Here is a 230686-nt window from a genome sequence, read left to right as displayed (position 1 = left end):
GGTCCAGCTCCAAGCGTTTCAGCGCAATTTCCTCGCCACATCGCACGCAATCGCCAAATTCATCTTCATCGATGCGCCTGAGTGCCGCATCAATGCGCCCGACTTCCAAATGGCGACGGATACCACTCTCTTTCGCAACCGCTTGCATCTGTATGGCATCCATACGGGACAGCCGACCCACACGGGTTTGGTCAAGCTCTACGGCCTTTTGGCTTTCGCTGGCACTTTCATCATCAGCGACCAGCTCGGCACGGCGGGCCAATAGGCGGGCTTTAAAATGATCCAGATCCAATTCCATGGGATGACTCATGATGGTTTTTGAGCATGCTGCTCGATAATCTCCAGCAGTTTGCGTTTTTTAATGGGTTTGGTCAGATGATCGTTACAGCCCGCTTCCAAACTGCGGTCTCGATCTCCACTTAGGGCGTGGGCCGTGAGGGCATAAATCACCCGAGGATCGGTGATCTTTTGTTCAACCTCCCACTGGCGAATGGTACGGGTGGCGCTATAACCATCCATGACCGGCATCTGCATATCCATGAAAATAAGATCAAACTGCTCAAGACGAACACGGGCAACTGCCTCAGCACCATTTTCCACCATCACCAAGTGATGGTGGGTGTTTTGCAAAAAGGCTTTAAACAGCGTTCGGTTATCCTCAGAGTCTTCAACCAATAAAATGGAAAGAGCTCGGCTGATAGCGGGCTCAATGTTTGCCAAAGCTGTCTCGGAGACCCCTTGGTTGAAGGGGGGGACTATGGGGGTGTGGATGGCTTGCAGTTGATCAGGGTCTTCCGCTAAGAGAAGCGGTAGAGAGACATGGAAGGTGCTCCCTTCGCCCTCCACACTTTCTGCCCAGATACGCCCTTCCATTAACTCGGTAAAGCGGCGGCAGATGGCCAAGCCCAACCCTGTGCCACCAAAGCGACGGGTAACGCTGGAGTCCTCTTGCGTGAAGTTATCAAAAATACGTTCTAACTGTTGAGGCGCGATCCCAATACCTGAGTCTTTAACGGCGGCATGTAGTTGATTATGCGCCCGCTTTTCAATGGTTAGGCTTACGCCCCCCTGTTCTGTAAACTTTAAGGCATTGCCAATAAGGTTATAGAGCACCTGACGGACCCGCCCTGCATCCCCCACAATAAACTGCCCATGTAGATTAGGATCAATCTCCACATCAACGGTTAAATTTCGATTAAGAGCTTGAATGCGGAAGAAATCTGTAATGCTAATGACCAGTGCATCAAGCTGGAAAGGGGCTTTTTCAAGGACCATTCGCCCAGCTTCAATCTTAGATAGGTCAAGAATATTATCAATCAGCTCCAATAAAGCATCTCCCGCATGTTGCAGGCTGTTAACGTAGTGGGTCTGATCGTGGTTAAGCGTAGTCTCCAGCAGCATTTCCCCCATACCAATGACAACATTCATGGGGGTGCGGATTTCATGGCTCATGGCGGCGAGGAATTCTGACTTACTCCGGTTGGCCCCTTCGGCATCCTCTTTGGCATGTTGTAGTTCATGTTCAAACCGCTGACGTTCCGTGATATCCCGAGCGACCCCAATTAACCCAAGCAGCTCACCATGGTGACCATGGAGAGGGGATTTTTGAATAAGAAAAGGGGCTTTGTGGCCATTGGCAAACAGCCCATCGGCTTCATGGCTATACGAGCTGTTGTTGGCCAAAACTTCACTATCGCCCAATCTAAGTAAGGTTTGCATATCAGAATGAAACAGCTCTGTATCGGTTTGACCGATTAAAGAGGATTCTGGCATGCCACAGAAGCTCTCAAAGGCCCGGTTACACCCCATATAGGTGCCATCTGCCCGTTTGTAGAAGATGAGATCGGGGATAGAGTCGATCAAGGAGCGCAGCAGCGCCCGCTCTTTTCCCAGCTCCAACTCCATATGCTTACGGTCGGTAATATCTGTAATGGTCCCCACATAACCTTGGATAACATCTTCCCTGTCCCGTTGTGGTGCCGCTTCACCAATCACCCAACGTATGGTGCCGTCGGATCGAAGAAAGCGGTACTCTTCACGAAAATTACTGCCGTCAACAGCGCTTCGGTACCAGCTTTGGGTGACACGAGTCTTATCATCCGGGTGCAGGTTCATCCCCCAACCGCCCCCTAAGGCTTGGTGGGAAGAGGTCCCGGCAATGGTCTCCCAGGTGCGGTTTACGTAGATACACTCACCATCATGGTCGGTTTGAAAAACGCCAACCGGTGAAACTTGGGCCAAGGTTCTAAAGCGCTCATTACTCTCGTTTAGAGCAGCATCAGCTTGTTTGCGTGCCGTAATCTCCTCTTCCAAGCCAATATAGTGGGAGATCTCACCATGATCATCCATCACCGGAGCAATGTGGGCCATTTGCCAATGCAGCTCCCCATTTTTTTTCCGATTAAGAAACTCACCCCGCCAGGTCGCACCAGCAGAGATGGTGCGCCATAAATCCCGGTATTGCTCTGGTGGGTTGAGGTCCGATTTAAGCAGGTTGGGGGTTTTGCCAAGTACCTCATCAGCATGGTAGCCGGTTAACTGCTCAAAGTAGGGATTTACATACTCAATAATCCCCTGCGGATCAGTAATCAAAACAGAGACAGGGGCCTGTTCAAGACCCGTTGAAAGGGTGCGCAGAGTTTTTTCCCGCTGCTCAACCGAGTGGGCCAGGGTATGGAACTCCTGGGCCAACATTTGGAACTCTGAAGCGCCCTGGGCCAAGTAACGCGGGGGGATTTGCCCTTGATTATGAAATTGATGGATCCCTTGCAGGATGGCGCGCATGGGGTTGACCAATTGACTATGGATAAACCACCAGCCTAGGGGGATTAACAGTAGCGCTGAAAGTAAACCGCCAACGGTAGCGGCACCACGAAATGCTGCAAAGCTGGATGTGACCTGAGCTTTGGGTAGCCCAAAACCGATGAGTAGGCGGTCCCCATCATTAAGGTCGGTATGTAAAAGAGAAAGATAAAAGGCGGGATGATCCAACCAATCGTCACTCACCTCATCCGGGGCGGAGGCGACCTTCCGCAAGTCTGTACTGTTTAGGTTCTTTTGTAGGTCGAGCCCAAAAAAATAGTCATTACTAATTTCAATACCAGACGGTTTTTCTCTTTGATGCACCAGACGAATGTTCGAGCGGGTACGTAAGGCGATGCGACTGGTAAAATCTTCATCCAAGCGTGACATTAAAACCAGCGTGCCGGCCAGCTTAGGTTCTGTCCCCTGGCTGCGCCATATTAAGGGGGCGACCGCAACCTGAGAGGTTTGATGCTCAATATCCATCAATTGATGCAGGGCATCACCACTAAGCCACTGTTGTAACTGTTCCAGTGGCAACTGGGGCGCTGGAGGGGGGGCCTGGGTTCGGTCCAGGGCAAAATGGGTTGCGCCATCAGGGCCAAACCCCCGGTAGCCCACTTTGGTTTTTTCTTTATGACGATCAATCCATATAACCGGTTGTTGCTTGGTATCGTAGAGCGTTATTAACGCGTTGGTTAAACCGTGGGTGCGTTTAATAATTTCACTGATGATCTGCTCTTTTTCCCGATCAAAAACCAGGGTTTCAGCACGGGTTGGGTCTTCATAACGGTTAATCAAATGCATGGGGCCGCTGATATTGGCCGCTTGTGCCAAGGACTCAACCCGTTTAGTGAGGTCAGAGGCCCGTTGCTCCAGCTCATCTAGAAGAAACTGATGGGCAAACAGCATGTGCTGGCCAGCACGGAGAAGAAACTCTCGGTGCATAAAGCTATTAAATAGAAAGCCTACGATGAGTAGCAGCAAAAGAGAGGCAACCATCCAGGCAGCAATAAATTTTCGTTTAATATCCATAAGGGTTAGAAAATAGGTTCTATGTTATCGACATTCTCTTTCGAGACTAAAATAGATGGCACTTGCTGATATTTAGGAACGGCCTGGCCTTGCAGAATTTTTTTAACCGCCTCTGCACCTTCTTTGGCGCATGTTGGATAGGTAAATGAGGCGTTGATTTCTCCCTGTTTAATGGCCTGTCGACCTTCACGGGTGTAGTCAATACTGACAATGGGGATCTGCTTAGGGTCTTTGCCTGCCCGTTTTAAAGCCAAAATAGCCCCTAAAGCCATGGAGTCTGAGTGGGCATAGATCGCATCAAATGGGACATTCTGAGCAAGAATGGACTCCATAATAAGGATGGCCATCTCTTTTTTGTAGTTGGCAAAAGGCTGGGCCGTTATCTGTACATTGGGGTAGTTGGCCAGCTCTTGAACAAACCCTTGTGTACGTTGCCGGGCAGTTGATGCGCTACCCAGCCCTTGTATCATTAAGACGTTGCCTTTTCCTTTGAGAAGTTTGGCCACATGCTGGGCGGCATGTCTGCCAATTTGTGCATCGTCTGGGGCGATGAAGGTGGTAAAGCGTTCATTCATGGTGCGTCGGGTTAATAGCACCACAGGTGTACCCTGTTGGTGTAGAGCAGAAATGACCGGTGTCATGACTGCACCATCCCTTGGGCTGCTCACAAGAACGCGAGCCCCCTGCTTTACCAGCCGCTCTGCGTCCATAGCCTGTTGGGTCGTGCTACCTTGCGCATTTGTGATAAACACCTGAAAACGCTTGTCTTGCATTAAGGTTTTACTAAAAGTGTTGGCTTGGGCTGCCCGCCAGGGAATGGATAGCGTGTCTTGAGCAAAGCCAACCCGCCAAAGTTTACCTTTGGCCTGTGCGGCTTGTGCCGAAACAAACATGACGGTAAGAGCAAAGATCAAAAAGAGGATCATTCGCAGGTTGGCTTTGGCGTTATGACTGTTGTTGTGCATTGTATTCAACCGTTATGGCTTAAGGATCAGGCAGACGGTGTTGTCAGGACCGTTGATCCATTTGGGTTGCAGGACGCGACAACATCACAGGCTAAAGTCTACCAAAATCAAACACAGGATGCGCAGATTTCCTGACCAAATAAGCAGAAAAACAGCATATTGTTACATGAGGTGGGTGTGACGAACCAAAAAGAGTAGAGTCAGGTGCCCGGAGGGTGGGGTGGAAGGAGGTAGGCTGGGTAGGCCTCCGCCGGACACCTGACCATGGCTCTACTATAATATATAAATTTTGATAAATATAATTGAATGATTCAATTGTTTTGATAGTCTGGGTCAATCGTTAGGGCATGACCAGCACTCCGGGTAGAGGCATCCTCTTTACAACATCGGTTAATAGTTCAACCGCAGCAAGGCGGCTGAAGGTTCGTCGCCATACAATGCTGACTGTTCGGTAAGGGGCAGGTTCTGCAAAGGGAATATGCCGAAGTGTATCCCGGTGGGCAAACGGATAATCGGCGACTGTACTAGGAAGAACTGTAATGCCAGCACCACCAGCAACCATATGACGGATGGTTTCAAGTGAGCTGCTCTCTAAGACAGATGATAGGCCATTAGGGTCGCTGGAGATGCTATTGCACTCAGGGCAGAGCGCAAGGACTTGATCGCGCAAGCAGTGCCCTCGACGAAGCAGCAATAGAGGTTGCTGCCCCAACTCATGCCCCCCAATACGGTCTCGATCTGCCCAAGGGTGGCTTGTTGGTACAGTCACCCGAAAAGGCTCTTGGTACAGGGGGGCTACGGATAGGCCGGGTTCTGCGCACTCCCGTGCAATAAAGAGTAAGTCAAGGCTACCCTCTTTTAGGTGACTGATCAGTGTATCGGTATAATCCTCCTCAATCATTAAGGGCATGTCCGGGGCTGAGGCCTGACAGCGGGGTATAAGCTCGGGTAACAGATAGGGGCCAATGGTGTTGATAACCCCAATCCGTAAGGCCCCTTGTAGGGGATCTCGCCTGCTTTTTCCCAGCTCTTTAATACGGTTTGCAGCTTCCACAATTTGGCGGGCTTGGGTCAGAATTTCCAGCCCACTTTCTGTCGGTCGTACATCACTACGGCTGCGTTCAAACAGGATGATGCCTAGCTCCTCTTCCAATTTGCGAATACCAATGCTCAGGGTGGGTTGTGAAACATGGCACGCTTTGGCGGCTCGGCCAAAGTGCCGGGTGCGTGACACGGCATCGATAAATCGCATTTGATTAAGATTCATGTTGAGCTCCTAAATAGACAGCATAAGTGAAGCATGGTGTCGTGTTTGGCGGTTGAAGGTCAACGATTGATCCTTTTAATTAAAACGATTGATCCTTTTAATTAAAGGGTGCAGTTACTGTAATGATGTTGACCTTATGTTACCATTGCTTCAGTCCATGAGGTGAGTTAGAGCAGATAAAGTGCAAAACAGAGAAACTCTGTTGTTGAAGGGTGTATGAACTGGGAAGGTGATGTGAGAAGGCAGCGTAACATAATGGAACGTCAAGGCTTAGAGGGGATGCTCCAAGGCTGGTCAGCCTCCCGCCGTATTGTGGCTATGATGGCGATTATGGTGGGGTTGGTTATCCTGGTGGGGGGGATCACGACTTATGTTCTCTACCAAAATGCATTGAGTGAAAGCCAGTTACACTTGATGGATTCAGCTCGACAGATGGCATTGAACCTTCAGCAGGGTAGCCGTGGGTTAGGGCTGTCAAACACTTCTAAGCGCATCTCCACGGATGAACAGAGAATAATCCGACGTCAGAAAGTGCTCGTTAAGTTAAGAGAACGCCTTGTTGCTGAGCAGGGTAGGAACCGCTCTTTAGGGTACCTAACGATCATTCAAGCGGGTGATCAGGATATTTTGATTCTGCTTGCTGAAGATGATTTAAGGAACCCTGCTGTCCAACATTTTTCATATAAAAATAATGATCTGCACCCATTTGTAAAAGCTCTTCAAGGGCACGTAGGATCAGCTGTTGCCTTAAATGTCAAAGCTCAACCGGCCCTGTTTGGCTATGCGCCTATTCCAGAGTTGGAGTGGGCCATCACCATGCATTTACCCCTTGAGCATGTGCGGGGTCCTTTTTTACGTATTGCCTGGGGGTTGTTATTGGCCTCGGCCGTTGTGATGCTGCTTGGCGGGGGGCTTTTTCTTAAAGTGGGCCGTCCGTTGATCTCAGGCTTGGAGCGCTATCAAGCCCGTTTGGGCTTGGCCATGGAAGCATCGCGGATTGGTATTTGGGAGTGGGATGTTCTCGGTGGACAAATGGTCTGGGATGAAGGTATGTACCGGATCTTTGACTGTAAGAGTGATGCTTTTGATGGTACTTGGCAGGGGTTCCTCTCTCGTTTAAATACGGAAGATGCTGCACGTTTAGAACAGTACCGTCAGGGTAGCTTTAGCCATCAAGCCCGTTTTGAGGTGGAGTGTCGAACCCGTGAGCCGGGTGATGGACAAAAAATAGTATCCTTACGTGGTGAGCTTCACATGCCGCACCATGGTGTAGAGGCACGTCTGATTGGTGCCTGTTGGGATATTACCAGTCAAAAACGGGCTGAACAGAAGCTGCGGGAAAGTCGTCACCAACTGGACCGTGCCCAACGTCTGGCCAGTCTTGGATACTGGACGTGGGATCTGCACAGTGGCGACCAGTTTTGGTCCAATGAAATCTACCGTATGTTGCACCGCCCCAAAGCTCATTTAAGTGCAAGTTTTGAGAGCTACATGGATCATGTCCATCCTGATGATCGAAAACGGGTTAAGGATATGGTGGACCGGGTTCTTAAAGAGCCAGATATGTTCTTCCGGGTAGAGCATCGCATTGTGCGCTCGGATGGTTCTACCCGTACGGTCTTACAGTTGGGGGATGTGGAGCGAAATGCCTCAGGTGAACCGCAACGCATGACCGGTACCGTGCAAGATGTGACAGACTTGAAGCGGACCCAGGAAAACTTGGATCTGGCCAAATATATTTTGGATACCACCAGTGATGCCGTCATTATTACCGATGTCAATAACCGAATTATCGATGTAAACCGAGCTTATACACAGATCACCGGTTTTTCCCGTACTGAGGTGATGGGGGAAAATCCGCAAGTGGTGCATAGCGGTGATCAGGGTGAAGAGATTTATGCCCGGATCTGGCAATCGATTTTGCAAGAGGGTCATTGGTCAGGAGAGGTCTGGGAGCGACGCAAAGATGGTGAGCTCTTTCCTAAATGGATGACCATGCGGCGTATGCTCAATGAGTATGGTGAGACCGCCTTTTTTGTTGGGGTTTTTGTGGATATCAGTACACAAAAAGCCACAGAAGAGCAGTTGGAACGGTTGGCCTATTATGATCCTTTGACCAAACTGCCTAACCGGGCTCTCTTTCAAGAGCGTTTGACCCAGGCTATTGCAACGGCTAAGCGTTATGACCGCTATGTTGGGGTTTTGTTACTGGATCTCAACCGTTTTAAGTTGATTAACGAAACCTATGGACATGGGGTCGGAGATGCCCTGCTTACTCAGGTTGCTGAACGCATACAAGAACGTCTAAGGGAATCTGATATCGTTGCCCGTATTAATGCAGATACCTTTGCAGTCACCCTATCTGACCTTAACCAAGAGGCTGAGGTCACAGGGGTGGCAAATATGTTGCTCAAACAGTTTACGACCCCTTTTCACGTTGAAACGCATGAGTTTATGGTGCGTACGGCCATGGGTATTGCCCTTTACCCCTCTGATGGTGGTGATGCAGAAACGCTGTTGCGCCATGTGGAAAATGCACTGGGGCAAGCCAAGAAACAAGGCGCGAACAGCTACCGCTTTTATTCGGTGGAGATGTCCAACAGCAGCAATCAGCGTCTGGCCCTTGAGCAGGAGATGCATACAGCACTGGTACAGCAGGATTTTGTGCTGCATTACCAGCCTAAGGTTGATCTGCGCCGGGGGGTTGTTACTGGGGTGGAGTCACTTATTCGTTGGCAGCACGGATCAAAAGGGATGATCTCCCCCGCCCAGTTTATTCCGGTGGCAGAGGAGACGGGTTTAATTGTTCCCATGGGGCAGTGGATTCTGGAAACAGCATGCGCCCAAGCAAAAGAGATCTCTCAACAACTCGATCAACCGTTTACCGTTGCCGTCAATCTATCGGCTCGTCAATTTCAACAACGTAATCTTGTTGATAGCATTGCTGAAGTTTTAAAACAGAGCCGTATTGATCCAGCTATGTTGGAGCTGGAGATTACGGAAAGTATGATGATGGGCAATGTGGAAAAAAGTATAGAAACTCTGGTGGCCATACGGGACATGGGGGTGGCACTGGCTATTGATGACTTTGGTACAGGTTACTCCTCTCTGAGTTATCTCAAGCGTTTTCCTATTAATACCCTGAAAATTGACCAATCCTTTGTTCGTGATCTGGCAGAAGATTCAGGCGATGCTGCTATTGTGTCGGCGATTATCTCTATGGCCCAAGATCTTAATTTACATGTGGTGGCAGAAGGGGCTGAAAACCCTGAGCAAGTACAGTTTTTAAAAAAACGGGGGTGCGAGACGGTGCAGGGCTACTTCTTTAGCCGTCCTCTACCAAAAAACCAGTTGCAGACATTTTTGGCCGATCCTGACGCCGTTACTATGCCAACGGATGCACATCCCCTAATCTAGTTGAATGGATGGTGCGCAATAAAAGAATTTTTCCTCAACAAACCATGTTAATGGTTGGAACTTTTCTCATCAACGCGTACTATAACCCTGCTCGATTTTATGTCGGGTATGAGGGTGTATAAGGTACAGTTTAGGCTGTGCATCATGCCTATGTGGTTGCTTCGCACGCATGGGTTAATATATATATGTATATGGCGTTTTTCTGATTCTTCTTTAAAGAGGAGGAAAACGTGGTATTACCTGAGGTCAACACCCTTTCGTCATGGGTTGTATGATCTATGCCTCCATATCATGTACTGCAATGTGAAAAGTGGATGTTTCCTGCCATGAAAAACTTGAAATATCTCATCTTGATGTTTGCCCTGTTGAGCACCCCCATGGTGCCTGCGACCGCGGGACAGAAGGATGTGGCGGTGAAGCTGCAACAGAGTGCCGCAAATGGTGATCTGAATGGGCTGAAAGCTGCGCTTAAGATGGATGCCTCTATGGTAGACCATCAAAGCCGTAACGGGATGACACCGCTTATGTGGGCCAGTCAGGAAGGGCACGCAGAAGTGGCTAAATTCCTGATCGCCAGCGGGGCAAATGTTAATGCGGATTTTGACGATGGCATGAGCTCTCCCTTGATGCTTGCCGTTGAAGGTTTGCATAAAGAGGTGGTGAAAGTTCTGCTTAAAAATGGAGCAGATGCCAATTTCCGTCCCCGCTCAGGTTCACGCCCTTTGCTCAGGCTTTCTCGCTTTCGCTTGGCCGATTGGGATAGCCGCCGCCGTTCTCAAGTCATTGTTAATCTACTGCTGACCAACGGTGCAGACATCAATGTTCGGGATAAAAAAGACCGCACCCCCTTGATCCTTGCAGCACAGACGGGTAACCCTGAACTGGTGGCCTTTTTATTGAATAAAGGGGCAGAGGTTAACTTTCGGGATAAATTTGGTCAGACCGCTTTGATGCGTGCGTCTGAAAAGGGTTATCACAATATTGTGCATCAGTTGTTGGCCAATGGCTCCAAGCCCGGTCGTAATGCAGCGTGTGGCTGTACGGCCCTGCATATTGCGGCTGAAAATGGCTATGCCCGTATCATCAAACTGCTGATTAAGTATAAGGCCCCCATTGATGAGCAGGAAGAAGATGGCTGGACCGCACTGATGTTGGCTGCACGTAACAACCATGCTGAGGTTGTGCATATGCTTCTAGGGGCGGGTGCAGATGTTACCTTAAAAGATATCGATGGTTTTGATGCTGCGGCGATGGCGGCTAACATGGGGCATAAGGATATTGTTCAAATTCTTAAAAAGTAGCCATCCCCAGTTGTAAAAATAGTGAGATAAAAAAAACCCCGACATGGCTCGGGGTTTTTTGCATTTGTAAGCGTTGAGTCGCTTAGACCTATGCTTGGTTGTGGTACTGAGGCTCTGCTTGCTTTATGTTAAGGGGTTTAGTGATTTGACCACCCTTTGTGGGGAAGATGTGCATGTTTAAAAAATGGTTCCTTACACTCATTGTGCTGACCATGGTTCCCTTGGCCAACGCTTCTCAACCCCGTCCTGTGGCCTGGATTATTACACAAAGCAGTTATCAGACCTCTGGGCTCTCCCAGCTCTCCAAACAAGGGGAGGATCTGCAACAGGCCCTTCAAAAGCTGGGATATCTTGTTACCCGTAAACAGGATCTGGGTCACGCTTCACTGGCCAAGGCGTTAGAAGCATTTGCACAGGCTGCCAAAAAAAAGTCAGGCTCTATACTCTACTATATGGGACACGCCATGCAGTATCAGGGCGAAAACTACCTGATACCTGTTGATGTTGTTGTTGCCCACGGGCATCAACTGCCATCAAAAGGCTTGGCTGTCGATCCGCTGTTAAAAGCGCTGGATGATGCAGAGGGGCCCAAACTGGTGGTCTTGGATAGCCACTGGGCTAATCCCTTCGCTCGCTTTTTTCGTGTTAAAGAACCTGGTCTTGCGCATATGCGTGCCCCGTTTAATGGTGTGGTTGCCTTTGCGGCGGCACCCAATCAGGGCGCTCCAAAAAACCAGCAACAACCCAGCCTGTATACACAGGGGTTTGTATCACAACTTGGCCAGCAGGCAACTCTTTCAGAGTTGTTAATGGCTGTGCGCCGTGGTGTTGTTAACGCTGCGGGTAAAAAACAGGTGCCTTGGAGTGCCTCTGAGCTTTTGGCCCCTATGCCTTTTCAACTGATCAAAGATGAACAGGTTGGCACAACCGCTGTCTCTGAGCAGGTGGAGGCCGAAAGCCCATCTTCTCCATTGGTTGAGAAAAAGCATGCACAGAAAATAGATAACGTTGTTGAGGTGCCAAAAAGGAGTATGGGCATGCAAAGTCTGCCCATTCAGGTTGATCCCATTACGGGTTTGGAATTTGTTTTTATTCCTGGCGGCTGTCTACAACAGCCTGTCGATGGGGAAAAAGAGAAAAAAGAGTGTGTCACTGGGTTCTGGTTAAGCCGATATGAGATTACCAATGAAGCGTATTTGCGCTTTCAACCGACCCACCGCAGTGGTTACTATAAGGGATGGTCGTTAAATAGTTTGCGGCAACCCGCTGTTAACCTCTCTCTCATTCAGGCTCAAAAATTTGCCCAATGGCTTTCCCTGCCCGAGGTCCAACGACCCAAGTTTACGCTCCCCACCCAGTTGCAGTGGCGTTATGCGGCCCAACAAGGTGAGAGTATACGTATGGCCGATCTAGATCAGGGCCGCTGTGCCAATGCCAACTTACGCAGCAGTACCATACGTACACTGCCCAACAAACCATGGGTCCAAAAACCTCTAAAAAAACGGGTGGTATGCCGTAATGGTCTCTATGGATCTGGAGTTGTTGGACGTTTTGGTCCGGACCGCATGGGGTTATGGGATATGGTGGGTAACGTCCGCGAGTGGGTGACGGCTTCAGAACAGGCCACAGCGACGACAGCGGTTGTGCAGGGCGGTGGCTGGCAAGATCATAGTGCGCACTATAGCGATGCTCAATCCATTGTTTTGAGTAAGGATGAAGGCTATGAGGATGTCGGTTTCAGGTTGGTAATGCAGCCTTAGTTAGATCGATTGGTTCGACCAAAAAAGGCAGCCTAAACAGGCTGCCTTTTTTAGTGAGTTTAATCCCCTGGAGGGGCGTCGGGAATTTTGAGTGGATCTATTAAAGAGGGCATGCGCATGGTGAACTGTGAACCCTCTCCAGGCTCTGAGGTGCAATGCAGCTCTCCGCCCAGTTTATTGACCACCAGATCATAACAGACATAGAGACCAAGCCCAGTGCCACCCTGATTACGTCGCGTGGTGAAAAAGGGCTCAAAAATACGTTCGGCGGTTTCGCTTGGCATACCTGCGCCATCATCCGCAAATAACATCTCCAGGCTGCCATCTTCGGCCACTTGAAGATGAAGTTGAATCAACCCCGATTTTTTGCCGTTGTCATAGGCGTGTATCAAACTGTTAATCAGAAGATTGGTCACCACCTGCTCCAGTACACCAGGAATACCCCTGAACTGGAGTTTATCTTCGCATTGAATACGGACACCCACTGGGGTGTTTTTAAAGTTACTGTGTAGGCTGCCTACCACATCATCTACCGCTTGGTAGACATAAAAGGTACGGACATCCAGTGAGGCTTGGTCGGCTGAGGTGCGTTTAAAGCGGGTGATCATGTTGGCCGAACGGTTTAGATTTTTCTCGGTGAGCGCGGTCGCTTCATCCATGACCTTTAGCTTATCCAAGAGCTCCTGCTCATCAACCTCATCCTGCTCCAATAAAGCATGGAGCTCATCAAGCTGATTACGTATTTGCGAGGCAGCCCCAACAGCCACGCCAATAGGGGTGTTGATCTCATGGGTAAAGCCAGCAACCAAACGACCCAAGGAAGCCATTTTTTCGGTTTGAACCAGCTCTTTTCGAGCAATATCCAGCTGTTCAAGTTGATCTTCACTGGTACAGCGTGCTGTCTGATCTTTATAGCGTTTTTGGGCAATAACCAAAGCGACCATAAAAATAACAAAGACCACCATTGAGTAGAGAATGAGTATGCTGTTTTGCAGATGGCTGAAGATCGTATCCAGCTCTTTCTGGGGGACATGTGAAATGACTTTCCAGTGGTAGGCCCGCTCCAGAAGTTTGCCTCGGCTTGGGGTGTTTAATGTGGAAGGGCCTGTGGCACTGACAATACTCTTCTTCTCAAGAGGGTAGATGGTGTCAAACAGGAACAGGCCCTTACCCCCTACAATTTTATTACTGTCTTTTAGGCGCATAACACTCCACGCCACAGGGTAGGATTCGCCAATGTGGTGTTTATGCCGGTCGGTAAACATAAAACCCCAGGCTTCTTCTGGGGTGGGGCCCACCAGCCAGTAGCCATCTTGATTCACCATCATGGGGTGGCCATAAACCCCCTGTCCTGAGACGGTAAACCGGTCAAGAAGGTTCTGGGCTAAGTAATTAAGCAGCACAATACCGCGTTTTTGCCCTTGGCGGTCATAAATAGGCGTACCGATACGCAACATGGGTTTAAACGGCTCTTCGACCTTGCCATGTTCGACGTTAAGATCCATGGGTGAGAAAAAAACCTCCCCACGGTTTAAAGCAAAAGTGTCACGAAAGTAGTAGCGTTGCCGTTTGTTTTGTAGCTCTTGACGGGGCACGATCCGGGCATGATTACCCGCAAAGTTGACCCGAATGGTCTCTTCCCCACGGTTATCGATAAAGCGGATTTGATCATAGACCTTTTTAGATTGAGAAAAACTCTGAAACAGACGGTTAATGCGTGCCCGGTTGGCCGCACTTGGGTCATCCAAAAAATCTCCTAAGGCATCTAAGTTAACCAGAAGATCCAGGTCGGTATAGGTGCTCTTAAGGTCTGCAACCACCAGTTTACGCAGGGCTTGAACCTCTTCTCTGGCGTGGGTTTCAATGAGCGCAATACGGTCTAGCTTGTCCAGCTTATAAAGAAAAAAGGTCAGTAAGGATACCGCCAGCAGCAAAGGAAAAAGGATACCAATAAAGGTAACAATGCGGGGTTTGGGTTTGGGTTGCATCTTCTAACCTTTATTCCTGAACCGGTTGTTTTTTTATGGTTCTAATCAGTATTCGAGCAGGGTGCATGGCTGACCATTGATCGGCTTCCAGTGGTAAAGCCGCACCGGATAAGACCGCTGCTATGGTATGCCCCAAAAGAGGGGCGGTCAACAAACCTCGGGAACCTAAGCCGCCCACCATATATAGCTCAGGAACATAAGGGGCGGGTTGGGCGGCAGGGGCTCGTTTACCTTGGTACAGTTTAGCATAAACTTGGCGGTACTCCGATGCATTAGGTAGTGGCCCAACCAGGGGTAAATGATCCCTAACTACAGCCCGCAGTGCCGCACGCCCAGTCAGAGCAGGTTGTGCCCACTCTGTCCCTAGTTCTGGTAAAATATCCTGCAACTGCTGCCAAACATGTTGGTGGCCATCTGCCGTGCAGTTAGACCATTGGGGGTCGGTAAGGTCATCCCAAGGTTTATAGGTTGACCCTAAAACCTGCTTAGTTTCCCCATGTTCATCCGTATATGCAGGGGTTAGGTAACCACCAAAAACCAGTGAGTGGTGGTTCATATCCTGGGCACTGGATGTCATAATACTGAGCTGCCCCTGTATGGCATCATTGGGAATTTCGGCATCTGGGTAGAGTAGGGGGGCGTGGGCTCCTGTTGTGATAATGGTGGCATCAAAAGGTCCATGGGTGTGGCCGTGGCTAGCCAGTTGCCACCCCTCCTGTTGCTGCTGGAGGGCCGTTATCTCCGTGTTGTAGTGTACATCAATGCCACTTAACAGTGCTTCACAGAGGGCTGCGGGATTTAAACAGCAGGCTCGGCCATGCCATAACCCCCCTTTGGGGAGCGAAATGCCGAGTTTTTCACTGGCCTGCGAGGCCTCCATCCACTGTGCGTGGGCTGCGGGCCAACCGCTGTGGCTTAAGGCCCGCTTCATGCGTTGGACCTCGGCATCACTTTCCGCCATATGGAACAGTCCCTCACCTGGGTGGCGAATGGCGGGAAAGTGTTGTACCAGCTGGTCATACAGTGCCAACGCATGAAAGTAGGCTGCGGAATGGAAGCTGCCATCAATGCTAACCCCGGCGGTTAGACGGGGATTGAATAAGCCCGATGGATTACCTGATGCCTCTGCACCCGCATGGCCGTGGCGTTCAAAAACAGTGGGTTTAATGCCCACCTGTTGACAAGCATATGCGGTCGCAGCCCCGGCGATGCCTGCACCAATAATGGCAACCTGTTTAATGGGGGCTTTGGGTGTCGGTGGAATAAACCAACTGGGAATGGTCGCTTTACTGGGGTTGGGGAGTGGCGCTTTGCGCACCATCGTGGCCCGTAAGCACTCCCGTTTTTCTGCAAAACCTGGAGCTTTGTTAATTTCAAAACCGTGGGTTGTTAATGATTTTTTGACCGGTGCTGCAACTGTAAATGAGGCAATACGGGTTCCGGCGTCACTTAAACGGGCGACCTGTTTAAAAACAGCTTCACTCCACATCTGTGGATTACGGCTGGGGGCAAAGCCGTCCAGATACCAAGCATCCACGGTGGCATGTAGCTGGCTTAGCATAAGCTCGACGGGGCCAAAGAGTAGGGTCAACGTTAGGCGTCCATCCCGTAACGATCGGTGATGAAAGCCAGGTGTTGTTTCTGGCCAAACCTCAATCAATTGGGTGGAGAGTTCTTGGAGTTTGGTAAAGGGAGCATGGGCTTGGGCCAGCGCAGCCCTATCCATGGGGTAACCTTCGACGGAAATGTAGTGTAAACGGGCATCTGCTGGGGCGGTTTGTAGCCAAAGGTGAGCCGTTAGCAGAAAGTTAAGGCCAGTACCAAAACCTGTTTCTGCCAGCGTAAAAAGCGTACCTTCCTGCCAGCAAGCAGGGGCCTGTATACCTTCTAAAAAGACATATTCTGACTCTTCTATCCCCTGTTCAGGCTTATAGTAGATATCATCAAAACGTGGACTGTAGGGGGTTGTTTCGTTATGCCACTGTAGGGTAGCACGGCCAATGCCGGAGGTCAGTGGCTCATCGTGTACAGTCATGGTCGTCCCTTAGCCAAAAAATGCATATGCTATTATTCCACAGCTGGGGTGCGAGACAAGTGTTCAATACGGTCTCTGTGGGCAATATAGAGTGTTGCGGCGAGAATAATAGCGGCACCGATCCAGGTAAACAGCGAGGTTGGTTCGCCAAAAATCATCATACCGTAGCCACTGGCAAAAAAGAGCCGTGTATAGTCAAAAGGGGTAATGGCCGTGGCTTCACCGGCGGCATAAGCGCGGACCATCATGGCTGAGGCCAAGGTGGCAATGGCACTGGCGAGTGCCAACAACAGTAAGGTCTCTACCGTGGGCCAGCGCCATACCCATAATGCCAAAGGCATAGAGAGTAGTGTGGAGGCGATGCTATAACGTCCGACGATGGTAAATGTAGCTTCTGTTGTTGCCATGCTTTTAATCAGCACCCGAACGCCTGCGATCAAAAATGGACTGATAATGGCCGCCAGTAGGTCAGGATTAAAAGGGGCTGTACCAGGGCGTAGCATCACCAGCACGCCAATAAAGCCCATAGCGGTGGCGCTCCAACGTCGCCAGTGCACCTTCTCCCCTAAAAACAGCACTGCAAGAGGAATCATAAACAGGGGGTTGGTAAAGGAGAGCGCTGTGACATCGGCCAAAGGTAGGTTGGCGTAAGCATAAAAGGTGGTGGTCATGGCAAAAATGCCCACCAACGCCCGCAAATTGTGGATGCCCTGCCGTTGGGTGCGTAAAATGGCCCCGCGGTTCCTTAAAAGAAGTGGGCTTAGTAGAATCAAGCCAAACAGGCAGCGGAAAAAGACAATCTGTAGGGCGTGCAGGTCACTACCTGTCCATTTAACAATGGCCCCGACGGTGGAAAAAAAGAGACCAGAAGTCACCAGCCACAATGCCCCCCTGACATTGGGGGTGAGATGATCAACCAAATAGTTGGATACATGGGTGTGTAGGGACATGAGCACCGTTCTCATAAAAAACATGGCTGCTACCATACGCATCCAGTGGCTTTAAAACAAAGAATACCTGGATAAAGGGAGGGGGAAGCTTGTCCATTACACTCATTTTGGGGGGGGCTCGGTCGGGAAAAACAGCGATGGCGGAGCAGTGGGCTGTGCAGAGCGGCCAACAGGTTGTGATGATCGCCACAGCGCGTAATGAAGATGGGGAGATGGATCAACGCATTGCACGGCACCGTGCCATGCGCCCTGACCACTGGCTAACGGTTGAAGAACCCGTGCATCTCGCGGCAATCCTTAAAAAACATGCAACCCCTGAGCGTTACCTGTTGGTGGATTGTTTAACCCTATGGATAACCAACCTGCTGTTGGCGGATGAAACAGGTGAGGTGTTGGCTGCAGAAAAAGAAGCGCTTTTAAAGGGGTTGGCAGAACTGCCAGGGGAGGTGGTTCTGGTCAGTAATGAGACCGGTTTAGGGGTTGTGCCTATGGGGGCGCTTACCCGACGTTATGTGGATGAGGCCGGTTGGCTGCACCAAGCTGTGGCCAAACAGGCCGAACGTGTCGTTATGTGTGTGGCTGGTTTACCCATGGTGTTGAAAGGTCAACTTACTTCATGAACAGTGTGGGCACCTATCTCTTGGCCGCCATCGCTGAGATTGCGGGCTGTTTTGCGTTTTGGGCATGGTTGCGTTTAGGCCGATCAATCTACTGGCTACTGCCTGGTGGGATCTCTCTGCTTCTCTTTGCATGGTTATTGACCCGTGTTGAAGCCGATTTTGCCGGCCGTGCCTACGCCGCCTATGGTGGAATTTACATTGTGACCTCTTTGTTATGGATGTGGACCGTCGAGGGGGTGCGCCCGGATTTTTGGGATGGTACAGGGGCGGTGCTTTGTGTCGTGGGTGCGCTGCTGATTCTCTTTGGTCCAAGAGCTCTTTGATTTTTTGTAGGGAGGCCATTTTTGGGGATATATTATTTAACCTATGTTAAGTGATGGAGGTTTTGGCGCAGCTAAGTCGGTTTGAACAGGCCTAAGTAGATGAAGATTATATATATGAACATAACATTAACAGGTAATAGTGATATCGTTTGTAAGAATGTTTAATATTTTTCCAGAGAATATATAAGTCATTGAATAATAAGAGTAAAGTTGACTTCATCGGTTCTATTTGTTACTCTCAAGCTGTGAAATCCTGCAAAACAGTGCTTGGTGTTATTGCTGTTTGCCCTGACAATTTGAGAGGGGGTAGGCCATGTATGCTCAACGATGGATCACACACATAACTAAAATAGGGGTGATGGTCATCACGGTGTGCTTATATGGCATAACGCCAGGGTGGGCGACCGTAGATATGAGTCTGCGTTCACAACATGCACCTTCTACGGCTGACCACACTACATTTAAAGTGTTGGAAGGTCCTTTTAAGGTTGGGCCAGATGTTACAAAGGCCTGTTTAACCTGTCATAGCAAGGCTTCTCATCAGCTTATGAAAACGACCCATTGGACTTGGGCTTTTGAAAATGAACTGACAGGTCAGACGCTGGGTAAAAAACATGTGGTCAACAACTTTTGTGTGGCCACAGCGACCAATTGGCCCCGTTGTACCAGTTGCCATATTGGTTATGGATGGAAAAATGCCAATTTTGATCTGGGTAATCAGAACTTGGTGGATTGTTTGGTCTGTCATGATACGACAGGGACGTACAAAAAATTTCCCACCGGTGCGGGGCATCCCACCTATACACCCAAAGTGTTTCCACCTAAGTCAAAAAAAATCTGGCAACCGGTGGATCTTGTAAAGGTGGCCAAAGGTGTGGGCAACCCTAAAAGGTCCAATTGTGGGGCTTGTCACTTCTATGGTGGTGGTGGTAATGGGGTGAAGCATGGGGATTTAGACTCCAGCATGAGCAATCCGCAAAAAGCGTTGGATGTGCATATGGGGACCGATGGTTTGAACTTCACCTGTCAAACCTGCCACACAACGGGTGGCCATAAGGTAACGGGTTCTCGTTACCAGATGAATGCAGTCGACAAAGTGGGTATTGATGTCCCAGGTAAGACAGACTTTACGCGGGCCAGTTGTGAGTCATGCCATGGTATGACGCCTCATCCACAGAATAACCATCCCAAACTCAACGATCATACCGATAAGGTTGCGTGCCAAACCTGCCATGTACCCACCTATGCACGGGGTGGGCGCAAAACTAAAATGTGGTGGGACTGGTCAACCGCAGGTAAGGGCAAAAAGGTTAAAAAGGATGCCGACGGCTACGCGGTTTATCACCCCAAAAAAGGGGATTTTATCTGGCAGGCTAATGTGGTGCCTGAGTACTACTGGTTTGATGGTCAGATCACATACCAAATGTTAGAAGAGAAGATCGATCCTTCTGGGGTGGTGGATATCAACACCTTTGGTGGCGGTCCTGACCATGCTGATTCCCGCATTTGGCCCTTTAAAGTCATGCGCGGTAAGCAGCCTTATGATGCCGAGCAGAATATTCTCGCGGTACCCCATCTGTTTGGTAAGGATAAAAGTGCTTATTGGAAGAGCTATGACTGGGATAAAGCCATTGAGGTTGGACTGAAAGCTCGAGGCATAACCTATAGTGGCAAGCACGACTGGGTTGAGACACAGTATTTCTGGCCGATCACCCATATGGTGGCCCCTAAAGAGCAAGCGGTGGAGTGTAATGCGTGTCATACAAAAGAGGGGCGGTTAGAGGCGCTTAGCGGCTTCTATATGCCTGGGCGAGATAGTTTCCCCTGGCTCTCAAAATTGGGTTGGTATGGTGCATTGGTTGCTCTTATCGGGGTTACCTTACATGGGTTGGTGCGCATAATTTCCAGTAGTCGTAAAGGTTAGGGGAGGTGCATGATGAAAACCCGTGAGTTGGTTTTTTCCCGTTTTGAACGGTTTTGGCACTGGTTTCAGGCGATCCTGATCATAGGTTTGATGATCACTGGTTTTGAGGTTAATGGTGCTTACACCTTGTTTGGTTATGAAAAAGCAGCGGATTATCACCGCATGGTTGCCTGGGTGTTGATTTGGTTGTGGGTGTTTGCCATTTTTTGGCACTTGATTACGGGGGAGTGGAAACAGTATGTCCCAACGACTGAGCGGTTGTTTGCGGTGATGAAGTACTACTCAGTAGGGATTTTTGACCACTCCATACCTCACCCTTACAAAAAGACCAAACGGTTTAAACACAACCCTTTGCAGCGTATTGCCTACTCGGTGTTTAACATAGCGATCTCTCCCATCATCTGGATCAGTGGGCTGCTTTATATGTACTACAACGATTGGCCCGCCAGTTGGGGGTTAACATTAGGGGATGTGGCCCTGGTACATGTTGCTGCAGCCTTTGCCATGTTGATCTTCTTTGTTATGCATCTATATATGGCCTTTACGGGCCATCCTCCCATGCAGTATGTAAAAGCTATGATCACTGGTTATGATGATGTGTACAGTGATCAACACGGTGCACAAAAATAGTTCGCACAGAACAGATCATGTAAAAAAGGCGTCCTTTGGGGCGCCTTTTTTACATCTGTGATATTAAGCGTAATGAACCCTTTTTTTGTTCAGTTTTTACAGGGGCCAACGCGTTATTACGGCGGAGGAAAATATTTTTTTCCCCTATTTGTGCATTCGGTTGTTTGAAACATTTTGTTACTGTCATAGAATATATATAGGCACCCATACAAAATGATTATCTGAAGTGGATGAGCTCTGTAGGGAGGTTGTTATGACGACCGATACAGCGCTATTGTCAGGATCTGCCCCAGTAGCAGAACTGCAAAAGGCACTTATGCAAGTGGATCGTGTTTCTGCACGATCGATTTTGCACACCTTTGCGCAGCACAATAGCCCCACAACCGTTGTGGAATCTCTGTTGGTCCCTGTGCTAGAAGAGATTGGACAAGGTTGGGAGGTGGGGGATGTTGCGCTCTCTCAAGTCTATATGAGTGGTCAAGTCTGTGAAGAACTTGCCAACGGTCTGCAGTGGGATAACCAAGAAAAACCCTGGCCCCAACCGGCTATGGCCATTTGTGTGCTGGAAGATTTTCATATGTTGGGTAAGCAGATGGTCTATAGCGCCCTAAAGGCCAGTGGTTATGATCTGCATGACTATGGTCGTATGGATCTGAAGGGCTTGGTGCCACGTATTAAGCAAGATGGTATTTCTGTCATGCTGGTCTCAGCACTGATGTTGCGTTCAGCCCTACGGGTGGCGGATTTGCGGGCAAAGCTTAATGAAGAAGGTTTATCGGTGCGTATTGTTGTTGGGGGGGCGCCATTTAGGTTTGATGATCAGTTATGGCAAGAGGTGGGGGCCGATGCCATGGCACGCAACACCGCTGAGGCGTTGCAGATGGTAAGGAGCTTATCATGAACCCTGCTCCCATGACTTCTATGCAGCGTGTGCTTACCACTCTGGGTCATCAGGAACCAGACCGGGTCCCGCTTTTTTTACTGTTTACCATTACGGGTGCCAAAGAGTTGGGCACCTCGATCAAAGACTATTTTTCCGATGCGGCTATGGTTGCTAAAGGGCAACTTAAGCTTCTTGAAAAATATGACAATGATTGTCTGTATGGCTTTCATTATGCGGCGATCGAAACCCAAGCCTGGGGTGGGGATGTCATTTGGTTTGAGGATGGCCCCCCCAATGCAGGACGCCCGGTGATTACCCGCCCGGAGGATATTGATCATCTTCATGTCCCTGACATTCCTAAGAGCCCCGATCTGCAGCGGGTGCTTGAGAGCCAAAGGCGGATGAAGCAGGCTGTGGGAGATACGGTTCCGATTATTGGTGTGGCGATCTCCCCTTTTTCACTGCCGGTTATGCAGATGGGGTTTGGTCCTTACCTTGAACTTATCTATACAGACCGTACACGTTTTCAAAAGTTAATGGCGCTCAATGAGGCGTTTAGCATCGCCTGGGCCAATGCGCAATTGGAAGCAGGTGCCACAGCCATTTGCTACTTTGACCCCGTATCTTCTACCACCAACATACCTGCAGATCTCTACAAAGAGACCGGTTATGAGGTCGCTAAACGTACCTTGGCCTCTATTCAGGGTCCAACGGCGACGCATTTTGCTTCGGGTAATGCCCTGGAGATTGTGGATCAAGTGGCCCAAACCGGTACTGCTGTTATGGGGATAAGCAGTGCGGAAGATTTGGATCAATTAAAATCATCTTGCCGTGGAAAATTAAGCCTGTTGGGCAATCTTAACGGTGTCAGTATGCGCCGTTGGAGCGCAGAAATGACAGAGCATGCGGTGAAGGAGGTCATCCGCAAGGCTGCACCAGGTGGGGGGTTTATTCTCTCGGATAACCACGGTGAGATCCCTTGGCAGGTTCCCCATGAAGTACTGCAAGGTGTGCGGGATGCTCTGAATAAGTGGGGTCGCTACCCATTAGATTGGGTGGAGGCTGAAGCATGAGCGAACCTCTTAACATTTGGGTTTGCCAGTATCTGGTACGGGAGGTGGAACTGGCCTTGGAAAACCGTAAGGATGTGGTGATCCATAGCTATCCTGCCAATTGTGATAAACCCACATTGGAAGAAGGCCCCTGGCTAGATGCCATGCTCGAGCAGCCTAAACGTACCATGATTGTAGAAGGGGGATGCTTGGCTGCTCTGCATAAACGTTTAGAGGCAGGCAAGGTACGTGTTGGGGTACGAGATCTCTGTTTTGATCTTCTTGCAGGCCGGGAAACTTTAACCGAGCCTTTAAAAAATGGGGCGCACCTGTTAACCCCCGGTATGTTGCCCCACTGGAAGCAAAAAGTTGTGCAATGGGGCTTTTCTCCCGACCAGCCAGAAGACTGCTTTGGTGGGCAAACCCATGAGTTGTTGTTGCTCGATAGTGGTGCGGATGTTCATGCCCAGACGCATCTACAGGCTTTATCGGCGTATACAGGGATCCCTGCGCGTACCTTGCCTGTTGGTATCGCCATGTTTAGGGCACACCTAGAATCACGTATTCATGCCCACCATTTGGCCAACTGCAACAGCAGCCTTAAACAGCAGGAGCGTGCTTTGGCTGATGCTGCCATGGTGGCGCAGTTGGCCGGGCAGATAACAGGATTTGCCGCGGAAGAGCATGTGATCCAGGGGGTGATGGATCTGTTTCAAATGTTATGTGCGCCGCAAGCGGTTGCCTTACTTGCAAAAGGTCAACAGACCCCACAGAAATGGCATCACCAAAACATGGGTATGGATGATCTGGCCCTAGAAGCGATGGTGCAGCCGTTGGAAGCAGTGACAGAGAGTGCGCCGTTTGAAGATGGTTTTACACTTTGCCTGAACCATCAAGGACAGACGTTGGGGGTGCTGGCAGTTGTTGGGCTGGCTTTTCCTCACCAACGAGACCGTTATTTAAACCAAGGGTTACAGTTGGCCCCTGTGGCGGGGTTAGCACTGGCCAATGCCCGTTTGTTAAGGGCGCGAGAGCAGGATGCAAGCCAAATTCGTGCACTAAACCTAGATCTAAACCAGCGTGTGGCCGAGTTAAATGCGGCCAATGAAGAGCTGGAGGCTTTTACGTACTCTGTCTCACATGATTTACGTGGGCCTCTGCGTGCGATTGATGGATTTAGTGCCGCACTGGTCCAAGATTTAGGGGATGCGTTAGAGCCGACCCCCAAACATTTTTTAGACCGGGTTAGGGCAGGGGCTGTTCGCATGGGGCAGTTGATTGATGATCTGCTCAAGCTATCGCGTTCCACCCGCGGTGAGCTGCAAAGAGAGTGCTGTGATCTATCGGCCATTGCTCATGAGGTCTTGGAGGGGTGCCAAGCCAAGGAGCCCGAGCGGCAGGTTAAGATTCAGGTTGAGGATGCACTGACTGTGGAGGCCGACCCCCGCTTTGTGCGGGTGGTGTTAGAGAATCTTTTGGGCAATGCATGGAAGTATACGGGGCAAAAAGATCATGCACACATCTCCGTTACGAAACAGGCGGGAAGGGTTGTGATTCAGGATAACGGAGCTGGATTTGATATGGCGTATGCTCAACGTCTTTTCCAGCCCTTTCAGCGCTTACACAACGATCAAGAATTTGAAGGTAGCGGTATCGGTTTAAGCACGGTTAAAAGAATTATTCAACGCCATGGTGGGACCATAGAAGCAACGGCAAAACCCGGAGAAGGTGCCCGTTTTAGTTTGACCTTTGGAGAGGACATATCATGAAACCCCCAACCCTGTTTTTGGTGGAGGATAACCCAGATGATGTTGAGTTAACCCTGCGTGTTTTTAAGAAGCAGGGGAGTAAGGTTCATGTGGAAGTTGCGACGGATGGAGCAGAGGCCATCCGCCGTTTAACAGACCCTACTTTGTTACACGCCGGAATTTGGCCTCCTCATGTGGTGTTGTTGGATCTGAACCTGCCTAAACTTTCTGGCATGGAGGTCTTGCAAAAAATCCGCGTCACGCCAGGGATTGAACATCTACCCGTTATCGTTTTAACCACATCCAATGATGCTTTGGAGTGTAAGCGCTGTTATGAACTGGGCGCATGTAGCTTTGTACGAAAACCGGTTGTTTATGAGGCCTTTGTAGAGGTCATTCGGCAGTTAGGAGTCTATTGGCTGGATATTAATATGCCGCCACCTTCCCAGGTTCAAGCCCATGGTTGAGAGCCTTCATTTATTGTTGGTGGATGATAACCCTGATGATGCCGAGCTGATTGTACTGGAGCTACAGCAGCAAGGCATGCATGTGCAATGGCAACGGGTGGAAGATGAAGCGGGATTGGATGATGCCTTAAAAAATCAGAATTTTGATGCTGTCATTTGTGATATCCGCATGCCCAGAATGACGGCGCACCTCTGTTTGGAAAAAGTCGGGCAGTGGGATAATAATCTTCCAGTTCTTATTATCTCCGGCACCGTACCTGAGACTGATGCCATTACATTGTTGGAAGCAGGTGCCCGGGATTTTCTCTCTAAAGACAACCTTACACGGTTACAGGTGGCTTTGCGGCGTGAGATCCTCGATGCCCGATCCCGCCGTGCCAAGGCGCTTGCTGAACAGCAGGTTAAAGAGCAGGAGTCAAACCTTCGTTCACTGTTTAATGCTATGGCAGAAGGTTTTTATGCGCTAGATCTGGATGGATGCTGCACCATCGCCAACCCGGCCTGTGCCCAGATATTGGGTTATGAAGATCCACAGCACCTGGTGGGTAAGCATATGCACCAACTTATTCATCCAAAAGATAAGGATGGAAAGCCTGTCTCTTCTTCACACTGTCCTATTTACCAAGCCATGATTGCTGGTGAGACCATTGAAGGGGGCGATCAAACCTTTTGGCGAGCAGATGGCCGTGCTTTTCCTGTCTCCTACCGGTCAGTTCCGCTTAGGGAAGAGGAGCGAGTGGTCGGTGCGGTGGTGACCTTTCGGGATATCACCGAGCAACGGGCAGCGGAACAGAAAATTATTCATAGTGAAGCCCACTATCGGAACCTGTTTGAAAACTCTCCCATCTCTTTATGGGAAGAGGATTTTAGTACGGTTAAGCAGCACTTGGATGATTTGGCTTCACAGGGGATTACGGATTTGCCTGCCTATTTAATGGATAACCCTGACGTTGTCACCAGATGTGCCAAGATGGTACGTGTAAAAAATGTTAACCAAGCTACGCTTGAGCTGTTTGAGGCACCCAGTAAAGAGGGGTTGTATGAGAGCTTGGCGCATATTTTTAATGAAGAGAGTTTGGTGGTTTTTCGCCAAGAACTCATCGGTTTTTTAGAAGGAAAGCAGCTTTTTGAACGGGAGGCTGTGCAAAAGACTTTAAACGGGCAAACCTTATGGACACAAGTTCGCGCCTCTTTATCGGAAGAGTCTGAGGGATCTTGGGATAACGTACTGGTGACGGTGGTGGATTTGACCCAACGCAAAGAGGTTGAAGATGCTTTGGTACACGCCAAGGAGGAGGCTGAGCATGCCAACCGGTGTAAAAGCGAATTTTTAGCGACCATGAGTCATGAAATTCGTACACCAATGAATGCCATTTTAGGGACCTCTGAACTGTTATTAGAGACGGCGCTTAACCAAGATCAGCGCAGTTTTATGGATTTACTTAGTTCAGCAGGGGGGAACCTCCTACAGATTATCAATGATATTCTTGATATTTCAAAAATTGAAGCAGGCCACATGGAGTTGGAAACCACCTGTTTTTCTCCCAGGCAAGTGGTACGCGATGCACTCTCGATTGTCGAACATCGCAGTCAGGAAAAAGGGCTGCAACTGCTGCATTTTTTTGATGACACCGTCCCTTACCATTTAATGGGTGATCCCTCTCGCTTAAGGCAGGTCCTGATTAACTTTTTGGGTAATGCTGTAAAGTTTACCCATGAAGGGAGTATCTCTGTTTTGGTGCGCAGCCAAAACATGTCTAGTGATGAAAAAGTTGAATTATTGATCTCTGTGGTCGATACAGGTATTGGTATCCCACAGATCATGCAGGATAAAATATTTCAAGCATTTACACAGGCTGATGCCTCCATTACCCGGAAATATGGGGGCAGTGGCCTTGGCTTAGCCATTTCACAGCGTATTATTGGCTTGATGGGGGGTGCCCTGACCTTAAAGAGTCATGAAGAGGTGGGTAGCTCTTTTACACTACAGGTACCGATGCAGGTAGATCGACAAACGCCAGATCATGAAACCACATTGGCCCTAAGCAACAAGCGGGTTTTGGTCAAGCATGACCACCCCATTATTCATGACTACTACGAAAAAACTGTGCGGCATTTGGGGGGGGTGGCTCTATCAAGAGGGAATAGGCATCCACTGGAACATGATTTAGAGATGATCTACGGCCAAGATGGTCGTTTTCCCGATCTCTTATTAATTCATTATGATGGGGAAGATCTACAGAAGCTGCATGATACCTTACATCACATCCGTTTACGGCATGATGCAAACCGGCTGCCCATTATTTTAAGTGGTGCACTGCCTAAAACAGGATTGGATCTGTTTGATTCATTGAGCATTCATCTACAGCGTGCCCCCCATGAGTTGGATCTATTGATGGGCAGTTTGACAGAAGTGATGGGACAGGCATCCCAACAGATCAAAGAGCGTGAGGCTGAGCAGCTAAGTCAACCACTGCATCTATTGGTGGTGGATGACAGCGAAGATAATTTAAAGCTGATTCAAGCCTTTTTAAAGGGCTCTCCCCACCATTTAACCCTTGCACGCAATGGCCGTGAGGCGGTGGAGTTGGTGACAGTAGTAAGCCAGGAGCCTGTTGATATGATACTCATGGATGTGCAGATGCCGCAGATGGATGGTTATACAGCCACCCAGATTATTCGAGATTGGGAGCGTGAGCAGAAGCGAGCCCCTTTACCCATTTTAGCACTTACCGCCCATGCCATGAGGGAGCATGTGCAGATGTCCATGGAGGCTGGCTGTACCGCTCACTTAAGTAAACCTGTTCATAAAAAGAAGCTGCTTAAAGCCATACAACGTTATGGAAATAAGCAAGAGAGCTTCAGCTATATCCTTGAATAACGGCCTTGCTCTTAATGTAGTTGCCCACCCGCAGGTGGTATGATAGGTGGCGTTGTTGGAGGGGTCGAACCTTTGGGTTTTCCGGGTTGTGGTACAGCAGGTTCATCTTTAAGTGAAAAGGTAACGCCCCAGCCCACCTGGTTTACCCGTGTCATAATCAATTTACAGACGGCATGCAGTAGGGTGACATCCATATTCATGGTCATACCAGCCCCTTTTTTAGGGCGCAATGACAGCTCCAGAAGCTGATCTTTGGGGGTGAAGGATATGGTGTGAACCAAAATGGGCACTTCCCCTAAGGGCAGGGACTGGGACTGCTCTTGATATTTGGTTTTAAAATCAACTTTTTCATCAGCATTTTGCTGGGCAAAATCCAACATCATCTCTTCAGCCTCAGGTGTAGCTGCTGTAGCACCCCCGGTTGAATATTGCCGTAAAAATTTGAGGAAAGCCGGCCAGACACGGATAACGATATGACGTGTCAGCCAAAAACGGTATTCGTTGCTTTGTGAGTCGTTCAAACGCAGCAATAAACGATCTTCTTCTGCATCATAAGCGATGTTAAGTTGAAAGATTGCCGTGCTGTCGCTGGATGTATTCTCGTTCTCAGACATACCGTTGCCTTTGACCCGACTCTATAGGGGGTTAATTCAGGATAGATGCGGTATGTTAACGGGGAGCGGCGCCGGTTTCAACGGGCTACCCGAAAAACAAGAATAAAGCAGGTCCTGGTTAATAGATGCCTTTACTGTTGAAATAGCTACGGTACTCCATGTCTGAGCCAAGAATATGTTGGGAGAGCCAGGTTTTATTAAAGCTGAGTACATCAATCCCAACAGCAAACTCGCCTTTTTTGAACTCATCCGCAAATTCCACGACCTTTTTCACCATGGCTCTGTGCTCTTTTTTCTGAGCATCCAACCCTGGGTAGTTAATGTCAGCCATGGCGGCCTCTTCCCGTTTAAAGTGGGTTTCGGTAAAGGCGGTTAGTTCATCAATAATGGCATGGAGTTGATCGTTTTCAATGCCCTCTTTCATCCCCCGGTGGAGTTGGTTGGTTAAGTCGATCAATACCTTGTGGTCATCATCAAACTGTTTAACGCCCACACTCATATTATCCGACCATGGGAAGAAGGGACGTTGATCGTCACGATGTTCCGCGGTGAAACCTTGGTAGAGTTCGTTCAATAACCCAAACATACGATCACGGGTGTTATGGTATTGCTCCATTTGGGCCTCAATGGAGGCATGGTTCCCCTGGTTAATCTGGCGTACCATTTCACACCCCAGTGTATGGAGCTCCTGCTGTAACCCTTTTAGCTGCTCAAAGTAGGGGGTGCCATGGTAGAGGGCTGCCCCTTTGCCTTTAATCCACTTACCCAGATCTGTCTGTTCAGGGGTATCACACTGTTCAGGGTTTAACTCAATACGGCCATGAATGGCTTGTTCCAGCTCACCTTGGTTATGCAGGTAGTAATCCTTGATCGTCCGGACATTAAAGGGGGCTGCTCCAGTATCCAGTTCAATTTGAGCCACATAAAGTGCGTTTGACATACCTTGTAGGACTTGCCCCAAGCGGCCAAAGTGCGAAGCAGAACCGGCAAGGAAGTCTGCTGTTCGTTCGGCCTGCTGCATCTTGTCTTGAACGTCACTTGAGGTGTTCTGGGTATTGTCCATGGCTTGTAGGATGATCTGTACCGACTCCAGTGCGCTATCGCTATCGCTGGCGACTTGGCCCGCGGCCATCATGCCAGCGTTTGCCGAGTTGGACATCTTCTCCGTGCCTTCCGCAGTCTCTGTGGCGGATTGTGCAACCTCACGGGCAGCTTGGTCCAGGCTCTCTACATTTTCCGTGGCAGTTGTGGAGGCTGCGGTTACACCTTCCATAGAACCAGAAATATCACGGATGGTGTAGGTTTGGTTGTCTACCGATTCCGTAATGGTGAGGTTGGATTGATTAATACGCTCAATGCTGGCCGTAATTTGTGAATTAGCATCGGTGGCATTACGTGCGTGGGTTTGGATCTCATCAATACGCTCAGAGATCGTCTGAGTAGCCTCTTGGGTCTGGTGGGCAAGCTCTTTAACTTCGTTGGCGACAACCGCAAAGCCTTTACCCGCATCACCAGCACCCGCAGCTTCAATGGCCGCATTCAGTGCCAACATGTTGGTCTGTTCTGCAATATTGTTGATGATATCCACAACATTGCCAATTTCACGAGCCGAGTGGCTCAGCTGGCTCATGACCTGGGCCGCATTTTGAGCCCGTTGGTTGGCTTCATTCGATTCCTGGCTGGCGTTTTGACACCGCTCACGGACATCAGTGAGGGCACGAGTCATGGCGTAAATGGACTCGGCCACATGACCAACCGCATCATCTACCTGGGTCAGGCTACTTTTAACCGAGCCAATACGCATAAGCATATCATCAGAGGCGTGGGCAACACTGTTGACCCGTCCTGAGGCTTGTTCGGCCTCCTGGGCAATTAAAGCAATATCTGAAGAGAGCTGGTTAGAGGCGTCAGAAATGGCAGAGATCTTGTTGGTTGCGCTCTGCACTGCTTCTTGAACTTTAACAATCTCTTCATTAAGGCTGCCTGTTGAGGTCGTGACATTTTGTACCAAGCCATAGGAGGTCTCTGCATCGGCTTGAATATGATCACGAATACGCATGAGCTCACCTGCACCGGCTGTGACACTACCGGCATTCAGGCCAATCACACGCATCATGCTTACCAAAGATTTCGCCAGCAGGTTAACCGAGCGGGTTATTTCTGAAATCTCATCTTCATTTTTCGGTTGCTCAAGGGTTTGGGTCAGGTCCCCCTCTGCCATGAGCCGTAGTGTATGGTTAATCCGTTTAAGCGGTTTGGTGACCATACGGGTAACAATAGCTGCGACCAACATACCAATAATGGTTAAAAAGGTGAGGGCAAACCAAGTGATTTGCTTACCCTTTTTAATGGAGCCTGCCAGTTCATCCGTACCTTGGTTCATGGCGGATTCCTGGGCTTTAACCAGGGTCGTAATAGAACCATTCAGGGTATCTAGCAATGGCACAGCTTTGTTGGCCAGTAACCAAGTTCCTTTATTCCAGTTCGGGTCACTACTCTTGACTTTAAAAATTTCTGCAACAGCTTTAGCAACCGCAGTACGGCTACTAACAATCCGTTTAAATGCCTTTTTCTGTTTCTTGTTTAGGTTGGATTGCCCACGCTCCAACACCGCATAGGAGCCACTGTTACTCTTCCAGTTCTTATTATATTTTTTAATATGTTTGGGGTCGCCAGTCAGTAAGTAGGAGCGTACCTCGGTCATCGCTGTCGAGAAGGTGGTGTTGAACTTAGCCATGTTTTGCAACATGGTCCGGCTGCCTTTGACCTTTGTGGCGTCATCGGTACCCATAAACCGACGGCTCTCACGGCGCATCATGCTGCCGGTATACTTCTCCAGCTTTTGAATAAGGGGCTCTACTTTGGTTAAAAAAGTAGCCAGAGTTGGTTGAGCCTCTTTGGTATTGGCCAGAGCTTCAATCTCATCCTGCATGGCACGAAAATCGGCAAACTGCCCTTTGATGGCATTGAGCTGTTTGGTGTGACCGTTGCCATCCGACCTCTGTAGAGCCGTTGTCAGTACGTTTAGATCGGCATCAATCTGCTGCCAAGCTTGGGCCCGGTGCTGCTTGAATTTTTCATCACCAATTAGCATCCAGCCCCGCAACGAGGCGAGAGAGGATTGAATGGAGGTTTGTAGGCGCCCACCGGACATGGCTGCGGGTACCTGAACCTCATTAACTGTCGAAGCCAGATCATTGGCTGTATTGAACGATGCTAGACTGGAGAGTCCCTGAATCAGCATAAGTGAAATCAGGATACCCAAGCCCAGATAGTTCTTGGTGGCAATGGTCCACCGCATGTAGCGTCCCCTTGGATGATCTCGGTTCAAATCTACATTTCCCCCGTAGAGGTTTGAACACGATTTAACAGAATATGACAAGAACATGAAATTCTTGACCTATTCCAGTTTACTAAAAAAAGTGAATGGGCAGATGTTCTCAGTTTATGCTTAAATTATAGTCAAAAATGTAAATTAATTAGTAGGATAGTGCTCCCTATATAATATAGTTATACTTAATTGAACGACTCAATGACAACCACAAGATGTGGTGTCCCTTAGCTTTTTTTTGATCATTGATCAATAAAATGCATGGGATAGCGTGAGAATCATCCGTTTATCTCTCTATCCATGCAAAAGACTTTTTACTTAATTTGACCTCCCTGGGGGCTGCTGGAATTTTTACAAGCGTGTGGGGCTAATGTGTAAATATGGGCAAATCTGTCCATCGTATTTCTTACAGGTTTACATTTTATACTTTTTTCAGCGCTGGCAGGCCTATAGTGGTGTAATGCAGGTTATCCTTTATTGAATGCAAGCATTGGTTTTTGGGTCGAGAAAGCGGCTGATCTCGTCTAAAAAAGTTGTCTGTGGTACGATCTCATTGCATCCACGTTAAATGACGTGCGATCTTATATTTTTATGCGCTCTATCTTCAATAAAGTAGGGCTTTGTGTGGTAAATCTCTGCAAGGTGATTTTTCTTATGCCATCTCATCTGCATCCCAGTCATGTTGACTCCTCTAAAAAACGATGTTGTCGGTCTGTTTTTTGGCTGGGGCCTCTGCTTGGGCTCATGTTAAGCCATCCTTTGGCCTTGGCTCATGCAGATGAGCTGGATCAATTTGGGGATCTCTCCCTTGAGGAGTTGATGACGATGGATCTGGTGGTCAGTTCTGCCGCCAAAAAAGATGAACGCTTGGCTGAGACACCAGCAGCCGTTTTTGTCATTACAAAAGAAGATATTGCCAGAAGTGGTGCAGAGCATATTCCCCAGCTGTTACGTATGGTACCCGGTGTACAGGTTGCACGTATTGATGCCAGTAAATGGGCCGTCTCCACACGGGGCTTTAATGGTCAGTTTGCCAATAAACTGTTGGTACTTATGGATGGCCGTTCTCTGTATAACCCACTTTATTCTGGGGTGCGTTGGGATTTGCAAACCGTACCATTAACGGAAATTGAGCGTATTGAGGTCATCCGGGGTCCGGGTGGTGCTGTATGGGGGGCCAATGCTGTTAACGGCGTTATTAACATCATTACCCGGCATGCTCAAGAGAGTGCAGGACAGCGCGTCTCTATTGGTACGGGTACCCACCATCAGGAACATTTGAACTATCGCTATGGTGGGCAAAGAGAAAATGGGGATGCGTACCGGATTACGGCTCGCCTAAACCGTTATGACACCGGCTATGATCCAGATGGAGCCTATGATGACTGGCGCGATGGACAGCTTGGTTTCCGTTTGGATCGAGATCTAAACAATGGGAGTCAATGGATGCTGCAGGGGGCTTTTTCCCATGTGCGTAGCGGACAGACCCCTTTGGTACCCGATAACGCCGCGGCCAACTTAACCACAGAGCTGCATGAAGATAGCCGCCGGAACCATGCTTTTCTTTTAAGTCGCTATACCGGAGAGGAAAACCAGGGACGTCAGTGGAAAGGGCAGGTGTATCTGGATCATATTGCTCTGGACGAAAGTGCCATTGGCATTAAACGCTCCACGTTGGATGGTGATGCTCAGTATCAATTTCCATGGGGGGACCGGCATGCGTTATCCGTGGGGGGGGGCGGACGCTTGATCGTGGATGATCTGCGTCGTTCCGATACCATCGGCATGGACCCTCTAAGCGATGTGACCTTTCTGCTCAACGCCTATATGCGAGACACCATTACCCTGGAAAAAGATCGTTGGAAGCTAATTCTAGGCAGTAAATGGGAGTACCATGAAAGTAGTGGACACAACCTGCAACCTAATGTTCGTCTGCTATACACCCCGGATCGAACCAGTAGTTATTGGGCGGCCATATCACGTGCTGTACGCACCCCCGCACGGTTTGAGCGGGATGGTTCTCTACGTTTAGCTGGAACAGGGGTTAGCTATGTCACACTCTACAGTAATGACGAATTTACCTCTGAAAAGCTGAATGCATTTGAAGTGGGCATGCGTTACCAGCCCAATCCCAGTTGGATGGTTGATGGCTCTATCTACTTTAACCAGTATGACGATCTGCGTTCTCTAGAGACAGACGCTGCAGATGCTACCCGGCGTAATGTCGCCAATTTGCTGGATGGGGAAGGGGCCGGTGTTGAGCTGGCGGTAAGTTGGAAAAAAGATGATCAGCTGCAGGCTCATTTGGCCTATACCTGGATGGAGTTGTGGCTGCATACCGATCCATCCAGTACCGACACGACCCAAGAGGCCAGTGGCGAGCAGTTGCTGCCCCAACAGCAGGTGAATTTACGCATCAACTGGTCCCCCAATGAGATCTGGCAGGTAGATCCGACATTCCGCTACGTCTCTTCCATGGGGCATCAGGGGGTCTCTGCCTATGCGACCCTTGATCTACGCGTCGCACATGCTTTAACCAAGCAACTGCAACTGGAGCTGGTTGGGCAAAATTTGTTGGATGCCCATACCCGAGAGTTTGTGACATCGGATCTCTATAAAATCCGTTCCAGTGAGGTTTCCCGTTCGCTCTTTATGCGTATGAACTGGACTTTTTGATGGTTCAAAAGAGCACATGGAAGCCTTTAATCTGGTTGGCTGTATGGGGGCTGTTCGTTCCGTCTGTGTGGGCGGAGGATACCCGTGCCTTGGCTTTAAAAGGGGCTTACCTCTACAACTTCACCAAATTTGTCTACTGGCCCAATGAAAAACAGAGTTTTGTTGATCTCTGTATCTGGGGGGACGAACCGCTACGGTTGGTTATGAACCGAATGCTCAAAGGCAAAAAAGCCAGAGGGCGTAGCGTCCGGATTTTTGGGGCATCCCATAAGGGGGCGACGTGTGATCTGCTCTATTTGGGTATGCAGTGGCAGGGAGATCAAAACTCTTTACAAGCCTTGAACCGTAAAGGAAGGTTAACCGCCTCACCGCACCCAGAATTTTTCCAGTGGGGGGGGATGGTTCAGTTGATCACCCATAAAAATAAACTAAGATTTCGTATCCATCAGGCACACGCAGAGGCTCAATCGGTTAAGTTTAATTCCAAATTGATGCAGCTGGCGTTGGATGTGGTCCGTTAAAGGTTATGAATATGGGATTAGTCCATCGACTCTCAATTCATCAAAAGCTCACCCTTATGGCGGTGGGCGCTTCGTTAATTGCCCTGTTGTTCTCCGCCAGTACTTACATGGCTAGAGATTACTGGGGGCGGCGGGATGCCCTGGAAAAACAGTACCATATCCAAGCTCAGTTGATGGCACAAACCCTACAGGCCACACTGGTGTTTAATGATGCACAAAGTGCGTCGGATATGATGGCCGCACTTGGGGCTGATAGCGAAGTACACAGTGCTTGGCTATATGATTTAAGTGGCACCGTATTTAGCCGCTATGTGCGCAAGGATCTGGTGGGTCTTCCGCCACCAACCCCGGGGTCCATCCCCATGTCTGGTCATCGGTTTGGCCAACATCTTTTGGATCTGGCGTTACCCGTTAAACTGCAAGATGAACGGGTCGGGCTGTTTTATTTAAGGGTAGATCTGCGGCGGTATCGGGCGCTATTAGGGCAGGATCTTACCCTGACCTTGCTGTTTTTGGTGTTGTCTGCGTCTGCAGCCTATTTAATTGCCCGTCGTATGCACCGAACCATTACCACCCCTATTCAAGCTTTGGCCGCGGTTGCTCAGCGGGTCGCTATTAACCAAGACTATGCCGCGCGGGCGCCTGAGATCCATACCAATGATGAACTGCATCTCTTAGTGGATGGTTTTAACGGGATGCTTAATGAAATTGGACGTCAGGATGAAGCGCTACGTCAGCATAGAGACTCTCTTGAGGTCCAGGTTGAAGCAAGAACGGTGGAGTTGACAGATCTCAACCATGCATTGGCTGAAGCAAGGGATCAGGCCCTGGAGTCGGCACGTTTGAAGTCCGCATTTTTGGCGACGATGAGTCATGAAATCCGAACCCCCATGAATGGGGTTGTGGGTATGTTGGAGTTGCTGGATGAGAAAAGCCTATCCCATCAGCAGCAAGAGTATGTCTCTATTGCCAAACACTCTTCTGAAGCTCTGCTTAATATTATTAATGATATCTTGGATTTTTCAAAAGTAGAGGCCGGTCATCTTGAGCTGGAGTCTATCCCCTTTAATCCTTTGCAGGAGATGGAGGAGGTGGTTGCTCTGTTGGCGCCGCGTGCACATAACAAGGGTGTGGCTCTTGTTGTTAAAGCGCAGTGGGAGACACTCCCTGCCATCGTGAAGGGGGATCCCCTACGTTTTCGTCAGGTTTTAACCAACTTAATTGGTAATGCCATTAAGTTTACCCATAAGGGGGAGGTTGAAATGTTCCTCTCCTGGCAAGGTGAGCCGGATGCAACGGGGGAGCTGCACTTTTCTGTTAAGGATACCGGAGTAGGCATTGACGAGCAGGCCCAAAAAAGGCTTTTTCAGGTATTTACCCAAGCCGATGGTTCCACCACCCGTAACTTTGGTGGTACCGGTTTAGGCTTGGCGATATCCAGACAGCTTATTGAGCTTCAGGGCGGGGACATTGGGGTGGAGAGTCAGTTGGGGCAGGGGGCGCGCTTCTTCTTCCATATTCCATTGAATGGGGCAGAAAAGCTGATTTTGGAAGAGTCCCTGCTTTCCACACACGCTTTACCTCAAGTTTGGTTGTTAGAAGCTCATCCATCTACCTGTACAGCCTTGGAAGAGATGCTATCCGCGTTGGGGGTCTCCTATCAAAAATTGGATGGCATGGCCACACTCCAACAGCAGTGGCAACATCTAACCGATGATCAAGCTGTACCTTTGGTGCTTATGGATCTTAGCTACTCGGATACCCCTGAGCTTGCGCAGATGGTACATACCCAGGTATTGACCTCACCCACAGCTTGGATTGCGATGATGGGGGCTGCTGTACAGCTAGAAGGTGCTCGTCACCAGCTAGGCAGTAGTGTTGCGTACCTGAGTAAACCCGTTCGCCTTGGTGAGCTGGTACGGTTATTACAACATGAACTTCAAAATACCCATGTTGTGCCTGTTGATGATGAAAAACCGGCTCTTGAAGGGCAGGTCTTACTTGTTGAAGATAATAAAGTTAATCAAAAAGTAGCATTAGGTATGTTGCAGCCTTTAGGGGTTGAGGTGCAGGTCGCCAGCTCCGGGAAAGAGGCTATAGAATATGTTCAAAATCAAAATTTTGATCTGATTCTTATGGATCTGCATATGCCGCAAATGGGCGGGCTGGAAGCCACCCAAATTTTGCGAGAGCAGGCTAAAGCTGGGGAAGCTCATCTGCCCATTGTTGCTTTGACAGCCACAGATCATGATGCTGACCGGCAGCAAGCTCTAAATGTGGGTATGGATGGTTTTGTAAGTAAGCCGCTCCATCTCTCTGATTTGAAAAAGGTGTTAAACCAGTGGTTAGGGAATAAGCGTGAAGAGGTCGAAACTGTTGGGTTAGAAAAACTTTTCTCAGAAAGTGCCTTAAACCATTTACAGAGTGAGCAGGCCGCCCAACGTCAACATAGTCATCAGCTTTTACAGCTTTGGATGCACGATTGCCACCAATCTTTACACTGTGTCGGCACACTTTTGGACCAGCCCCACAGACCTGCCTTAAAGCCGTTGATACAACAACTCAATAGAGGTGCGTTACAGGTTGGGTTGATAGAAATGGTTCCCCTCTTTGAGCAAATGCTCTACTGGATAGAGCAGCCCAACCCTTCGCCAGATACAGGGATATCGTTGATGCAGCAACTATTAGAGAGCCATAAGCGGCTTCAACAAGGTCTGTTGCAGTTTGCCTAGTGTGTTGTTTAAGTCTATATAAAAAAGAGTATAATCTTTTCTATCTTGTCTTTATTCTGCGTTCCAATCTCTTTTTATATCCGTAAATCCAGATATCTTCCAACCCGTCATATAAACGTTGCAAGGGTGTTGCCCTTGGGTCAAGCATAGTTGGTAGAAATACTGTGCCGTGTGTTGTGGAACCTGCCAAGGTGTAAGGAGAGGGGCGCGGCGTAGGTTCGTGTGTGGGGCCAAACCTATGGGTATCTCCTCTGTTACTCTTGATGTCTGGATGTGGATCATGATGAATGCCCTTGAGATGGAACCGGATAAGTGTGTGGTCACAGCAGGTCAATGTGTGAACCATTTGCCCGAGGAGAGTCGGCCGATTACCCGTAATGGTGATGCCATTTATTCTCTCTTAAGGCCAACTCTGACCGTTACCGAAAAGACCCGGGCAAAAGAGCTGGCAGAGATGTTTAAGTATGATGCCAGCCTTCGTATTATACCGGTATTGGATGCGGATAATAAACCGGTAGGTGCGGTACACCGCAACCATTTTATGGCCATTTTTCTAAGTCAATTTGGTCATGATCTCTATGGCCGAAAACCCATTGAGCGGTTGATGTGTCGTGATCCGCTTATTCTTGAAAAAGATGTCACACTTCAGCAGGCTAGCCGCATCATTACCGATAGCTCATTAATGAGGGATGCCCATGATTTTATCATCACCGATGGAGGCCGCTTTATCGGTGCGGGTTTTTTGCTGGATCTCTTAAAAAAGATCACAGAGCTACAGGTTACGTATGCACGCTACGCAAACCCCTTAACCATGTTGCCCGGCAACGTACCCATTTGTGAAGAAATTGATGCCTGTTTAGAGGCGCAAACCCCTTTTACAGTCTGCTATTTTGATCTCGATAATTTTAAGCCTTTTAACGATGTCTACGGCTATGAACTGGGGGATCGGGTGATCCAAAAGGTTGCTGAGGTGTTGACCGAGCATGTGGACAGTCGTTGTGATTTTATTGGTCATGTCGGGGGGGACGATTTTATTGTCATTTTTCGAAGTGAAGATTGGCATGAGCGAACCACAGCCATGTTAAAGGTGTTTGAGCGCCATGCGCCCCTTTGGTATGCGCCGAAAGATCGTGACGAGGGGGGGATTACTTCTCAAGATCGTCGTGGACAGACACACTTTTTTGGTTTTGTTTCTCTTTCCGTGGGTGCGGTTAAACCCCTGCAAGGGGGGTGCAAGTCACACCATGATGTGGCCAGTTTAGCGGCACATGCCAAAAAGATGGCCAAACAAACCCTCGGTAATTCCCTCTTTATTGACCGTAGACATTCTGTTATTTGAGTGAGCTAAAGAGCGAGGGGGGCTGTTAATGGCGCCTGTGCGAGGACCATTTTGACATCTGCTTTGCTAAATGCTGTGCTTCATGAGAAACTGGGCTTGTTTGGTCCTATTTTAGCATTTGGAGTGTAGCTATGATCGTGGTGATGAACCGTATCCCCGTACATAAAGAGCATCATGAGGCTTTTGAGGCCCGTTTTCTTAACCGAGCTGGTCTTGTCGATAAATCTCCCGGCTTTATCCGGAATGTTATTCTTCGACCCAGTGAAGAGACCAGTGAGTATCATGTGGTGATGACTTTTTGGGAGAGCCAGGAGCACTTTATGGCTTGGACAAAAAGTGAAGCATTCCGCGAGGCCCATAAAAATGCAGGCAGCACGCCTGAGATATACAAAGGCCCCAATGTTTTTGAAATGTATGAAGCGGTTAGTGAGACCGTGCCTGCTCAATCTGAGTGATCACTTGGGGGGGCGGGGGGGGCTTCAGTGGGTGTAAGGGGGACTTTGCCACGTCCTTGGCACTTAGGGCAGGTCTCAAAACAGCAGCCTTGAAAGCAGCAATCATCATTTCCCCAAAACACTTCTCCTCGACCACGGCATTGAGGGCATGTTTGTTCGGTGGGCTTGGACTCAGCCATGAGAGATATTCCACTGTAGGGTCATTGATATTAGACCCATTTTAAGAGCTCTGTGCGGTTTGTGCCAGGATTTGGCGTATGGCACCTACATGACAGTGGCAGTGATCATCTTCTTTCGGGGCGAGTCCTTGGTTGTGCATACGGCACAGATCGCTATGGTCCCCTGGTCCATGTGGTACCTGTAGAAGCACCTTGCGTAACTGTTGAAGATTCTGTTGGTACTGCTGCAGTGTGAGTAGAAGCGGACCTGCTAGGGAGGCCAGTTTATGGGGGTCTAAATGGCCTGCTTGATAGGCCATATGCAGGTCTTCTAACTGCTGGTGTGATAGATGATCTTGAGCGTCTGAGCGTGTAGAAGACATGGCCATTTCCAATATGTGTTAAAAAAAGCCCGCCATTGGCGGGCTTTTTTTGTCTGTAACGGATGCTCAGTAGAGCAGAGAGCGTTTAAAGTTTTCTGCCATGGCTTGTTGGCGAGGGTCCAGTACCGCCATCAAGCCTTCATAGGCTTTATTAACGGCTGGGTCCTTGAGTAGGCTAGCATTAGGGGCCACCCCTTTGGCTGCTTCTACCAGGGCGTTCCAAGCACTCTCCTGATTCGGACGAACCCCAAGCTTACCTTTTAATTGGGCGACATCTGCGGCACTAAAGCGTTGGCTCGGCGCGTTTACACCAAAGTTAGGGTAGAACGGCATAACCGGCGCATAGTTGTAGCGGGGGTAGGCGGCGTAAGGGGTATAGCCATAGCCATGCCCAGGATAGCCGTAGCGGTAGCCAGGGTACCCATAACCTGGGCCATTCCAGGGCCCACCCCAGCCGTTCCAAGGCGAGTTTATACCATTCCAGGGGGTGTTCATGTTGTTCCAGGGGCCATTCATGAACCAGGCGTGGGCATCCTTTGTAGGGGTAACCGTTGCGGTCAACGCCAGCAGTGAAGCGGCGACAGCCAGGGTTTTGGTGCGATGTGTCAGAGTCATCGGTGCTCTCCTTCGTATCTTAATAAGATCATAGGGTTAGTCTGCATTCCCACCATCACCAGCCGTGCCTTATGAGTGGCTTGTTTTCATCGGCTGCTTATACTTCCTCCTTCCGGTTACCATGTTTATGGGGCGAAAGGCAAGGAAATAGGGGGATCGGTTCGGATCCCACTTAACCTATGTTACACTGCTAAACGTTTAGGGGCACGCTATAGATGTGGTTCATTATCCTTAGGGAGTCGATATGTCTTTTGCGCTTAAGCCGGTTCTGTTTGGTGAGGTGCTTTATGACTGTTTTCCAGATGGCAAACAGGTTTTGGGGGGGGCTCCCTTTAATGTCGCATGGCATCTTCAGGGATTTGCTGTTGGTCCATTGGTGCTCTCGTCGGTGGGGTCGGATCCGCTCGGGGATCATATTCTTGACGTGATGGCGCAATGGGGTATGTTGACCGACGGTGTTTACCGACATCCGCAGTTGGAGACGGGAAGTGTCTCCATTACGCTCCAGCAAGCACAGCCCAGCTATACCATTCATCATCCCCGTGCGTATGATGAAATTCCACCGTCCAAGCTGTTACCTGACTCAGCCTATCTCTGTCATGGCTCTTTAGCCTTGCGTCAAGCCCAATCCAAGCAAACCCTACAACAGATCCGATCTGCTGATACACCGTTGCGTGTGTTAATGGATGTCAATCTACGGGCTCCTTGGTGGGATATCTCAACGATCCAGCAACAGTTGATGGGGGTTGATGAGATTAAATTAAATGATGAAGAGTTAACTAAACTGACCGGTGCACCCATCAGCAAAGAGACCGCAGTCCTTGCCCCCTATCTGGACCGGTTGCGTGAGGAAAACCATGCTGAACAAGCTATTCTAACCATGGGGTCTCAGGGGGCTATGCTGGTGGATGCAGAAGGGATGGTCTTTATGCCCGCACCTCAAACCACCTTGGTTGATACGGTTGGGGCAGGGGATGGTCTGACCGCCGTATGGATGTTAGGTGGATTGTTAGGGTGGCCAACAGCGTTACGGTTACAGCGCGCTATTGACTTTGCCGCGGCCATTTGTACCCAGCAAGGGGCAACCTGTTTGAATGCTGGTTTTTATCAGGCGTGGTTAACCCGTTGGCAGGTTAATGAATTGAATCTTGAATCTGTAAGGAAATCTTAGATGGATAAACCGCTCTATATCGCCTTGATTAGTGTTCATGGACTGATCCGTGGAGAACAGCCTGAGCTTGGGAAAGATGCGGATACAGGGGGGCAAATTACCTATGTATTGGATCTGGCGCGAGCTTTGGGGCGCAACCCCAAGATTGGGCGGGTTGACCTTTTTACGCGACAGATTGTCGATAGCAAGGTGGATGCAATCTATGCGCAACTGGAAGAGCAGATGGGGGAGAAGGTACGTATTATACGTTTTCCTGCTGGTCCTAAACGTTATTTACGTAAAGAGTCGTTATGGCCCTACCTCTCACACTTTACAGATAGCATGTTGCCCTATTTTCGTCAGATAGGGCAGATACCGGATGTGGTGCATAGTCACTATTCCGATGCCGGTTGGGTCGGCACCCAACTGGCCCGTAAGCTGGGTGTATTACATATCCATACAGGGCACTCCTTAGGTCGGGTTAAAAAAGAGCGCCTGTTGGAAAAAGGGGTAGCTGAAGAGACCATTGAAGAGCGCTACAACATCAATCGCCGTATTGAGGGTGAAGAGATTACGCAGGGGAATGCCTCTTTCATCATCACCAGTACGCAGCAAGAGGTGGATGAGCAATACGCGCTCTATGATAACTACATGCCTAACCGCATGTGGGTGATGCCGCCAGGGGTGGATCTAACCCGTTTTAACCCACCGGAGAACTGGGGGAAGTTTGATCCTGAGATCAAGCAGGAAGTGTATCGTTTTTTGCGAGATCCCAAAAAGCCAATGATCTTGGCACTATCCCGTGCCGATGAGCGGAAAAATATCACCACACTGATCAAGGCTTTCGGTGAAAATGAACAGCTCAGGAAAAAAGCCAATCTGGTCATCTTTGCTGGTAACCGGGATGACATCAACGATCTGGATAAAGGTGCCAGAAAGGTGATGACGGAAGTGCTTATGTTAATGGATCGCTACGATCTGTATGGATCCATGGCCATTCCTAAGCACAACAGCTTGGATGATGTGCCCGACCTATACAGGTTGGCGGCCCGTAAACGTGGTGTTTTTGTTAACCCTGCGTTGACAGAACCCTTTGGTCTGACCCTGCTGGAAGCCGCAGCCAGTGGGTTACCTTTGGTGGCAACCCATGATGGTGGCCCAAGAGATATTTTGAAGAACTGTCGCAATGGTGTCCTAATTGATCCGTTAAATGCACAGACGATGGGGGCATCGCTGCTGGAGGCATTGCAAGATCGACCCCGCTGGCGGCGATGGTCTAAAAATGGTCTGAAAGGGGTACATACCCACTACACCTGGGATGGGCACGTTGACCGTTATTTAGAAGTGATTAAACGTCGTTTAAAGCGTGATGCCAAGCGACATGCCAAACAGATGGCCAAAGGCGGGGGGTGTAGTCCTGTAACCCGGTTGACCCGTGTGGACCGTCTTCTGCTTTGTGATCTGGATCATACCTTGGTGGGGGATGCTCAGGGTATTGAACTGTTGATGGCAAAGCTCAAGGCACATCAAAATGTTGGCTTTGGTGTCGCCACAGCCCGCTCCTTGGACGCAACGGTCAAAGAACTGAAAAAATGGAAAATTCCCACACCTGATTTTCTCATCACTTCCGTCGGTGGGGAGATCTATTACCGTAAAAATCTGATTCGTGATGAGTCATGGCATCAGCATATCCACTATCGCTGGGAGCGTGACAAGCTGGAGCTGTTTATGGATAGCCTGCCCGGTTTTACCAAGCAGCCTGATACCGAGCAAAATGCGCATAAACTGAGTTACTATATTGATCCCCATGAGGTGCCCAGTAAACGCAGTTTAGAGCAGCTGCTCCGACAACGGGATCTGCAGGCTACGGTGATCTATTCCCGGCAATCTTACTTGGATCTGCTGCCTTTGCGGTGTAGTAAGGGGATGGCCATGAACCATCTAGCCCTGAAATGGGGGATTCCGGTTGAGAATATCCTGGCCGCTGGGGATTCCGGTAATGATCGGGATATGTTGATGGGCAATAACATGGGCATTGTGGTCGGCAACTATGATGATGTAGAGCTTAACGTGTTGCGTAAAGATAGCAGCGTGCTCTTTGCCACAGAGCGTTATGCCCGTGGTATTCTAGAAGGGATTGAGCACTTCCGCTTCTTGGCAGATACCATCAAAAATCCACGTGGCTGTAATTATATGGATGGTGCACACGGTTTTCAGGAAGCGTAAGCCACTAAAGCAGATAACCCCCATAAAAAAACAGGGCCCTGATAGGCCCTGTTTTTTTATGGTATGCCGAGGTGTTTAGAGGGAGAGGTAGAAGTCATCCATAATGACAAACAGCTGTGCCCGGTGGCTATCAAACGTATCCAGGCGCTGTAGGGCTTCATCCCGATCTTTCCGGTGGAGTGCTTCTAAGACCAAGTCCGCCAGATTACGCATCTCTAAACTACCTTGATAGAGCGCTTCAAATTTTTCATTACCCGCAAAGGCCTCTTTAGCTTCAGTTTCAAGCCACTCAAAATAGTCACAATTGTCCGTGAGCTTTTTGGTCAGCTCATCGGACATCATGCGTCCTTCAATCACCTGACCGAGCATGTTAACCCAATCCAGTGCGCTGGATTTAAAGCAGTCTGTATCAAAGGTTTTTTCAGCAATTTGTAGCTCTTGGTGTGAAGCATTTAAAGCCGTGCTGGTGGCATAGACGGTGTTGGTCAATTTGCCAAGGTACTCGACAGAGCGACGTAAATAGGTGGCCAGCTGGAAGGCGCGTTGCATCTTATCACCACCAGAGACCCGTTGAGTTTGCTTGGCAAACTCATTGACCGACTGAATAAAGCTGTTGGCTTCATCGGTTTGTTGGGAAACATTGCCAGCCATTTGGGCCAAGTTGGCCGAGGATGTGGCAATATCTGTGGTACCCGTTGCCGCTTCAGCCGCGGAGCGGGCAACTTCATGGGCGGCTTGATGCAGCTCTTCAGCGTTGCGGTTTACCACGGCCCCTGACTCAGAGACACGGCCAACGGCGGAGTTGATCTGGCCAGCGCTGCGGGATTGGCTATCAACTGCGCCATTAATGCTGGCATTAACCTCTGTAATGCGCTCAATATTATTGTTAACTTCACGCGAGATAGAGACGGCTTGATCTGTATGGCCTTGAATCTCTTCAACCCGCTTAGAGATCAGCTTCGTTGCATCGGCGGTCTGTTGGGCCAGCTCTTTGACTTCATTGGCAACAACGGCAAAGCCTTTACCTGCTTCACCCGCGCCAGCCGCTTCAATAGAGGCATTCAGTGCCAGCATGTTGGTCTGTCCAGCGATGGCATTAATAATATCCACCACTTTGCCAATTTCATGAGCCGACTCCGTGAGGTTGTTCATGGCGTCACGGGTGCTTTTGGCCTGGTTCGCTGCGGTGGTGGATGCTTCGTTGGCATCTTCACACAAGCCACGAATCTGATCTTGGTTGCTAGAGAGCTCCGAAATGGAGTGAACAACCGTACCAACCTCTTCATCGACCTGACGCAGACTGCTATTGACCTGTTCGATATTGGCGTTCATCTGCTCAGCAGCAGCAGCCATGGTATGAACATTCTGGCTGGCGATCTCGGCAGATTCAGCAATGCTGGAGATCTCCCCTGTCAGCTGGTTGATGTCACTGGAGATGCCCTCAATACGACCACTCGCCTGAGAGACCGATGACTGCATCTCAGAGAGTCCTTCCCCCATTTTTTCGTTATCATGGGCAAGTTCTTGATTGATGTTGTGGGCCTCTTCGGCATCGTTACGTAAAACTTGTTGCACATATTGCAGCTGTGCAACGCAGACATTCAGGGTGGTCGATTGGACTTCAATGGTGTCCACTGTGTTGGTTAGATTGTCGGTCATATGGTTGACCTGATTGACAATCTCATCCAGCTCATCCTGGTGTGCCTGATCTTCATGGTTGGAGTCGATACGGTTCGTTAGATCGCCATCTGCCAAAACTTGGATGGCCCCCCCAATGTGGTTTAAGGGGCAGGTCAGGGTGCGACGTAACATAAAGCCTAAGAGCAGCAAAAATGCGATGATAAAGCCAATAAGCACCATAAGGGCGGTTAGCTTGGTATCGGCAATTTTCTCTTCAACCTCTTTGAGGGAGGTCGTGATTTGGAACACGCCCCGTACCCGCTCTTCAGGGTCATGACATTGATAGCAGCGTGGCTGGTTAAACAGTGGGCTGAGAATGGTGATGAGGTTTTCACCATTCTCTTGGGTTTCTCGAATAAACTGAGGGTGGTCATCCTTCTGTTTGATCACAGAGGCAAAGGTCGCATTCCCTTGTGCACCCAGGTGGATCTCAACATCGGCTTCATATTTATCTTCATCTTGGGGGCCCATTTTATTGATGTAATCAGTAGCTTGGGCCATAAACTGTTCGCGCTCTTCCCCTTCTAACTCATCCTCATCCGCTTTCTCTTCAGCGGCGTCTCGAAGGTCTTCACGGGAGCGATAAAAGGCGAGTGAGCGGTCAGTTCTTAGAATTCGGAATGTTTTTAAGCCTTTGACTTGTTTGAAGTTGGTTTTGTAATCATGGGCGATATTGGAATTACCCGCTAACATGATGGTTTGCAGGCCGCGTTTGGCCCCTTCGGCCAATTGGCGAATGCTCGACTCATGTTGCTCCAAGAGACTGCGTTCCATGGTATGGATAACAAACCCACCCATGCCCAGCAGACTGATGGTTCCAATAATACCAACCGCCAGCAGGATTTTTAGTCCGACTTTTTTTTGAACAATGGCAAGCATGGACAATCCAGAAAGTTGCAACCCAGTTTCACTATCACCGTATTTACAGATGAACCATCTGGTTGGGATTGAAGAGGAGGGTATAGGATCGTTTGCATGGTAAGGGGTCTGTTGTAGGCTTACCTAAGCAGAGATCTTGTGCCTATTCTATAGAACCATCCACATGTTCAGGGTGGTTCATCGATCCTCTCCAACCACACCAGTAGGCATGGTCGAGCATCATTGAGGGCTGAAAGTTTAAATAGAGATCATTTGATCCATTAAACTCCAGGTGGGCGGCGCCCCTCTTCTTATTATCTTTATATCAGTAAACCACACCACATAAACAATGTAGCCAATATAAGGTTAGGATCACAATGAAATTATGGCATCTGATGTAAAAAAAACAGAAATGTAATGGGGAATACTAATCTAGAAATATCACTATTTTAGCAGGTATTGTATCTGATTAGGCAAAGGCATGTTGGTGGTGCATCTTAAGGTTAATAAAAAGACCCCTTTTGCAGGTAGTGTCTGACAATTGGTCATGCTATTCATGCGGCTGCTCTTCATCTTCCCAGTAGCGCTTTAAAAATTGTAAGAGTAATAGGGAGCCATCAAGCATAACGATCACCAAAAGAGAGATGGTGGTGATCAAAAAAAATGTTGCAATAAAATCAAGCATAATCCTCTCCTGTCGCTATTAAAAACAAATCTTTAAACATATTAAACAAGTGTTTACGGTAGGTGTGTTTGTTTAAATGAATCTGACAAGGTTATTTCGCAAGAGAGGGACCAAAAACATATGGATAGATATTTTTATGGAGAGATAAGCGTTGTGCGATTGATGCAGGTTAAGAAAAAAGTGGTTTTATAAGGGAGTTTGCGGGCTTTTACCATGGTTTTTTAAGGTTGTATATAAAAGGGAACTTTTCTGGTCTTTTTATGTTCCAATAGAGTACATCCTACACAAGCTGGCGAAGGTTTTACTTTATGCCCTTGTGTGGGCATGGCATCCTCCTCTTCGTACAGGCCAAGCCCGGTTGGGCTTGGCTTTTTTTGTGGGTACAAGCGGTGTGGGCCGGGTAGCTGGAATGATGAACATTGAAAAAAAACGATATGACAGGTTTAATGAGGATTTTGTCTGTGCAATTAATAGGAGTGGCATGCCTTGAACATGATTCTTCGATCCTTTTTTATTCTTATTGCCGTACTGATCTCCACACCGGCCCAGGCCGCTTTTGTTGGTGAAAGCCTTGATCTGGATCTGCCCGGTGAGATGGAAGCCGCTGCAGAAGAGGGCAAGGGTTTGGTGGTGATGTTCCACTACAGCGGTTGCCCTTTCTGTGACAAAATGCGGCTTAGGGTCTTTCCTGATCCCGATGTAGACAGCTATTACACCAAGAACTATGTGCTGTTGGAGACCAACATCCGTGGCGATCTGGATATGGTGACACCTGATGGCCAAGAGATGAGTGAAAAAAAATGGGCGAGGAACATGCGTATACGTGCCACCCCTGTATTCCTGTTTTATGATACCCAGGGAAAAGAGCGGCTAAAGCTGACGGGGTATCAAAATCCACGAATTTTTGTGGGGGCTGGAAGGTACGTTAAAGAGAAGGGGTGGGAGAAGGGCTCCTTTGTGCGTTGGATGCGACAGCAAGGGTCATGACATTGATGATGTTTAAAAAATTCATTTTTGGTGTTGTGTTTTCGGTCACGCTGCTTTCCCACGCCATGGCCGATACCATTAAGCTTGACCTGCCTACTTTAATTAAACAGGCGCGTCAACATGGCAACCCCCAGGTCGCGATGGTTCAAGCCCGAGCGCAACAAGCTGCCGCCGAAAAAGCTGCTGTAGAGGCAGAAGATCGTGCCCGTTTGGATCTGCAAGCGCACACCAAACGCTACAAAAGTCACGCTGAAGGTGCTCGGCAACACGATTATCAGACCATTCTTGAAGTTAACCAGCCTCTTCATCTGTTTGGTCATCAACAGGCCAGAGAGAGGGCGGCTGATCTGCGCTATCAAGCCAAGCGCGCTCAAGTAGAGCAAGCGCAAAGTCACTTTGTGGTTGATGTGATTGAACGGTTCTACCAACTGCATGCCTCTGAACTGGCTGTTCAAAGTTTGGAGGAGGCCCATGCTTTGGCTTATGTGCGCTGGGATCGGGCCAAAGAGCACTTGGCGCTGGGTAAAACAGATGATCTGAGCGTGGCACAATGGTTGGCCCGTGTGGAACGTACCCGCCATAAGCTTTATCAGGCCCGTAGTGAAAACCGAATGGCCCGGGTTCAGCTTTCCTTACTGACCGGGCAGAGCTTGAGTGATACTTTAATCCGTCCACCAGCCGCCCCTAAAGGGTTTACCACAGAGTATGATGTTGAACCTTTGTTGCAGCGGGTGCTCTCCCATAACCCTCAAGCCAAACAGGTTCAACGTGCCTTAGAAGCTGCTCGTGCTGAACAAGAAGCAACCGTTTGGACACCAGAGCTCAATCTGTTCAGCCATGTTGGGCAGAGTGCTCGAGAGCTGAGTGGTAGAAACCGTTGGGCCATTGGCTTAGAGTTGGATTTGCCCCTTTGGAGTGGTGGGGCTTTGGATGCTAAAAAGCAAAAACAGGCGGCCACAACCACCGAAGTGTTGGCCAAACAAGATGCAACAAGACGTACGCTGACCATTGCACTCAAGCAGCTGTTAAGTGATCTCTCTAATGCCAAACAAGGTTTGATTGCGGCTAAAGCCACCATGCAGTGGGCAGAGGCCAACCTCATGAAGCGGCAAAGCCTTTATCAAATGGAGCGGGTTTCGACATTGGGTGATGCCATGGTTGAGCTCACCCAGGCGGAAGCTGATCAAGTGCGTGCGGATGGGGCTTATTATGTGGCCGTGGCCAAGCTTGCCAGCCTGTTAGGGGATAACCCTGAACAGGCACTGCAAGCGGATTATTTGCAACAAATTGGTCAGCGTGATGGCCAAAACTCAGAACCACAAGAGGGTGGTTTTACGCCTCCTGTTGGTAGTGGATATGGTGAACATCATGTTAAAGAGTAAAAAGATTGCCCCGTTGTTGTTCCTTAGCCTCGTATGGGTTGGGGGCCATGTATCCCCTGCAATGGGAGCGGAAAAGCCGTTAACTTTTGCGGTGGATGGTGTGGTTGAACGGGTTATGGTTAAGCCGGGTATGTCGGTGCAACAAGGTGCGTCACTGGCTAAGTTGGATCAAACCTTGTTCTATGCAGCACTCAAACAGGCTCAAATAGGGCATAAATCGGCCAAACTGGCTGCCGATTATGCGCAAGAGGCTTGGCAGCGGGCGCAAAAGCTGTACGATGATCTAAATGCCTCCAAGCAGGAGTTAGAAGAGGCCGAGCTGGCTCTGGCAGAGGCTCAAGCGCGACAGGCGCACGCGCAGTGGGTTTTGTCTCAAGCGCAGTGGCGACTTCAGCGAAGCCAGCTGTTGGCGCCTGTATCTGGTCGTATAACCGCTGTACCCGGTTATGCAGGACAGGTTATTCATAACCAGTCTGGTCCTTCTGCCGTTATCCTTTTGGAAACACCGTAAGTCAAAGATTGAGACAAGCCGTATGTCCTATGAAGATGCAGGGTTTTGTTACCACTGCGGTCTGCCGATTGCCGATGGTTTAGATATCCATTATGAGCATGAGGGCGCTTTGCGGCATTTTTGCTGTACCGGATGCAAAACAGCCTTTCGATTGATCCAAGATGCTGGCTTGCAGGAGTTTTATAAACGCCGGGATCCTGATCAGAGTGGTGGTCGCCCGGAAGAGCGTGAGCTCTCCAGGCTTAAAGCGTTTGATGATGCTGAATATCAAAAGCGTTATGTCAGAGAGCTGGAAGATGGCAACCAGGAAATTCACCTGTTGTTGGAGGGCATACACTGCGCGGCGTGTGTCTGGCTCAATGAAAAAGTCTTGGCCAATTTGCCTGGGGTGATTGAAGCACGGGTCAATTTTTCGACCCACCGGGCTCTGTTAAAATGGAACCGGGATGCATTACCTCTTTCTGAGGTGATTGATGCGGTGCGTCGTATCGGTTATAAGGCTGAACCTTACGATCCCGAAAGTGTTGAAAGTGGGCACCGGAAGCGAGATCGGGATCTTTTATTGCGGATGGCTGTTGCAGGCTTTGGGGCTGGCAATGTCATGCTCATCGCGGTCGCGCTCTATGCCGGTTATTTTACAGGCATTGAAGATCAATATAAAAACTTCCTACATCTGGTTTCTCTTCTCATCGCAACGCCTGTGGTGTTTTTTTCGGGTTGGCCTTTTTTACGGGGGGCCATTAATGGCCTGCGAGCTGGCCGGCTTACCATGGATCTGCCGATCGCACTTGGGGCAACCATTACATATAGCTACAGTGTCTATATTACCCTTCAGTTAGAAGGGGAGGTCTATTTTGATTCAGTGACCATGTTCCTGTTTATTCTGCTGACTGGGCGCTATTTGGAGTCAGTTGCCAGACGTAAAGCTGCAGGTGCAACGGAACGATTGATCAGCCTTGAACCCCGTACGGCTGTTGTACTCAGGGAGGGGGAAGAGGAGACGGTCTCGATTCGTGAGGTCTCGATTGGTGAAAAGGTGGTGGTTCGTCCAGGTATGCAAATTCCACTGGATGGGCGATTGCTCGATGGTGTGAGCGCCGTGGATGAATCCATGCTCACTGGCGAGAGTGTACCTATTCCCAAAAAAGAAGGGGATCGGGTGCCTGGTGGCGCGATGAATCTGGATGGTGCGTTTACCATGGAGGTGATCCGTGTGGGCCAGGACTCTGCCATTGCTCGGATCATTCGCTTGGTCGAATCGGCCCAGGCTTCCCGCCCCCCTATTCAAACCTTGGCAGACCGCATCGCCAGTTGGTTTGTGGCTGCTATTTTGTTGTTGGGTACCATAACGTTTACCATTTGGATGTATATCGACCCATCTCAAGCGCTTGAAAACACGGTTTCCTTGCTGATTATAACCTGTCCTTGCGCCTTGGGTTTGGCAACACCGGCAGCCATTGTTGTGGCAACTGGGGTGGCCTCTCGTAATGGATTGTTGATTAAGGGCGGCGAGGTTCTGGAGCGTCTGGCACGGGTATCCAGAGTTGTGCTGGATAAAACAGGCACCGTGACCACCGGTAAACCCAAAGTAACGGCTCTTCTGCCCGTCACTGGGGGATCGGAGACACAACTGCTGCAAACCGCTGCAACTCTGGAGCGGCTCTCTGAGCACCCTCTGGCCAATGCTATTGTTCAGGCGGCCCGTGAACGTGGCCTTAGCATTGACCAACAGGGGGTGGTGTTGAAAAACTATCCGGGTCTTGGCGTGGTGGGGCAGTGGGCCTCTACTCGGGCAATGATTGGACGGCCCGCTTTTGTCGAAAGAGAGCTAGGCCAAACCCTGCCGGATGAAAAGGTGGGGCTGGCTGCAACCCGTGTCGCAGTGGCGCAAGATGATCAGTTGTTGGGGTGGATTGAGTTGTCAGATACCCCTAAAACGGACGCCTATAAGGCCATACAGCGTCTGCATGATATGGAGTTGAAAACGCTGTTGCTCTCCGGCGACCAGCCAGAGGTTGTGGAGCAAGTTAGACAGCAGGTTGGTGCTCAAGAGGGGATTGGTGGGGTACTGCCTGGTGAAAAGGAACAACAAGTGGCGACCTTGCAGGCCGACGGCAGCCGCGTTGCTATGATTGGTGATGGGGTGAATGATGCCCCCGCGCTGGCAAGAGCTGACGTGGCTTTGGCGGTTGAAAATGCATCTGATATTTCAATGGAAACCGCAGATGTGGTGCTGCTTAACCCCAAAATGGAAACCGCGGTTGATGCGTTGGAGCTGTCTCGGGCTACCATGAAGGTGATCAAGCAAAACTTGTTGTTCTCATTGTGCTATAATATGGTGACCATACCGTTGGCCATGGCCGGTCTCATTGTTCCCATTTTTGCCGCCGTGGCTATGCCTCTCTCTAGCCTGATTGTTGTGGGCAATGCGTTGCGGCTTAACCGTATGGCAAAGGGGTTGAACGCGGGGAAAGATTAAACAAAAGCACCTGTGATCGGAATATATAAATATAAGAATCTAGGGTAAATGATGGATATTATTCGCCCTGTGAAGATCACAAAAAATAACGTAAAAAAAACACTCATTTTTTTTACAATTCCTCCTTGTTCTTCCTGACATTTCTTCCTATAGTGTCACTGTCGAGAAGGCAGGGGAATGACGTGGAGTCCGGGTTTATCTCATGGAAGTCATCTTTATTCTTTTGCCGCTGGGTATCTTCATTGCGCTAGGTTTTCTAGGGCTCATGATCTGGTCATGGAAACAGGGTCAGTTTGATGATTTAGAAGGTCCCGCTCACCGTATCCTCTATGATGACGATCAGGATATGATCCCCCATCAAGATGAGAAGACCCAAAAGGGCTCCATCAAAAAAAAATAAGGGGACGTTTGGACGTTGTTTTAAGAACACTGCTCTTAACCAGGCGGGTTCTTAAAACAACGTCCAGCGGAAAATAGGTCGAGTCAAGAGGTCAGCGAGTTTGCACACACCCATAATGATAAAGACGCACCCGTAAGCTCAAGCCCCATTTATTGGGGTTTTTTCATGCCTGAAATCTGCGAAAAAGCCATCCCTGAGACTGATCTTTACCTGTAATAATATACTTCAATAACAGATCGTTATTGATGCTCCATGCCAAGCGTTCCTTAACACCATAGGCACCACAAAAAAGAACTTTGTCGCCATCAAATAAAGGGCAGGCAGGGGGGGGCGTAACCATGCATGAACCATCCGTTCGGCGAATAAATAGGGGAAGTAAGGCTAAGGGTTCTTCCCGCTTGGTGGGTTCATAAAGTAGGTGGGAAAGGGTGATCATCTGCCCATGTTCTAATTGATTTGAAATTGCAGGGGTTTGTTCCGTACAGATCTCCATATCCCAAATATCCGGGACCGTTTCCCCCGCAATACCCGCTACTCGACTCACCGTTTGGTTCGACCAATCGTTATCCATTTTCTCGACTTCACGGAGAAAATCTTTAACCAAAGGCAGCGTTAATAACAAGCGTACCTCACGGGCTAAAATGGCACTGGACTGCATCACCAGATCGGCCCCGACTTTTTTAAACAGTTCACCATTAACACGACGATTTTCACGGATGACCACAAACAGATCAGGGTTCATCTCTAAAGCTGTCATAACAATGGAAAGGTTGTTGGTATCGTTCTCAGTACCAGCAACCAAGCCAACGGCGGTTTCGATCCCGGCTTTGTGTAGGGTATCGTGATCTGTACCCCAACCTTGGATACTACCCGGAGGGCTATTGGTCCCTTCAGGATCAACCTCTACCGTGACCACAGTAATACCCTGACTGGTTAAGCGCGCATGCATGGCCTGACCAAAGCGTCCATAGCCACATAACACCCATTTTCCTTTGGGTGGAAAGATGGGATCGGGTAGGGGCGCGCGTGAGATGGCCGCCAGCCAATTATAAAGGGTGTAGGCGCCCGGTTTGTCCAAGGCTAAGCCCAGACGACTTGAGAAGGTGAGATAGGGGTCTATGATATGATCTGTGCCGAAAGAGGCCATGTTCTCTTCGTAGTCTGGCCGTTCCCCTCGGCAGATAACCGGTAAATTAGGGCTGAGCAGTTTGCTGGTAATGGCGACCTTTAGGTTGACCGCATCATTATCGGTCATAGCCACAACCCCCTGGCAACGCTCAAGTTGCAACCCTGCCAGTTTGAGGGTCTCAGGCATGGTGACATCGCCGTAAAGTGCAGGGACATCCAGCTGGTAATCTTTGAGGTTCAGACGATTGATCGCTTCAACCTGTTTATCCAGTACAACCGCGTAAATGCCTCGGTCCGTTAACGCCCGCACCAGCGCGGTACCTGTATCGCCAAAGCCACAGACAATATAAAAAGGTTCACCTAGATGATGGACTTGGCGACGAAATTTAAGCTCAACCAGGGCACGTCTAAAGGCGGCATCTTGCATAATATTAATGATGGCGCCAATGGCATAAAACCAAGAGATCACGGTCAGGTAGATGGAAACAATACCCCACATGCGTTGGGCATCAGAAAATGCATAGGGGATTTCGCCAAAGCCAATGGTCGTGGCCATAAAACTGACATAGTAGGTCGCATGAAAAAACGACATGTACCAGACGTTACCTTGATCATCGACGCCTGGTATTAACGTCATACCAAAAATGGCGATGGCATAGGCACTCAGCAGCAGCAGTAAAGGAAACCGCATGCGCCGAAAGATCTGGTAATAGATACTTTTGACCACCATGGTGTTAACGCCGAATCATCACCACCTCAATTACCAAAATGGCAACAGAGATGATGTTTGCGAGCAGTGCACCGCTGGCTAATGAGACAATACTGGCCATGACCCCCTCTTGGCCAAAGGTCATGGAGACATGTGCGGTGTAACCCCACACAATGGCTGCGGCAAAGAGCTGAAGATCTGCAACAAAACTTGTCGCTAGAAGAGCGGCGCCCATTTGAGAGCGGTCACCAAATTTAAGAATGGTTGCAATAAGGTTAACCACAATGGTTGCAAACAGTTCCCAGACATGGTGGTGAGACGGGTTGTCTATATCCCCTAAACAGAAGCCAAAATTTAGGGTCAGTGCAAAGACGATAAAAAAGCCAAAGACAACCTTCTCCAGATTCATCTCATTACTCCTGAGCCATGAACAAGCATGGGGATTCTGTGCTGATAAGAACGTATACGTGTTAGACAGTATTCTTGTTTACGGCATCGGCAGATTATGGCTTTTTCTTAAGCCTTGCCGATGATGTTAAGAGCGATTGATAAAAAAAAGCCCTATCCATGAGGATAGGGCTTTTTCATTTTTGCTACTTAACTGCGGTAGCGGTGGGAGAGGGTCTTACTGACCACCACCCAGACCATGCACATAGATGGTCAGCTTCTTGATATCCAGAGGGGTCAGCTGTTTACCGAACCCTTCGAAGCCTTCACCCCATGCGGGCATTTTACCGTTACGGCCATTTGCGATGGTCTTGTAGACATCATCACGAGAAGAACCGTACAGCCAAATGGCATCCGTCAAGTTTGGTGCGCCAACACTACCATCGATCTCTTCGCCTTCGGCTTTATCCATCATAGAGCCTTTAGCGGTGTCACCATGGCAGGTGTAGCAGGAAGCATCACCATTAAACAGCTCTTTACCCTGAGCCACAGCAGCCGCATCGTGGTCCAAACCGGACAAGCTCATGACATAGTCAGTCAAGGCGTTGACCTGAGTTTCAGAGAAAGAACCACCAGCTGCTTCGAGGTGTGCAGGCATGACACCAGCACGACCATTATTAATGGTCTCGCTGATATGAGCCAGTTCACCACCGTAGAGCCAATCATCGTCATTCAGCACGGGGAAGCCAGCTGAGTTGTTCTGACCAGCAGGGCCGTGGCAAGGACGACAGAAGTCACCAAAGATCGCTTTACCAGCAGAGTCAGCATAAGCCTTCAGACCGGTATCGTTCGCAATGGCTGAAAGCTCCATGCTCGCAATTTGGTCTTCATAAACGGCACGTTCTTTTTTGGCTTCAGCCAGCTCAGCACGTAACTGCTTATGCATATCCCAACCCAGGACACCCTTAGTGGCACTTTCAGCCAGGGGCCATGCGGGATATAGGATCCACCATACGATCGACAGCGCGATGGTGAAGTAGAAGGTGTACAACCACCAAGTTGGCAGCGGGTTATTGTACTCTTGTAGAGGATACCCGTCTTCGTCGTCCCACTGGTGCCCGGTGGTGGATACGCTTTTGTTCTCTTCAGACATGAACGTCTCTCCTTAGGTTAGGCAGTGGGCCGATTAATAGCGTTCCTGATCTTCATACTTGGAGAAGTCCACAAGGGTCCCCAGCATCTGAAGATAGGCCACCAAGGCGTCCAGTTCAGTGATCTCGTCGGCTTTGCCATCGAAATCATCGTAGGCAACCTTCTCACCGTAACGACCGGTTAGACCGTCGGTATCACTATCAGGAATAGCCTGAGCTTCCAGGTCAGCCTTCGCATTGTCGAGCATGTCAGCAGTGTACATGGTCTCGCCATAAGCGAAGCTGTGCGCGGTATTCAGTGCCGTCATACGACCTTTGATGTTTCCATACTCCAGCTTGCTCTTCTCAAGCCAGGGGTAGGGAGGCATCACAGACTCAGGCACAACGGCTTGAGGCTTACGCATGTGGGACTGATGCCACAGGCTGGAGTATTTACCACCGACACGGGCCAAGTCAGGACCGGTACGCTTGGAACTCCACTGGAAAGGATGGTCATACTTGGACTCTGCTGCCAGAGAGTAGTGACCATAACGTTCCCACTCGTCACGGAAAGGACGAATCATCTGGGAGTGACAGTTGTAGCAACCTTCGCGGACATAGATGTCACGACCGCGCAACTCCAGAGGTGTGTAAGGGCGAATACCTTCTACCTTCTCCATGGTCTTGTCGATCCAGAAGAGGGGGAAGATCTCAATGATGGCACCGATGGAGATTACAATCACCACCAGGATACTCATCAACGGGATGTTTTTCTCAATTGATTCGTGTTTCACCGCATTGACTCCTTTTCAATCTCGATCCTAGTGGTGATTAGGCCGTAGCCGTCTGCGCTTCACGAACACCCTGACGGATGGTCTTGAAAACGTTGAAGGCCATAATCAGACCACCCAGTACGAAGAGGAACCCGCCGAAAGCACGCATGACATAGTAAATATGCATGGCTTCAACAGTTTCTGCGAAGGAGTAGACCAGGTTGCCATAATCATCATAGGCACGCCACATCAGGCCCTGCATGATACCGGAAACCCACATGGATACGACGTAGATTACCACACCGATCGTGGCCAACCAGAAGTGCAGGCTGATCAGAGCGTTGGAGTAGATCTTGGTGTTCCACAGTTTTGGAATCATGTGGTACAGAGCACCGAAGGAGATGAATGCAACCCAACCAAGCGCACCAGAGTGCACGTGACCAACAGTCCAGTCGGTGTAGTGGGAAAGAGCATTAACCTCTTTGATGGACATGATGGGACCTTCGAAGGTAGACATACCGTAGAAGGAGAGTGAAACCACCATGAAGCGGAGAATGGGGTCAGTACGCAGCTTATCCCAAGCACCGGAAAGGGTCATGATACCGTTGATCATACCACCCCAAGAAGGGAGGATCAGCATCAGCGAGAAGGTCATACCCAGGGTACCGGTCCAGTCTGGCAGAGCTGTATAGTGCAGGTGGTGCGGACCAGCCCAGATGTACAGGAAGATCAGCGCCCAGAAGTGCACGATGGACAGACGGTAAGAGAAGATGGGACGCTCAGCCTGCTTGGGGATGTAGTAATACATCATGCCCAAGAATGCAGCAGTCAGGAAGAAGCCCACAGCATTGTGACCATACCACCACTGAATCATCGCATTCTGAACACCCGCGAAGATGGGGTAGGATTCGGTCAAGCTTACAGGCACCACAATGTTGTTACCCAGGTGCAGCACGGCAACGGTGATGATGAAAGCCAGATAGAACCAGTTAGCCACGAAGATATGCTGATCTTTACGCTTAGCCAGAGTACCTACAAAGTTAATAAAGTAGGCTACCCACACTAAGGTGATGAGAATATCGATGGGCCAGATGGTTTCAGCATACTCCTGCCCTTGGGTCAGACCCAGAGGATAGGTGATCACAGCCGAGACGATCACGGCATTCCAACCCCAGAATGTAAACCAGGAGATGGTATCCGAGAACAGACGGGCCTTACATGTACGCTGAACAACATAATAGCTGGTTGCAAACAGGGCACTACCGCCAAAGGCGAAAATTACAGCCGAAGTATGCAGGGGACGCAAACGTCCAAACGTAATGTAGGGGATCTCTCCGTTCAGTGCGGGGAATGCTAATTCCCATGCGATGAAATCACCGAGTATAAACCCGACGATTCCATACACAACCGTCATCACACTGAACCATTTGACAATTGTGTAATCGTACTTCTCTGTCGCTGTTGTTGATTGCGCCACGGCAACGCTCCTTTGAAGTGGAGTGGACGTGAAAACCCAAGTTTCTCGCCTTCATCCTGTCCTAATGATTATTCAACTGGGGATAGTTACCATGTTTATTGAGCCCAAATCAACCTGATATGTGGCATTTGCCACACTTTTGATCAAAAACTGGCCCTGCAAATCATGTTTTGATAGCGTGCGGCTATGAATAGCATTGCATCTGTTCAATTTTCTTTACGGTACCATTATGGTAGACTTTATCAGTGGTTGCGAAATAGGCAGAACTGTTAATAAGAGGCAATTCGATTTGCTTTCTTCAGCTATAGATAGAGATTCGGTATTGACGATTGGCCAGAAATCGGCCACCTTCCCAGTGCCCCGTCCGTTCCGGTTATAATCAAGTGAGGATGACGCATGTCCGCCGTAGAAGACCAAGACTCCCTGTATCAGGACTGGAAAAAGCTGTACCCCAGGTATCAAAGAGGTTTCTTCCGTAATGTCCGTTGGGCACTACTGGTGATCCTGCTGGGGATCTATTATCTCATGCCGATGTTGCGCTGGGAGCGACCAGGGAATTTGCCCGACCAGGCTATCCTGTTTGACCTGCCAGCACGCAAGTTCTACATCTTTGATCTTGTCATCTGGCCCCAAGAGATCTTCCTGCTTTCGGTTCTATTGTTTGTCGCGACCATTGCTTTGTTCTTTGTTACCGCGTTGGCGGGTCGTGTTTTTTGCGGATATTTTTGTTTTCAGACTGTCTGGACCGATCTCTACATTTATGTCGAAAAGCTTTTTGAGGGTAACCGCAAAAAGCGTATGAAGCTCGATGAGATGCCATGGACCGGGCGCAAATGGCTAATCAAACTAAGTAAGCACTTTACTTGGTTGGTTATTGGGGTTCTAACAGGTGGTGTCTTTGTTTTCTATTTTGCAGACGCACCAACTTTAATGGGTCAGTTCCTTGATGGTACGGCACCATTTCCTGCTTGGTTTACAATGGGTTTCTTAGCCCTGACGACCTACACTATGGCTGGTTTTGCGCGTGAGCAGGTATGTATCTACATGTGTCCCTATGCACGCTTCCAGGGTGCCATGTTTGATGAAGATACGATTATCATTGCTTATCATGATGAACTTGGCGAACCGCGTGAGTCTAGCCGCCGGGTAAGAAATGATAACCCCAAGGATGTTGGCTGGTGTATTGATTGTAATGAGTGTGTCACCGTTTGCCCGACTGGCATTGATATTCGGGATGGTCAGCAGTACCAATGTATCACCTGCGGCATGTGTATTGATGCCTGCGATGATGTGATGGCCTCCTTGGCTAAAGAGGGGGAAGAGGCTCCGCCACGGCTGATCCGCTACACCTCTCTTGGTGAGATCAAAGGGCAGCAGCCACGCTTTTTGCGTACCCGCGTCTTGATCTATGCTGCGTTGATGGCTGTTGGCATTGCCGCCATGGTAGGGTACTTTATGGTGCGTGACTCAACCGATTTGAACGTTATTAAGCATCGTCAACCGGTTTACATCATGCAATCGGATGGTAGTATTCAGAACAACTACACCATCCGTATTCTTAATATGACCAGTGGTCCACAGCGTTATGTGATCTCTATGGAAGGTCTGAAAGATAGCTCTCTACGTGCTGACTCGGCCAGTGGTTATGATGAAAAGGGCAATCCAATTTTTGATGTTGGTCCGGGTAAAGTGTTGCCCTATAAGCTCTTTGTCAAACAAGCTAGAAAATCCATCGAAGCTGGATCTCAGGAAATTGTCTTTACCCTGACGGCAGAAGATCCTGAGGCTGGCATTGGTAGTTATACATCTGTCTTTATGAGGCCAGAATGAGTCAAACAGAAGAAAAAGCCCCCCGGTTCTCCGGGGGGAAACCTTGGGCCATAGCAGCCATCATCATGGCTGTCACCGTTATTAGTGCCAATGGCATCAATATCTACATGGGACAAAAAACCAAGACGGGGATGGTGACCGAAGGTAAGTACAAAAAAGGTATGACCTTTGATAAAGAGGTCGAACAGGGTAAAAAACAACGTGCCCTTGGTTGGCATGTTGTCCAAGATAGCAGCCAGCTGGCGGTTAAGCAGGAAGGTCCTGTTTATCTGACCATTAAGGACAAGAGTGAGAGCCCCGTCTCAGGAGCTCAGGTCTTAGGTCGCTTAATTCGGCCTATTGGTGCAGACCATGATGTGGATTTCTCACTAGCCGAGTCTAAGCCAGGGGTATATGTTGGTCTTGTGACCCCGCCATTAATTGGTGCATGGTACCTTCAAATCAGCATCACCCGTGGTGAGGATCTGTTCCGTTTTAAAGAAAGAATCGATGTCGTGCGTTAAGCATGATCTCTTACATGGGGATCCAGGAGTAAGAAGATGTCCGAGAGTATCATTTCTCTAAGCAAGCAGGTGGGCCTGGTCTGGTTCTTTCTGGTTTTTATTGGCATTGTGGCCTGGGCATATTGGCCCTCCAATAAAAAGAAGCTGGATGATGCAGGAAAAATTCCCTTCGATGATGAAGAGGATAAAAAGATGGAGCCCTAAAGGGCGACAGACTGTGACAAAAAAAAAGGGCCTTTTGATGGGCCCTTTTTTTTTGGTCAATTCTAAGCAGCATCCTGGCAAGGCTGCTTTTTACCTGTTTGTAGCGTACAGAAAGCCCATGCATGTTTTTGCTGAGGCAACAGAGTGGAGGAATAGGATTGAGAGGTAACCTTCTCCTCAGTCGTATGTAAAGCGCCAAGGAGTATTCGGTACCGTGTTAAAATGGTTTGCTCTGTTCGATCGTTTCCAGTGTAACCGAAAACGGCTTACACCTCTAATTTCGTTCATGCTTTGTTTTTAGTTTTTATCAATCGCCATCGTCTAATTGCCCGTTGTGGCATCCATGCAGCAAGGTCCTTGGTCAGATTGAGCTGCGGCTGATAACTTGATTATAGAACACGCTGGCCTTTTCATCCTTGTCCCGCTAAATCCAAGCCATGGGATCAATAACACGGTTCTTCAACCATCCTTGCTCACGTGTTTCACTGCTCTGCCGGACCATGAAAGCAAGCGCTAGGTGAATTGTGACCTCTTAAGAGCGGTGAAAACGCTGAGGATGGAGGTGTTTCAGTCATTATAGCGGCGTGACCATATGACCAGCGTCTTTAGCGCTGAATCAGCTCTCTATGCATGTCTTTGATCATAGCGTTTATGCTTGGCCTTTATCTGCTTGTTAATGGGCGCTTCTCTTTAAAAAATAGCCCAGTTCCTGCAGGTAGCTGCCTGAGTTTTGGTGGGGTATCGGTGCAAACGAAAGTTGAGTAACGGTTCGGTCGCTACCTTAGACCAAGGGGCGAGTTGATCAGGTTTAGATGCACGGGATCATCAAGTGCATGTTATGTCTCAAATATTTCGTAGCGTTGTAGGGCATCCGTCAGTAGAAGACAGCTCTGACCCAAAGCTCATAAGTGGCTCTTCATGGTTTTAAGGCGTGGTCTGGGCGCAGATGGCTCGCGGCGATTCGTTCAGCCTATGAGCGGCAAGTGAACCGGTCGGTTTGGTAGGTTGGACTGACGAATCCAGACGCACGGTATGGAGTGCCTATGGTGATGGATAGGGCTGAGGGTTAAAGGTGCGGTTCAAACCCTAACCGTATGCTCAGGTCTCTTCGGCAACCAAGCTGATGATCACCAGTGGGCTTTAGAGCCGCTTTTGATCCATATCCATGGCTTAGGACAGTGAGCTCCCTATCTGGCCCAAGTAGCACCAAACAGCAACTTGATGTGTGAATATCCAAGCCAAGGTAGACTGGCTGTTCTCCGCATTGACCCCGCACTGTACGAGTTGGGTGCTGTGAATATATGTTAACCATGTCGGAAGCTTCAGTGTTGATTGGGCGTTCAACACTTCATTTACCGGTTTGCCAATATGGTGTTTCATGAGCATGACCATTGAGGTAAACCGTGATCGTGGTGGAACATGCATTTGTAGTGATATGTAGTGTTTCTGTGGAAAGATCTCTGCGTGCTGACATTGCAGCGTGAAAGCAACCACGCAAATGAGCGTTGCAGCAGGAGGAGAGGGCTCTACTGAAACGGGGAAAATCTAAGAGGGTAGGGGATAGAAAAGAGGGTGGATACCGATAAGGTATCCACCCTCTTTTTTTTACTGCAGTCCCACAAAGCGCATGACACGAGACATGACAACTTTTCCGTGTATCACTTGCTTCTGGGAGGTCGGGTAGACCACATTCAAAGGGATCTGGCGATCACCCATGGTATAGAACGTAGGGCCAGTTGGTGCCCATTGCATAACCATAACCGGCTGTTGCTTGCTTGGGTAGCTGGTTTGGAATGCATATGCAGGGTAGAAAAGGTGATTGGTGGCTTGACCACGTATCACCTCTGCAGCCTGCACATTAGCAGACAGCACCAGGAGAGCGGCCGTTAGGCCGGCTACCCTGGAAAGCTGACTAAACATCTTCTTTGCCTTATCCATGGCCGATCTCCAATTCAATCCGTTGAATGAGACCGTGGAACCCTAAAGCTTACTGCTTGGGTGCCGCGGCAGCAGCCGGCATTGCAGCGGGCTGACGATTTTGCATGTTGACTGACAGAGGTAGAACCCCGACAGGTGCACCTTGGGATACCATGACAGGTACACCAACTGTGCGGTATTGCATGGTGGGCTGGTGGCGCGGCATAGCTGCTGTGTAGACAGAAGCAGGCTGCGTGGCCACATAGCGCACGGGCATGGCAGGTGCGGGTACATGTGGCATACCATAGCCACGGACGCCACCAGTGCCGTTAGGGTGTAGCAACCAGCGGTTGACACCATAGCGAGGAACCTGGACAGGTTGGCTCGCATGATACAGTACGCCAGCTAAAGCCAAACCACCAAGCAGGGTAGCCACACCAGTGGCATCTGCTTTAGCAGGGGCGGGTTGTACCGAGGCGATGGCTAAAGCACCAGCAACGGCCAACACAGTGGGTTTCAGGTAACGGATTGGTTTTTTCATGGTTGTTCTCCCAGAGTGTTAAATACGTGCCCGGTGCCCAGTAATACGAACCTCTATCGATAAATCGTCGCTTTATGACGAGGAGCACGTGTCTCTACCATCGATACATAACGTACAGGTATCGAACCATTCAGCCAAGTATTAATGTGGCCGTTCGAATTTTTTGTTGGTGACGCATTGCTATACGTAGCAGCAGGTGCGTGTACAACATAGTTATGTGGTGTCGGACCCGCATGAGGAGGGTTTACCACCACGTTATAGCTATCATAGTTATAGACCTGCTGTTGCGGCGGCCGAGAAGGGCGCAGTAACGCGGTCTGTTGGGTCATTACTTCTACCGGCTGTTCTGTTTGAGCAACCGGTGTGTAGTAGTCCCATTTTCCAGTCAGCGAAGGATCGGTGTACCACCAATAGTCCACTGGATGCATCAACCCCTTACGGATCACCTGGGTTTTGATCAATGGCTCAGGCTGCCCCAAGGGCAGTGCATTGAAAAAACTTGATGAGAGTTGATTGGTTGACGGGGGCATCGAACCATCAAACGCACTGGCGGTGATGGGCAGTAAAAGAGCAGCCGATACAAAAGCTGCAGATGCAACCCGACGGATATTCCTTTCTTTCATTTGGACAGGCATGTGTCACTCCTATTTCCCAATTTTCCCAAATTTGTATGAATTGGCCCTTTTTAGGGCTCTTTTTTTAACCTTGTTAGCGTTATCGGCAGTAACAAGGGAGGAGTTGACTGTTTGTCGCTTTTTTAGCGATTAAAATGACAATCAACTTTAAATCTTAGTTCCTGACCAGTGGAATCCGGCTGGTTGTCGGAACCAATGGTGTATGGGGTCCTACGCTGGGCATCATCGCCTGGGGGGGCTCTGCAACGGCTGGAGGCAATGGTTTCAAGTTGCTCAGGTTGTTGCGTGCAGGCATGCTTGGCATAGCTTTAGGCGCCATTTTATGAACAGCTGGTGGGGCTTGTATGGCACTGTTGGCTTGCATCATATTGGGTTGCTGCCACTGGTAAACCTGCTGGCTAACCTGTGCGGGTACATGGGCTTGCCAAGCGGCAACCTGTTGTCCAGCCTGTACGGGTTGACCATGGGCTGCTGAGATTGCATAGGGGTCAATGGCCTGGGCTGCATAGCCTTGGTTTTGAGCAGGGTAGGCAGGTTGTGTATATGTACCGTGTGCGGCATAAGCTACATGTTGAGCATGTGCATATCCATACGCAGGAGCCACTTGTTGCTGCGCATAAGCAGGAGCCGCTTGTTGCTGTGCATAAGCAGGAGCCGCTTGTTGCTGAGCATAAGCAGGTATCGCTTGTTGCTGCGCATAAGCATAGCCATTGCTATAGGCTGCTTGGCCGTAACTGGCTTGGCCATAGGGGTCTACATATTGGGTGTAGACCTGTTGACCGTAGGGGTCCATCGCTGGCGCATAGGGATCAACCATTTGGCTGTATGCGGTTTGTGAGTAAGCAGCCTGAGCATAAGCCGCTTGGCTATATCCTGCTTGGCCATAACCACCATGACCATAGCCAGCTTGGCCGTATCCTCCTTGGTTTTGGCTGTAGGGGTCGATACCCATAACGCCTTGGCCGCCACCATAGCCAAAAATGCCACTGTCATAAACAGGTACAAAGCAACCGGTGAGTAATGGTGCAACCACCAAAGCAGGCAGCATCATCCGGTATAGCGGACGGGATTTGCGCAACAGGGGGTATTGGTGATTTTTCACGGTCAGCTCTCCGTCTGTCCTTTTAAAAAGGCTCCATGCCTTTTACTTAAAATACTTAAGATCAGATATTCCTGAGGTGCGATGGCCTGTTTGATAGAGACACCACAAAAGGGGCAAAAATACCTGTTTGGTGTTTTTTATATCGGGTTGGGTTTGAAAAGAGATGAGAAAAAAAAGCAATAAGGTGGCTTTTATCTGAATATTTACGATGAAATTTGTAGATTAGGCTGTGAGATACAAAAAATAGGTCTGTAATTGATCGGGGATCGTATTGTTTTTCGTGCAGTGTTAGAGCGGTTAGACGATATTGGTCGGCATTTTTCGAAAAAGTTTAGGCTGGGGGCATCTTTTGTGGTGGTCATTGTGCTTGTTTAGGTTGGACGATGAGAGCTTATCGTCCACCCCCTGGGCGGTTGTGAAGGTCTGAATGACTCTGATGGGGGCGTACACCTTTTGAGCAACACCTAACCCGAGGCTTCGACCACCAGGGTTACGCTTACAGGGATTGTAGAGCCGTATGAAAGGTTCAAATACGGTCCTTGTTTCTCTTAAGAGGAGGTCATCTTTTTTTGGGGGGGTGCGTGGCATTGGGCAGGGCTATGACAGCTTCCAGCCCACCTTCTGGGCGGTTGCGAAGGTCTAGGTTGCCCTGGTGGGCCCGTGCAATATTTCGAGCAATTCCCAACCCAAGGCCGGTTCCACCCGATTTTCGATTACGGGAATTTTCAAGCCGCATAAAAGGTTCAAACACGGTCTCTAGTTCATCTTCAGGAATACCAGGTCCATCATCCGCCACGACAATATGTAAGCCATTACGTCCGGTTCCAGCACGAACATAGGCACGCTTACCATAAAGGCAGGCGTTTTTAATCAGGTTATCCAGGCAGCGTTTTAAGCTCTTGGGTTTGACCGATACCATGGGCATAGGATCACATAGTATCTTCACTTCATGGCCCATATCACTATGTTCAGCATCGATCTGGGCCAGCATGGCGTTTAGATCGATCGACTCATACTGTTCACCACTCTCCATGCCCCGAATGAAGTCCAGAGAACAGGCTGCCATTGACTCCATTTCAGCTAAATCGGTCAGAATTTTTTGGCGCAGTGTTTCGTCTTGCATCATCTCAGCCCTCAAACGCATGCGGGTCATGGGGGTCTTAAGATCATGAGAGAGAGCACCCAAAAGGTGGGTGCGCTCTTGAACATAGCGAAGAATACGGGCCTGCATAACATTTAACGCGCTCGCTGCTTGGCGCATTTCACGGGATCCCTTCTCTTTAAGAGGGGGCCGCTTGATGTCTCTTCCCAACGCTTCTGCAGATTTGGCCAGCACCCCAAGGGGACGTACGGCTTGATGGACCACATACCAAGTAATTAATAGAATGGTTCCAAAAAGAATAGAGACGCTAAAAAGCAGGCGCCTGGGCTCTTCAAAGAGTGTTTCAGGCAAATTATTGTGAAAGATGGCCCAAACCCCATCATGTAGTTTGACCTGCGCAACAAAGGCCAAGCCTTCTGGCAGCAGCCGTTTTTCCAGCGGAGGGGCCGGTTCGATCTCTTTGGCTTTTTGGGTGATGGTCCGTTTGGGTTTCTTGCTTTTTGGTTCTTCTGCTTTGGCTTCAGGTTTTGGTGGTGCTAAAGGAGACTCAAAAGCAGGTCTGAATAAGGGGCGTTCAAAACCCGGTGGTGTCATCACACTCGGGATGGGCATAGGGAACGGTAGCGCACCACCTGCGGGTTGCTCAATGCCTGGTTGGGTCGATGTAGGATTTTGAGTAAAACCGGGTAAATTAATAAAGGGTGGGGCAGGGGTAAAGGTTGCTGTTGGGGCTGCTTTAACCGGTGGTACCACTGGAACACTGGTTGCTCTTGGTGTCGGTACTTGATTGCCAGCCGCCGTTTGCCCATAGGGTGAATAGCCATAGGGGTAGTATGGTTGAGCCAGTTGGGTCTGTTTTGGGTCTGGGGCTACCCCTGTTGCAGGGTCGCGCAAATTGGCTGTGTGGGGTGCGTTTTGGACATAGGGTCTTCCCGTCATGGGGTTGAGCATCTGCCCACCCATAAAAGGAGGGAACATGCCGGTTGGGAAGAAAGGGTTCGCAGCCGCAGGTCTTTTAAGTGCAGTGGGTGGTGTGTTTACCGTTGGCGCTGTTTGAACTTGAGGTTCCGTCGTCTCGTCTGGTGCGGCGGTTGTGGTTTTCTCTTTAGGAGCGGGGACCGCCTCGATAATCGGTTGTGGTGGTGGGGTCATGGAGGCTGGAAGCCCCATGCTTTGGAGCTTGCGTAAGGGTTTGGCATCCTTGCGCTGGTCCAAAACACTCACCTTTAAAGCTCGGGTCTGTTCCAAATAGCGGACAAGCAGGGCATGAACAAATTTAGCCTGAGCCGTATAGGGCGATTGTGTTTGGTCCATCTCCACCGGGGTGTCACTAAAGCGAATAAACTGGTGGGGAGTCTCTAGCGCTGAGGCAAGTCGTGTACGTGTTTCATTTTCTAGGGGATCAAGCAGACGCACAATGGCCGCAAAACGCTCAGCGGTTTGAATACCTCCAGCATAGTAGAGCGTCCGCCCACGTTCCCGTAAGTAGAGGGTTCCACTAATGGCCATGGCCAGCATAGTGCCAACCACCATAAAGAGAAACAACCGCCCTTTGAGGCTTTTTGGGAACAGGGTCATGGTGTTTAAGGTGCCATCTTAAACGATGGTTTCTACGATGACATCCAACATATACCCTTGCCCCCAAACGGTTTTAATCATCTCCTGTGGATCAGCAGTACCATGTTGAAGTCGCTTGCGTAGACGCCCAATTTGAACATCAATACCCCGTTCAAAAGGGGAGGCCTCTCGGCCACCATATTTCATCATAATGGCATCCCTATTAAGTAGGGTCTGCGGATTTTGTAGAAAGATATTGAGCAGTTCATACTCTTTACGACTCAGAGTAACGTTCTCACCATCTGGAGCTGTAAGCTTGCGAGACGCAATCTCCAGATGCCAACCTGAAAACCGAAACCCTTTAACCTGGCTGGTATCTGTTTTGGTGACCGGTTCGGAACGGGCACGACGCATTACGCTATTAATGCGGGCAAGAAGCTCTCTTGGGTTAAACGGTTTGGGCAGATAATCATCAGCCCCCATCTCGAGCCCGATGATCCGGTCTGTCTCTTCCACACGAGCTGTGAGCATGATGATGGGCACATGTGCTGTGGTTGCACCTGCTCGCAAATTACGGGTAAGGGTCAGGCCGTCATCCCCTGGTAGCATCAGGTCCATAACCACCAGATCAGGGCGAACACGGTCCATTGTTTCCCGGAGTTGGGAACCATCGGGCAGGGCGGTACAATCAAAACCATTTTGATTGAGGTAGTCCGTCAGTAGCTCCCGGATCTCCTCATCATCCTCCACGACAAGAATATGGTCTCGTTGTGGGGGTCCCTCTGTAGATTGTGTCATCCCAACTCTCCCGATGCGTCAACAATGCTTAAGTATATCGCAACTTATTATATCAAGCGTTTAATCGGTGAACTTCGGTTGTTTCCACCACGCTTTTTTTCTTTATGCCATCTACTGTAACCAAATTTAGGCCACATCCGAAGGAGTGAATGGCGATACGGGAAAAAAAAATGCAAATCCTTATGGGTTTTTTTCCATTTCTGCCCCAAAAAGTGCATGGGCTGGACAAAAAAAATGCAACCATCTGACAGCAAATGGCAGGGTGCGCAACAGGATTGTGTTCAACTGTAACCGGTTTGTATCAATTCTTTCAATGCTTGCCTTAATCGTAACAAAAGCTGAAAAAACAATCATTTGTTTTACACAAATCCATTTCTCATTTTCTATCCTCTTGTGCCATTGTATGACCAACAAGGAGGCGCGGCATCCTATTAGCCCGCTATTTTTGAATAAGGACATCAACGGCCGTCATGGCCGCTACATACCATACCGTATTGATATCTGGTTTAAGGAGTTGGCAATGAAGGTTTCCAAAATGATGATGGGTTTGGCTGCGGCCACCGCTATGACCATGGCTGTTGGTGCTCAAGCTGGTGAGCAAGCTGCTGCTACTGCTGAAGTTGCTCCTGCAGCTTACGAAGCCAAAATGCCTTACTTCCCCGGTTACTATAACCCTTATGCTGCTTTCCACGGTGTTCCTTCCATGGAAGAGGGTCAGGTTCCTTTTGCAAAGTCTCCTTTTAAGTTCCAAAAGACTTTGATGGAGAGCCAGTTCTCCCTGCATCGCAAGATGATGGAAGATCAGTACACCATGTACAAAAAGCTCATGGACAATAAAGCTTTTCAAGGTCCTAAGGGCGAAGAGCTGAAAAAAGAGATCATGGCTCAGCAGGATAAGCTGCACAATCAGATGATGGAAAATCATGACAATATGCAAAAGCAGTTGCTTGAGCAGATTGCCACCATGCAGGAGAAGTTCCCTAAGATGAACCAAGCTCCTCAAATGTGGCGTCCTCAACATCCTTGGGCCATGCAGCGCGGTCCTTGGGGTGTGCCTCAAGCTACAGCTAAAATGCCAGCCGCTCAGTAAGCGGTACGACATAGAGAAGGGCCGGAAGGAGCGAGAGCCTACCGGCACCCTCTAAAAATCTGCATCCCTCCTCCCGCGAAATAACGATACGCGGCCCCGCTCCAACCCCCTGGAGCGGGGTTTTTTTTGGTGCTTTTTCACGGCACAATGGGGGGATGACCACCATACCTTCCTTACATTTGATAACCTGCCCTCAGGATTATCCCCTTATACACCCTTTGGCGGTGGCGCTTAAGCCATTGGTCTTGGCGGGCAGTATAAGTGCTATCCAGCTTTTTCGGTTAGATCCCAACAACACATCTGCCTTAGCACAGTGGGTGGCCAAGCGCCCCCTGCACAGTTGGGTGATTGTGCCTTTGGTCAACACATGGCTGGAACAACCCACCCTGTTACAACCCCTGCTAGCCCGACATTATGCCCACGAAATTCGCATGCTTTCGCTACGTTTACAGGCGCATAAACATGATTTTGATCGAGATGGAATAACGGTTTTACCCCCAGGCACAGGAACGTTGACTGGAGAGGGGCTGGAGCAAGGTATTGTACTTGTACGGGATGGCATTGAGCGTTTGCTTGCCCGTTCTGGAAGTGCAGATAAAGGATATTTAGCACCGATAGATCATATTCTACCTACCCGTGCCGGAGTGCCTTGGGCGAGGCCAAGGTGGGCAGAAATGGATGAAGAGGAGGTTTTGTGGCTGATGGAGACATTTAGAAAACAGTCTCAAGTAACGGTTGCTGGGGCTGTTGGTATGGGTAAGCGTACTCTGGCGTTAGAGTTTTTTTATCGGAACAAGGGTCGTTATCATCCGATTATTTGGTTGGATGCACAAATGTCCAGTTTGCACCGCAAAGAGGTGTGTCAACAGCATGCTGAGCAAGCTGGTCTCGCAACACATGCTGTGGAGAGTGGGCTATTTCAAGCTTGGTGGCGTAAGCAGGCACAAGGGGTTTTGGTTTTAGAGGGGCTGCATAATCCTATGGAGGTTCACAGCTTGCTCCCCTTGGATGGCCAACCTAGGGTTTTATGGCTGACCGCACAGAGCAAGCAGGCAGATTATATGCTGAACTCTTGGACTGAACAGCGTATGTACCAGTATTACAAGCGGGTTGTGGGTCGAAAAGTAGGGCCAGATGCCAAAAAACTATTACTTCAATTACAAGGGTGGCCTTTGGCGCTTGCCGTTGTTTGTGCTTGTATCCAAACATTCCGTTTGGTGCCAGGACGTGTTCTCTTGCAGTGGCCTGAAAAAGATCAGCCTCTTCGTCGGCAACTGCAGCAGTGGGTTTGCCAAATACTTGCGCAGCATGCACCCTTTTTGGCGGCATCTCTTTGTGGAGATAATCCCATTCCTAGCCATCTGTGGCCTGAAGAGGTGGTTAAGCAGGCTGATGCTTTATGCTTGATTAAGCGCGATACCCAGGGAAAACCACGTTTGGTTTTATAAAGTGCCAAGGGCGCTTAATAACGATAGGTCGCTTCTACTCGGTTACCTTGGGATGGAAAAACGAGGTTATCACACAGTTTTTTTACAATGCCCAATCCGCGATTGGCTTTAAAATCCACACCGTGGGCATCAAAACCATGCCCTGAATCTTCCACCACAATACGAACCGAGCCATGGTGGATCGGGCGGTCCAGTTCCATGCTGGCATGGATATGGTGAATGGTTAGATGGATAGAGCCATATTCCAGGCGCTGCATGGCCGTTAAACGCGCTTTTAGATGATGGTTTTCACCATTGATCTTTGTGTTCTGTGAGGGGGCAGGGAGTTCCAAAATACCCCAGTCGATGGCGTTGGTAATCAGCTCCCGCACGATGGTATAGAGGCTGCTGAAGTGTTGGCGAAGGTTATTCCGAATGGCCAGAATAGACATGACCTGAGGAATCATATCCATGCAACGAATGGCATCTGGTCCAAAAGAAAGCTCCAATATCCAGTCAGACTCCTCTTTATTGGTACCCATGGGGTGAATAAGGTGTGGTTGGGTATATGGTAGAGGTAGGGTGGGATCGCAGAGCAACTCAACCAAGGTCACATCATCTTTTTGCTGAGATTGGCCACGATAAGCGGTAAGGAAATGACGAATCATTTCTAAGGGCTCATTAAACTCAATGATCTGGCCAATTAACCGTTCCAGTGTCTCCTGCCCATAAAAAAGGCCTTCACTGTTTTGCGTCTCCGTGACGCCGTCTGAGTAAAGAAAGACCCGCTTGGCATAGTCGCTTTGGTAGAGGTGGCCAACAGGCAGGAAGCTCTTATCCACGGTAATGCCCAGCGGAATGACCGAAGAGGGGACTCTGAATTTAAGCTCATGTTTTTCATAGATTAAAATATCTGGAGTGCCGGCGTTCCAAAGCTTGACTTGCCCACGACCATGGTCTGCTTCGCAAGCAGCCGTGGCCAAATACATGCCTGTGGGGAGGCGATTATGCAGTTTTGTATTAATCTCTGTCAGGATGTGCGCCATGCCACAGCCGCGGCTGGTCATGCTGTAAAAGATATCTGAAACCAGCGGGGCACCTAATGCAGCTGGTAGCCCGTGGCCAGTAAAATCTCCCAGCAATACCTGTTGAACACCATCAGGTCGTTGGGCTGCGAGTAGAATATCACCCGCCGTTTGTTCCAAACCATCGATAAGAAAACGTAAATTGCTCTCATCTAGACGAGTAGAGTGGCGTATGCGCTCAAGCGTGCTTTCTACAAAGCGGCGTTCAAAGGCTAAATGGTCTCTCTGTTCGCGTACTTGGGTTGTCAGTTGTACTTTTTTGATCCAGTTTTTTGTGCGGGCTAACAACTGGGTGCGTTTGATGGGTTTTGCTATGAAGTCATCTCCACCACACTCAAGGCATTGAACCAGGGTCTCTTCTTCTTGTAGTGCGGTCATAAACAGAATGGCACACTCATCACGGGCATCCTGCTGCTGCCGTATTTGGCGGGTGGTATGAAACCCATCCAGGCCGGGCATGACGATATCCATGAAAATCAGTTGAGGACGGTGCTGAAGATATTGTTCAACCCCTTCTTGACCGTTGTGGGCAAAAAAAAGGGTTACATCCAATTGAGAGAGGTAGTGTTTGACCAATAAGAGACTGTCGGGGTCATCATCCACCACAAGGATGCCTGTATGTGCTGCTTCGCCCATCTGCTTCCTTGCTTATTTTGGTCTTGTTGCTGACGCATTATTATATCAAGGGGGAGGGTGCATAGCATCCCTCTACTATGGTCTGAAAGTATGTCTGAAAAAGTGTGAGGGATCAATAGGTGAAGCTTATCTAGTATGCAGGATTTTTATGCTAAACCGTTATTTGCTCAAAGAAATATACGGATTTTGGGGTGGGTTTGAGTTAGGGGGAGCTCAAACGTACATACCAGCCTAGATAGGGCTGGTATGTTATAAAAAGAGCAGTGTAGCTTTTAGATTCAAAGCTTAAGCCGCGAGATCAAAATTACTGCGGAGTGAGGGGACGCCAGGACCAAGCTTAGAGCCTGCTTGATAGAGATCAGAAACCGAACGGCTTAGATTTTGGGCAAAGGGGGAGCCATCCAGTTGATAACCGTTCCCTTGCGTCTGTTGATAGCCGTAAAATGTCGCACTGCTCGAGTATTGAACTTGGCGGCTTAGATCAGAAAAGTCAGGAAAGGTCTGCCCGTAACCGCTGGTGAAGTGTGGGTATTCCAGTTTTTCTGAACTGGCTAGAGCCACTGCACGCCCGAAATAGTTTTGAAAGTTCTCACCACGGACCGTTGCTCGACCACGTAAGATCGAAAGCGCATCCGGAGAGTCGCCTTCATAGCCAGCGTTGGTATAGGCACGGCGTAAAGGGTGGTAGGTGATACGCTCTTCCCCAAACGAACTGACCGAACCCGCTAAGGCGCTATCAATGTTGGGATTGATTTGTAGAGCGGTATACAGTTGGCGTGAAGGGTGTACCGGTTCAATTTTAGGTTGAATAGACTCGGTCGCCATGTGCTTCTCTCCATAAAACGCAACAGTTCCCTAAAGTTGCGTTGGAATAATCCAGTTTGGCCCAATGGTTTGTTTTTATATTACGTATCCACGGTGCCATTTTTTTGAGCTTAAGCCCATTTTTATCTAAAGTTTATAGAAAAGTTGCCGACGGGTCCAGTGAATTGATTCGGAACTTAAGGGAAAAATTCGAAAAATAGCTTGGTTGTGTCGTGTTTTTCGAAAGAAAAAGGGGGAGCGGGTGCTGTGCAGCTTTTGCACATCTCGTAGGTTATGAAGGTGTTGTTGGCTTGTGATTGTGTTTTGAGGGTGTGGTTGAGCAGGAGGTGTTCAAACGGGGGGTGATGAAGAGGGGCTCTGGCTTGTGATATATGCTGTGTATAAAAGAGGCGTTACACGGGGGACCGACACGCTGTTATCGCGCGTGGTGGTCGGTGTGGTATTAAACGTATCTGTGGTGTGTGCGCAGGAGCAAGCTGTTACTCTCCGCCTCGCTCATCCCACCTATCCTGGGCAGATTTGAGGATATCTGGAATGGTCTCTTCTGTGGCATGGTGAAAAAATTCGCCACCTGGTGCAACGCGTATATTGGGGCCCTTGCTGCACTCCCCAAAACACTGTAGTTCACCGACAGAAAAGGGGGTGTTAGACTCTTTAGCCGCTTTAACAAGGGCTAAGTAGAGCTCATAACTGCCACGGGCACCGCAGGATGTGTTGTTGCCAGGACGATCGTTGGTGCAGACCAATATGGTTGTTTTCATAGGACGCTCCAAAGTCAGGCCAGTGCGGTCTGGGTGACCGCTACCCGATAAAGTTGGTCTTATGGTTGTAGAAGCCCTGTCCAAAATGGATGTGTGAAAGGGCGTGTTCCAGATTATTCCGGCTGGTTCTTAAGAGTTCTTCAGGTGAAGCTTCGTTCCCTGGGGCTAGGTGTACCATACCGCTACTGAAGTGAAATCCCCCGGTTTTTTCTTTTTTAAAGCGGTCAATAATGCGCTGTAACCAAGCGACCGCTTCCTCACCCGATGTTTTGCCTAAAATAAGTGAAAGAACACCATCTTCCATTCGGCCAACGGTGTCACCCGCCCGGCATGAACGGACCAGTAGCCGAGCCAAAGGGAGGGTCGCCTGGGCATCGGGAGGTTCTCGGTGCTCGGGGTCCATAAGCTCCTGCCCATGGTGGGGGAGTACGGAGACCACGGTTAGCGGCTCCTGGTGGCGGCCTGCATGGGTAATGGCATGCATCAGTGCGGTCATAAAAGGCTGTGCATCCAACAGTGGAAGCTGATCTTCTAACTCATAAAGGTTTAAATGAATGCCTAACAGTCGTTCCAAATCAGAAAAGAGAGTGCGGTATAATAGGCTCTCATGCCAGACCTGACGATGGGCTGAATTCCCTTGTTCCGCCTGTTGGTGTAAAGCATAGGTCAACGCCCCCCATATGGTGGCCAGTGAGAGCACCTTACCACCCGAAGCACGCATGGTATCTACCAGCATAGAGCGTTGAGAAAACTCTTTTTCGTGTAGGGGATCATCACTGCCGAAGAGGGTTTTTAGATAATCATCCAAAAATTTTGCGCAGGGCATGTGGTCGCCTAAGCGATCGGAGACGACAGGGGTAATAGAAGAGAGATAATTTTCCGCCTGACAATAAAGTTCAGCCGCAGCGTCTTCATTAAGGTGTTTCCATAAATCACGGATGGCGTCCCGTTGCCGTTCCAGCGTGACATCTGTAACTGGCGGCATGAATCCCGCTGGGTTGGGGGAGTGGCCATTTTTGTTGTGAGCGTTCATTAACAGTAAGGCTCCAAGCGATGCATAAGACGGTAGATGACCTCTTCTCGGCGTCCTTCAGAAGGTGCAGCCATGCGATCGGTCCCGTCGTTAATGCCTTCAAGGTAATCTAAATCTTCATTGGACTGGTGCAAGGTCGCCAGTTTAGATCCAATGCGTTGAGCGTTTTGTTGAAGGAGTGTGGCCGTTACCTCAATCATCGTATGGCCCCGTTCCCCCTCATTTTCTAAGTGGGCACGGTTCATGGATACAGATACCATGCCCCAAATATAGCCAAGCAAATAGTGGTTGTTGAGAAGTTCATTGGGCACCTGTCCATCATGTGCCTTACGGACGCCACCTAAAATAGGAGCCAGTTGTGTAATGCAATGGCTTTGTAGTTGTTCCAAGTTGAGCGGTTTGCTCATGAGACTTCCCCCCACTTAAGAAGCACGTTTAGGATTTTGAGATAAAAAAAACAGTGCTTAAAACACCTTCATTTTTACCTCTTATAGGGTTGGGACCCTTATTATCGTGCTTCTGTTCCTGACAATTGACATGATGGGTTATGTCTTTATTGTCATGCTGTGAGACTATACGGTGTTGGTGGCGATTTGCAAAACATTTCAGCCTGTCTGGCTATATGATAGAAAATCCTTAACACTCTCATGGTTTTGCTTGAAAAAAATGGTCATAATGTTCACCATAGGTGTTGTTGACAAAGAAAAAAATGCTTCAAAAGTTTCCAATTGTTTGCATGGTCATATAGCGATGCGTTATATAAAATATTGATGTAATAAAATAGCGTCCCGCAAAAGGGCGTGCATCTTTGTGCAAACTATCGTAAAAAAGTAAGCCTGCTTGTGGCGGAAATGCTGTTTGGCGAACCGGCTGGTTCGGCAGTGATATTCACAAGCAAGAGGCAATTCACTATAAATCCAGTTAGAGATACCGGGGTGCAAGGGCATGGAAACCACGGAAGAGAAGAAGCGCATCGGATTAGTCGGCGGTGGAGCCGAGGGTAAGGATCTGCTGCGGATGTTGGCAAAAAGCTCCCGTGTGGAGGTGGTCTATGTGGCCGATGCCAACGCCAACTCCCCCACCATGACTACTGCTAAAAAGCTGGGTATTAAAACCCTCTCCAAGCTTGAGGCCGCGGTTAAGAATGTGGAAGCAGACTACATCATCGTTGTTGATCCCACCGAAGAGGTGGTTAATCTGGTTCATGAAAACCGGGCTGGTGGAGAGGTTGTCTCCAGTCAGGTGGCGTTGCTGTTCAATCAGATCTTTGGAGATCAGAGCGGTGAAACCAATCAGCAGCTGTTTGATGATCTGACGGAAGTTCGTCAGGAGATTGACCGCAATACGCGTGACGTTTCCAAGACACTGCATGGTATTGAAAAAATTTCCAATGAGCTGGAAGTGCTTGCCATTAACGCAGGTATTCAGGCTTCCCGTGCAGGTGAGTTTGGTAAAGGCTTTGCCGTTGTGGCGGGTGAAGTGAAGAGTACCGCACGTGTAGCGCGTGACCTGGCTGGAGATATTGACCGAGTGATTAGTGAGATCTCCTCGATGTCTGATAAGATCGAGCAGTCTCTACGCAAGGTGCAGTAATCCACACTGTTGGATGACCCGTAAAAAAAGGCCCGTACATGGTACGGGCCTTTTTTTTGGTCTATTTTTTTTCCAGGTTCAGTGAAACAGAGTTGATGCAATAGCGTAAGCCGGTTGGGCGGGGGCCATCATCAAAGACATGGCCAAGGTGCGCGTCACAGCGGCTACATAGGGCTTCTACGCGGCGCATGCCGTGGGATACATCGGTTTCTGTTTTTACAGCTTCTTCGGTAATGGGTTGAAAATAGCTGGGCCAACCTGTGCCCGAGTCAAACTTAGCGTCGGATTTGAATAGAGGTTGTCCGCAGCATGCGCAGGCATAAGTGCCCGGTTCTTTGCTCTGGGCATATTTTCCTGTAAAGGGGCGTTCGGTTCCCTTTTGGCGACAAACATGGTAGACCTCGGGGTCTAGAATCTCTTTCCATTGGGCATCGGTTTTTTTAGCTTCGTTGCTCATGGCCCGGTTTCTCCATTAACGGGTTGGGGGATTAATTAACCAGAGGTGAAACCTCAGGGTTGGTTATACGCTCTTAACACGTGTAAAGATGTGGATTGTGGAATGGGCGAAGAGTTCCCATTGTTGCTTCAAGGTTTTTGAAATAGGGTAGGAATATGGTCAGCAATAAATACAGTATTGATGTAGAGGTGGAGTCCACCTATCTGCCGGATCAATCCCTGCCTAATCATGATCAATATGTTTTCGCCTATACCGTAACCATCCGCAACCGAGGCAGTGAGGGGGCCAAGCTGCTGTCCCGGCACTGGATTATCTCAGACGCCAACGGTTTGGAGCAGGAGGTTCGTGGTGACGGGGTTGTGGGGGAGCAGCCACATTTAAGCCCTGGTGAAAGTTATCAATACACCAGCGGTACACCATTAGCCACCCCTATGGGAAGCATGCGTGGCAGCTACCAGATGGTTGCCGATGATGGGACTGAGTTTGATGCCACCATCTCTCCTTTTGCCCTGTTTGGCCCAGCCACACTGCATTAAGCAAGTGTTTGTAAAAGCTGCTCCCAGTTGCGGCCAGGATAGATCCCCCCAAGCACCGCAGCTTCGGTGGCCTTGGTGATTTGAGGCGCAGACCCAGGTAAGTTACGTAGGGTACGAACTGCCAGCCATGCAAAGGCTTCGGCCTCCATTTGATCAGCATAGACCCCAGCCTCATCACTGGCGATCACTTTGATGTGGCCAAACCGATCTTGAAAAGCCTGTTTCAGGGTTGGGTTGTAAGCACCGCCCCCACATAATATGACCCGGCTGGGGAGGGTGCCTTCAGGGTGGGCGTGTTGACATCCTTGCCAAACCGATTCCACAGTTAACTGAGCCAGGGTAGCAAAACCATCATCACTTGCCATGTTTGGGTAGTGCGACAGCCACTGTTGCAGGTAGGCTGGTCCAAAATCCTCTTTACCGGTGGATTTGGGGTAGGCCGCTTGTAAATAGGGGTGGGTCAAAAGCCATGCTAGGGCATCTGTATCAACATGGCCTCGTGCGGCACATGCGCCATCCTTATCATACCCTTGTTGACCCGATGTTATGTGCAGCATCAGGTGATCCATCAATGCATTGGCCGGTCCGCTGTCTCCAGCAATAATGGGGCCGGTATGGTTGCCATCCAGTAGGGTGATATTGGCAATGCCGCCAAGGTTAACAACGGCTTGTATGCCTTTATGTGCGCCATAAAGGGCATGGTGATAAAGAGGAGCCAGTGGTGCCCCTTCACCCTTTCGCGCAATATCGGCACTGCGGAAGTCAGCCACAGTGGTGACCCCTGTCTGTTGGGCAATGACCGAAGGGGCACCAATCTGTAGGGTAAAACGGGGTGGGCGGTGACGTATGGTCTGACCGTGGCTACCAATTAAATCAACCTGCTGTATGGAGACCTGGGCTTTGTCACAAACAGCGTGGGCGGCTACGGCAAACTGTTCCCCCAGTTGACGGTCAATCTCGCCCAATAATTCAATGTCTTCCGTGCCAGGTTTTTGAAGTTTTAGCACCGCATTTCGCAGCGCTTCCGGAAACGGGTGCGCGACATACGCTTGGGCTTGGCAAGGGCCTATGCCATCGCTTTGCACAAGAACCGCATCCATCGCATCTGCGGAGGTTCCAGAGATCAGACCAATCACAGTGAAGGGCTTGGGGATGGGGCGGGAATCGGCCATGGTTTTATGCTCCTGAATGCGCTAAAATGCGCGATTCTTTCTGAACAATTGAGTGTGGAGTAGTGGTATGAAACCGGTCAAAGAGCAGATGGCGATCATTCAGCGCGGCACTGTGGATCTGGTCTCCGAGGCGTTGCTGGAGCAGAAGCTAACGCGCGCCTATGAGAGCGGTACTCCGTTACGCATCAAAGCCGGTTTTGATCCCACCGCCCCAGACCTGCACCTGGGTCATACGGTGCTTTTGCACAAGCTGCGCCAGTTTCAGGAGCTGGGTCATCAGGTTGTCTTTCTTATTGGCGATTTTACCGCGCAAATTGGCGATCCTACGGGGAAAAATGAAACCCGAAAACCGTTGACGCCTGCCGATGTTGCAGCCAATGCAGAGACCTATAAAGAGCAGGTGTTCAAGTTGTTGGATGCTGAACGCACTGAGGTGGTCTTTAATAGTGAGTGGATGGGGGCAATGAGTGCCTCTGACATGATCAAGCTGGCCGCACAATTTACCGTCGCGCGCATGTTGGAGCGGGATGACTTCTCCAAGCGCTATAAAGAAGGGCGTCCCATCGCCATTCATGAGTTTCTCTACCCACTGGTACAGGGCTACGACTCTGTGGCTTTGAAGGCGGATGTGGAGTTGGGTGGTACCGATCAACTGTTTAATCTGCTGGTTGGTCGTGAACTGCAAAAAGATGCCGGTCAAGAGCCCCAGTGCGTCATTACTCTGCCGATTCTTGAGGGGTTGGACGGTGTTAACAAAATGTCCAAGTCGCTCAATAATTATATTGGGGTCAAAGATCCAGCCCGTGAAATTTTTGGTAAGTGCATGTCAATCTCAGATGATCTGATGTGGCGCTATTATGAGCTGTTATCGGATCAGAGTATGGATGCCATCGCGGCACTACGTACTGAGGTTGAAGCCGGTCGTTATCACCCTATGGAGGCTAAAAAAGCCTTGGCCGCTGAATTGGTTGGCCGTTTCCATGGTGATGAGGCGGCTGCCCCGGCGCGGGCTGAATTTGAAGCCATGTTTAAAAAGAAAGATCTCCCCGATGAGATTGAAGAGGTCACCGTAACGGCCACGGAGGGCAGCTTGGGGTTGGCGGCTGCGATCTGTCAGGCTGGCTTGGTTAAATCCAACGGTGAAGGCATGCGTATGATTAAACAGAACGCGGTCTCTGTTGACCGTGCCAAGGTTTCAGATGCCCGCCATACGCTGGCCAGCGGGAGCCGGAGTTTGATCCAGGTGGGTAAGCGTCGGTTTGCCTATGTGACGGTGGAATAACCTTTTTTTGCGTTTGCGGAATAGAAAAAGTACGCCAAAAAGTGGGGTAGCGTTTTGCCTTGTGGATCACTTTTGCGTATGATGAGGCTCACCTTTGGAACAAACTGGCTTGATGGCCCTATGGCCATGTAGAAGGATCGTGGTTACCTGTGGATATTTTACAGAAGATCATGCAGCACAAAGCGCAAGAGGTAGCCCAGCGCCGGGGAAAAATCTCTGAAGCTGCTCTGATACAGCGGGTTAAAGATGCCCCTGAGACGCAAGGCTTTGCTGAAGCGCTGATAAGTCGTGCGCATAATCAGCAAAACGCGGTGATCTCTGAGGTGAAAAAGGGTTCGCCTTCTAAAGGGCGTATCTACCCCCAGCATCTGCCCTGGGAACCCGCAAAAATTGCTGAAGGGTACCGGGCTAACGGTGCCGCCTGTATCAGCTGCCTGACGGATGAACAGTTTTTTCAGGGGCATGATGACTACTTGCGTGCAATCCGTGAAGAGGTGGCCTGTCCTGTACTGCGTAAAGATTTTCTCTACGACAGCTATCAGGTTGTGGAGGCCCGCACTTTAGGGGCGGATGCGATTTTGTTGATTATGGCGGTGTTAGAAGTACCCCAGGCTCAAGAGCTGGAAGCTGCAGCGATGGAGCTGGGTATGGATGTCCTGGTGGAGGTCCATGATGAGCAGGAGTTGGAACAGGCTCATGAGTTGAAAACGCCCTTGATGGGGGTGAATAACCGTAATCTTAAGACTTTTGAAACCGATATTGGCACCTCATTCCGTTTGGCTGAGCGTATGGAAAAAGGGCGTCTGGCGGTTTCGGAAAGTGGGCTCAATACCCCACAGGATCTGGCCAAGCTCAATGCAGCGGGTATCTATACCTTCCTGATTGGTGAATCGTTAATGCGCGGTGGTAAACCGGGTGAAGCACTGGGTGAGTTGCTGGCAGGCGGGTCTGTTTAAGTGTCGGTTAAGATTAAAATTTGTGGTATCACAAACCCAGCAGATGGCTGGGCAGCTCATGAAGCCGGGGCGGATGCCATTGGTTTGGTCTTCTATGCCAAATCCCCCAGGGCCGTTACCGCAGAACAGGTGGCGCAGTGGCGTCATGATCTGCCACCTTTTGTGTCGGTAGTCGGTCTGTTTGTCAACGCTGCCCCACAAGCCGTGGTACGTACCCTGGAGCTGTGTGCCTTGGACCGTATACAGTTGCATGGGGATGAAGCACCGACCCATTGTCGCCCATATGGGGCGCGGGCTATACGGGCCATACGGGTTGCTCAGGCAAGTGATCTGCTGGGTTTGGATCGTTGGCCCGTTGGGGCGCTGTTGTTGGATGCCAAGGTTAAAGGGGCCTACGGTGGTACGGGAGAATCCTTTGATTGGCAACTGTTACGGGAGACCAAACTGCCAAGGCCGCTGATCCTGGCAGGGGGGTTGAACCCGGACAATGTGGAGGCTGCTGTACGCAGTGTGCAGCCCCATGGGGTCGATGTCTCCAGTGGTGTGGAGTCCGCCCCTGGTCTGAAAGATCTCGACAAGATGCATCGTTTTGTTGCTGCGGTTCGCCGCGGCCAAAAGGATGCCGGTTCATAAACGCCCCGATCTTTTGTGTCGGTGAGCGTAATTTAACCTAGTTAGGTGGAACGATGACTGAAGATTCCCAAGCCAAAAGCTGGTTGACCCGTCTTCTGCCCAAGATCAAGAGTGAAAGCCGTCGGGCGCAAACCCCAGAAGGGCTCTGGATCAAATGTCCCAACTGTGGACAGGCGTTGTTTCAAAAAGAGCTAGAGCGCTCTTTAGATGTCTGCCCGCATTGTGATAACCACTTCCGTACCTCAGGTCAGCGACGTATTGATATTACGTTGGATGAGGATGGGCGTGAGGAGCTGTTGACCAACATACAACCGGCTGATCCCCTTAAATTTAAAGATACAAAAAAGTACCGTGATCGCGTAAAGGATGCCCAGAAAAAGACAGGGCAGAACGATGCACTGCGGCTTTTTAAAGGAACCATTAAAGGGGTGCCTGCTGTTGTGGCTGCGTTTGACTTCCACTTTTTGGGGGGGTCTATGGGGTCTGTGGTTGGTGCTAAAGTGGCCCAAGGTGCCCTGGCTGCAGCAGAAGCCGAGTGTGGCTATGTGCTGTTTGCGGCATCTGGCGGTGCACGTATGCAGGAGGGGATACTCTCTCTCATGCAGATGGCTAAAACCTCTGCAGCTTTAACCAAGTTGGAGGAAAAAGGGCTGCCCTTTATTGTGGTGCTTACGGATCCTACCAGTGGCGGGGTAACGGCCTCCTTCGCCATGTTGGGGGATATCCATATTGGAGAGCCCAATGCGCTGATCTGCTTTGCCGGGCCACGTGTTATTGAACAGACGGTACGCGAAAAGCTGCCCCCTGGCTTCCAGCGTAGTGAATATCTGCTGGAGCATGGTTTTTTGGATATGATTGTCAGCCGTGACAAAATGCGGGATATGCTGGCTGATCTGTTGGCCCGTATGACCTCCTGGCAAGAGCCTGTGCTTAACCGTGCAGACATGATTCCAGAAGGGAACGGCTCAGAGAACAGTGAAGAGTCTGCAGGGGCCTAACCCTTTGGATCCTGCCGCTTCCATTTTGGATGCTCTGCTAACGCAAAACGAGTCCCAGGCCAATTGTACCATTGACCTGGGACTTTCGCGTATGGAGGCGTTGTTAGCCGCCTTAGGGCAACCCCATGCCCAGTTAGGGCCGGTTATCCATGTGGCAGGCACCAATGGAAAAGGCTCTCTTATCGCATTTTTAACGGCCATGCTGCAGGCTGCAGGGTACACCGTTGCCACCTACACCTCACCTCACTTAATAACCATTCATGAGCGTATTCAGCGCAATGGGCAACCGGTTGATGATGGGCTGTTACGTGCCCAGGCACAGAGGGTGCTCGATACAGAAGCCTCTAAAGAAGCAACCTTTTTTGAGCGATTGACGGCTGTTGCTTTTGGTGTTTTTCAGATCTGGTGTGCAGAAGATCCTCAAACGGTGGTTTTGTTGGAAACTGGTTTGGGGGGGCGTTTGGATGCCACCAATGTTGTTCACCCCACAGTAACGGCCATTACCAGCATGGGGTTGGACCATCAAGCCTATCTGGGTAGCGATATGGCCAGTATTGCACGAGAAAAGGCTGGGATTTTGAAAAAGGGCGTGCCTGTGGTGGCGGCACCTGCGGATGATGAGGCACTTTCTGTCATCCAAGCTCACGCCCAGCAGGTAGGCGCACCTCTCCTGGCGGCAGGTTTGAGCTATCACTGGCAGGCTGGTCCTGCTGGGTGGTATGAGGATGAGGAGGGGCGGATTCCACTACCACAGCCTGCCTTGGCGGGCCATCATCAGTGGGATAATGCTGCTCAAGCGGTCGCTGTGGCCCGTCAGTTAATGCAAATGGGGTGGTCTCTCTCTAAGGATGATCTTAGGTCAGGTGTGGCTTCGGCATACTGGCCTGGGCGCCTGGAGCAGGTAGCGACGGAACCCTCAATCTGGCTGGATGGCGCCCATAACCCTGTTGCTGCACAGTGCTGTGCCGACTTTTTTCGTCAACAGGGTGGGGTGGATGTCATGCTTTTCGCTCTTATGGCCGATAAGGATAGGGATGCCATGCTGCGCCCTTGGTTGGGGGTGGTGAAGGAGGTCGTCGTTGTCGAGCCTGTAGGTGGGCGTGCTGTTGAGGCTAAGCTCTTGGTTCAGTGCTGGAATAAGCATGGAGTTAAGGCAGAAATAGCGACTTCTACCGAACAAGGATTACAGTTGGTCCGAAAAAAAGTGAGTCAAGGTGGAAAAATACTCGTTTCGGGCTCGCTTTATCTGGTGGGTGAGGCCAAAAAATTGTTATGATGTCTCGGATTTGCCCACTCGTTGGGACTAGGGTTTCGACCCCTGTGTGAATTTTTCGACCGTTTTCTTCGGTTGGTCGGTCTTTGGTCATCGAAAAAAGGACTAAAGACTCGGATGCTTGGATTGAGATGCGATGCCTAAACGCTGTGCCCCATCCATAGAGTCGTGTGCGCCACTCTACGCCCAAAGGATCTCTCCTATGGGTCGTACCCTGTTGTCAGCCAGTTGGCTGGTGCTGGCCATGGCCGCTGCCCAACCGTTGCATGCTGCTACGGGTGACTTGAGCCAGGCTGACCTGCAGCGGCTGATTGCGGAAACCCCCATTGAGGTTGAAGCCGGTTCCCTTGAGCACAATCGCCAAAGTGGGACCATTACCGCGACAGGTGGTGTGAAAATTTTGCAAGAAGGGGTGTTAGACCTTCAAGCCGAACGGGCCATCTACCACATGGGTGATCAGCGACTGAACGCCCATGGCAAGATTAAAGTTCTCCATGAAGGTGCGACCTACCAAGGTGAGACAATTATTCTTAACCTGGGTGAGGGCAGTGGTCTGATCGAGCAGGGGCATATTGACATGCCCGGCCCTGGCGGTGTTGCGACAGCCAGCCGCGTGGAACTGTTGGACCGCAACCGTTTGCAGCTCAAAGAAGCCACCTATACCAACTGTGATTGTGAAACCCCACCTTGGGTACTAGAGTCAGATAAAATTTCTGTCGATCGGGCTGAAAATACGGTAACAGCACGGGATGTCACCCTACGTTTTAAAGGGGTTCCCATCGCCTATATGCCTTGGCTGCGCCAGCCGCTACGAAAAGAGCGACAGAGCGGTTTTTTGATGCCCTCTATCCAGTATAGTGGCGCCAATGGCGTTGAGATGGATATTCCCTATTACTGGAATATTGCTCCTCAACGTGACGCGACATTAACCTTGCACCCTACCAGTAAACGGGGGGTGATGGGTAAAATGCAGTACCGCTACAAGGGGCAGGGGCTTGATGGGACGATTGAGCACCAAGGTATTCATGATACCGAGTTGGATAGGTACCGCTCTCTGACCTACCTTGATCACCAGCAGATTCTGAATAACTGGAAAATTCACGGACATGTAGAGACCGTACGTTCAGATGACTTTTTGGGTGACTTTGAACAGGATCTCATGGATGGAAAAAGTCGCTATATTAGCTCATTCCTAACCGGTCAGCGGTTGTGGAAATCTGCCACACCCGGCGAGATGGGGCATATGGCCGTTGAAGGTGGGGTACGCTGGTATGAGAACCTAGCCACCGACGATGATCTGTACACCATTCAGCAAGCCCCTTACTTGGCCTTTAGTGGTTCACATCTGTTGCCGATCTGGGATCGCCGTATCTTCCTAAATGGAGGTGCTCGCTTTGATAGCTTCTATCAAATGAAAGGTGATGCCACCCAGCGGGTTGATCTTGCGCCAACCCTGCGTTACAGCAAGCCCCTGCATATTGGTCAGCTTAGCCTGGGTGCCGGTGTACGAGAGACCGCTTATATGATGAGTGGGGACCCTGCGTTGGGTAATGGCGATGACAGCTTTGCCCATCGTCAGGCCTCTATGTTTAGTGCTCGCCTGGATATGCAGATGAGCAAAAATCTACAGAGTGACCCCAGCTCAAAGTTTAAAAATCTGCGTCATACTGTTGAACCAACCGTTCAATATGTGATGAATGCAGTTCATGGTCAGGATAAGATCCCCAATTATGATTCGCGGGTCTATGACACCATTTCCGGTAGCAACACAGATATCGCCAACCGAACCTTTACCACCACCAATCTGTTTGAAGAGAACCAATACAGTGGTGTTGACCGCATTAGCGCCGGTCATTGGATCAGCTACGGTGTTACCAGCCGTTTGATGGGTAAAGTGGAAGGGGAAGAGGCGATCCGTGAAATTGCCCGTGTGACGGTTGGTCAACGTTATGCGCCTGATGGTCATGAGGATTATCAGAGTGGTCATAACCTCTCTGACATCGTATTGGGTGGTTCGGTCTCGCTGCATGCCAATTGGGATCTGGAAGCTGAAACCCGTTACGATCCCCATGATAAGATTATTTCCCTCTCAGATACCTCTTTTACCTATAAGACCAAAAAGGGCGAGGTTGAGGTTGGTTATCTGATCAACCGTAATGATACCGAATCTGAAGTTAAGCGGGATGTCACCTATAGCAGCAAACTGAAGCTGAATGATGAATGGAGCTGGGAACAGGATCTGGATTACTCCTTAGAGACTTCCAGTACCAAAAGCTGGCGAACCAGCCTTGTTTATAACCATGATTGCTGGTCCTTTGAGCTCTTTGGCGGTTCACGTCTGTCCAGCAGCAGTGAAGTGCATGGGGGCGGTTTTATGGGCTTCTTGATCAACTTTAATGGCCTGGGTGGATACGGTGTAAAATAATTCCGTGGCTCATGGATCATAACTTTAAAAGAGAGGCAGGCCGTGGGCCTGCTTTTTTTTTGGTAAGTCGGTTGGCCTCTGGTGAGGAATGACGTAGGATGCCGCTCTATTCATCGGAGTTGGCATAAGCTTTGAAGGATCATTTCTGGTTGGTCGAAACAAACCGTATAGCGTGCCAAAGTTCTGGAAAATGACGCAGTAAAGGTGCAATTCATGTTGATGCAGAGACGACGTAATTTATTCGGTTCCTTGGGGGCCGTGGCCATGCTGTTCACCTTGCTGGTTGGGGGAGCTGCTCCAGCCACAGCGGGTATTCCGTTAGATGGTATTGCGGCCGTGGTGGATGGTGCGATTATTCTGGAGTCAGAAATTGCAGACCAGCTCCGTGCCCAGGTGATGAAGTTCTCCCAAACGGGTGAACAGGTGGATGTCACCCGCTTACGTCGCCGGGTATTGGATGGTGCCATTATGCGGGTGCTACGGGAACAGAAGGCCAAAAAGCTGGGTATTAAACTCATCGATGCTGAAATAGATGGTGCGATGCTTCGTCTGGCTAAGCGAAATAATGTGAGTGTGGATCAGTTTAAAAGGATGCTGCAACGTGAAGGGGTGGGCTATGACAGCTTTTTAACCTCACTGCGGGATCAGATCTATGTTCAAAAAATTATCCGCCGTGTCATCCTGCCGACCGTACGTGTCTCGGATGAAGAGGTCCAAGATCTCTATAAGGCAACCCGTCAACAAGGTCAAAGCAGTGGGGGGGAGCAGGAGCTGCGCATCAAACAGATTTTGCTCTCTATTCCTGAGAACGCATTGATCCATCGTGTCCGTGAGATTGGTGAAAAAGCCGACAACCTTGTCAATCAACTGCGTGGTGGGGCCTCTTTTGCCCGTTTAGCCAGCGAAAGTTCTGATGATCCCAGTGGTCTTAATGGTGGTGAGATGGGCTGGTTTAAACAAGGTGAGCTGTTGCCTCAGATTGAAAAGATTGTATTCAAACTGGCCGATGGTGCGATCTCTAAACCGATTCGTACCAGTCAGGGGTATCACATCTTTGCGGTGAGTGAACGACGCATTCAGCAGAGCCATGGTCAGGCTCAAGCCGATAAAGTCAAAGTTCAAGCGCGGCACATTCTGTTTAAGGTACCTAAAGGCTCCAACAGCAGTGCCTCGGCTGATGTACGCCGTAAGTTGGACAAGCTTCGTCAGCAAATTGAAGCGGGGGCTGATTTTACTGAAATGGCCAAAAAGTTCTCTCAAGATGAAGGAAGTGCCAAAGAGGGGGGAATGCTAGGCAGCTTTGCCCGTGGTGTGATGGTGCCTTCGTTTGAAGATGTTGCCTTTTTCCTTAAGCCTGGTGTGGTCAGTGAGCCGGTGCGTACCCCCTTTGGTTGGCATTTGATCGAAGTGGTGAAGCGTGAGGTGGAAAAAGTAAACTCCTTTGCTGCAGCTAAAAAAGAGCTGAGAGCACGCCTGCGTGAAGCAAAGACTAAAGCACGTTATACCCAATGGTTGCGGGATTTACGTCTGCGCAGTTTTGTTGAATATCGCTAACAGAAGTGGGACCCGTATGAATATGGCACAGACCCCCATTGTTGTAACGATGGGGGATCCCGCTGGTGTTGGGCCTGAGATTACCCTTAAAGCCTTTGCGGCACGGTCAGAGACTACCGTTCCCTGGCTGTGGGTGGGGGATCCGGCTGTTCTTAGGTGGACGGCACAGCAATTGGGTTTGCCCCTGCCACCCCTACATGATCTGTCACCCAATGATGCTTTTGACAAGGCCCCAGGCGGGGCCTTGTCTATTCTATCAACAAAGGCATCAATCGATTTGGATAAACTGTCGTTTGGGGTTGCCAATGGCACACATGCAGCCTGTGTGGTGGAGAGTATTGAGACCGCGGCAGCATGGGCGATGGATGGCCGTGTGGGGGGGGTGGTTACACCGCCCATTAACAAGGCGGTACTCCATGCAGGGGGCTTTCAATGGCCCGGACATACGGAGTTGTTAGGGCACTGCACAGGGGTTCATGCCCCTGTAATGATGCTGGCAGGTGAAGGGTTAAGGGTTGTACCTGCCACCATTCATCAATCCATTCGCTCTGTGCCTGATGCGCTGAGCATGGAGGGGTTAAGCCACAATTTCCAGGTTGTTATCTCTTCCTTGCACAGAGATTTTGGTGTTAAGGATCCCAAAGTGGCCATCTGTGCCCTTAATCCGCATGCGGGGGAAGGCGGGGCGTTTGGGGATGAAGAGTCACAAATTATTGAGCCAGCCATGACCCTGGCCAATTTGGGTAAGAGTCTGGAAGGGCCGTTTCCGGCTGATGCCCTGTTTTCTGAATCCGCGCGTGCGCCCTACGATGCCATAATCTGTATGTACCATGATCAAGCACTGATCCCCATAAAAATGCACTGCTTTGGTCAAGCCACCAATATTACCTTAGGGTTGCCCATTATCCGTACCAGTGTGGATCACGGTACAGCCTATGATATCGCCGGAACAGGGCAAGCTCACCATAGTGCTCTGTTAACTGCTGTGGAGCAGGCACAGTCTATGGCCTATAACCGTTGGAAATGGCAGCAGGAGCGATCATGAGTCATTACAGCCGCATTAAACTGTTGTTAAACCAGCATGGGTTAAGTCCCAATAAACGCTTTGGTCAAAATTTTTTGGTGGATCCGTCTATCGCGCCCCGGATTGTTAATCTGGCCCAGATTGGTGAAAGCGACCGTGTTCTTGAGATTGGCCCGGGTGTGGGATCGTTAACCATCCCTTTACTGCAAAAAGCAGGTGCTGTAACCGCGGTTGAGAAAGATCGGAACCTGTTGCCTGTGTTGCGTGTGGAAGCGGCGGGCGTCGGTAACCTAAGCCTTATTGAGGAGGATGCCCTTAAGGTAGACTACACCGCGCTGGCTGAAAAGCTGGGGGGGCGTATGAAACTGGCGGCTAACCTACCTTATAATATTTCATCCCCCCTGATGGTACACCTGTTGGAGCATCATGCTGCTTTTGAAAGCATGACTTTAATGTTCCAAAAGGAGGTCGCCCAACGGCTGGCCGCAGAACCAGGAAGCAAAGCTTATGGGGCGTTGACGGTACAGTGTGGCTTGTGGGCAGAAATTCGCCACGGTTTTGATGTACCACCTGGTGCTTTCCTTCCCCCCCCCAAGGTGACATCCGCTGTGGTGCACGTAGATGTTAAAACGGCACCCCGTGTGGCGGTTAACGATGAACGCCACTTTGTTCGGGTGGTCAAAGCTGCCTTTGCCCAACGTCGAAAAACACTGCGCAATACCTTAAAGACCATGTGTGCCAACCCTGGACCCTGGTTGGAAGAGGCTGGAATTGATGGTGGGTTAAGGGCGGAGGTATTGACCTTGGCACAGTTTGCCCAGTTGGCCAATACCCCTATGCCTTAATGAGACGATTCGGCTTCGCGAAGTTGGTGTAGCTCTTCAACCATCTGCTCGATATCTGTCTGGACTTGGGCCATGACCTGTTTGCGGGCATTTTTAGGTAGCCCTTCTGTTGGAATAGGTTTGCCGATCTTAACCCGTATGGTTCCTGACTTTTTGAGTAGGCTGCCCTTAGGCCAGTAGTAGCCTGCATCATGCGCAACAGGAATAATGGGCGCGCCTGCAGCCATGGCCAGCATGACGCCACCCGGTTTATAATCCCCAACCTCACCCGCAGGCATCCGGGTACCTTCTGGAAAAATCAAGACACAGTCCCCTTGTTCCATGGCGGTTTTGCCCTCTTTGGCAAGTAACCTTAGAGCTTCTGTACCCTGACTGCGGTTAATAAAGATCTGTTTGGTTGCAGCCAATGCCCAGCCAAAGATGGGAATCCACTTCAAACTCTGTTTCAGTACAAAGGCAAAAAAGGGAAACAGGGTGTGAAAGGTGACGGTTTCCCACTCTGATTGATGCTTGCTTAAGATCACAAAGGGGGCAGGGGGCAGATTTTCATGCCCAATCACTTCATGTTTTAAACCACAGATCCATTTAAGCATCCATAAATTGTAGTTTGCCCACTGCTTGGCCAGCCAGCGACGGAAGGTTAGGGGGGTTATTAACCAGACCGCAGTGATAAGTAGCCCAAAGAGCACAATACCAACACAGAACAGTAAGAAAAATAGTATGGAACGCAGCCATTGAAGCATTAAAAAAACCTTAAAGGGGGTTGAAACTTTGCTTGCCCTATCCCATCTATAGGATGTGTAAGGTGTACGCAATGTTTATAGCGCATTTTGAAAAAGAAGGGTATAATGCGCGCTTCTTTCGTTGTAGATAAAGGCTGTTTTAGGTTTAAACACCCGATGAACATGAGGTTGATCGTACATGAGCACTAACATGTTGGTTCCCTATAAAGGAGAAAACCAACTCGCCAGTTATATGCAGCAGGTGGATAACTACCCTATGCTGTCGGCCGATGAAGAGTTTGATCTGGCGGTACGGTATCGTGAACAGAACGATCTGGACGCGGCACATCAGTTGGTGACTTCTTATCTACGTTATGTAGCCAGTATTGCCAAAGAGTACCAAGGGTACTATGGCCTGAAGTTTATGGATTTGGTGCAAGAGGGTTCTGTTGGGTTGATGCAGGCGGTTAAGCGCTTTGATCCCCATAAAGGCTTTCGCCTCGCAACCTATGCCATGTGGTGGATCAAAGCTTCCATTCAGGAATTTGTGCTGCATCACTGGTCCTTGGTAAAAATTGGTACCACAGCGGCCCAGCGTAAGCTGTTTTTTAATCTCCGTAAATCCAAAGATACCCTGGAACGGTTGGATGCCACACAGGCGGAAGAGATGGGGCAGCGGTTAGGGGTCTCTAGTGAGGCCGTGTTGGAGATGGATGCGCGGTTGAGTGGTCCAGATGATAGTCTAAACCGTACCGCTGTTGAGGGTGGAGAAGAGATCCAGAATCTGCTTGCGGACCAAGCTCCGGATCAAGAGACACTTCTGTTGGCCTCTGAGTCCGAGCAGATCCAGCAGGAAGTGGTAAAACAGGCCTTGGCTTCCCTTAATGAGCGGGAGCGAGAAATTGTCATGGCCCGTATTATGACCGCCAAACCGATTACCCTTGAGGTGCTGGGGGAACGGTTGGGTGTTTCCCGTGAGCGTATTCGCCAACTTGAAAAGCGCGCTTTGAAAAAGCTGCGTGTTTTCTTTGAGGCAGGAGATGCTTCCATTCAGGATCTTATCCCTGCCTAAAGGTCGCATTTATACCCGTTTAAAAAAATAAAAGCCCAGCATCTGTTGCTGGGCTTTTTTTGTAGGCTCTCTCTCTATTTACTGCGGGTTGGTTGCTTGATCGTTTGTACCATCCTAAAGAACTGGTTTATCCCCATGGTGGGCTTATCGTAACCCGCCAGTTGCTTATGCCTGTTTTAAAGCATGGATTAGCAGAGGGCTCTTTACCGTTGTGAGGCTGATGGGTGTTTTGCCCGCTTGAGCATCTTGCCGACCCTAAAGAGAGAAAGTGTGGATCTTTAGACCGTTGGTCTGTGTGAGGGGTTAGGCGACCACTTATTTGTGGGGCTCTGTTCCGTAAAGAAAGTTGTGTTTTATGACGTAGATCTGGGGTTCATCCAGTTGTTGATGATTCAACCTCAAAATACCTATCTCAAACGGTTCAAAACCTACTGGGCACGTCAAAATCTGAAGGACTCTATGGTGAATGGTTGGCGGACCGTGCCCCCTTTTATTTCATGGTGAGCACGCATGACTTTTTATTGAGATATGCTTTCTCAAACAATCTCGTTGATCTCACCCATATTTATGCCAAGATGTCATGTATAGATTATGTAGGATTTATTGAGCAGGTGGGACAGATGATTACACAGACAGTCAATCCTGAATTTGCATTAAAAGTAGATGCACACTCCTTCTGCATCATCCCCCAAAGTGCGCCAGGTTTTTATTCCTATACCCCTTACCTTGAACTGGCAGAGCGTATTCCCGATCATTTGGATGTGGTCATTGACTGTACCAAGATAGAGGTCATGGACAGTGTCGGGTTGGGGGTGTTTCTGCTTTTTCACCAAGCCTTAGGTGAAAAAGCCTACACCATTGCCATACGCAACCTACACCCTAAGCTCGAACGCCTCTTTAAAGTAGCAGGTCTAGATCAGGTTTTTAGGCTGGTCTAGCGCTCTATCCCACTTTTCCATCGGGGCGTGGCGTCAGTAAAATAGGCAGATAGCGAATTAAAATAAGCAGCATGGCGGCCATCCAGATACTTCCGGATAACCAGTAGCTTTCTCCCAATACCTCTTGCCAAATCATGGGGACGATTGATCGTACCAATAAAGCGACCAAGAACAGGCCGTAGGCTAGTACTGTCCATGGGTGTGGTTGGATGGGGCGGCCGGTATGGCCCAATCCTACCCGGGTAACAATACCGATCAAAAAGAGCCCCCCAACCCCAATGGTCCAGATGTGAAAAGCTGTGAGGATGCGGACAACATCCAATTTAAAAGGTAGTGCTAAGGCTATGAACCCCAGAGGAATGGACAAGTAGCCCACATGCATCACCCACACAATGGGTGCACTGGCGGTGCGGTGTCCGTTCCAGCGTGCGAGACGCATGAGGTGAAGTATGCCTGTGGGAAGGTAGAGAAAGGCCATCCATGGGTTTTCCATACCCATAAACATCATACCCGCGATGACCAGCAGTGTCATAACCAAGGTGGCGTTCTCAAGCCAGGGTAGGGGGGTGTAACTCGCTTGGCTATCCCGCCCACTGTTCTTTAACCAGTTCACGGTAAAGAGTGGAATAATACGACCCCCTATGGCCGTAACGATCAAGATCAGCGCAGCCATACCCAGTTTGGGGCCCGTACTGGCCCAAGGAATGGGGAGTATCTCCAAAGCCGTGGGAACAGAGAGGATATTGATAACGGCGTACAGCCCATAGGCCAAGAGTACTGACCGATGCCAAGGGTTCTTTGAACCACCCAGGTGGTAGAGAAAGAGAAGAAGGGTCAGGAGAGGAAATAGAGCATTGCCCACACTTACCCAGATTTCGGGTAACGGGCCAGAGAGCATTAAGACCAATCTACCGATCAGCCAGGCTGTGGCTAGCAAGAGGGTCTGTACCGGGGTAACCAGGGGTTTGCCGACCCAATTCCCTGCGGCAGTCAGTAAAAAACCCACTCCAATGGCACCACAAAAGCCAAAAACCAGCTCATGGCCATGCCAAAAAACCGGCATGAGTGTGCTATCGATCAGCATGGGGACCAGTGGCCAACCTTCAGGGATGAGTAAGGTTCCTACCCACATGGCCATGGCCAAAAAACCGTAGCTCAGCCCTAGTAGAAAAAAGAGTCGAAACGGTGTGGCAAAGAGAGAGGGCATGGTTCACCTATTAATAAAGACCAGAAGGTATAGAGATACCCGGTGATCCTCCGGTTTGAGATGTTGAGCCTTGGTTTAATGTTTGTCCACGGTGGCGAGCAGGGCTGCGGCGTTGACGAAGCTCCTTGGCCCGCACGGTGCGATCATCCGGTTTAAAGGCTTCTAATACCACCCGTTTGGTGCTGTCGGTCACAGGACCGCCGTCATGACCATCTACAGATTCCAGATAGATGCCCGCCGGGACGGGAAAATCTACCACGGGCCGATCTTTAAGGGCTGCTTGCATATAGTTGGTCCAGATCGGTAGCGCTGCCTTAGAGCCTGTTTCTTTATAGCCAAGGGTCTTGTAATCATCCCGGCCTACCCAAACAGAGGTAACCAAGGAGGGGCTATACCCAAGGAACCAGGCATCGCGTAGATCGTTGGTGGTCCCTGTTTTACCGGCGAGGGGACGTTTAATGACCCGGGCACGGCGCCCCGTACCATGGCTGACCACCCCTTTAAGCATACTGGTTACCTGGTAGGCGACTTTGGGGTCCATAACCTGCTCCCCAAACATGTTTTCATGGCCTTTGGGTAAATCGGTTTTACGGCCTTGCAGCATGTCGGTAATAGAGCGTTCCGTCTCTTTATGGCACAACAGGCAGTCCCCCCCACCATGACGGTGGATGGTACGTCCATACCTATCTTGGACGCGTGCAATATAGACCGGTTCCACCAATTTACCGCCATTAGGGAAGGCTGCATAGGCTTGGGCCATCTGCATGGGGGAGTAGTTCATGGTACCCAGGGAGATGGAGAGGTCGCGTCTGGATTCTGGAATACGCAACCCAAACTTTTGCACAAAAGGAACGACCTTTTTGACCCCCAGGTTTTTCATCAGTCGAATGGTCACAAGGTTTCGGGAGTGTTCTAACGCCACCCGGAGTGTTGTGGGTCCATGAAAGCGTTTTTCATAGTTTTCAGCTTTCCATATTTTACGCTCTCCGGTCACGCCATCATGATAGACAATGGGGATGGGGGAGTCATCAATACGGGTGGCTGGATTATAGCCATTGGCCAAGGCTGCGGCATACAAAAAGGGTTTGTAAGCTGAGCCCGGTAGACGTTTGGATTGGGTCGCTCGGTTGTATTCACTCCGGCTAAAGTCATAGCCACCCACCATGGCAATGATCTGCCCGGTGTGGGGGTCCATACTGATGAGCGCAGCTTCGGCATCCGGCTCCTGGGCCAAAATGGCTTGATGACCTGGAATAAGTTCACCAGGGTTATGCGGGTCCGGTTTGAGTACAGGTTTTAGATCCACTAAAATGATGTCTCCTACCTGTAAAAGATCACTGATTTTTTTGATCTTTCGGCCGGGTCTTAGCTTTTTCTCGGTGCGTGGACGTGCCCATTCAACACCAGAAAAGGGCAGGTCAAAACTATGCCCTTTGGCCAACATAATTTTAGCAGGCCCCTCTTTAGGAATTTCAAGCACCACCGCTTTGACAAAGCCCTGAGTGGTGACAGGATCCTTCTCCACCTTTTTGAGCCATTTGGCCATGGCGGTTTGATCCAGGTTCTCAATGGTGCCGATGGGGCCCATGTAACCGTGGCGTTTACTGTACGCGACCAGACCATCTCTTACCGCTTGCTGAGCGGCGACCTGTAGGGTGGGATCCAGGGTGGTGTAGACATCCAGCCCCCCTCGGTAGAGACGGTAGGATCCCCACTCCTCTTGCAAGGTGCGGCGTACATGTTCCAAATAGTGTGGAGCAACCTGTTCTAAGGGAACCTGAGGACGGGCCAGATCCAAGGGGCGTGAGACCTCTGCTTTGGCTTGCTCACGGTTGATGTGGCCAACATCATACATGCGCTGTAAAACAGCCCGTTGTCGTTTTTTTGCCCGCGTTTTGTAGCGCCATGGTGAATAGCGGGAAGGGGCCTTAGGCAGAGCGGCAAGCATCGCCATCTGGGCAATGGTCAACTCTGAGACATCTTTATTGAAATAAATACGTGCTGCGGAGCTAACCCCGTAAGCGCCTGCACCCAGATAGATCTGGTTGATGTAGAGTTCAAGGATCTCCTGTTTGGTGAGGGACTCTTCAATACGCAGGGCTAGGATGGCCTCTTTAATTTTTCGTGTATAACTACGCTCGGCTGTGAGTAAAAATGTTTTTGCCACCTGCTGGGTGATGGTGGAGGCGCCCTGGACCACCCGACCGGCTTTCATGTTGGTGATGAAAGCCCGGACAATGCCGACAGGGTCCAGGCCAAAATGGCTGTAAAAACGAGCATCTTCTGTTGCTAAAAAAGCGTTAATGAGCATAGGCGGCACATCTTTAATGGGAATAAACTTCCGCCGCTCAATATAAAACTCCCCCATCAACCGGTAGTCTCGGGCATACACCCGTGTCACCAAAGAGGGGTGGTACTCCTCTAAACTGCGTAGCGTCGGCAGATCTTTAGAGAACTTAAGATAGATGGACCAACCGTAAATACCGCCTGCCAGGGAGAGGAGTAACCCCAGTACAAAAAGACGTTTAAACCAGCGCCATACCCAGCTGGATTTACGTTTTGGTTTCACCGCACCTTTTTTCGGTGCACCCTTGTCTGTATGATTTTCCGGCATGGGGAGTATTCGCCGTTCCGTTTGCGTGAAATCCACTGTCCCATTGCGCACCCCCAACTAACAAAGGGTACTCAAAAATGGATAGTTTACCGTTTATAAAGCTATTCCAAAAGGTCAGGCCGTGTGTTTGGGCCCAGATTATCCTATTTGGCGTGATTTTTTTGCTTACGCTACCCTCATGGGGGGCTCAAGCGCGTTTGGATGAGCATAAAAATGGCATGCATCAACTCTTTATTCCTGTTGGTGCCCTGCAAGAACACCCCCAACGTTGCCAAATTTTACAAGGTTGGCCCGCTGGAGGTGTTACCTTACGATGCCAAGCGGCCATTTGGAATACCATTAAGCCACCCAAAATGGCGCCCCACTTCAAAGCACAGCTGCAGTGGAGTGGGCAAGGCGTGCGTATTTTACCCTTAAATGGAGAGCAGCCCCCTGAAGTGGTGATGGCAGAAAAAGGGCTTTGGGTTCGGTGGCCACAAGCTCTGCAGAGCACACTCATAGAGTTGAGTCATCTAGAGATCCAGTATGACGAAGCGGCGTGGCATCTGTTTCTTGGCGGAGCATCCCGACTTCCTGAACCTCAAGTAAACTGGTTGGCGGACTCGGCAACCTTGGTGGTGGATTGGCCGAACACGCTGCATGCCCAGGTGGTTTTGCCCCGTATTGAAGATCCATGGGTTAAACAGGCACAATTGGGTACCCATGATGAAGGGGTTCGGTTGGCCGTTACCTTAAAAAATGCCAACCTACATTGGCGGCTGGACAGACGGGATGGTCGATACCAGTTGACGTTGAGCAAACAGCCCTACCATAGTGCCTGGATGAAATCATCGGTTGCTCATTTTCCACAAGCCAGCTATCAATTTATCCAAACCCCTTTGTCGGAGGCGGTTTATTTTTTGGCCCAACGTGCCGCCTTGGATATCCGTGGTTTAGAGCTATTACAGCCAAAAATTGAAGATGTCACTCTGAGCAGTACACCGGCTCATCGAGCCCTGGCCCAACTGCTGGATCAGTACGGCTGGCAGTTGCAAACCCAGAAAAAAGGGCCGTTACAGATTGTGCGGGCCCATTGATCATACACCATCTACCCTTGAGAGCTGACCATGCCGGTTCGTGAAACCCTCTCCCTGGATCTGGGAGAACGCAGTTATGATATTGTTATAGGTGACGGTCTTCTGGAGAGCTTGGGGAGCCGATTAAAGCCAATACTCAAAGGTCACCAAATTGGTTTGGTCACCAATGAAACGGTGGCGCCTCTCTATGCCGAGCGTACCATTGAAAGTTTGGAAGCGGCTGGTTTTGAGGTGGTTCCCGTTATACTTCCAGATGGGGAGCGGTATAAAAATTGGGAAACCCTTAATCTGATTTTTGATGCCTTAATCGGGGCGAAGTTTGAGCGGAGCGGGGCTATTGTCGCGCTTGGTGGCGGTGTTGTAGGGGATATGGCGGGGTATGCTGCGGCCTCCTTATTACGCGGGGTGCCCTATATCCAGGTACCAACCACGCTGCTTTCCCAGGTGGATAGCTCTGTGGGGGGAAAGACCGGTATTAACCATGCTCTGGGTAAGAACCTGATTGGTGCGTTCTACCAACCCAAACTTGTGCTGATGGATCTGGCCACGTTGAAGACCCTACCAAAACGGGAGCTTTTGGCGGGTCTGGCTGAGGTGATTAAATATGGCATTATTTGGGATGAAGCCCTCTACAGCCTGCTGGAATCTGATTTATCACCGCTGGTTCATCTTGAATATGAAGTGCTGGCATCGGTGGTATACCGTTGCTGTGCCATTAAGGCTGAGGTGGTGGCGCAAGATGAACGGGAATCAGGTGTGCGTGCCCTGTTAAACCTAGGCCATACCTTTGGCCATGCCATTGAAAATTTGGCAGGTTATGGAGAAAACTTACATGGTGAAGCGGTGGGTATGGGGATGATCATGGCGGCAGAGATGAGCTTGATCCGCGGTATGGTGGATAAGCCCTTTGTCAGCCGTGTTCGAGAGTTAATTCTCCGGGCGGGCCTACCTGAGTTCCCGGCGCAAAAGCAGCCCATGGCCGCTTATTTGGATGCCATGGGGCGCGATAAAAAGGTGGTGGCTGGGCAGATGCGCTTTGTACTCCCCACACAAATGGGTGCTGCGGTGGTGGTGGATGATGTAACCGAAGCAAGTTTGCATCAGGTTTTAGCCCCTTACGCATCGGATGTCTAAATGGGGCGTCGTGGGACCCGACATACCACATTGACGTCCCATGCCCGAAAAGTCTCTGTTGCGCTCATACGTGCTGGGTTTAAACCACACCCTGGTCCTATTGACCCAAAAGGTGGGCGTGGCGGCAGTATGCGCATTAAAGTCTCGGTGGACGCGAACCGAACCCGGGTTCGTGTGGCAGGGGGTGGGGTGCAAGTGCTCTATCTCTATGGCACATCCGATAAACAGGTGTGGGAGACCTTGCAACAGGCTCTGGGTTACCACGTCATGGAGGCTTTGGTTGATGGCAGGGGTGGGGCGTAAGCGGCCACGATGGAGCAAACCTGGTCGGCTCATCTTGTCTTAAGGGGGGGCTGGTGGGTCTCTTGGCTTACTGGTGATCAGAAACCAAAAAACGCAACCTCATGGGTTGCGTTTTTTGGTTTTGACTATTGGCCAGCTTGGGGGCCAATGAGGGCTTCGTTTTCCCCCCACTGCGCATCGGTCACATGAACCATGCGGTTTTTGACTTGAATGCGCCCTTCGACATAGAGCTTTACAGCCCAAGGGTAGAGTGTGTGCTCTTGGGCCAAAATACGTTTGGCCAAGTCCTCTTCACGGTCTTGCGGCAGAACCGGTACGACGGCCTGTGTGATGATGGGCCCTGCATCCACCTCTTCTTCCACAAAGTGGACCGTGCAGCCACTAAAGCGTACACCGGCATCAATGGCGCGCTGTTGTACATGCAATCCGGTAAACGAGGGCAGTAAAGAGGGGTGGATATTAATAAGGCGGCCAAGATAGTGGCGTACAAACAGTGGCGTCAAAACCCGCATGAAGCCCGCCAAGCAGACCAGTTGAACACCTGCATCATCCAAGGCGCGAATGAGCTCATGCTCAAAGGCCGTGCGCCCATCATAAGCCTTATGGTCTACAACCAGGGTCTCTATACCCGCCTCTTTAGCACGGGTTAGGCCGTAGGCATCTGCTTTATTACTGATGACCACAGCAATTTCAGCAGGTATAAAACCACTTTTGACCCCATCTATAATGGCTTGTAAGTTACTGCCGGAGCCTGAGATGAGTATGCCGATGCGAAAAGGCGCTTCACTCACAGGATCACCACCTTCTCTTCACCCTCAGCACAAGGGGTGATCTCACCAACGATCTCAGCTGTTTCACCAGCGGCACGCAGTTTGGCCAGGGCACTGTCGGCTTGATCTCCAGGTACAATAGCCAGCATACCCAAGCCACAGTTGAAGGTGCGCAACATCTCATCTTCTGCAATGTTGCCCAGCTTCTGTAGTAAGTTGAAGATTTCAGGCTGCTGCCAGCTATCACGCTTCATCAAGGCCCGGCACCCTTCAGGCAGAATACGGGGAATATTCTCCCAATAGCCACCACCGGTTATGTGTACCAAGCCATGAATGGTGTGGTCTTTGGCCACATCTAATAGAGGTAAAACATAGATATGGGTGGGGGTTAGCAGGGCTTCACCCAGTGTTTGGCCATTAAAATCGGCATCCAGTCCTGGGCCGTTATCCCCCAGGACCAATTTACGAATCAGTGAGTAGCCATTGGAGTGGGGGCCAGAAGAGGCCAGTCCAATAATCGCGTCACCAGGGCCAATTTTTGTACCGTCGATAATATTCTTTTTATCGACAGCACCCACGGCAAAGCCTGCCAGATCATATTCACCCTCTTCATAGAAGCCGGGCATTTCTGCCGTCTCACCACCGATCAAAGCACAACCGGACTGTTTGCACCCTGTGGCTATACCATCAACCACAGTGGCTGCTGTCTCTGGTGAGAGCTTTCCACAGGCAAAATAATCAAGAAAAAACAGAGGCTCTGCACCCTGTACAACCAGATCATTGACCGACATGGCCACCAGATCAATGCCGACCGTGTCATGCTTGCCGGAGAGAAAGGCCAGCTTAAGTTTGGTGCCAACACCGTCGGTAGCTGAGACCAAAACAGGATCTTCATACTTAGAGGTGTCCAGATCAAACAGGGCACCAAAGCCCCCCAGATCACTACGAACTTCTGGGCGATGGGTCGATGCAACAGAGCGCTTGATCATGGAGACCAAGCGGTTACCAGCATCAATATCAACACCTGCATCACGGTAGGTCATGCCAGTGGAGGGGGTGGTCTCTTTATTTTGGGCCATGGAAAGATCCGTTTTAGCCTTTGTTGTGTGGATACAGGAAGGTACTATAAAGCCTTCGACATTAACTTGTATGCACCACAACCTAAAAATTGTGGGGAACAGGTCAATGTCTGCGTTGGCTTGCGGGGGATTATAAGCCGCGTCTTAGGCTCTCGCAACACGATTCCACTATATGAAGAACCGGAAGCGCATGTTCTTGATCAATTCTATCCCAAAAAAGGGCCTTCTTGCCCTCATTTGTCTGGTTTTTGCCTTGGCTGTCATGCCCTCTGCCCAAGCTCAGCAGCAGGCACTTTCAGTCTATCAGGTAGAAAATATCCGTGTGCGGGTCAAGTTGCCGCTACCCAAAAGGGCCAGTAATCCGCGTTCTGTGGGGTTGTGGCGGGGTAAACGGGCTGCCCTTAATCGTCTCTTTAGCCGTATGATCGGGCAAAGTGAACGCCAAGAGCAGAAAAAATATCTGTTTGAGCTGCGTAAAGAGGTCGACAAGCTGATCAAACGGGTAACGGTTAACAGTGAAAAATGGCAACCCGACGGCAGCGCCGTAGATTTAACCCTGACCGTTACCTTCTCCCGTGATCAGATCCGTAGTCGGTTGGATGGTCAGGGCGTACACTACTCAGAGGTGCCTTTTCCCCCCATATTGCTTATTACCATGGAGCGGGATAACGAGAAGGTAGCCCCCTTTGACCGTGCCTTGATAGAAGCCATTCAATATCACGGTCAGCGTATAGGCATGCAAATTTTTACCCCGTTGGGGGATACCGTGGATATGGTTAACCTAAAACCCGAGAAGGTGATGTCTGGTGATCCCTGGCTCTACCGGTGGGTGAGCCAGCGCTATGGGGTTGGTCATGTCTGGATGGTGAATGGCCAAGTGTACCGTAATCCACCTGTGGATGAATTTGATGCACCTTTTTTTCAAAGTCAGGGGCAGGTTATTCATGGGGGCAGCGGGCTCTCAGCCCAGCAAAAACTGGGGCAGACCACCGGGTATGCCGCGGATGCGGAAGATGCCCAGCGCTGCCATGCGGAACAGATCGCTACACAGTTAATCCGCCAACATCAAGAAGGGTGGATTGCCAAACACGCCACCCGCTCTACCATGCGCCATCGGGTGGTGTTGCAGGTTGAGCACCGTATGGATCTTAAAAAATATGCCGAGCTAACCCACGTGCTTAAAGAGCAGGCGGGTGTTGCCGCTTTACGTGTTAGTGGCCTGACCAACCGCGGGGCCGTTTTGGAGTTGGATTATCAAGGTGAAGACAGTAGCTTGCAACGGGGCATTATTAAGGCTGGCTGGCAAGTTAAACTGTCGGAAGGGTATTGGACTTTAAAGCCATTAACCTTCCCTGGACCTTTTAATAATCCCTTCGCCCGTAGTGGGAGTCGCGGGGGATGAATGTGCCGAATCTACTCTCGTTCGCACGTATCTTTATGGTGCCCATCTTTATATGGTGCATGATAAAGGGCTATGCAGAGTGGGCGTTGTGGATTTTTGTGATTGCGGGTGTGACCGATGCGCTGGATGGTTACTTGGCAAAAAAATGGGACCAGGTGACAGAGCTTGGGGGCTATCTAGACCCTATTGCTGACAAGTTACTGTTGATTGCCGGCTTTGTTGTTCTTGCCTGGAGCCATATGGTTCCGTTGTGGTTAACTTTGCTGGTGATTACACGCGATTTGGTCATTGTAGGTGGGGCGATTGTTTATCAGATTTTAACAGGAGATCTGAAAATCGAACCGTTGTGGATCAGCAAGCTTAACACAGTTGCACAGATCGTTTTGTTAGGGGTTGTTATGGCCCATAGTAGTTATGGTTGGTTTGTGGGTGTAACAGATATCATGGTGTGGGTGGTCTTATTGACAACGGTCAGTTCAGGCTTTGCCTATATCTGGTCTTGGACCCATCGGGCAGAAGACCGTGGGGTAACCACAGGCTTTTTTGGTGGACAGGAATAATGGACCAAACTCCTGCACAGCTCCTAATTGCTTTTCCATTGGACCCTGTTCTCTCTTGGGAGAATCTGGTCGTTGGGGATCATAACGCCATTGCGGCCAATGGAGTGCGTCAACTGCAGGCCGCTACAGTTCCTGGCTTAATCCTAACCGGAGATGCCGGGGTGGGGAAGAGCCATCTCTTGCAGGCTGCGGTGGCGTCGGTTCGCTTAGAGCATGGGGAGCAGAGTGCGGTTTATCTGGATTTGGCGACCCTTTCTAAACATCTGGCCAATCAACCTAAAGAGCATAGTGAAGCGTTGCTCTCTCGCTTTATTGACCGTTATGGCCGTTGCCGTTTAGCGGCCATTGATGAGTTGGAGCTGTTGGAGGGAACCCCGGCTTTGCAAGAGGGGGTGCTCTATCTATACAACCGTCTACGTGCCGTGGGTGGTCATTTGCTGGGGGCAGGGCGTATAGATCCCAGCAGTATGGCTGGGTTACGGGATGATCTGCGCTCCAGATTGTTGTGGGGTCCGGTACTGCACATTGATGAACCAGATGAAGCCTCGCTGGATGCCATTATGGATAAACTGGCTTCTGATCGTCAGCTTCGTTTGAGTGAAGCGGTGCGGCATTTTTTGTTAATGCGTTTACCCCGGCAGGTGCCTGAGTTCGCACGGACCATTGAGCGGCTGGATAAAGAAGCCCTACGCCAGCAGCGGCCTATCACGGTGCCCCTGGCCAAAGAGGTACTGGGTCTTTAACAGGCTGTTGTTCTCTTTTAGGTTGTGATGTATCCAAGAGCTTGTCTCTCCTCTTCTCACCATGGCGTATCTAACCGGTTTGCTGGTGTGTTGCTTACTTGACCTCCTGTTGTTCACCCTTGGCTGTTAGGCCAAATCTTTCCCTGTTTTGGATTATGACGTTATGTTAACGCTCATTATTGCCTCCGCGTGTGCGGGTTTGCTAGCTGGTGTCATTGCTGGTCTGTTTGGGGTGGGCGGAGGCATTATTTTGGTGCCAACGCTGCTACTGCTTTTTGTGTGGCATGGTGTGGATGCGACGGTTGTTATGCAGATGGCGGTTGCAACCTCCTTGGCGACCATTATTGTGACCAATCTTTCCGCAACGTGGCACCACCATAAGCGGAATGCCGTGTTATGGCCTATGGTGCGTTGGTTTGCACCGGGGCTGTTGTTGGGGGCGTGGAGTGGGGCATGGTTGGCCGCATGGATGGAGGGCGATCAGCTCCGTATGCTTTTTGGGCTGTTTGAAGTTTTGGTTGGCATTAAGATGCTAACCGCCAAAAAAGATGGGGGTGGTGTCGGTCATCACTGGCCCCGGTGGAGCCGCCCGGTTATGGGGGGGCTTATTGGTGGCATTAGTAGTCTCTTTGGTATTGGTGGGGGGACCTTGTCGGTACCGACTTTAAGTCTGCTGTTTGACTTGCCCATGCAACGGGCTGTGGCGACCTCTTCGGCCATGGGGTTGGTTTTGGCCCTGTTCGGGACGGTTGGTTTTGTTCAAGCTGGGCAGGGGGTGGCCAATTTACCCCCCTGGGGTGTGGGTTTTATCGCTTGGCCGGTGTTTTTAAGCATTATTGCGGCGACCCTGATTACAACCCCATTTGGGGTGAAGTTGGCCCATGGCATGGATGCGGTGAAATTGAAAAAAGGGTTTGGTCTGTTTCTGTTGTTGGTGGGGATTAAGCTGGTGCTTGGCTAAACCATCTGTTGGTTTAAGTCTGATGGTATAGGTTTAGCTGTGGCTCCAACCGGTGGATCTTTTGTTGGGGGACTCTCTTGCCTAAGGCACACCGACCTGATTTTATGCTGGTTATTCAGGGGTAGGATGGTCAAGCTATTCTAATAGCTGTTTGATAACTATAGGCTTATGGGTTGGCTGAGCCATGTTTCTTTGGGGGCTCTTGGTGTGTGAGAGTGATAAAGAGCAGGCTCTGTTTGTTGGTTTGGTCTTTAGTTTGGATCGGTTGTGTGGGCTGGGTCTGTGCTGTTGTATCGTTCAGGAGCTTTGAGGGTCGGGTGCCGGATTTGTTTGATCAAAGCTCGTATGCTTAAAAAACGGAATAGGCTGTGTTGTATGGCGGTGGTGGCCAATCATCCATATCTATTCATCACATGCTGATCATTAAATCTTCGATCATTCCATGAGTGATCTGTTGTTTGTTTCTATCTTGGGTTATTGGCTGAATTCTTCTTCTTTCTTAAAATCTATGCTGTGTCGCCTGCCTGTTCCATCGCGTGTACTGTGGACCTTTTTTGCCCAATGTTGGCACGCCTTCTCTTGTTCTGTTCTGTGTTTTAACTTGGATTGTGGTGTGTCTAAACACCCGTAATATTAGTTTTGTTTATCCACCCCCATCTTTTTTTCTAGAACTTTCCTCTGTCACATGCACCGAAACAGTATTGATATGGTCCTCTATCGTGGGTATCAATGTTATGTGTGTAGACGTATTAGGGAGGTGCAGCATGAATGAGAAAAAACATAGTGCAGCAGCAGTGGTTTTTGCGGGAGCTTTGGCTTTGGCCGCCAGTGGTGCGGTTACTGGGACGGCTGAGGCTGGAGTAAAGTGTTTTGGCGTGGCCAAAGCTGGAGAAAATGATTGTGGTAATGCCAGTGGAACCCATATGTGCGCAGGTAAGGCCATTAAAGATTATTCGGGAGATGAGTGGAAGGAGATGGATGCTGTCAAATGTGTTCAGATGAAAGGTAAACTGGAGCCGTTTAATGGCATTAACCCCGATATTAAACAGTAGTTTTTCTCAGAGGTTGGGTGATGTCCGTAAGGTGGAAAAAAGCTGCCTTACGGCATATCCCCCTACATCGTGGGTCGGGGTGGGCTATCGGGAGGTGCATGCCCAAACTTTTCCCGTGGAGACGTCAGCTGTGGGGTGGATTGAAGTTCACCCCGAAAACTACATGGTTGCGGGTGGCGCGCGTTTAGCCCGCTTGGATGAACTGCGTTGTCACTATCCCATCAGTGCCCATGGCGTTGGGCTCTCTCTCGGGCGATCAGATGATATCGACCGCGCGCATTTATCCCGCCTGAAGCAATTTATAGATCGCTATGAACCTGCTTTGATCTCTGAGCATCTATCATGGTCCATGTTTGAGGGGGTCTATTATAATGATCTTCTACCCTTACCGTATGATGATGAGGCGTTGGCGGTCGTCGCGCGTCATATTGATGTTGCGCAAGAATATTTGGGCCGAACGCTGTTGATCGAAAACCCATCTCGTTACATCAGTTTTAACCGGTGTGATGAACGGGAAGAGCCGGAGTTTATGAATGCACTCTGTGCCAAAACAGGGTGTGGCGTGTTGCTCGACATCAACAATGTCGTGGTGAGTGGCCATAACCTTGGCTTAAATGTTGAGGCCTATTTTGAAGCGATTGAAGATCGATATGTGGGTGAAATCCATGTTGCTGGGCATCGAACGCAATACCATGATGGGGAATCTTATCTCTTGGATGATCATGGTTGTGCCCCATGTGAAGAGGTGGTGGCCTATCTCCAGAAGCGCTTGGCTCAGTTTGGTCCCCGACCTGTGTTATTGGAGTGGGATACCAATCTTCCCAGTGTTGAGTCTCTGCTTGCTACTGCGCACCAGTTAACCGCCTGTTTTTCCACCCCTGTCAAACCGTTAAAAGGAAGCAACCATGCCTATTCCATCTCCACTGTCTGAGTGGCAGCGTGCAATGGGTGCTTATCTCTTAGAGGGTGGGCCTCCGCCACATGTTGTGGCAGACCCATACCGTAAACGGCTTGAAATGTTTAAAGCCAACTATCTTCAATCTTTAATGGATGTGCTGCAGGCCACTTTTCCTGCCTGCATGGTTGCTATGGGGCAGAGTAATGCAGATATGGCGTGCCGTGCTTATATCGCACTTCATCCTCCTAAGCAGCCTGTTCTTGCGCATTATGGAGACTATTTTCATGTTTTCCTTCGCCATGAATATCCACACACCAACGCCTATCCCTGGTTGGCGGCCTTGGCCGAGTTGGAGTGGGTTTGGCAGCAGGTGCTCTATGCCGCAGATGCGGAACCTCTCTCTCTAAAGGCTTTGCAGGGGATTAACCCTGACCAGTATGACGCGCTGAGTTTTCAGCCGCACCCAGCAACCCGTTTGATTAAGCTCTCCGTGTCTGTATGGGATGCTTATCAAGTATTGAGGCAGGCAGTGATCACATCAGATCCTTATCCCGCTTTGCCATGGTCTAACGATCCTCAATATCTCTTGTTGGTCAGACCATGTAGTACTATTACGGTGTATGATCTAGCTCTTGATCAAGGCAATGTCGTAGAGAACATACTACTTGGATGGTCGCTTTCAAAGGCTGTTTCAACGGTTGACCCTGGCAATGGAGGTGAGTCACTGAGTAAAGCATTGGCTGTACTGTTAGAAAGCGGCGCTCTGAGCCATGTAAACAAACCCCTGTAAAGCTGTTATAACTATATATAATATCAAGTAATAAGTGTCTGTTCTTGTCTGTGTGTTGCCTGTAAAATAGTTCTTTTATGTTTGTTGAGGTATTAGAGAGGTGTGAAAATAGTTATGCAGGTGTGAGAAAATCTTTACAAGCATTATTCGTCATGCTATAAGATAATTATGTGAATGAATGGTGAACCGCTTATATAGGGGTCGTATTATGAAGGTTTGTAAAAATGAACAGGGCTCTATTATTCAATTGAAAACGGAATTGTTACGCCGCCTGAAGGACGATCAAGGATCTTACGGCAGTAAATTAAGCCTTATGAAAGCATTTGATCATCTGCCCCGCTTAAATGATCAACAGCAAGTGATGACCAAGTGTACGCCTTGCCGTGGGGATGGATGCGCCCAGCAGCAGAAACTGTCCAAACTCATAACGGGATTAAAGCAACTGAAAACGAACCATACGGCTGAAGCGTTGATCCAGCAAGTTGCTTTGTATAAGCATGGTCAGCGCGTCTAAGCGTATACATCCGGTTTGCATGTATGGTCAGGTGGATGTTGTGAGGCGTGTATGATGGCGGAGCGCGTTGTATGGATGAGTCCATCAATGAACAGATTCTCCGCCAGAATATAGGGCAGGGTGCACCGGTGGGTGGGGGTGGGCGTTTACTGGGTTATTGTTGACCTCTGTGAAGGGCGACAACGGTAATGTCATCAGATTGAGTAAAACCATTGGCAAAGCTCTGTACTTGACTGAATAGTTGGTCTACAAGGTGTTGAGCACCACAATGTTCTGTTTTTTCCAGGGCTTGTAAAAGTCGTGAATCCTCAAACATCTCTTCTTGTGCATTCATTGCTTCCGTTACACCATCACTATAAAGAACAAGGCTCTCGCCTTCGTTCAAGGTAAAGCAGCCTGTGCTAAAATCTGGCTGATCTAAAATGCCTAGAACCATACCACCCTGCATGTCGATGAAATGGGTAGAGCCATCTTTTTTCTTAATGACTGGGGGAAGGTGCGCAGCATTGGCATAGGTTATTTCGCCTGTGCGGACATCAAAAATGGCACAAAAAGCGGTAACAAACATAAAGCTGGGTGAGCTCTCTTTGAGGGGCGTGTTGAGATGTTGCAGGCATGCCAAGGGCGAGTGCTCGGTGCGGGCAGCCACTTGAAACAGTGCTGAAGTGCGCATCATATGGAGTGCAGCAGGGACGCCTTTGCCACTTACATCACCAACCTGAATAAACAGGCGGTGTTCGTCTAAGGCAAAAATATCATAGAGATCACCACCAATATCCCGTGCAGGAATCATATGGGCTGCAATGCTCAGCCAAGGCCAAAGCTCTAAAGAGGGAAAGGTGTGTGGCAAAACACTGTTCTGGATCTGCCCAGCAATGCTCAGCTCCTGTTCAAGCTGCTCCAAGCGCAACTCTTTTTCTCGTTTGGATAGTACTGTGGCATTAGAGCGGCGTACCCGTTTCATCTGCTCCATGAGCATGTTTTTCGCCACACCCGGTATGGTCAGCATGTCATTAAAAAAAACTTCATGGTTCATCTCAACAATACGCGCACCTGCACAGGCAACGACTTGAGCCGAGACGGGCTGTGCATCGAGCACAGACATATCCCCCACACATTTACCGGCCGGTATCATTATATGTTGCTCTTCATCCGTTTCATCCAGCAGAACCTTAATCTCCCCACTTAGTACCAGGTAGACGTTATGATTTACCTCACCTTGGTGCAGGAGTACGGTTTCCTTCTCAAACTGATAAACCGGGCAGCTTTGTAAAATATCTAAAACGCGTTCATCCTTAATACCGCGGAACATATGTAAATGCTCCATCAAAGAACGACGTCGACGCTCCTGTGTCGTGCTGTTCTCAGGGTTATGACGAATTTGCCCCAGCTGTCTGCTCTCAAGGGTGCTGCTTGGGATGACCATATTTAACATCCGGTGTATTAGAAAAGGTAGGGAGAAAGCCTGTATTATACCTATTGCACATGGGATGATAAGTAAAATTTATACAAGGTGCGGATGATAAGCAAAAAAGGGCGGCTGATGACCGTGCTGTGTTAGATCCACCATGACCTGTATGGCTGTAAAAAATTCTAATCCCTAGGGTTGGGATGTACCGTAAAGCCTGCTTGATGCTGGTTATTGGAATTAGCGTCGCGCGACTATGCGCTGTCTATCAAAGGGTTAAGCCTGCTTTAGCGACCGTATGCTCTAAAATGATGAGCCGAGATTAAAATATCGTGTAAGGCGTGAGGATGATTGAAGCAGGTCCGTGCATGGGGAAGGGCGAAATGTGGCTTACATCTGAGCTGATCTATCTATGTCACGTGCTTTAGAATGGTGGGCTAAACCTTGATGCAAGAGCTGGAGGGCTCTGCCATAAAAGGTATGGGGTGGTAGGGCTGTAGACGATATGCAAGCAAAGGCCAGAGCCGTTTAGCGCGCGGCTCTGGCCTTATGGTCTGTAATTGGGTGCTGTGTTATTCTGGTAAGACGTTGGAGGTCTCCGCCAACATTTCCAGTCGCTTTAACGCGCGGCCACTATCAATGGCCTGTTCGGCCATCTCTTTGCCGGACTCAATATTTTGTGCCATGCCTGAGATGTAGAGTGCCGCTGCAGCATTTAAGACCACAATGTCCCGTTTAGCACCTTGCTCTGCACCACTTAAAACCCCACGAGTGATCGCAGCATTCTCATCGGCATCCCCCCCTTTAAGCTCATCCATACTGGCCAAAGAGAGGCCATAATCGCGAGGATCCAATGTGTAGTTGACAACCGAGCCATCCTCTTTCAGCTCTGCAATCTGGGTGGTGGTGGTGATGGTGATCTCATCTAAACCATCATGACCATGGGCAACCATGGCGCGTTTAGAACCCAAACGGCCGAGCACACGGGCCATGGGTTCTGCCCACTTGCCATCAAATACACCGATTAACTGATGGGGGGCACCCGCGGGGTTGGTCAGTGGACCGAGAAGATTGAAAATGGTACGCATGGCCAACTCTTTACGAGGGCCAATGGCATGTTTCATCGCACCGTGATGTTTAACGGCAAACAAAAAGCCGATGCCACATCGGGCTAAACAGGTCTCTACGACCGATGTGTCGGCCTCAATATTAACACCAAGAGCCTTCAGTACATCAGCAGATCCACTTTTGGAAGTGATGGAGCGGTTACCGTGTTTGGCGACGGTAACACCGCTGGCAGCAACGACAAAGGCGACCGTTGTGGAGATGTTAAAGGTTCCAGAAGCATCTCCACCTGTCCCGCAGGTATCAACAACCGATCCCTCTGCGGTGACCTTCAGAGCTTTTTCTCGCATAGCCTGAGCAGCACCGGCGATCTCTTCAACCGTTTCCCCTTTCATACGCAGTGCGGTGAGCAGGGCGCCAATTTGGGCATCTGTGCAGTCACCTGACATCACGGCCCGCATCGCCTCATAGGCCTCTTCTTGAGAAAGGTCTTTGCCATCTACTACCTGGGCTATCGTCTGTTGAATCGACATGCTTACATCTCCAAGAAGTTTTTCAGTAGCTCATGTCCCTGATGGGTCAAGATGGATTCTGGATGGAACTGCACCCCCTCCAGGGGTAGGGTTTTATGTCTCAACCCCATGATCAACCCATCTTCTGTTTCGGCGCTAATTTCTAAACAGTCGGGGAGGGAGGCCCGCTCTACGATCAGGGAGTGATAACGGGTGGTGGTTAGTGGATTAGACAATCCTCTAAAGACTCCCTGATTATCATGGGTGATGTCTGATGTTTTGCCATGCATGACATAAGGTGCGCGGATGACCTTACCACCAAAAGCCTGCCCCATGGATTGATGCCCCAGGCAGATGCCCAAAATGGGTAATCGATCGGCAAAATGGAGTATGGTTTCTATGCTCACCCCTGCTTGGCTCGGGGTGCAAGGCCCAGGTGAAATACAGATACGAGAGGGGTTTAGTTTTTCGATCTCCGAAACCGTAATCTGGTCATTACGGTGTACTTCAACTTGGGCACCCAGCTCGCCAAAATATTGCACCACATTAAAGGTGAAGGAGTCATAGTTATCGATCATCAACAGCATGGTATTACTCCAGACCCCGTTGGACTTTTTCAACCGCACGGAACATGGCACGGCCCTTATTCATGGTCTCTTCATACTCTTTGGTCGGTACAGAGTCTGCAACCACACCAGCACCGGCTTGAATATAGAGGCGTTCATCTTTGATGACCGCGGTACGGATGGCAATAGCCAGATCCATGTAGCCGGTATAACCAAAATACCCAACAGCACCACCGTAGGGCCCGCGGCGGGAGACTTCCAGCTCATCAATAATCTCCATGGCGCGAATTTTGGGGGCGCCACTTAGGGTGCCTGCCGGAAAAGTCGCGGCCACAACGTCGTAGGCGTCAAGCTCTTTGCGTAACTCTCCTTCTACGTTGGAGACGATGTGCATGACGTGGCTGTAGCGCTCAATAATAAACTGTTCTGTAACTTTGACTGTGCCTATTTCTGCAATGCGGCCAATATCGTTACGTCCCAAATCCACCAACATAATATGTTCAGCGCGCTCTTTGGGGTCGGCCAATAGCTCCTCTTCCAGAGCCAGATCCTCTGTCTCATCCTTGCCACGGGGGCGGGTGCCCGCAATGGGGCGTAGAGTCGCAATACCTTTTTCTTGCCGAACCAGAATTTCCGGGCTTGATCCAACCAGTGAGAACTCACCCATATTAAGTAAGAACAGGTAAGGGGAGGGGTTGGTCATGCGCAATGCACGGTAGAGCGCAACAGGGTCTTGTTTAAAAGGGACAGACATGCGCTGGGAAAGCACAACCTGCATGATATCTCCAGCAAAGATATACTCTTTACCTTTACGCACCGCCTCTTCAAAGGCTTCTTGAGTCATCTCCGAGGTGAAATCAGCTTCGGTGATGGGGTTTTCAGTTTTGGTTTCTGCTTGGGGTGGTGTGGGTGCACGAAGAAGGGTAACCAACTCATCAACCCGTTTACAAGCAGCATCATAGCTGGCCCTTGCATCGACACCTTCAGTCAAGTGTACATTAACCACCACTTTGATGTTGTTGTAAAGATTATCAAAAACAAGCAGTTGATCTGTTAGCATAAACAGGGTGTCGGGGGTGCCCAATGTGTCTGGGTTTTCATCGGGAATTTGCTCGTAATAGCGTACCGTGTCATAACCCAGATAACCCACAGCCCCCCCAAAACAGGGCAGGTCATCGGTCGGTACTGGTTGATGGGTGTTCATTAGATCCCGTAGAGCAAAGGTTGGGTTGTCACTTTGACTTTCGGTAATCTCACCGGTACGTAAATTGTGCAGTTTAATCTGCTTACCCCGTGCCTCAAACAGTGCCTTAGGTTGAACGCCAATTAGGCAGTAGCGCCCCCATTTTTCACCACCCTGGACGGATTCCAGCAAAAAGCTGTATTTGCTCTGGGCGGCAATTTTCATATAGGCCGTTACAGGGGTATCCAGATCCGCCATAATTTCACGATAAATGGGGATTAGGTTTCCTTTGGCTGTAAGTGCCTGGAAATCTTCAAACGAGGGTTGAATCAATCTCGATTCTCCATAGCTACTGACCACACTTTATAGGGATGGCAGCACTTAACAATACAAATAATCTAAAGAGGATAAGCTAACAGGTTTGCCGGAAAAATCCAGGGCCTTAACACGGTTCTTGCTGGTGGTGTGTCAGGTCAGCCCTTCATGATCAGGGAATAGGGCCTTCAGTCGATCAATTATAGGGGTGTATAAGGGCTTTAGAATACATTAAAGTATTTTAAATTCAGTTGGATCAGTGAAGTATCAGGAAAAATAATTTTTCCGTCAAAAAAAACGGTTGACCCTGTGGGGGAAACTGTCTAATATTCGATTTCTCGATGCATATGGGGCTATAGCTCAGCTGGGAGAGCGCTTGAATGGCATTCAAGAGGTCGGCGGTTCGATCCCGCCTAGCTCCACCATATCATCAGTACCGAGCCCGTAGCAGTTCGTGACAATAAAAAAGGCCACTCCCTTGAGCGGCCTTTTTGTTTCCTAGAGTAAGGGGCCATAGCTCAGCTGGGAGAGCGCTTGAATGGCATTCAAGAGGTCGGCGGTTCGATCCCGCCTGGCTCCACCAAGATACCTGCGGAGAGGATTCTCCGACGAAAAACCGGCCTCTGAGCCGGTTTTTTTGTGCCCGTAATTTGCTAATGATTCCAAGGGTTAGGGGTATACCCCGCTGGGTAGCTCACTCTCTGGCCCGAGGTCGGCCCCTCTCAATTTCTGCCGAATCTCTCTCAAATTGCCGTTTCTCTCAAAAACGTGAGGTCGGCGACCACCCCGACCTCGCACCCCGACCTCTCTCTGATTTCCTCACTGAAACATAGTTTTACAGAAAATGCTGATATTTCAGGGTTTGAAGTTTCTTTTGTACAGCCAAAAGCTGGTAGGAATGAAAGGCGACCTCGTGAAAACCCTCCCAAAACAGAGAGTTCTGAAACTTTCAGAAAAAGATCTGAGAGGTCGGGGTAGGCCCCCGACCTCTCAGCATATCAGCGGTAACTTCTTATTTTGAGGTTGCGTAGCCATAAAGACCTGTAAGATCAAGCAGCATCCATTTTTCTCGAAAGAGGGTTTCTCCATGCGCATTTGGACCATTCACCCGAAATATTTGGATGCCAAGGGGCTGGTTGCTCTTTGGCGTGAAACTCTCTTGGCTCAGAAAGTCTTGCGAGGGCTAACCAAGGGATATACTAACCATCCACAACTCCAGCGGTTCAAAGAGCTATCAGACCCTGTGGGTGCAGTGGCTGATTATCTGCGTATTGTTCAGCAGGAAGCCGTCAACCGAGGTTACAACTTTGATGCTGGTCGTATTGTGCAGGAGAGTTGGGGCGGCATGATCCAGGAAACAGAAGGACAAGTACTCTACGAGTGGCAGCACTTCCTGCGCAAAACACAAACACGTACACCAGATCATTACGAAGCCATCAAGGAGGTCCCCATGCCAGAGTTGCATCCCATGTTTGAGCTTATTGATGGCGAAATTCGTGACTGGGAGCGTGTTTGACGGACGCCAAATCGTATGACTGGCGCAGACTTTATTATCCTCCTTCTTCTTGTATAATAAAAACAACACAACTTTGCAGTTGACCAGAAGTTTGGCACAGACTAATTTAGTTTATTAATCAGTAAATAATCAATCTGTTACATGGGTTACACCGAAATGAATGGGGGGCCGTTTTGGCACAGCAAAAATCCGCTGAGGCGTTACTTCTAGAACAGATCAATGCCCTGGGGCATGAGGCAGATGAAGAGGCTTTGGCGGCCAAACTTCCGACACCAAATATGACCAAGCGTTGGAACCACATGCGTGAAGCTGTGGCATTGGTCGGACAAGCAAAAAGCACCGTTTCCAAAGCGATTCAACGTATTCGTCAAGGGGATGGGGTGGATATCCTCAGTATGCGCTCTGCTGTTAAAGGCATGGTAAGCTCTATTGTTGAAGATGAGTTTAGCCTTTTAAGCCTTGCCACCCTAACCCGCAAACATGACCGCATTTTCAGCCACTCCATCAATGTAGCAGTCTACCTGATGGCACTTTACAAACGGCAAGGCAAGAGCGAACAGGAGATTCAGGACATTGGTGCCATCGGTATGTTACACGATATCGGTTTTGCCAAACTTCCCGAAGAGATCGCCCGCCTTGGGCAACCCAGCTCAAAACGCGATGCCCTTATTCGCCGCTCCCATGTTGAGCTATCGGTAACCATTATGCAGCGTCATGGCCAGTTAAAGCCTGAACTGGCCGATGTGGTTGCCCAACATCATGAGCACCTTGATGGCAGCGGTTATCCTAAAGGCATTAAGGCCAACCAACTAAGTTGGGAAGGACGCGCCTCTGCCATTGTGGATGCTTTTGACCACTACAATGCAACCCATCAAAAAGAGACCCTTCGGGATCCTAAAGCAGGCTTAAGACACCTATTGGCACTTAGTGAAAAGAAGTATGATCGAGGCATTGTAGAGGAATTTATACGCTGCATTGGGGTCTACCCGGTTGGTACCGTACTACAGTTGGCCAGCGGTGCCGTAGCAGTTGTGGCGTTGACTAATCGAGATGCCCTACTTTTTCCCGTAATACGCGTTGTCAGTGATCGCGGTCAGGCACCCCGTGCTTCAGAACAGTTGATTAACCTTGCTGAGTTCCAAGACCATAAAAACTACAAGGTGGTTAAAGAGCTTCCGGCCACAGCCCTGGCCAATACGCCAGAGAGTTACTTAAACCTTTGATGGACCACCCCTTTGCAGGGGGCTGATATTACCCACAGTTGAAAACTGAGGAAATTACCAACTTGTCTTCTGAGGTAATGAAATGGTCCACCAACTCCCCAATGGTCTTGAATTAATGGGGAGTTTTGTGTCTGACGGTGGTTATCTCAATTGTCAAAGAGCTCAATTTTCCGTCCAAGCTGCATCACACAGTGAGAAGAAAATAGCTGTAATTTCAATGTGGAAGACATTCTTTTGGAGCTACAGGTGTCGAGATCAACTCCTGAGCCGTCGTTTAATATCCTCTACTGCTGTTGGGAAATCTTTGGCAGGAAGGGGTTTTGCGTAGAAATAGCCTTGTTGCTCTTCACAGGCATACTGCTCCAGGAACTTTTGCTGCTCCGAGTCTTCAACTCCCTCAACAACGACCCCCATATTTAGACTTCTCGCCATTGCTATAATGGCACTGGTCAATGCCGCGTGTTGGGAGTTATGCGTGACATCCTGAACAAATGCCCGATCAATCTTCAGATGGTCTACAGGGAAGTTCATCAGATGACTTAGGGAGGAGTAGCCCGTACCAAAATCATCAAGAGAGATCATCACGCCAAGCCGTTTAATGCGCTGCAACAGTTCGATAACTCGTTCCAACTCCTCTGCCATCAAGCTTTCCGTCACTTCAACTTCAAGATATTGGGCAGCCAAACCGGTTTTCTGTAGCGTTTGTTCGATCACGTCCGGTAGATCATTTGATTTGAATTGGCGCAAAGAGAGATTAACAGAGACCCTTAACCCCTTCAAACCCATCTTATGCCAAGCGTAACATTGACGACATGCTTCACCTAGCACCCAAGTACCAACAGGAATAATAAGATCTGACTCCTCTAACAGCTTCACGAACTGGTCGGGAAACATTAACTCATGCTCTCCACGACGCCAACGAATCAGAGCCTCGCAACCAATGACACGCTTGTTCATTGGGCTGATTCGTGGTTGATAATGCAGTTCAAACTCATTAGCCTGCAGTGCTTTTCGCAACCCCATTTCAAGTTCTATACGCTCACGTGAACTGGCATTGAGCGCATCTGTATAAAATACATAACAGTTGCGTCCTTCCTTGGTTGCTTTCAAAGCAGCTGCCCCAGACGACTCCAACAGGGTCTCAGCTTTTTGAGCATCGGAAGGAAAGAGGGCGATACCGATGCTGGGCGTCATCACGAACTCTTTTTCATTCATAAGGAGCGGTTCCTGGAAATCTTCCAATAGACGATTTGCCCGATTCGCAACCTCCTTGGAGTCTGTAATGCCTTCCATCAGTTGCAGAAAAAGATCTCCTTCCAACCGACCCAGTATGTCACCATTACGCATGCTCTTAACCATGCGCACTGCGGACTTTTTGATGATTTGATCACCGACTTCATGCCCCATGGTTTCATTAATTGGACGAAAACGGGCGAGATTGATCTGCAAGACCGCTAAGGCTTTATCTGTTCTTCGTGATCGGTGCAAAGCCTGCTCTACGAGCTCTAGCATATGCGAACGGTTAGAAAGGCCTGTCAATTTGTCATGCCTGACTTGAAAGAGCATACGCTCTTCCTGAAGTTGATTTTCGGTCTCTTGGTGCTGGTGAATCAACCGATCGGCTCTTTTGATCAAGAAAAGCAGAAAAAGATAAAAGGCCGCCAGCGAAAAGATAACCCCTCCTGTAATCACATACCCTGTACGATTGATTTCATTGTGTAGGTGGGTCACATCGGAATAAACCTCAAAAACCCCCTCCACCTGATCTTCAGGACTTCTCTGAATGGGAGCGTATGTGTATACGTAGTGCCGATTAGTCACCGTACCTTCAATTGTATCCATTTCATTTTTGAAAGAAACATCACTCAGAGGGACCCCGGATAACGCGGATTGAAACCCCGCATTATCCCACCGATTGTCCCCTATCTGTTCTTGTAACGTGGAGTAAACAGTAACCCCTTGCAGATCGTATATTTTAATCTTCAATACACGCAAACCACGTAAGCGCTGTTGAATGGAATGGTTCAAATCTTTGAAGTTGGGGTGAAGCAACAGATCTTTACGGGGAATGGACGACGCCGAACTCAGAAATTTAGCGTATTCTGGCCATAAGTCCTGTGAGAGATTATTGGTCAACTCACTATTGTTTCGGGTCTCTTGGCTGATCAGAGAGTCCATCGTGATCTGCCTGTAAAACACTACCAACAATATCAATATGATGATGACACTTATAATGGTTCGAATTGAAAAATCTCGCGTAAGATTTAAACGGTTCTTAGGCATGGTTTGTTTCCCTGGAGATTTTCTTTCGCGGCAAAGGCCACTGAACTCTACCTAGACAAAGCAGATGATATAGCAACGGCTTTCAGAAACTTTACAGTAACCGTTCGCAGTGCCGACTCAACGAATTCCAGCAGGTTCCGCTTTTGCTGTCGGCAGGTGGCAATCACAGTCATGATCCGTTAAGCAAACCTTGCGGGGTTCCAAAATATAGGCAACCAACCCCCATCATACTGTAAAAGAGGAGATTACGCTTTTCAACGAGTGGTGGAAATAGAAATCACACTGCTTCACGGCAATAGGGCTTAATGATTCCGTCCAGGGGGGCGTAACATTGGGTTAAGCGGGTAGGAATGGGATTCAAAGGTGGCTTGTGAACCCCCACTTCTCCCGCTGCTCTGACCAGAGTAGTGGGATGCTTTCCCGCAGACTCTCCAAGCTGAATGTCTCTGGTACACGCCCATCCAGGATCGCTTCGATAATATCTGGGGCCAGGATGGTAAGGCGTAGGACCCGTGCCATCATAGAGCGTTCTACGCCCTCACGTTCAGCAAGGTGGGCAATGGTCATAGTTTCGTTCTTATCCAGCATCTTCTGCCATTTCTGGGCCTTTGTCAGGGCGTTGACCATGGGGTCCTCGGAGGGATTGCTCATCTCCTGGCGAGCTTGCTCATGCTCTGGCAGGATTACCATGCGTTTGCCGCCCTGACGATGAAAGCGCATGGGGATTTTAAAAATGATGGTTTTGCGGTCTTGGCTCAGCTTAACCTTCATTGAATGGCCTCCTCTATTTGGGGTGTTGGGGATAGTTCCGCTACCAAACTGGTAATCCCGTCGACACGGACCCTTACCTCCATGGATGTAGTGGTAAGAATGACATTTTCCACCAACAGGCTGAGCAGGCGGTTCTGCTCGATGGGGAAAAGCTCATCCCAGATGGGGTTGATCTTTTTCAACGCCATGGTGACATCTTGTTCTTGGATGTCAGGATCTGTGTGCGCAGCCTGTCGCCAGACTCGGGTGATAATCTCCGGTGTTTGAATGATCTGGCGAACCCTCTTGAATACCCCCTCATCAACCTGGGGGGCGGAGACAGAAGCCAAAGGGCAATCGGCATGGCTATTTTTGGAAGCGGTCATGCAGAGGTAGTAGCGGTACTGAATGCCGTTCTTGCGGGTGTGGGTAGGCCGCATGGCGCGGTTGCAATGACCACAACGAATGATGCCCTTGAGCGGGGCCGGGCTCTGGTTGCGACTGCTGTTGCTGCGAGAGCGCTTATTCTTTTTCAGAATACTCTGCACCTTGTCCCACAGATCTTGTTCAATAATGGGGGCATGTTCACCGGGGTAGATCTCCCCTCGGAAGGCCACCTCTCCCAGGTAGACTCGGTTGTTGAGAATCTTGTAGAGGGTGCCTTTATCAATGGGCTTTCCCCCTTTAATCCGACCATCAGCGAGTTGACGTGTTTTTGAGGTGATGCCCTGCTCGGTCAATTCTTTGATCAACAGAGTGGCAGAGCCTACCTGGATGAATCGATTAAAAATATGGTGAATATGTTGGGCTTCTTGCGAATTGATGACAAGTTTGCGATCCTTAACATCATAGCCCAATGGGGGGTGTCCCCCCATCCAGATACCCCGTTTGCGGGAGGCTGCGTATTTATCCCGGATCCGCTCCGCTGTAACCTCTCGCTCGTACTGGGCGAAGGAGAGCAGCATGTTGAGGGTCAATCGCCCCATGGAGTTGGCGGTATTGAAGGATTGGGTGACGCTGGTAAAGGTGACCTCGTGGCGGTCGAAAATCTCCACCAGTTTGGCAAAGTCCATCAAAGAACGGGAGAGACGATCAATCTTATAGCAGACGATGCAATCAACCTTACCTGACTCAATGTCCTGAAGCAGGCGTTGTAGCGCAGGCCGATCTAGATTTCCCCCTGAATAGGCGGGGTCATCATAGTGGTCCGGTACCAGCACCCATCCCTCCTGACGTTGGGAAGCGACAAAATTGGCGCAAGACTCACGCTGGGCATCCAAGCTATTGAAATCCTGTTCTAAACCATCTTCTGTGGACTTGCGTGTGTAGATGGCGCATCGGATTTTAGGGGTGGCGCTCATTTCTTTTTCTCACTCTTTTTGAGCCCAAAAAAAGCGTTCCCAGACCAGTGGGTTCCCGTGATCGCCTTGGCAATACCAGAGAGACTACGGTATCTCTGACCAAGGAGTTCAAATCCATCCTCTAGAACAGTGACAACGTACTCGTTGCCCTTCCACTCCCTCACCAGTTTGGTGCCTGGACTCAAGCCGTTGTTTTGTCGTTTGAGCTGGGCGGGTGCCTTGTTTTGGGGCTTTTTGCCGCTTGCCAACGCATTCAGCCGCTTCTCTGTGGCCTTGTTGATACCACCGAATGCCAACTCCTGGATTCGATAGGCCAGCTTGCGCACCAGATAATGTTTGCCATGATGCGGTGGTTCCTGATCAAACAGGTCTCTCCACATCGCTTTGAGGTCGGCCACGGTCATCTCTGGCAGGGCTGTTATCTGTCTCAATACGCTTTCATTTTCGGTCATGTGTCGTCTCCTTTTTGTAGAACTTTCTCAGACACATGAACGCTCTGTTTGGCCTTCTTATCCAGGCTATTATGCTCTCTTGGTAGAGATTTTTCGACCCGCTTTTGGCGATAGCGAATGAACCCCGCAGCCAGAATCTGTGCGGCCTCATCCAGTCGCTCTTGGGCTGTCATCAATTCTGGATCTAAGGCATTCATAACTCATCCTATCGCCAATATTGAGGTCGGAACCGCCACGGCCCCTTTCTCATATATACTCCGCAAAATCGGGAATCGTCTCATGCCTGGGCAATTGTCACTTTATGATTGACAGGGAATAGTGGCGATGTTTACCATTAACTAAACGAAAGCACATTGAAGTGCATTGGGAGAAGTTACATGCCAGGTAACCCGCAGTTCGGAATGTTCATCAGGAGCATGCGAGAGGAGAAGAAGAAGCGAGATCCCGCTTACTCTCTACGCAAATTTGCTGAAGCCGTTGGAATCAGCGCCACCTTCATGAGCAAAGTCGAAAATGGCGAGTTTGATCCACCGGCTCAGGACAAGATCAAAAGGATGGCGGAGTTGCTGGAGGTGAATTCGGATGAGCTTCTGGCTATGGCTGGAAAGGTGGATCCTGACCTGTCCGGTATCATCCGTGATCAGCCGAGGGCGATGGCCGATTTTTTAAGAACTGCACGAGATCTGAATCTTGGCCGAAAAGATATAGAGGCGTTAACTGAGAAGCTTCGCACTGAGCGAGGTTTGGATCCCAGCGAGGAGTAGGGGGGAAGATGAGAGTTCCCTATCTTCATAAAGCAGATATTGAGGCGGCCGCCAATGAGCTGCTCATGAGCTACCATTACAAGTTTGGAATGGAAGAGGCTCCGCCTGTCCCTGTTGAAGAGATTCTGGAATCCCTATTGGGCCTGGCCCTTGAGTTTGATGATCTTGATGCGCTACTGGATAAAGAGGGTGTGCTGGGCGCAACTTGGGTGGATGAGCGCCGTGTGGTGATCAATGAGAGATTGGATCCTACGGAGGATCCTTCAGTTGAAGGGCGCTACCGGTTCACGGTGGCCCATGAGTTAGGTCACTGGGAATTGCACCGCCATCTGAATTTTGATGATGATGGGCAGGCGATATTGTGCCGTTCCAAATCCAAGAGGGATCCCATGGAGTGGCAGGCAGACTGCTTTGCTGGTTATCTCTTGATGCCCAAAGGGGATGTGCTCCGTTCATGGGAAGAGGTGTTTGGCACTCATGACCCTTACGATGCATCAGAAGAGCTCTACAATATGCAGAGTCGTTTTGATGGGGAAGATGAGTCAGAGCTTGGATTGGTGGTCGACCTGGCCAGGGATCTGGCAGAGGTATTTCAGGTTTCCGGTTTGGCAATGCAGATTCGGCTTGCCGATATGGGGCTTCTGAAGCTTCGGTAGGGCAGGCATATATTTTTGCCTGCAAGGTTTAGTATTTATTAAACAATAAGAGAAACAGAAGAAGGAGAGGTCCAATGGGCACCATAGAGGAAGTGCTTGAGCGGGCGGCTGCGCCTACGGTAGAGTTTTGGGACAACGAGCTGGAGATCGGTCTGCAGCATATTCTTCCCGAACTTGAATCTAAACAGTCCATGGCGGCGTGGGTAGATAAGTTGACGGGTCGCCAGCTTGCTATGCTGTGTCGCTGTACGCACACCATCACCAGAGACACGTTGCCCGCTCGCCGAGAGGCGCTGAAAGCACTGGGTGATGTGTTATCCCCCTACCGTTTGGTAGACCTCTTTGCCTACCGCAAATCAAAGGTCGCCGTTACGGATTATGCCATGGCGACATTGGATCAGCGTACCCTTCGTGACTGCCATATCAACGATACCACGTATGACACCAAATCGCTGCTTTTTGCGCTATTCAGCCACGATTCTCATGGACTGAAGGATGTATTCTTGCTGGATAAGCTGCAGAAAAGTGGCTTTGCCTGTATGCGGTTGTCCGGGCCGACAGATCGTAAACATGATATGTCGTTTGAAGCGTTTATGGAGCCAGAGCGGATCCGTGAGACCCTGGCTGCGTATGACCTCAAGAAGGATGATCAGCGCAGCTGTGACTACAAGGGGATGCTGGTAGAGGATGGCCGCCCCATGCTGTTCATCCGCCGAGCTGAAAAGCCCAGCAAGATTGTGCAAAAGGTGGGGATTGTCCACGGCTTTCATCCAGAATGGATTATCCTCGATTTTGAGGCCAATGCCCGTGGGATAAGGATCTCATCCTCCAGCCCTGCTGTACCCCTGGAGATAGCCAACCAGGTCGCAAGCGCCTATTTCAGGCAGAGTTGCAGATATGAGAACTTGAAGCTGGGTGATGACGAGAGCCAGATCAAACGCTTTTTTGAGCAGTTGGTAAGGGGAACCCCTTATGGGCTATCACTGGTTGAGCTTCAGCTATATGCCTCTCCATTTAAAGGGGAAGGAAAGCTACGCCTACGGGATGAAAAATCCATTAGCCGCCCCGTGGCACATCTTCAGCAGGTATTTGGCAACATCTTTACTCCCTTTGATAATATCGACTACATCCAGGTGCTCTACCAAGGTAAACGGGTGAGGATGCAGTTTGATTCAATTTTGGGGTGTGATGACATGTTTACTGTGCGCTATTCAGATCAGCCCCTCTCTATTCGTGAACGCGTCGCTTTTGAAAAGCTCCTCTCTTCACGTTTTGGCTTTCACATGCTCTCAATAGAGAAGAAGCATAGATCATGAAGATGTTGATGCTTGAAAGCGGCTGGAGTGTAGACCGCCCATCGGAAGAGCTTTTCTCAGAGGTGAAAAAGCTGGAAGAGATGGGTGTCATCACATCAGATCTTTATACCTACGTCCTCTGTTCCAATCCTGAGGATCGGGACTATCCCCCGCCCAATCACCTATGCAGTGGAAGAGTCCGCTTGGTAGATGGCCTGGATGAAGGGGCGGATGATTTCCGGTGTCCAGAGTGCAATCATCCTGTCTATCCCGAGTATGATGAAAAGCAGACCTTCCAAGAGTTGCGCTATCGGGTGGATCAGAAGGGAGCGCTCTCTTTTCTGCAAGAAGAGATCGAAGCCATCGGTCCCACCAGAGCCCTGTCGGAGGGGGTGTACCGATGTGACTATGCAGATGGCGAGGTGATCGTCTGCGTGGTAGAGGTGTGTGAGCACCCTAAGTACCTGTCACGGGACTATGTGGCTTCGACGCCGACGGTGGTGGTCGCTCTGAGTGACCGAAATGCTGAGCTTCGGCTTTTAGAAGAACCATGGCTTATCAAGACGTCACTCTCCCAGTTGATTCGAGGGGAACAAGACCTGGCCTCATTAATGGGCGATGCACTGCATGCGCAGCCACCTGTGTTGGCGCATACCTCGGTGCCTATCTACAACAAGGTAATTACACCGCTTTATCATCATCAAACCGCGGAGGTCGACACAGAGATCTTGTACCAAGTCGAATCCAGACCTGATGAAATCTGGGTCAATGGTCAGATGGTGGTGGGTCCCAAAGCACCAGCGCAGATTAGGGTTTTTGAAATCCTATGGAAGCAGTTCCTCAAAGGGATGCTAGAGGGAAAACTGGTTGATGATTTCAAAATCATGACCCTGGAGAAAATCACAGATGCTGTGCAGCTCAAAGTTCCGGATGAAGTGGTAGATGCCATTATTGTCAGACGATCAATCAACCGCCTTCGTAAGATGATGATGGATGCTGTGAAAAAGCAACAGGGCCTCCCAATCCAGCAAGATAGCATTATTGAGAACATAAAAACGGTACGGGGGGCTCAAGGGTACAGGATCAACCCGCTATTGGTTTTACCCAGGGCATCACAGGCTTCTTGATCGTTTTCATCGTCAGCAGCAGCACCCCCAGAACCTCGGCCATTTGGTCGGGGTTTTTTAATGCCATGGCCAGAGGTCCTAATATCCGTGTTTTTTGGCTAACTGACTCGCAATTTTTTCAACTGACTCGTGGCGCTCTGTAAGTGTTTGAAAAGTAGAGGTCGAAAATCCTCAACTGTCTCACCAAAATTTCAAGTGACCTCAAAAAACAGTCTCCAACACGGGATAATTGTCTCCAACAACAACGCAGAAACGGAGGCAACAATGTTTTCCAATAACAGCTACAACGGCCTGGATCCGCATGCGATCAAGCTGATCCGATACAAGGCCAATCAACTGGCGGAGATGCCCTGCTTCAGGGCTTGGGATGCGGAGGATGTGGAGCAGGAGCTGGCCATAGCATCCCATCAGAGTGAACAGCGTTTTGATGCCGACCTCAGTGCCAAAAAGACCTTCCTCAGCCGAGTGATTCAAAACCGCTGCGCAACCATGGTGAGCAAGGCATCTGCTCCCCACCGATTCCCAGGTGATGCCCCCCTTTCATGGGAGACCCTGACCGATCTGGATCGTGAAGGGGCTATCGATTATGTAGGGGGTATTGAAGACGTTGAAGCGGTAGAGCTCCAACTCGACTTCCGCCATCACTATCAGCATCTGTCCGATGTTCAGAAGCGTCTGTGCAATCTGCTTCCCTATCATGGCCCCCGTACGCTTTCAAAAAAGATGGGGTGCAGTAAACCCACGCTATATCGGCATATTGCCGGTCTGAGGCGCTCGTTTTGTCAGTTCGGTTTTCAAAAAAAAGCACGGCCTCGTGAGACGATTTCAAGAAGAGCTGAGTATATATCAGATGAGGGTGTGCATCACAAAAACAGCGTTAGAAAAACCGGAGAACAGGGCCATGGAAGCGGAAATTGATCTATGGCGTGCGGTGTTGGCGCAGGCCGTCAGTGATTCTAACAAGCTTCTGGAAAAAGGGAAAAAGAGGCCAAAGCTTTGGAACGATCACCTGTTCCGCATGGATGTAAGGCATCTGCGGCGGTGGTTTTTGAGCAGCACTCGAGAGCCTGGCAGTTTTCGATTCGTATGTGAGGTTTTGGACATTAATCACGAACAGGCTCTAGCCCGAATCCAGGAGCAGTTTTTACGGCACATGGTGCTTCCACGGTGGAAGCCCGAGCCCAAAGAGGAAGAGAAGGAGAAAGAAGTCATGAAAACAGAGATGAATCCCACATTGAGTGAGCTTCGCAGTATGCCCATGGGTGAACTGGCAGAGCTCTCTTCGGAACAGCTGGCCAGTCTGCAACATCAGGCGGCAAAGGCTGTGGAGTCGGCCAAGCTGACCAAGGAGTTTCTGGAAGGCGTTCTATCACGTCGTTATGCAGACAAGGCTGCGCTACTGCGCAAAGAGGCGGGTAAAGATTTTGGTTCAGTACGTTTCAAAGATGGGGATGTGCAGGTGGTCGCCGATCTTCCGAAACGCCCCGCTTGGGACCAAAAGCGCCTATCCGACCTGTTCGATCGCATCCGTAAGGCGGGGGAAGATCCCAACGAGTACCTGGATGTTGCCTACAAAGTGCCGGAATCCAAGTTTAAAGCGTGGCCATCCCAAATCCGTTCAGCTTTTGAAGGGGCACGTACCGTAAAGCCGGGCAAGCCCTCTTTCAAACTGGTTATTGCTGAGCAGGAGAAAATGGCATGAGTGGATTTCCTATTGTATCAGCGGATCAGCGTATGGCGGAACAGCGCGGTATCAAAGGGGCGGTTTTTGGTCCCAGCGGTATCGGGAAAACCTCACTGCTCTGGTCCATGGATCCTGCCGTCACCCTCTTTTTTGACTTGGAAGCGGGTGATCTGGCGGTAGAGGGGTGGCCAGGGGACACCATTCGCCCCCGCACCTGGGAGGAGTGCCGTGACTTTGCCGTTTTTATCGGTGGTCCAAATCCCGCCCTTCGGGATGATCAAGCGTTCAGTCAGGCCCATTACGATGCAGTGGTGCAGAAGTATGGCGATTCTGGGTCGTTGACCAAGTACCAGACCATCTTTGTAGACAGCATTACCGTGGCCGGGCGCCTCTGCTTTCAGTGGTGCAAAGGGCAGCCTCAGGCATTTTCGGAGAAATCGGGTAAGCCGGACCTCCGAGGTGCATATGGTCTGCACGGCCAGGAGATGATCGCTTGGATCACCCATCTCCAGCATACACGTGGGAAGAACGTCTGGTTCGTCGGCATCTTGGATGAGAAGACCGATGACTTCAATCGGCGCTACTACACCCCGCAGATCGAAGGATCCAAAACCGGCCTGGAACTGCCCGGCATCGTTGATCAGGTAATCAGCATGGTGGATGTCAGACCCGAAGAGGGGGATACCTACAGAGCTTTCGTCTGCCAAACCCTCAACCCGTGGAGTTACCCCGCAAAAGACAGAAGCGGCCGACTCGACATGGTCGAGGAACCCCATCTGGGCCGCCTCATGGAAAAGATACATCAACCCGGTAAACCGGCAGCGGAAAGGCTCAGCTTCGAACACCCTGAGAAAGTAACCGAAGCAGCCCCCGCCACCGGTGCCCCCGTCGACATGGCAATGAACACAGGAGCATGACCATCATGGATAACAACTGGAACGATTTCAACAACGCTGAGAGTCAGCAGAGCTTTGACCTGATCCCCAAGGGGACCATTGTGCCGGTGCGCATGACCATAAAACCCGGTGGTTATGATGATCCCAACCGAGGTTGGACTGGTGGGTACGCAGCGATTAACCAGGATAAGGGGTCGGTATTTCTCAAATGTGAGTTTGTGATTACTGAGGGTAAGTATGCCAAACGGAAGGTCTGGAGCAACGTTGGGCTATTCAGCCCTAAAGGGCCAGAGTGGGGCAATATGGGGCGTTCTTTCATCCGTGCCGTTCTCAACTCATCCCGTGGTCTGAAGGATAAGGATAACTCGCCCCAGGCGCAACAGGCCCGCCGTATCAACGGATTGGCTGATCTAGACGGTATTGAGTTTCTGGCCAAGATAGACGTGGAGAAAGATCAACGGGACGATTCCGACAAGAACGTCATCAAATTTGCCATCACACCGGATCACAAAGAGTACCAAGGCTACAGTGGCGGTGGTACCCACGCTCCAGCTGCACCGCCAGCGGGGCAGGGATGGCAACAGCCACCAGCGCAGCCGCAACAACAGTCTGCACCTCAGCAGCAGTCTCAGACCGCAACCCCTCCTCAAACGCCCAGTTGGGCACAGTGAGGGAGTGAATCATGATACTCCGCCCGAGGCAGAAAACATTTGTGGAACGGTCGGTGGCCGCTCTGCAGAAGCACGGTAATACCATTGCTGTGGCCAGCACCGGATTTGGCAAGACGGTGGCGCTTTCAGCAGTCGTTGGCCAAATGCTGAAAAAGAAGGAGGAAAAAGCCTGCATTCTGGCGCATCGTGATGAACTCACCCGCCAGAATGTGATGAAGTTTTCCAAGGTTAATCCAGGGCTATCTTCCTCTGTGGTGGATGCTCGTGGCAAATCGTGGCGCGGGAGCGCCACCTTTGCCATGGTGCCCACACTGGCTAGGGAGAAAAACCTGGATGCCATGCCTCCTCTGGATCTGCTGGTAATAGATGAGGCGCACCATGCAGCGGCCAACAGCTATCGGCGCATTATCGATACGGCTCTGGATCGCAATCCTCAATGCCGGATCTACGGGGTCACAGCTACGCCTGGAAGAGGAGATAAACAGGCCCTTCGTCCCATTTTTTCCAATGTAGCAGACCAGGTGCGACTGGGTGAATTAATCCAAGCGGGTAATCTGGTCAAACCCCGCACCTTTGTGATTGATGTGGGTGCACAGGAGGCTCTCAAAAACGTCCGCAAAACGGTGGATGACTTCGATATGGCAGAGGTAGACAGGGTAATGAATAAGGCCCCGGTCACTGAAGCGGTGGTTGAGCATTGGAAGGAGAAAGCAGGGGCCCGAAAAACGGTGGTGTTCTGCTCTACCGTAGACCATGCCCGCAATGTTACCGACGCCTTTAATGGGTCGAATGTAGAAGCAGTGATGGTTCATGGGGAGCTGTCATCTGCAGAGCGGAAAGCCACCCTGTCTCGTTTTGAGAAGGGCTCAGCCATGGTGGTGGTAAACGTGGGTGTCCTCACAGAAGGGTGGGACTACCAACCCACCTCCTGTGTGGTGCTTCTCAGGCCCAGCTCGTTCAAATCTACTATGATTCAAATGGTGGGCAGAGGGCTGCGTTGTGTTGACCCAAACGAATACCCTGGGGTAATTAAAAACGACTGTGTGGTGTTGGATTTTGGTATCTCATCCCTGCTGCATGGATCTCTCGAGCAGGATGTCAACCTGGATGGTAAAGAGCTCAAAGGGGAAGCCCCCACCAAGCAGTGCCCCCAATGTGAAGCCATTGTCCCCATCGCCGTACAGGAGTGTTCTTTATGCGGCTACATCTGGGAGCCCGTAACCACCCCAGGGGATAATCCTGAAGCCATAACCGACTTCATCATGTCGGAAGTGGACTTGTTGGCTCGATCAAGCTTCCGTTGGGTCGACCTGTTTGGTGATGATGCCGCCATGATGGCGAATGGGTTCAATGGCTGGGGTGGTGTTTTCTACCTCAACGGTTATTGGCATGCGGTGGGTGGGGCCAAAGGAGAGCCAACTCGGTTGCTCTCTATAGGGGAGCGCACCGTATGCCTGGCAGCTGCAGATGATTGGCTCAATGAGCATGAGAGTGACGAATCAGCCCATAAGACCAAATCGTGGCTCAATCAGCCCCCGACGGACAAGCAGCTTCAGTATCTGCCATCTGACATGCAGATGGACATGGGGTTAACCCGTTATCAAGCCTCTGCACTTCTCACCTTTCGATTCAATAAGTCGACCATACGCAACTTGATCTTTCAGGCTGATCGCAACGCGATAGCGGAGGTTGCGTAATGGCCACCCTATGGACCCGTCGAAACAGCACCTGGCACGACCCGGCATGGGGTTGGGTCACCTTGCCACCAGGGCTCAAGACCCAACGTATCGGTCTCGGGGCTCTGCAGCGGAAGGACAAAGCACTGTTTCAACGCCATCTGAAAAATCATCCCCAGCATGTGCTGATCTGGCTGCTTGGCAAGGTCAGGGCGGTGCCGGTGGATCTGTTACTGGAGGTGCGCAACATGGTTGATGCCACCCAACTTGAAAAAGCAGCTATGGCAGCGGCTCTGCCGCTACTGGGTGAATACGTGGCCAGCATTGATATGCAGCGCCCCCTTACAGCATACAGCAAGGAAGAGGTGCTCACCCTGGTGGAGGTGATCGTCACTGCCTACCAGGATTACATGGCCAAAGCCCAGCCCGATACGCTGTTTGACGATATACCGTTCTAAACGAGGAGAACCTCGATGAAAACCTATGACTTTCACCCCATTGCCGACATCTTTCCGTTGATGTCAGAGCAAGAGCTTAACGAATTGACCCAGGATATCCGTGATCATGGCCAGCGTGAACCCATCTGGCTCCATACCGATGGACGAATTCTGGATGGCCGTAACCGCTATAATGCCTGCTGCGCCATCGGAGCAGAACCGTTTGTAGAGATCTACCAGGGGGATGACCCCGTGGCGTTCTCCATCAGCCTTAACCTACATCGCCGTCACCTAAATGAGTCGCAGCGGGCCATGGTGGCAGCGCGGTTGAAGCCAATGTTTGAAGAGGAGGCGCGTGCGCGGATGTTACAGGGAGGAGCATCAGACCCTATGGCAAATTTGCCACAGGGTAAAGTTGGGGCTTCTCGTGAACATGCGGCTGAGTTAACCAACGTATCTGCACGGTCAGTGGAAAATGCATCCTGTGTTCTACGCCAGGGCACCCCTGACCTGATCGATAAGGTGGAAACAGGCAAGGTTTCAGTATCAACTGCCGCCGATCTCTCCAACTTACCACAGGAGGCACAGCAGGCGGTTGTTGCCAAAGGGGAAGAGGCCATTTTGGATGCGGCCAAAGAGATCCGTGCACGTAAAGCCAAGGAAAATGCGGCACAACGGGCCCAGGTGAGGGCCGATGCCCTCAAAATGGATCTACCTGATGGAAAATACCGGACCATCATCATCGATCCCCCATGGCCTATGCAGAAGGTGGAGCGGGATCAGCGCCTCGATCAGGTGGGTTTTGATTACCCTACCATGAGTGAAGTTGAACTGGCGGATCTGGATGTAGGCGGGCTTGCCCACGAAGAGTGCCACCTCTTCCTCTGGACCACCCAGAAGTTCCTGCCCATGGCCATGCGGTTGATGGAGAAGTGGGGATTTCCCTATATCTTCCAGATGGTGTGGCACAAGCCCGGCGGCTTTCAACCCTTTGGCCTGCCCCAGTACAACTGTGAGTTTGTGCTGTTTGGTCGTAAAGGGCGTCTTGAGTTCCTGGAGACCAAGTCGTTCTCCACCTGCTTTAACGCACCTCGTCGTGAACACAGCCGGAAACCCAATGAGTTTTACGACCTCATCCGCAGGGTATCCCCATCCCCACGTATCGATCTGTTTTCCCGAGAACAGCGGGAGGGATTCGATACCTGGGGGGCAGAAAGCGGCAAGTTTGGAGAGGTCGCATGAGCACTTACCAGGCTGACCGTAAATGGTCCGATCGTTTTTTGCCAACCATTCAGCAGATCGTGGGCCCATTACTTATGACACCGGCACCGATGGAACTGGATGTGAACGAGGCCACCGATCTGATGGTGCTCACCGCCAGAGACATGCGTATCGCCTGTCGTATCCGCAGAGCGGGGTATGCTGATCGTTATGGCCATGAATTTACCATGCGTTCCCGGCGTCATGACTTAGGAGGTAAGACGGAGATCAACAAAATAGCTGAGGGTTTCGGTGACTGGATGTTCTACGGCCATGCCCTGGATGAAATCTCCTCAACCTTGAAGCGATGGATGGTCATCGATCTGGATGTATGGCGTCAGCAAATCAAAGCCAATCTGGGCACCATCACCTGGGAAGAGCGACGCAACCGGGATCAGGAGACCTCGATTGTCTCCTTCGATGTACGCACATTCCCTGCGCATCCCCCCATCCTCATTGCTGAGGGGAAAATAGAGGTATGTCGTGCTTGATTTCAACCACAACAGTGGGGGCATTGCCCCCACCATCAACCACCTTGTCGACATGGCTTTAGAAGAGGAGAACCGGCTGCAGACACCCCGCACCTACCTGGGCGCATCCCGTCTGGGGGTAGCATGCGAACGAGCCCTTCAGTTTGAGTATGCCCATGCGCCCAAGGATCCTGGACGGAATTTCGATGGGCAGTTACTGCGTATATTTGCAGCCGGTCATCTGTTTGAGGATATGGCGATTCGCTGGCTACGCATGGCAGGATTTGAGCTCTTCACGACCAAGGGCAATCGGCCCAATGGGGAGCAGTTTGGTTTTGAGGCGGCCAGTGGTCGGATCCAAGGGCATGTGGATGGGATCATCATATCCGGTCCGCCCAGCGTAACCATGGGGTATCCCTGCCTATGGGAGTGCAAGTCCCTCAATAACAAGTCGTGGAAGGACACGGTCAAGAAGGGGGTGGTTCTCTCAAAACCAGTCTATGCGGCCCAGATGGCCATTTACCAGGCATACATGGAGCCCCAGGTTTCTGGCATCTCCGCCAACCCAGCGCTCTTTACCTCCATTAACAAGGATACTGCAGAACTACATCATGAGCTGGTCCCGTTTGATGCGCCTTTAGCACAGCAGATGTCTGATCGGGCGGTACGGATTATCAAGGCCACCGAAGCTGAGGATCTGTTGCCGAGGATCAGTCGGGAATCCACCCATTTTCAATGTCGTATGTGTTCACATCAGGATCGCTGCTGGGGGTTGCCATCATGACTACCAATATTTTGGATTTCAACAGTGCCACCCCTCAACGGGAGGGCCAACCCAACCACGCTATGGGAAAAGAGGAGCTCAAAGAACAGCTACAACAACGTATCGAGGCGGTCCTGTTCCATCTGTTTCCAGCTGGGAAAGTTCACCATAACCAATTTCTGATTGGCGATATCTACGGTACGCCAGGTGAGAGTATGAAGGTGGAGTTAACCGGTGAAAAGAGTGGTGTGTGGTACGACCATGCCGAAGGGCAGGGGGGTGACATCCTCGATCTGTGGGCCCATGCACGGGGTATGAATACCACGACCCAATTTCGTGATGTCATGGCTGATATTCAGGGATGGTTGGGGTATGGCCATCATACACCTCCCGTCCAATCGGCACCCGATGTTGAAGAACGACGTAGCCCCCCTATGGATGACCTAGGGCCATACACCGGTAAATGGGACTACACCGATACCAATGGCAAGCTCTTGGCCTGTGTCTATCGCTATGATCCTCCTGGGCGCAGGAAAGAGTTTCGACCACTGGATGTCACCACAGGTAAGTGGCAATCACCACAGGTCACACCCCTCTATAATCTACCCGAGGTTTCAAAGGCTTCGGAGGTAGTATTGGTGGAAGGGGAAAAGACGGCCCAAGCGCTTATTGATATCGGTATTACAGCCACCACCTCAATGGGATCCAAGGGGCAGATTAAACGGGCTGACTGGGCTGTTTTGAAGGGGAAGCGTATCACTATCTGGCCAGACCATGACCAGCCAGGTGCGGAGTATGCCCAGATGGCCGCTAAAGCGATGCGCGAAGTAGGAGTTCGTGAGGTGAGTGTATTGATGCCGCCACATGATAAGCCAGAAAAATGGGATGCGGCTGATGCAATAGATGAAGAGATGGATGTGCGTGGGTTTATCCAACAAGCCCCGCGTCAGGATGATTCGGGTCCACAGCGCCGACTGCAATTGCAGGATTGGACATTCCACCGCTATCACGGCCCTGCACCAGAGCCCAAATGGCTTATCGATGGGGTGTTACCCGTTGGGGTGCCAGGCTTGGTGGCAGCCATCGGTGGGGCGGGGAAAAGCATGCTGTTGTTGGATCTCTGTATCAAGGTGGCTCAGATAGAAGGGGTATCCCCAATTCCGTCCGAAGCTCTGGGAGGCCCTTTGGTACCTGTTGAGGGTACTGCAGTGATGCTTACTGCTGAGGATGATCAGGATGAGATACATCGGCGACTCAACTTGTTGGCGGGGGACATGCCAGACCCACGCCGTCTGATTGTCGTACCTCTGCCCAACGCCGGTGGGGCAATGCCCTTGGTAGCCATGGGGCGGGAAGGGCCGGTACTGACTGAAGCTTACGATGAGATCCGACAGCAGCTGTTGGAAATCCCAGACCTACGTCTGGTTGTGATCGATCCCCTGCAGAGCTTTGCGGGTGGTGATGTCAACAGCGACCCTGCAGCCGGGGCCATGTTCTTTGCCGGGCTGGGGCGCATCGCAGCGGAAACCGGTGCGACTACCCTGGTAGCTCATCACTTCAAAAAAGTAGGCAATAAGCCCATCAATACCGCCGGTGAGGCCAGAGAGGCGATCCGTGGTACCACGGCCCTGGTCGATGGAGGGCGTTGGTCATATGCCCTATGGGAGGTGAATCAGAAAGAGTCCAAGGAAGTTTGCAAAAAGGTAAGTCGTCCACATGCCCGCGATTGTGTTTTCAGGGGCGCTGTGGTGAAAAGTAACTGGCCTGTGGATAAAACGGTAAGAGTCTATGTGCGGGATGCGGGAAGTGGATTGCTTATTGATCGGTCTGCAGACCTCCAACTCATGCAGGGACAACTGCCTGAACTGTTGGATTCCCTCGAAGGGGCTATTGGACAGGCTGCAACTGCAGGCCAACCATTCACCAAAACAGGGGGAAACGGCATCTATGATCGTCGATCAGAGCTTCCTGAAGAGTTGTCTGCAATAGGTAGGGATAAACTTGTTGCCATGACCGACATATTGTTGGAAATGGGGCGTGCAGTCCTCTGTGTTGCCGAGGGGAGCAAATTGAAAAAATACCTAGATATTCCTGGTGGGGAGTTTGCTCTTGGGGTGGGTCAATTCCAGGTGGGCTCAGGGGAGTGAAACATGGGTTGAAAAACGTTCCGGCTGTACCCCCGGAATGGGCCGGAATCAATCGTTCCGGCAGTATCTCCGGAATATTTATCCGACTGAGAATAAAGGGAAAGTAATGTTCCGGCTAAAAAAGGTTCCGGCAGAAAATCAGGAACGGCAAGTGACTGATATATATGGGGATATGCGTTCCTGATTTTCCCTATATATAAATATATATCTGATGGGGTGGTCTGGAGACCCACCCCCATCAGAATAAAAGGGGGTTCAACTCCACAGTCGGCACATGGGCCCGGACACAAAAATGTTTATCTATTCCGCAGCCGTAAAAGCGGCCTCGGAATTTTAAATCGGACGGTGGCGTCCTCCGCCAAGACGATCGCCACCGCCCTAACCATAATCCAGCCAATGGAGGGTAGCCACATGGCTCAGACAATGGTTTCACAAAGTTTGCCCTATCAGGGCGCAGTTGGGAATAGGGTAGTTTTGGCCCTGGACCTTGGATCACAGCTGGGGTGGGCACTGCACCACCCTGACGGCACCATCACCAGTGGATCAGTATCGTTTAAGCCCAGTCGGTTTGAAGGGGGCGGCATGGGTTGGGTACGGTTTGCTGACTGGTTGGACCATATGCATTTCAGTCACACCATCAGCCAGATCAGTTTTGAACTGGTGAGGGGCCACAGCGGAACCCTGGCCGCCCAGGTATATGGGGGTTTTCTGGCTTATCTGACTGGATGGGCTGAGAAAAATAGTGTGCCGTACCAGGGTATTGCAGTCGGAACCATCAAAAAGCATGCAACAGGGAAGGGCAATGCCAGTAAGGCCCAGGTTATCCACGCCATGAAGCGGTTAGGTCACAATCCTGAGGATGACAATGCCGCCGATGCCTTGGCACTTCTGCACTACGTGCTGGGGAAGGGAGGTGCGCAATGATCGGTGGACCCAACTTGCCCCGCAGTCCGTTGGCGCGTTACCAGGAGAGCCAGATGGATGTGGATGAGCAGAAGCGCAAAGGGTGGAATCGCCATGGCATCTTGGTGGTCTCGCAGGATGATAATCGTTTGACCTGGCCGGAACGGGAGCTGGTTCAGCAACTGGGAGATCGGTTGTATGGCCGTCGCCACAAGGAGGTGCGCTATGCCTGAGAAATGGGATGCCACTGTTGTGGCCAAGCGGCTTGAAGAGGCGGCTAGAACCATGAAACGCTTGCCGGTAAAAGGATTGAAACCGGATGAAGCTCGTTCGTCATGGCCAGAGGTGATTCATGAGTTTTACGATGCCTATGGCTGGGGATCAGCGGAAGTCAGGTTGGGGCCACCCTCACCTGAGGCCATCAATCGTATGGACGAGGTCTTTGAGTGGCTCTCGTGGCTGGATACGGATGATAGGCGCCTATTGTGGTTTCGTGCTGAGAGAGTGCCATGGAAGCTGATTATGCGCCGTTTTGATCGTGCCAGATCAACTCTGTTTGCACACTGGAAAGCGGGCATCTTCCAGATCGTTGCTGTCTTAAACCGAGGTTAAAATGTCCGGACGTTTTAATTCCGGACATGCGGACCTGAATTTGGTAGTCTTGTAGCTACAGTCGGCGAGAGCTGAGCAAGAATACACGAAACCCACCCCGGGGTAACCTGGCGGTGGGTTTCTGCGTTTATGGAGTTTGAAATGGGTAGTTCACTGATGTTGGTAGCATCGTTAGCCGGGTCAATTTTTGTGGGACTGGTGGCGGTCGCCGTGTTGGGTGTCATGCTGCGTTTTTTACTCGGTGAAGGTGGTGATCATGTCTGAACAGAACTGGCCCCATTTTTCTCACGATGAGCTGCAGTGTCGTTGTGGTTGTGGCCAAGCCCTGATGGATGAGCGATTCATGGCCCTGCTGGAGGAACTACGCATGGCATTTGGTAAGCCCATGCCCCTGACCAGCGCATACCGCTGCCCAAACCATAACGCAGCCGTTTCTTCCTCGGGGCATGATGGTCCACACACCACTGGGTGTGCCGTTGATGTCCAAGTAGCCGGGCACGATGCTCATGCATTGCTTACCCTGGCAACACACCATGGCTTTACGGGTCTTGGTGTCAAACAGCGTGGGACACACCAGTCACGCTTTATCCACCTGGACACGCTGAACAACGCACAAGGTCGTCCTCGGCCCTGGATCTGGAGCTACTAAAGTTCAGTAATCAACGCGCTCACACAGTGATTTTCCTGGTTTGAAATGCACAGCAGTCTTCGCTTCAACCTCAACTCGTTCCCCTGTCGATGGGTTGCGGGCACCTCTGGGTTGGCGGGCTCTCGGTTCAAAAACACCAAAGCCACGGATTTCGGTCCGTTCACCACGGGCCAACGCTCTAGACAGGTCATCGAACACAAGATCAACAGCTCTGTCAGCAAGCTGTTTGCTCAGATCACACTTATCTGCAATGGCTACGATGAGCTCTGATTTGGTCATGCTCAGCCCCGTTGGAAAAGTTGTCAGGAAATACAAAGCACTGCGATGTTAACCGACATCGAAAGTGTTTGCAATCATGTCAGAAAGTCAGGAGTACACCATGTCCCTCAATATCATTGTTAACTCTCTCTTGAGCCGGGTGCGGGAACCTTCTTCGTGGAGTGGCATTGCTGTGCTGCTGGCCATGTTTGGCATGTCCCAGGAAGAAGCCAGTGCAATCACTGAGCTGCTGGTAGCAGGGACAGCTGCTGCTTCGGTACTGATGGGTGAAAAAGGAAAAGACGAATGACAGCCCATGAACAAAGCGTAGAGCGTCGTCGGGGCTTGGAGCGTCACGTTCAGACCATCCTCACCATGGGGGTGGCAGCCTTGATGGCGTGGCAACTGACGACCATCGAACAGATGCGGGTGGAACTGGCCATCCTCAGTGGCCGGGTGGATGCTCTGGCTGCCCGGGTGGATGATGCCTCTTCAGATCGTTATCGCATTGCTGACGCCCAACGTGATCTTGCATTGCGGGATCAGGCCATCAAGGCGTTGGAAGGCCGTGTGGTGCAGGTAGAGCAGATCTGTGGTGGTCAGTAGCTATCTGGAGTGACGCAGTGCTACTTAGACTATGCATTGCTCTCCAGGGCAGTGATTAACCTCTACAGTGACGTGTGAAAGCTGATTGATGGATTTTAGCAGCCCTTTGTAGTGCAAAGGATCTTTAGGCTCATGTGAAACCAGTGAAATGATTGCAGCATGATGGAGTGGACCGATTTGCCATAAATGTAAATCAACAACTCTATTGTCACTGTCTGCTTCAATGGTGTTTTTTATCTCTTCACTCATTTCATGATTAGCTTCTGAGTCAAGGAGAACCTTGCCGCTTTGGCGTATGAGTCCCCATCCCCAGATGGTTATGACAACAGCGCCAACAATTCCCATAAGGGCATCCATCCAGAACCATCCTAAGTGTTTCCCAAAAAACAGCGCAATAATGGCAAGCAATGAGGTGAGCGCATCAGCAAGGACATGTAGATAGGCTGCTCGTAGATTATGATCATGATGGTGATGATGGCCGTGACTATGGCCATGATGATCGTGGTGTCCGTGATGATCGTGCCCTGGCCCCCCGTGCAATAGGATAGCGCTGACAATGTTAACGATTAGCCCTAGCACAGCTACCATCATAGCTTCATCAAATTGAATGTCCTGTGGGTTTAGAAGGCGATGAATTGATTCGATCCCCATAAGCACAGCGACAACGATTAGAGCTACGGCACTGCCGAAACCACCGAGTGAATTAACTTTCCCAGTTCCAAATGTAAAGTTTGGGTTCTTGGCATGAGTTTGGGCAAAGTGGTAGGCGATGAGGGCAATACCTAAGGCAGCGACATGTGTGCCCATGTGCCAGCCGTCAGCAAGCAAGGCCATTGATCCAAAGATTTGACCTGCTGTGATTTCACCAACCATCATCACAGCTGTCAGGACGATAACCCAAGCTGTACGACGCTTCCCATGTTCCGCATTGACATGGAAATCATGTGAGTGAGTCCAGTTTGACAGGGTGTGAATATGCATGACTTAGCATCCTATAGCGCGACTAAAAAACGGTTAATATAAACAAGAATCACTTGCATTTCAAGTAATGACTAAAATACAGCCCCCTTTTGTACCAGTGATGCTCTGCAGGGCTGTGTCCTGCAAACTTAATGACAAAGTCCATGGCTATCCACTTCAAGAGCCTTGAGTAATGTTTGAGGAAAGAGTCTGCGGAGGCTTCTTGGTTGAAGCTGTGTATCCCTTTGATAAATTGGTTCCTTCTGTGGCGTGAACGTATGCGGCGCGCAAAGGCTCGGGGTTTCGCTACTGACAGGCCCAGAAGGTGGGTAACAGGGTAACAATCAACCATGGAAAACCTTGTTTCCCAAGCTGACTATGCCCGTCACCGAGGGGTAAGCCGTAAGACGGTAACCCAATGGAAGCGTGAAGGGATCTTGGTCTTGAATGGGGCCAAGGTGGATATGGTCGCCAGCGATAGAGCGCTGGCGGCTGCAGGTCGAGCCTCTGTTACCCATCCAAGCCAAGGTAACGCCGGGGGTAACAGACCGGGTAACACGGTAACAGCGGCGCAGGGTAACAAACCTGCAGGTATGAAGCCGGTCCCCACGGCTGCTGTTCATTCGGTGCGGGAGACTCTTCAAGAGAGTGGGCAGCCCGTTGGCCCTGGTGGCATGACCTTCATGCAGGCCAAGACGGCGGATATGGTGCTGCGGGCCCAGCTTCGAAAGATTGAGCTGGAAGAGAAAAAACGCTCTTTGATTGATCGGGAGAAGGTGCTTTCCCACGTCTTCAAGAACGCCCGCCAGTTTCGGGATGCTTGGCAAAACTGGCCCTCAAGAGTTGCGTCCCGCATGGCGGCTGAACTGGGGGTGGATGATCATCAGATGCATCTCTCTCTAGAACAGTACGTTCGGGAGCATCTGGAAGAGATCTCCGATCAAAACTTCACCTTGGAATAGTTAATCATGGATCAATTTGGTGAACTGACGCTGGAGCAGTGGCCTCTGGAGCGATTGGTACCCTATGCGCGTAATCCACGTCGGAATGATGATGTAATAGATCGCATGTGCGCTGCCATTCGGGAGTTTGGATTCCGGATTCCCGTGGTGGCCAGAAGCGATGGCACGGTGGTGGATGGCCATCTGCGTCTGAAAGCGGCCAAGCAGTTGGAGCTGGAATCGGTTCCGGTGGTGCTGGCCGATGATCTGACTGAAACTCAGATCAAGGCATTCCGTATTCTGGCCAACCAGTCTGCCAACTGGGCGGAGTGGGACAACGATCTGCTGTCGTTAGAGCTCACCGAACTGCAGGATGCTGATTTTGATTTGGATATGATCGGTTTCTCCAATGAAGAACTGTCCGATCTCCTTCAGCCCCTGGATGAGGAAGGTGAGTCCGGCAGTGGATCCTTTGAATCGGAATCTGTTCCAGAACCACCAGCTAATCCTGTTACCCAGCCCGGTGATCTCTGGATCCTAGGGGAGCACCGCCTTCTGTGTGGCAGCAGCCTCAATCCCGAAGATGTGATTCGGTTGATGAATGGTGAGCGAGCCATCCTGTTTGCCACTGATCCCCCGTATCTGGTGGACTACGATGGCACCAACCATCCCGGCTCCAAGGAGAGCCGTAAACGGGAATCCCTGAATAAGGATTGGTCCGGCAGTTATGGCGTCACCTGGGATGATTCATCCCAGGGGCCGGAACTCTATGAGGGCTTCATTCGGGCTACCATTGATCATGCTATCCAACCCAATGCGGCGTGGTACTGCTGGCATGCTTCTAAACGGCAGGCGATGCTGGAAGCGGTGTGGGAAAAGGCAGGGGCGTTTCAGCATCAGCAGATCATCTGGAACAAGGAAAAGGGGGTGCTGACCCGCTCTAAATTCCTGTGGAAGCACGAGCCCTGCCTCATGGGCTGGATCAAAGGCAACATGCCCCCAAAGGTGGCGGATGCAGAGTTTCTCTCAACGGTATGGGATATCCAGGGCCTCTCTGGTGAGGAGCGTCCTGATCATCCCACCCCCAAGCCGTTGGAGTGCTTTGCCATCCCTATGCGTCAGCATGTGGAACGGGGTGGCCTCTGCTATGAGCCTTTTAGCGGATCCGGCTCCCAGATCATGGCGGGGGAGATGACAGGGCGACGAGTAAACGCTATGGAGATCTCACCGGTCTACGTAGATGTGGCGGTTAAGCGGTTCATCCAAGCCACCGGGAAGATTGTCTATCTGGATGGTTCGGGCGGGAAAAGCTTTGAAGATATGGCCAGTGAGCGCGAGATTGATTTGAATGAATGATCTGGTAGTAAAACCGCCCGGCTGTCTCCGGGTAGGGTTCTGGTTGGGGAAACTGGTTGGTTACCTGTTTTCCAGGGAGCCTATCACTTCCATTCGCTGATTTCCGTTTTCAAAGATCCCTGTCCAGACATCCCGATCTTTCTCCCTACAGGTGCGGGTGAGGGTCAGTTTAAATCCCGCGATGCCCCGTGCTTCAGCGTTGTTGGCGTCCGCCAAGTCGATCCAAGCCTTGTTGGCCAGGGTGGTGGCGGTGCGGGCCATCATCCTTTCAAAGGTATCGAGAAGCTCCTCTTGGAGAGTTTCCTGAATTCCTTGGCTCTGAATATCGTCGATGATGCGTTTCCAATGAAGTTTACTCATGCTTTTTCCCTTTCAAGTTGTTGTTTTCACTTGGATTAAACTATCGCTCTAATTGATGGTTATATCAACATATAAAGATTGAAAAATCATAAGGTTAAATCATTCTGTGTAGGGGGTTAGGCGCAGAAACACCCGGATCTTTGCCGGGCTGTTTCTGATAAGGGGTTGGGTCCTCTTAGCTTGATTTTCAAGCGATGTGGTAGATGCTGATCCCATCCATGTTCTGGCGGGTGATGTTAAGCCCCAGTTTCTTCTTCAGGGTCCCGGAGATCGCGCCGCGAATGGTGTTCTTGTTCCATCCAGTCTCTGCTGTGATCTGATCCAGTGAGGCTCCTTGGGGGCGTTTCATCAGGACGATCATTTTGGCCTGTTTGGAGTTCTGTCGGATGTTGGCCCGGCGCATGGTCTTGGCATCATCCCGACCCGCTTTGTAGGCGGCTTCCAGGGCGCTTTGGATGGCCCAAACGCTGACGTTGTGAAAGTCCAGGCTGTCTGAGTTGCGGGTTTGTAGCGTGTCGATGAAAAGGTGATCCTGAGCAATCTGGACAAAAAGCTTGGCTTTGGGATCCTCCTGCTGGGCTGGTTTGGGCTCCTTGCCAATGGCTAGCAATCCGGCTTCGGCAATGCGCCAATCGTTGTCTCCCTTATCTTCAATCAACCCTCTGTTAGAAAGGGCTTTGATCACCCGCAAAGCAGCGCCGCCTTTTATTTGTTGGGGTAGGGGGTAGATCGCGCCATCGGGGCGGTTGGAAGCGGCTTCAAGGGTATCGATTTGGGTGTTGCTGAGTGTGTTCATTTGGCTCTCCGTTGGTTGGTGATGCTGTTGTGACCATATAGCCATCGGTGGCGCGCCTTATCCAGGTTAATCGACTGAAAAAGATCATAAAATGTGGATATCTATGATGGTGCGGCGTCGGTAGAACGCCAGTGGCGGGAAGGTGTAAAACCGGACCCGCTACTCAACGTTTCCCAGTGGGCTGATAAGCACCGCATGTTGTCCCAAAGGGCCTCCTCGGAACCGGGGCGTTGGCGGACCAACCGCACCCCCTATCTGAAAGAGATCATGGATTGCCTCTCGCCCTCCTCACCGGTGCGGAGGGTGGTGTTCATGAAAGGGGCGCAGATCGGTGGTACCGAAGCGGGCAACTGCTGGATCGGCTATGTGATCCATCGGGCTCCTGGTCCTATGCTGGCGGTCTCCCCCACGGTGGAGTTGGCCAAACGTAATTCCAAGCAGCGCATCGACCCCCTCATTGAAGAGAGTGACGTGCTGCGGGAACGAGTAAAACCGGCCCGTAGCAGGGATTCCGGTAATACGGTGCTCTCCAAGGATTTCCCTGGTGGTGTGCTGATCCTGACTGGGGCCAACAGCGCTGTGGGTTTGCGCTCTATGCCCGCCCGCTATCTATTTCTGGATGAGGTGGATGGCTATCCGGGGGATGTGGAGGGAGAAGGGGATCCCATTTTGCTGGCAGAGCGGCGTAGCGCTACCTTCCAGCGCCGGAAGATCCTGCTGGTCAGTACACCCAACCGTAAGGGGCTCTCCCGTATCGAGCGGGAGTATCTGTCCAGCGACCAGCGGAAGTTCTTCCTGACCTGTCCGGAATGTGATGAGCGCCATACTCTGGAGTTTGAGCATCTGCACTGGCAGGAGGCCAAACCGGAGACGGTGGTTCATGTCTGCCCCCATTGTGAGACTCACATCCCTGAGCATCGCAAAGGAGCTATGCTGGAAACGGGGCAGTGGGTGCCTACGGCTGAAGGAGATGGTCGAACCGCTGGTTTCCATCTCTCCTCTCTCTACAGCCCTGTTGGTTGGTTCTCCTGGGCCGATGCGGTGGTCATGTATGAACAGGCACAGGAAAATCCCGATCTGATGAAAGGTTTCGTCAACACGGTGCTGGGGGAACCCTTTGAGGAGGAGTTCGAAGCGCCGGACTGGCAGCGGCTCTATGAGCGGCGTGAGAACTACCGTATCGGTACCGTGCCGGTAGGTGGGCTGTTCCTCACCGCTGGCGTCGATGTGCAAAAGGATCGCATCGAATGCGAAGTGGTGGCCTGGGGCCGGGATAAGATCTCCTGGTCGGTGGACTACCATGTATTGGATGGCGATACAGCCAAGCCCGATGTGTGGCGATTGCTGGATCGCCTGTTGGCTAAGGAGTACTCACACCCTTCGGGCCAGCAGATGCCCATTCGGGTGATGTGTGTGGATTCCGGTTATGCCACCCAGGATGTCTATGCTTGGGTACGTAACCATCCACAAGCCACCTGGGGGCCTGCGGGTGCGGTTGCGCGTCAGCCTCGCACCGTTGTGGCGGTGAAGGGACAGAATCGGGATACGGCACTGTTGTTGTCGGTTTCCAAGGCCGATTCTGGATCCCGTAAGCGTGGCCTGAAGGTGTGGAGCATCGGCACTCCGGTGGCCAAAGGTGAACTCTATCGCTGGTTGAAGCTGGAACGCCCAACCGATGAAGCATTGGAAGCCGGTGAGACCTATGCGCCCGGTAGCTGCCACTTTCCCCAGTACAACGATGAGTTCTTCAAGCAGATTACTGCAGAACGGCTGGTGATCCGCATGGTGAAGGGCTTTCCCAAAGCGACATGGGAAAAGGAAGCCAATCGGCGTAACGAGGCATTGGATTGCCGGGTTTATGCACGAGCAGCCGCTAGTATCTATGGCATGGATCGGTTTCAGGACAAGCACTGGGCCAAGCTGGAAGAGCCACTACAGATCATCAAGGATGAGGTGGAATCCAGATCCAAACAGAAGAGCCGTCGCCGCATCATCCAATCAGGCTACATGAATCGATAGACCATGGCAGATCTCACCACTTTGCAAACGCGCCTGGAAGCCCTGCGTGCCCAGGTTCACAGCCCCATTGCTCGTGTCTCCTACGATGGACGCACCGTGGAGTATCGGGGCCAAAGTGAGATCCAAACCGCCATTGCAGATCTGGAGCGTCAGATTGCTCAGGTCAGTGGCACCAAACCCGTCCGACAGATCCGCGTCCACACCACCAAAGGATATTGAACACTCATGAATTTGCTCCAGCGGTTGCGCTATCTGGCAACCGGCAGAATCCCCATGCCTCGAGCCCAACTTGAGGCGGCCCGTGCCGCACGGCGGCTGGCGGGTTGGCGCAGTGGTAATGAAAGCCTCAATAGTCTGATTTTGCAGGGGGGTGGTTTACTGCGTTCCCGATCCAGGGAGCTGGTGCGCTCCAACCCTTATGCCTCCAATGCAGCCGCCAGCTTTGCCGCCCATGCGGTGGGGGCGGGGATCAAGCCCTCCAGCCTGATTCAGGATGCGGTGCTTAAGGATCAACTTCAGCGATTGTGGCTGGATTGGACCGATGAGGCCGATGCCGATGGTCTGACCGACTTCTACGGTCTTCAGGCCATGGTGGCCAGAGCCCTTTTTGAAGCGGGTGAGTGTTTTATTAGGCTGCGTCCTAGACGGGTTGAAGATGGACTTTCAGTCCCATTACAACTGCAGCTTCTTCCCGCAGAGCAACTACCGCTGGAGAAGAGCGAACAGCTTCCCTATGGGCGTGAAGTCCTCATGGGAGTGGAGTTTGACAGCCGAGGCCAGCGCCGGGCTTATCATTTCCTGAAAAATCATCCAGGCGATTTGAGACAGCGGGGTGGTGGACAGACCGTCCGCATCCCAGCCAGTGAGATCATCCACATCTTCCAGCCCCTGCAAGAGGGCCAGATTCGGGGCCTGCCCTGGATTGCTCCAGCCCTGCCCAAGCTGTGGCTGCTGGATCAGTACGACGATGCAGAACTGGATCGCAAAAAGGTGGCGGCCATGTTCGCCGCGTTCATCACTCGCCCCCAGGCTGAGGATGTGATGGGGGAGGAGGATGCGCCTCGTGATGATGAGGGGGCCGCTCTGTTGGGGTTGCAACCGGGCACCATGCAGTTGCTGTTGCCTGGAGAGGATATCAAGTTCTCCGACCCAGCCGATGTGGGGGGCAGCTATGAGGCGTTCCAATACCGAACCCTGCTGGCCTGCTGCAGCGCCATGGGGGTGCCCTACACCAACGTGACTGGGGACCTGCGCCAAGCCAACTACTCCTCTCTGCGGGAGGGGAAGCTGGAGTTTAGGCGGCGTATGGAGCAGTTCCAACACAACACCCTGGTTTTTCAACTTTGCCGCCCGGTGTGGAACCGTTGGATTCGGGAGGTTGCCCTCTCTGGATCGATCAATAATCAACCTGAACTCAAGCAGGTGAAGTGGATTCCACCCAAGTGGGATTGGGTCGATCCCCTCAAGGATCGTAAGGCAGAAGTAGAGGCCATCCGTGCAGGTCTCAAATCCCGTTCCGATGTCATCGAAAGCGAAGGGTATGACGCCGAAGAGGTGGATCGCCGCATCGCAGCAGACCATAGCCGTGAACGGGAGCTGGGACTGCAGTTTGAGGATTCCACAGCCGCACCAGAACAAGAAGTCCAACCACCAGAGGAGAGTGCTGCATGAGCAGAACCTGGTTTCGCATCACCGCCAAAGGGGATGCGCCCGCTGAGATTGCCATCTATGACGAGATTGGCGCTTACGGCATTACCGCCAAGAGTTTTTTGGATGAACTCAAAAAGGTAGAGCACGCCAAGGCCATCACCCTGCGCGTGAACAGTCCTGGAGGTTCCGTGTTTGATGGCATTGCCATTCATAACGCCCTCAAGCGGCACACAGCCCGTGTGACGGTGTTTGTGGATGGCATCGCCGCCTCCATTGCCTCGGTCATCGCCATGGCGGGGGATGAGGTGGTGATGCCGGAAAATGCCATGATGATGATCCATGATCCATCAGGTCTGGTGTGGGGCACAGCGGATGAGATGCGTTCCATGGCGGAAGCTCTGGATAAAATGAAAGCAGGGTTGGTGTCCGCCTACCGAGAAAAGACTGGACGCTCTGATGAGGAGATCGAGGCCCTGATGGCCAATGAAAGTTGGCTCACTGCTGAAGAGGCGGTGGAGATGGGTTTTGCTGATCGGGTGGACAAGCCGGTGCAGATGGCAGCCTTCTTTGATTTGGGACGCTTCAAGAACACACCAGAATGTCTGACCAACTGTGAGTTGTCCCACCCTGAACCCAAACAGCCCCAGAACAACGTGGTGGACCTAGACTCCGTGCGCTCGGATGAGCGTAAGAAGACCCTGGCCTACGTCAATGAAGTGCATGAGATCTGCGATTTGGCCGGTATGCCGGGACGGGCCTCCAACTTCATTGCTCAGGGTGTGGAGGCTGGTCAGATCAGGCGAGCCTTGATTGATGCGCGAGCCGATGAAGGTGACCGTCTGGATATCCGTCACCGCCACGGCCCGGCTCTGGACGAACATCCCCAGCCAACCATCGATACCCACGCCATCTACGCCGCCCGTAATCAGCCCAATCCATAGGAGCCTGTTCCATGCCTGAAATGAATGAAACCAACCATGCCGGAGAGTTTGTGGTCTCCGAAGGAAACGGCTCTATTAGCCGAGAGACGGTGACCATCCTCAATGGTCGCACCCTGGTACCCGGTACGGTGCTTGGGAAAATCACCAGTAGCGGAAAATACCGGGAGATCGATCCCGCTGCTACCAGTGGAGCGGAGGTGGCGGTGGCCATTCTCTATGACCATGTGGATGCATCCGCTGGAGATGCTGGTGGGGTGGTGATCCATCGTCTGGCAGAGGCTAATGCCGGTCGTTTGGTCTTCGATGCCGCTGTCACCGATGCCCAGAAAACCACCGCCCTTGGCCAACTGGCCGATCAGAACATCATTGCCCGGTAAGGAGGCCACCCATGGCTGCGCTTGACGTATTTAATAACAATGCTTTCTCCATGGTGTCGTTGACGGATGCCATCAACAAGATGCCCTTTGTCCCGGGCCGTATTGGCCAGTTGGGCATTTTTCACGAACAGGGTGTTTCCACCACCACGGTGCTCATCGAAGAGCGGGAGGGGTCCCTCAATCTGGTGGAGACCACCGCCCGTGGGGCTCCGGCGGTTCAGAATAGCAGCAATAAGCGTAAGGCTCGCTCTCTGACCGTGCCCCACATCGCCCTGGAGGACACCATTCTGGCCGATGAGGTGCAGAATCTTCGGGCTTTCGGCTCAGAGAGCAATCTGGAGGGGGTACAGACGGTGGTGAATAACCGCCTGGAGGAGGTGGCCCGGAAGATTGACGCCACCCTGGAGCATTTGCGCATCGGAGCCATCAAGGGACAAATCCTGGATGCCGATGGCAGCACCGTGCTCTATGACCTTTTCACCGAGTTTGGGGTCAGCCAGCAGGGCGAGGTGGATTTCGATCTGGATAACGCCAATCCCCAGGCTGGTGCGGTAAAGAAGAAATGCCACACCATCCGCCGCAAAATTGAAGATGAACTGGGTGCCCAGCCCTATGACCATATCCATGCCATCTGTGGTCCTGATTTTTTTGATGAGCTGATTACACACCCAGAGGTAAGCACTGCTTACGAACGCTACATGGATGGACTGTTCCTACGTCAGGGACAGGCTCGTGGCTCCTTTGAGTATGCGGGGATTATCTTTGAAGAGTATCGGGGCAAGGTGGGGTCAGTGGAGTTCCACGATCCTAGCAAGGCTCATTTCTTCCCGGTAGGCGTACCCGGCCTGTTCCGACAGTACAACGCTCCGGCGGATTTTGTGGAGACGGTAAATACCATCGGTCTGCCTCGGTATGCCAAGCAGGCCGTGGATCAGCAGTTTGCCCGTTGGGTGATGCTGCATGTGCAGTCCAATCCGCTGCCCATCTGCACGCGCCCACGCGTGTTGCTCAAGGCTAAGCGTACCTAATGAACCCCTTCAGCATGGCAGTGGATGCCACCTTTCAGAGCTTTGGTATCCCAGCCACCTACACACCCGGTGGGGGTGAGTCAGTTGCGATCACCGCGATGACCAAACGCCCCGATGAAGTGACGGCGTTTGGGGATACGCGCATTCATAGCGAAACAGCCGTTTTTGAGTTTCGAGTCTCTGAAGTTTTAAGCCCTCGTTCTGGCGATCAGTTGCATGTTGATGGTGTGGATTACCTGATCCAGGGTGAGCCGGTGGCTGACAGGGATCGGCTGGTGTGGACCTTGGACTGTTATCCCGTCTAATCATGCGCCTTACCACCAACAGAGCAGGGTCTATCCAGCAGGATATGGCCCAGGATCTTCTGCGTATCAAACGGGCTGTCACCAGTGGTACCCATGTAGCGGGACAAGGGCTGAAGGATGAACTGCGTAGGCAGGTGATCTCAGCAGGCCTGGGAACACGGCTCGCTTACAGCTGGCGCAATAGAAGCTATACCAACCAGGGTACTGATGCCGCAGCGCTGGTTTGGTCCAAAGCTCCTAAAATCATGCGTGTGTTTGATCGTGGTGCGGTCATCCGTGGTAAGAACGGACTATGGCTGGCCATTCCTACACCAGCTGCGCCTAAACGGGGCACCGATGGTAAACGGGTACACCCAGGCAATTTTCCCGAAGGCCGGTATGGACCTCTTCGGTTTGTCTACCGAAAAGGCAAGCCGTCACTACTGGTGGTGGATGGGGTGCGCATCAGCGCCAAGACTGGTCGGGTGGGTCGGCGGGCAAAGGGTGGTAGCTATACTAAATCGGGTAGGATCAAAAGCGGCATTACCACTGTTGTGATGTTTGTCATGGTACCCCAGGTACGCATTCCCAAAAAATTGGATGTGGCAAGAGCTACCAACCGCTGGTTGGCCCGATTACCTACATTGATCGATCAGAAGATGGGAAGAAGGAACAGTTGAAACAGAAGGGGCCCAGCCGAGATGCCATCCTATGCTCTTATGCTCAAGTGGCTTTCTGTTTCATGTCCAAGGAGCCCTCGACTGGGCCAACAACCTGCATTTCCAGTATAGCGCATACCAAGATATTTGTAGTTGAAAGATGCCTACAAAAACAGAACAGATCCTTCAGGTGCTCAGAGCGGTACTAGATACCGTCCCTGATGCCAAAGTTGAGCGCAATATTGCAGTGCCCGTAAAGATTCCTGCTGGTGGTTTGGTCATTCTAAGAGATGGAGATCCCGGCCATCCCGATCTCGCATTAGGTGGCTTGGGTGGGGCTTACTACAGCCATCAGGTGGAGATTGAGCTCTATGTGCAAGAGGGTGATGCTGTAAAGCGGGATCTAGCCCTGGATGCCTTGATCGCAGGGGTAGGGGAGCGGTTGGCCGCCAATCCCACTTTGGGTGGTCTGGCCTACGGTATGACCATCGGGCAGCCATCCACGGATTTAGAAGCGGTCGAGGGAGCCGCCACCATCAAATCTGCGGTGCTGGAGCCGGTGATTGAGTATGAATCACCAGCCTCCTGGAGCCACTGCGCTCTTCCCGGCCCCCTTAATGAGCCAGCAAGCTGCAGCAACAACGTTACCTTCGTAGCCGGGGAGGATCTGGAAGCCTTCCGCTTGATCACCCTGAACAACGATACCCAACTGGTGCTGGCCGATCAGGTGGGCTCCGGCACGGTGCTGGGGATGAATCTGGTCTCAGCCCAGCAGGGGGAGGCAATACCCATTCAGGTGTTTGGGCCGATCTCAAACCCTGGCTGGAACTGGTCTACCGATCCCGATGGGGTGTTCTTGGGTCTGGATGGTCTACCCACTCAAACACCCCCAACATCTGGTTGCCTCACCACGGTGGGGCGGGCGCTCTCGCCTACAGAACTGTTCCTGAGCATCGAACCCACTATTCAACTTTTGTAGAGGCATCATTATGGGAACACAAAAGTTTATCCGACTGAACGGGGGCTCCGGCCAGCCTGAGGAGGCCTATGCCACCGATCGATCTAAAGGTCGTAAGGATGCTGGAAAGATCGTAGCTCTGGACCGGCACGGAAAACTCTCCAAAAGCATGCTCCCGGCAGGGTGCTGTCGATGTTCCTGCCGCCACGATGACAAATCCAAGAAGAAGTAATCCCACCCCGCCATTCCGGCGGGTTTTCTGTTTTTAGCCAACAATGAGGAGTAAGGCCCATGGCTATTAGTAAATATCTGAAGATTGATACCACCGACGGTAAGACCAAAGAGGCTCTGGCAGTGGATACCACCACCGGTGCCAGTGATGCCGGTAAAATTGTAGCTCTGGATACCGCAGGACGTTTGGCGCTCAACCTCATGCCCACAGGTATTGGACCGGATTTGAAGAGCATCACCGTTGGTGTTGATGTGGCAGCTGGGGATTTTGTTAATATTTATGACGATGCTGGCACTCTCAAGGTGCGCCCCGCTCAAGCCAATGCCAACACCAGCCAGGCGGATGGTTTCGTGAAAGAGGCGGCCACCGTGGGCAACGATGTGGCGGTCTACTTTGAAGGGGTATCGGATCAACTCTCCGGGCTGACCCCCGGTGAACGCATGTTCCTCTCTGCGGATACCGCAGGGGCTACCACCAACACTCCCCCCACCGGCTCTGGTCATGTGGTGCAGTATCTGGGTAAGGCGGTTTCCGCTAACGAGTTGGCATTTGAAGCGACGGACGGCATCACTTTGGCCTGATAACCAAACCGCCCCTTGTGAAGATACAGGGGGCGGTTCTTTTCTGGGAGTAAGACTTTGGCACGTGCATATGGGGCCAATGCCCACCTGTTGTTGAAACGGGAAACCGTCTACGGTCAAAAGCCCTCCGGCAACTTTATCCGTATGCCTTTCAATCGCTGTAGTTTGGGTAGTGAACAGGGGTTAGTGGATGACCCGGTGCTGGGGCAGGGGCGAGTTCCTCTCCCCCCTCTACAGGATGTGATCAATGTGGAGGGGGAGGTAGTAACTCCCATGGACCTGCGTTACATGGGGCTGTGGCTGACCGGATTGTTGGGCAGTGCCGACACCACCGGCAGTGGCCCCTATGTGCACACCTTCGCCTCCGGTGAACAGGTGCTACCCAGCTACAGCATTGAGGTGGGTATGCTGGAGGTACCCGCCTATTTTCTCAGTGCTGGTGTGATGGTGAACTCCCTGGCCCTGGAGTTTCAACGCTCAGGGGCTGCTGCGGCGACGCTGAATCTGGTTGCCCAAGGGGAAAACCGTTCGGCTTCATCTCAAGGAGGCACACCCACCGCTCTTACCTTTGAACGCATCAGCCAGTTTCAGGGCTCCATCAAAAAGGGTGGCACTTCTCTGGCCAACCTCACCGGTGGATCCCTTACCTACAGCAACAATCTGGAAAAGATCGAGACCATTCGGGATGACGGTCTCATCGATGGAGCAGATCCCACGGTGGCCTCCCTCACAGGGCGCATTGATGTTCGCTTTGCAGACACCAGTCTCATTGATCTGGCCAGCAATGGTACGCCGGTGGATCTGGAGTTCGGCTACCGAGTGGATGCTAACAACAGTATCCTGTTTACCTGTCATGAGGTCTATCTGCCCAAGCCCAAGCTGGCGGTTGAGGGGCCCGGTGGCGTGCAGTCCAGTTTTGATTTTCAAGGAGCACGCAATGAAGCGGTCGGGCACATGTTCACCGTGACCTTAAGCAACGACCTGGACGGGAGCGACTACCAATGATCTCCCTTACGCCCCCCAAAGAACCCTATGATTTGGAACTGCCTTACAACGTGGTGGTGACGGTCAAGCCCCTCACCTCAGCTGGGATGTCTCTGTGTCAGGCGGCAGCCCGAAAACGGCTCAATCGGGAATATCCCGATCTGGATGATGAAATCGAGCGGGATGGCCACTATCAGGTGATGCTGGTTCAGGAGCTGGCCTGCGCCCACATCACCGCATGGCAAGGTGTAGCGGATGATTCCGGTGAGCAGGATGCACCTGTGACTAAGGAGAATATCAAAGCTCTGCTCGATCTCTATCCCATGGGTGAACGCTTCTTCCAGGCTTTCACCCTGCACCAAGTGATGCTCAACGCCGCAAAAAACGCATCCGGGCCCTCTGCCGATGGCATTTCCAACAAGGCGGCGGGCCAGCCTATTGCCGAGGATGTAGAGAAGATGGAGCCCCCTGCGCCCGAGGTCAGCCTGGGCTGAGTGGGGAGCGTTGTCCCTATGATGTACATACCCCTCAAACTCTGGAAGAGCAGCAGCTCTTTGAAATCATGCAAGCCTGTCAAAACCAACTAAAGCTGGCTCCATCGGGACAGATCTTGGGAATCGATATGAATGTGGCGATGCAGTTGGCCAGAACCATAGGGCTCAATGAACAACTGGCCTTAGAACTGTTGCCCTCTGCTGAATCCGGACTTATAGAAGCCAATCTTTCAGAATAACCATGACTCGAACACGCCACTCCTACTCCATTCGTCTTTCGGTCGAGGATGGGGGACGTGTGCGCGCTGAGCTGGCCCAAATTGGGGAAGGCGGGGAGCGCTCCTTTAAACGTATTCGCACCGCCAGTTCCGATGCTTCCCGTAGCTTGGAGACCCTGGCAGGCCGGGCCAGTGGCCTACAATCCCGTATGCGCATGCTGGCCGGAGTTGTTGCGGGTTTAACCGCAGCGGGTGGCTTGACTGCTTTGGTAAATCGTTCCATTACCACAGCAGATGCCATCGGTAAGACCGCAGACAAAATTGGCGTGGGGGTGGAGTCTCTGCAAGCCCTGCGTTATGCCGCCGAATCGGCAGGCATCTCCCAGAATACCTTGGATATGTCTCTACAGCGTTTTACCCGCCGGGTGGCAGAAGCGGCCTCCGGCAGTGGAGAAGCCAAGGATGCTCTGGCCCAGATGGGCATAACCCTGCGGGATCAGCATGGTCAGATCCGCAAAACCGAAGATCTGCTTTTGGAAGTGGCCGATGCCCTCTCCAAAACTGAGAACAGCTCAGAGCGGGTGCGTCTGGCCTTCAAGCTATTTGATTCCGGTGGTGTTGGCTTGATCAACATGTTGCGGGGTGGTTCCGATGCCCTGGAACAGACTATGCTCAAAGCCAGGGGTCTGGGGATTGTTATCGAGGAAGATCTGATCCGGAATGCGGAACAGGCCAGGGACGATCTGGATACCCTCAGCAAGGTCATTTCCGCCAACCTCAACCGAGCCCTGTTAGATCTGGCTCCACTGATCTCCGACGCCTCCAGTGCCTTCGCCACCTTCTTCTCCACGGTGGGTAAGGGATATCAACAGCTGTTTGGTGATCCTTCCGACGATGAGCGCTTCAATACCTTGCTGGCCAAACGTCTGCGTCTTCAGGAGCAGGTGGCCAAACTGGTGGGCCGCAGTAACCTGCACCCCATTGCCCGAAATCGTCTGGCCAGCTTCAAAGCGGAAATTATCGCCATCAATGAACAGCTTCGAACCATCCAGGATGCCAATATTGAGCAGGCCAAACGTGAGAGCCAAGCTCAGCCTTTAGACGCATCCTCACCTGATCCAGCGTCTGGTGAAGAGGGCCAACTGCAAAGCGCCAAGGAGAGAGCCCGAAAGCTGGCTCAGCTTGAGCGCACCCTGCAGCAGCAACTGTTCAGCGTAACCCAACAAGGCGCAGCCCGTATCGAAGCGGAGTATCAGCGTCATGTTGAACAGCTTGGGCAGATCCGTACCGATCAAAACCGGGTAAAGGTGGATCAACTGCTGGGAGCTGCGGCGGATGTTCGCAGTGCCAAGCTGGCCCAGTTGGCAGCCCAGGAGCAGAAACTGGCGGATCAACGCTATGCCGCAAACCAGCGGGTGGTGACAGCCCTCAAAGCAGAACAGGATGCTTTAAGCCAAACGGATCGCCAGCGCTTCATCTCCCAGGCCCAGCGTCGGCTCTCTGCCGAGGCTACAGCCCAGCAGCGTGCTGAAGTGGAGCAACTGGCGGCCATGCTGTTCGATGAGAAACAGGCCATTGAGGCTCAGCAACAGGCTGAAGAAAAACGACTCTCACGGCTTAAAGAGGGTAAAGCTCTTACCGAGCAATATCGCACTGCACAGGAACAGTACCGATCAGAGCTGAGCAATCTCAACGAGCTCCTGGCTGAAGGGGCCATCAATCAGCAGACTTTCTCCCAGGCCGTTGAGCAAGCCCATGACCGAATGCTGGATGCAAGCACCCACTGGTCGGATGGTATTCAGCGAGCCATTCGGGACTATCTGGATGAGGCAAGCAATGCTGCCCAAACCTTTGAACAGGTCACCAGTGGTGCACTGCGGCAGAGTGAAAACGCCTTTGTCCAATGGGCTATGACCGGAAAGCTGTCAGCTACAGATCTCTTCAATACCATCGCTGAAGAGGCAATTCGTACCGCTTATCGCATGGCGCTGGTCAAACCTCTGGGCGGCTTTATGGAGAGCCTTTTCTCTACCATCGGTAGTGCCATCTTTGGCGGGATCGGGATTGGTGGTGGAACGGCAGAAGCTGCAGTACTGACCCCCAAACCGGGTATGAGCAACGCCTTGGTTTATCACAGCGGCGGTGTGGTGGGCAGTGGTGAGGGTGGGGCTCGCTTGGTGCCTGCCTCTCTCTACGAGCAAGCGCCCAGATATCACGGTGGGGGTGTCATCGGCCCCGGTGAGGTGCCCGCCGTTCTGCAACAGGGAGAAACGGTCTTTACCCGTGGTCAGATGCAACTGCTGGGAGAGGGCTTTAACCGCAAGCCTGAGGTCAAGGTGATGGTCAATATCCACAATAATGCTGAAAACGTGGAGGCCAAGGCTCAGTGGCAGCAGCAAGGCAACGGGGATCTGACCCTGGATGTGTTTGTGGATCAGGTAGAGAGCCGTATGAACCGCAACATTGGTCGTGGTGAGGGGATCGCACCGACTCTGGAACGGCGATATGGCTTAAACCCAGCTGTGGGTAGCTACCGCTGATGGAGTTTTGGCCCGGGCAACTGCCCAAACCCACCGTGCAGGGCTATGTGATTAAACCGGAAGATGCCCTGCTGCGTACCGAGATGGACGCAGGACCTGCACGGCAGCGTCGAATCTTCACCCATGTTCCAACTGTAGTCACTATTCGCTGGCGCATGAATCCAGAGCAGTTCGCCCTGTTTCAATCCTGGTTTCGTCATAAGGCCTACTCGGGAGCCGCTTGGTTCGGCATTGTTCTGGCCAACGGCATGGGTTTGCAGGAACAGGAGGGGCGATTCCAAGGACCCTACAAAGCCCAGCCCCTGTTTCGAGGGCTGTTCTGGGAGGTCACCGCCAACCTAGAAGTCAGAGATCCCCCAGTTATGGGGGCTGCTGCTTTGGACCTGCTTCTTTCAGGTGAGGGGGATAGCTTTATGACTCAGGCCAATCGCCTACACACCCTTATTCATCAATCCTGGCCCAATCACTGGTAGATATTGAGATGTCTTCTTCAACAGAACTGGAACAGCTGGTTAATCAGCTGGAATCCGATGGTGACCTGTTGCATCAAGTGGTGCACGGGGATGATGCCACCACGGTGAGCACAGAGGGTGGATCGGTCAAATCCCTGGCCAAAGCCCAGGCGGATATGGATGCCACCCTCAATGCCAACATGACCAGCCTCACAACCTTGAAGGATCAAGCTGAAACCGCAGCCACCGCGGCTCAATCCGCCGCCAATGATGCTCTCACCATCAAATGGAAAGGGGCTTATGATGTAGGTTTGTCCTATCAGGAAAACGATGGGGTGCACTTCAATGGCTCAGGCTACATCTGCATTGTAGACGCTGCTATTGGAATCACACCACTGGACAGTGGTTATTGGAGTCTGTTGGCGGCTGGTACCAATCAGGTGACTGAGCAAGGCGACCTGCTTTTTCACGATGGGATAGGGCCTGCTCGGCTTCCGGCGGGAACGGCTGGTCAAATTCTGCAAACAGGTGGGGTGGGTGGGGACCCCTCATGGACCGCACTGCATGATCGGCCTGGGTGCCGGGTGAAAGCGTTGCAGGTCCAGCGTAGCGGTAGTGGAATCGGTATGTACAACAGCGCCTATCTCATGACCGATGGCACCGTTCGGATTGTTGGTAATAATGGTCAGGGGCAGTTGGGCATCGGTGCCCAATCCAGCCGTCGTCTGCAACCTATGACCTGCGCCTTTCCAGCTGGCCTGACCACCGTGGTTAAAGAGGTGCATCTGGCTGGGCGTTCTGTCTTTGCCCTGATGGAGGATGGCACCGTCTACTCCTGGGGCTACAACGGCTATGGCCAGTTGGGGCAGGGGGATACCAATCTGCGCTATGTGCCTACCAAAATCGTGGGGCTCACCGGCATCACCCAGATGGCCACAACGGGCTCCTATTGGGGAGACTATACCTCTGTCTGGTTTCTGGATGACCAGGGGCGCATCTGGGCCTGTGGCTACAATGGGTATGGTCAACTGGGGGATGGTTCCACCACCAACCGTCTGGAGCCCGTGCAGGTTTCTGGTGCTCAAAACTGGGTGTGGGTGGGGTGTGCCAGTGCCTATCGCAGCTATGCCTTTGCCATCGATGCCAGTGGTAACGCTTTTTCCTGGGGTTACAACGGTCGTGGCAATCTGGGGGTGGGCAATACCACCGATCAACATGGGCCAACCCCAGTTTCCCTGCCCGGCAACGTGAAAACCATCGTGGGCAACTGCGATGGAGATGGTAACGGTAACCCCTACGCTTCCACCTTCTGGCTTCTGGAGGATGGGCGGCTCTATGCGGCCGGGTACAATAACTATGGCCAACTGGGGGTGGGGGATACCACTGAACGTACCACTCCGGTGGAGATCTCTGCTCTGGCCAACGTGGTGGATGTCTCTATCGGTGGGGGCCAAACTGCCCACGGCATGGCCCTGTTGGGGGATGGCTCCATCCGTACCTGGGGGCGGAACAACTATGGCCAACTGGGGGTAGGCAATACCACAAATCAGCACACGCCCCAGGATCCGGGGCTAACCGATATCGTCCAAATTCGTGGTAGCGGCTACTACGGCTACCAGTTCTCCATGGTGCTGGACAGCAGTGGCACTCTGTGGAGCGCAGGGTACAACGGCAATGGACAGCTTGGGCTTGGTCATGCCACCTACCAAACCAGTTTCCAACCGGCCTGTGGTATCGGGCTGGGTGGTTCATTCGGCGTTAAACCAGTGAACATCGCTTTCAATGGGGAAAATGCAGGTTTCTGCACCCATGTTCTTCTCTCTGATGGTCGAGTACTCTCATCCGGCTATAACGGCCATGGTCAGGCCGGTACCGACTCATCCAACTCCGGTCTCTATGCCTTCTCCACGGTTCTGTTCTGATGGAGCCTGCCATGCACCAGATCTATCGGTATCCCAACCATCTCAAGATCCGCTACCCAGAAGGTGGCGATCCCAACCAGCCAGTGGTCTACCTCTGTGAGCTGGATGGTCAAATCTATTTATCTGTTCCCCTGGATTATCCCAAAGCTGAGCAGTGGCAAGGGCCTGTGGAATTCACGGAAGAGCCAGACCTGAAGCATCAACTGCGTAAGCAAGCGCTTCCCTGTTTGGAAATCAATGAGAAATTACAAGCAGACATCCGTGATCGATATAGCCTAGAAGATGAGCTCCGAGCCTTGCGGGTTGGGGATCCTGAGTATCATACCTTTGTTGAAGGTTTGGTCTCCCAGGCCGATGCCGCCAAGGCAGCATTAGGGCTGTAATTCCCATGCCTGATGATCGACTCTCCCAGGCCATCCGGGAGGCTTATGCTTCAGCCCCTGCTGATGTGGTGATTTTGCACACCCTGGAGATCCGCCACCCAGCCTTTGTGGATGATGAAGAGGTGCCAACAGCTATCCGGGTGGTAAGGGACTATGTGGACCTTATCGCCAAGCTGGAAGCTTCGGCACCGCTTAATCCTGGTGAGTCGGTCACTTTTGTCGCTCTGGCTTTCAATCTGGAGCTGCCACCCGTGGAATCCACCCCCATGCCGGAGATTGTGGTCACCCTGGATAATGTCTCTGGGGAGATCATGAAGCATCTGGATCGAGCGGTGCAGACCATGGATCCCATCGAGATCACCTACCGCCCCTATCTTTCCACCGATCTGGAAGGCCCTCAGATGGATCCCCCTCTGACCCTCACCATCACCGAAGTAGAAGCGGACATGCTCCAAGTCAGAGCTCGAGCCCGCATGATGGATATCGGCAATAAAGCTTTCCCCGCTGATACCTACAGAGCCTCACGTTTCCCTGGATTGGCCCGATGAGTCACTTTGCTGCCCAATATATTGGTAGACCCTGGTCAGCAACGGCTGAGGGACCAGAGGCCTTTAACTGCTGGACCCTGGTTAGGTGGATTCAGCAGCGCCATTTCAATCGTTCTCTTCCCTCGATTCCCATCTCTGGTAACGATCTATCAACACTGGCCAGAGCCTTTCAAAACCATGATGAACGACAGCGTTGGCAGCGGGTGCAAGCGGCCCGTGAGGGTGACTGTGTACTCATGCGCCAAGCACGATATCCCGTGCATGTCGGGCTGTGGCTGGATGTAGACAGTGGTGGTGTTCTGCACTGCGTACAGGGGGCAGGGGTGGTGTTCCAAAATCTGCAAGCTCTGCAACAGCATGGATGGTTTACAGAGGGCTACTACCGTTTCAAGGAGAACGCCACATGAACGGCTCCGTTATCATCGTTGAGAATCCCTTCCAGCCTCATCTAAACCGCCAGCAGTTTCCCATCCCAGCCCCCATCACCATTCATGACTGGCTCCTGCAGAGGCAACTTCCTGAATTTACCCTCCCCACCATATGTATCAAAAACGGTGAACCCCTACTCAGAGCAGAGTGGCAAACTGAGCTCATTCAGCCCGATGACATCGTAGTCTTTGTCCCATTACCACAGGGTGGAGGAGGCGGGGGTTCCAATCCCTTACGGGTGGTGTTAATGATCGCCGTGATGGTTGCCGCCTACTATTTCGGACCTGTCATAGCAGGTAAGATTGGCTGGGCCACCAAGGTGGGAGAAGCGGCCATCACGGCAACCCTGGCTGTGGCGGGTTCTACGCTGGTTAACGTCCTTGTACCGCCTCCCATGCCCCAGATGCCCAGCTTTGGCAGTAGTGGCATTCAAGCGCCCAGTCCCACCTATGCCCTTGGTGCCCAGGGCAATCAGGCCCGCCTGGGACAACCCATCCCGGTCATCTACGGCAGACACCTGATCTATCCTGATATTGCGGCATCTCCTTATACCGAATATGTGGACAACCAACAGTACCTGCATCAACTCCACTGCATTGGCCAAGGCCACTATCAGCTGGAATCTCTGCGCATCGAGGATACCCCCATTTTCTCGTTTGAAGAGATTGAGTATGAGGTTGTTCCACCCGGTTCAGAAATCACTCTGTTTGACCCGGACGTGGTGACAGCTCCTGAGGTGGCCGGTCAGGAGCTCATTGCTACCAATTTATTGGAAGAGGGGGATGATGGCTGGATTGGGCCCTTTGCGGCAAACCCTCCCGGTACCCAGTCCACAGCCATTGGTATCGACTTGGCTATGCAGAGCGGCCTCTACTACGCCAACAGCGGGGGTGGATTGGATGAGCGCACCGTTGAGTGGGAGGCCCAAGCCCGGCAGGTGGATGATGAAGGTACACCTGTAGCTGGCTGGATGACTCTGGACCTTATCACCGTTACCGAGGCCACCAATACGCCTCAGCGCCTTTCCTACAAACATGCTGTCGATGCAGGGCGGTATGAGGTACGCCTTCGCCGGACCAATGAGAAAGATACCGACCCCAGGGCAGGGCATGAGCTCAGATGGTCAGCTCTGAGAGCCTATCTGGATGGTCAGCCAGATTTTGGTGTCCTCACCATGTTGGCCATGAAGATGCGGGCTACTGACAACCTCTCCCAACGATCCTCTCGTTTGGTCAACTGTGTGGTGACCCGCAAGCTTCCAGCCTGGAATCCAACTTCAGGATGGTCCGATCCACAACCCTCCCGATCCATCGCCTGGGCCATTACCGATGCCCTTAAAGCGGAATATGGTGCCAAACTAACTGACGACCGCATCGGTCTGACTGGCCTCCATGCCCTGGATCAAGCTTGGCAGAGCAGGGGAGATCAATTCGACGCGGTGTTTGATCAGAAACTCACCGTATGGGAAGCCATCACCCGTATTGCTCGGTGTGGTCGAGCGGTACCTATCCTTCAAGGTGGGACTGTCCGTATCATCCGAGATCAGCCCCAAACCCTACCCGTAGCACTCTTCTCTCCACGCAACATCGTAAAGAATTCCTTAAGCATCCAATACCTCATGCCCAGCGAAGAAACCGCAGATGCCGTCACTGTGGAGTTTTTCAACGCAGAAACCTGGAAGCCTGATGAGGTGACGGTTTCACTGGATGATAGCCAAACTACCAATCCCGCCAAAGTAGCCCTGTTCGGATGCACAGACCAAGCCCATGCCCAGAGGGAAGGGGGCTACATGGCCGCAGCCAACCGGTACAGGCGGCGTATCATCACCTTTCAAACGGAGATGGAAGGGCTCATCCCTACCTATGGTGATCTCATTGCTATTACCCACGATGTGCCGGAGTGGGGGCAGTCAGCTGAGGTGGTGGCTGTAGATGGTAATCGACTCACCCTGACAGAGTCTTTGGAGTGGGCAGAGGGGGAAGATCATGTGGTTGCGATTAGAAACCAAGATGGTTCGGTCAGCGGTCCATGGTCTGCCCTACATGGAATGAAGTCCAATCAGGTTGTTGTTTCTGAGCTGGATTTTTCACTGGTTGTTGGGGCTGAAGCTGAGCGTGCCTACATTGCTTTTGGCACCACCAGTCAATGGAGTCTGTTGGCCAGAGTGCTATCCATACGTCCACGGGGTGAACGAGTAGAGATCATGGCTGTTGGTGAGCATGAGAGCGTTCATCTCAAGGAGTGACCACTAGCTTGTACCTTGTACCTGTGGGGAGCTCTGTGCCCTGTTTGGGGTTTTCATAAATGGTCAAAGAGCTTAATTCAGCGTCATACAGTGGGAGGAAAAAATACTGTGATTTCAAGATGAATGAAATTTTTGGGAACTACAGAGAATTATTTTAAACTCAATGGCCCACCGTGATCCTTATCCTCACATTGATCATGATCTCTTAGAGCCTCTAAAATCAGACATTTCTCAACTTTGTTCTCACTGCAATGGCCGATAATCCTTTCCAGTTCTTTCTCCAAACGCTGGAGTCGACTAATCCGATTTTTGACATCGGCTAAGTGCAATTTCGCGATTTGATCCACTTCTTTGCATGAGTGGTCGGTATCACCAGCCAGTGTTAGCATATGCTGGATCTTATCCAATGAAAATCCCAGCTCTCTGCAGTGCCTTATGAATAGAAGTTGATCGACATGTTCTTGCGTGTAGAGCCTCTGATTCCCCTCAGATCTTTTGGGACGAGGGATCAGCCCCATCTGCTCATAATAGCGCATCGTCTGGAGTTTATATCCGGTAGCTTTGGCTACCTGACCAATCGTCCACGGAAACTTTGGAATATTATTTTTCATGGCTTTTTCTGCTTGAACCTACAGTTACTGTAGGTTGTAGGGTAGAGACAAGTGGGTAGTGATGCAATCTAATAACTATGATCCGTGGATGGAATCAATGGAACTGTTCTTCAATAATTTTGTAGACTTGTCATTGGATGTGGCCCCCTGGCTGATCATTGGGCTCATCGCTACGGGATTGGTTAAGGCATGGATACCTGAGTCGGCTGTCGCCAGATGGCTGGGAGGACGTGGCCTGGGACCGATAACTCGTGGTGCACTGATTGGAGCACCTTTACCTCTTTGTTCGTGTAGCGTAGTGCCAATGGCTATGGGGCTTCATAGAAAGGGAGCTTCGAAACCAGCAACAGTATCTTTTTTGGTGGCAACACCAGAAACAGGTGTCGATTCGGTTGCTATTTCGTGGGTATTGCTGGGACCCTTCTTGACCATTGTGCGGCCCATTGCAGCTATCTTCAGTGCCGTTACCTCCGGTTTGTCAGTCCTTCTAATTGACCGATTTAGCAAACCTCAGGAAAAGCCCAGAGATCAGGGGAATAGTGTTCCTCAAGAAAACAGTGCCCCCGTACCCACTCCGATGGTTTCTGGAGCATCCAGTCAAAAATTCACTCAAATTACTGTTTCTTCACCCATTACCCAAAGTGCGCCTACTGAGGGTAGTGGCTCATGCTGTTCAAACAGTTGTTGTGGTTCAACGCCTCAGTCTGAGGGGAAAATTCAAGATTTACCCCATTGGAGACGCCTACAGCAGGGGATGAAATATGCAATGACTGATATTTGGGATGATCTTGCTCCGTGGCTGGCCATCGGGGTTTTGATCACCGCTCTGGTCATGACGTGGGTTCCTCCTGGTAAATTGACGGCATTCTCCGAGTACCCCTTCTTGGCTATGCTGACCATGATTGCTGCAAGTGTTCCAGTATATGTCTGTGCATCCGCATCGACCCCGATTGCTGCAGCTATGATCTTCAGTGGTTTGACACCTGGTATGGCGTTGGCTTTTATGATTGCTGGCCCTGCAACTAATATTGCTACGCTGGGAATTATCAAGCGTGAGCTAGGTGGGAAAACGCTGACAGCCTATTTGGTTGGAATTGTTTTCAGCGCTATATTTATGGGCCTTGGAATTGATTGGATAATAAATATAGTAGGCAGTGAAATTGTGGTTGCACGCCCAGGCGGTACAGAAGAGATTTTGCCATTTTGGCTTTCCATGGGGTCTTTAATATTCCTGGCATTCCTATCACTGCGTCATCCAGTTACCCAGATGGTTAAATAGATGGGCGTTAATTCCATAAAATGACATTATAGTGTATTTATTTCATGCCTTTCCATGATATCAACCTCACTCCGTTGACCTCTGGTGCTACTTTCTTTTCAAAAAGCGCTCTTTTTCAATGGTGACGATAATTTCTAACCCCCCTTCGGGGCGGTTGCGCATATGAAGATCGCCGCCGTGGGCTCGGATAATGCTATCTGCAATGGAAAGTCCCAGCCCCGACCCACCGGTTTTGCTGTTGCGCGAGGTATCCAAGCGTTTGAAGGGACGTAATACTGACTCCATCTCTTCTTCTGGTATGCCGGGCCCTTTGTCGGAAATAGAGATTCTCAGCCGCTCCCCATGCATCGTGGCTTTCATGGAAGCGTGTTGACCATACTTGACGGCATTTTGAATCAGATTTGAGAGAGCTCGGCGAAAGCTTTTTCCCATCAGGGGAAAAGCACCGATTTCATCACAGTTTACCTGAACATCATGCCCTAACTCCTGCCAACTGTCGGCCAGTCCGTCCAATAGGGATGGTATGTCGGTCTGTCTGACCTCCTCCATACCCTCGGTACCTTGGATATAGTCCATGGTTGATTCGGTCATCCCCTCCATCTCGGTCAGGTTATGCAGCAGTGCATCCCGCAGCCTCTCATCCTTAAGCATCTCCACACGCAGTCTCATGCGTGTTAAAGGGGTGTGCAGGTCGTGGGAAATCGCAGCCAGCATGGAACTGCGCTCCTGAATATGTTGTAGAATGCGGGCCTGCATAGCATTAAAAGCAGAAATGACCTCCTTTACCTCCTGGGTCCCGGATCGTGCAATGGGTGAACCGCGCAGGTCATGTCCAAGGGATCGGGCTGCTGAAGCCAGTGTGGCTAGTGGACGTGTTACCAGACGTACAGCTAGGAATGAGAGTGCCGTGACCGTGAAGATCAGAATCAAGATAGACCACAGCAGGTGCCAGGGCCACTTGAAGGCCTCTTCCGGTAGATGATTGTGGTATTCAAGCCATTTACCATCTCTTAATTGAATGCGGGCAATGTAGGAAAAACCCTGGGCAAACAGGGCGTGATGATGATCCTGCATTCCCTGGTGCAGGTTACCACGCATACTGTTCATTCCTCCCATCATCATGTGCATGGTACGGTTGTCAGGATACTCTTCCGATAAAACCTCAATACGTACAGCATGCTGCCCCGCCAGGAGGGGTCCAACAAGTTTTTTTAGGTGGCGAGCTCTTGCATCTGTCTCAATGTGATCCGTTGGTTCTTTCTCTTGATTGTAGAAACGTACGAATTGCAGTGGCGTTTCCAGAATTTTGGTAATGCGCGCCCGTTCAGGTTGGGACAAAGGGTCCATCACTTGTACGATGGAGGCGATGCGTTGGGCCGCTTGTAATCCCTCCATGGTGACTATGGCTTCATTGCGGTCATAGAGATGGATAGCGGAACTGGATACCAAAGCGAGGGTGACACCGGACACCAGAATCAGAATCAGTTGGCCTGCCAAGGATTTGGGAATGAGCGACCATTTCATGAGACTTCCACTTCACAATCAAGAATATACCCCTTGCCCCAAACAGTTTTAAGTATTTGGGGGGCCTTGGGATCGTCATGTAAACGTTTTCTGACCCGTCCGATCTGTACATCAATACTGCGTTCGAAAATGGAGGACTCCCTGTTTCGATAGGCCTCCATGATTTGATCGCGGCTCAACACTTCATTGGGGTGTTTGAGAAATGCCATGAGCATAATGAACTCCCCCATAGTCAGCGTGACATCCACACCTTCAGGCGACTCCAGCCTCTGTGCTTTGACATTGAGTGTCCATCCTGCAAATTGGAACCGCTGGGGATCCTTGAGTTTTTGTTCCCGAGGCATAGCACGTGAGCGCCTCAGGACACTGTGGATACGCGCCAGTAGTTCACGAGGGCTGAAGGGTTTAGTCAGATAGTCGTCCGCCCCCATCTCTAACCCCAAGATACGGTCCATTTCATCGCGTCTGGCCGTAAGCAGGATGACAGGGATATCCTGCTTGGTCGGATCAATACTCAACCGTTTACAGATGGTTAATCCATCTTCACCTGGAAGCATGATGTCCAGCACAATGACGTCCACCCGATCATCTGCCTCCAAGGCTTCCCACATCCCCTGACCTTCGGAAAAGGCGCGTACTTCACAACCATTTTCCGTCAGGTACTCCAAGAGAAGTTCACGTGTCTCGTCATCATCTTCCACGACCAAAATGCGATCCAGTTCATTCATAACGGCATCCTTGAATACAAAATACGGTTTCCATAGGTCAAGAAAGCACGGTTTAAGCAATAGACGCTATGAAAAAATTGAGACTGAATTGTGACCAGTATTGGTACTTTTCGTAGTTTTGTATCTCGGGAATAACGATTCTAACTCATTGTGTCTGGCATGGTGGAAGTCCAACACAATACAATTTTCCATCGAGGTGGTTGTGAAAGCCTTACAATAAAAAACTGTTAAAAATCATTGATTAGGAGCACTGTTGAATTGCGGGTGGCTATCCAGAATCCCTGAGAGACTTCCACGAACCATTGAGGAGAATGTGATGAACGTACGTTACAGAAACCGCATGCTCGGCCTGGCCGCTGTCTTGGGTATCACTCTGGGGGTGGTCACCACATTCGACGGAAATGCCCAGGGACATATGGGCAACTGGGGAACACCCGGTTTCCAGGGCACATCACCCATGATGATGGGTGGAATGATGGGGCACCACGGCCCCATGGGGCGTCATGGTGGCATGGGACGTGGAATGATGGGTGACCATGGTTTGATGCATGGTACGGAAGCTCAGGTGACGCAACACCTGGAAAGTCTGAAAACCCGGCTGTCCATTACCTCGGAGCAGGAAACCGCATGGGATGACTATGCTGATGCGCTGGCCGATCTGACCGGCACCCATCGAGCGATGTTTACCGAAATGCACAGCGGGCAAATGGGCACCACCGAGCAGCAGCAGACCCATGAAAGCTTTAGAGAGGTGATGCTCTCGTTAAGGGGGGATCTGCAGCAGGCAACCCAGACCCTTTTAGGCTTGCTCACTGATGTTCAGAAGCAACGTTTCACACAGAATGGTTTCACCCGAGCCGGTATCTAAAAGTTTGAGCCAGGGGGGGGATTACTATGAGCACAGCACATAAAACACATCCAGTAACCCGCAGGATTCGGGTTTTCGATATGGTCTGCCCTGAGTGTGAAAAGATCATTGCCGAGGGGTTGTTGGTTCTGGATGGTGTGATCGAGGTTGAATCGGATTGGGACAAGGGAGAGGTCTGTGTAACCTATGACCTCTTCCAGGTCCATGTACAGGATATCGAGAAGTTACTCATTGAGATTGGCTATCCGCTCCAGGATACCTTCTGGGCACAAACCAAACAGGCCTGGATTCATTATACGGAGAAGAATGAGATCGATAATCTGCACCATAAAGCTCACTGCTGCAGCAAACCGCCAGCTGGAGCATAGGGAGAAGGATCATGGGATTTCTCGAAGAGATGTTAGGTTCTTTAACTATGCTGCATCCTATGGTGATTCACTTTCCCATAGTCTATCTCATTACGGCCATATTGGCAGAATCCGTAGGCATTGTCTCCGGTCGGCAAGGGTATCGGCAGGCGGCCACGATCCTAATTTGGTTGGCGGGCATTTCCGCAACTGCAGCGGTTGGAGCAGGCTATCTGGCTGCAGAAGTATTGAGGCATGACTCCCCTGGTCATGATCTGGTCCATACCCATCGGGACATCATGTTGGCCTTTACCACAGGTCTGCTGCTGTTGGGGGTAGCGTTGGCCATCTCCAAAGGGTTGCGTTTGGGAGCCTCCAGGCGATTCCTTTTGCCGATATTGATCCTCCTGGCCGCTGTCATGGGCTATGGTGCGGACAAAGGTGGCAAGATGGTCTATCTACATGGGGTTGGCATCAAGCCGGAACTCCTTCGCAATTCGTCTCCACCAGTGTCCATGGGTCACCATGACGATCATGGGCATGGAGAAAAACAGCCCGAAGTGGACGATCATCGTGACGATGGTCATAGCCATTGATTGGAACAGGGTGAGGGGGTATCCCAAACATAAGGTCTTACCCAGTGTTAAAGAAGAGGAGTGAGAATCATGATGGCGGAATATGGTCTGTTTACAGGACATGGGTTATTTGGTGGGCTCGGTATGCTGATCTTTTGGGGATTAATTGTCGCTGTGGTTTTTGGAATAGCGAAATCAGCCATACGTGGCGGTAAGCCATCCTCGGAGACCGCCGAGGAGCAGCTCAAAAAACGGTATGCCAATGGTGAGGTAGACCGTGAAACCTACCTGATCCGTTTGGTGGATCTGAAAAAAGGGTGAATGTTTCTACAGGGCTTGGAATCGATATCCGGTGATGGTGGGAGGTCCAAGATGAACGACGGGGTTAGTCATCATTATACAGCGGTGCCTGTGGAAGGCATGCACTGCGCATCCTGCTCCGCCCGTCTTGAGCGTCACCTTGGCCGTCTGGAAACGGTTGAACGAGTGGTGGTCAATCTGGCGACCAACCAGATGGATGTGGTGACAACCTTGCCGCTGAAAAAGTTGATCGAACAGGTTAATCAAGTCGGCTATGAAATCCCAACCCGATATGGGCACTTTCCTGTACAGGGGCTCAGTTGTGCCAGTTGTGTCATGCGTGTTCAGGAAAATCTGGAGTGCATGCCAGGCGTGATTCAGGCTCCGGTCAACTTAGCGACTGGAATGGTGGATCTGACCTGGGTAGAGGGTATGGTCACCCCGAATCAATTGGCTGAGAATGTTGCTGCTCGTGGCTATGGGCTGGACATCTCCAATGTTGGGGGTGCTGATCCAGGCTCTGTCGAACAGTCGGCAGAGCAAGAGCGTCGTGCTTTGCTCAATCGGCTGACCGTGGGGGCAATACTGGTACTTTCTACCTTTGTCGTCATGCATGGGCAGGAATTGACGGTGAATGCATGGTTCGATATGCCAGATCAAACCTTGTTCTGGTTGCAGTGGACCTTGATTACACCGGTCCAGTTCTGGGTGGGCTGGTCCTTCCATGTTAGCGCATGGCGGGCATTCAAGCAGCGAACCGCTAACATGCACAGTTTGGTTACCCTGGGCACTTTCAGTGCCTACCTCTACTCCATGCTGGTACTGCTCATGCCTGAGTTGTTTGTTGTCCCAGGGGTATCGGCAACTGTCTATTTTGATACCGCTGGAGCCATCATTGTTCTGATTCTATTGGGGCGTTTTCTGGAGGCACGTGCTAAAGGCCAGACCTCCCAAGCCATCCGTTCCCTTATGCAACTTACACCGGATACCGCATGGGTTGTGCGTCAGGGAGAGGCGTCTGAAATTCCTCTGGATCAGGTACAGGTAGGAGATCGTGTGGTGGTACGTCCCGGTGATCGCATTCCGGTGGATGGTGTCATTGGTAAGGGACAATCTACGGTAGATGAATCCATGTTGACCGGAGAATCTATGCCCTGTGAAAGGGGCGTGGGAGACCGAGTAACTGCCGGTACGATCAACCAAAACGGGACGTTCACGTTGTTGGCGGATCGTGTTGGGCAAGAGACCGTGCTGGCGCGTATTATCCAATTGGTACAGGAGGCTCAAGGCAGTAAGCCATCCATCGCCCGACTCGCGGATCGTATCGCTGCCTGGTTCGTACCAGTCGTATTATTAGTTGGGGTCGTGACCTTCGTCGTTTGGTGGCTGTTTGGTCCGGAGCCTGCGTTGACCTATGGGCTGCTCAACTTTGTTTCCGTATTGATTATCGCCTGCCCTTGTGCTCTGGGATTGGCAACGCCTACCTCCATTATGGTGGGAACCGGTCGCGGGGCGGAGATGGGGGTGCTGATCCGAAGCGGTGAAGCGTTGGAGCGGGCCCATCAAATCTCCCATGTTGTATTTGATAAAACTGGAACTCTTACCAAAGGACGACCGGTATTGACCAGTTGGACCGGGGATGAATCCAATTTCCTGCTGGCTGCCAGTGCAGAAATTCCATCGGAGCACCCTTTGGCCAAGGCCATTGTCCATGCAGCTAGGGAGGATGGGTTGTCCCTGAACGAACCAGAACAGTTCGAAACGATTCCTGGCTTTGGGGTGGAGGCGCAGGTCTCCGGGCATAGTGTCCTGGTGGGGACACGGCGATTGATGGAGGAGAGAGGGGTCCAACTGGATACACGAACCCAGTTGGATCTTGAGCAGTTCGAGGAACAGGGCCAAACCGCTATGGTCGTGGCTGTGGACCACCAAGAGGTGGGCGTACTTGCCTTAGCTGATGCCGTTAAACCGGAAAGCCAGCAGGCGATTTCCATGCTGCGTGATTTGGGCATCAAGGTAACGATGTTAACCGGTGACAACCTTCGAACTGCCCAGGCAATCGCATCCAGGCTAGGTATTCATCAGATAGAAGCACAGGTGTTGCCAGGGGACAAAGCTCAACATATCAGCTGCCTGCAGAGGCAAGGTGATGTGGTGGCCATGGTTGGAGATGGCATCAACGACGCACCTGCGTTGGCCAAGGCCGATGTGGGGGTGGCCATTGGTACCGGCGCAGATGTGGCCATGGAGTCTGCCGATATCACTCTGATGAAAGGGGATCCCCGTAGTGTTGTTCAGGCTATCGAGCTTTCCCGTGCCACTATGCGTAATATTCGCCAAAATCTTTTCTGGGCATTTGCCTACAACGTAACGCTGATCCCATTGGCAGCTGGTATCTGGTTCCCCTGGTTCGGGGTTTTGCTTTCCCCCATCTTTGCTGCGGCTGCTATGGGGTTATCCAGTGTTACCGTGGTGATGAATTCTCTGCGTCTTCGTCATTTTTCCACGCATGCTGAGGTTACGAGGCATAGGGATTGATCATGTCACACCAAGGTGAGCAATCGGCCAATAATAGAAATAAATCTGGTCATTCCTATTCCGGCCTGATGCTCATGATGTTGGTGATTGGTGGGATCTTTCTGGCGTTATATGGCGGTCCACAGGAAATGTTTCATAGGGAAGGGGAGGAATTCATAATTAAACAGATACCCCCAAAGGTGGTTCCCCAGGTGTTTCAGCCAGGCCAAGCTCTGTTCCAATCCAACTGTATCGACTGTCATGGACGCTGGGCCGAGGGTACGAATCAGGGACCACCCCTGATCCACCCCTACTACAAACCAAGTCATCATGCGAATTTTACTTTTAATCGTGCTGTGAAACAGGGGGTGAAATCTCACCACTGGTCATTCGGTGATATGCCACCTCAACCCCATATGTCCATCCACCAGGTTGAACAGATCATTCTCTTCATCCGTTGGTGGCAACGTCAAAATGGAATCGAATAATGACCAGGCAAAGGAAAATAATAACAGGACTTGTCAGTTTGCTTCTATTGCTGGGGTTGGGTGTTGCCGCCATATGGAAAGGGCCGGTGCAGCGGGGTGAAATGCTCTATCTGACCAATTGCGCCCAGTGCCATGGACCCAGAGGTATGGGGCAGCCCGGTGTGGTGTGGAATAAACCGCTTCCTGGCGATGACCTGAAATTTCCCCCTCCGCCTCTGGATCACTCTGCTCATGCATGGCATCACGCCGATGGTTTGTTGCAACGGATGATTCAGTTCGGCGGCCAGGATGGCAGAATGCCCGCCTGGGGGGATAAACTCACCCCGGCGCAGATTGGTGATATTCTCACCTATTTGCATCAGCTATGGAGTCCGGATCAATTGCAGATGCAACAGCAGCAAACCCTTGCAGATCCTTTTAGTCCGTCGGGCCAAGTCTATAAACCATGAAGGTGGAAAATATGGAGAAGCCTCGTTTTCGATTAAGTTTGGCCCAGGAGATAATGGGATGGTTAAGTCTTATCATTCTGGCGTGTGCCTGGTTGGTGGTCTGGTATGCCGAGACCGGTCATCATGAAAGCATGCTTGAGCAGACCAAAAAGCAGGCGCTTGTTTTTTTATGGGGGATTGAACGGGATTTGGAAAGCCTGGATCAACCTACGTCGCCGGATATAGTTAAAGCACTATTGAAACGTGGACTTGAAGGTCAGAATAGACCCGAATTTGATTTCTCCATCGCAGAACTCAACCTCTATGACACCGATGGCGAGCGACAACTGCGTATTCAGGCAAGCACCCCTTCTCAAAAGCAGGCTCAGGGTTCCACTCAACACCGTATGCATGGTCTTGCAGCGAATTCCCATGCCATGGCCGACAATAAGAGTCGAGGAGGCCGACATGCAGTTTCTGCCTTGTTGAAGAGTGGTCACTCACATCTGGCCGGGGATCTGGTCCAGGGAGTGGACCCGCAGACGGGCGACGCGTTTGTCAGTTTGCATCTCTCAATTCCAATTCGTCGTGGTGATCAACTATTAGGGGTATTGGAGGCTGCCCTTGATCTGGAAAAGACGCTGGCCATGCTCGACAGTCGGGATGATACCTTTGAGCAGGGTATTCTATTCATCGTGGGTGGTTTTGCCCTGGTCTCCTTTGTAGGAATCTGGATTGTTACCCACTACCGATTGCTCAAACCGGTACGGGCCATCAGTCGAGTGACCCGCCGCATTGCTCAAGGGGAACTGTCGCCCCGTTCCGGTATTTGTGGGCACAATGAAATTGGTGTTTTGGGGCGCTCTATTGATGAGATGGCCGACAGTATACAACGTCTGATCAGGGATGAAGAGGCTGCCTATCTACAGGCAATGCAGTCTCTGGCCAAGGCGTTGGAGTCTAAGGATGCCTATACGGCCAAACATTCGGCGCGTGTCTCCAAATACTCGGTGTTGCTGGGTAAGGAGATGGGACTGGCCCAAAAGGAACTTGATCTACTGAAAAAAGGGGCCATGATGCATGATCTAGGGAAAATAGGTATTCCAGATCATGTGTTGAATAAGCCCAGCGCGTTGACCGATGAGGAGTTTGGAATCATGCGAGCCCATCCGGTTATGACCGCTACTATTATGCGTCCTCTTAAACGTTTCAAAGCTTTTGCTGAGATCGCCGCTTGGCACCATGAACGTTGGGATGGAGGCGGCTATCCTGATGGCTTGAAAGGTGAGGAGATTCCCCAGCTGGCTCGTATCGTCTGTATTGCTGATACCTGGGATGCCATGACCGGGGACCGTGTCTATAGAAAAGGTATGCCGTTTGAAAAAGCACTGGGCATTATGGAGTCCGAGAAGGACAGTGGTCAGTGGGATCCTCACTTAATTGATCTTTTCGTGACCATGATGCGCCGCCTATCACATATTCAACAGGAGCCTCTGTTGACAGAACAGGAAACTTGAGCTTGTGCTGACAGAGTCACATACGGTCAATCGTAAACCCCTCTCTTGAATAAAGAGAGGGGTTTTTTGTGGTGTTTTTCTGTTGTGCCTTCCGCAGGGCAACGCAAACGTGTGACTCAATTGTTACGGGTATACCGCCACAGACAAAGATAAAGGAGAAAGTGGAAAAATAGAGACTGAACTGTAATTTACAGCTCTGTTGGCTTAAGGATTTCTTACAACAAAATATTATGAAAACAATAAGGTAAATGAGATTATTTGAACCAGTTAATAGCGATTGAAATTTTGATGCAGGGAGAGTCTTCCCCCTCTCAGCCCAAGCCTGCATCTATTGGCTGGGCCCATGCACGGCAAAGATGGGCCCCGCTTTTTTCCCATATTCACCCGTAATCCAAACACCGTTTGCCCCCGCACAATCAGAAGATCACCGCAAGGCCAGTGTCGGTTGAAAAAACCTTTAAATGATGAACAGTGTCGGTTCAGAGGCTCATGATGAATTTATTTAACAATACTCAGCCCAGATCCCAAAAACAGTTCACCATCATGTTCCTGATGGGAGTGGTTGGCATGTTGGTCACACCGGTTTCAGCCAGTGAGGATAATCCATTCCAACGTTTACAGTCACAGTTGAAAGACCACCCGGCTGTGCAGGCTATCCAAGAGCAGGTGCAGGGCGTGCGTTACACCGCGCAGGGTCAATTGGGTTTGCCCAACCCTGGTATCACGCTGGGGGTAAACAATGTTCCGGTTTCCACACCCACCCGTTTCGACCGTTTTCTTCCCAGCAACAAAAGTATCGGTGTCACCCAGCGCTTTCCCAACTTTTCAGGGCGAGAAGCCCGCCAACAGACCGGTTTGGCCCAGGCTCAGTTGAAACAGGTTGAGCTTTGGACAATCTGGGCCGGTTTAAAGCAGAAACTCATTGTTGCCCTTGCTCAAAAACAGCGTATTCGTCGTTCTTTGAAGGCTTTGGATGAGCAGTTTGTCAAACTCGATGAACTGGAGCACTGGCTCAAGGGTGAGATGGAGTCCGGTCGAGCAGTCTACGGCAAGGTGGAAGGGCTCGATGTGCAACGAGCCCAACTGCAGGAAAAACGTATTGCCCTTCAAGGTCAGGCCAGTCGTTGGGGGGCTACTTTACAGCGGTTGGTGCAGCAGGACAGTGATCTTAAACCGCCGCAGCTTACTCTCGCCCCGTGGGTTCAAGAGAGAATTCCATTAGAAGTTTTAAAAGCCCAGCAGGCTATTGCCATTGCTCAGAGCAAGGTCAAAGCACGCAAAGCCGCATTCAACCCCGACTATGGTATCAGTGCGGTTTGGCAGCAAAGGGATAACGATGGTCCTTTTGAAGGAGATGATTGGTACTCTCTGAAAGCGACCATCACGGTACCTCTTTGGGCCGAGCAGAATCAGCGTCCAAAACTAAAAGGGGCCAAAAGGGCATTGGCTGCAGCACGCATGGCCAAGGACGATGCCTGGCGCACCTCACGTGCCCTATTTGATGAGGCTTTGGCTGGCTACCAGACGTCACAGCGGATGATAGAGGCTCTCAAAAGGCGGGATGGAGAGCTAATGGATCTGGAGACGGCCATGCGTCGTCGGTATGAGGCCGGTGAAATGGATCTTGAGGCGGTGATTCGTCCCTCCATTCAACGTTCAGCACTAAAAATTGAACAGGCCAAACAGCACTCCAAATCAGTAGTTGCCGCAGCCAGGGCCAATAGTTTGTACAAGGAGTTTATCACCCCATGAACATTACAAAAAACAGACATCGCGTGATGACGTTTCTATTTCTTCTGCTCTGGGTGCCTATGTTGGCATGGGCGGAGGAGGGGGGAACCAAATTTACCTGCCCCATGCATCCCCATTACATTGCCGATGAGATGGGCACATGCCCCATTTGTGGTATGGATCTGGTGCCCATGGAGAGTGGAGCCGGAGTCGGCGCACTTCAAGGCCAGGATGCCGAAGAGCGGGCCGTTGTAACCATCTCACCGGAAACGATACAAAATAGCGGTATTCGTTTTGGGTATCCGCAACAGACCGAGTTTGGTCGGCGTATCCGTGCCTTTGGTATGGTCATGGAGAATGATCGGGCACAAACTGTGGTTTCCAGTCGCATATCGGGTTGGATTGAAAAACTCCATGTGACTGCTGTTGGGGATGACATACGAAAAGGTGCGGTACTTTACAAACTGTTCAGCCCTGAACTGGTGGCAGCCCAGCGGGATTACATCAATGCCATAACGCGTGGTGGTAACGGTCGTATGAAATCGGCAGCCCAGCGCCTTTACTCTCTGGGTGTGGCCAAGCGCTTCATACGCCAACTGGAGAAGAGCAAAAAGGTGGTGGAAAAGGTACCTTTCTACGCTGAAAGTAGCGGTACCCTTAGTAAGCTGGAGGTTCGTCAGGGCTCTTATGTCAAACCCGGCATGCTCATTGCCAAAGTTCAGAACTATGACTCAGTCTGGATCAATGCCAGTGTAGCGGAAAAAGATCTGGGTTTTATCACCAAACAGACTCCAGTCCGCATTATGCTCCCCAACCTGCCGGGCCGGGAGATCAACTCCCAGATCGATTACATTCATCCTACCATTGATGCGGCCAGTCGAACCGGTATCATCCGGTTGAAATTGGATAACCGTGAGGGGGAACTGCGTCCTGGTGCCTACGCTGATGTGGTGTTTGAGGTAGGTGCCATCCGCCGTCTCGCTCTGCCCAATGGAGCCTTGTTACGTGACCCAGAAGGCTTTCATGTGGTGGTTAGTCTTGGCGAGGGGCGTTTTCAGCCTCAGGCGGTAAAAACAGGGCTTTCAAGTGGCGGCTATACTGAAATTCTTGAAGGTTTGGACGCAGAGGATGAGATTGTTCTTTCCGGTCAGTTTCTCATTGATTCTGAGAGCGCTTTGCGAGAATCCTTCCAGAAACTTCAACGTCTGAAAACACCTCTGCATGCGTTGAGTTTGGACAAGGGGCAGATGGCCATGGTGGATCATCTGGTGGATGCAGCCCTCTACATGCATGAAGCGATGGCGGATGGCTATGATCTTGATAGCAAACAGTTGCAACCTGCCCGAGATATCCGTGATCTGCTTTGGAAGCGCTTTGGTCAGACCAAACTGGGTAAAATTCTGGATGAGTCAGCCTCTGCCATTGGACGTGCCCAGAAAGCCCGAACGGATGAAGACCTCCATCAGGCATTAAGCGATCTGACCAAGGCGTTACAGCCATGGATCCTCAAAGGTCAATCCCGCTATTACCAGGAAAAAGGGGTCCATCTGTTCATGGAGAGCGATACCCATGAGCGCCGTTGGATTCAATTGGGCAGTGATGCTTTTAACCCTTTCGGTGATGCTCCAAGCCATCAGATCCCCTTTCCCAAGCTTAAGGCTAAGGACGGGGATGCTAAGCAGCAACAGCCTGTGGTAACAGGAGGGACACATGTCCACTGATCCTGATACCGAGTTAAATTTGGGACATGATCCTACCCAATCCTTTATTGCCAAATTGATCCAGTGGTCGGTTGAAAACCAACTCATTGTTGTGATCTTTACAATTGGTTTAGCGGTGGCGGGTTTATTGGCCTTACAGCGCACGCCACTGGATGCCATTCCCGATCTTTCGGATACCCAGGTGATCATTCGAACTGAGTATCCGGGGCAGGCACCACAGATTGTGGAAGATCTGGTTACCTATCCACTCTCCACCACACTGCTTGGTTTGCCAAAAACGGAGGCGGTGCGTGGTTACTCCATGTTTGGGACCAGCTTTGTCTATGTCATTTTTCAAGATGGTGTGGATATGTACTGGGCCCGTAGCCGGGTGGCCGAAGCGTTGGGAACCGCTAGCAAAAGCCTACCCGCCAGCGCTACCCCCACCATGGGCCCCGATGCCACTGGGGTAGGGTGGGTCTATCAATACGCTCTGGTGGACAAAAGTGGTAAGCGTGATCTGTCGGATCTGAGATCCCTGCAGGACTGGTTCCTGAAATTTGAGCTGGCTACAGTGCCTGGCGTTTCCGAAGTGGCCTCGGTGGGGGGCTTTGTTCGAGAATATCAGGTACTCATCGATCCCAATCGTCTACGTGCCTACAATATTCCGATCAACCGTGTTCGCCAGGCGGTGAAAGCCGCTTCCATTGAAGTGGGTGGACGGGTTCTGGAGCAGGCTGAGACGGAGTTAATGATCCGATCGCGGGGCTATGTCAGCTCGTTGGAGGATCTTGAAAAGGTCGTGGTGACTGCCAAGGATGGAAAGCCGGTTCTCCTCACCGATGTGGCCCGTGTGGTGGCTGGTCCAGAGCTACGCCGTGGTGTGGTGGAGTTGAATGGCGAGGGGGAGGTCGTGGGGGGCATTGTGGTGATGCGCTCCGGCGAAAACGCCCTGAATGTGATCAAGGCCATTAAGCAGAAGATTGAGCAGCTTCGCCCCGGCCTACCCGAAGGAGTGGAGATCAAAACGGTTTATGATCGGGCTCCCCTCATTCAGGGCGCAGTGGACTATCTCAACCATAAACTGGTTGAAGAGGGGCTGGTGGTGGCCCTTGTCTGCCTGATCTTCCTATTGCATGTGCGTTCTGCCTTTGTGGCTATCATCACCCTTCCACTGGGTGTGTTGGGGGCCTTTATCGTCATGGCTTCCCAAGGGATTACAGCCAATATCATGTCACTGGGAGGAATCGCCATTGCCATTGGGGCCATGGTGGATGCTTCCATTGTGATGGTGGAAAATGCTCATCGAAAGCTGAGTGAAATTCCTCCTCCCCGTCCTAATAAAGTGAGAGTGGAAGCGCTATTGGAGTCTGCCAAAGAGGTGGGGCCGGGGCTATTTTTTAGTCTGTTGATCATTACGGTTTCATTCCTGCCGGTTTTTGCTCTGACTGGTGAGAGCTACCGGCTCTTCTCACCCCTGGCCTATACCAAAACCTATGCCATGGCCTTTGCCTCCATCCTATCGGTAACCATCGTGCCTATACTCATGATGTGGCTGATTCGTGGACGCATTCTGCGCGAGGAGAGTAATCCGCTGAACCGATTGTTCGTAGCGCTCTACAAGCCAATTTTATGGACCAGTATGAAACTGCGTTGGCTCACCATTCTCATCGCTTGTGCCGGATTGGCCAGTCTGGCCGTTCCCCTGACCAAACTGGGGTCTGAGTTCATGCCAGCCCTTTATGAAGGAGAACTCCTCTACATGCCCACAACGCTGCCTGGTGTCTCTATCGCTAAGGCCAAGGAGGTGCTGGCTCAAACCAATCGCTTGATCAAGACCGTGCCGGAAGTGGATCGTGTGTTTGGTAAAGTGGGCAGGGCTGATACTGCCACCGATCCAGCACCCATCTCCATGATTGAGAGCTGGATTAAACTTAAACCCAAGGAGCAGTGGCGTCCTGGACTGGATGTGGATGGTCTGATCAAAGAGCTGGATAAACGTAGTAAGCTGCCTGGTCTGGTTAATAGTTGGGGCTATCCCATTAAGATCCGCATGGATATGATCTCAACCGGTATCCGCACCCCTGTGGGCATCAAAATCTCCGGGCAGAACCTGGAAGAGATTGGGCGCATTGCCCTAGATGTGGAAGCGGCCGTTAAGGATGTAGATGGTACCCGTAGCGCTTTTGCGGATCGGGTCAGTGGTGGCAAGTATCTGGTTATCTCCCCCAATCGGGATGAGTTGGCCCGCCGGAATATCGACCTGGGTGCGTTTCAATCCATTATCCAGACTGCCTTGGGGGGGATGAAAATTGCGGAGAGTATTCAAGGGCGTGAGCGCTACAACATTATGATGCGCTATGATCGTCCGTTCCGAGAATCGGAGCAGGATCTTCTTAACATTCTGGTGCCTACTCCCATGGGACAACATATTCCACTGGGTGAACTGGCAACGATTCACTTTGAAGAAGGCCCTCCCATGATCAAGTCCGAGGATGCTCGCCTGACTGGCTGGGTGTTTGTGGATATCGCAGGGCGGGATATTGGGCGCTATGTGCAGGAAGCTCAGGCCCATGTGGCCAAAAGTGTCTCTTTACCACCTGGTTATGCCATCTCCTGGTCCGGTCAGTATGAGCAGATGATCGAGGCAGGTGAACGTTTGAAAATTGCAATTCCCTCTGCAGTGGCCATTATTCTCGTGTTGTTGATGATCCACTTTGGTCGCACCGACCGTACGGTGATGGTTATGACCTCGTTACCCTTCGGTCTGGTTGGTGGACTGTGGGCGGTCTACCTGGCGGGATACAATATGTCCGTGGCTGTTGCTGTGGGATTTATCGCCCTGGGTGGTATTGCCGTTGAGACCGCTGTGGTTATGCTGCTCTATATCGATCAACAGGTTCGTTACGACAGGCCCAAAGATCGAGTGGAGCTGCTGGCGGCCATCATGGCCGGTGCAGCCATGCGGGTGCGGCCTAAACTGATGACCGTTTCGGTGATTATCGCCGGTTTGCTCCCCATCTTCTTTACTGATGGTCCCGGTTCCGACGTCATGCGACGTATTGCTCTGCCCATGGTAGGCGGCATGGTGAGCACCACGGTGATGACGTTGATCGTTATCCCCGTTATCTACTATATCTGGGAGGCACGTTACCTCCCCAAACATAAGGCTGAGGCAAGTCCATTACCTGCTCAGTCCTAACCTTGGAGATACAACAGATGCGTAAGAACTTTATGACTCTATCCGTGATGTCACTGCTTTTCTTGGCTCCTTATAGTGCCCATGCGGCAGGAGATCATGCCGGTCACGCCATGGCCGAACATGGTGGTAACGCCATGGAGAGCGCTAAAAGCCAAGGCATGACCAAAGGTGTGCTTCACACCGTGGATGTTGCCAATAGTAAAGTGAACCTGACCCATGATCCCATTCAAGCCCTTGGCTGGCCCAAGATGACCATGGATCTTCCTGTTACCAAACGGGTAAAGCTGGGTAAGTTCAAAGCGGGAGATAAGGTGATGTTCACGGTTAAAAAGGGGCGTGATAATCAATTCCGTATTATCAAGATGTCTGTTGCACACTAAGCAGGAATTTGACAGCAAAGTTGGACTTGGTTGAAGCTTGGGAAGCAAAACCGAGTCTAAACTTTGTTGGTCGGGCTTAAGTCATGGCTTTTTCAGACAGAAATAACTGAATAAGGGGTGGGTAAAATGCAAACTCTACGCAGTTGGATTATAATCCTGGCCATGGCAGTAGTATGGCTCGGCAGTTCCATTAATGAGGCCCATGCACATGGTACGGAGAAGCATGGTGAGGCCATAAAGGGTATGGAGAATATCGCACCTGTTCATGGGCTGCCCGGTCATTTGAAAAAGAGGGTTAAAAAGGAGATGGATCGACGCCATGAAGTGATGGAAGAGCTATTGGATGCGATCTTGTCATTGGAGCATGCTGAGGTGGTCAAACATGCCCAGGCATTGACCAACGACTCCTTGTTAAAGAAGGAGCTCTCAGCAGCGGATCAGAGTACATTGAAGCGCCAACTGCCAAAAGGATTTCATGCTTTGGATAATGCAATGGATCAGTATGCTTTGCGTGTGATGAAAGCAGCCGCTCGGCTAGATACCAAAGCAGAAGTCACCCGTTTTGGGGAGTTGTTCAATCAGTGTACGCTATGCCATGTGAAATATGGCGGTGGTCACTTTAAGTCTAAGGGTGGTGGTTATCGCTAATCCGCATAACACCGTGTTGTGAATCTTTTGCTTGGGAGTTGGAACTATGGGTAGAAAAAGTTCAAAAAAACGTCAGGCTAAAAATGACAAAGCAGAGGTCACCTCAACCGGAATGGGGCATGGTATGGGAAAATGGGCGATATCTCTGTTAGCCGTTACCATTGTCAGTGTGGTCAGTTGGTTCATGCTCATGAAAGAGCCAGTAGTTGCTGCAGAAATGGTGGTCTACAAGTCTCCCTCTTGTAGTTGCTGTGGAGCCTGGATCGATTACTTGGAGGAGAATGGATTTCGTGTTGAGGTTGAGAATGTGGATGATATGGATACCGTAAAAAACCGTTTGGGTGTACCCGACCATGCGGCTTCCTGTCATACCGCCCAGATGGGAGATTATGTGATTGAAGGTCACGTCCCCGTTGAAGATATCCTCCGTTTGGTGAAGGAAAAGCCTGATGTAAGGGGGATCGCAGCTCCAGGCATGCCTGTTGGGTCACCAGGGATGGAAGTACCAGGAGAACCAGCAGACCGCTATGATGTTGTGACTTTTACAACGGGTGGTAAGTTACAACTGTTTTCTCGACATTGATTTGCAAGGATGCAGCTTGTCCATTGAGATAAAGTAGTAGAGCATTTCAAAAAACTGGCAAGATAATTTAAGTTTACAATCTAGCCATGAATGACAATGGCAGATGTGCAGACATATGCAAAGAGTGTTGAGTGCCTTTTAAGCCTGGAAAGGCGCCTTGTATCGAATGTACTAATCGCACAGAAAAATATTTTCATGCTTTGAAACAAATGGTAATATTTGCCTAACTGTTCGTTTTCTGTAACGAATTTTAACAAAACGCCCCGTTTAAGGAGCATGTAGATGAAGCTTCAGGATCTGAAGATTGGTATTAAACTGAGCCTTTCTTTCTTCATTATTGCCATCATCATGCTCATTGTAGGCATGGTCGGCTATCTCAACATTGGCCAGATCAATCAAAAAACTGAAGAGATTGTCACTACCTCCCCGCTGATTTCCGCCGCCCTTGAAATGAAACTCACTGTTCAGCACGACATGCAGTTGATCATGGAGTTTCTAGAAGCGGGGGATGAGGCGGAACTGAACGAAATGTGGCAGGAACATGAATCCGCCGTTGCCACTTTTGATACCTACGCCGACGCTATTTTAAAGGGGGCAAAAACGCCCAAAGGCACCATCTATGCCACCGATAACGCCACACTTCGTCGTGTGGTGGCACAAGCGGATCAGTTTCATAACAAGGAATTTCAGCCTCGACTGGTGAAAATCCGCGACATGAAGTTACAGCAGTACCGTATCGCCGCCGATGTCAAGCAAGCCATGGAACAGTTTGAACAAAGTTTTGATCAAATCTTTGATCTTACCGAAAATTTTGAGGTTAAGGTCAAAGAGCATATCGACACACAACTGGCGGCTGGGCGTACAGCCGAGTCGATCATGGACAAGGAGATCACCTGGGCTGATATGGCCATGGAGATCAAAACAACCCTGGCGCTGACCCGTATTCGAGTTGAAGAGATGGCGCAGGATCTGGAAGTGGACGCCACTGCAGGCTTGATCAAGGAGTATGATGCCACCATCGCCGAGTTTGATATCTGGATTGATGCTTTGCTTAACGGTGCCAAAACCATAGAGGGCACGATTGCTGCGGTGGACCTTCCTGAACTTCGCCCCATGGTGGAGCAGATGGATAGCTTCCATAATGGTGCTTTTCAAGGAAGTGCAAAAAAACTCATGTCACTGCATCAGCAGAACAGGCAATCTGAAGCTCAATTGGGGGTATTAGACAAAGAGGCTGACGGCATCGGCGAACAGATGAAAGAGACCCTAACCGGCATTGAACGGGAAGTGCGAAGCCTTATTGACAACAATACCCAGCAGGCCCGCCAAACCACCGCCTCCGCCAGTTCAGAAATTCTTATGGGCGTTATCATGGGGGTCCTTCTGGCCACTTTGTTGGGTTATGTGATGACACGCCATATCAATGCGCCGTTACAGCGATGCCGTGAGGATCTGCTGGCCATGGCTGATGGGGATTTGACCATTGAGCACACACTGGACCGGGGTGATGAGTTGGGACAGTTGCTCAACGGCATCGGTAGCATGGCAGATAAGTTGAAAAGTGTGGTCAATGAGGTGCAACACGCAGCACAAAATGTCTCCAACGGTAGCCATGAACTGACCAGTTCGGCCCAGCGCCTTTCGGAAGGGGCGTCTGAACAGGCTGCCAGTATTGAGCAGACCTCCGCCGCTATGGAGCAGATGGCGGCCAACATCCAGCAAAATATGGACAGTGCGCAGAACACCCGTCAAATCGCCCAAAAAGCGGCCAAGCATGGTGCTCAGGGTGGTGAATCGGTGGATGCATCGGTAGAAGCGATGAAACAGATCGCCGAAAAGATCTCCATTATTGAAGAGATCGCCCGCCAGACCAATCTGCTGGCCCTAAACGCTGCCATCGAAGCAGCCAGGGCCGGTGAACACGGTAAAGGTTTTGCGGTGGTGGCCGCCGAGGTTCGCAAGTTGGCTGAGCGCAGTCAGCTAGCCGCCGGGGAGATCAGCACCTTATCTGCCTCCAGCACCGAAGTGGCGGAACAGGCGGGTAAGATCATCAATACTCTGGTACCGGATATTCAACAAACGGCACAGATGATTGACGGCATCGCCAGCGCCTCTGCCGAACAGAATCAGGGGGCATCCCAGGTCAACGGTGCCATTCAGCAGTTGGATCAGGTTATCCAGGCCAACGCAGGCGCCGCCGAGCAGATGGCAGCGACAGCCGAACAACTCAACGCACAATCAACCACCCTGACCCAAGCGGTGGCCTTTTTCAGGGTTGGTCATGCTTCTACGCAGCAGGTATTGGCCATAAATGGTCGATAGAAAGTACCTGAGGGATGCCAAAATGTGTGCACACTGCTTTTAGCTTACAATGCAAGCCTATGATGCTCTCTTTGGTGCGCGGTAGTAATGGGCTTTATGCTGTCTCCCGATAGTAGGATTTGATGATGCCATCAAGCTTTTCTTTGCATTTAATGGGACCATCGCGGGCAGGTTTGAAATCGACCTGGAGAACATTGTTGCCAATATCCTTTCCCTGGTGTGGGCGAGATTCATTATAATGGCGAAACCAGGTAGTACTGATATCACCATGCTGAGTTGGTGTTCCCCTATCAACAGGGGATCGAACTCTCTCCCCAAAATTCTCAGAATTTCTGATTCCAGTAGCTTTCGCTCCACCAAGATACTTTCAGAGAAGACTCTCTGGCGAAAAACCGGCTCTTAGGCCGGTTTTTTTGTGCCTGGAATTTGGCAATGATTCCAAGGGTTACGGGTATGTCCCGCTGGGTAGTCTTCTCTCTGATCCGAGGTCGGGTCCTCTCAATTTCTGCCGAATCTCTCTCAAAAAGCCGTTTCTCTCAAAAACGTGAGGTCGGCGATCAGCCGACCTCGCACGCCGACCTCTCGCAAATTTTCGCACTGAAACAATGTTTTACAGGAAATACTGATATTGTAGGGTTTGAAGTTTCCTTCGTACAACCAAAAGCTGGTAGAAATGACAGGCGACCTCGTGAAAACCATCCAAAAACAGAGAGATGGACTTTCTTCATTCGAAGAGACTTTCCGGGAAAAGGCCCCTTCGCTCTCTGTCTACCATATGCAGCATCCAACGTATAGCCAAGCCCGGACCTTTGGTGAGTGCAGATGGTGACGATGTGTCCGTTTTGGTAGGTGTGGCGATTACGGCGGAGCCAGTCGCAGAGGTGACCACCCACTGAACAACAGACCATGTTCGTCTATAAGCAAAAAGCCCCAGGGGGCCGTCCTGGGGCTTTTTCCGTTCCTAGCTAGATCTCTAGGTCGGGGATTTCTCGTACCGCCGCTATATGTTCCTGCCAAAATCTTTGCAGATCCTCGGGGGCGTGGGCTGGAAGCCATTGCTGCCCCCAGTTCTCAAAGGGGTGGGGGTCTGGTTCGGGAAGTGGTGATTGCTTACCGAGCCATAGCAGTTCAGATGATACAGCTTGAGTAACCCGAAGGATTCGCTTCTGGCATTCCCGTATCTTGTTTAAAGTCACCTGTAATTTGTCCGCATCGACAAATTCACGTGATGTGGTGTCTGCTGCGTGGGCAACAAACTTGTCTGCATAGAGAACCATCTCATTGATTTCATGAAAGATAAGGGATTTATCAAGCTTGGTGAAGATCTTGTCGTGGATGGTGTCGGTTCGCTCCCGCTTGTTAGGGTTGGTGCGGGAGATCTTATCAAATAATTCATGTAGCTTTATGCATGTGCCCCAGGCGTCAGACCCGCGTGTTTCCAACCCTTTGAATTTTGGGTCTTCTCCTGCTTGGCGGGATTCAAGTGTTTCCAGATACATTTGGGCTTCTGAATGTTCGTAATCATATGGCGCGTCGTGGTAGGCGATGAAGCATTCCCGTGTGAATAACTCTCGGTGTGCCTTGATGTCCTTGATTAATCTTCTGATGGAAATGGGCTGCCTTTCTTCACGATCGGACGGTTGCTCCACCAATCGCCGGATAGCTGCCACCTGCATGGTGATATATCCCTGATTGATGAAACGGCCTAATGTGCCGTCAGTGGCCACAAACGGCCCCCCATCATCTTCATGCTCTTTACACATCCGGCGGCCATTATTCAACGCCCGGAAAATGGCATCATTCAAAAATAAGTTTAGGAGCTGATTCTTCAAAGAGTGACGGTCATTCCCATTCAGCCAGTCATTCCAAACATCCATACGATCTTCCAGTTGACGGCGCTTTGTGTGATCAACAACGTCAGGGTGGGGTGGTGTTGTGGGGGCCATGGTTTGTGCCTCTTATTAAGCGATTGAAAAAGCAATATTGCCTTGAGAGGCCAATTCGCACAAGGTGGCGGGATATCATAGGTAGACACCCAATGAGGCCCTAATCTAATCTCGACACATCGCACCCAACACCCAACACCACGCCCACAGCATCCTGGTAGGCTGATCTTGAGGGGAGGGGGGCGGTGAGGGCTGATAGGCGGGTTGCTCAAGGGGCTTGGATAGTGGCGGTTGTGCGTCGTTATATGTGATTGAGAGGGCGATGGGGCGTTGTCGTGGGTGCGCGCCTCCTCGGGGAGGATGCGCTTGTAGCTGCTAGTCTATGGTCCTGAAAACACAAGCAGCTACAAGGCCGCGCTGTGCTTGTAGATACTTTGCGATCGTTCCTTCAGTGGGCTAGGGTAGGTGAGCCCAAAAGCAGGAAACTAGATCGCATCCAGGTCAGGAGTCAACGGCGTCTTAGGAGTAGCATTAAGGTGGATTTTGGAGGATAGTTTGGTCATGATTGTGACTCGTTGTGTGTCACTTGAAGAGCGTCGGATTGTATAGGTCGTGGCAGAGTTTAGACAGAAATAGGAGATTGTGCGAATGCAAGACCACAGGCCATGGATCTTTGAGTCAGGTGTTAACCTTAGCGGATCATCTACAATTAGTGACTTCTTGCTTTGGTTTTGGCTTGGTGTAAGTGGCTCTATTTTTTTCCTGGCGATGGCCTTTTGTACATCATGATTCATAAAGCGCCATCAATTGCCACATTCTTTGAAATCACATTCAGTAGTTACGGTGGAGTATTTTCGGGAATCGTGTCTTTCATATTCTGGGCTACAGTAATTTATTTGTACGCTTGGCTATTAGCTTGGCTGGAATAATCGCTGCGTATGCGGGGTTCCAAAATACAGGCGACAACGCCCCATCGTGCTGTAAAAGCTGGGGTTACACTTTTAAATAAGTGGTAGAAATAGAAATCACGCTGCTCCACGGCAATAGGACTTAATGATTCCGTCCAGGGGATCGTGACATTGGGTTAAGCGGGTAGGAATGAGATTCAAAGGTGGCTTGTGAATCCCCACTTTTCCCTCTGCTCTGACCAGAGTAGCGGAATGCTTTCACGCAGACTCTCCAAGCTGAATGTCTCTGGTACACGCCCATCCAGAATCGCTTCGATAATATCTGGGGCCAGGATGGTAAGGCGTAGGACCCGTGCCATCATAGAGCGTTCCACACCCTCACGTTCAGCAAGTTGGGCAATGGTCATGGTTTCGCTCTTATCCAGCATCTTCTGCCATTTCTGGGCCTTTGTAAGGGCGTTGAGCATGGGATCCTCGGAGGGATTAGTCATCTCCTGGCGCGCTTGCTCATGCTCTGGCAGGATTACCATGCGTTTACCGCCCTGACGATGAAAGCGCATGGGGATTTTAAAAATGATGGTTTTGTGGTCTTGGCTCAGCTTACCCTTCATTGAATGGCCTCCTAAGTTTGGGGTGTTGGGGATAGTTCCGCCACCAAACTGGTAATCCCGTCGACACGGACCCTCACCTCCATGGATGTAGTGGTAAGAATGACATTTTCCACCAACAGGCTGAGCAGGCGGTTCTGCTCGATGGGAAAAAGCTCATCCCAGATGGGGTTGATCTTTTTCAACGCCATGGTGACATCTTGTTCTTGGATGTCAGGATCTGTGTGCGCAGCCTGTCGCCAGACTCGGGTGATAATCTCCGGTGTTTGAATGATCTGGCGAACCCTCTTGAATACCCCCTCATCAACCTGGGGGGCGGAAACAGAAGCCAAAGGGCAATCGGCATGGCTATTTTTGGAAGCGGTCATGCAGAGGTAGTATCGGTACTGGACCCCATTCTTGCGGGTGTGGGTAGGCCGCATGGCGCGATTGCAATGACCACAACGAATGATGCCCTTCAAGGGAGCGGGGCTCTGGTTGCGACTGTTGTTGCTGCGAGAGCGCTTATTCTTTTTCAGGATGCTCTGTACCTTGTCCCACAGATCCTGTTCAATAATGGGGGCATGTTCACCGGGGTAGACCTCTCCCCGGAAAGCCACCTCCCCCAGATAGACCCGGTTGTTTAGAATCTTGTAGAGGGTGCCTTTATCGATGGGCTTTCCACCTTTGATCCGTCCATCGGATAACTGGCGAATCTTTGAGACGATGCCCTTTTCGGTTAACTCTTTGATCAGAAGCGTCGCAGAACCGATCTGGGTGAAGCGTTTAAAGATCTGACGAACCTGCCCAGCCTCTTTTGGATTTACCGCCAGCTTGCGTTCTTTTTCATCGTAGCCCAGTGGGGGATGGCCACCCATCCAGATACCTCGTTTGCGGGAGGCGGCGTATTTATCACGAATCCGCTCTGCCGTGACCTCCCGCTCATACTGGGCGAAGGAGAGCAGCATATTGAGAGTCAATCGCCCCATGGAGTTGGCAGTGTTGAAGGATTGGGTATCCATGCTGAAACCTCACTGTTTGAGGTTCGAACCTCTGAAGTAGCCAATCCCCAGCCTGATGATCAAGTAGAGGTGAACGGTGTGACTTATATCGTTCAGGGAGAACCCATGGCTGATCGGGATCGGTTGGTCTGGACCTTGGACTGCTACCCGGCCTGAACATGCGCCTTGCGACCACCATCATTGGATCCATCCGTCAGGACATGGAACAGGATCTTCTGCGTATCAAACACTCTGTGACGACTGGCACCAAAGAAGCGGGCCAGGGTTTGAAAACGGAACTGCGTCAGCAGGTGGTTGCTGCTGGGTTGGGGGTTCGTCTCTCCCGAAGCTGGCGGAATCGGACCTACCCCAACCAGGGTACCAATGCCGCTTCTCTGGTTTGGTCCAAGGCACCCAAGATCATGCGTACCTTTGATCGTGGTGCAGTGATCAAGGGGAAGGATGGCCTTTGGCTGGCCATTCCTACCCCTGCTGCCCCAAAGCGGGGCACCGATGGTAAACGGGTACACCCAGGCAATTTCCCCGAAGGCAGGTATGGACCTCTTCGGTTTGTCTACCGAAAGGGAAAGCCGTCACTACTGGTGGTGGATGGGGTGCGCATCAGCGCCAAAACCGGTCGGGTAGGGAGGCGGGCAAAAGGCGGTAGCTACACCAAATCAGGAAGGCTGAAAAGTGGTATCACCACCGTAGTGATGTTCATCATGGTGCCCCAGGCCCGTTTGCCGAAATAGCTGGATGTGGCCAGAGCCACCAACCGCTGGCTGGCTCGGTTACCTGTTCACGTCAATCAGAGAGGTTCAAGAGATGGCGACTTCATGGTTATGGAGCTACAATCATGAACGACCGAATATGGCTATTGGTGGTATAACGCCTAACCAGAAACTGGCTATGGCTGCTTAACTCTACTTTTGAATGCCCCTAAAATGGGGGGAATACCGTTGCACGAACCAAGCCCATGCCCAGAGGGAAGGGGGCTACATGGCAGCAGCCAACCGGTATCGAAGGCGCATCATCACTTTCCAAACAGAGATGGAAGGTCTCATCCCCACCTATGGGGATCTTATTGCCATCACCCACGATGTTCCGGAGTGGGGGCAGTCAGCTGAGGTCGTATCCGTGGAAGATAATCGACTCACCCTGACAGAGCCTTTGGAGTGGGGAGAGGGGGTAGATCATGTGGTTGCCATCAGAAATCAGGACGGTTCTGTCAGCGGTCCATGGCCTGCCCAACATGGAATGAAGTCCAATCAGGTCATTGTTTCTGAGCTGGATTTTTCACTGACTGTTGGGGCTGAAGCTGAGCGTACACACATCGCTTTTGGCACCACAACTCAGTGGAGTCTGTTGGCCAGAGTGCTTTCTATACGTCCACGGGGTGAGCGAGTAGAGATCATGGCTGTTGGTGAGCATGACACCGTTCACCTGAATGGGTGACCACCCTGATCCAGCTCGTACCAAAGGGGAGCTCTGTGCCCGGTCGTTTGTCCAAGTTGTCAAAAAGCTCAACTTTTCATCCAAACAGCATAACTCAGTGGGAAGAAAATAGTTGTGACTTCAACATAGACGTTGTTTATTTGGGTTATAGTCCTATTAGCTTGGCTAATCCATCAGGCCGCATTTTTCAAAGCTTTTAGCTTAGTCCCAGTGCGATATCGGTAATAGAGCAGGGCAACAATTTGTAAAGCGACAAATAGATGTGGGCCCACCGAAGAGGGGGCAAATGGTGAAACATAGGCGATTAAAAATTCTAAGGAAAAACTCCCCAATACGATGGGGGCAGTGATATAGAAAAAGGCCAATATTAAGATAATTTGACCGTCATGCTTACGTGAGGGGATCATGTGATTAAGCAGGCTCATTGCCAACATATCCCTTAGGCAATAGGATGCAATAAGTAAGAAAAATAATTGGTTATGATCAGGAATTAATTCCAGCGCCCTTGTTACAAACCACCCTGTTAGCATCACGACGTATGTTACTAAATAACGGGGTAAGCCGTCTCCCCACTTATACCAAGCGTCGGATCGAATCCAGTGTAAAGCTTGTTTCGGTTCCGTGGCCAACATCAGATAAAAAAGAAGCGCCAAAACCGAAAGTGTAATATGGGCAGAGCTATTGCCCCCCAAAAGAATGGTTCCCAAATACTCCAGACTATAGGGCATTGTTTCGAAACCATGGATGAAAACGACCAGCATTGCTAAAAAGAACAACCAAAGCCAGATGCCTGTAGGGCGCCCCAAAATACGACGGAGTACAATAGTGGTGCTAATTAAACCTATAAAAGCAATGGTGATAGTGAGGTAAAAAGTAAATATCCTTGTGGGTAAAATATGGCCATACCATAAGGTTTGGTCCAGCATCGCGGTCCAGTCCACGCGATTATCTATATAACTCAAAGCAGGGAAAGAAAATAGGATACCTATGATTTGCGCGCCCATTTGAGACCAGAGCCCAAAGGAACCGCTATCTCCCTGTTGACGGTTCAAAAACAGGATCTGAACCCAAAAAGTGACCACATGACATATCAGGCCAGCAGATAGAAGAAGCGCTATGCTGTAGAAAAGGTAGCTTGGTGTTTGCCACTCTGACTCAACGACAGCATAGACCCCGATGCATAGAAGTCCGCCTGCCCAGTTACTTATAGTAATACCAAATAGTTTACCTATGACAACTTGATGAGCTTTGGTTTGTGACAGGCGTAATATATCCCAGGTTGCGAGTTGAAACTCTTCTGTAAGTGATTGGCTGATCAGGCGCGTACCACGCAATAATATTAATATCAAATAGAGATAAAACGCTGCTTGGGAAGAGATGAATGAAAAAGAAAAATCGTCTAGAATAAAGCTAAAGGAAAGAACAATAAATACAGAACCCAAATCTATGCTAAGGGCGCGTATGGAGAGGCCGCGTAGCTGATGCTTTTTCCATTCAGACATTACCATATCTTTTTGCTTTCATTGCGGATATGTTTCTGATAAGTGTCAAGGAGGGAGGGTGATTTTTCTCTTACAGCTATAATGGGTGCATTGTGTTCAAATAAGTATCTTAAGAACATATTTCGATCTTTAAGCGTCCCCGAATAGAGGCAACTAACGGTATGCACTTGTTCCATGGAAATTTCATCGCAGTCTGGGCTGTTTTCTAACAGGTTTGCCATTTTAGATTTATGCGTTTCTCCAGGTAGTAGATCAAAAATCAGGCGGATCGAGGATAGATCGGAAGTGACTGCTTGGAGTGTTTGATCTTCTAAAACTTTCCCTTGATCGAGCACAAGGAGATGGGTGGCGTATCTGTCCATCTCAGATAGGATATGAGATGAGACGATCAAGCAGGTCCCTTGTTTCTTAAGTTGATCAATAAGGTCACCAAGCTGTTCGCGGGCGTCAGCGTCTAAGCCGCTGCTGGGCTCATCCATGGCGATGAATCTAGGTTGGTGTATGGTAGCTTGTACGATAGCGACTCTCTGTCGCCATCCACGGGAAAGATTCTTTACTACGATATCTGCTTTACGCGCTAACTCTAGTTTATTTAACCCTTCTGCAATGGCTTGTTCAGCTTTATCCGCTGAGAGGCCATGCAAATTGGCCGTGTAGGATAGGTTTTGCCGGATGGTCATGTCCAAGTGGCATCCGCCACGATCAGGTTGATAGCCTAGTGAGCCGTTTAATTGGCATCTATGTTGATGTGGTGATAAACCATGATGGGCAATTTCTCCTTTTTGATGTGGAAGAAGACCCAAAAGCTGTCGAATTAAGGTCGTTTTTCCAGCGCCGTTAGGACCAACAAGTGCCGTGACGCTACCTTGGGGGCGCGTGAAAGTGACACGATCTAAGACATGGTTCTTGCCATATCGGTAACTTAACTCCGATACGAATAATGCCTCTATCGTATTCTGGATAGGCATCTTTTAAAGTCCTGTATATGTGCTGGTTTAAGCGGAAACATGACAGTCTTAAAATCCAAAGTATCAATTCGCTGACCGACTTTATCCCATTTCATGGATGGCTGGAAAGCTATCGTCTTCACATGGATTTATGTTCTTTTCAGCCCGTTTCCCATTTTAACTCACGTGCAGCCAAAATCTCTTCATGATGTCCATCCAGACGATCTCTTGGCGTGATCTAACCGGTGGCGCTATGCAACGAATGCGTGTTGTCGTGGTCAATGTATCCTGGCGCTCCTCGCTGTGCATCTTGCAGAAATAGGGGCGTCTGGGGACGAATATATTCACGCTTCAACGTGCCGTAAAACAGCTACAACTTGCTAATGCTTAAGGATAATAGGGGGACGTCCGTACATGTGTCATGCCATTGTCCTGGATAAAGGTCTTGAAGTCCTTAGCTACAAACTGAGCGCCCTTGTCTGAGAAAATACGCGGCTTGGCTTCAGGGTAGGCTTCCTTGATCCTGAGCAGGATCACCTCAATGTCACCCTTCAGCAACCTGACGGTCACGGGCTTGTTGGCCTCGTTTATCGGCCTGGGCTGCTTTACCATTCTCAAACAGTGCATTTTACCAACCATACGTACTGACTGGGCTGGATGCTGACTTCTTCAAAAATGTCCGACAGAACAGCCTTTTCGACTAGGTATCGCCGGACATAGTTGATCTTCTGTGTAGCAGTGAGCCACCGTTTCTTCTGTCCTCTCTCAATCTCTGTCCATTATCTATATATCATGAACGACGATTATGTCACCTTCCATCAGGATCTAACACTTTAGCCTTGAACGCTTCTGTAAATGCCCTTCTCTGCTTCCTCATCTGAACATCCCCTGCTGGCATTAGAAGCTCGGGATAAATGTCCTTAATCCTGGGGAAGGTCAAAAAAGTAACTTTTTGAAATTCTCGCATATACATGAATATGGGTTGTGTTGGATAAAAAAACCTAGCCAAAAAACATATCTAGCATCTCACAAAGGTCTCTTTGGAGACATAGGTGTTGCGAGTCTGTGCCAAAAGTTTGCAGGAACGTCTCATTTTGCGTGATTTGAGTTGATGCATAACAAGAGTTTTTGTAAGTATTTATGGGGTGCAGTGGATAGAATGCTCTTGTTTTGGTTGTTAGAATCTGAGATTGAGTCACACGTTGTTCTGATTTGGTAAGCTTACATCCTGGAATGAATGAGTATGTTTTTTTGAAGGGAACAGAGATGTTTAGTATTCGTAAAACGGTTACCGCTTTTATGTTAGCGAGTACGCTTTTCGCGTTATCTCCAAACACATACGCCAGTGACAATGCGGGCCGGTATGAAGCCATTGTCATACAGCGTTCGGTACAAGGCAAAGGCGGCCATAAACTTGCCGTTTATGGAACCATGATGGTCGATACCAACACGGGCCGATCCTGGGTGCTCGATGAAAAAATTGGTAAGTGGGTAGCCGTTGGGTACAAAGTGCCGGGGACTAATATGGTTTTAGAACCGGGTAAGGCCAAGTAAATCAAATGCATCGTGCCTTTCAAACAATCCTAATAGATCAGAGTTTTAAATCATGCCAAGCTTGAGAAAGCACGCCACCATTGCGTTATTATTTGGTGCCCTACTAAGCGGATGCGGATTAAACGGCGCCATTGATCCAATCATCCAGCCCAGCATTAAGGTTAGCCAGCCAGAGCTGATGGATAAAGTCAATCAAGCATTGGCGCAGGCACCTGCCGAGAGTAAAGATCACCGCCGTTATCAAGCAGAGGGTCTCATAGCGCTCAATGAAGGCCGGTTGGATGATGCACACCATCTTTTCAATTTGGCGCTAGACCGAGATGCTAAAAATGCGGATCTGCATTTTTTAAACAGCTACACCTATGAGCTGTTAGCTAAAACCCAAGGAAAAGAATACCTGGAGATGGCCAGCGTCGGTTATCAGACCGCCTTGAAGTTTAATCCAGCACATTGGTTGGCCTCTTTCCGTCTTGGGCACTGGCATTTGATAAATAAAGAGTATGACAAGGCCAGATCATTACTGGCCAATGCCCTGCTGTTGGAACCGGAACATCCTGGAATTCTGTATGACCTGGCTGTGGCCAGCTATTACCTGCACGATCCCCAGGCCGCCCGTGCCATGCTTGAGACAATTCCTCGCGGATTTAGTGATACGGCTTTGGTGCATCAAGCTAAAGCTCTCACCTATGCTGCGCTTGGAGAGCAAAAGAAGGCTTTAGCTGAGGTCAAGCGGTTTGGTGCATTGAGTAGCTCCATTAGCCGCGAGATCATTGAAAAGCGAGTTGAACAGTGGAGGCAATTCCATGCCCGCCTGGATGGTGGCGAACTGTTCTTGAAGAAAGTTGGTTTTTTTGGTGACGACGGCGGTGAAAGCGCCGGTGGCCTGGGCAAGCTGGGAAGTGGTGGCGGCGCGCCGGTTGCGGCTAATGAAGAAGGTCCGGCCTTGCCCGATATGATCGTGGTGGATGTCGTGGTGATTCGTGAGTCTGAGTCGGCGTCAGACTCCCACGGGATCAATGTGTTGAGTTCTTTGTATCTAACCGCTACCTCTACTATTAAAGATTCGTTGACAACGGTAGTTGGAACCACATTAAAGTTGGCTACGACAAGTGGCGGAACTTCGATGAATTATGCGCTGAATTTAGCCAACGTAGCAGATAGCACTTCAAAAATTATGGCGCGTCCATCGTTGTCGGTTTTGGACGGTGAAACGGCCTCTTTCTTTTTAGGCTCAGAGCTCACCTATATGGGGACAGGAGAAGCGGCGCGGTCCTACGACAAAGAGGTTGGCTTGACGATGCAGGTTACGCCGGAAACCCAAGCGGATGGACGGGTCCGTATCACTGCTAATGTGGAGTTTGATCAGTTTGTGGAATCATTTACTGCGACTGCAGAGTATGCCCAGAAGATGGAAACTCTGAAGAACAAGGTGGATAGCACGGCGCTTCTTCTCCCCGGAGAAACGCTGGTGTTGGGAGGGGGGACCACCTCCAATCAATCCGATAGTGAAAGTGCCGTACCGTTTCTCGGTAAGGTGCCCGGCCTGCAATATCTTTTCAATTCGCAATCCACCACCACCACCGAAACTTCATTGATCATATTAATCACGCCGCGCAAAGCCTCTAGTGTGGATGACCAAAAGACAATCGAAGAAGCGTTGGAAGGTGAGGACAAGACCAGCGGCAAGATTGACGCAAGCTCAATGGCTCTGCTTAAAAAACGTTTCAAATATTGGTTCAAGCCCACAAATAACCTAACCAAGACCATGCTTGGGCTGTCTAAAACCGATCTTTATCGAGAGTTCCGTCAAGGGGATCTTGAGCTTATCGATCTAGATAAAGATGGGGATATGGACTATGTAGACAATGCCCATAAGCATCGAACGATCATTGATGAGATCATAGGTATGATCTACTTCTAGTTAGATTTTAGGGCGTATCTCTTTCAACGATTGATACGCCCTTTTTTTTATTTTTTTTACGTATAGCCAGTACCAAACTGAATGGGACAGAGCAATGACATCTATGAATCGCGCATTGCTGTTGGGTATGTTGTTAGCCCTGACTCTAGTGGCGCCGATACAACTCTTTGCCACTACAGAGGAGGAGTTGATGGCCACGGCCATTGCGGATTTACGCAAGACGCCAGGGTTTGAAGATGTTTCTAAGCGTCAAGATCTAACCCGACAAGGTGACCATTACACGGCCATTGTAGGCGCCAATAAGCGTGGATTGATTCTTTTTGAAAGCGAACTGGAGGAAGGTGAAGAGACGCCTCCCCATCTTATTTTAATGGCGGGAAAAGATCTGGATTTCACCAGATTGTACGGTGAGCAAGCGGGCGCCAAATTTAAACTTTTTGATCCCAAGCAGATTGAACTGCTCATTAGCACCAAGGATGTTACGCTCAAAAGCGCACTTCTTCCCGATGAAGTACTGGAACGTTTGTCCCCCTATTTACAGGATGAGAAGCTAAGCCTTAAAAAAGGGGTAAACTTTTTTTCCCGTGTGGATCTCTCCCAGAACGAAGCGTTCAAACCACTCATCAAGCCTTTGGATCTACGAAAGGTTGATGGGAGTTTGGTGGGCACTGTAGGTGCGGATATGGTGCGTTACCTGCTCGATGGTAAGGTAGCGCCAGATGTGGTGGCTCGTCGTCAGCTGGACCTGGCATTCACCATGGATGGACTGCGTCCACATAAGCTAACCCGTTATATTCACAGCGTATCAACAACCTTGACGATGAAATCCGATGAGCAGGGAAACCCTTTGCTCTCCGGTTATGCTCCTTTGAAAATCGGTATGGGGATTCGGCGTCTGGAAGTGAATGGAACCATCGAGTTAAAACCCAATCCGGGTGAAGATGAGCGCTTCTTCGAAATTACTGCTGTGGTGGATGAAAGCAATCTGAAAAAATTGCGATTTGAGGGGGATCGGGTTTCTGAGTTAACTGTGACCTACGCTCTGACTCGCGAGTTGGAACCAACCCTTACCGCCGTAGGCGCCATACAGAGCCGTGATGGTAAGGAACGGCCCATCGCAGCAGACCTGGACACGGAGGATCACAAACACACCTTTGATCTAATTCTTGGCGGGCCATCCCTCAATGCCATTACGGAGTTGGATATTCCTGGATTTGGTGAAATTCGCGTGCAGGATCAGCGCCGTGAAGGGCGGGTGACCATTGGTCGCACCCGAGCGAGGGATGTCACCGGGACAGTTTATATTGTCACCGAACACGGTAAAACCGAATATGTGGCTTTTGTGCCTGACAAGGGTCAGTTTCACAACCGTGCTTTCTTCCCCTATGTCCAGGGAACGTTGCTGGATCTGAATAAAATTGATGAGGCGATGTTCTTCTACATGTCAGAGGATATCAAAAAATTTGACATGGCCGACTTGCCCGATTCCATACAGCAATTGGTTAAGCAAGTCGCACCGGGTATTGAGCTCCACCGTATCAAGTCGGGCACGCCGCTAGGTTCCGACTATGACATACTCAACGTTCTCTATAGCTATGAGGCAAAGGGCAGCGATCCTTTAAGCAACACCTTGGCTGACTTAACCGGCGAGGCTTCGCGCATCGCTTTTTCTGGGCAAGTGGATTCACGTCTGTTTGATGAGCCTGAGGATAGTGTTGAGGAGTTTTTTAAGTACTCTCGCGACGGTCGTAAGGTTGAGCGCGCTATTATCGATTCTTTGGACCTTTGGGGTTGGATGTCCACCGGTCCCATGCAGCTATTGGCCAAAGCTGCTCCCAGAAATCAACAGATATTGATCCATTTTGACGGCACCCGGCAGAACAGCTATCGCGGCTATGCTGGACTGGTGTTGGACCTTGCCCTGCCGGGTTGGAAAAAGCCTAAGGAAGTGGAGGTGGGCGTATCCCTTAACCAACAAGGTGGGTTGAAAAACAACCTGCTGTTGACAGGTGGGGTCTATAAAAAAGGGACCCGCGTCCTAGATAAACGCGATGTTCAGTTAGAGATGGCTATTGAAGGGAGTGGAAGTAATAAAAAGGTCAAGCATCTGCGTATCTCCAGCCAGCTTCCATTTGGGGCTCTGTTACCCTTTTCCACTGACGGGCTTAAGTCACTAACGTTCAAAGATATTTTTATTTCAGATCAAGGGATTTCCACCGCTCTGCGGGTGGCGGGAATGGACTTGGATCTTTATTTTTTTAAGCATGATGAAGAGCTGTTTGTTGGGGTAAATGGTCGCAATATTCAGATGGATCGGTTAATTCCTGGCTTGGAGAATACGCCTCTCAAAGGACTTCGAGCTAAACGACAAACCTTGTTGCTGCGTCTAAATCCGACAGGGGATGTCGTTGAAGAGGCGGCAGATATTGATCTGGGTGCGCTACCACCGGCCTTGGCAAACTCGTTGCTGACGGTGTTGGAAACCGAAGATGGGCCTGGGGTGGATACGGTTAGCTTGCAGCCCGGTCTAAGCTACTGGGGCCAACTGAATGTTAAAAAAAATCCAGCCCTGTCAAAACTGTTTAACCGGGTGATGGATGAATCGCCTGGGGATGTGACTTTGGCGGGGCAGCTTCCCTCTAAGCTGTTGCTGGCGCTGCTAAAGAACAAAGGTCGATCTTCAAAGCTTAAGCTGGGTAGCCTTATTTCTGGAGTGAGACTGTATGCGCAGACGCCAGGGTTAAGCCTTCCTGGGGTGGATCAATGGTTGACCCTGGAGGGAGAGAGTCAGTTTGCCTTTGAGGGGCGGTCTGATGGGGGCTTGATGGTGGGGTTCAAGATGCCTCTGTTGGGCAAGTTGCCCTTGCTCAATACGCCATTTGCAACCAATGCGTGGGCGAAGCTGGTAAGTAAACCCAAGAGCCTGCAATTGGATATCGATCTGCCGTTAAAGATTGTCAGTCAATATGATCAGGTGGAGAAGGCAGCCAATGCCAGCGTTGTTCTGGACCTCAATGATCAAGCTAAAGATTTCCAGTTTCGTCTCGATAGCGGTATCAGTCTGCAGGATATCACCGGTTTTAGTATACCGGGAGTCGGTGATCTAGCCCTCAATAAGGTCTATCTTACCCCCAAGTTGGCCCACGGTATAATTACCCTAAATAAGGAAAGTGAACTGGCCTTTTCCTTATTAGGGGAGAAGAATCAGCGCGTTTTGGCTTTTGTAGGTAAAAATCTAAAAACCTCCAGTGTCATTCCAGGTTTGGATAAGAGCCCCCTTAAAGGGTTGGGGTTGGATGAGGTGGTCTTGCTCTACGCCGAGCCTGGAAAGGATGCGGTCTTTGGGGGGGATCTCTACGATGATGCGTTGCCAAAATCAATGCAAACCGCTTTTAATCAGGCTCTTGAGACGGGGGGGATTAACTGGAGCGGTGGGCTTTACCTCAACGCCAAGAGCAACCCTAATCAATCGCCACTGTTGAAAAAGGCGTTGGCCGGACTGGGGCAAAGCAACCCTAAGCAGCTCTATCTGTATGGTACGCTACCAGGGATTGCGCTGGATCGGCTCACGCAGGGTGGCTCTGTTAAAGCCTTGCCTAAGGAGATGCTGGAGCAGGTGCATCTACGGGGCAACCTGCCCCAATTGAAGCTACCAGGGGTGGGGGAGATGGCCCAGTGGCTTAATCCCGCCTTTGAAATTCATGGGGCGCTGGATTATCAAGGCAATCCCCAGCTGTACACCGGGTTCAGCGGTCAGCTTAAACTCACCGATCCCCTATTGTCCAAACGAAGCTTTGTCGCTGATGGTATGTTGACCCTTAATAGTGATACACAGCATGTCGGGCTGTCCCTCAACTATGTTGGGGTAGGTAAGCTTTCCGGCGTAGAGAAGCCAGTTACCATGCTGGGCACCGCTGATCTGAACCTGTCCAAGCCTCAGTTTAAATTTAGCATGTTCAGTGATCTGAATTTGAATGATCTGTTGGATCAAAATATTCCCGTTCTGGGCAAATTGGGGATTAGCCAGGTTCTGATGGAGCCAGGCCTGCTCTCTGGTGTTGTAAAACTGCGGGATGCGGAAACGCTCTTTATGGTTCGGTTGCGTAACAGCAAGCCGGAATTGATGCTGGCCTCAAGCAACATCAAACTATCTACTTTCATCCCCCAACTGGGTGAAACACCGTTGGCGGATCTGGCGTTACCGGACGCCATGTTCGTCTATAGTTTGGCCGGTGGAACCATGCCTCCAGTTAGCTTGCCCGGATTGGGTGGGGGGGGAGGTTTTCCTGTTTTGGCTCTGCCCAGTGGGAATTCCGGGAAAAGCCAACTGGCTTTGCCGGATCTAACCGGCGCCGCCCAGCTTTCCACGATCAAGTTGCCGGGTTTAAGCGGTGGTGGGGGTAGTTCCGGCTTGCCGGTTATTAAGCTGCCTCGCTTCGCATTTAAACGGGGGAACGGTAGTGGCAGTCTGGATCTTTCAGGCAAGCTAACTGGTCTATCCAATGCCATTAAACCATCCAGCGGCGGTCAGTTGGGCGGATTACCTGTTTTGGCTCTACCCAGCCTCTCTTCAGGCAAGGGGGGCAGGGTGGGGTTGGCCAGCTTGTCCCTACCAAGTATGGGTAAGCCTGGGTCTGGCAGGGGTATTTCTCTCCCCAGCTTCGGTAGTGGTGGGGGCGGGATGCCCGATCTGGGTAGTTTGATCCCATCCGGCGGCTTACCTGTGAAAAAAGGGCTAAACCTCACCGCCAACTTGAACTTGGATAAAGCAGGTGCGTTGGGTAAGAAGCTCAAGCAGTTGGGGTTGAATCTCAAGCAGATTCCATTACGCGGTACGCTGCCAGTGGATTTGCTGAAAAACTTGCGCAAAGGCAATTCAGGGTCCGGTTTAAACTTGGTTGGCGGTATTAAAATGGGTGGGGGAAGTGGGTCTGGTGGGCTTGCAGGTGAGCTTAAGGGAGAACTGCTCAAGCTAGCTAAGCAGATCGATATTAAAGGTGACCTACCTCAATTCCAGATTCCCGGTTTAAGCAATTTTCTAGGGGTGAAAACTCCATCTCTGTCTCTAAAAGCCTTAGAAGATGACAACGGGGCGACCCGTATGGCTTTGGGTATCGCCGGTCAGTTCGACCTATCGTTGCCGCTGCCCATAGCAGACCTGTCCTTGGCGGGTCATCTGAATCTCTCAGGCTCTGGCGGGGCTAAAGATTTTAATACAAGTTTCAGCGGTTCAGGCGTTTTACCTGGAAGTAAAACGGAGTTTCAGTTGGCAGGTGAGCTGGATTTCAGTGGTGCCAAACCTGATTTTAAATTTTCCTACACAGGTGATGCCACCCTCAATCAATTAACAGGTTTGAATCTACCTGTGGGGGGTGATTTGAAGCTGGGTCAAGCTTACCTTTCCAAAGCGGGTATTGCCGGTACGGTCGCAGTAGGAACCGGTGAAGGTAAGCTGTTTCTGTTTGCCCAGGATAAAGAGCTGATGCTGGGCATGTCCTCGAAAGATCTATCGCCTGAGGATCTGATTCCCTTGATTGGTTCGACGCCGTTTGGCGGGATCAAGCTAACAGATCAGACCACGCTGGTGCGGTTGAGTAGTGGAGATTCTACGGAGACGATGGCGCTGAATAAATCGGCGCTACCTGAGCTTCTCGTTGAGGTGTTGGATGAGGTCTTGGCGGACAAGCAGCAGCTGACCTTGCAACCGGGGGTCTCCTATTGGGGCGAGGTGGATGTAGCCAACAGCCCGCTGTTGGGAAAGGTGTTTGGTCTTTCTGCTCGGGGTCCACCGACCAAAGGTATGACGCTTCAAGGGCGTCTCCCCCAGGCGGTGATGCAGGCGCTGCTTAATCCTAAGAAAGGTCAAAAGCCCAAGCCGTCAGATTTAGTAAAAGGGGTTGAACTAAGCGCTTCCATTCCAGGGTTTGCTTTGCCTGGTGTGGAGAAGGTTTTGAAAATCAATGGGGAAGCCTCCTTTCACTTTGAAGGCGATGAGCAAGGGGATCTGCAGGCCAAGTTGAAATTGCCTTTGAAGGGTAAGATCCCAGTACTGGGTACGGAGATCAACTCGACAGGGTGGGGTCAGTTAAGTCTGGCCCAGGCCGACTTGGAAGCAGGGGGTGGGAAGAAGAGCTTAAAGCTGGACCTTGAATTACCGCTGGAGGTGGCTTCGGGTCAAGGGCAGGGGGCCGCGATGATCAAAGCGGATCTTCTGCTGGATGGTGAAGCCGGGCGTAAGCTGAATTTCCATCTGGATGGCAAGATATCGCTGAAGATGCTAACCAACCTGGATATTCCAGGTTTGGGCGATGTGATGCTCAAGCAACTTCATTCTGAGGAAGGGCTTGTCCATGGCGAGATGATTTTGGATGGCGATCTTCCTGAGAGTGATCCTAAATCCAGCAGCAAATTTGCCTATTTTAATCATAAAGATACAAAGTTCATCGCTTTCCTGGGTGATCATCTGACGCCCTCCATGCTGATTCCAGGTCTGGATCAGACCCCGCTGAAAGGGTTGGGTCTTTCCCGGGCTTTGCTTCTGTACGCCCCCAAGCAGGATAACGCCATCAGCCTTGAAGGTTTGGCGTTGGCGAAGAGTCTCCCTGTTAAGTTGAAGGAGGCCCTGACGTCGGTAACAACGGCGGAGAATCAAGAGGATGCCATTGTTTGGAAAGGCGGTCTCTATTTGGATGCAGCACCGGACCTGGAGAGTTCGGAGACATTAAAGAGCATTCTTAGCCATCTGGGGCATGATGACTCCACGCCGGTTTCCATTCAGGGCACACTTCCCGCCGATATACTGGAGCAGATTCGGGCTAAGCAGGGCGCAACCTCTGCAGTGGCCAACCTGGTTGAACAGGTGCATCTGCGTGGAACGCTGCCACAACTTACCCTGCCCGGTGTTGGTGCATTGGCGTCGTGGGAGAACCCGGCGTTTGAGCTTCGAGGGGGACGTAATGCCGCCAACAAGGCGGAGCTCTATGTGGGTTTCAGCGGACAGTTAAAGCTCACCGAGCCAGTCAAGAAACGTGTTTTCAAAGCTGATGGCCTGCTGACTTTGATTGGTGGCGGGGATAGCGGAGGTCTGTCGTTGAACTACATGGGGACGGGTCGCTTGGGAGATGTTGCCAAGGATGTGACCATGCTGGGTTTGGCGGATTTGAAGCTATCCAAGCCTAAGATGCGCTTTACCATGATCAGCGATCTGAACCTCAACGATGTGGTTGGGGAGTCGATTCCCGGTTTGGGTGAGCTGGGCTTAAGTCAGTTGATGCTGGAGCCAAAGATGATCTCCGGCATTGTGTCACTGCGGGGGGCTCAGAGTCTGTTTTCTGTGAAGATGCAGGGAGCAAGGCCGCAGGTAATGCTGGCGGCCAAGGATCTAAAGCTGTCTGCCTTTATTCCTGAGCTTGGGGATACGCCGTTGGCGGACCTTGCGTTGCCTGATGCGATGTTTGTCTACAGCCCCAAGGGGGGCAAGCTGCCCGCCATGTCACTACCGGGGTTAGGTGGCGACAGTGGTCGTGGCGGAGGTTTTCCGGTGCTGGCGCTTCCAGCGGTAAACCTGCCTAAGGCGCATCTACCTGACGGCGCCACCATACCTGATATCAACCTACCTAAGGTTGCAGGTAAGAGTGGTCTACCTAGTGTGCATCTACCTGAAGTACTGAATACCGGTACAGAAAGCAGTGGAGGCCTACCCAGCATTACCCTGCCCAGTTTTGGCGGTGGTGGGGATGGTGGATCTCTACCTACACTGGCGTTGCCCCATTTTGGAGGCAGTGGAGGAGGCGGCAAGATGCCCGGTCTTTCACTGCCGGATGTCAAATTTCCAAGTGGTGGCAAAGGTGGTTCTGGTCGCAAACTGGCACTACCGGCCATTGCGCTACCCTCTTTGGGTGGTTCGGGTAAGCGTAGCGGCAAAGGTCTGAGCATACCCAGCTTTGGTAGCGGTGGTGGTGGCATGCCGGATCTGGCCACGTTGATTCCCAAAGAGGGTTTGAAGCTAAAGCCTGGTTTGAATCTGACGGCTAAGCTTGACCTGGCTAAGGCGGGGGAACTGGGCAAACGGCTAAAGGATCTTGGTGTTGAACTGAAGGCGGTGCCGTTGCGCGGCTTTTTGCCCAGCAAGCTGTTCAGCAAACCCAATCGCAATGAAGGAGGGCTTGGGTCAGAGGTCAAGAATCTGATAGGCGAGTTGGTTGCGGAGATTGATCTGGTGTTGGATCTGCCGCCGGTAAATCTACCAGGGATCTCGGAACTGCTAGAGGTGGATGAACTGGTCATCGCCCTAAAAGGGCAGGCGGCTGAAGGCGACAAAGGAACCCGTTTGTCCATGGGGGCCTCCGGCGCCTTTAAATTGAAACTTCCTGTAGCCAAGCCTCTGTCCATGCAGGGTTTTGTGAATCTCACCAGCTCGGCGGCCATCAAGGATGGTGTTTTCGAGTTTGAAGGTCATGGTGATATCGAAGGAACGGAAAAGTCGTTCACGATTACAGGCAAGCTTGATAACAGCGGTGATAAAACCGATATCGCACTGGATTATAAGGGCGACGCTACCTTCAATCAGTTCACCGGTTTGAATCTACCTGTAGGTGGGGCGTTGGCCTTAAATGGTGTGACCATTTCCCGTGGAGGTATAGCGGGTAAGATTACGTTGGGCGCGGGTGAAGGTAAGCTGTTTCTGTTTGCCCAGGATAAAGAGCTGATGCTGGGTATGTCCTCAAAAGATCTATCGCCTGAGGATCTGATTCCCATGATTGGTTCGACGCCATTTGGCGGGATCAAGCTAACGGATCAGACCACTCTGGTGCGTTTGAGTAATGGAGATTCTACGGAGACGATGGCGTTGAACAAATCGGCGCTACCTGAGCTTCTCGTTGAGGTGTTGGATGAGGTCTTGGCGGACAAGCAGCAGCTGACCTTGCAACCGGGGGTCTCCTATTGGGGCGAGGTGGATGTAGCCAACAGCCCGCTGTTGGGAAAGGTGTTTGGTCTTTCTGCTCGGGGTCCACCGACCAAAGGTATGACGCTTCAAGGGCGTCTCCCCCAGGCGGTGATGCAGGCGCTGCTTAATCCTAAGAAAGGTCAAAAGCCCAAGCCGTCAGATTTAGTAAAAGGGGTTGAACTAAGCGCTTCCATTCCAGGGTTTGCTTTGCCTGGTGTGGAGAAGGTTTTGAAAATCAATGGGGAAGCCTCCTTTCACTTTGAAGGCGATGAGCAAGGGGATCTGCAGGCCAAGTTGAAATTGCCTTTGAAGGGTAAGATCCCAGTACTGGGTACGGAGATCAACTCGACAGGGTGGGGTCAGTTAAGTCTGGCCCAGGCCGACTTGGAAGCAGGGGGTGGGAAGAAGAGCTTAAAGCTGGACCTTGAATTACCGCTGGAGGTGGCTTCGGGTCAAGGGCAGGGGGCCGCGATGATCAAAGCGGATCTTCTGCTGGATGGTGAAGCCGGGCGTAAGCTGAATTTCCATCTGGATGGCAATATATCGCTGAAGATGCTAACCAACCTGGATATTCCGGGTTTGGGCGATGTGATGCTCAAGCAACTTCATTCTGAGGAAGGGCTTGTCCATGGCGAGATGATTTTGGATGGCGATCTTCCTGAGAGTGATCCTAAATCCAGCAGCAAATTTGCCTATTTTAATCATAAAGATACAAAGTTCATCGCTTTTTTGGGTGATCATCTGACGCCCTCCATGCTGATTCCAGGTCTGGATCAGACCCCGCTGAAAGGGTTGGGTCTTTCCCGGGCTTTGCTTCTGTACGCCCCCAAGCAGGATAGCGCCATCAGCCTCGAAGGTTTGGCGTTGGCGGAGAGCCTCCCTGTTAAGTTGAAGGAGGCCCTGACGTCGGTAACGACGGCGGTGGATCAAGAGGATGCCATTGTTTGGAAAGGCGGTCTCTATTTGGATGCTGCCCCGGATCTGGAAAGCTCGGCGACGTTGAAGAGTATTCTCGGCAAGCTGGGGCATGATGCTACCAAGCCGGTTTCTATTCAGGGCACACTTCCCGCCGATATACTGGAGCAGATTCGGGCTAAGCAGGGCGCAACCTCTGCAGTGGCCAACCTGGTTGAACAGGTGCATCTGCGTGGAACGCTGCCACAACTTACCCTGCCCGGTGTTGGTGCATTGGCGTCGTGGGAGAACCCGGCGTTTGAGCTGCGTGGGGGACGTAATGCCGCCAACAAGGCGGAGCTCTATGTGGGTTTCAGCGGACAGTTAAAGCTCACCGAGCCAGTCAAGAAACGCGTTTTCAAAGCTGATGGTCTGTTGACTCTGATTGGTGGTGGGGATGGCTTATCGCTGAACTACATGGGGACGGGTCGCTTGGGGGACATCGACAAGGATGTGACCATGCTGGGTTTGGCGGATTTGAAGCTATCCAAGCCTAAGATGCGCTTTACCATGATCAGCGATCTGAACCTCAACGATGTGGTTGGGGAGTCGATTCCCGGTTTGGGTGAGCTGGGCTTAAGTCAGTTGATGCTGGAGCCAAAGATGATCTCTGGCATTGTGTCACTGCGGGGGGCTCAGAGCCTATTTTCAGTGAAGATGCAGGGGGCGAAGCCTCAGGTAATGCTGGCGGTTAAGGATCTAAAGCTGTCTGCATTTGTGCCGGAGCTTGAGGATACGCCGTTTGCGGGCCTTGCGTTGCCTGATGCAATGTTTGTCTACAGCCCCACTGGGGGCAAGATCCCCGCCTTAAGCCTTCCGAGTCTGGGACGTGATGGTGGCGGCGGTTTCCCGGTATTGGCCTTGCCAGCGGTGAACCTTGCCAAGGCAGATCTGCCGAGTACCGCTTCATTGCCTGAGATAGGCCTGCCCCAAGGGGTTGATGGCTTGCCTGGGGTACATCTGCCAGATGTCGATGCATTGCCGGGATTGAATGCCAGTGCGGGGGATGGTCTACCCACGCTTAGCCTTCCACGTTTTGGCGGGGGGGATAGCGAAGGGAAATCCCTACCCACACTGGCGCTGCCACATTTTGGCGGCAGTGGTGGGGGCGGCAAGATGCCCGGCCTTTCACTGCCGAATGTTAAACTTCCAAAAGGTGGTTCTGGTCGCAAACTGGCGTTACCTGCCATCGCGTTGCCGAGTTTAGGGGCGGCGGGTAAAAATGGTGGTAAAGGGATGAGTCTGCCCAGTTTTGGCAGCGGTGGTGGGGGCATGCCGGATCTGGCGACGTTGATTCCCAAAGAAGGGCTAGATCTCAAGCCAGGGTTAAACCTGACGGCCAAGTTGGATCTGGCTAAGGCGGGAGAACTGGGCAAACGTCTCGAGAGCCTGGGTGTTAAGCTCAAATCGGTTCCACTACGAGGGTTTTTGCCGAGTAAGCTGTTCAGTAAACCCAATCACAATGAAGGGGGGCTTTCCAAGGAGATTAAGAATTTGGTAGGAGAGCTGGTGGCCGAGATCTATTTGGAACTCGATCTGCCCGTAGTGAATTTGCCAGGGGTCTCTGAACTGTTGGAGGTGGATGAACTGAGTATTGCTCTTAAGGGCGAGGCGGGTGACGAGGAGAGTAAAACCCGTTTGTCTATGGGGGCTTCCGGTACCTTTAAACTGACGTTACCTGTTTTGAGCAATCCACTAACCATGCAGGGCTTTGTCAATCTATCGAGCTCAGCGGCGATCAAGGACAGCACATTTGAGTTTGAAGGGCATGGTCATTTAGAAAAATCAGGCAAGTCCTTCACAGTCTCCGGTAAGTTTGATAATGGCGAAAAAAAGACCTTTGTGGACCTGACATATAGCGGGAATGTCAGCCTGAGTGAATTCCTAGGGGTCTCCGTTCCTGGAATTGGAGAGGTGACCTTAACTCAGGCGGAGTTGTCAAATACAGCCGTAATCAGTCAGGTGAAACTTGGCGATGCGGCACCAGGGGATAATAAAGCCCAGCGTAGTGGTGAGAGTCTCAATACCCTCTATATCCTTCCTCAAGCTGGTAGTAAAGTTCCGCTAGTGGCATTAGTTCAGGAGAACTTTGATATAACAGATCTTATTCCCGGTCTGTCTGGTTCCCTTTTGGATCAAGCTAAATTAGAGCAAGGGGCTTTGATGGTGGTTCCCAATGGTGGCAAAGAAGGGGACTTAACACTTCAAAGCCTGCCTCAGGCGCTTCAAACTGCGCTCACCAATGAACAGGCGCCTATGCAGAGCTGGAAACTTCAGTCTGGGGTCAATCTAGCTCTCGTGGCCTCCTTGAAAGAGGGGGGCGCCCTGGCGAACGCCATGGGAAGCCTGGGCACATCACAACAACAATTCCGATTTTCCGGCCAGATTCCCGCTTCCATGGCCACGAAACTGGTGTCAGGTAAGGGAAGTCCTTCCATTGATGGGTTGAATCTGGAGGTCGATCTTCCAGGAATTGCGTTGCCGGGGATCAAAGAGGTGATCTCTCTGGAGGGTAGCAAGCTGCGGTTTGCAGCAGATAAGGGCGTAAAAGAGGATGCGAAGCTGGCGCTACGACTTTCCGCACAGGGTAAACTGAAACTCAAACTGTTGGGCACGGCGCTGACACTTGATGGTCGGGTGAGTCTAGATAAACAGTCCGACGGGGAAGTGGTGGCGTCGCTTTATGGCGCCAGCGAAACGGATCAGGATAAGCCGTTTGGCATTGATATTCTGAAACTGGATAGCTTCGCCGTTGAGGGGACGATCCACCATAAGGCCAAAGAGCTTGAATTGAGCAGTACATCCATGGTGCGGGTCATGGGTGCAGAAGAACCCGTTAAGGCTAGTGGGGAAATTAAGATCAATGCGCGTGGCGTGGAAGACATCAATTTGGTCATTGAGAGCAAGTTGAAGGCTGGAGATATACCTGTATTCAGCAAAATTCCTGCGATTGGCGATTTGAATCTGGCAAAACTTGGTATCTCCAAAGATGGATTAATTGCAGTGGTGCATTGGCCGGCTCTTGGTATTCAAAACGCAACGTTAAGTGCTCATAAAGTGGGGGATAACCAGATCGGTTTGATTCAGGTTCCGACTCTGGATCTCTCTGGCTTGCTTACGAAAGCTGGTGTTGTTGCGGATCAGTTGCAAGGGTTTGCTTTGCCTGATGCCCATTTAGTGATGACAAAGTCCAAAACCAACACCAATGAATTGAAAGACAATCTGCCAGCAGGCATGTCTAAATTGGAAACTGTGTTGACCAAGCTTCCAGATTACGAGGTGGGAAGTGGTACCTCCCTGTTTGTCTCCTTAAGTCAGGATAATATTCCAAAACCGTTAAGAGACCTATTAAATGAGCAGCTGCACCTGTCTAAGTATTTGAGTGGAGATCTGATCCTTTCCGGGCATATCGGCAACCTGATCAAAAAAGAAGGAAGCTTTGAACTGGCGGCATCACTGTCCGAATTCAAATTCCCAGATGATTTAGCCATTCCCGGCGCTTTAGACCTGGATTCAACCCAGGCATCTTTCGCCGTTGGGTCGGACTTGACCAAAAAAACCGCTTTTGTGGGTCTAAAAAGCAAATTAGATTTGTCTATAGCCGATGTGAATATGGGCTTTAATGCCGGTTTCATGGCCGAAAAGGTTGAGAATGGCTACAAGCTTAAACTGGAAGGAGATGTTGAGACCGATGCTTGGAAAAAACTCGTTAAGCTTCCAGGTGTTGAGCTAACCAAGGTCAAGTTGCAAGGCGAGGTCTTGGCGGCTAAGAAAGATCAGGGTGAGGGGAAAAAAACGAAGACCGAGCTGTCCCTTAAAGCCGGTCTCGCTACTACCACGGAGATTGCAGGGAGCGCCTATGAGGCCAATTGGAACATCCTTGTGCGTAATAACGCCTTCTATGATCTGGAAATGGAGCTGACAGACGATATAACCCTAAGCAAACTGCCGCTGATCAAAGAGATTCCCAACATCGATCTAGCCAACAGCTTTGCCGTTAGCAATTTCAAAATCTCTTTACGGGGCATCTCCGCCAATCTGAACTGGAAGGATCTAGGGTTGTCGGGAGAATCGGTCTTTTTCCAAACCGACGGTGTTGCCGTGGGTCTATTCGCCGTCCCAGATATGCAGTTGACCAAACTTGTCAATTTGGTGCCCAAGGATAAGCTTGGCCCCTTGGACAAGCTGGGAGGGGTTCTTGATAACATGGCAGCTTTAAAACTGCCCCAGACGGTGGTGAGCTTTACCTCAAAATCGGTTCCTCAACTGAATCTATCCGAGCTGCCTGAAGAAGCTCAACGTTTGCTTAAAAAAGTTCATGGCAAAGATAAAGCGGAGATCAACTTTCCCAATGGAATCGCTATCAGCGCCAAGCTAAGCAAGGATGATCTGCCTAAAACGCCCATCAATTTTCATGAAATGATCAATGAGCAGCTTGGTCTGTTTGACAAAATCATTAAGGCGGATTCGGTGGTGATTAGCGGGGGGCTGGGAGATTTGGCCACCAACCCCACTATCTATCTGGCCGCAGCAGTTCCTAACGTTGGCATGGGCAGTTTTCTGACTGATAAAGGTGAACTTGGAAAAATCCTTGGCTTTAATAGTGTTGGGACCGATTTCTTCATCGAACTGGACCTGTTTAATATCGCGGCGCGTTTGGGGCTATCCGGGGATGTAACCCTTGCGCTGCCCAATATGTCCAAACTGGATGAGGTAACTGATCCCAATAATTGGGATAAGCTTACCTTCGGTGGCCGACTGATGGCCAGTGTGGATGCGGTCTCTTGGGCAGGTGGATTTAAACTAAGCGGAACCTATAAAGGTCGTTGGAATAACCCCTTTGGTCTGGTTAACGGATTGTATATGGACCATGCGGCTTTGCTGGTGGGGGTTGATACCGAAGGCTCGGTTGAGTTCGGTATTAAAGGCGGTGGTGGCATTGAATTGACCGAAAACGATAAAAGCGGTGCTACACGCAGATTTGATATAAAAAATCTGGAGTTTATGACTGCTATCAATTTCTCATCTACCCTGCCTATCCCTAAAAAATTGGGTGTGGATTTGCATTTTGGTGATAAGACCGATCTGAGTCTTTTTTCCCAAATGGAGATTCAACAAGGCTTTTTAAAAGGAGTGGGCACCAACGCCTTTGCCTCAGGGCTTAAAAAGCTCAATGAAAAAGGGGTTGTGCCGCAAGTTGTGATAGACGCTCACGCCTTCTGGCTTAAACAGACCCTTAAGAACAGTAATATCCGTGAACTTTTCAAGTTGGATGAACTGCCGCTGCCGCTGCTTAAAATCCGAGGCGCCCAGATCATGTTGCGGACACCGGGTGCGGTGATTCCGGGGTCCGAGCCCGGTCAGGGTATCGGCGGTATCGCCAAGGGTAAACTCTTAATGGACTTTATGGGGCAACGGGATACCGAGCTCGCAGAACTCGATGCCCGTCTTACCTTGTCAGATGGTCTGATACTCAAGGGGGAAATCAAGCCCTATAAACTTGGACCCATGCAGTTAAAAGACGGCATCATTGATATTCAAGCCAATATCAAATCCATCCCCCACTTTAAAATCAAGGCTCGCTCTGGATTTCAAGGCATCAACGATGAAAAGTTCGAGATTATCCTAAGCAAGGACCAAGCGACCTTTGAGATGGGTAAAAAGCTTGAGAATGTGTACGACCTACATATCAAAGCTGGCACCAAGAAAGGTGTGGCGCTGACGAGCTCTAATAACGATTTCGTGCTGGATGTGGGCTTTAAAACGGAGCTGGATAAGTCGGTAGAGTCGGTGGTCACGGCTGTAGGGGTTCCCCAGCCCGTGGTAGATCTTGTCAAGGGGGTGAATCCCTTGCTGATTACCGGTGTTCGATTCCAAGGGGCGGCCAAAGAGTTCTTTTCTGGCAACAAAGGTATCTCACTCGCCTTCCAGCATACCATTCATGGTCATGAAATGCCGGACGCTGTTGCGGTGACCGAGCTGGACTGGAGTAGCGCCAAGGGGTTTGTTGATGCATTGGCCGAACCGACGGTTATCAAAGCGTTTGGTAAGAGTTACAAAAACTTTTTGCGCAGCCCAGGACTGACCCTTGATCTGGACAAACTTAAAGGCGGCTTCGCTTTGGGGCACTTGCCTTTCCACGGGTCTGGGGCATTAAACCTCGCCGATATTAACGGCCAAGAAGCCTTCATACTGAAGACCAATACAGAACTGTTTAATCTGAAGAAATCAGTCCTTCTGACCATCTTCCCCGATCACTTTGCGTTTAAGACCGAGGACAAACTAGGCGGGCTGTTCGATTCTAATCTGACTGTCTGGTCAGAAGGGGGCTCACTGGCACAGCCCAAGAAGATTGAATATTTGGCCTATATGGAAGGCGAAGGTTTGACCGACTGGCTGCAAAAACGCATCGGCTTTGGTATCGATGCAGGTAAAGAGACCGTTGACCAACAGGTTGCAAATGCAAGGCGGGTATTGGCCGTGGCGGAGGATGAGGTTAGGAATCTGGAAGCCAAACTCGATGCTGCTCGTAAGCGCGTAAAGAAGATGTTGATGAAGGGTGGCGCGATTATTAGGAAATCCCAATCAGTGGTTGATCGACTTCAGTCAGAAGTAAACCATTATTCATCGACCAGAGATGACCTGAGACGCAAACGGTTGAAGGCAGAGAAGAGTCCCTGGCCATGGGTTAAAATACAGTCCCCTTTTCTGTGGATTGCAGAGAAGGGTGTGGAACTCGCTCTTGAAGTGATGAAGGTTGCATTGGGAGAGGCCTTAAAAGTACTGAAGGCGGCCCAGGCGGCCATTGAGAACTATCCTGTGGATCTATCCCCTCAAGTTAGTGTTTATCTTGTTCCCTATGCGGTGGCGAAAGCCAATGTAGAGATGGCTAAGGTCTCACTGGATACCGTGCAGAAACTCAATAAAGCAACATCAGACCTGGTTAATGCGCTGGTTGAGGGCACCATTGGAAAGGCCAACTTCAATGTAAAACGGGCTGCTCTCAAAGGGACATTGGCGGCCAATATCACCGATACCCAAGGACAACTCCATATTGAGGGAGATTTTTGGGATCACAATGATATTGAGTTTAATTTAGGCTTCAATATTGGTGATCCCAGCAAAACCGATGTGTCGGGGATTAGCAAACTGTTCATGGGTATATTCCGCAACCAGGAGGTGGGGTACCAGCAGAGCAAAGCGCCTCATTTGCCTGCATATATCGCTTCCCAGGTGATCAGTGAAGAGGATCTAAAAGCTCAAGGTGAGGAGGCGCGTCAACTCCGGGAAGCCTATCGCAAAGAGTTGGCAGAGAAAGAGAAACAGTGGGCCAATGATCTTAAGATGGGCATGCCCAATGGCGGCATGAACTTGCTGGTAAAACTGAAAGGTACGGACAACTGCTTGACCCTTACCAGCAAGAAGCATCCGAAAATCAAGCGAAAAGGCAGCTTTAAGGTTGTTGATGCGCTTCCATGTATTGGGGATTCCAGCCAGCATACCTTCTTTGGAACCACACGCGTCAGAATCGGGCGGGGCAATATCTGTTTTGGTCATGTGGATGGATATGTCACCGGATATGTGTGTGACGGTCGTCGGGCAAGACGCTATCGGTTCGCAGAGGGGGCCATGGAACAGATGGAGGGCAAAGGGTGCATGGTTTGGGAAGACAGCCTTTTGAAATTCATCGATTGCGGCCATGCTAACGCCCATGGTTTCTCGATACATCATGAAACCAACCTTGTCCTGAAGAAGACGGTCAAGATGAGTTCAACCGAAAAGGGGTCGGTAGCTGCTTTATCCAATGGTAGCGCCAATGACCAGGTAACATCGGCACGCCAATTAGCCCCATGGGTTATGGTTGACCTGGGAGATTACTACGATATCGATCGAGTAGATCTTTTTGGTCGTGCAGTCTCCAAAAAGGTGAAGGTTATTCTATCTGAGCAGCCCTTTGCCCAGACCCATGTTAAAAAGACCACCATCCATGTCCCCCTTTCTGGTTTGGCATCTGAGTCTGGAATCCATCGCCTGACCGAAAGTCTCGACATGGGAGGTCGGGGAAGATCGTTCAAAATCGAGAAAACGGAGTCCAGTGCGCCTAAACGCGCGCGCTATGTGATGGCTGTGATGGAGGGCAAGGGCGTTTTGTCTCTGGGTGAGCTGGCCGTGTTTGGGCGTAAATCTTTGTCTCGCTCTAGAATTAGGAAAGCCACCCCATTCACTAACGTGGCTCGAAATAAAAAAGCCAGCCTATCCCATGGTCAAAGGGGATCGCAGGCGGTGGATGGGGTCCGAATGACCGCGTTTGATGCACAGACTAAATCATGGGGAACGCACCTTTCTGCCGCACAGACGATGTGGTGGCAGGTGGATCTTGGTGACTACTATGCGGTGGATAAAATCGCCATCACCAATCACGACGGATATAACTTATCCGGCGCAGAGTTGTTGATGTCCAGCGTACCCTTTAAAAAGGAAGGGATGCAGCAACTGGATCCGGTCATGGAGCATATCAAAAGCTACGCGATTAACAGTGGTAATCAGATTATTGAGCAGGATTTAGATGGCTCTGTGGTGCGATATGTACGCATTCAACAGCCCACCCATAAAGATATCGCTTTGGCAGAGATCGAGGTGCTTAGTCGAAACCCCAAACAAAAGGCCAAGCCAAAGTTGACCTATTACACCAATGTGGCGGCCAATAAACCGTCCCGGGTTATTAGTGCACACACACACAAACGTGGTGCTGAAAATGGTAACGATGGCGTAATAAGCCAAATGGGTGATGGTATCGTTTTCACCAAGAAAGAGAACTATCCGTGGTGGGAAGTGGATTTGGGTGGAGTCTACCCCATTGATAAAGTGGTTCTTTACAATTTCAATGAAACGGAGCGTAGTCAAAATCGCTTGTTAGGCGCGCAGATTCTTATTTCCCAAGTGCCGTTCTGGGAAAAGGATTATCTGGCATTGAGTGGAAATTCCAAGCTGATCGATAAATCGATCGAGTTGAGTAAATCCAAAGCGGAAGATTACTACGCCTATAAATTCTCCGAACCAAAACTTGGGCGTTATGTCCGCCTTCAATCACCCAAGAAGAACATACACTTTAATCTTTCTGAATTGATGGTGCTGGTTAAGGTGGATAAGCCGGGTGGAATCGTCAAAGCGTTGGATGAAGGCAGTGTTTTGCTGTCTCGTCATAAAAAAGCAATCTTCAGCGATGGGTCCAGTGGCGCAGGCGCCGTTGATGGTTCTTTGAATAAGGGTGGCGTCAACCGTACAGGTTCAGACTATCCCTGGTTGGATATCGATTTAGGCAGTCATTACGCTATCAGCGGCGTTCGGCTTTCATTGACCAATCAGCCTGGTAAGGCGGGTAACAGTAAAGGGTTACAGGTTTACGCCTCCAACTATCCTTTCACTACCTTTGATAATTATAGTGCAAAGAACCTCTTCGGCCTGCCCGGAAATTTACGCGCGGTCACCCTTCCGGAAAAGGATGGTTCTATATCGGTGGTGGAGTCCAAGTTTGGCGACAAGCCCTATGCCCGTTACATCCGTATTCAACAGATTAAAGAGGGTGTGTCGCACATTAATCTGCAAGAGTTTGAAGTGTATGGCGAGGATAAACCCAAAAGTGAAACGACCGTTAAGCAGTTCGAAAAATCACCTTACAAACCGATAGCCAGCTATGAAGAAGCCCACCTCAAGCCAGTTAAGTTCAACTTCTGCGTCATCGAAGGTTCTAGCGGGGCCAAACTGGGGTTCTGTGATCATGCTGTTGCCATCTATAACGATGGCACCATTCGCAGAAGCGATGATCCAAATAAATGCCTAGGCGTAGCCGATAAAACGCCTAAATTTGAGACCTGCACACCGTTTTCGCGGGATCAGAGATTCAGCCTTGATTGGGTCAAGGGGGCTGGTCGTTTGTTGGAAACCGGTATGGAAAAGGAGGACCGGTTCCACTTGGTGCATGACAAATCCAAACTGTGTCTCAGCCTGCCCAGCGCTGATCCAGCCTATGATGAGACGCTAACGTTGGATACGTGCGTCGACCAAGTCTCAACCAAACAGGATTTCCGTTTCAATCACCAAAAGGTGCCGTATCTCGACAGATATTACACCAAGGGAGATGTCCAGATCTGGAATAACCTGTCACCGAGTACACGGTTGGATGTGACCGGCGCAGATGATGCCATTCTAAACGGATCCAATGGGGCCAGCACCCGAGGCTGGCAGATCCGCGTCTATCACAGTGACGGCAGTAAAGATGGGAACCGCCAGTTCCGCCTCTATAATCTGAATAAAAGAAAGTGCTTTGAGCCAGTAAGCGATGTTCATGGTGCTCGGATGGCAGTCTACTCCTGCAGACCGACCAGCGACGAGCAGGTCTACTACATCGATAAGCAAAAGCGAATGCGCCACAGTGCGACGGGCCATTGTGTAGGTTTAAGTACCCGCGGCGGACTCGTGGAGCTTCGGAACTGCGTGGACAATGCGACGCGACAGAAATGGAGTTGGGGGCTGCGCTACACTGTAATTACCGTTGCCCGTAAGTTGCCCAAAGGGGATGTGCAGTTCTGGACCAAGGCGCGTCCTGATACCCGTTTGGATGTGAACGGGAGTCATGAAACCGTGCTTCACGGTAAAGATGGTCAAAGCTCCCGTCGCTGGCAAGTTTTGCCAGTCAAAGAAGATATGATAGGCGACAGCATTACATTTTTCCGCCTGATCAATAGGTACTATGAGCTCTGTCTGGAGCCCTCCAGTTGGTCGAGAGGGTCGTGGGTGAAGCTGAGTACATGTAATGAAAGTACTAAAAGTCAAAAATTCTCGTGGGACAAGCTCGATCGCATACGTCATGAACAATCGGGCTATTGCCTGGACTATAACAGCAGCAACAACCGAATTCAGTTGGGGGAGTGCCACAAAACGAAAGCTCAACAGAAGTGGGATTGGAAGCTGTTGGATACGATTCCTGTACTGACCAAAATCCCCAGCGAAAATGTTCAAATATGGAATCAGGCTTTGGACTATGAGCGACTGGATGTGAATGGCAGACATGAGTGCACGATTGCAGGTCGGGATGGGGAGAGTAGTCGCAGTTGGAAGGTGATTCCCTATGAAGAAGGAAAAAGTGCTGGAAAAATGAAGTATTTCCGCCTAAAGAACAACTATTACAATCTGTGCTTGGAGCCCAATAGTAAAGGCAGAGGTGGTAATCTCGGTCTACATTCTTGTAGTGCGACCAATAGAAATTTGAGGTTCTATTGGGATAAGCACAAACGGTTGCGCCATGACAAAACAGGTTACTGTCTCAACTACAATACAACCCCTAATCGAATCCAATTGGCGGAGTGTGAAACGACAACGCCTAACCATAAGTGGGGGTGGAAATGAACGCCGGCGCGATTGGTTGGGTGGTGATATGGATTTCTCTGTGGGTCGCCCTGCCTGTACTAGCTGAATCGGAGGCGCCGGTTGTAGATAGCGCCAAGGCTGAAGCTGTGGAAGAGGCTGAGTCCGAAAAGGAGAAGAGTATCGGTGAGATTCTTGATGCGTTGCCGGGCAGTTTCTTTGCCCGATCGCTGTTTGATGACGCATCGCCGCCTCCCCCTAAACCGGAGCGTCAAAACCAAGAAGAGGATGAAGTAACCGATCAAGAGGTTCAGGCCTGTTTGTCGATAATTGATAAACTGATGGCCGATGATGATGTGCAACGCGATCTAACCTCCGAGGAGATTGAACAGGAGACCTTAGACGCTAGAAAAAAATGTTTGGATAGAAAGCCCACCCAAGCAATTCATGAGGCTTTGGGGGAAGAGAGCGACTCTCTAGACGAGCATACTGAAAACCAAACCAACCGGGATCGCTATGCGGATCGTCCCAAATGGTTGGGGGAGTACAATTAATGGCATTCCCAGGCTTTGTATCTAGTGGCAGATTTGGCTCACGCTGGTTTGGCATGAACAATGGGCAGTCCACGTGAAAAGAAGACGCTCAAGACTAAGTCTCGCGTTGGTGGACGTCTTCCTATGGAGAGGGGGGCTTCCTGGGAGAGTCGCGCTCATTTCAGCGGTGCTGTGCATTATTATCTCTGGTGATTTATTCGCAGCCCATGCCCAGTTCGATACAACTGAGGGCCCCGAGAAGATACAGACGCAAATCGCTCAAGATGAGGTTACTCAGATTAAGGCGCGTGGCTATCTGCGTGTGGCCATCTACCACAGAGACACGCCCCCTTTTTACTACAAAGATGAACTGGGCGTGCTGCAAGGGTTTGATGTGGATCTCATCAAGGGATTTGCAGCGCTGTTGGGCGTCAAGGTAGTTTTTGTTAGAGAGCCTAGTTCATTTAATGGCTTAGTGGAAAGCGTTGCTCAAGGAAAAGCGGACTTGGCCCTGTCTAAAATTAGTCGAACCTTTAAACGGGCCCTTCGGGTTAACTTTTCAAAACCTTATTTGGTTATGCGGCAAGGCTTGTTGATTAACCGCCAACACCTATCCAGACAACAGGCTCGTAATCAGCCCCTCGGGCAATGGCTGCGGCAGACAAAGGGCCGGTTAGGGGTGATTGGCGGGTCCTCCTATGAACAGTTTGCCAAAACGTACTTTCCTCACATGGAGGTTGTTCCTTTTAAGGCCTGGGATGGGGCGTTGAAGGCAGTTTCTCAAGGACAAATCCTGGCAGCCTATCGGGATGAGTTGGAGATTAAAAAGATCATTTCCGCTCGGCCAAATCTCTCCATTACCTTAAAAACGGTTGTCCTGGAAGACCTGAAAGATGCCATCGTCATTGCGGTGAACCTTAACCACCCCCACCTTTTATCCCTGATTAATCTGTATTTGGAAAATGGTGGCTTCATGAGGTTTAGTCCGGAGGAGATCATCCAGAACCACATGCCCAAAAATGTAAGCCACAATCAACGTACTTTAGAGCTGATAGGGGGGAGGATGTGACTAATTTTCTTACTTCTCCCTGGACCTTGATGATCAGCGTCTTCATTGGGGTCTACATCGGCCTATACGAAAAAGGTGCGATTCCTTACTTGGAGCCAGTTGGGTTGATCTATATCAATCTAGTCACCTTATGTGTCATCCCCATTCTGTTGAGCTCTATTTCCATTAACCTCGGTAAGCTTTTGCACAGTGCCAAAGGCCGGAAAATTCTGAGGCGATTGCTATTTCTCTATCTGGTCCTTTTTGTGTTAGTCGCATTCATAGGGATCTGCGTCGGGGTGTTGGGTAATCCCGGAGGCAATTTAGACCAAAGCCAACGCTCAGCTATCGGTGAGATCATTCAGCAATCACCCTATATGCCAGAAGCTTCCATAAAGCTTCTGGAAGATCAGTCTGTGGAATCCGGTCGCACGTTGGTAGCTGTGCTGATTGATAAAGTTATCCCCCATAACCTATTTGCTGCCATGAGTGGCGACGATGTGCCCAAGGTCTGCTTTTTTTCTGTGCTGCTTGGTCTGGTCTTTGGCGCTATGAGTTCCCATAAGACCGGTCTGTTAACTCAGCTTTTAAGTAATATCAATGAAGCTTTTGTGTACCTAATGCAGTGGTTGATGGTCCCACTTCCTATCGCTCTTATTTGTCTTTTGGCTGGTCAAATTGGTGGTGTGAGCTTTGAAGCGATACAGGTATTGGCAAAGCTGGCCATCAGCGTAGTGGTGGCAGATCTGCTTCTCTTTGCTGTTTTCTTGATTATGCTCTCTGTCCGTAGCAGGCAGTCGGTTTTCGGGGTTCTGTACAACATGCGGGAACCTATACTGATCAGTCTTGCTGCCAGTAACAGCTTTGGCGCCGTACCCTCAGCCATCGAAGGGATGAAGTACTATCTGCGCATGGGGCATCGCAGTATGGGGGGGGAATTCCTTTAGGCATTACGATTTGTCGCAACGCCTACATACTCTATTTTGCCATTGCATCCGTATTTGTCAGTCAACTCTACAATTTAACTCTGGCATGGGAGCCGTGGCTGATTAGTATCATAGGCTCAATCTTAGCTGGTGTTGCTTCTGTCGGCTCCAGCGGCATCACGGCTTTGTGTCAGTTAGGCCTCGTGTTAACGCCGCTTGGCTTGCCTTTAGAGGTGGTATTGACGCTGTTGATTATCATTGATCCTCTATTGGAACCGCTGCGGGCGATGAATAACATGCTCAGCAATTGTGCTGTTGTGAGTTTGATTGCGCCAAGGCATAAAATCGAAGACCAAATCCTATCTGGAGCGGTTGTAGAGCAGGCTAAAGGAAGAGATGATCTTGTGTTGAGAGCCTTGCAGAGTGACTGATTGGAGAACAACAAGATGCCATTAGAGCCATGATCTCATCCACATTCATGTGTTGTCAGATGGCCCAACTCTAACGGTAAATAAACACAATGTCAGCCTGTCGGCGACACGACCAAAGTTGCAATAGTTGTGATATCAAACGTTAAGAATCATCAGGAGTCTAAAATGAAAAATACGCACAAGCGATACTGGGCTTTTTCTTCAACGGCTTCTCTTCTTTTGTCACTATTGTTAATGTATATGTTCTATAGTCTTGATCATCTGCGAGACTTGAAAGTTCTTTCAGGTGACGGAAAAGTCGCGAAAGAGCTTATGAATGAAGCATCCATTCATAAGAGTCTCACCAAGTGGCGCTTGACCAGTGTAAAGAACGATTGGCCGCTTAAAGTGGTGCCAACAGGGCTATTTATTCAATCTGTTCGCTTTGAAAGTGCGTCTGAAGTAAGTCTGACCGGCTATATCTGGCAAACATATACCGACGGCGTGCATGATGGAATTTCAAGAGGCTTTGTCTTGCCGGAATCCATTGATTCTGCTGATACAGCCGTGCAAGAAGAGGTTTATAGAAAACGGGTAGGTTCCTCAGAAACTATAGGCTGGTACTTTGAAAGAAATATCCGACAGTCCTATAGCTATAAGGATTTTCCTTTTGATTACAAAACCGTTCATCTGCGTATGTGGCATAACGATTTTGCAGATAACGTGGTGTTGACACCAGCTCTTGATAGCTACAAGTCAACTGACGTCATGGATATCTTTGGGATTGACGATAGTATTGCCCTGGCTGGTTGGAATATATTGAATACTTACTATTCCTATGATTTTCATGATTACGATACCAATTTTGGCTTGAGTGAGTATGCGGGGCAAGAGGCTTTTCCTGAGTTGAACTTCAATATCCTTGTTAAAAGGGAGATTTTAAACCCACTTATTATCTTTCTCGTGCCGATGTTAGTGGTTATGGCTCTTTTGTTTGCCATTCTAATGGCGACGACCTTGAGTAGTGAGACACAGGATGTTTCTGGCTTTAATGTGTTGAGTGTCTATGGGGCGTATTCAGCGCTTCTGTTTACAGTTATCATTGCCCACAGTTCTTTAAGGGAAAACTATCCTGTTAGCGAGTTTTTCTACATAGAGTATTTCTATGTTCTGATTTACTCTATAATAGTATTCTTGACCCTGAATACACACTATTGCCTGTCAGAAGGAAATAGAATAACACGCTGGTTACATCAAGATGATCACCTGATGGTTAAAATTCTGTTCTGGCCAGTTTCCCTATTCTCTTTGGATCTAATCACGTTTATAACCCTGTTCTAACATAAACAGATGGGCAGTGGCGCCAGCGGGAAGGCAACGTTTTTGTTTTTGTAAGAATTGGGCGGGCCAAATATAGGCGACCACGCCCCACCATACTGTAAAAGCGGAGGTTGCACTTTTAAATGAGTGGTGAAAATAGAAATCACGCTGTTTCACGCTAATAGGACTTGATGAGTCCGTCCTGGGGTTCGTGACATTGGATTAGCTGATCTTAAGAAGATTGAAAACCGACCGGGTGAACATCATCTCTTATTTTGCTGATCAATAGGGGATCAAACTTTCTGCCCAAAATGCTCAGAATTTCTGATTCCAGTAGCTTTTGCTCCACCAAGATACCTGCGGAGAGGATACTCCGACGAAAAGCCACCCTCTCGGGTGGCTTTTTCGTTTCTACATTTCACCAATGGTTACAGTGATACCGTGGAAACCTTTCTGCCCCTGCAACAAGACCAGCATGCACCTTCCACGGTCCATATCCGGCCCTTTTTTCTCTCTTTCTCTTCCATAAACGGTCGAGGTCCGTTTTGTGGCTAAATAACAGACTGATGGGGCAACACTTTTCTGGACGGTTTTTTACGCAGAAACTGAGAATGCCAGACCACACTGTTCAGGGGTCATATAGCCGATGGTTGAATGCTTCCTCTGGCGATTGTAGAACACCTCAATGTATTCAAAGATGCTCTGTTTAGCTTGCTTATGAGAACTGAAAACCAGGTCTCCGATCAACTCTGTCTTCTAATGTGCCGAAAAAGCTCTCAGCTGGTGCGTTATCCCAGCACTCTCCAAGACGGCTCATGCTTTGGAGGTATCCCTTCTCCTTGAGCAAACCGGTGAAGAGGTTGGATGCGTACTGGCTTCCTCTATCGCTATGGACCCATCAAGCAACGGGTGGCCTGTGCTTGAAATAGGCCATTCTTAAGGCGTCCGTTACCAGTGATGCTTTTATATGGTCAGCCATAGACCATCCAACAACACTACGCGAATAAAGGTCTATCCAAACAGCCAGATAGAGCCAGCCCTCCTTGGTCGCAGTGTAGGTGATATCGCCCACATAGGCCTGATCTGGTCGCTCAGCGGTAAATTCACGGTTCAAGTGGTTCGGAGCCACGGGTAAAGAGTGACTGGAATCTGTCGTGATAACCTTGAAGCATCGTTGGGCTTTGCATTCCAGATCTTGCTTACGTTTGATCTTGGCAACTCGCCTCCTACTGATGCGAACACCTTGCTCAATCAAACAGCGCTGTAGACGCTTGGAACCATAGGCTGCTCGGCTTCCATGGAAGATATTAACTATCCACTCTCCTAAAAGCCTGTTTTCCTCTGCACTGGCTGATTCTCGCCGGTTGAGCCAGCCGTAATAGCCACTCTTAGAGACACCCAGCACGCAGCAAAAGTGTTCTATTGAATAGTAACGCCTTTGCTGCTGGATAAAAGCGTACTTTACTGGATGTCCTTGGCAAAGTACGCGGCGGCTTTTTTTAAGATGATTTGCTCTTCTTGTAACCGGGCTAACTCTTTACGCAGTTGCTTGTTCTCATTCTGGAGCGAAACCATCTCAGGCGATTTACCACCTACTTTCTTGGCCTGCGCTTGTGCTCGCCAGTTGTAAAGGTTCTTTGGATTGACATCCAACTGCTCAGCAATCTCAGGCACGGATTGATCCGTGCTGCTCATCAGCTCAACGGCTCGATCCTTGAATTCTTGGGTATACCGTTGCAATTGTCGTTTGCTCATCAAGATGCCTCCTCTATGCGGGCGTCCTATTCTCCCTCAGAATGGGTGTCCAAAAAAGTGTACCCACCTCAGTTTCAAAGGGTGTCAGATCCAAGGGTTGTGAGAGTGTCTGTAATTGCCTCTATAACGCTATCCCACGCACCGGGCTGAGGTTGACGGAATAGACGCATCGTAGGATACCAATGTGTGGTTTTGTGATCCAACGCCCAGCGCCAATCTGGATGATGGGCAAGCAACAACCATACGGGCTTACCCATGGCAGCAGCCAGATGGGCGGTTGCCGTGTCTACGCTGATGACAAGATCAAGTGAGTCGATAGCTTGCGCCAGTTGCAAAAAGTCTGTCCAGGGTAAATGGCCTATTAGTCGGTCATGTCGACCCGGTTCGTCAGGTTTGGCGAGATTCGGGGCATCCCATTGCAGGTCATGGAATTGCCACCCTGCTTGATCGAATAGCGGCTCCAGTTTGTCCCATGGCATGGACCGTTTCTCATCATTACTGTGCGTGGACTTCCCTCGCCAGCACAGGCCAACTTTTTTTAGGCTCTGTTCACCCTGTAAATCCTTATTTTCTGAATAAGAAAGTGGAGGAGATAGATAGGGTCCCTGCCAGGAAGCTTCAACTTGGGCATCACTTAATCCCAGCACGAAAGGCAAGCTCAAAAGAGAGCAAAAACAGGTGGCCTGCTCTGGTGTATGGTCCTTCTCCAGCCAATTGATCTGTAGTGGAAGCGTGGCAAACAACGGTAGAATTTCTACTGGCACTGAAATGCTTACCAGTCTGAAGTAACGGGTGACCAAAGGTAGAAAGCGGATAAAGTGAATTAGGTCACCAAACCCCTGTTCACTGTGTAGATACAAATGACCGTCTGGGTCTGGGGTGCCATCCCAATGAGGCCAGGGTAACTGGCGTACCCCAATATTAGGCATGCGCCAACGCCATTCATAGGCGGCAAAACCTTTCTGCCAGTGTCCTTGAATGAGTTGGGCCCGTGACAGATTGAAATGCGCGGATGGGGTGTCTGGCTGCAGGGATATGGCCTTGGAGTAGTGCGCAACGGCTTCTTGGGCAAGGTTTTGCTGCAATAAGATATTTCCTAGATTGACGATGCTTTTGTAATGAGTGGGCTGTTTTTTAAGTGCTCTGTTCAGTGCCTGTTGTGCGTGATCCAGTTGGTTGTTTTGTTTGTAGAAATTTCCTAAGTTAAAATGATGTTCTGCTTCTTCAGGTTCCAGTTTAATGGCCTGTTTGAGATCTGCTTCAGCCTGAGCCGCACGTGCCAGTTCATGGGCAAGAAGACCTCGGTGGGAAACGTAGGTGGCACACCAGGGCGCTAAAGTTACTGCAAGACTGAGTTTTTCAAAGGCTAAGTCGTGTACCCCTTGGCGCCAAGCTGAAAAACCTTCGAGATGGAGTAGTGGTGGATAGTGCGGTGCATAGGTACACAGTTCCGTAAACATTGGCTCGATCTCGGCATCGGGGAAGCGCTCTAGCTGTTGGATGGCCTCCAAAAATCGTGGTATGAAATCTTCCATTGAATCCAGTGCAGTTGGATTTGATTCCAGTTCCAGGGGTTTTGATGACAAGAGCGGCGCAGCATGTTTTAAATGGGCCAGCAGTGCGCGTCGGATCTCCAGGAATACGGTCTGCCATACTTTGGGCTTGGACTGTTTGAAGATGCGAAGAGTAGGGTACCAGGGATTATCTTCGGCACCATCGACCCAGCGCCAGTCCGCAGTATCATGCACCGCCAGCCATAAAGGACGACCCAAAGCACCAGCCAGATGGGCCAAGGCGGTATCTACGGTAATAATCAGATCCACATTCATCATCACTGCAGCAGTATCCGCAAAATCCTGTAGGCCTGGTTCTAGACCAATAATTGGTACATTGGGCGGCAGATGTTCAAGCTGAGCCAATGCCTCATCCCCCACCTGTATGGCAATAAGGTGGACATTGGGAAGGTTGGCTACGGGAAGGAGTTGTGCCGCAGGGAAAGAGCGATTTTCATTATTGGGAAAGGCAGGGTTTCCTTGCCAAGCGACAGCAATTCGAAAGCCATCTATAGCAGCCAGTCGCTGTGCCCAATAACGCACCCGTTCTGTAGAAGGGGCCAAATAGGGAATGGTGGTTGGTGGGGTATCTACCAGTCCCAATAGCCGTGATGGCACACTCAATAATGAAATGTGTTGATCAAAGGCTGGAGGCTTTTCATCAATGGCAATAACGGTGTCCAGTGCCTTCATCTGCCGTAGCAGGCCAACCATTGGTTTTTGGCAGCTTAAGATAATGCGCCCCACCATGGTACGAATCAGGGGCAGATAACGCAGGAATTGGAAGGTATCTCCCATGCCCTGTTCTACCCAGACATAAAGGGTTTGATTGGGAGCGGCGCGGCCATCCCACACCGGTTTGCCCAGGCGGCGTTGACTCAGTCGGTTGGTCTGCCAACGCCACTCATAGTCTAGAAAGGCATTCCGCCAGCGACGTGTTCGAAAGTGCTCAAAAGATCGATGCAGATAAGCTTCGGCATAATTAGGATCCAGTGCCGTGGCGCGTTCTAGCAACTGCATGGCTTTTTGGTTGTTCCCTTGATCCAAATAAGTTGAGGCTAAATTCACATGAGCCATGGCGCTTCCGCCATCGGTGTACAGCGCCTTCTGATAGATCTGAATAGCGTCTTCGGTGCGTCCTTGTGCATTGTAAATGGCCCCTAAATTAATATAGGGGCTGGCTTGGTCCGGGCGTAGGCGGCAGGAAGTTTTAGCGTGGTGTATGGCCAGCTCATAGCGTTTGCAGGCTTTCAGCGCCAATGCTAGGTTTAGGTGCGCAGTGTAATGATCCGGCACAAAGGCTAAAACCCCCTGGTAAGCAGCAATGGCTTTTTCATGTTGTTTGCGCTGCATCTGTAGATGTCCAATATGCAGCAGGCAGGTGTAGGATTCCGGGTCTAATGTGGCGGCTGAATGGTACGCTTGCAGTGCGGCATCTGTGTGTTTGAGCCTGCGTAGAGCGTGGCCTCGATTGTGGTGTACTTCGGCGAAGTGAGGGGCAATATCCAAAGCACGTTCAAAGCTGGCCAAAGCCTGCCGAAGATTGCCTTGTTCGGCCAGTATGATGCCTTGGATGTGATGGAGCTGTTCCTGTGTTTGATCTCTGGACAGGCCATGTTGAATATATTGAAGTCCTTGCGAAAATTGCTTGAGTTTTAAGCAGAGTGTCGCAAGCATTTCGATATGCTGCGTATGATCTGGTTGATACTGGTGTATCTGTTGATAATAATTTAATGCCTCATGCCATTGTTTGTGTGCAAAGGCTTGCTCTCCTTTACGTTGCAAAACACGCACGGGATCAGATGGCGTTGTGTCCACATAAGTCGTGTGTTGGGCGCTAAAATCATTAAGAGATATTTGGTTATGTCTCAAGGCTGTAAGAGTGGTTGAAACCTCTTCAATGACCTCAGACCAGCTTCCCTCTTGCTGTTGTCGGAAAAGTCGCGCACTTGGGTACCATGGTGAGTTTTCTAGTTGCTGTTGCCAGCGCCACTCTGGTGGGGTGTGCAATAGAATCCAAACTGGCTTGCCTAAAGCACCAGCCAAATGGGCTATGGCTGTATCTACTGTGATCACTAGATCCATCTGCATCACACCGGCAGCCATCCGCGCCATGTCGGTGTCGTCCAAGGGCATAGGCTTAATGCGCCAGCCCGATTTTATGCTGTTCCATTCCCATGCCTGTGCATCCATCTGGAAACTGAAGAAATCCAAAGTGGTGATTTCAAATAACGGAGACAAATCTTGTAGCTTAAGTGAGCGTTTTTTATCATGTTCATGATGACGGCTGCCGCGCCAAACCAGACCGATTTTCCAACCCTTGCTATCTTGTACCGACTTGATTGCAGACGAAACATATTGCTGTGGAATGCTCAGGTAGGGGGGAGGATTGCCAAAATCTTCCAGCAAGGTAGGTATGCGGCTGGGCAGGCTCATGAGTGATGTATGAACATCACAAGGGTATTGGGCGCAGTGATCCTGTGGGATGAGTTCAATCCCTTGCATCCTCTGGAACAGGGGAAAAAGGCATTCAGGGGCAACCAGTGCCACCTGCTTAAACAGAGGTTGAAGTTCGGGTAAAAAACGAACAAATTGAAGTGTATCCCCTAAGCCCTGCTCTGCATAAACAAGTAATACCTTCTGCGTATCTGGCTTTCCACTCCACAGTTCTCCCTGCAATTTTGGTGGGGTGACTTTGCCTGCCTGAAAACGCCACTCGTAACCTTGAAATCCTTCTTTCAAACGTCCCAATGTCAGTTGGCAGAGTCCACGGTTGTAGTGGGCAAGAGCATGATCTGGGTATAAGCGTATGCAATGTTCATAATGGGTTATGGCATCTGTCATGTTGCCTTGACGATGGAGGCTTAGGCCCAGGGTGAAATGCCACTCAACCCTATTAGGGTTCTGCAAAAGTGCTTGTAGAAGCAGTGCCGCAGCCTCTGCAAAGCGTTCTTGAAGGAGCAATAATACGCTTAGGTTAGAGATAATCGTTTGGTGATTGGGATGGTGCTGATTGGCTTGTTCCAGCAAAGCGCAAGCTTGGGAAGGTTGCCCTTTTTTTTGCCACGCCACAGCCAGATTAATCTGTGCGCTCAGATGATCAGGCTGCTGGGTAAGGACCTGTTGAAGAAAAAAAATGGCCTCCTCTAGTTGGTTAGATTCCATCAAATCAGCAGCCAGGTCTGCCAAGGATGATGGGCGGGCTGGTTTACGTAATAAACCCTGACGATAGCTGGCAGCCGCTGCTGTCAACTGACCTTGGCGATGCAGCGCTAAACCCATTGCATAGTGGGCATCGGCATGGTGGCTATCTAAATCCAAAGCTTTTTGGGCGGCTGCTATAGCTTTGGGCCAGTTTTGGATCTGGTTGTTTGCTGCGGCAAGATTACTATGAAACAGCACTTCATCTGGAGAGTGTTTAAGCGCTTTTTCTATCCACGTTACTGCTTTGCCCGGTTGTTGGCTTTTTAATGCAAGCATGCCATTTAAGTGGAGCACGTCGGGGTGCTCAATATGATCCGCCGTAACTGAATTTAAAACGTGCTCTGCTTCACTCAAGGCATCTTGGGTAAGGTATTCCACAATCTTCTGCAGTGTGCTGTGTAGTTTACTTTCTGCGGACTTTTTGGTGAGGGGAACAGTGGATCCGGCATGCTTGTTGTCCATGGGTTTTGAATACTCGTTTCAGGATCAAAGTTCAATACGAAGGATGTTCTCCTTCTCAGTCATTATATTTTACGTTTTAATTTTCAGTGTTTGCATAGATAAGCGTGATTTGAGACATGCGAGTAACGCTTTGAGATGGGGGGGTAAGTTGGGTTCTCTTTTTTTTTGTATAGTAGGACGCTGCTAGTTGAACGACACCGCCTTCTCCACAGTTGGTGTCGTTCAATACTACTTTATCAGTGGGTAGGCGTAAGTTTTTTAGACGCCGAACTGTCAGGTGTGCTCTGCATTGTGCCTGATTAAAGCCATTCATGATCTGCCGTATCTCCACTACACAAGAAAATAGGCAGAATGCTAAAAAATCCGTCACCAATGCACACCAAGAAACAAAGTTCTTAGATATTTGAGAACCTTGAGTTTTTAAGAAAATGTGGTCATCCAGTTTTAGACGTTACCACACTCAGCTATGGATGTTTTTCGATATGAATCGTTTGATTGTTTTGCTGCTTTTTTTTGGAGTGTTTTTAGTTACTCCAAAACAGGGTTTTACACAGAGCTTGCCAAGTGCTCTTAATCAACTACTGGCGAGCCACCCGTTGATTGAAGCGGCACAGGCCGATGTGATGGCAGCCGATTATGGGATCGACAGTGCCAAAGCAGCTTGGACGCCCCAAGTTGATCTTACCGCTTATACAGGGAGAGAGCGGCATGATCGTGCTTACTCGACAGATTTTGAAGACACGACCAATAAGCTTTCGGTCTCAGTGACCCAACTGGTGTGGGATTTTGGTGCGACCAATGCTCAAATTGCAGTGAAATCCATTGATCATCAGAGTTCGTTGGCTGCTCTTGAGATCACCCGCCAGGACCTGATTTTGGAGGGGGCGCGCAGCTATCTGGGGTTGTTGCGGGCTAAGAATCTGCTGCTCTATGCCCATCGTTCTACGCTTAATGTCAAGGAGCAGGTAGAGCTTGAGCGCAAGCGGATGAAATCTGGTCGTGGTTCTGGGGCTGATTTGTTACAAGCTCAAGCGCAGTTGGCAGGCACTCTTGCTCGAGAAGTACGCCAACAAGGTGAGTTAGAACAGGCTAACAATAGCTATTTTGAACTATTTTCAGAACCTGTAGATGAGTTGAAAATGCTGGCAGAGGAGCGTTTTCCTGAATTGCCTGAAAATCTGGATGCTGCATTGCAGTTAGCTGCAGATAATAGTTTGCAGCTGAAATTTTCCCGCCATGCCTTAAATCAACGGGACAAGCAGGTGGTCGAGGCTAGGGCAAGTGGTTTTTTCCCCTCTTTTAAATTGGTAACAGGCTACAGCGCTTCAGAAAATCCATCAGGTACTGTGGGAAGTCGAGAGGAGTATTTAGGAACTTTGGAAGCAAGTTACTCTTTTGATCTTGGCTTAAGTGCCAAATCAGATTTGTGGAAGGCCCGCTCCAACCGCATGGCTCAAGAGAAACGATTAGATAATGTACTAAAACGGGTTTCTAGGGAGGTTAAGGATGCCTGGTCAAAATATCACACCAGCTCCCAAAATCTTGTCTATTTGACCGAGCAGCTAAACCGAAATGTGGCATTTTTGGAGCTGGCCCGCAAGGAGCGTGAGTTGGGAACCCGCTCCTTACTGGATCTTCTCAGTGGAGAGACCAATTTGCTTAATGCAGAAAGTGAACTCTATTCTGCCCGTGTTGAGCAGCAGGTGGCTATCTTTGAACTGTTGCACGCGGTGGGTAGGCTTAACCTCAGCGCAGTGATGGAAGCCAAGTCCAATTAAACAGGCTTCATCCAGTGCAACATATATAATCAATGAAATAGGGATGTTTTTGGGGAAGTGGATAGATCATCATGGCTGAAGAGAGTGTACAGACAGAAGCTGCTCAGGATGATGCAGCTGTCCAGGATTTAGCAGCCTATCTCGCTATTTTGCTGGATCCTGCATCGGAGAATAATACCGGTCAAGCGGATATTACCCAGGTGTTGGTCGATCTCGGTGTGCCTCAGGCTCAAAGCCAGAATTTAGCCACACAGGTGCTGACAGCGGCGGAAGGGGTGGGGGATAATCAGGATTCCCAAGCACTGCAGAGCACAATGATCGATGTGTTGAGCAACTTTACCAATGCTCAGACCTTAGATCTTCCCGCAAATCCGCTGGAAATACTACCGCCACTGACAAATTTTAATGAGAATAATCAAGATGATGATCAGGGCGAAGAGGAACCTCAGGGAGATGATCAGAATCAACGCACTTCGCGAAGCGTAGATGGTACAGAGGGTGAAGATGTTCAGGGTGAGGACAATTCACTGATCGGCGCAGAGGGTACCCGATCTGGAGATGCGGCCAAAATGGGTGCGTTGTCGGCATCTGATCAACAGATGGCGGATCTCTTTGGTGATACGGCTCTCAATGCTGATGAAGATCAAGACGGTGGTGAGGTGATTGATGGTCTCAATTTGGATTTTGGGGAAGAGCTAGGTATTCCCACCTTTGGAGTAGAAGCCGGAACCATTGCCGAGGGGGGGGATCTGGTTTTTACAATCTATCGTGAAGGAGAGACGCAGGTTGGTGCGGTTGTCGAGTACGAGTTAGTGGATGACAGTGCCGATAACGGGTCGGATTATGATGCGCTCAACGGGGATGTTTTTTTCGCCCCTGGTGTGCTCTCTCAAGAGGTCATCATCAGCACCCTTGACGACACCCTTTATGAGGGTGATGAAAGATTCTCCATCTCTTTGGTGGGAACCAGTGAAGGGAAGATTAATATTGAAACCGAGGAGGGATTGATCCTTGATGATGTTAAGGACGAAACCACCTTCTCTGTGGCGGATGCTTCAGTAGCTGAAGGTAGTAATCTGGTCTTTACCATCACCCGCGATGGTGATGCACAGGCGGATCAAACGGTATCCTATGGATTTATCGATGATAGTGCAGATGGTTCCGCTGTGGATCATTCAGCTGCCAGTGGTACCGTAACCTTTGCCACAGGTGAGGCTTCACAACTGGTGACCGTTGCAACCTCCAGTGACACTCTTTACGAAGGGGATGAGCAGTTTTCCATCAGCTTGAGCAATGGTTCTACCGGTTCACACATCTCTGTGGCGACGGCAACCGGTGTGATCACCGATGACAGCAACGATGAAACCACCTTCTCCGTGACCGATGCGTCGGTGGCGGAGGGGAGTGATCTGGTCTTTACCATCACCCGTGATGGAGATGCTCAAGCCGATCAGACGGTGGCCTACAGCTTTACCGATGGCACGGCGGCAGGGTCTGCTGTAGACCATAGTGCCGTAGCGGGCACGGTTACCTTTGCCACCGGCGAAGCGTCACAACTGGTCACAGTGGCCACCTCCAGCGATACGTTGTATGAG

Annotated in this window: 187 protein-coding genes, 2 tRNA genes and 2 pseudogenes (1 of these 191 cut by a window edge); 132 read left to right on the top strand and 59 right to left on the bottom strand. The window is 50.6% G+C overall.

Translation table 11 applies throughout. The features are described 5' to 3' along the window. The 4 genes from V5T57_RS00945 to V5T57_RS00930 all read right to left on the bottom strand — a co-directional run. Nucleotides 1-298: the 5' portion of a TraR/DksA family transcriptional regulator gene (locus V5T57_RS00945; protein WP_332889272.1), read on the bottom strand. 50 nt of this gene lie to the left of the window's left edge; the window shows 298 of its 348 coding nt (coding positions 1-298); the start codon lies at nt 296-298; its stop codon lies beyond the left edge, outside the window. Between the two features lie 8 nt (nt 299-306). Next, nucleotides 307-3804 carry a PAS domain-containing sensor histidine kinase gene (locus tag V5T57_RS00940; RefSeq protein WP_332889271.1) on the bottom strand — a complete coding sequence of 1166 codons (3498 nt, stop codon included), beginning with the start codon at nt 3802-3804 and terminating at the stop codon, nt 307-309. A gap of 38 nt (nt 3805-3842) precedes the next feature. Continuing rightward, nucleotides 3843-4802, bottom strand: a complete 960-nt coding sequence (locus V5T57_RS00935; protein WP_332889270.1) for a substrate-binding domain-containing protein — start codon at nt 4800-4802, stop codon at nt 3843-3845. A 340-nt stretch (nt 4803-5142) separates the two neighbouring features. Further along, nucleotides 5143-6069 carry a LysR substrate-binding domain-containing protein gene (locus V5T57_RS00930; RefSeq protein WP_332889269.1) on the bottom strand — a complete coding sequence of 309 codons (927 nt, stop codon included), beginning with the start codon at nt 6067-6069 and terminating at the stop codon, nt 5143-5145. Nucleotides 6070-6324: 255 nt separating this feature from the next. Here V5T57_RS00930 and V5T57_RS00925 point away from each other — a divergent pair, with 255 nt between their 5' ends. From V5T57_RS00925 to V5T57_RS00915, 3 genes are all read left to right on the top strand, one after another. Next, nucleotides 6325-9486 (top strand): sensor domain-containing protein, encoded by a 3162-nt coding sequence (locus V5T57_RS00925; RefSeq protein ID WP_332889268.1) that lies wholly within the window; start codon nt 6325-6327, stop codon nt 9484-9486. Nucleotides 9487-9812: 326 nt separating this feature from the next. Further along, the gene (locus V5T57_RS00920) at nt 9813-10787 is read left to right on the top strand and encodes an ankyrin repeat domain-containing protein (protein WP_332889267.1); all 975 of its coding nucleotides are present in this window, start codon (nt 9813-9815) and stop codon (nt 10785-10787) included. Between the two features lie 173 nt (nt 10788-10960). Continuing rightward, nucleotides 10961-12547, top strand: a complete 1587-nt coding sequence (locus V5T57_RS00915; RefSeq protein ID WP_332889266.1) for an SUMF1/EgtB/PvdO family nonheme iron enzyme — start codon at nt 10961-10963, stop codon at nt 12545-12547. A gap of 59 nt (nt 12548-12606) precedes the next feature. Here V5T57_RS00915 and V5T57_RS00910 read toward each other — a convergent pair whose 3' ends face one another. The 3 genes from V5T57_RS00910 to V5T57_RS00900 are packed head-to-tail and all read right to left on the bottom strand — an operon-like array spanning nt 12607 to nt 17520. After that, entirely contained in the window at nt 12607-14535 is a 1929-nt protein-coding gene (locus V5T57_RS00910) for a sensor histidine kinase (RefSeq protein ID WP_332889265.1), read from the bottom strand. Between the two features lie 10 nt (nt 14536-14545). Continuing rightward, nucleotides 14546-16570 carry a bifunctional tRNA (5-methylaminomethyl-2-thiouridine)(34)-methyltransferase MnmC2/FAD-dependent 5-carboxymethylaminomethyl-2-thiouridine(34) oxidoreductase MnmC1 gene (gene mnmC / locus V5T57_RS00905; protein WP_332889264.1) on the bottom strand — a complete coding sequence of 675 codons (2025 nt, stop codon included), beginning with the start codon at nt 16568-16570 and terminating at the stop codon, nt 14546-14548. A 32-nt stretch (nt 16571-16602) separates the two neighbouring features. Beyond that, entirely contained in the window at nt 16603-17520 is a 918-nt protein-coding gene (locus V5T57_RS00900; protein WP_332889263.1) for a DMT family transporter, read from the bottom strand. Between the two features lie 137 nt (nt 17521-17657). On the opposite strand from V5T57_RS00900, the gene cobU reads away from it, so the two are divergent. From cobU to V5T57_RS00855, 9 genes are all read left to right on the top strand, one after another. Next, complete coding sequence (cobU, locus tag V5T57_RS00895; protein WP_442918157.1) at nt 17658-18140, top strand: bifunctional adenosylcobinamide kinase/adenosylcobinamide-phosphate guanylyltransferase; 483 nt, start codon at nt 17658-17660, stop codon at nt 18138-18140. Continuing rightward, nucleotides 18137-18463, top strand: a complete 327-nt coding sequence (locus V5T57_RS00890; RefSeq protein ID WP_332889261.1) for a YnfA family protein — start codon at nt 18137-18139, stop codon at nt 18461-18463. Before cobU ends, V5T57_RS00890 begins: the two co-directional genes overlap by 4 nt. A 412-nt stretch (nt 18464-18875) precedes the next feature. Continuing rightward, complete coding sequence (locus V5T57_RS00885; RefSeq protein ID WP_332889260.1) at nt 18876-20387, top strand: tetrathionate reductase family octaheme c-type cytochrome; 1512 nt, start codon at nt 18876-18878, stop codon at nt 20385-20387. Between the two features lie 9 nt (nt 20388-20396). Beyond that, complete coding sequence (locus tag V5T57_RS00880; RefSeq protein WP_332889259.1) at nt 20397-21017, top strand: cytochrome b/b6 domain-containing protein; 621 nt, start codon at nt 20397-20399, stop codon at nt 21015-21017. A 253-nt stretch (nt 21018-21270) separates the two neighbouring features. Then, complete coding sequence (locus tag V5T57_RS00875) at nt 21271-21918, top strand: cobalamin B12-binding domain-containing protein (protein ID WP_332889258.1); 648 nt, start codon at nt 21271-21273, stop codon at nt 21916-21918. Then, on the top strand, nt 21915-22973 hold the full coding sequence (locus tag V5T57_RS00870; RefSeq protein WP_332889257.1) for a uroporphyrinogen decarboxylase family protein: 1059 nt from the start codon (nt 21915-21917) through the stop codon (nt 22971-22973). The genes V5T57_RS00875 and V5T57_RS00870 overlap by 4 nt, the downstream gene beginning before the upstream one ends. After that, nucleotides 22970-24721 (top strand): sensor histidine kinase, encoded by a 1752-nt coding sequence (locus V5T57_RS00865; protein ID WP_332889256.1) that lies wholly within the window; start codon nt 22970-22972, stop codon nt 24719-24721. Before V5T57_RS00870 ends, V5T57_RS00865 begins: the two co-directional genes overlap by 4 nt. After that, the gene (locus V5T57_RS00860) at nt 24718-25167 is read left to right on the top strand and encodes a response regulator (protein WP_332889255.1); all 450 of its coding nucleotides are present in this window, start codon (nt 24718-24720) and stop codon (nt 25165-25167) included. Before V5T57_RS00865 ends, V5T57_RS00860 begins: the two co-directional genes overlap by 4 nt. Beyond that, nucleotides 25160-28048 carry a response regulator gene (locus tag V5T57_RS00855; protein ID WP_332889254.1) on the top strand — a complete coding sequence of 963 codons (2889 nt, stop codon included), beginning with the start codon at nt 25160-25162 and terminating at the stop codon, nt 28046-28048. The genes V5T57_RS00860 and V5T57_RS00855 overlap by 8 nt, the downstream gene beginning before the upstream one ends. An 11-nt stretch (nt 28049-28059) precedes the next feature. Here V5T57_RS00855 and V5T57_RS00850 read toward each other — a convergent pair whose 3' ends face one another. Continuing rightward, nucleotides 28060-28662: a hypothetical protein gene (locus V5T57_RS00850; RefSeq protein WP_332889253.1), complete on the bottom strand. Its 603-nt coding sequence runs from the start codon at nt 28660-28662 to the stop codon at nt 28060-28062. A 118-nt stretch (nt 28663-28780) separates the two neighbouring features. Continuing rightward, nucleotides 28781-31963: a bacteriohemerythrin gene (locus V5T57_RS00845; protein WP_332889252.1), complete on the bottom strand. Its 3183-nt coding sequence runs from the start codon at nt 31961-31963 to the stop codon at nt 28781-28783. A 774-nt stretch (nt 31964-32737) separates the two neighbouring features. Between V5T57_RS00845 and V5T57_RS00840 the strand changes: the two genes are divergently transcribed. The 5 genes from V5T57_RS00840 to V5T57_RS00820 all read left to right on the top strand — a co-directional run bounded on the left by V5T57_RS00840 (nt 32738) and on the right by V5T57_RS00820 (nt 39716). Further along, entirely contained in the window at nt 32738-34669 is a 1932-nt protein-coding gene (locus tag V5T57_RS00840) for a TonB-dependent receptor plug domain-containing protein (protein WP_332889251.1), read from the top strand. Then, nucleotides 34669-35190 carry a YfiR family protein gene (locus tag V5T57_RS00835; RefSeq protein ID WP_332889250.1) on the top strand — a complete coding sequence of 174 codons (522 nt, stop codon included), beginning with the start codon at nt 34669-34671 and terminating at the stop codon, nt 35188-35190. Before V5T57_RS00840 ends, V5T57_RS00835 begins: the two co-directional genes overlap by 1 nt. 11 nt (nt 35191-35201) lie before the next feature. Further along, nucleotides 35202-37922, top strand: a complete 2721-nt coding sequence (locus tag V5T57_RS00830) for a response regulator (RefSeq protein WP_332889249.1) — start codon at nt 35202-35204, stop codon at nt 37920-37922. A gap of 280 nt (nt 37923-38202) precedes the next feature. After that, a complete protein-coding gene (locus V5T57_RS00825) occupies nt 38203-39261 on the top strand; it encodes a GGDEF domain-containing protein (protein ID WP_332889248.1) in 1059 nt (352 codons plus the stop codon). Nucleotides 39262-39392: 131 nt separating this feature from the next. Beyond that, a complete protein-coding gene (locus tag V5T57_RS00820; RefSeq protein ID WP_332889247.1) occupies nt 39393-39716 on the top strand; it encodes an antibiotic biosynthesis monooxygenase family protein in 324 nt (107 codons plus the stop codon). 220 nt (nt 39717-39936) lie between these two features. Here the strand turns inward: V5T57_RS00820 and V5T57_RS00815 are convergent, their stop codons facing one another. Further along, nucleotides 39937-40257, bottom strand: coding sequence for a hypothetical protein (locus V5T57_RS00815; protein WP_332889246.1), 321 nt, complete (start codon nt 40255-40257; stop codon nt 39937-39939). 66 nt (nt 40258-40323) lie between these two features. After that, a complete protein-coding gene (locus tag V5T57_RS00810; protein ID WP_332889245.1) occupies nt 40324-40872 on the bottom strand; it encodes a hypothetical protein in 549 nt (182 codons plus the stop codon). Between the two features lie 244 nt (nt 40873-41116). On the opposite strand from V5T57_RS00810, the gene V5T57_RS00805 reads away from it, so the two are divergent. Beyond that, nucleotides 41117-42043, top strand: a complete 927-nt coding sequence (locus V5T57_RS00805) for a PfkB family carbohydrate kinase (RefSeq protein WP_332889244.1) — start codon at nt 41117-41119, stop codon at nt 42041-42043. Continuing rightward, the gene (locus V5T57_RS00800; protein WP_332889243.1) at nt 42044-44248 is read left to right on the top strand and encodes an HAD-IIB family hydrolase; all 2205 of its coding nucleotides are present in this window, start codon (nt 42044-42046) and stop codon (nt 44246-44248) included. 75 nt (nt 44249-44323) lie between these two features. On the opposite strand, the gene V5T57_RS00795 is transcribed toward V5T57_RS00800, so the two are convergent. Both V5T57_RS00795 and V5T57_RS00790 read right to left on the bottom strand, forming a co-directional pair. Then, complete coding sequence (locus V5T57_RS00795) at nt 44324-46807, bottom strand: methyl-accepting chemotaxis protein (protein ID WP_332889242.1); 2484 nt, start codon at nt 46805-46807, stop codon at nt 44324-44326. A gap of 529 nt (nt 46808-47336) precedes the next feature. Beyond that, nucleotides 47337-47471, bottom strand: a complete 135-nt coding sequence (locus V5T57_RS00790) for a hypothetical protein (RefSeq protein WP_332889241.1) — start codon at nt 47469-47471, stop codon at nt 47337-47339. Nucleotides 47472-47963: 492 nt separating this feature from the next. Between V5T57_RS00790 and V5T57_RS00785 the strand changes: the two genes are divergently transcribed. The 5 genes from V5T57_RS00785 to ccoS all read left to right on the top strand — a co-directional run bounded on the left by V5T57_RS00785 (nt 47964) and on the right by ccoS (nt 53230). Further along, entirely contained in the window at nt 47964-48458 is a 495-nt protein-coding gene (locus V5T57_RS00785; protein WP_332889407.1) for a thioredoxin family protein, read from the top strand. A gap of 5 nt (nt 48459-48463) precedes the next feature. Beyond that, entirely contained in the window at nt 48464-49840 is a 1377-nt protein-coding gene (locus V5T57_RS00780) for a TolC family protein (protein ID WP_332889240.1), read from the top strand. Further along, complete coding sequence (locus tag V5T57_RS00775) at nt 49827-50351, top strand: efflux RND transporter periplasmic adaptor subunit (protein WP_332889239.1); 525 nt, start codon at nt 49827-49829, stop codon at nt 50349-50351. The genes V5T57_RS00780 and V5T57_RS00775 overlap by 14 nt, the downstream gene beginning before the upstream one ends. 22 nt (nt 50352-50373) lie before the next feature. Further along, nucleotides 50374-52830 (top strand): heavy metal translocating P-type ATPase, encoded by a 2457-nt coding sequence (locus V5T57_RS00770; RefSeq protein ID WP_332889238.1) that lies wholly within the window; start codon nt 50374-50376, stop codon nt 52828-52830. 202 nt (nt 52831-53032) lie between these two features. Then, nucleotides 53033-53230 carry a cbb3-type cytochrome oxidase assembly protein CcoS gene (gene ccoS / locus V5T57_RS00765; RefSeq protein ID WP_332889237.1) on the top strand — a complete coding sequence of 66 codons (198 nt, stop codon included), beginning with the start codon at nt 53033-53035 and terminating at the stop codon, nt 53228-53230. A gap of 163 nt (nt 53231-53393) precedes the next feature. Here ccoS and V5T57_RS00760 read toward each other — a convergent pair whose 3' ends face one another. The 5 genes from V5T57_RS00760 to ccoN form a co-directional block, all read right to left on the bottom strand. After that, nucleotides 53394-55088 carry a potassium channel family protein gene (locus tag V5T57_RS00760; RefSeq protein WP_332889236.1) on the bottom strand — a complete coding sequence of 565 codons (1695 nt, stop codon included), beginning with the start codon at nt 55086-55088 and terminating at the stop codon, nt 53394-53396. A gap of 4 nt (nt 55089-55092) precedes the next feature. Next, nucleotides 55093-55476 (bottom strand): DUF6394 family protein, encoded by a 384-nt coding sequence (locus tag V5T57_RS00755; protein ID WP_332889235.1) that lies wholly within the window; start codon nt 55474-55476, stop codon nt 55093-55095. Between the two features lie 216 nt (nt 55477-55692). Then, a complete protein-coding gene (gene ccoP / locus V5T57_RS00750; protein ID WP_332889234.1) occupies nt 55693-56607 on the bottom strand; it encodes a cytochrome-c oxidase, cbb3-type subunit III in 915 nt (304 codons plus the stop codon). Nucleotides 56608-56640: 33 nt separating this feature from the next. Next, entirely contained in the window at nt 56641-57342 is a 702-nt protein-coding gene (gene ccoO, locus V5T57_RS00745) for a cytochrome-c oxidase, cbb3-type subunit II (protein WP_442918156.1), read from the bottom strand. A gap of 73 nt (nt 57343-57415) precedes the next feature. Then, nucleotides 57416-58834 (bottom strand): cytochrome-c oxidase, cbb3-type subunit I, encoded by a 1419-nt coding sequence (ccoN, locus tag V5T57_RS00740; RefSeq protein WP_332889232.1) that lies wholly within the window; start codon nt 58832-58834, stop codon nt 57416-57418. Nucleotides 58835-59230: 396 nt separating this feature from the next. On the opposite strand from ccoN, the gene ccoG reads away from it, so the two are divergent. From ccoG to V5T57_RS00725, 3 genes are read left to right on the top strand one after another with little or no spacing between them, the layout of a single operon-like run. Beyond that, the gene (gene ccoG / locus V5T57_RS00735) at nt 59231-60664 is read left to right on the top strand and encodes a cytochrome c oxidase accessory protein CcoG (RefSeq protein ID WP_332889231.1); all 1434 of its coding nucleotides are present in this window, start codon (nt 59231-59233) and stop codon (nt 60662-60664) included. After that, nucleotides 60661-61167, top strand: a complete 507-nt coding sequence (locus tag V5T57_RS00730) for a FixH family protein (RefSeq protein ID WP_332889230.1) — start codon at nt 60661-60663, stop codon at nt 61165-61167. The genes ccoG and V5T57_RS00730 overlap by 4 nt, the downstream gene beginning before the upstream one ends. A gap of 36 nt (nt 61168-61203) precedes the next feature. Further along, the gene (locus V5T57_RS00725; protein ID WP_332889229.1) at nt 61204-61371 is read left to right on the top strand and encodes a cbb3-type cytochrome oxidase subunit 3; all 168 of its coding nucleotides are present in this window, start codon (nt 61204-61206) and stop codon (nt 61369-61371) included. Nucleotides 61372-62976: 1605 nt separating this feature from the next. On the opposite strand, the gene V5T57_RS00720 is transcribed toward V5T57_RS00725, so the two are convergent. The 6 genes from V5T57_RS00720 to V5T57_RS00695 form a co-directional block, all read right to left on the bottom strand. Beyond that, nucleotides 62977-63309 carry a hypothetical protein gene (locus tag V5T57_RS00720; RefSeq protein WP_332889228.1) on the bottom strand — a complete coding sequence of 111 codons (333 nt, stop codon included), beginning with the start codon at nt 63307-63309 and terminating at the stop codon, nt 62977-62979. Nucleotides 63310-63358: 49 nt separating this feature from the next. Further along, nucleotides 63359-63829 carry a hypothetical protein gene (locus V5T57_RS00715; RefSeq protein ID WP_332889227.1) on the bottom strand — a complete coding sequence of 157 codons (471 nt, stop codon included), beginning with the start codon at nt 63827-63829 and terminating at the stop codon, nt 63359-63361. A gap of 53 nt (nt 63830-63882) precedes the next feature. Further along, nucleotides 63883-64464, bottom strand: a complete 582-nt coding sequence (locus V5T57_RS00710; protein WP_332889226.1) for a hypothetical protein — start codon at nt 64462-64464, stop codon at nt 63883-63885. A 154-nt stretch (nt 64465-64618) separates the two neighbouring features. Then, entirely contained in the window at nt 64619-65566 is a 948-nt protein-coding gene (locus tag V5T57_RS00705; RefSeq protein ID WP_332889225.1) for a hypothetical protein, read from the bottom strand. Nucleotides 65567-66125: 559 nt separating this feature from the next. Continuing rightward, nucleotides 66126-68246 carry an ATP-binding protein gene (locus V5T57_RS00700; RefSeq protein WP_332889224.1) on the bottom strand — a complete coding sequence of 707 codons (2121 nt, stop codon included), beginning with the start codon at nt 68244-68246 and terminating at the stop codon, nt 66126-66128. An 18-nt stretch (nt 68247-68264) separates the two neighbouring features. Further along, entirely contained in the window at nt 68265-69023 is a 759-nt protein-coding gene (locus tag V5T57_RS00695; protein ID WP_332889223.1) for a response regulator, read from the bottom strand. Nucleotides 69024-69168: 145 nt separating this feature from the next. Between V5T57_RS00695 and V5T57_RS00690 the strand changes: the two genes are divergently transcribed. Both V5T57_RS00690 and V5T57_RS00685 read left to right on the top strand, forming a co-directional pair. Further along, nucleotides 69169-70113, top strand: coding sequence for a hypothetical protein (locus V5T57_RS00690; protein WP_332889222.1), 945 nt, complete (start codon nt 69169-69171; stop codon nt 70111-70113). Between the two features lie 155 nt (nt 70114-70268). After that, the gene (locus V5T57_RS00685; protein WP_332889221.1) at nt 70269-71561 is read left to right on the top strand and encodes a hypothetical protein; all 1293 of its coding nucleotides are present in this window, start codon (nt 70269-70271) and stop codon (nt 71559-71561) included. Nucleotides 71562-71575: 14 nt separating this feature from the next. On the opposite strand, the gene V5T57_RS00680 is transcribed toward V5T57_RS00685, so the two are convergent. The 5 genes from V5T57_RS00680 to V5T57_RS00660 all read right to left on the bottom strand — a co-directional run bounded on the left by V5T57_RS00680 (nt 71576) and on the right by V5T57_RS00660 (nt 76287). Beyond that, complete coding sequence (locus V5T57_RS00680; RefSeq protein ID WP_332889220.1) at nt 71576-73261, bottom strand: SpoIIE family protein phosphatase; 1686 nt, start codon at nt 73259-73261, stop codon at nt 71576-71578. A gap of 285 nt (nt 73262-73546) precedes the next feature. Then, the gene (locus tag V5T57_RS00675) at nt 73547-74086 is read right to left on the bottom strand and encodes a hypothetical protein (protein ID WP_332889219.1); all 540 of its coding nucleotides are present in this window, start codon (nt 74084-74086) and stop codon (nt 73547-73549) included. 479 nt (nt 74087-74565) lie between these two features. After that, nucleotides 74566-74847, bottom strand: a complete 282-nt coding sequence (locus tag V5T57_RS00670; RefSeq protein ID WP_332889218.1) for a (2Fe-2S) ferredoxin domain-containing protein — start codon at nt 74845-74847, stop codon at nt 74566-74568. 40 nt (nt 74848-74887) lie between these two features. Then, nucleotides 74888-75880, bottom strand: a complete 993-nt coding sequence (locus V5T57_RS00665) for a hypothetical protein (protein WP_332889217.1) — start codon at nt 75878-75880, stop codon at nt 74888-74890. Beyond that, nucleotides 75880-76287 carry a hypothetical protein gene (locus V5T57_RS00660; protein ID WP_332889216.1) on the bottom strand — a complete coding sequence of 136 codons (408 nt, stop codon included), beginning with the start codon at nt 76285-76287 and terminating at the stop codon, nt 75880-75882. The genes V5T57_RS00665 and V5T57_RS00660 overlap by 1 nt, the downstream gene beginning before the upstream one ends. A 538-nt stretch (nt 76288-76825) precedes the next feature. On the opposite strand from V5T57_RS00660, the gene V5T57_RS00655 reads away from it, so the two are divergent. Then, nucleotides 76826-77473, top strand: a complete 648-nt coding sequence (locus V5T57_RS00655) for a methyl-accepting chemotaxis protein (protein ID WP_332889215.1) — start codon at nt 76826-76828, stop codon at nt 77471-77473. 61 nt (nt 77474-77534) lie between these two features. Here the strand turns inward: V5T57_RS00655 and msrB are convergent, their stop codons facing one another. Beyond that, nucleotides 77535-77930 (bottom strand): peptide-methionine (R)-S-oxide reductase MsrB, encoded by a 396-nt coding sequence (msrB, locus tag V5T57_RS00650; protein ID WP_332889214.1) that lies wholly within the window; start codon nt 77928-77930, stop codon nt 77535-77537. A 155-nt stretch (nt 77931-78085) separates the two neighbouring features. On the opposite strand from msrB, the gene apaG reads away from it, so the two are divergent. Further along, a complete protein-coding gene (gene apaG, locus V5T57_RS00645; protein WP_332889213.1) occupies nt 78086-78466 on the top strand; it encodes a Co2+/Mg2+ efflux facilitator ApaG/CorD in 381 nt (126 codons plus the stop codon). On the opposite strand, the gene V5T57_RS00640 is transcribed toward apaG, so the two are convergent. Continuing rightward, complete coding sequence (locus V5T57_RS00640) at nt 78463-79638, bottom strand: anhydro-N-acetylmuramic acid kinase (RefSeq protein ID WP_332889212.1); 1176 nt, start codon at nt 79636-79638, stop codon at nt 78463-78465. The two genes, apaG and V5T57_RS00640, sit on opposite strands and share 4 nt — an antisense overlap. Nucleotides 79639-79705: 67 nt before the next feature. Between V5T57_RS00640 and tyrS the strand changes: the two genes are divergently transcribed. The 9 genes from tyrS (at nt 79706) to rsmA (ending at nt 90628) form a co-directional block, all read left to right on the top strand. Then, nucleotides 79706-80920, top strand: a complete 1215-nt coding sequence (tyrS, locus tag V5T57_RS00635) for a tyrosine--tRNA ligase (protein WP_332889211.1) — start codon at nt 79706-79708, stop codon at nt 80918-80920. Nucleotides 80921-81069: 149 nt separating this feature from the next. Then, nucleotides 81070-81876 (top strand): indole-3-glycerol phosphate synthase TrpC, encoded by an 807-nt coding sequence (gene trpC / locus V5T57_RS00630; RefSeq protein WP_332889210.1) that lies wholly within the window; start codon nt 81070-81072, stop codon nt 81874-81876. Further along, a complete protein-coding gene (locus V5T57_RS00625) occupies nt 81877-82509 on the top strand; it encodes a phosphoribosylanthranilate isomerase (protein WP_332889209.1) in 633 nt (210 codons plus the stop codon). Between the two features lie 53 nt (nt 82510-82562). After that, entirely contained in the window at nt 82563-83507 is a 945-nt protein-coding gene (accD, locus tag V5T57_RS00620) for an acetyl-CoA carboxylase, carboxyltransferase subunit beta (protein WP_332889208.1), read from the top strand. Between the two features lie 4 nt (nt 83508-83511). Next, nucleotides 83512-84783, top strand: coding sequence for a bifunctional folylpolyglutamate synthase/dihydrofolate synthase (locus V5T57_RS00615; protein ID WP_332889207.1), 1272 nt, complete (start codon nt 83512-83514; stop codon nt 84781-84783). Between the two features lie 199 nt (nt 84784-84982). Continuing rightward, complete coding sequence (locus tag V5T57_RS00610; RefSeq protein WP_332889206.1) at nt 84983-87205, top strand: LPS-assembly protein LptD; 2223 nt, start codon at nt 84983-84985, stop codon at nt 87203-87205. A gap of 213 nt (nt 87206-87418) precedes the next feature. Next, complete coding sequence (locus V5T57_RS00605; protein ID WP_332889205.1) at nt 87419-88759, top strand: peptidylprolyl isomerase; 1341 nt, start codon at nt 87419-87421, stop codon at nt 88757-88759. Nucleotides 88760-88775: 16 nt separating this feature from the next. Next, nucleotides 88776-89804, top strand: coding sequence for a 4-hydroxythreonine-4-phosphate dehydrogenase PdxA (gene pdxA / locus V5T57_RS00600; protein ID WP_332889204.1), 1029 nt, complete (start codon nt 88776-88778; stop codon nt 89802-89804). Beyond that, entirely contained in the window at nt 89801-90628 is an 828-nt protein-coding gene (gene rsmA / locus V5T57_RS00595; protein ID WP_332889203.1) for a 16S rRNA (adenine(1518)-N(6)/adenine(1519)-N(6))-dimethyltransferase RsmA, read from the top strand. Before pdxA ends, rsmA begins: the two co-directional genes overlap by 4 nt. On the opposite strand, the gene V5T57_RS00590 is transcribed toward rsmA, so the two are convergent. Continuing rightward, nucleotides 90625-91371 (bottom strand): lysophospholipid acyltransferase family protein, encoded by a 747-nt coding sequence (locus V5T57_RS00590; RefSeq protein WP_332889202.1) that lies wholly within the window; start codon nt 91369-91371, stop codon nt 90625-90627. The two genes, rsmA and V5T57_RS00590, sit on opposite strands and share 4 nt — an antisense overlap. A 178-nt stretch (nt 91372-91549) precedes the next feature. On the opposite strand from V5T57_RS00590, the gene rpoH reads away from it, so the two are divergent. Together rpoH and V5T57_RS00580 are read left to right on the top strand one after the other, a co-directional pair. After that, on the top strand, nt 91550-92422 hold the full coding sequence (gene rpoH / locus V5T57_RS00585; RefSeq protein WP_332889201.1) for an RNA polymerase sigma factor RpoH: 873 nt from the start codon (nt 91550-91552) through the stop codon (nt 92420-92422). A gap of 620 nt (nt 92423-93042) precedes the next feature. After that, nucleotides 93043-93360, top strand: coding sequence for an STAS domain-containing protein (locus tag V5T57_RS00580; protein WP_332889200.1), 318 nt, complete (start codon nt 93043-93045; stop codon nt 93358-93360). Between the two features lie 4 nt (nt 93361-93364). On the opposite strand, the gene V5T57_RS00575 is transcribed toward V5T57_RS00580, so the two are convergent. Continuing rightward, complete coding sequence (locus tag V5T57_RS00575) at nt 93365-94567, bottom strand: NnrS family protein (protein ID WP_332889199.1); 1203 nt, start codon at nt 94565-94567, stop codon at nt 93365-93367. 10 nt (nt 94568-94577) lie between these two features. After that, the gene (locus V5T57_RS00570) at nt 94578-97181 is read right to left on the bottom strand and encodes a penicillin-binding protein 1A (protein ID WP_332889198.1); all 2604 of its coding nucleotides are present in this window, start codon (nt 97179-97181) and stop codon (nt 94578-94580) included. Between the two features lie 161 nt (nt 97182-97342). Between V5T57_RS00570 and V5T57_RS00565 the strand changes: the two genes are divergently transcribed. The 3 genes from V5T57_RS00565 to V5T57_RS00555 are packed head-to-tail and all read left to right on the top strand — an operon-like array spanning nt 97343 to nt 99694. Then, a complete protein-coding gene (locus V5T57_RS00565) occupies nt 97343-98257 on the top strand; it encodes a hypothetical protein (protein WP_332889197.1) in 915 nt (304 codons plus the stop codon). Between the two features lie 30 nt (nt 98258-98287). Continuing rightward, nucleotides 98288-99391 (top strand): 3-dehydroquinate synthase, encoded by a 1104-nt coding sequence (gene aroB / locus V5T57_RS00560; protein ID WP_332889196.1) that lies wholly within the window; start codon nt 98288-98290, stop codon nt 99389-99391. Beyond that, nucleotides 99392-99694: a hypothetical protein gene (locus tag V5T57_RS00555; protein ID WP_332889195.1), complete on the top strand. Its 303-nt coding sequence runs from the start codon at nt 99392-99394 to the stop codon at nt 99692-99694. 125 nt (nt 99695-99819) lie between these two features. On the opposite strand, the gene purN is transcribed toward V5T57_RS00555, so the two are convergent. Together purN and purM are read right to left on the bottom strand one after the other, a co-directional pair. Then, nucleotides 99820-100485 carry a phosphoribosylglycinamide formyltransferase gene (gene purN / locus V5T57_RS00550; protein ID WP_332889194.1) on the bottom strand — a complete coding sequence of 222 codons (666 nt, stop codon included), beginning with the start codon at nt 100483-100485 and terminating at the stop codon, nt 99820-99822. Then, nucleotides 100482-101543: a phosphoribosylformylglycinamidine cyclo-ligase gene (gene purM / locus V5T57_RS00545; protein WP_332889193.1), complete on the bottom strand. Its 1062-nt coding sequence runs from the start codon at nt 101541-101543 to the stop codon at nt 100482-100484. The genes purN and purM overlap by 4 nt, the downstream gene beginning before the upstream one ends. Before the next feature lie 253 nt (nt 101544-101796). Between purM and V5T57_RS00540 the strand changes: the two genes are divergently transcribed. From V5T57_RS00540 to V5T57_RS00505, 8 genes are all read left to right on the top strand, one after another. Then, entirely contained in the window at nt 101797-102945 is a 1149-nt protein-coding gene (locus V5T57_RS00540; protein WP_503660749.1) for a hypothetical protein, read from the top strand. Then, nucleotides 102942-103505, top strand: a complete 564-nt coding sequence (locus V5T57_RS00535) for a CDP-alcohol phosphatidyltransferase family protein (RefSeq protein ID WP_332889192.1) — start codon at nt 102942-102944, stop codon at nt 103503-103505. The genes V5T57_RS00540 and V5T57_RS00535 overlap by 4 nt, the downstream gene beginning before the upstream one ends. Beyond that, nucleotides 103505-104248: a DnaA/Hda family protein gene (locus tag V5T57_RS00530; protein WP_332889191.1), complete on the top strand. Its 744-nt coding sequence runs from the start codon at nt 103505-103507 to the stop codon at nt 104246-104248. Before V5T57_RS00535 ends, V5T57_RS00530 begins: the two co-directional genes overlap by 1 nt. 163 nt (nt 104249-104411) lie before the next feature. Further along, complete coding sequence (locus V5T57_RS00525; protein WP_332889190.1) at nt 104412-105209, top strand: sulfite exporter TauE/SafE family protein; 798 nt, start codon at nt 104412-104414, stop codon at nt 105207-105209. A 764-nt stretch (nt 105210-105973) separates the two neighbouring features. Further along, nucleotides 105974-106261: a BufA1 family periplasmic bufferin-type metallophore gene (locus V5T57_RS00520; RefSeq protein ID WP_332889189.1), complete on the top strand. Its 288-nt coding sequence runs from the start codon at nt 105974-105976 to the stop codon at nt 106259-106261. Continuing rightward, nucleotides 106233-107192 (top strand): MNIO family bufferin maturase, encoded by a 960-nt coding sequence (gene bufB / locus V5T57_RS00515; RefSeq protein WP_332889188.1) that lies wholly within the window; start codon nt 106233-106235, stop codon nt 107190-107192. Before V5T57_RS00520 ends, bufB begins: the two co-directional genes overlap by 29 nt. Then, nucleotides 107167-107949: an HvfC/BufC family peptide modification chaperone gene (locus tag V5T57_RS00510; protein WP_332889187.1), complete on the top strand. Its 783-nt coding sequence runs from the start codon at nt 107167-107169 to the stop codon at nt 107947-107949. Before bufB ends, V5T57_RS00510 begins: the two co-directional genes overlap by 26 nt. A gap of 208 nt (nt 107950-108157) precedes the next feature. After that, nucleotides 108158-108463, top strand: coding sequence for a hypothetical protein (locus tag V5T57_RS00505; protein ID WP_332889186.1), 306 nt, complete (start codon nt 108158-108160; stop codon nt 108461-108463). Nucleotides 108464-108617: 154 nt separating this feature from the next. Here V5T57_RS00505 and V5T57_RS00500 read toward each other — a convergent pair whose 3' ends face one another. From V5T57_RS00500 to trpE, 4 genes are all read right to left on the bottom strand, one after another. Then, nucleotides 108618-109889, bottom strand: coding sequence for a SpoIIE family protein phosphatase (locus V5T57_RS00500; RefSeq protein WP_332889185.1), 1272 nt, complete (start codon nt 109887-109889; stop codon nt 108618-108620). A gap of 554 nt (nt 109890-110443) precedes the next feature. Continuing rightward, nucleotides 110444-111469, bottom strand: a complete 1026-nt coding sequence (gene trpD / locus V5T57_RS00495) for an anthranilate phosphoribosyltransferase (protein ID WP_332889184.1) — start codon at nt 111467-111469, stop codon at nt 110444-110446. Between the two features lie 2 nt (nt 111470-111471). Next, entirely contained in the window at nt 111472-112035 is a 564-nt protein-coding gene (locus V5T57_RS00490; RefSeq protein WP_332889183.1) for an anthranilate synthase component II, read from the bottom strand. A gap of 4 nt (nt 112036-112039) precedes the next feature. Continuing rightward, nucleotides 112040-113530: an anthranilate synthase component I gene (trpE, locus tag V5T57_RS00485; RefSeq protein ID WP_332889182.1), complete on the bottom strand. Its 1491-nt coding sequence runs from the start codon at nt 113528-113530 to the stop codon at nt 112040-112042. Between the two features lie 331 nt (nt 113531-113861). On the opposite strand from trpE, the gene V5T57_RS00480 reads away from it, so the two are divergent. The 4 genes from V5T57_RS00480 (at nt 113862) to V5T57_RS00465 (ending at nt 116251) form a co-directional block, all read left to right on the top strand. After that, nucleotides 113862-113937 (top strand) — tRNA-Ala (locus tag V5T57_RS00480). Between the two features lie 82 nt (nt 113938-114019). Further along, nucleotides 114020-114095, top strand: a tRNA-Ala gene (locus V5T57_RS00475). Nucleotides 114096-114599: 504 nt separating this feature from the next. Continuing rightward, on the top strand, nt 114600-115028 hold the full coding sequence (locus V5T57_RS00470) for a pyrimidine dimer DNA glycosylase/endonuclease V (protein ID WP_332889181.1): 429 nt from the start codon (nt 114600-114602) through the stop codon (nt 115026-115028). Between the two features lie 173 nt (nt 115029-115201). Next, nucleotides 115202-116251, top strand: a complete 1050-nt coding sequence (locus V5T57_RS00465; protein WP_332889180.1) for an HD-GYP domain-containing protein — start codon at nt 115202-115204, stop codon at nt 116249-116251. A 255-nt stretch (nt 116252-116506) separates the two neighbouring features. Here the strand turns inward: V5T57_RS00465 and V5T57_RS00460 are convergent, their stop codons facing one another. The 5 genes from V5T57_RS00460 to V5T57_RS00440 form a co-directional block, all read right to left on the bottom strand. After that, entirely contained in the window at nt 116507-118534 is a 2028-nt protein-coding gene (locus V5T57_RS00460; RefSeq protein ID WP_332889179.1) for a putative bifunctional diguanylate cyclase/phosphodiesterase, read from the bottom strand. 357 nt (nt 118535-118891) lie between these two features. Further along, nucleotides 118892-119305 carry a ParB-like helix-turn-helix domain-containing protein gene (locus tag V5T57_RS00455; protein ID WP_332889178.1) on the bottom strand — a complete coding sequence of 138 codons (414 nt, stop codon included), beginning with the start codon at nt 119303-119305 and terminating at the stop codon, nt 118892-118894. Further along, nucleotides 119302-120645 carry a recombinase family protein gene (locus V5T57_RS00450; protein WP_332889177.1) on the bottom strand — a complete coding sequence of 448 codons (1344 nt, stop codon included), beginning with the start codon at nt 120643-120645 and terminating at the stop codon, nt 119302-119304. Before V5T57_RS00450 ends, V5T57_RS00455 begins: the two co-directional genes overlap by 4 nt. Next, nucleotides 120642-121097, bottom strand: coding sequence for a DUF2924 domain-containing protein (locus V5T57_RS00445; RefSeq protein ID WP_332889176.1), 456 nt, complete (start codon nt 121095-121097; stop codon nt 120642-120644). The genes V5T57_RS00450 and V5T57_RS00445 overlap by 4 nt, the downstream gene beginning before the upstream one ends. Then, on the bottom strand, nt 121094-121294 hold the full coding sequence (locus tag V5T57_RS00440) for a hypothetical protein (protein WP_332889175.1): 201 nt from the start codon (nt 121292-121294) through the stop codon (nt 121094-121096). Before V5T57_RS00440 ends, V5T57_RS00445 begins: the two co-directional genes overlap by 4 nt. Nucleotides 121295-121474: 180 nt before the next feature. Here V5T57_RS00440 and V5T57_RS00435 point away from each other — a divergent pair, with 180 nt between their 5' ends. From V5T57_RS00435 to V5T57_RS00345, 19 genes are all read left to right on the top strand, one after another. Next, on the top strand, nt 121475-121861 hold the full coding sequence (locus V5T57_RS00435; protein WP_332889174.1) for a helix-turn-helix domain-containing protein: 387 nt from the start codon (nt 121475-121477) through the stop codon (nt 121859-121861). A gap of 8 nt (nt 121862-121869) precedes the next feature. Further along, nucleotides 121870-122517 carry an ImmA/IrrE family metallo-endopeptidase gene (locus V5T57_RS00430; protein WP_332889173.1) on the top strand — a complete coding sequence of 216 codons (648 nt, stop codon included), beginning with the start codon at nt 121870-121872 and terminating at the stop codon, nt 122515-122517. A gap of 74 nt (nt 122518-122591) precedes the next feature. Continuing rightward, nucleotides 122592-123833, top strand: a complete 1242-nt coding sequence (locus tag V5T57_RS00425; protein WP_332889172.1) for a hypothetical protein — start codon at nt 122592-122594, stop codon at nt 123831-123833. Beyond that, the gene (locus tag V5T57_RS00420) at nt 123830-124939 is read left to right on the top strand and encodes a hypothetical protein (protein ID WP_332889171.1); all 1110 of its coding nucleotides are present in this window, start codon (nt 123830-123832) and stop codon (nt 124937-124939) included. The genes V5T57_RS00425 and V5T57_RS00420 overlap by 4 nt, the downstream gene beginning before the upstream one ends. 264 nt (nt 124940-125203) lie before the next feature. Next, nucleotides 125204-125857 (top strand): sigma factor, encoded by a 654-nt coding sequence (locus tag V5T57_RS00415; protein ID WP_332889170.1) that lies wholly within the window; start codon nt 125204-125206, stop codon nt 125855-125857. Next, the gene (locus tag V5T57_RS00410; RefSeq protein ID WP_332889169.1) at nt 125841-126641 is read left to right on the top strand and encodes a hypothetical protein; all 801 of its coding nucleotides are present in this window, start codon (nt 125841-125843) and stop codon (nt 126639-126641) included. Before V5T57_RS00415 ends, V5T57_RS00410 begins: the two co-directional genes overlap by 17 nt. Beyond that, a complete protein-coding gene (locus V5T57_RS00405) occupies nt 126638-127540 on the top strand; it encodes an ATP-binding protein (RefSeq protein ID WP_332889168.1) in 903 nt (300 codons plus the stop codon). Before V5T57_RS00410 ends, V5T57_RS00405 begins: the two co-directional genes overlap by 4 nt. 5 nt (nt 127541-127545) lie before the next feature. Then, nucleotides 127546-128190: a hypothetical protein gene (locus V5T57_RS00400; protein ID WP_332889167.1), complete on the top strand. Its 645-nt coding sequence runs from the start codon at nt 127546-127548 to the stop codon at nt 128188-128190. 11 nt (nt 128191-128201) lie between these two features. Next, nucleotides 128202-129887 carry a DEAD/DEAH box helicase gene (locus tag V5T57_RS00395; RefSeq protein ID WP_332889166.1) on the top strand — a complete coding sequence of 562 codons (1686 nt, stop codon included), beginning with the start codon at nt 128202-128204 and terminating at the stop codon, nt 129885-129887. Beyond that, nucleotides 129887-130324, top strand: a complete 438-nt coding sequence (locus V5T57_RS00390) for a DUF6511 domain-containing protein (RefSeq protein WP_332889165.1) — start codon at nt 129887-129889, stop codon at nt 130322-130324. The genes V5T57_RS00395 and V5T57_RS00390 overlap by 1 nt, the downstream gene beginning before the upstream one ends. Nucleotides 130325-130339: 15 nt before the next feature. Further along, the gene (locus V5T57_RS00385; protein ID WP_332889164.1) at nt 130340-131545 is read left to right on the top strand and encodes a Spo0J and IME4 domain-containing protein; all 1206 of its coding nucleotides are present in this window, start codon (nt 130340-130342) and stop codon (nt 131543-131545) included. Further along, nucleotides 131542-132054 carry a hypothetical protein gene (locus V5T57_RS00380; RefSeq protein ID WP_332889163.1) on the top strand — a complete coding sequence of 171 codons (513 nt, stop codon included), beginning with the start codon at nt 131542-131544 and terminating at the stop codon, nt 132052-132054. Before V5T57_RS00385 ends, V5T57_RS00380 begins: the two co-directional genes overlap by 4 nt. Further along, nucleotides 132047-132817, top strand: coding sequence for a PD-(D/E)XK nuclease family protein (locus tag V5T57_RS00375; RefSeq protein ID WP_332889162.1), 771 nt, complete (start codon nt 132047-132049; stop codon nt 132815-132817). Before V5T57_RS00380 ends, V5T57_RS00375 begins: the two co-directional genes overlap by 8 nt. Further along, on the top strand, nt 132814-134943 hold the full coding sequence (locus V5T57_RS00370; protein WP_332889161.1) for an AAA family ATPase: 2130 nt from the start codon (nt 132814-132816) through the stop codon (nt 134941-134943). The genes V5T57_RS00375 and V5T57_RS00370 overlap by 4 nt, the downstream gene beginning before the upstream one ends. Before the next feature lie 423 nt (nt 134944-135366). Then, nucleotides 135367-135867, top strand: a complete 501-nt coding sequence (locus V5T57_RS00365) for a crossover junction endodeoxyribonuclease RuvC (RefSeq protein WP_332889405.1) — start codon at nt 135367-135369, stop codon at nt 135865-135867. After that, nucleotides 135864-136079, top strand: coding sequence for a hypothetical protein (locus V5T57_RS00360; RefSeq protein ID WP_332889160.1), 216 nt, complete (start codon nt 135864-135866; stop codon nt 136077-136079). Before V5T57_RS00365 ends, V5T57_RS00360 begins: the two co-directional genes overlap by 4 nt. Further along, complete coding sequence (locus V5T57_RS00355) at nt 136072-136458, top strand: DUF6362 family protein (RefSeq protein ID WP_332889159.1); 387 nt, start codon at nt 136072-136074, stop codon at nt 136456-136458. Before V5T57_RS00360 ends, V5T57_RS00355 begins: the two co-directional genes overlap by 8 nt. Before the next feature lie 141 nt (nt 136459-136599). Further along, entirely contained in the window at nt 136600-136722 is a 123-nt protein-coding gene (locus tag V5T57_RS00350; RefSeq protein WP_332889158.1) for a hypothetical protein, read from the top strand. After that, nucleotides 136715-137107: a D-Ala-D-Ala carboxypeptidase family metallohydrolase gene (locus tag V5T57_RS00345; RefSeq protein ID WP_332889157.1), complete on the top strand. Its 393-nt coding sequence runs from the start codon at nt 136715-136717 to the stop codon at nt 137105-137107. The genes V5T57_RS00350 and V5T57_RS00345 overlap by 8 nt, the downstream gene beginning before the upstream one ends. Before the next feature lie 3 nt (nt 137108-137110). Here the strand turns inward: V5T57_RS00345 and V5T57_RS00340 are convergent, their stop codons facing one another. After that, on the bottom strand, nt 137111-137386 hold the full coding sequence (locus V5T57_RS00340) for an HU family DNA-binding protein (RefSeq protein WP_332889156.1): 276 nt from the start codon (nt 137384-137386) through the stop codon (nt 137111-137113). Nucleotides 137387-137486: 100 nt separating this feature from the next. On the opposite strand from V5T57_RS00340, the gene V5T57_RS00335 reads away from it, so the two are divergent. Further along, nucleotides 137487-137675: a hypothetical protein gene (locus V5T57_RS00335; protein WP_332889155.1), complete on the top strand. Its 189-nt coding sequence runs from the start codon at nt 137487-137489 to the stop codon at nt 137673-137675. Next, the gene (locus V5T57_RS00330) at nt 137672-137971 is read left to right on the top strand and encodes a hypothetical protein (protein ID WP_332889154.1); all 300 of its coding nucleotides are present in this window, start codon (nt 137672-137674) and stop codon (nt 137969-137971) included. The genes V5T57_RS00335 and V5T57_RS00330 overlap by 4 nt, the downstream gene beginning before the upstream one ends. Nucleotides 137972-137995: 24 nt before the next feature. Here the strand turns inward: V5T57_RS00330 and dmeF are convergent, their stop codons facing one another. After that, nucleotides 137996-138952 (bottom strand): CDF family Co(II)/Ni(II) efflux transporter DmeF, encoded by a 957-nt coding sequence (dmeF, locus tag V5T57_RS00325; protein ID WP_332889153.1) that lies wholly within the window; start codon nt 138950-138952, stop codon nt 137996-137998. A 329-nt stretch (nt 138953-139281) separates the two neighbouring features. On the opposite strand from dmeF, the gene V5T57_RS00320 reads away from it, so the two are divergent. Together V5T57_RS00320 and V5T57_RS00315 are read left to right on the top strand one after the other, a co-directional pair. Then, entirely contained in the window at nt 139282-139893 is a 612-nt protein-coding gene (locus tag V5T57_RS00320; RefSeq protein WP_332889152.1) for a hypothetical protein, read from the top strand. A 6-nt stretch (nt 139894-139899) separates the two neighbouring features. Next, a complete protein-coding gene (locus V5T57_RS00315; protein ID WP_332889151.1) occupies nt 139900-141228 on the top strand; it encodes a DNA modification methylase in 1329 nt (442 codons plus the stop codon). A 60-nt stretch (nt 141229-141288) separates the two neighbouring features. On the opposite strand, the gene V5T57_RS00310 is transcribed toward V5T57_RS00315, so the two are convergent. Both V5T57_RS00310 and V5T57_RS00305 read right to left on the bottom strand, forming a co-directional pair. Next, nucleotides 141289-141588, bottom strand: a complete 300-nt coding sequence (locus V5T57_RS00310) for a hypothetical protein (RefSeq protein WP_332889150.1) — start codon at nt 141586-141588, stop codon at nt 141289-141291. Between the two features lie 187 nt (nt 141589-141775). Further along, nucleotides 141776-142384 (bottom strand): DUF3489 domain-containing protein, encoded by a 609-nt coding sequence (locus V5T57_RS00305; protein WP_332889149.1) that lies wholly within the window; start codon nt 142382-142384, stop codon nt 141776-141778. A 93-nt stretch (nt 142385-142477) separates the two neighbouring features. Between V5T57_RS00305 and V5T57_RS00300 the strand changes: the two genes are divergently transcribed. The 21 genes from V5T57_RS00300 (at nt 142478) to V5T57_RS00205 (ending at nt 161328) form a co-directional block, all read left to right on the top strand. Next, complete coding sequence (locus tag V5T57_RS00300; RefSeq protein ID WP_332889148.1) at nt 142478-144403, top strand: phage terminase large subunit family protein; 1926 nt, start codon at nt 142478-142480, stop codon at nt 144401-144403. A gap of 3 nt (nt 144404-144406) precedes the next feature. Beyond that, nucleotides 144407-144622, top strand: coding sequence for a phage head-tail joining protein (locus V5T57_RS00295; protein WP_332889147.1), 216 nt, complete (start codon nt 144407-144409; stop codon nt 144620-144622). 6 nt (nt 144623-144628) lie between these two features. Further along, entirely contained in the window at nt 144629-146074 is a 1446-nt protein-coding gene (locus V5T57_RS00290) for a phage portal protein (protein WP_332889146.1), read from the top strand. Further along, on the top strand, nt 146071-146994 hold the full coding sequence (locus tag V5T57_RS00285; protein ID WP_332889145.1) for a head maturation protease, ClpP-related: 924 nt from the start codon (nt 146071-146073) through the stop codon (nt 146992-146994). The genes V5T57_RS00290 and V5T57_RS00285 overlap by 4 nt, the downstream gene beginning before the upstream one ends. Before the next feature lie 11 nt (nt 146995-147005). After that, nucleotides 147006-147371 carry a head decoration protein gene (locus V5T57_RS00280; protein WP_332889144.1) on the top strand — a complete coding sequence of 122 codons (366 nt, stop codon included), beginning with the start codon at nt 147006-147008 and terminating at the stop codon, nt 147369-147371. Nucleotides 147372-147382: 11 nt separating this feature from the next. Further along, nucleotides 147383-148399, top strand: coding sequence for a major capsid protein (locus V5T57_RS00275; protein WP_332889143.1), 1017 nt, complete (start codon nt 147383-147385; stop codon nt 148397-148399). Nucleotides 148400-148413: 14 nt separating this feature from the next. Then, entirely contained in the window at nt 148414-148704 is a 291-nt protein-coding gene (locus V5T57_RS00270) for a head-tail joining protein (RefSeq protein WP_332889142.1), read from the top strand. Further along, nucleotides 148677-149363 carry a DUF6441 family protein gene (locus V5T57_RS00265; protein WP_332889141.1) on the top strand — a complete coding sequence of 229 codons (687 nt, stop codon included), beginning with the start codon at nt 148677-148679 and terminating at the stop codon, nt 149361-149363. The genes V5T57_RS00270 and V5T57_RS00265 overlap by 28 nt, the downstream gene beginning before the upstream one ends. Before the next feature lie 139 nt (nt 149364-149502). Then, complete coding sequence (locus V5T57_RS00260; RefSeq protein ID WP_332889140.1) at nt 149503-150321, top strand: hypothetical protein; 819 nt, start codon at nt 149503-149505, stop codon at nt 150319-150321. A gap of 10 nt (nt 150322-150331) precedes the next feature. After that, nucleotides 150332-150532 (top strand): hypothetical protein, encoded by a 201-nt coding sequence (locus tag V5T57_RS00255; RefSeq protein ID WP_332889139.1) that lies wholly within the window; start codon nt 150332-150334, stop codon nt 150530-150532. A gap of 59 nt (nt 150533-150591) precedes the next feature. Next, nucleotides 150592-151113, top strand: coding sequence for a hypothetical protein (locus V5T57_RS00250; protein WP_332889138.1), 522 nt, complete (start codon nt 150592-150594; stop codon nt 151111-151113). 57 nt (nt 151114-151170) lie between these two features. Beyond that, the gene (locus V5T57_RS00245; protein ID WP_332889137.1) at nt 151171-152118 is read left to right on the top strand and encodes a phage tail tube protein; all 948 of its coding nucleotides are present in this window, start codon (nt 151171-151173) and stop codon (nt 152116-152118) included. Further along, complete coding sequence (locus V5T57_RS00240) at nt 152115-152591, top strand: hypothetical protein (protein WP_332889136.1); 477 nt, start codon at nt 152115-152117, stop codon at nt 152589-152591. Before V5T57_RS00245 ends, V5T57_RS00240 begins: the two co-directional genes overlap by 4 nt. A 68-nt stretch (nt 152592-152659) precedes the next feature. Beyond that, complete coding sequence (locus V5T57_RS20815) at nt 152660-152830, top strand: DUF7697 family protein (protein ID WP_442918154.1); 171 nt, start codon at nt 152660-152662, stop codon at nt 152828-152830. A 2-nt stretch (nt 152831-152832) separates the two neighbouring features. After that, nucleotides 152833-155349: a phage tail tape measure C-terminal domain-containing protein gene (locus V5T57_RS00235; RefSeq protein ID WP_332889135.1), complete on the top strand. Its 2517-nt coding sequence runs from the start codon at nt 152833-152835 to the stop codon at nt 155347-155349. After that, nucleotides 155349-155822: a hypothetical protein gene (locus V5T57_RS00230; RefSeq protein WP_332889134.1), complete on the top strand. Its 474-nt coding sequence runs from the start codon at nt 155349-155351 to the stop codon at nt 155820-155822. The genes V5T57_RS00235 and V5T57_RS00230 overlap by 1 nt, the downstream gene beginning before the upstream one ends. Nucleotides 155823-155830: 8 nt before the next feature. Continuing rightward, on the top strand, nt 155831-157723 hold the full coding sequence (locus V5T57_RS00225) for an RCC1 domain-containing protein (RefSeq protein ID WP_332889133.1): 1893 nt from the start codon (nt 155831-155833) through the stop codon (nt 157721-157723). Between the two features lie 11 nt (nt 157724-157734). Then, nucleotides 157735-158106, top strand: a complete 372-nt coding sequence (locus V5T57_RS00220; protein ID WP_332889132.1) for a hypothetical protein — start codon at nt 157735-157737, stop codon at nt 158104-158106. A 5-nt stretch (nt 158107-158111) separates the two neighbouring features. After that, entirely contained in the window at nt 158112-158654 is a 543-nt protein-coding gene (locus V5T57_RS00215) for a DUF1833 family protein (protein ID WP_332889131.1), read from the top strand. Continuing rightward, complete coding sequence (locus tag V5T57_RS00210; protein WP_332889130.1) at nt 158651-159061, top strand: NlpC/P60 family protein; 411 nt, start codon at nt 158651-158653, stop codon at nt 159059-159061. The genes V5T57_RS00215 and V5T57_RS00210 overlap by 4 nt, the downstream gene beginning before the upstream one ends. Continuing rightward, complete coding sequence (locus tag V5T57_RS00205) at nt 159058-161328, top strand: host specificity factor TipJ family phage tail protein (protein WP_332889129.1); 2271 nt, start codon at nt 159058-159060, stop codon at nt 161326-161328. The genes V5T57_RS00210 and V5T57_RS00205 overlap by 4 nt, the downstream gene beginning before the upstream one ends. A gap of 149 nt (nt 161329-161477) precedes the next feature. On the opposite strand, the gene V5T57_RS00200 is transcribed toward V5T57_RS00205, so the two are convergent. Beyond that, nucleotides 161478-161939: a MerR family transcriptional regulator gene (locus V5T57_RS00200; protein ID WP_332889128.1), complete on the bottom strand. Its 462-nt coding sequence runs from the start codon at nt 161937-161939 to the stop codon at nt 161478-161480. A 97-nt stretch (nt 161940-162036) separates the two neighbouring features. On the opposite strand from V5T57_RS00200, the gene V5T57_RS00195 reads away from it, so the two are divergent. Beyond that, complete coding sequence (locus V5T57_RS00195; protein WP_332889127.1) at nt 162037-163218, top strand: SO_0444 family Cu/Zn efflux transporter; 1182 nt, start codon at nt 162037-162039, stop codon at nt 163216-163218. 87 nt (nt 163219-163305) lie between these two features. On the opposite strand, the gene V5T57_RS00190 is transcribed toward V5T57_RS00195, so the two are convergent. Beyond that, a complete protein-coding gene (locus V5T57_RS00190; RefSeq protein ID WP_332889126.1) occupies nt 163306-164742 on the bottom strand; it encodes an ATP-binding protein in 1437 nt (478 codons plus the stop codon). After that, a complete protein-coding gene (locus V5T57_RS00185; protein ID WP_332889125.1) occupies nt 164739-165470 on the bottom strand; it encodes a response regulator in 732 nt (243 codons plus the stop codon). The genes V5T57_RS00190 and V5T57_RS00185 overlap by 4 nt, the downstream gene beginning before the upstream one ends. A 316-nt stretch (nt 165471-165786) precedes the next feature. On the opposite strand from V5T57_RS00185, the gene V5T57_RS00180 reads away from it, so the two are divergent. The 15 genes from V5T57_RS00180 (at nt 165787) to V5T57_RS00110 (ending at nt 183076) form a co-directional block, all read left to right on the top strand. Beyond that, on the top strand, nt 165787-166338 hold the full coding sequence (locus tag V5T57_RS00180) for a Spy/CpxP family protein refolding chaperone (RefSeq protein WP_332889124.1): 552 nt from the start codon (nt 165787-165789) through the stop codon (nt 166336-166338). Nucleotides 166339-166364: 26 nt separating this feature from the next. Further along, nucleotides 166365-166706: a heavy-metal-associated domain-containing protein gene (locus V5T57_RS00175; protein WP_332889123.1), complete on the top strand. Its 342-nt coding sequence runs from the start codon at nt 166365-166367 to the stop codon at nt 166704-166706. A gap of 11 nt (nt 166707-166717) precedes the next feature. Further along, nucleotides 166718-167281, top strand: a complete 564-nt coding sequence (locus tag V5T57_RS00170; protein ID WP_332889122.1) for a DUF2231 domain-containing protein — start codon at nt 166718-166720, stop codon at nt 167279-167281. 69 nt (nt 167282-167350) lie between these two features. Continuing rightward, nucleotides 167351-167581, top strand: coding sequence for an SHOCT domain-containing protein (locus V5T57_RS00165; RefSeq protein ID WP_332889121.1), 231 nt, complete (start codon nt 167351-167353; stop codon nt 167579-167581). A 51-nt stretch (nt 167582-167632) separates the two neighbouring features. Further along, entirely contained in the window at nt 167633-170098 is a 2466-nt protein-coding gene (locus V5T57_RS00160) for a heavy metal translocating P-type ATPase (protein ID WP_332889120.1), read from the top strand. Nucleotides 170099-170100: 2 nt separating this feature from the next. Beyond that, nucleotides 170101-170565 carry a c-type cytochrome gene (locus V5T57_RS00155; protein ID WP_332889119.1) on the top strand — a complete coding sequence of 155 codons (465 nt, stop codon included), beginning with the start codon at nt 170101-170103 and terminating at the stop codon, nt 170563-170565. Between the two features lie 38 nt (nt 170566-170603). Beyond that, nucleotides 170604-171014 (top strand): c-type cytochrome, encoded by a 411-nt coding sequence (locus V5T57_RS00150; protein WP_332889118.1) that lies wholly within the window; start codon nt 170604-170606, stop codon nt 171012-171014. A gap of 11 nt (nt 171015-171025) precedes the next feature. Next, complete coding sequence (locus V5T57_RS00145) at nt 171026-172510, top strand: HD-GYP domain-containing protein (protein WP_332889117.1); 1485 nt, start codon at nt 171026-171028, stop codon at nt 172508-172510. Between the two features lie 567 nt (nt 172511-173077). After that, the gene (locus V5T57_RS00140; protein WP_332889116.1) at nt 173078-174262 is read left to right on the top strand and encodes a TolC family protein; all 1185 of its coding nucleotides are present in this window, start codon (nt 173078-173080) and stop codon (nt 174260-174262) included. Then, entirely contained in the window at nt 174259-175962 is a 1704-nt protein-coding gene (locus tag V5T57_RS00135) for an efflux RND transporter periplasmic adaptor subunit (RefSeq protein WP_332889115.1), read from the top strand. Before V5T57_RS00140 ends, V5T57_RS00135 begins: the two co-directional genes overlap by 4 nt. Continuing rightward, nucleotides 175952-179143, top strand: coding sequence for an efflux RND transporter permease subunit (locus V5T57_RS00130; RefSeq protein ID WP_332889114.1), 3192 nt, complete (start codon nt 175952-175954; stop codon nt 179141-179143). The genes V5T57_RS00135 and V5T57_RS00130 overlap by 11 nt, the downstream gene beginning before the upstream one ends. A gap of 17 nt (nt 179144-179160) precedes the next feature. Next, nucleotides 179161-179523 (top strand): copper-binding protein, encoded by a 363-nt coding sequence (locus V5T57_RS00125; protein ID WP_332889113.1) that lies wholly within the window; start codon nt 179161-179163, stop codon nt 179521-179523. A gap of 126 nt (nt 179524-179649) precedes the next feature. Beyond that, nucleotides 179650-180171 (top strand): hypothetical protein, encoded by a 522-nt coding sequence (locus V5T57_RS00120; protein WP_332889112.1) that lies wholly within the window; start codon nt 179650-179652, stop codon nt 180169-180171. Nucleotides 180172-180217: 46 nt separating this feature from the next. Next, a complete protein-coding gene (locus V5T57_RS00115; protein WP_332889111.1) occupies nt 180218-180754 on the top strand; it encodes a DUF411 domain-containing protein in 537 nt (178 codons plus the stop codon). Between the two features lie 282 nt (nt 180755-181036). Continuing rightward, nucleotides 181037-183076: a HAMP domain-containing methyl-accepting chemotaxis protein gene (locus V5T57_RS00110; protein WP_332889110.1), complete on the top strand. Its 2040-nt coding sequence runs from the start codon at nt 181037-181039 to the stop codon at nt 183074-183076. 965 nt (nt 183077-184041) lie between these two features. On the opposite strand, the gene V5T57_RS00105 is transcribed toward V5T57_RS00110, so the two are convergent. From V5T57_RS00105 to V5T57_RS00095, 3 genes are all read right to left on the bottom strand, one after another. After that, the gene (locus tag V5T57_RS00105) at nt 184042-185022 is read right to left on the bottom strand and encodes a hypothetical protein (RefSeq protein ID WP_332889109.1); all 981 of its coding nucleotides are present in this window, start codon (nt 185020-185022) and stop codon (nt 184042-184044) included. Nucleotides 185023-186067: 1045 nt separating this feature from the next. Continuing rightward, a complete protein-coding gene (locus V5T57_RS00100; RefSeq protein ID WP_332889108.1) occupies nt 186068-186481 on the bottom strand; it encodes a ParB-like helix-turn-helix domain-containing protein in 414 nt (137 codons plus the stop codon). Between the two features lie 11 nt (nt 186482-186492). After that, nucleotides 186493-187479, bottom strand: a complete 987-nt coding sequence (locus V5T57_RS00095) for a recombinase family protein (RefSeq protein WP_332889107.1) — start codon at nt 187477-187479, stop codon at nt 186493-186495. On the opposite strand from V5T57_RS00095, the gene V5T57_RS00090 reads away from it, so the two are divergent. The 4 genes and pseudogenes from V5T57_RS00090 (at nt 187468) to V5T57_RS00075 (ending at nt 188913) form a co-directional block, all read left to right on the top strand. Continuing rightward, nucleotides 187468-187635, top strand: a complete 168-nt coding sequence (locus V5T57_RS00090; RefSeq protein ID WP_332889106.1) for a head-tail joining protein — start codon at nt 187468-187470, stop codon at nt 187633-187635. The two genes, V5T57_RS00095 and V5T57_RS00090, sit on opposite strands and share 12 nt — an antisense overlap. 2 nt (nt 187636-187637) lie before the next feature. Beyond that, nucleotides 187638-188210: a DUF6441 family protein gene (locus V5T57_RS00085; RefSeq protein WP_332889105.1), complete on the top strand. Its 573-nt coding sequence runs from the start codon at nt 187638-187640 to the stop codon at nt 188208-188210. 31 nt (nt 188211-188241) lie between these two features. Continuing rightward, nucleotides 188242-188379: pseudogene (locus V5T57_RS00080) on the top strand (integrase core domain-containing protein); the annotation flags it as partial. A 12-nt stretch (nt 188380-188391) separates the two neighbouring features. Then, a complete protein-coding gene (locus tag V5T57_RS00075) occupies nt 188392-188913 on the top strand; it encodes a host specificity factor TipJ family phage tail protein (RefSeq protein WP_332889104.1) in 522 nt (173 codons plus the stop codon). A gap of 173 nt (nt 188914-189086) precedes the next feature. Here V5T57_RS00075 and V5T57_RS00070 read toward each other — a convergent pair whose 3' ends face one another. Both V5T57_RS00070 and V5T57_RS00065 read right to left on the bottom strand, forming a co-directional pair. Beyond that, entirely contained in the window at nt 189087-190415 is a 1329-nt protein-coding gene (locus V5T57_RS00070; RefSeq protein WP_332889103.1) for a hypothetical protein, read from the bottom strand. Next, a complete protein-coding gene (locus V5T57_RS00065) occupies nt 190415-191383 on the bottom strand; it encodes an ABC transporter ATP-binding protein (RefSeq protein WP_332889102.1) in 969 nt (322 codons plus the stop codon). Before V5T57_RS00065 ends, V5T57_RS00070 begins: the two co-directional genes overlap by 1 nt. A 520-nt stretch (nt 191384-191903) precedes the next feature. Here V5T57_RS00065 and V5T57_RS00060 point away from each other — a divergent pair. The 9 genes from V5T57_RS00060 (at nt 191904) to V5T57_RS00025 (ending at nt 220360) form a co-directional block, all read left to right on the top strand. After that, the gene (locus V5T57_RS00060; protein WP_332889101.1) at nt 191904-192026 is read left to right on the top strand and encodes a hypothetical protein; all 123 of its coding nucleotides are present in this window, start codon (nt 191904-191906) and stop codon (nt 192024-192026) included. A 602-nt stretch (nt 192027-192628) separates the two neighbouring features. Beyond that, nucleotides 192629-192916 (top strand): hypothetical protein, encoded by a 288-nt coding sequence (locus V5T57_RS00055; protein ID WP_332889100.1) that lies wholly within the window; start codon nt 192629-192631, stop codon nt 192914-192916. A gap of 52 nt (nt 192917-192968) precedes the next feature. Beyond that, nucleotides 192969-194837: a secretin GspD/PilQ domain-containing protein gene (locus V5T57_RS00050; RefSeq protein WP_332889099.1), complete on the top strand. Its 1869-nt coding sequence runs from the start codon at nt 192969-192971 to the stop codon at nt 194835-194837. Between the two features lie 94 nt (nt 194838-194931). After that, nucleotides 194932-216144: a ricin-type beta-trefoil lectin domain protein gene (locus V5T57_RS00045; RefSeq protein WP_332889098.1), complete on the top strand. Its 21213-nt coding sequence runs from the start codon at nt 194932-194934 to the stop codon at nt 216142-216144. Beyond that, nucleotides 216141-216656 (top strand): hypothetical protein, encoded by a 516-nt coding sequence (locus V5T57_RS00040; protein WP_332889097.1) that lies wholly within the window; start codon nt 216141-216143, stop codon nt 216654-216656. The genes V5T57_RS00045 and V5T57_RS00040 overlap by 4 nt, the downstream gene beginning before the upstream one ends. A gap of 166 nt (nt 216657-216822) precedes the next feature. Further along, entirely contained in the window at nt 216823-217704 is an 882-nt protein-coding gene (locus tag V5T57_RS00035; protein WP_332889096.1) for a substrate-binding periplasmic protein, read from the top strand. Further along, nucleotides 217701-218630, top strand: a complete 930-nt coding sequence (locus tag V5T57_RS00030) for a dicarboxylate/amino acid:cation symporter (protein ID WP_332889095.1) — start codon at nt 217701-217703, stop codon at nt 218628-218630. The genes V5T57_RS00035 and V5T57_RS00030 overlap by 4 nt, the downstream gene beginning before the upstream one ends. After that, on the top strand, nt 218621-219040 hold the full coding sequence (locus V5T57_RS20810; RefSeq protein ID WP_442918155.1) for a cation:dicarboxylate symporter family transporter: 420 nt from the start codon (nt 218621-218623) through the stop codon (nt 219038-219040). Before V5T57_RS00030 ends, V5T57_RS20810 begins: the two co-directional genes overlap by 10 nt. Nucleotides 219041-219205: 165 nt before the next feature. Further along, the gene (locus tag V5T57_RS00025) at nt 219206-220360 is read left to right on the top strand and encodes a ligand-gated ion channel (protein ID WP_332889094.1); all 1155 of its coding nucleotides are present in this window, start codon (nt 219206-219208) and stop codon (nt 220358-220360) included. Between the two features lie 573 nt (nt 220361-220933). Here V5T57_RS00025 and V5T57_RS00020 read toward each other — a convergent pair. Together V5T57_RS00020 and V5T57_RS00015 are read right to left on the bottom strand one after the other, a co-directional pair. Beyond that, nucleotides 220934-222094, bottom strand: a pseudogene (locus V5T57_RS00020) (IS3 family transposase). 74 nt (nt 222095-222168) lie between these two features. Continuing rightward, the gene (locus V5T57_RS00015) at nt 222169-227313 is read right to left on the bottom strand and encodes a tetratricopeptide repeat protein (protein ID WP_332889093.1); all 5145 of its coding nucleotides are present in this window, start codon (nt 227311-227313) and stop codon (nt 222169-222171) included. Between the two features lie 482 nt (nt 227314-227795). Here V5T57_RS00015 and V5T57_RS00010 point away from each other — a divergent pair, with 482 nt between their 5' ends. Both V5T57_RS00010 and V5T57_RS00005 read left to right on the top strand, forming a co-directional pair. Continuing rightward, nucleotides 227796-229091, top strand: coding sequence for a TolC family protein (locus V5T57_RS00010; protein WP_332889092.1), 1296 nt, complete (start codon nt 227796-227798; stop codon nt 229089-229091). A 71-nt stretch (nt 229092-229162) separates the two neighbouring features. Further along, nucleotides 229163-230686: Calx-beta domain-containing protein (locus tag V5T57_RS00005; RefSeq protein WP_332889091.1), on the top strand; the 1524-nt coding region annotated here is incomplete at its 3' end.

The organism is Magnetococcus sp. PR-3, from assembly GCF_036689865.1.
Taxonomy (GTDB): domain Bacteria; phylum Pseudomonadota; class Magnetococcia; order Magnetococcales; family Magnetococcaceae; genus Magnetococcus.
The sequence above is the reverse complement of the archived record's forward strand: the minus strand, read 5'-3'. Positions and strand labels throughout refer to the sequence as shown.

Bases quoted from the DNA above. Each gene is read 5' to 3' on its own strand.
- V5T57_RS00940 (WP_332889271.1), bottom strand. From the start codon at position 3,804: ATGGTTGCCTCTCTTTTGCTGCTACTCATCGTAGGCTTTCTATTTAAT.
- V5T57_RS00935 (WP_332889270.1), bottom strand. From the start codon at position 4,802: ATGCACAACAACAGTCATAACGCCAAAGCCAACCTGCGAATGATCCTC.
- V5T57_RS00930 (WP_332889269.1), bottom strand. From the start codon at position 6,069: ATGAATCTTAATCAAATGCGATTTATCGATGCCGTGTCACGCACCCGG.
- V5T57_RS00925 (WP_332889268.1), top strand. From the start codon at position 6,325: ATGGAACGTCAAGGCTTAGAGGGGATGCTCCAAGGCTGGTCAGCCTCC.
- V5T57_RS00920 (WP_332889267.1), top strand. From the start codon at position 9,813: ATGAAAAACTTGAAATATCTCATCTTGATGTTTGCCCTGTTGAGCACC.
- V5T57_RS00915 (WP_332889266.1), top strand. From the start codon at position 10,961: ATGTTTAAAAAATGGTTCCTTACACTCATTGTGCTGACCATGGTTCCC.
- V5T57_RS00910 (WP_332889265.1), bottom strand. From the start codon at position 14,535: ATGCAACCCAAACCCAAACCCCGCATTGTTACCTTTATTGGTATCCTT.
- mnmC (WP_332889264.1), bottom strand. From the start codon at position 16,570: ATGACTGTACACGATGAGCCACTGACCTCCGGCATTGGCCGTGCTACC.
- V5T57_RS00900 (WP_332889263.1), bottom strand. From the start codon at position 17,520: ATGTCCCTACACACCCATGTATCCAACTATTTGGTTGATCATCTCACC.
- cobU (WP_442918157.1), top strand. From the start codon at position 17,658: ATGGCGGAGCAGTGGGCTGTGCAGAGCGGCCAACAGGTTGTGATGATC.
- V5T57_RS00890 (WP_332889261.1), top strand. From the start codon at position 18,137: ATGAACAGTGTGGGCACCTATCTCTTGGCCGCCATCGCTGAGATTGCG.
- V5T57_RS00885 (WP_332889260.1), top strand. From the start codon at position 18,876: ATGAGTCTGCGTTCACAACATGCACCTTCTACGGCTGACCACACTACA.
- V5T57_RS00880 (WP_332889259.1), top strand. From the start codon at position 20,397: ATGATGAAAACCCGTGAGTTGGTTTTTTCCCGTTTTGAACGGTTTTGG.
- V5T57_RS00875 (WP_332889258.1), top strand. From the start codon at position 21,271: ATGACGACCGATACAGCGCTATTGTCAGGATCTGCCCCAGTAGCAGAA.
- V5T57_RS00870 (WP_332889257.1), top strand. From the start codon at position 21,915: ATGAACCCTGCTCCCATGACTTCTATGCAGCGTGTGCTTACCACTCTG.
- V5T57_RS00865 (WP_332889256.1), top strand. From the start codon at position 22,970: ATGAGCGAACCTCTTAACATTTGGGTTTGCCAGTATCTGGTACGGGAG.
- V5T57_RS00860 (WP_332889255.1), top strand. From the start codon at position 24,718: ATGAAACCCCCAACCCTGTTTTTGGTGGAGGATAACCCAGATGATGTT.
- V5T57_RS00855 (WP_332889254.1), top strand. From the start codon at position 25,160: ATGGTTGAGAGCCTTCATTTATTGTTGGTGGATGATAACCCTGATGAT.
- V5T57_RS00850 (WP_332889253.1), bottom strand. From the start codon at position 28,662: ATGTCTGAGAACGAGAATACATCCAGCGACAGCACGGCAATCTTTCAA.
- V5T57_RS00845 (WP_332889252.1), bottom strand. From the start codon at position 31,963: ATGCGGTGGACCATTGCCACCAAGAACTATCTGGGCTTGGGTATCCTG.
- V5T57_RS00840 (WP_332889251.1), top strand. From the start codon at position 32,738: ATGTTAAGCCATCCTTTGGCCTTGGCTCATGCAGATGAGCTGGATCAA.
- V5T57_RS00835 (WP_332889250.1), top strand. From the start codon at position 34,669: ATGGTTCAAAAGAGCACATGGAAGCCTTTAATCTGGTTGGCTGTATGG.
- V5T57_RS00830 (WP_332889249.1), top strand. From the start codon at position 35,202: ATGGGATTAGTCCATCGACTCTCAATTCATCAAAAGCTCACCCTTATG.
- V5T57_RS00825 (WP_332889248.1), top strand. From the start codon at position 38,203: ATGATGAATGCCCTTGAGATGGAACCGGATAAGTGTGTGGTCACAGCA.
- V5T57_RS00820 (WP_332889247.1), top strand. From the start codon at position 39,393: ATGATCGTGGTGATGAACCGTATCCCCGTACATAAAGAGCATCATGAG.
- V5T57_RS00815 (WP_332889246.1), bottom strand. From the start codon at position 40,257: ATGTCTTCTACACGCTCAGACGCTCAAGATCATCTATCACACCAGCAG.
- V5T57_RS00810 (WP_332889245.1), bottom strand. From the start codon at position 40,872: ATGACTCTGACACATCGCACCAAAACCCTGGCTGTCGCCGCTTCACTG.
- V5T57_RS00805 (WP_332889244.1), top strand. From the start codon at position 41,117: ATGTCTTTTGCGCTTAAGCCGGTTCTGTTTGGTGAGGTGCTTTATGAC.
- V5T57_RS00800 (WP_332889243.1), top strand. From the start codon at position 42,044: ATGGATAAACCGCTCTATATCGCCTTGATTAGTGTTCATGGACTGATC.
- V5T57_RS00795 (WP_332889242.1), bottom strand. From the start codon at position 46,807: ATGCTTGCCATTGTTCAAAAAAAAGTCGGACTAAAAATCCTGCTGGCG.
- V5T57_RS00790 (WP_332889241.1), bottom strand. From the start codon at position 47,471: ATGCTTGATTTTATTGCAACATTTTTTTTGATCACCACCATCTCTCTT.
- V5T57_RS00785 (WP_332889407.1), top strand. From the start codon at position 47,964: ATGATTCTTCGATCCTTTTTTATTCTTATTGCCGTACTGATCTCCACA.
- V5T57_RS00780 (WP_332889240.1), top strand. From the start codon at position 48,464: ATGATGTTTAAAAAATTCATTTTTGGTGTTGTGTTTTCGGTCACGCTG.
- V5T57_RS00775 (WP_332889239.1), top strand. From the start codon at position 49,827: ATGTTAAAGAGTAAAAAGATTGCCCCGTTGTTGTTCCTTAGCCTCGTA.
- V5T57_RS00770 (WP_332889238.1), top strand. From the start codon at position 50,374: ATGTCCTATGAAGATGCAGGGTTTTGTTACCACTGCGGTCTGCCGATT.
- ccoS (WP_332889237.1), top strand. From the start codon at position 53,033: ATGGAAGTCATCTTTATTCTTTTGCCGCTGGGTATCTTCATTGCGCTA.
- V5T57_RS00760 (WP_332889236.1), bottom strand. From the start codon at position 55,088: ATGGTGGTCAAAAGTATCTATTACCAGATCTTTCGGCGCATGCGGTTT.
- V5T57_RS00755 (WP_332889235.1), bottom strand. From the start codon at position 55,476: ATGAATCTGGAGAAGGTTGTCTTTGGCTTTTTTATCGTCTTTGCACTG.
- ccoP (WP_332889234.1), bottom strand. From the start codon at position 56,607: ATGTCTGAAGAGAACAAAAGCGTATCCACCACCGGGCACCAGTGGGAC.
- ccoO (WP_442918156.1), bottom strand. From the start codon at position 57,342: ATGAGTATCCTGGTGGTGATTGTAATCTCCATCGGTGCCATCATTGAG.
- ccoG (WP_332889231.1), top strand. From the start codon at position 59,231: ATGTCCGCCGTAGAAGACCAAGACTCCCTGTATCAGGACTGGAAAAAG.
- V5T57_RS00730 (WP_332889230.1), top strand. From the start codon at position 60,661: ATGAGTCAAACAGAAGAAAAAGCCCCCCGGTTCTCCGGGGGGAAACCT.
- V5T57_RS00725 (WP_332889229.1), top strand. From the start codon at position 61,204: ATGTCCGAGAGTATCATTTCTCTAAGCAAGCAGGTGGGCCTGGTCTGG.
- V5T57_RS00720 (WP_332889228.1), bottom strand. From the start codon at position 63,309: ATGGATAAGGCAAAGAAGATGTTTAGTCAGCTTTCCAGGGTAGCCGGC.
- V5T57_RS00715 (WP_332889227.1), bottom strand. From the start codon at position 63,829: ATGAAAAAACCAATCCGTTACCTGAAACCCACTGTGTTGGCCGTTGCT.
- V5T57_RS00710 (WP_332889226.1), bottom strand. From the start codon at position 64,464: ATGCCTGTCCAAATGAAAGAAAGGAATATCCGTCGGGTTGCATCTGCA.
- V5T57_RS00700 (WP_332889224.1), bottom strand. From the start codon at position 68,246: ATGACCCTGTTCCCAAAAAGCCTCAAAGGGCGGTTGTTTCTCTTTATG.
- V5T57_RS00695 (WP_332889223.1), bottom strand. From the start codon at position 69,023: ATGACACAATCTACAGAGGGACCCCCACAACGAGACCATATTCTTGTC.
- V5T57_RS00685 (WP_332889221.1), top strand. From the start codon at position 70,269: ATGACCACCATACCTTCCTTACATTTGATAACCTGCCCTCAGGATTAT.
- V5T57_RS00680 (WP_332889220.1), bottom strand. From the start codon at position 73,261: ATGGGCGAAGCAGCACATACAGGCATCCTTGTGGTGGATGATGACCCC.
- V5T57_RS00675 (WP_332889219.1), bottom strand. From the start codon at position 74,086: ATGGCGACCGAGTCTATTCAACCTAAAATTGAACCGGTACACCCTTCA.
- V5T57_RS00670 (WP_332889218.1), bottom strand. From the start codon at position 74,847: ATGAAAACAACCATATTGGTCTGCACCAACGATCGTCCTGGCAACAAC.
- V5T57_RS00665 (WP_332889217.1), bottom strand. From the start codon at position 75,880: ATGAACGCTCACAACAAAAATGGCCACTCCCCCAACCCAGCGGGATTC.
- V5T57_RS00660 (WP_332889216.1), bottom strand. From the start codon at position 76,287: ATGAGCAAACCGCTCAACTTGGAACAACTACAAAGCCATTGCATTACA.
- V5T57_RS00655 (WP_332889215.1), top strand. From the start codon at position 76,826: ATGGAAACCACGGAAGAGAAGAAGCGCATCGGATTAGTCGGCGGTGGA.
- msrB (WP_332889214.1), bottom strand. From the start codon at position 77,930: ATGAGCAACGAAGCTAAAAAAACCGATGCCCAATGGAAAGAGATTCTA.
- apaG (WP_332889213.1), top strand. From the start codon at position 78,086: ATGGTCAGCAATAAATACAGTATTGATGTAGAGGTGGAGTCCACCTAT.
- V5T57_RS00640 (WP_332889212.1), bottom strand. From the start codon at position 79,638: ATGGCCGATTCCCGCCCCATCCCCAAGCCCTTCACTGTGATTGGTCTG.
- tyrS (WP_332889211.1), top strand. From the start codon at position 79,706: ATGAAACCGGTCAAAGAGCAGATGGCGATCATTCAGCGCGGCACTGTG.
- accD (WP_332889208.1), top strand. From the start codon at position 82,563: ATGACTGAAGATTCCCAAGCCAAAAGCTGGTTGACCCGTCTTCTGCCC.
- V5T57_RS00610 (WP_332889206.1), top strand. From the start codon at position 84,983: ATGGGTCGTACCCTGTTGTCAGCCAGTTGGCTGGTGCTGGCCATGGCC.
- V5T57_RS00605 (WP_332889205.1), top strand. From the start codon at position 87,419: ATGTTGATGCAGAGACGACGTAATTTATTCGGTTCCTTGGGGGCCGTG.
- pdxA (WP_332889204.1), top strand. From the start codon at position 88,776: ATGAATATGGCACAGACCCCCATTGTTGTAACGATGGGGGATCCCGCT.
- rsmA (WP_332889203.1), top strand. From the start codon at position 89,801: ATGAGTCATTACAGCCGCATTAAACTGTTGTTAAACCAGCATGGGTTA.
- V5T57_RS00590 (WP_332889202.1), bottom strand. From the start codon at position 91,371: ATGCTTCAATGGCTGCGTTCCATACTATTTTTCTTACTGTTCTGTGTT.
- rpoH (WP_332889201.1), top strand. From the start codon at position 91,550: ATGAGCACTAACATGTTGGTTCCCTATAAAGGAGAAAACCAACTCGCC.
- V5T57_RS00580 (WP_332889200.1), top strand. From the start codon at position 93,043: ATGATTACACAGACAGTCAATCCTGAATTTGCATTAAAAGTAGATGCA.
- V5T57_RS00575 (WP_332889199.1), bottom strand. From the start codon at position 94,567: ATGCCCTCTCTCTTTGCCACACCGTTTCGACTCTTTTTTCTACTAGGG.
- V5T57_RS00570 (WP_332889198.1), bottom strand. From the start codon at position 97,181: ATGCCGGAAAATCATACAGACAAGGGTGCACCGAAAAAAGGTGCGGTG.
- aroB (WP_332889196.1), top strand. From the start codon at position 98,288: ATGCCGGTTCGTGAAACCCTCTCCCTGGATCTGGGAGAACGCAGTTAT.
- V5T57_RS00555 (WP_332889195.1), top strand. From the start codon at position 99,392: ATGGGGCGTCGTGGGACCCGACATACCACATTGACGTCCCATGCCCGA.
- purM (WP_332889193.1), bottom strand. From the start codon at position 101,543: ATGGCCCAAAATAAAGAGACCACCCCCTCCACTGGCATGACCTACCGT.
- V5T57_RS00535 (WP_332889192.1), top strand. From the start codon at position 102,942: ATGAATGTGCCGAATCTACTCTCGTTCGCACGTATCTTTATGGTGCCC.
- V5T57_RS00530 (WP_332889191.1), top strand. From the start codon at position 103,505: ATGGACCAAACTCCTGCACAGCTCCTAATTGCTTTTCCATTGGACCCT.
- V5T57_RS00525 (WP_332889190.1), top strand. From the start codon at position 104,412: ATGTTAACGCTCATTATTGCCTCCGCGTGTGCGGGTTTGCTAGCTGGT.
- V5T57_RS00520 (WP_332889189.1), top strand. From the start codon at position 105,974: ATGAATGAGAAAAAACATAGTGCAGCAGCAGTGGTTTTTGCGGGAGCT.
- bufB (WP_332889188.1), top strand. From the start codon at position 106,233: ATGGCATTAACCCCGATATTAAACAGTAGTTTTTCTCAGAGGTTGGGT.
- V5T57_RS00510 (WP_332889187.1), top strand. From the start codon at position 107,167: ATGCCTATTCCATCTCCACTGTCTGAGTGGCAGCGTGCAATGGGTGCT.
- V5T57_RS00505 (WP_332889186.1), top strand. From the start codon at position 108,158: ATGAAGGTTTGTAAAAATGAACAGGGCTCTATTATTCAATTGAAAACG.
- V5T57_RS00500 (WP_332889185.1), bottom strand. From the start codon at position 109,889: ATGGTCATCCCAAGCAGCACCCTTGAGAGCAGACAGCTGGGGCAAATT.
- trpD (WP_332889184.1), bottom strand. From the start codon at position 111,469: ATGTCGATTCAACAGACGATAGCCCAGGTAGTAGATGGCAAAGACCTT.
- V5T57_RS00490 (WP_332889183.1), bottom strand. From the start codon at position 112,035: ATGCTGTTGATGATCGATAACTATGACTCCTTCACCTTTAATGTGGTG.
- V5T57_RS00470 (WP_332889181.1), top strand. From the start codon at position 114,600: ATGCGCATTTGGACCATTCACCCGAAATATTTGGATGCCAAGGGGCTG.
- V5T57_RS00460 (WP_332889179.1), bottom strand. From the start codon at position 118,534: ATGCCTAAGAACCGTTTAAATCTTACGCGAGATTTTTCAATTCGAACC.
- V5T57_RS00455 (WP_332889178.1), bottom strand. From the start codon at position 119,305: ATGAAGGTTAAGCTGAGCCAAGACCGCAAAACCATCATTTTTAAAATC.
- V5T57_RS00450 (WP_332889177.1), bottom strand. From the start codon at position 120,645: ATGAGCGCCACCCCTAAAATCCGATGCGCCATCTACACACGCAAGTCC.
- V5T57_RS00445 (WP_332889176.1), bottom strand. From the start codon at position 121,097: ATGACCGAAAATGAAAGCGTATTGAGACAGATAACAGCCCTGCCAGAG.
- V5T57_RS00440 (WP_332889175.1), bottom strand. From the start codon at position 121,294: ATGAATGCCTTAGATCCAGAATTGATGACAGCCCAAGAGCGACTGGAT.
- V5T57_RS00435 (WP_332889174.1), top strand. From the start codon at position 121,475: ATGCCAGGTAACCCGCAGTTCGGAATGTTCATCAGGAGCATGCGAGAG.
- V5T57_RS00430 (WP_332889173.1), top strand. From the start codon at position 121,870: ATGAGAGTTCCCTATCTTCATAAAGCAGATATTGAGGCGGCCGCCAAT.
- V5T57_RS00425 (WP_332889172.1), top strand. From the start codon at position 122,592: ATGGGCACCATAGAGGAAGTGCTTGAGCGGGCGGCTGCGCCTACGGTA.
- V5T57_RS00420 (WP_332889171.1), top strand. From the start codon at position 123,830: ATGAAGATGTTGATGCTTGAAAGCGGCTGGAGTGTAGACCGCCCATCG.
- V5T57_RS00415 (WP_332889170.1), top strand. From the start codon at position 125,204: ATGTTTTCCAATAACAGCTACAACGGCCTGGATCCGCATGCGATCAAG.
- V5T57_RS00410 (WP_332889169.1), top strand. From the start codon at position 125,841: ATGGAAGCGGAAATTGATCTATGGCGTGCGGTGTTGGCGCAGGCCGTC.
- V5T57_RS00405 (WP_332889168.1), top strand. From the start codon at position 126,638: ATGAGTGGATTTCCTATTGTATCAGCGGATCAGCGTATGGCGGAACAG.
- V5T57_RS00400 (WP_332889167.1), top strand. From the start codon at position 127,546: ATGGATAACAACTGGAACGATTTCAACAACGCTGAGAGTCAGCAGAGC.
- V5T57_RS00395 (WP_332889166.1), top strand. From the start codon at position 128,202: ATGATACTCCGCCCGAGGCAGAAAACATTTGTGGAACGGTCGGTGGCC.
- V5T57_RS00390 (WP_332889165.1), top strand. From the start codon at position 129,887: ATGGCCACCCTATGGACCCGTCGAAACAGCACCTGGCACGACCCGGCA.
- V5T57_RS00385 (WP_332889164.1), top strand. From the start codon at position 130,340: ATGAAAACCTATGACTTTCACCCCATTGCCGACATCTTTCCGTTGATG.
- V5T57_RS00380 (WP_332889163.1), top strand. From the start codon at position 131,542: ATGAGCACTTACCAGGCTGACCGTAAATGGTCCGATCGTTTTTTGCCA.
- V5T57_RS00370 (WP_332889161.1), top strand. From the start codon at position 132,814: ATGACTACCAATATTTTGGATTTCAACAGTGCCACCCCTCAACGGGAG.
- V5T57_RS00365 (WP_332889405.1), top strand. From the start codon at position 135,367: ATGGTTTCACAAAGTTTGCCCTATCAGGGCGCAGTTGGGAATAGGGTA.
- V5T57_RS00360 (WP_332889160.1), top strand. From the start codon at position 135,864: ATGATCGGTGGACCCAACTTGCCCCGCAGTCCGTTGGCGCGTTACCAG.
- V5T57_RS00355 (WP_332889159.1), top strand. From the start codon at position 136,072: ATGCCTGAGAAATGGGATGCCACTGTTGTGGCCAAGCGGCTTGAAGAG.
- V5T57_RS00350 (WP_332889158.1), top strand. From the start codon at position 136,600: ATGGGTAGTTCACTGATGTTGGTAGCATCGTTAGCCGGGTCAATTTTT.
- V5T57_RS00345 (WP_332889157.1), top strand. From the start codon at position 136,715: ATGTCTGAACAGAACTGGCCCCATTTTTCTCACGATGAGCTGCAGTGT.
- V5T57_RS00340 (WP_332889156.1), bottom strand. From the start codon at position 137,386: ATGACCAAATCAGAGCTCATCGTAGCCATTGCAGATAAGTGTGATCTG.
- V5T57_RS00335 (WP_332889155.1), top strand. From the start codon at position 137,487: ATGTCCCTCAATATCATTGTTAACTCTCTCTTGAGCCGGGTGCGGGAA.
- V5T57_RS00330 (WP_332889154.1), top strand. From the start codon at position 137,672: ATGACAGCCCATGAACAAAGCGTAGAGCGTCGTCGGGGCTTGGAGCGT.
- dmeF (WP_332889153.1), bottom strand. From the start codon at position 138,952: ATGCATATTCACACCCTGTCAAACTGGACTCACTCACATGATTTCCAT.
- V5T57_RS00320 (WP_332889152.1), top strand. From the start codon at position 139,282: ATGGAAAACCTTGTTTCCCAAGCTGACTATGCCCGTCACCGAGGGGTA.
- V5T57_RS00315 (WP_332889151.1), top strand. From the start codon at position 139,900: ATGGATCAATTTGGTGAACTGACGCTGGAGCAGTGGCCTCTGGAGCGA.
- V5T57_RS00310 (WP_332889150.1), bottom strand. From the start codon at position 141,588: ATGAGTAAACTTCATTGGAAACGCATCATCGACGATATTCAGAGCCAA.
- V5T57_RS00305 (WP_332889149.1), bottom strand. From the start codon at position 142,384: ATGAACACACTCAGCAACACCCAAATCGATACCCTTGAAGCCGCTTCC.
- V5T57_RS00295 (WP_332889147.1), top strand. From the start codon at position 144,407: ATGGCAGATCTCACCACTTTGCAAACGCGCCTGGAAGCCCTGCGTGCC.
- V5T57_RS00290 (WP_332889146.1), top strand. From the start codon at position 144,629: ATGAATTTGCTCCAGCGGTTGCGCTATCTGGCAACCGGCAGAATCCCC.
- V5T57_RS00285 (WP_332889145.1), top strand. From the start codon at position 146,071: ATGAGCAGAACCTGGTTTCGCATCACCGCCAAAGGGGATGCGCCCGCT.
- V5T57_RS00280 (WP_332889144.1), top strand. From the start codon at position 147,006: ATGCCTGAAATGAATGAAACCAACCATGCCGGAGAGTTTGTGGTCTCC.
- V5T57_RS00275 (WP_332889143.1), top strand. From the start codon at position 147,383: ATGGCTGCGCTTGACGTATTTAATAACAATGCTTTCTCCATGGTGTCG.
- V5T57_RS00270 (WP_332889142.1), top strand. From the start codon at position 148,414: ATGGCAGTGGATGCCACCTTTCAGAGCTTTGGTATCCCAGCCACCTAC.
- V5T57_RS00260 (WP_332889140.1), top strand. From the start codon at position 149,503: ATGCCTACAAAAACAGAACAGATCCTTCAGGTGCTCAGAGCGGTACTA.
- V5T57_RS00255 (WP_332889139.1), top strand. From the start codon at position 150,332: ATGGGAACACAAAAGTTTATCCGACTGAACGGGGGCTCCGGCCAGCCT.
- V5T57_RS00250 (WP_332889138.1), top strand. From the start codon at position 150,592: ATGGCTATTAGTAAATATCTGAAGATTGATACCACCGACGGTAAGACC.
- V5T57_RS00240 (WP_332889136.1), top strand. From the start codon at position 152,115: ATGATCTCCCTTACGCCCCCCAAAGAACCCTATGATTTGGAACTGCCT.
- V5T57_RS20815 (WP_442918154.1), top strand. From the start codon at position 152,660: ATGCAAGCCTGTCAAAACCAACTAAAGCTGGCTCCATCGGGACAGATC.
- V5T57_RS00235 (WP_332889135.1), top strand. From the start codon at position 152,833: ATGACTCGAACACGCCACTCCTACTCCATTCGTCTTTCGGTCGAGGAT.
- V5T57_RS00230 (WP_332889134.1), top strand. From the start codon at position 155,349: ATGGAGTTTTGGCCCGGGCAACTGCCCAAACCCACCGTGCAGGGCTAT.
- V5T57_RS00225 (WP_332889133.1), top strand. From the start codon at position 155,831: ATGTCTTCTTCAACAGAACTGGAACAGCTGGTTAATCAGCTGGAATCC.
- V5T57_RS00220 (WP_332889132.1), top strand. From the start codon at position 157,735: ATGCACCAGATCTATCGGTATCCCAACCATCTCAAGATCCGCTACCCA.
- V5T57_RS00215 (WP_332889131.1), top strand. From the start codon at position 158,112: ATGCCTGATGATCGACTCTCCCAGGCCATCCGGGAGGCTTATGCTTCA.
- V5T57_RS00210 (WP_332889130.1), top strand. From the start codon at position 158,651: ATGAGTCACTTTGCTGCCCAATATATTGGTAGACCCTGGTCAGCAACG.
- V5T57_RS00205 (WP_332889129.1), top strand. From the start codon at position 159,058: ATGAACGGCTCCGTTATCATCGTTGAGAATCCCTTCCAGCCTCATCTA.
- V5T57_RS00200 (WP_332889128.1), bottom strand. From the start codon at position 161,939: ATGAAAAATAATATTCCAAAGTTTCCGTGGACGATTGGTCAGGTAGCC.
- V5T57_RS00195 (WP_332889127.1), top strand. From the start codon at position 162,037: ATGGAACTGTTCTTCAATAATTTTGTAGACTTGTCATTGGATGTGGCC.
- V5T57_RS00190 (WP_332889126.1), bottom strand. From the start codon at position 164,742: ATGAAATGGTCGCTCATTCCCAAATCCTTGGCAGGCCAACTGATTCTG.
- V5T57_RS00185 (WP_332889125.1), bottom strand. From the start codon at position 165,470: ATGAATGAACTGGATCGCATTTTGGTCGTGGAAGATGATGACGAGACA.
- V5T57_RS00180 (WP_332889124.1), top strand. From the start codon at position 165,787: ATGAACGTACGTTACAGAAACCGCATGCTCGGCCTGGCCGCTGTCTTG.
- V5T57_RS00175 (WP_332889123.1), top strand. From the start codon at position 166,365: ATGAGCACAGCACATAAAACACATCCAGTAACCCGCAGGATTCGGGTT.
- V5T57_RS00170 (WP_332889122.1), top strand. From the start codon at position 166,718: ATGGGATTTCTCGAAGAGATGTTAGGTTCTTTAACTATGCTGCATCCT.
- V5T57_RS00165 (WP_332889121.1), top strand. From the start codon at position 167,351: ATGATGGCGGAATATGGTCTGTTTACAGGACATGGGTTATTTGGTGGG.
- V5T57_RS00160 (WP_332889120.1), top strand. From the start codon at position 167,633: ATGAACGACGGGGTTAGTCATCATTATACAGCGGTGCCTGTGGAAGGC.
- V5T57_RS00155 (WP_332889119.1), top strand. From the start codon at position 170,101: ATGTCACACCAAGGTGAGCAATCGGCCAATAATAGAAATAAATCTGGT.
- V5T57_RS00145 (WP_332889117.1), top strand. From the start codon at position 171,026: ATGGAGAAGCCTCGTTTTCGATTAAGTTTGGCCCAGGAGATAATGGGA.
- V5T57_RS00140 (WP_332889116.1), top strand. From the start codon at position 173,078: ATGTTGGTCACACCGGTTTCAGCCAGTGAGGATAATCCATTCCAACGT.
- V5T57_RS00135 (WP_332889115.1), top strand. From the start codon at position 174,259: ATGAACATTACAAAAAACAGACATCGCGTGATGACGTTTCTATTTCTT.
- V5T57_RS00130 (WP_332889114.1), top strand. From the start codon at position 175,952: ATGTCCACTGATCCTGATACCGAGTTAAATTTGGGACATGATCCTACC.
- V5T57_RS00125 (WP_332889113.1), top strand. From the start codon at position 179,161: ATGCGTAAGAACTTTATGACTCTATCCGTGATGTCACTGCTTTTCTTG.
- V5T57_RS00120 (WP_332889112.1), top strand. From the start codon at position 179,650: ATGCAAACTCTACGCAGTTGGATTATAATCCTGGCCATGGCAGTAGTA.
- V5T57_RS00115 (WP_332889111.1), top strand. From the start codon at position 180,218: ATGGGTAGAAAAAGTTCAAAAAAACGTCAGGCTAAAAATGACAAAGCA.
- V5T57_RS00110 (WP_332889110.1), top strand. From the start codon at position 181,037: ATGAAGCTTCAGGATCTGAAGATTGGTATTAAACTGAGCCTTTCTTTC.
- V5T57_RS00105 (WP_332889109.1), bottom strand. From the start codon at position 185,022: ATGGCCCCCACAACACCACCCCACCCTGACGTTGTTGATCACACAAAG.
- V5T57_RS00100 (WP_332889108.1), bottom strand. From the start codon at position 186,481: ATGAAGGGTAAGCTGAGCCAAGACCACAAAACCATCATTTTTAAAATC.
- V5T57_RS00095 (WP_332889107.1), bottom strand. From the start codon at position 187,479: ATGGATACCCAATCCTTCAACACTGCCAACTCCATGGGGCGATTGACT.
- V5T57_RS00085 (WP_332889105.1), top strand. From the start codon at position 187,638: ATGCGCCTTGCGACCACCATCATTGGATCCATCCGTCAGGACATGGAA.
- V5T57_RS00075 (WP_332889104.1), top strand. From the start codon at position 188,392: ATGCCCCTAAAATGGGGGGAATACCGTTGCACGAACCAAGCCCATGCC.
- V5T57_RS00070 (WP_332889103.1), bottom strand. From the start codon at position 190,415: ATGTCTGAATGGAAAAAGCATCAGCTACGCGGCCTCTCCATACGCGCC.
- V5T57_RS00065 (WP_332889102.1), bottom strand. From the start codon at position 191,383: ATGCCTATCCAGAATACGATAGAGGCATTATTCGTATCGGAGTTAAGT.
- V5T57_RS00060 (WP_332889101.1), top strand. From the start codon at position 191,904: ATGTCACCCTTCAGCAACCTGACGGTCACGGGCTTGTTGGCCTCGTTT.
- V5T57_RS00055 (WP_332889100.1), top strand. From the start codon at position 192,629: ATGTTTAGTATTCGTAAAACGGTTACCGCTTTTATGTTAGCGAGTACG.
- V5T57_RS00050 (WP_332889099.1), top strand. From the start codon at position 192,969: ATGCCAAGCTTGAGAAAGCACGCCACCATTGCGTTATTATTTGGTGCC.
- V5T57_RS00045 (WP_332889098.1), top strand. From the start codon at position 194,932: ATGACATCTATGAATCGCGCATTGCTGTTGGGTATGTTGTTAGCCCTG.
- V5T57_RS00040 (WP_332889097.1), top strand. From the start codon at position 216,141: ATGAACGCCGGCGCGATTGGTTGGGTGGTGATATGGATTTCTCTGTGG.
- V5T57_RS00025 (WP_332889094.1), top strand. From the start codon at position 219,206: ATGAAAAATACGCACAAGCGATACTGGGCTTTTTCTTCAACGGCTTCT.
- V5T57_RS00015 (WP_332889093.1), bottom strand. From the start codon at position 227,313: ATGGACAACAAGCATGCCGGATCCACTGTTCCCCTCACCAAAAAGTCC.
- V5T57_RS00010 (WP_332889092.1), top strand. From the start codon at position 227,796: ATGAATCGTTTGATTGTTTTGCTGCTTTTTTTTGGAGTGTTTTTAGTT.